This is a genomic window from Planctomonas psychrotolerans (genome assembly GCF_008642235.1).
Classification (GTDB): domain Bacteria; phylum Actinomycetota; class Actinomycetes; order Actinomycetales; family Microbacteriaceae; genus Planctomonas; species Planctomonas psychrotolerans.
This window is the reverse complement of the sequence record NZ_SJEV01000001.1, coordinates 1692400-1918143: the sequence shown is the minus strand read 5'-3', so window position 1 is coordinate 1918143 and position 225744 is coordinate 1692400. Positions and strand designations below refer to the sequence as shown.

Below are 225744 nucleotides of genomic sequence, written 5' to 3'. Positions count from 1 at the left end.
CGACGAGCGCATCTCCCTCGAACTCGGAGTGCTCGGCCAGGAGACGGTGGGGCCGGGCGGCCTGGCGTACGCGCTCCGCACCCTGCCGCACGCGCGCCGGCTGGCCGAGCGTGTGGCGACGCTCTCCCCGGATGCCTGGGTGATCAACTTCACGAACCCGGCCGGGATGGTCACGGAGGCCATGCGCGCGTTCCTCGGCGACCGCGTGGTCGGTATCTGCGACACCCCCGTCGGGCTGCTCCGGCGTGCGGCGAGCGCTGTGGGCGCCGGACCGCAGCCGACCGACTTCGACTACGTCGGCCTCAACCACCTGGGCTGGCTCCGACGGTTGTCGGTCGACGGACAGGACCGCCTGCCCGGGCTGCTGGCCGACGACACCGCACTGGGCGGCATCGAGGAGGCGCGACTGCTCGGCGCGGACTGGGTGCGTGCCCTCGGCGCGCTGCCCAACGAGTACCTCTACTACTACTACTTCGAGCGGGAGGCGACCGAACGCCTCCGCTCATCGGCCGAGACGCGCGGCGAGTTCCTGCACCGGCAGCAGGGCGCGTTCTACCGGGACGCGCACGCCCACCCCGACAGCGCCCTCGACCTCTGGAACCGCACGAGGCACGACCGCGAGTCGAGCTACATGGCCGAGAGCCGCGCCGAGGAGGACCGCGACGGCCGCGAGGAGAGCGACGTGGAGGGTGGCGGTTATCAGGCCGTGGCCCTGAACCTCATGACGGCGCTCACCTCGGGACCGTCCTCGACGATGATCCTCAATGTGGCCAATCGGGGCGCGGTGCCCGAGCTCGCCGACGACGCGGTGATCGAGGTGCCGTGCACCGTCGACTCCGCCGGCATCCGGCCGTTCGACATCGCCCCGGTGCAGGCCGAGATGCTGGGACTGATGCAGCAGATCAAGGCCGTCGAGCAGTTGGTCCTCACCGCGTCGAGCTCGAGGGACGCCACCCTCGCCTGGCGGGCCATCGCCGCGCACCCGTTCGTCGACTCGGTGGCCGTGGCGCGTCGGCTGTTCGACCGTTACCGGGCCGAGATTCCGGGCGTCGGCGCCGCGTTCGACTAGGCATTGGCGGGCCGTGGCTGGGCGTCCGACCAGCGCGGTCCTGCGGCGCGGTGGTCAGCGCTCCATGAGCGCGGCGACGGCGAGGTCGGGGTGGTCGACGAAGACGCCGTCGAGACCGGTTGCGGCGAGGAGTCGCCACTCGCTCTCGTAGTTGCCGAACGACGCCGGGTGCGTGCCGTGCCGGAAGTTGACGGGCAGGAACCTGTTCTCCGGCCGGAGGGTCCAGCAGTACGCCGACAGCCCGGCCCGGTGGGCGCGGTCGACGAGATCGGTGGTGCAGAGCGCGACACCGGCGGCGTCCGTGGGGAGCAGCCTGCTCCGGTCGACGCTGATGCCGTCGACCCGCGCTCCGAGCGCCGCCAGTCCGTCGTCGGTCAGGTGGTCGTCGTAGGTCGGTGCCGCGCTCCCCCGCGCGGCCACCTCGTCGAACGGCGCCCCGGCCGCATCGAGCAGGAACACCCGGGATGCGTCGACTCCGCGCCGCGCGAAGCGGTCGAGCATGCCCGCCTCGAACGACTCCACCACGAGCCGGTCGCCTCGTGCGGCCCAGCCCGCGGCTCCGAGAGTGTCGGCGAGCAGTTCGTCGAGCGGGAGGCCGAGCGAGTCGAAGTAGGTGGCGTGCTTGACCTCGACGACGATGCCCAGGTTCCGGCCCGAGTCGGCGGCGGCGGTGTCCACCAGCTCGAGCACGTCCTCGAGGCGGAGGAGTCCCAGCGTGTCGTCGAACGACGCACTCGTGCTGCGGATGCCGGGCAGCCGCTCCCGCGCGCGGAGTTCGCCGAGCTCGGCCCAGGTGAAGTCCTCGGTGAACCACCCGGTGTGCGGGCGGCCGTCGATCTCCTTGGTCGTCCGCCGGTCGGCGTATCGCGGCAGGTCCGCCACGTTGGTCGTGCCGGAGATCTCGTTCTCGTGCCGCACCACCAGCACGCCGTCGCGGGTCGCCAAGATGTCCGGCTCCACGGCGTCGGCGCCCAGCGCGAAGGCGAGCTCGAAACTCGACCGGGTGTGTTCGGGGCGGTATCCCGGGGCACCCCGATGCCCGATGATGACCGGACGCGGCGTCGAGAGCATCCGTCCACGCTACGCGACCGGGAGGAACCGCGGTCGATAGGATGCCATGGCCGACACCGCCGGCGGCAGCAGACTCGGGGAACCGGCGCGAGGCTGGGGGGCGATCATGCGGACGCGGATACCGGAACCGACGTCGTCGGTGCCGCTGCGCTGGGGCACGTACCGCGGCCGCTACGGGAACGGGCTGGCGATGCTTGTGACCGGCGGCGTGCTCATCGAGCTCACCAACACCTACTTCCTGTTCGGCCTTCTCGCCGGAACGATGCTGCACACCTCGGGATGGCTGATCCTCCCCGCCCAGGGCTGGCGACGCGTCGTACCCGCACTGCCGAGCACACTGGCCTTTTGCGGGATGCTGGGCGGACCCGCGCAGATGTGGCTGTTCGTGGTTCCGCTGGCCGGGTGGCTGCTGGTGCGGCACCGCCCGGCCAGGTGCTGGCCCGTCCTCCTCATCCCGATCGCGTTCGGTCTGCTGCTCGCCGAACTGCTGCACGACTACGGCGCCTTCGGCCTCGCTCTGACCGCGAGCACCGTGCTGCTCGTCGCTACCGCATGGCTGGCCCGCCGACTGCACCTCGGCCGCACGCTTCGGGCGAACGCCAAGGGATCCGGCGGCCTGATCGGCTAGATTTGGTGCAGCACCATTGCGGTGCCCCCACCCCTATAGACAGAGGAACCATGGCAAACCCCACGTTCTCGCGAAACCCGGCCTTCAACGGTCGCGGCGTAGCCCCTACGCAGGAGGTCACGCCCGAAAGCCTGCAGGCGCTGTACGACAGCCCGTCGGCCACCGCGGTCGAGACCGACCGCATGACCTATGAGGACACCATCACCAAGAGCGTCGTGCTCTTCGCGGTGCTCCTCGCCACTGCGGCAGTCGGCTGGATGATCCCGGCACTCGCTCTGCCGGGCGCGATCATCGGTCTGGTGCTCGGGCTCGTCAACGCGTTCAAGAAGCAGCCGTCCGTACCCCTGATCGTCGCCTACGCGGCGTTCCAGGGACTCTTCGTCGGCGGCATCTCCCGCATCCTCGACACCCAGTTCGACGGCCTCGCCGTGCAGGCCGTGCTCGCGACCCTCGTGGTCGTCGGTGTCGTGCTCGCACTGTTCCGCAGCGGCAAGATCCGCGCCTCCAAGCGGGCCACCAAGATCTTCATGGTCGCGATGGTCAGCTACCTGGTGTTCTCGCTCGTGAACTTCGGCCTCGTGATGTTCGGTGTCCTGGACAACCCGTTCGGCCTCCGTGCCGGGCTCTTCGGCATCGTCATCGGCCTGCTCGCGGTGGTCATGGCGTCGTACTCGCTGGTGCTCGACTTCGACTTCATCCAGCGCGGCGTGCGCTCGGGAGCTCCCCGCAAGCTCGGCTGGCAGGCGGCGTTCGGTCTCATGGTCACCATCGTGTGGCTCTACATCGAGATCCTGCGCATCTTCGCCATCCTGCGTGGCAGCGACTAGACACCTCCGCAACACGAAACGGCCGCCCCTCGGGGCGGCCGTTGTCGTTTCCGGCGGAGAACCGGGAGGGGATCACTCCCACTCGATCGTCCCCGGCGGCTTCGACGTCACGTCGAGCACCACACGGTTGACGCCGGCGACCTCGTTGGTGATGCGGTTCGAGAGGCGTGCCAGCAGGTCGTAGGGCAGCCGGGTCCAGTCGGCGGTCATCGCATCCTCGGACGACACGGGCCGCAGCACGATGGGATGCCCGTAGGTGCGGCTGTCGCCCTGCACGCCCACCGATCGCACGTCGGCGAGCAGCACCACCGGGCACTGCCAGATCTCGGTGTCGAGACCCGCCGCGCTGAGTTCCTCCCGCACGATGGCGTCCGCCGTGCGCAGGAGCTCGAGTCGCTCGGCGGTCACCTCGCCGACGATGCGGATGCCGAGCCCGGGGCCCGGGAACGGCTGGCGGGCGACGATGACCTCCGGCAGGCCCAGCTCCCGTCCGATCGCCCGCACCTCGTCCTTGAAGAGGGTACGGAGCGGCTCGACGAGCTCGAACTGCAGGTCCTCGGGCAGGCCGCCGACGTTGTGGTGGCTCTTGATGTTCGCCGTGCCCGACCCTCCCCCGGACTCGACGACGTCGGGGTACAGGGTGCCCTGCACGAGGAATCGGATCGGTTCGCCGCCCGCGGCGGCCTCCAGAACGAGCGCCTCGGCGGCACCCTCGAAGGTGCGGATGAACTCGCGTCCGATGATCTTGCGCTTCTGCTCCGGGTCGCTCACTCCGGCGAGCGCGTCGAGGAACTGGTCGACCGCGTCGACCGTGACGAGGCGCACACCGGTGGAGGCGACGTAGTCCTCCTCGACCTGCCGACGCTCGTCCTGGCGCAGCAGCCCGTGGTCGACGAAGATGCAGGTGAGCTGGTCACCGACGGCCTGGTGCACGATCGCCGCGGCCACGGCGGAGTCCACGCCGCCGGAGAGCCCGCAGATCACCCGTGCGGTGCCGACCTGCTTGCGGATGCGCTCGACCTGTTCGGCGATCACGTTGCTGCTGTTCCAGTCCGCGGGGATGCCCGCGGCGCGGTGCAGGAAGTTCTCGAGCACGGCCTGGCCGTGCTGGGTGTGACCGACCTCGGGGTGCCACTGCACCCCGTACAGGCGGCGCTCGTCGCTGCCGAAGGCCGCCACCGGGGTGGACGGTGTGCTCGCGAGCACCTCGAAGCCCTCCGGCGCCTGGGATACCGAGTCGCCGTGGCTCATCCACACGCGCTGGCCGCTGGTCTGCCCGTCGAGCAGCACGCCGCCGGTACCGGCGACGTCCACCCCGGTCGAGCCGTACTCCCGCAGACCGGTGTTCGCGACCTGGCCGCCGAGCGACTTGGCCATCACCTGGAAGCCGTAGCAGATGCCGAGCACGGGCACGCCGAGGTCGAAGATCGCCGGGTCGAGCTCGGGCGAGCCCTCCTCGTAGACGCTCGACGGTCCCCCGCTCAGCACGATGCCGACCGGGTTCTTCTCGGCAACTTCCGCGGCGGTGACGCTGTGCGGCACGATCTCGGAATAGACGTTGGCCTCGCGCACCCGTCGGGCGATCAACTGCGAGTACTGCGCTCCGAAGTCGACCACGAGAACGGGCCGCTGGGCGGTGGGATTGTCGACGCTAATGTGATGCCTCCACGCTGGGGTTGGCTGCTGAGGGGGTGGCTGGATCGTTCGCGAGCTCCGCTTCGCGGGCGGCGAGGTACGAGTCGATCTCGCGCGCGGTGCGCCGCTCGACGATGAAGGAGAGGAAGGGGAGCACTCCGCCCGCGGCGAGGAGCAGGAACCGACCCATGCTCCAGCGCATGAGGGTCCACACCCGGTAGCAGCCGATGAGGTACACGACGTAGAACCACCCGTGGACGGTGAGGATGCCGATGCTCAGGTTGAATGCCGTGGTGGTGCCCTCGGGCACGAGCGCGAGGAAGCCGAACGGCCCGCCGAGCTCGATCTCCACTTTGCCCACGTACTTCAGCAGCATCTCGATCACGAGCAGCAGCAGGAGCACCCCGGTGATGTACGCCGTCACGGTGTAGAAGGTGCGTGCGCTCCGGATGCGGGGGAAAGTCGAGGGCTTGGGTGCGAGCGGCATGGCTTCGATTCTACCGACTGCCCGAAGCGGCGAGCTTCGCCGCTTCCTCGGCCTCCTCCGCCTCCTCGGTCTCCCGTTCCAGCTGGTCGCGCACGAGGCGGAACCAGATGAACACCGCGAAACCGGCGAAGATCACCCACTCGGCGGCGTAGAAGATGTTCAGCCAGTTGAGCTGGATCGCGGTGGACGGCGCGGGCGAATCGATGACCTGGAGCGGCGCGGGCGCCTCGTCCGCCACCACGAATCCGGAGTACGCATCGGTGTTCCCGAAGTCCTCCCACCGGTTGATCAGCGCGGCGACCGAGAGCGTGGTCATCTCGTCGGGATCCCCAGACTCGTCGGGCAGCTCGGGCGCCTCGCTCGGCAGGAACCGGCCGGTGATCGACACCGGCTGGGTGGGTGCGGTGCGGGCGGCCGTGTCGGCGGCCGCGAGCGCGTCGGCACGGTCGGCCGTCCACCCGAGCGCCACGGCGAGCCCGGGCGCGTTGTCGGCGACCGTCTCGCCGTCGGTGGTGACGGCGAGGTGACCCACCACCCAGAATCCGTCCGCCCCGCCGTTCACCCGGTCCGCGACGAGTTCGTAGTCCCCGGGCTGCCAGATGCCGGTCACGCTCACCCGCTGGCCCGAGGACGCCTCGGGCACGGGCTGTTGCGGCTGCACGACCTCGGGCAGCGGGATCGCCTCCTCGGTGGCGCGTTCGAGCACCACACCCGATTCGACGGCTCGGGCGAGCTGCCACTGGCCGAGGAGGGCGAACCCCGCCGCGATGGCAAGGGCGAGGACGAGGAGACCGATCCACTTCGGCCGGCGCATGATGTCGAGCATGGTCAGTAGTCGGGTTCCCTCTCGCGTTCGGGCCGGGTTCCGGGATGGGGCGGTTCGCCCACGTCACCGGCGTGCGGATTCCCGTTGCCCGCGTCCCCTCTGAGCGACTCCTCCATGAGCGCGATCGGGTCGTTCTCCCGGGGCGCATTCCGTCGGGTGCCCGCCGAGCCACGCCGGTTCCGGGGCGCGATGGCGACGCCGATCCGCTCGGAGTTCGAGGCGAACAACGGTCCGAGCACGGCCATGAGGAGCACGTACAGTCCGGCGAACGGCTGCAGTCGCGGATCGAGACCCGCGCCCACCGAGAGCGTCGCGAGGATCAGGGTGAACTCGCCCCGGTTGACGAGGATCGCCGCGGCGTTGACCGCCTCGGCACGACCCATCCCGTGCAGGCGCGCCACGAGGATCCCGGCGAGCACGTTCAGCGCGAAGGTGACCAGCACGGCCAGGAGCACGATCTCGGCGACGGAGCCGAACTCCTCGACGTCGAGCGCGAGTCCGAAGTTCAGGAAGAAGAACGCGGCGAACACGTCCCGGAGGGGCACGGCCACCCGCTCGATCCGCGTGCGATGGCGGCTGGCGCCGAGCACGAGACCGATGAGGAATGCCCCGATGGCGTCCGTCACGCCGATGATCTCGCCGATGCCCGCGAAGAGCAGGGCGAGGCCGAAGAACAGAATCGTGAACAGCTCGTCGTCCTTGGTGCGCATGAGCTGCGACACCACCCGGCCACCCCACCGCGCCACCGTGAACATGGCGACGAGGAACAGGAACGACACGGTGAGCTGCACCACGATCGGCCAGATCTCCGTCTCGCCGCTCAGCACCACCGACACGATCGCGAGGTAGACGGCGATGAAGACGTCGCCGACCACGGTCACGCCGAGGATCATCGGGGTCTCACGGTTGGCCAGGCGGCGCAGTTCGATGAGCAGCTTGGTGATGATGGCGCTCGACGACGTCCCGATCATCCCCGCGATCACGAGCGCCTCGCGCGGCCCCCAGCCCACGAGCATGCCGAACACGAAGCCGACGCCCATGTTGAGCAGGATGTACGAACCGCCGGAGATGAGCAGGGTGCGGGCGCTCGAGAAGAAGTCGTCGAGGTCGAACTCGAGGCCGAGGCTGAACAGCAGCAGGATCAGACCGAACACCGCGATCATCTCGATGTCCGCGGTGAAGTCGAGCGGGAAGACGTCGGTGTTGGGGCTCGCGAGCAGTCCGACCACCATGTACACCGGGATGGCGGGCAAGCCGATCAGCTTGCCGAGCCGGCCGAGCACGTAGGCGAGGACGAACAGCAGTCCGAGGGTGATGAGGTCGTCGCCGAGGTGCACGATCAGCCCCCGGGCGGCGCGTCGAGCCGGTCGTTCGCGGACGGCGCGGTGCGGGCGCCCGTGCGGTAGAACGAGAACACCTTGGCGACCTTCTCGGGCGACCCCGCCACGACGAGGGTGTCGCCCGGGAAGACCGTGAAGTCGTCGGCGGGGGCCGGGTTGGCGGACTCGCCGCGGACCACCGCGACGACCGTGACCCCGATGATGCCGGCGGACGCCAGCGCTCCGAGGTGATGCCCGGCGATCGCGTCGTCATAGTCCACCGTGAACCAGTCGATGCTGAGGCCGGGGATCTGGTCGAGCTTGTCGAGCGTCTCGGTGATGCGCGTGCCGCCCAGCAGTTCCGCGAGCGTGTGCGCCTCGTCCTCGCTCAACCGGAGCGAGACCTTGCTCGCGTCCGGTCCGCCGTCCTCCTCATCCGCGAACGAGATGAGGTCGCTGTGTCCGGAACGGTGGGCGATGACGCCGACCTTGCCGCCGTCCTCGGTGATGAACGTGTGCAGCACGCCCACTCCGGGGAGTTTGACACGCCGAACGTCGACCATGGGGGCTCCTCAACATGCCAGGGTGCGGTGCGGCCATTCTATCCGCCGGCCACTGGGTCCCTGATCCTGTCGAAGGCGGTCCCTGAGCCTGTTGAAGGGCGGTCCCTGAGCCTGTCGAAGGCGGTCCCTGAGCCCGACGAAGGCGGTCCCTGAGCCTGTCGAAGGCGGTCCCTGAGCCTGTCGAAGGCGGTCCCTGAGCCTGTCGAAGGCGGTCCCTGAGCCTGTCGAAGGGCGGGGCCGCTACCGCGGGACGACGGCCACGTCGGGCGCTTCGAGCCGCACGCGGTCCGCCGACTCGTCGTCCGGCTGCCGCTGACTCGCGATCTCCGCGGCGACGCGCTTGAGGTAGTGCGCCACCTCGGACTGCTCCCGCTCGTCGTCCCACCCGAGCACGCCCGCCATGAGGGACGCCGCGACCGGCGCGGCCGACACTCCCCGGTCCCACGCCTCGATCGAGATGCGGGTCCGCCGGGCGAGCACGTCCTCGAGATGCAGAGCGCCCTCGTGGCTCGCGGCGTACACGACCTCGGCCCCGATGTAGTCGTCCGCGCCGGGCAGTGGTTCGCCGAGCTCGGGACGCTCGCGGATGAGGTCGAGAATCTCGTCGGTGAGCGTGCCGAACCGGTTGAGCAGGTGCTCGATGCGCACCCGGTGCACCCCGAACGCCCGGGCGATCTTCCCGCGGCGGTTCCACGCGGCGCTGTACCCCTCGGCACCGAGCAGGCTGATGTCCTCGGTCACGCTCGGCGGCACCTTGCCGTCGAGCGCGGCGACCGCCTCGTCGATCGCGTCCTTCGCCATGATGCGGTAGGTGGTCCACTTGCCGCCGGCCACCACCACGAGCCCGGGCACGGAGTGCGCGACGAGGTGCTCGCGGGACAGCTTGGAGGTCTGGTCCGACTCTCCGGCGAGCAGCGGCCGCAGACCCGCGTACACGCCCTCCACGTCCTCGCGGGTGAGCGGCACCGCGAGCACCGAGTTCACGCGCTCGAGGATGTAGTCGATGTCGGCCGCGGTCGCCGCCGGATGCGCCTTGTCGAGGTTCCAGTCGGTGTCGGTGGTGCCGATCAGCCAGTGCCGGCCCCACGGGATGACGAACAGCACGCTCTTCTCGGTGCGGAGCAGCAGGCCGGTGTTGGACTGGAACCGGTCGCGCGGCACCACCAGGTGCACGCCCTTCGACGCCCGCACCTTGAACTGCCCGCGCTCGCCCACCATCGACTGGGTGTCGTCGGTCCAGACGCCCGTGGCGTTCACGACCTGGCGGGCCCGCACCTCGAACCTCTCGTCGGTCTGCAGGTCGTGCGCCTTCACGCCCACCACGCGTTCGCCCACCTTGAGGAAGCCCTCGACGCGGACGCGGCTGGCCGCGTGCACGCCGTAGAACGACGCCGTGCGCACGAGCGACGAACCGTAACGCGCATCGTCCACCTGGGCGTCGTAGTAGGTGATGCCGCCCACCAGCGCGTCGTTGGCGAGGCTCGGGATGGCGCGGAGAACCTGGCGCTTGGTGAGGTGGCGGTGGTGCGGCACGCCGGGCGGCCGCCCTCCTGACCAGCTGAAGATGTCGTAGAGCAGCATGCCCGCGCCGATGTACAGCCGCTCGATGACGCGCTTCTTGAGGGGGTAGAGGAAGCGGACGGGCTTCACGAGGTGCGGCGCGATGCGCTGCAACAGCAGCCCGCGCTCCATGAGCGCCTCGCGGACGAGGCGGAAGTCGAGCTGTTCGAGGTAGCGGATGCCGCCGTGCACGAGCTTCGAGGACCGGCTCGACGTGCCGCTCGACCAGTCCCGCGCCTCGAGGAGTCCGACGCTGAGACCGCGGGTCACGGCGTCGAGAGCGCTGCCCGCACCGACGATCCCCCCACCGACGACGAGGATGTCGAGCTCCTTGGACCGGAGGGAATCGATCGCGGCGACGCGTTCCTCCGGTCCGAGCTTGGACGACCGGGACACCGTGCGAGATCGAGCCATGTTCCCCTCCATGCTTTCCGCAGGCCGCAGCCCGCCTTCCAACGGTGCTACTTGTGGTACGGCGCGACGACGACCTCGACGCGCTGGAACTCCTTGAGGTCGGAGTATCCGGTGGTGGCCATCGACCGACGCAGCGCCCCGGCGAGGTTCGCGGTTCCGTCGGCCACGGTGGACGGGCCGTAAAGGATCTGCTGGAGCGGGGCGATCTGGCCGACGTGCACCCGGCTGCCCCGCGGCAGCTCGGGGTGGTGCGCTTCGGCCCCCCAGTGGTATCCGCCGCCGGGCGCATCCGTGGCCCGGGCGAGCGTGGAGCCGAGCATCACCGCGTCGGCGCCCACGGAGATCGCCTTGACGATGTCGCCCGAGGTGCCGAGGCCCCCATCGGCGATGACGTGCACGTACCGGCCGCCCGACTCGTCCATGTAGTCGCGGCGCGCGTCAGCGACATCCGACACCGCGGTGGCCATGGGCGCGTGGATGCCGAGCGAGCTGCGGGTGGTCGAGGCGGCGCCCCCGCCGAACCCGACGAGCACACCGGCGGCCCCGGTGCGCATGAGGTGCAGTGCCGCGGTGTACGTCGCGGCGCCTCCGACGATCACGGGCACGTCGAGCTCGTAGATGAACTTCTTGAGGTTGAGCGGCTCGGAGGCGCGGGACACGTGCTCGGCGGACACGGTGGTGCCGCGGATGACGAACAGGTCGACGCCGGCGTCGACCACGCAGTCGGAGAGGTCGTGCGTGCGCTGGGGCGACAGCGACCCGGCCACCGTCACGCCGGCCGCGCGGATCTCCGCGATGCGGGCCGTGATCAGCTCGGGCTTGATCGGCTCCGAATAGATGGTCTGCATGCGGGCGGTGGCGACCTCGGCGGGCAGATTGCGGATCTCCTCGAGCAGCGGCTCGGGGTTCTCGTAGCGCGTCCAGAGGCCCTCGAGGTCGAGCACGCCGAGTCCGCCGAGCTGGCCCATGCGGATGGCCGTGGCGGGAGACACCACCGAGTCCATCGGCGCCGCGAGGAAGGGGATGTCGAACTGGTAGGCATCGATCGACCAGCCGATCGACACGTCCTGCGGGTCGCGCGTACGCCGTGACGGCACGATCGCGATGTCGTCGAAGGCGTACACCCTGCGGGCCCGTTTGCTGCGGCCGATCTCTACGTCACTCACCGGTTCAGCCTATCTGGCCCGTTCGACACGGCCCTCGTCCCAGACCGGTGCTGTGGACTCGTAGACCTCGCCGTCCGAGCCGAAGACCACGAACCGATCGAGGCCGCGCGCGAACCAGCGATCGTGGGTGACCACGAGCACGGTGCCGGAGAAGCGGGCGAGCGCGTCCTCCAGCGCCTCCGCGGAGTCGATGTCGAGGTTGTCGGTCGGTTCGTCGAGCAGCAGCAGCGTTACGCCCGACAGTTCGAGCAGCAGGATCTGCAGCCGCGCCTGCTGTCCGCCGGAGAGGGTGTCGAACGTCTGCTCGGCGCTTCCGGCGAGCCCGTAGCGGTCGAGCGCCCGGCTGGCGGCCTCGCGGGCCATGCCCTGCCGCTCCGAGTCGCCCCGGTGCAGGATGTCGAGCAGCGTCCTCCCGGTGAGTTCCGGGTGCTCGTGCAGCTGGGCGAACCAGCCGGGCACCACGCGGGAGCCGAGGATCGCCCGGCCGGAGTGCTCCACCGGGGGGAGCGCCTCGCCGACGCTCGTCGCGTGACCCAGGGTCGGATCCGGGTCCGATCCGCCGCGCGCCAGCAGGCGGAGGAAGTGCGACTTGCCGGACCCGTTGGAGCCCAGCACGCCCACCCGGTCGCCGTACCAGACCTCGAGGTCGAAGGGCCGCATGAGTCCGGTGAGCTCGAGCTGCTCGCAGACGATGACCCGCTTGCCGGTGCGCGAACCGACCAGGCGGATCCGTACGTCGGCCGCCTGGGGACGCTCCTCCGGCGGACCGGCCTCCTCGAACCTGCGCAGCCTCGTCGTGGCGGCGTGATACCGCGAGGCGAAGGAGTCGTTCGCCGCGGCCTTCACCTTGAGGGTGCGCACCAGCGTGCGCAGCTTCTCGTGCTGCTCGTCCCAGCGCCTCCGCAGTTCGTCGAGGCGTTCCATCCGCTCCGCGCGGGCCCGGGCGTAGGTGGCGAAGCCGCCGCCGTGGGTCCAGGTGCTGTTCCCCGCCGCCCGCACCTCCAGGGTGAGGATGCGGTCGGCGGCGCGGGCGAGCAGTTCCCGGTCGTGCGACACCAGCAGCACCGTCTTCCGCGATTCCCGCAGCGCCTCCTCCAGCCAGCGCTTGCCCGGCACGTCGAGGAAGTTGTCGGGTTCGTCGAGAAGCAGCACCTGTTCCAGCCCGCGCAGCAGCGCCTCGAGCACGAGCCGTTTCTGCTCGCCGCCGGACAGCTCGGAGAGAGGGCGGTACTGCACCCGCTCGAACGGCGCACCGAGGGCCGCCATGGTGCAGGTGTCCCACACCGTCTCCTGCTCGTACCCGCCGCTGTCGCCGTAGTCCGCGAGCGCGGTGGCGTAGGCCATCTGGTTCGGTGTGGTGTCGCTTTCGAGAAGGGCGAGCTCCGCCGCGTCGAGTGCCCGTGCGGCGACCCGCACCGGTGCGGGAGCGGCGGAGACCAGCAGGTCGCGAACGGTCGAATCGTCGCCGGCGGAACCCACGAACTGATCCATTACGCCGAGTCCCCCGTCCACCGCCACCACGCCGGAGTCGGCCCTGAGTTCGCCGCGCAGAATGCGGAGGAGGGTGGACTTCCCGGCGCCGTTCGGGCCGATCAGTGCCGCGGTGGTTCCCTCGCTTACCCGGAATGACACGTCGTCGAGCAGCGGACGACCATCGGGAAGTGTGAACGAGACGCTACTGACGTCGATGTGTCCCACGGGGTGTCTCCGGTGCGGTGCGAATCGGCATGCCCCGACGCGCTGAGTCGCGGCATCGGAGAATCGCCCGCCTCCGGCGAGCCGACCAGCCTATCGCGGGAGCGCCGTGCCGTCACCTGCTCCGCGCGTTCGGTGACGTCCCTTCGACAAGCTCAGGGACCGTGGGGCGCCACGTCAGCGACGGTAGTTGGGCGCCTCCGCGACCATCTGCACGTCGTGCGGGTGCGACTCCTTGAGACCCGCGGCCGTGATGCGCACGAAGCGACCGCGATCCTTCAGCTCCGACACCGTGCGGGCGCCCACGTAGAACATCGACTGGCGGAGGCCGCCGGTCAGCTGGTACACCACGTTCGAGAGCGCACCGCGGTAGGGGACCTGGCCCTCGATGCCCTCGGCGATCAGCTTGTCGTCGTCGGGCACGTCCGACTGGTAGTAACGGTCCTTCGAGTAGGAGGTGCGCTTGCCGCGCGTCTGCAGCGCCCCGAGGGAACCCATGCCGCGGTAGGTCTTGAACTGCTTGCCGTTCACGAAGATGAGGTCGCCGGGGCTCTCGTCGCACCCCGCGAGCAGGGAGCCGAGCATCACGGTGTCGGCGCCCGCGACCAGCGCCTTGGCGATGTCGCCCGAGTACTGCAGGCCGCCGTCGGCGATCACCGGGATGCCGGCGGCACGGGCCGCCAACGACGCCTCGTAGACCGCGGTGACCTGAGGCACGCCCACGCCCGCGACCACGCGGGTGGTGCAGATGGAGCCGGGGCCCACGCCCACCTTGATGGCGTCGACGCCCGCCTCGACGAGCGCCTGCGCGCCGCCGCGGGTGGCCACGTTGCCGCCGATGATGTCGACGTCGGCCGCGGCGGGGTCGCTCTTCAACCGGCGCACGATGTCGAGCACGCCGGCGCTGTCGCCGTTGGCGGTGTCGACGACGAGCACGTCGACGCCCGCGTCGACGAGCGCCATCGCGCGCTCCCACGCGTCGCCGAAGAATCCGATGGCCGCACCGACGCGGAGCCGACCTTCGGCATCCTTCGTGGCGTTCGGGTACTTCTCCGACTTGTCGAAGTCCTTCACGGTGATGAGGCCGCGGAGCTTGCCGTTCGCATCGACGAGGGGCAGCTTCTCGATCTTGTGCTGCGCGAAGATGGCGACCGCGCTGTCGGGATCGATGCCCACGGGAGCGGTGATCAGGGGCGCACGGGTCATCACGTCCTGCACGAGGATGGTCTGCTTCTCGAACTGCGAGACGAAGCGCATGTCGCGGTTGGTGATGATGCCGACGAGCGTGCCGTCGCTCTCGACCACGGGGAGACCGGACACCCGGTACTGGCCGCACAGCGCGTCGACCTCGGCCACCGTCGCGTCGGGCCGGGTGGTGACCGGGTTGGTGATCATGCCCGACTCGCTGCGCTTCACCTTGTCGACGTGCGCGGCCTGATCCTCGATCGACAGGTTGCGGTGCACCACGCCGAGGCCGCCTTGACGCGCCATGGCGATCGCCATGCGCGACTCGGTGACGGTGTCCATCGCCGAGGAGAGCAGGGGCGCGGACACGGTGATGCGCTTGGTGAGGCGGGACGACGTGTCCGCCTCGCTCGGGATGACGTCGGTGTGCCCGGGGAGGAGCATCACGTCGTCATAGGTGAGACCGATGAAGCCGAAGGGATCGCCGCTGTCCATGAGTCCCCTTAGAGGTCGGAGTGGGAGAGGAAGAAAGGTGGAGGACCGGGAATCCACGTGCTGCACCGGTTCTCCATATTAACGGTTTAGGGAATGGACTATTCCCCCTCCATAATGAGGAACCGGTTTTGGGTTCTCTCGGAAACACGAGGGACACAAATCACAAGTATCGTCAACGACGACAGCCAGCCCGACCCGAGAGAACCCGTGATCTCGGTGGCTTGCTCCTGGAGGTTCAGTGCCAGTTCTACTCAGACGTGTGCCCCCCGTGTTATCCGTTCTCGGAACGGTTCTCGCCACGGTGGTCGCCGCCATCCTCGTCGTTCTGACAATCGGGTCGGGGCCCGCGTCGGCTGCCACGACGCCGGAGCCCACACCCACCCCCACGGGTGACTTCACCAACACCTTCACCATCGGCGGCATCATCCGCGACGGCGACACCCCGCTCGAGGGCGTCGAGGTGCTGGTCGAGGGGTCGGGCTTCGAGGAGACCGGAGTCACCGGCGCCGACGGTCGCTGGTCGGTGTCGCCGCCCTCCGCCGGCGAGTACACGGCGACGCTCGTGCCCGAGACCCTCCCCGAGGGCGTCGCTCCGCGCGACCCCGAGAACATCACCCGCGACGTCGTGCTCGGCACGACCAACACCGTGAACGTGCTGTTCCCCACGGGCGAGGGCACCGTGTCGAACACGAGCATCTGGGACACGATCCTCACCCGTGCCGTGTACGGCCTCAACTTCGGCTTGCTGCTCGCCCTCGGCGCCATCGGCATCTCGCTGATCTACGGAACGACGAAGCTCAATAACTTCGCCCACGGCGAGATGGTCACCTTCGGTGCCGTGATCTTCTTCTTCTTCGGCACGGTGATGAATGTGGCTCTCCCTCTGGCGATCCTCATCACGCTGGTGCTCAGCGCCTTCACCGGCTACGCGCAGGACGCGTTCCTGCACAAACCCCTGAGGCGGAGGGGGGTGGGACTGGTGCAGGCCATGATCGTGACGATCGGCCTGTCGATCCTCGTGCGTTACATCTTCCTGTTCTTCCTCGGCGGCAACATCGAGACGCTCGACACCGGCCTCACGAGCACCATCACCGCGGGACCGGTGACGATCACCGTGGCGTCGCTCGTGAGCATGGGCATCAGCATCGTCATGCTCGTGCTGGTGGGGCTCTTCCTCACCCGCACCCGTATCGGCAAGGCCACGCGGGCGGTGAGCGACAACGCCGGGCTCGCGGCGGCCTCCGGGATCAACGTGGACCGCATCATCCGGATCGTGTGGATCATGGCCGCCACGCTGACCGGGCTCAGCGGCATCCTCTACGGCATCTTCCGTCAGGTGAACTGGAACATGGGCTTCCAGATCCTGCTGCTGCTCTTCGCGGCGGTGACCCTCGGCGGTCTCGGCAGCGCGTTCGGCGCTCTCGTCGGCTCGCTGGTCATCGGCATCGTCACCGAGGTCTCCACCGTGTGGATCCCGAACGACCTGCGCTACGCCATCGCTCTTCTCATTCTCATTCTCGTGCTCCTCATCAGACCCCAGGGAGTCCTGGGCCGCAAGGAACGGGTCGGCTAGGAGGCCATCATGGACTGGGGACAAATCTTCACCAACGCCGCCGGCGAACTGCTCAGCCCGGTGACGGCCGCCTACGCCCTCGCCGCGATCGGCATCAGCGTGCACTTCGGGTATGCCGGGCTGCTCAACTTCGGCCAGGCCGGATTCATGGCCATCGGCGCATACGCCTTCGTGGTGCCGATCCTGTCGTTCGACGCACCGCTGTGGCTGGCGTTCCTGTCGGCGATCCTCGCGAGCGTGCTCTTCGCGTTCCTCCTCGGTGTGCCGACACTCCGATTGCGCGCCGACTACCTGGCCATCGTCACCATCGCCAGCGCCGAGATCGTGCGCTACGTGGTGTCGACCACGGGGCTCACCGCCGTGACCGGTGGGGCGACAGGCCTGTCCGGCTTCAACAGCGGCTTCACCGCGATCAACCCCTTCCCCGACGGCGTGTACGGCTTCGGCCCGTGGACCTACACCGAGAACCAGTTGTGGATCCGCGTCTTCGGTTGGTCCCTCGTCATCCTCGCGAGCATCCTGGTGTTCCTGCTGATGCGCAGCCCGTGGGGCCGCGTCGTCAAGGGCATCCGGGAGGACGAGGATGCCGTGCGCAGCCTCGGCAAGAACATCTACGCGTACAAGATGCAGGCCCTGATCCTCGGTGGCGTGCTCGGATCGCTGGCCGGCGTGATCTACGTGCTGCCCCGCGCGGTGCAGCCGACCAACTACGGCACGACGCTGACCTTCTTCATCTGGACGATGCTGCTGCTCGGCGGAGCCGCGACGGTGTTCGGCCCCATCATCGGCGCCATGATCTTCGCCACACTGCTGACGCTCAGCGACAGCATCCTGCGGGGACTGATCAGCGCAGACATCATCACCTTCATCAGCGGTACCCAGGCCGGCCAGATACGGTTCATGATCATCGGCGCCGTCCTGATGCTCCTCGTGATCTTCCGACCACAGGGCATCTTCGGGAACAAGAAGGAGCTGTCGTTCAATGTCTGACACGATCGTCACCCATCCCCTCGTCGTAGGCGAGGTGGGACCCGGCTGCAAGAAGGTCGACCCGATCGTCGTCGCCGACAACGTCACGCGCACCTTCGGCGGGCTCACCGCGGTGGACGTCGCGCACGTCGAGATCCCCCGCGGCGCCATCACCGCGCTGATCGGCCCCAACGGCGCCGGCAAGACCACGTTCTTCAACCTGCTCACCGGCTTCGACAAGCCGAACACCGGCGACTGGAGCTTCGAGGGCCACAGCCTCGCCCGCGTGCCCGCCTTCCGGGTGGCGCGGAAGGGCATGGTGCGCACCTTCCAGCTCACCAAGTCGCTCGGCCGGTTGAGCGTGCTGCAGAACATGCTGCTCGGGGCGACCAAGCAGCCCGGCGAGAACATGTTCACCGCGCTCGTGAAGCCGCTCTGGCGGAAGCGCGAGGAGGAGATCACCGCCAAGGCGGAAGAGCTGCTCGCGCGCTTCTCGCTCGACGCCAAGAGCGACGACTACGCCGCATCCCTCTCCGGAGGCCAGCGGAAGCTGCTGGAGATGGCTCGGGCGCTGATGAGCGATCCCGTGCTGGTGATGCTCGACGAGCCGATGGCGGGCGTGAATCCCGCGCTCACGCAGTCGCTCCTCGGCCACATCAAACAGCTCAAGGAGGAGGGCATGTCGGTGCTGTTCGTTGAGCACGACATGCACATGGTGCGGCACATCTCCGACTGGGTCATCGTCATGGCCGAGGGCAAGGTCGTGGCCGAAGGGCCACCCGACACCGTCATGCGCGACCAGGCCGTGATCGACGCCTATCTGGGCGCCCACCACGACACCGACCTCGGCGAGATGACCGGGGCCAACCCGGTCGTCGAGGCGAAGGAGGCCGCCGCGAAGGTCGCGGCCAAGAAGGAGGGCACCGTCTGATGTCGCACCCCATCGCGTCGTCGCCCGCGTCACCCGTGGGCTCCGCCGGCACCGCCGATCCGGTGCTCTACAGCACCGATCTCGTGGCCGGCTACATCCCCGGCGTCAACATCCTGAACGGCTGCAACATCACGGCCTACCCGGGTGAGCTCATCGGCATCATCGGTCCGAACGGTGCCGGCAAGTCGACGTTCCTCAAGGCCGTGTTCGGCCAGGTGAACGTGCGCGGGGGAGCCATCCACCTGAAGGGCGAGGACATCACCGGTCTCAAGGCCGACAAGCTGGTGTCCAAGGGGGTGGGGATGGTGCCGCAGAACAACAACGTGTTCCCCACGCTCTCCATCGAGGAGAACCTCGAGATGGGGATGTTCCAGCGCCCGAAGGCCTTCGACGAACGGTTCGAGTTCGTGACCACGCTCTTCCCCGAGCTCGGCAGCCGCCGCAAGCAGCGCGCCGGGTCGCTGTCGGGCGGTGAACGGCAGATGGTCGCCATGGGGCGCGCCCTCATGATGGACCCGTCGGTGCTGCTGCTCGACGAGCCGTCCGCCGGGCTCTCGCCGGTGCGCCAGGACGAGACGTTCCTGCGGGTGCACCAGATCAACCGGGCGGGCGTGTCGGTGATCATGGTGGAGCAGAACGCGAGGCGGTGCCTGCAGATCTGCGACCGCGCCTACGTGCTCGACCAGGGCCGCGACGCCTACACGGGCACCGGCCGCGAGTTGCTGAAGGACCCCAAGGTGACGGAGCTGTACCTCGGCACGCTGGCCGAGGACGTGGACGCCGACCGCAGGGCCCGCGAGGGCTGACCGGCGCTCCGCCGCGCGCCGCGGCGCTCAGGTGCGCGGCGTTCCGGGCGCGGAGCACGGGAAAGGGCCCCGACCATTCGGTCGGGGCCCTTTCCGTCGTGCGGGTGCTGTCCGAGCTACTCGGCGAGGCTGCCGAATTCGGCGTTCAGCGGTGCGTACTGGTTGTCCGCACCGTACTGGTAGATGCCGATGTACGCCTCGGTCGGGTCGCCGTTCTCGTCGAACGTGATCGGACCGGAGGGTCCGTCGTAGTCGATGTCCTCACCGTCGTTGATGAGAGCGAGGCAGTCGGCGAACGTCTCGCACTTCGTTCCCTCCGCCGAGACGGACTGCAGGTTGTCCCGGATGGTGGTGGGGTCGTCGCTGCCGCCCTGTGCCGCGGCGAGCGCCGACAGGATGACCGCGTCGTACGACTCGGCGGAGTAGCTGAAGTCGGTGAGTGCGGGGTCGACCTCGAGCAGACGCGCGCGGAAGTCCTCGCTCGCGAAGTTGCCCGGGAGGGTGCCCTTCGCGCCCTCGAGGGTGCCCGGTGCGAACTCGTACGTGTTCGACAGGTTCCCGTCGACCAGGTACACGCCGCTGCCCGCGAAGCCCTGGGTGTTGACGAGCTCGGGGATGATCGACGACGTCTCGGCGAACGCGATGACCGCGATCGCGTCGGGTCCGCTCGCGAGCACCTCGTCGACGATGGAGGCGAACTGCGTGTCACCGGTGTTGTACGGGACCGCTGCGGTGACGGTGCCACCGGCGCTCTCGATCGCGGTGGTGGCGTTCTCCGTCAGGCCGATGCCGTAGGGGTCGTTGATGTAGATGATGCCCACGTTCTCGGCGCCGTCACCGACCATGAGGTTTCCGAGCACCCGTCCCTGCAGCACGTCGCTGGGGGCGGTGCGCCAGTACCAGCCGTCGTCCTCGTAGGTGGTGAAGTCGGGCGACGTGTTGGCCGGGGAGATCTGGATCACGCCGGCCGACACGAGCTGGTCGATGAACGTGAAGGACACACCCGAGGAAGCCGCTCCGATGACGATGTCGGCCGCGAGGTCGATGAGCTCGCCGGCGGACTGCGTGGCGATGTCGGTGTCACCGTCACCCGAGTCGCGGTGGAGAACCTCGACGTCGAACTCGAAGTCGGACTCGCTGATCTCCTGCGCCGCGAGGTCGACACCGGCGAACTCGGGCGGGCCGAGGAAGGACAGGTTACCCGTCTGCGGCAGGATCGTTCCTACCGTCAGAACGCCGTCGGCTTCGCGGTCGGAACTGGTCGTCGTCGGGGTTCCGGTTCCGGTTCCGCTGTCGGTTTCCTCTTCGGAAGGGCTGCCGGCACAGGATGCCAGCAGAAGGATGCCGGCCGAAGCCGCCAGTACCTTGGTTCCCGCCGAGAAGGCGCTCGAGCGGGAGGCGGTGGCGCCCCTCAGGTATGCGCTCATGGTGCTCCTTATACGGTGTGATGTGCATGATTCAGGCGCGGGGAGACCCGCACATGTTCGTTCACGGTATAGGGGTGGACACCCCCGCACAATTCGACACGATTACGGGCATGTAAAGCGACGCAATCGTTACACGGTGGAAAGGCCCGGTCGCGCACGGCCCCGGGTCACGCGGGTACCGCGACGGTCCTCCGCCCGGGCCGCCCCGACGCGAACATGTCGATGGTGAGCACGATCAGGGCGACCCACACGATGGAGAAGCCCACCCACCTGGCGGCCGGCATGTCCTCGTGCATCACGAAGACGCCGAAGAGGAACTGCAGCACCGGCGCGAGGTACTGGGTGAGGCCGATATAGGTGAGCGGCAGCCGGCGCGCGGCCGCCGCGAAGAAGAGCAGGGGGACGGCGGTGATGACGCCAGCGCTGAGGATGGCGATGGTGTGCAGCGGCGACTCGGTGCCGAGGGTGATGCCGGAAGTCGCCGACACGAAGACGACCATGCCCACCGCGGCGGGGGTGAGCCAGGCCGTCTCGAGGGTGAGCCCGGTGAGGGCATCCACTGTGCCGCCGATGCGCTTCTTCAGCAGCCCGTACAGTCCGAAGCTTCCGGCGAGCACCAGCGAGATCCACGGCAGCGCACCGTAGTTGACCGTCAGCACCACGACGGCGAGGGCGCTCAGTCCCACCGCGGTCCACTGCAGGGGGCGGAGACGCTCGTGCAGCAGGAACACGCCGAGCAGCACCGTCACGATCGGGTTGATGAAGTAGCCGAGCGCGGTCTCCAGCACGTGTCCGTTGAGCGTGCCGTAGACGTAGATGGTCCAGTTGACGAGGATCAGGTGGCCGGCGAGCCCCATCACCAGCACGAGCTTCGGCCGTCGAAGCACCGCGAGGAAGGCCGGCCACGCCCGCGTCGCGGTGATCAGCACGGCGCAGAAGACGAGGGAGAAGAGGATGCGCCAGCCCACGATCTCGATGGCGCCGGCGGGCGCCATCAGCAGGAAGTACGCGGGGAGAATGCCCCAGAGCCCGTAGGCCAGGATCGCGTAGACGAGGCCGGAGCGGGAGGGGGGCGGGGTCACTCGATGAGACTAGTCGCGAGCGTCGTCGGAAAACTGCCGATGGCGTCACCACGACGGCCAAACCCGGGGTACGGCCGCCCCATAACGCACGAGGAGCCCGGCCGACCGGCCGGGCTCCTCGAAAAAGCGTTTCGTCGTTAGCGGACCACGACCGCGAGCACGTCGCGAGCCGACAGGACGAGCAGGTCGTCGCCGCCGTACTTCACCTCGGTTCCGCCGTACTTCGAGTAGATGACCTTGTCACCGACGGAGATGTCGAGCGGGACGCGGTTGCCGTTGTCGTCGATGCGACCCGGTCCGACGGCGACGACCTCGCCCTCCTGGGGCTTCTCCTTGGCGGTGTCAGGGATGACCAGCCCGGATGCAGTCGTCTGCTCTGCCTCGACCTGCTTGATGACGATGCGATCCTCGAGCGGCTTGATGGAGACCGACACGTTTGACCTCTTCTTTCTTAGAACGGAAATCTCGGTTAGCACCCTCGTGTGGAGAGTGCTAACCCGAGTTTAGGGGTGAGCTTGCACTCGTGCAACGCGAGTGCCAATCGGAGCCCGTTGCTACGGTGGGCGGATGGACAAGTCGGAGCTCGTCGAGCTGCTGTCCCCCGAGGGGCTGCGCCTGCTCGACTCGGTGCCGGCCTACGCCGAGCGGGACGTGGTGAGCACGGTGGCCCGGCTGCGTGCGGCGGGCTCCTCCCCCACCCTCGTATCCGCCGTCCTCACGCAGGCGCGTCTGCGGGCGAAGGCCACGGGCAAGTTCGGCGACTTCGCGAGCCGCATGCTCTTCACCGACGCCGGGCTCGAGCAGGCGACACGACTGCCGGTGGCGGCGTTGCACGCGCGGCGCTTCCGCGACGCGGGGGTCGCCCGGGTGGCGGACCTCGGCTGCGGGATCGGGGGCGACGCCATGGCGATGTCCGCACTCGACCTCGAGGTGCTCGCGGTCGATGCCGACGACGTCACCGCCATCCTCGCCAGCTACAACCTCGCGCCGTTTCCGGCGGCGGCGGTCGAGCACGCGCGAGCCCAGGACGTCGACACCGCACGCGTCGAGGCGGTCTTCCTCGACCCCGCCCGGCGCACGACCGGGCACCGCGACACCCGTCGCATCGACCCGGACGCCTACAGTCCGCCGCTCGACTTCGCGCTGGACACGGCGCGTTCGCTGCCCACGGGCATCAAGCTCGGTCCGGGGCTCGATCGCGACCTCATCCCGAATGACGCCGAGGCGCAGTGGATCTCGGTGGACGGCGCGCTTGTGGAGATGGGTCTGTGGTTCGGCGCGGTGTCGCGCCCCGGCATCCGTCGCGCCGCTCTCGTGCTCAGCGGCACCCGGGCGGCGGAGCTCGTCGGGGCGTCCGACGCCCCCGACGCCGAGGTGCGATCGATCGGGGAGTACGTGTACGAGCCGGACGGTGCGGTCATCCGTGCTCGGCTCATCGGCGACCTGGCCCGTTCGCTCGACGCCGGCATGGTGAGCGAGTCGATCGCGTGGCTCACTACGGATTCCCCGCGCCCCACCCCGTTCGCCCGGGGTTTCCGTGTCACCGACACGCTGCCGTTCGACGAGTCGCGGGTGAAACGACTGCTGCGCGATCGCCGGATCGGATCGCTGGAGATCAAGAAGCGCGGGATCGACCTCGACCCCGCCGTGCTGCGGAAGCGCCTCTCGTTGCGCGGCGACGGGTCGGCGACGCTCATCGTGACGCGGGTGGCCGGACGGCACACCGCGCTGCTGGCCGAGCGCGTCGACTAGCTGCACCCGCCGCGACAACGAGAACGGGGATGGCACCCGAAGGTGACCATCCCCGCCGCGTCAGCACGATCGCTGATGCATGACGCTAGTAGGTGAACTGGTTCATGCCCGTGTCGACGCTCGCCGCGGCCACGATCGCCAGGATGACGACGCCCACCACGAGGATGGTCAGGGCGATGCCGACGAAGCCCGTGATGATGCCGGTGAGCCAGAACCCCTTCGCGCCGGGCTCCCGCTTCTTCCCCATGAACCCGAGGATGACGGCGGCGATGGAGGCGGGGAGGAACCAGCCGAAGGCCACGACGCCGACGATGCCGGTGATCATCGAGATGAGGCTCAGCGTCTTCTTGTCTCCCGACGGGGCGCCCTGAGCGGCACCGTAGGGCGATCCGTACGGCGACGCGCCGGCCGGCGCGCCGTAGGGCGATGCGCCGCCCGGTGCACCGTAGCCCGAGGACGGGTAGGAGGACGCCGACGGCGCCGGCGGTGCGGGCGGAACACCGGGCTGATCGGGGTCCGAGGGGCTGCGGGGGTCGCTCATGGAAATCCTTTCGTCGGAGAAACAGTACAGGCGTGCCCGCGGGGCGAGGCGCTCCCCGTCGGAGCGGCGGACCATCCCACCGTCAGTAGCTGCCCGTCGTAGCGCCGAGGAGGCTGAACAGGAAGAGCGGCACGGCGATCGCCGCCACGAGGAGGAGCAGGATGACCCCGGTGAACACGTAGCCGAGCACGAGACCGGCCATGGCGAGCCCGTTGCCCGCTTCACCGGTGCGTCGGATCTGCCCGAGTGCCAGATGTCCGCACACGATGGCCGCCGGCGGCAGGAAGAAGGCCACCACCAGCGCGATGATCGCCAGCACGTTCGTGGGCCGGACGGGCGGGTAGCCTGCGTAGGGCAGTTCGCCGCGCGGGGCCGGGTACTGGTCTGCCGGATAGGTCATGGCTGCTCCTTATGACGCGGGTGTGGAGCGCGATTCAGGCAATCGTCCCACCCGCTCGGAACGGGTGTCAAACCGCCGACGCGTCCGGGCGGCGCCCCTGCCGTGGCGACCCTGTCACGGCATCAGCGGGGTGAGATCTCCGTCACCGGCAGTGTGGAGTCCGCGCCGAAATCGAGACCGGAGGGTGCGTGCCCCCCGCGGATGAGCTGCGCGGCCACGGCGGCGATCATCGCACCGTTGTCGGTGCAGAGCGAGAGCGCGGGAATGCGCAGGGCGATGCCCGCGGCCGCGCACCGCTCCTCCGCCACCGCGCGGAGGCGCGCGTTGGCGATCACGCCGCCGCCGAGCAGGAGCCGGGGGATGCCGTGGTCGACGCACGCGGCGACCGCCTTGCCGATGAGCACGTCGACCACCGCCTCGCGAAAGCTCGCCGCGACATCCGCCGTGGGCACCGGCTCGCCCGCGTCGGCTCGCGCCTCGACCCACCGTGCGACCGCCGTTTTCAGGCCGGAGAAGGAGAAGTCGTAGCGGTGGCGCGCGAGATCCTTCGGCAGCGTCAGCCCGCGGGGGAACCGGATGGCGCGCGGGTCGCCGTCCGCAGCGGCACGGTCGATCTCCGGACCGCCCGGGTACGGCAGGCCGAGCACGCGGGCGACCTTGTCGAACGCCTCGCCCGCCGCGTCATCGATCGTCTCCCCCAGCAGTTCGACGTCGGAGACGAGGTCGCGCACGAGCAACAGGGAGGTGTGACCACCCGAGACGAGGAGGGCGATGGTGGGCAGGGCGAGGTCGTCGCCGGGCGTGCCGTCGGCGCGGAGCAGGTCAGCGCCCACGTGTCCGACGAGGTGGTTGACGGCGTAGAGCGGCCGGTCGAGCGCCACGGCGAGCGCCTTGGCCGCTCCGACGCCCACCATGAGCGCTCCGGCCAGGCCGGGCCCGCTCGTGACGGCGATCGCGTCGATGTCGCCGAGCGTCACCCCCGCCTCGTCGAGAGCGGCATGGAGTGTGGGCTCGAGCGCTTCGAGGTGCGCCCGGGCGGCGATCTCCGGCACGACGCCACCGAAGCGGGCGTGCTCGTCCATGGAGGAGGAGATCGTGTTGGCGAGCAGCGTCGTGCCGCGCACGATGCCGACGCCGGTCTCGTCGCACGACGTCTCGATGCCGAGCACGAGCGGCTCCCGCGTCGCGACTGCTTCCGACGTCTCGAGCGGCTCGGGCGCCGCCTCTCCCTCGGCCCCCGTCGGGAGTGCCGTCGCCCACTCGGTGACCCGGTCCGGAACGGCGAGCCGCATCACGAGGGCGTCCACGTCGTCGGGCTGGTAGTAGTGCGGGCGGGTGGCGATGTGCTCGAAACCGAGGGCACGGTAGAGGGTCTCGGCGTTCGGGTTGTCCGCGCGCACCTCGAGGAACACCTCGCGGGCGCCGCGCTTGCGCGCTTCCGTCACCAGGCTGAGCATCAGGGCGCGACCGAGGCCGCGGCGTCGGGCGGAGGGCGCCACGGCGATGGTCTGCACGTCCGCCTCGCCCGCGCCCTCCGGGGCGAGCAGTCCGGCGTAGGCGACCACGTCGTCGGGCCGCTCGGAGTCGACCACGACGAGGTAGTACGCGTGCGGGCTCGCGAGCTCCGCTCCCATCGCGTTGGCCGACCAGGCGTCCGAGACGAAGACCTCGGATTCGATCACCATGATGCCGTCGAGATCCTGCGGCGTCGCGCGCCGGAAGACCCAGCTCACGAGGTGACCCTCTTCTGTCCGCGCGACGGGGTGACGTCAGGCGAGCGCAGGTACAGCGCGTCGCCCGCGGCGAAGCGGTCGCCCCGGTCCCGCATGCGGCCGGCCAGCACGCCGAGCGACCCGGCGGGAATCACCGTCGCATCGATGCGCCGGAGGTCGTGCGGCACACCGTCGGGTGCGGAGAGCCGGGGCCCGTCGACCCGGATGGGGATGCCGTCGGCCGACGGCGCGTGGTACACCGACCAGTAGAGTTCGCGGCGCCGGGCGTCGGTCACCACGACGACCCGCTCCGGCGGCGCTCCGGCCGCAGCACTCGACGGATCCGGGAAGGCATCGAACGCGACGGCGTCGTGACTCACCACGGGGAGCACCGGGATCGATCGGCCGAGGGCGAACGCCCTGGCCGCCGCGATGCCCACCCGGAGACCGGTGAACGGTCCGGGTCCCATGCCCGCCACGACCGCGGTCACCTCGCTCGCCGGGATGCCCGCGTCAACGAGGCAGTCGCGGATCATCGCGCCGATGACCTCGGCGTGCCGCATGGTGTCGGGAGTGCCGCGCTCGGCGCGAACCCGGTACCCGCCCGGTGACGCCGGGTCCGCCGCCGCGAGGGCGACGCTCGTTCCCGCGGAGGTGTCGATGGCGAGAAGCACTCGACAAGCTTAGGTCGTGGGCGCGCCCAGTCCGTCCGCCAGATCGGCCCAGCGGTCCCCGACGGCCGTGACGGATACGGTGCGCGGCTCGATCGGTTCCTCGACATCGACATCGGCGTCGAGGACGGCATCCGCCTCGTCGTCGCCGGGCGGGCGACCGGGCGTCGCATCATGCTCGGCGCCGGTCGGCCGGTCGAGCACGAGCTCGAGCCAGGAGTCGGTGATGCCGTCGAGGAGACCGAGGCCCCACTCCACCACCACCACGGAGCGGGCGAAGTCGATGTCGAGATCGTCGAGCTCGGCCGCGGTGGACAACCGGTAGGCGTCGACGTGGACCAGGGGCGGACCACCGACCGTGCTCGGATGGGTGCGCGCCAGCACGAACGTGGGGCTCGTGACCGGCCCGCGTACTCCAAGCCCGGCACCGATGCCGCGGGTGAGCGTGGTCTTGCCCGCACCGAGCCGGCCGGTGAGCACGACGAGGTCGCCCGCCCGCAGCAGCGCACCGAGCCGCACGCCGAGCGCCGTCATGTCCTGCGGCGTCGACACCGTCAGCGCGAAGTCCCGTCGCGCGGTCACGGTCGGTCGTCGCGGTAGGTGCGCTGAACCCGGGGGCCCACTCGGGCGACGATCTCGTCGCCGATGGTCTTCGCCCAGGCCGCCCACTCCTCCGCCGTCGGCTCGCCCTTCTCGCCCGGCCCGAACATCGTGACGATGTCACCGACCCGCACGTCGGCTTCGCCCACGTCCAGCACGACCTGGTCCATGGCGACCCGTCCGGCGATGCGGTGACGCTTCCCGTGGATGGACATGGATGCGGACGGCCCGGCGACCCGCGGCACCCCGTCGGCATAGCCGAGGGGAACGAGCGCGAGGGTCGTCTCGCCCTCCGTGCGGTAGGCGAATCCGTACGACACCCCCGTGCCAGCGGGTACGCGCTTTACGGACGACACGGCGCCCTGCACGGTCATCACCGGCACCAGTCCGAGGTCGGCGCCGGTGGCGTCGTCGAACGGCGAGATTCCGTAGGCCGCGATGCCGAAGCGCACGAGCCCGAAGCGGGCCGCCGGCATCCGCATGCCCGCGGAGCTCGCCGCGAGATGCAGGAGCGGGAAGTCGGCCCCCTCGCCTGCCGCCACCTCGAGGGCGGCGTGGAAACGGCCGAGGGCCACCTCATCGTCCTCGGGCGAGGCGTCGGCGAGGTGCGACCACGCGGCGTGCAGCACGACCTCGCCCGCACGGTGGGCCTGCAGGGCGCGTCGCACGAGGCCCGGCCACTGCTCGACTGTCGCGCCGTTGCGGCTCAGTCCGGTGTCGACCTTGAGGTGCACGCGCGGGCGGCTCCCGCCCCGCGCGGCGACGATGGCCTCGAGCTGCCACAGGGCCGAGACGCCGAGGTCGACGTCGGCGGCCGCGGCCGCGGCGAAGTCCGACGACGGCCCGTGCAGCCAGGCGAAGAGCGGGGCGGTGACTCCCGCGGCGCGGAGGGCGAGGGCGGCGGGGATGTCGAGCACGGCCAGCGAGCTCGCGCCGGCCTCGAGCGCGGCGCGGGCGATGGGCACCATGCCGTGCCCGTAGGCGTCGGCCTTGACCGCGATCATGGTCTCGGCGGGCGAAACGAGCTCGGCGAGCGTGCGGACGTTCCGGCGGAAGGCGTCCAGGTCCACCGTCGCGGTGCGCAGGGGGGCGAGTCCGTGTCCCCTGCTCTCGTTCCGATCGGCGCTCACGACGGGTACCTCCGCACGATGCGGCCGCCGAGTCGGGTGACGACCTCGTAGTTGATCGTCTCGGCGGCGGCGGCCCACTCGTCGGCCGACGGAACGCCGGTCGCCGGGTCGCCGAACAGCACGACGTCGTCGCCCACCTCGCACTCGTCGGCGCCGAGGTCGACGACGAACTGGTCCATCGCGATGCGTCCGGACACCGTGTACCGGCCGCCGCGGATGCTCACCGGGGCCCGGTTGGACGCGAGGCGCGGGATCCCGTCGGCATACCCGAGGGACACGAGCGCCAGGGTGGTCTCCTGACGGGTGCGGTAGCTGTACCCGTAGGAGACGCCCGTTCCGGCCGGAACGCGCTTCACCGCCACGACGCCGCCCACCAGGGTGAGCGCGGGGACGAGGCCGAGCTCGGCCGACGTGGCGTCGTCGAACGGCGACAACCCGTAGATGCCGATGCCCACCCGCACCATGTCGAATCGGCTCGCCGGCACCCGCAGGGCGGCCGCCGTCGAGGCGAGGTGACGCAGTTCGGGGTGCACCCCCGCGTCCGCCGCTGCGGCGAGCGCCCGCTGGAACGCGGCGATCTGGGCGGCATCCTCGTCGTCCCCGGCGTTGGCCAGGTGACTGAAGATGCCACGGACGCGGATGCGACCGGCGGACTCGAGGTCCGCCGCGACCGCGAAGAGCTCGCCCCAGTTCTCCGCCGCTGCGCCGTTCCGGCCGAGTCCGGTGTCGACCTTCACGTGCACGTCGGCGCGGGAGTCGCCGCGCACCGCCTGCGCTACGGCCCGGAGCTGGTCGAGCGAGTTGACGCCGATGTCGATGCGGGCGGCGACGGCCGATGCGAAGTCGGCGTCGGTCGCATGGATCCAGGTCAGGAGCGGGGCGTCGATGCCCGCATCGCGCAGCTCGAGCGCCTCGACGATGTCCACCACGCCCAGCCAGTCCGCTCCCCCGCGGAGGGCCGCGCGCGCTACCGGCACGCTCCCGTGTCCGTACCCGTTCGCCTTGACCACGGCCATGAGCGACCGGGTGCCGGCGACCTCCCGCAACCGGGCGACGTTGTGCTCGATCGCGGCGAGATCGATGCGCGCCTCGCGACGCAGTTCCGCGGGTGCGTCCACCGGTTCTGCGTCGGCCACCGCATCCCCGGGCTTCATCGGCCGGTTCTTTCGGTCACGACGAATGCACAGGCGACCGGGCCGTCGTGACTCATCGACAGGTGCACCGAGTCGATCCCGCGCGCCCGCATCAGGTCGAGCATGCCACCGTGCAGCCGGAAGGAGGGATCCCCGCCCTCGTCCCGCACCACCTCCATGTCGTGCCAGCGCACGCCGGACGAGCCGCCGAGGGCTTTGATCAGCGCCTCCTTGGCCGCGAACCGTGCGGCGAGCGACCGGGGCGGCAGCCCGCGTTCGCTCTCGGCGAACAGACGCGGCACCAGCGCGGGCGTGCGGGCGACCGAGCGCTCGAAGCGCGCGAGGTCGACCACGTCGACGCCGATGCCGGCGATCATCCGATTGTTCCCGCCCTGCCGACGGCGCCTACTCGACCGTGACGGACTTGGCGAGGTTGCGCGGCTGGTCGACGTCGAGACCCTTGGCGGAGGCGAGCTCCATGGCGAAGATCTGCAACGGCGCCACGGCGAGGAGCGGCTCGAAGAAGGGTCCGGCGAGCGGGATCGGGATGACGAAGTCGGCGAGTGGCGGCACGAACGCGTCGCCCTCCTCGGCGACGGCGAGCACGCGGGCGCCGCGAGCCTCGATCTCCTTGATGTTCGAGATGACCTTCTTGTGCAGCTCAGGCTGGCCGATCGGGCTCGGAACGATCACGAAAACGGGCTGGCCGGGCTCGATGAGCGCGATCGGGCCGTGCTTCAACTCGCCCGCCGCGAATCCCTCGGCGTGAATGTAGGCGAGCTCCTTGAGCTTCAGTGCACCCTCGAGGGCGACCGGGTACCCCACGTTCCGGCCGAGGAAGAGCACGGCACGGGTATCGGCCATCCAGCCGGCCAGCTGGGCGATCGACTCCGAGGACTCGAGCACCTTGCCGAGCTTCTCGGGGACGGCCTGCAGTTCGGCGGCGTTCGCCTCGATCTCCGCGGCGTCGAGGGATCCGCGCACGCGCGACAGGTGAAGGCCGAACAGGTAGAGCGCCGCGACCTGGGCGAGGAACGCTTTGGTCGACGCGACCGCCACCTCCGGTCCGGCGTGGGTGTAGATGACGGCCTCGGACTCCCGGGGGATTGTGGCGCCCTGCGTGTTGCAGATCGACAGCACCCGCGCGCCGTGCTCGCTGGCGTACTGCACGGCCATGCGAGTGTCCATCGTCTCGCCGGACTGGCTGATGGAGATCACGAGGGTGGAGTCGTCGAGTACCGGGTCGCGGTAGCGGAACTCGTGGGCGAGTTCCACCTCGACGGGCACCCGGGACCACGCCTCGATGGCGTATTTGCCGAGGATGCCCGAGTACGCGGCGGTACCGCAGGCCACGATGACGATGCGGGTGATGCCCCGGAGTGCCTCGTCGCCGATGCGGTCGAGGTCGGGCAGCACGACCTCGCCGTCGACGATGCGACCGCGCAGGGTGTTGGCCACCGCATCCGGTCCCTCGGTGATCTCCTTCGCCATGAAGCTCGACCAGCCGCCCTTCTCCGACGCCGAGGCGTCCCAGGCGATGTCGAACTCCTCCGTCGTCACCGGCGCACCCGCGAAGTCGGTGACCGTGACGGAGTCGGCGCGGATGGCGACGATCTGGTCCTGGCCGATGGCCACGGCCCGGCGGGTGAACTCGACGAATGCGGCGACGTCGGAGCCGAGGAAGTTCTCGCCGTCGCCGAGGCCGATCACGAGCGGCGAGTTGCGGCGGGCGCCGACCACGACGTCCGGCTCATCGCGGTGCACGGCGAGCAGCGTGAAAGCGCCCTCGAGCCGGGCGACCACGGTGCGGAAGGCGAGCTCGAGGTCGTGCGCCCGGCCGTATTCACGGCCGAGCAGCTTGGCGGCCACCTCGGTGTCCGTCTCGCTCTCGAACGTGTACCCCTCGGCGAGCAGCTCCTCCTTCAGTTCGGAGAAGTTCTCGATGATGCCGTTGTGGATGAGCGCCAGCTTGCCGTCGTCGCCGAGGTGCGGGTGCGCGTTGACGTCGGTGGGTCCGCCGTGCGTGGCCCAGCGGGTGTGCCCGATGCCGGTGGAGCCGTTCGCGATCGGATGCTGGTCGAGGTCGTTCAGCAGGACGGCCAGCTTGCCCGCGTGCTTGCGGGTGTGGATGCTGCCGTCCCCATCGAGTACCGCGATGCCGGCGGAGTCGTATCCGCGGTATTCGAGGCGGCGGAGGCCCCCGAGGAGCACCTCGACACTCTTGGCAGTTCCGACGTAGCCCACAATTCCACACATGGGGTCGATTTTATGTCACCGCGTCGCCAGTACTCGACGACGTTAGGCTGTGTCTCTATGTCCTTGACCGGGCCGCTCCCGTCACAGCCCGCCAACGGGCACACGTCTCCCTTCGTCGCTATCGATCGCGCCGATTGGGCGGCGCTCGCCCCCAGCACGCAGTTGCCGCTCCGTGAGACGGAGATCGTGCAGTTGCGTGGTCTCGGTGACCGGATGGACATGCGAGAGGTGCAGGAGGTGTACCTCCCGCTCAGCCGGTTGCTGAACCTCTACGCCACCGGCAAGCGGGAACTCCACCGCAGCACGAGCGCGTTCCTCGGCGAGCGCGCCGCCAGCACGCCGTTCGTCATCGGCGTGGCGGGCTCGGTCGCGGTGGGCAAGTCGACGGTGGCCCGGTTGCTGCGGGAGCTGCTCGCCCGGTGGGATGACACTCCGCGCGTGGAGCTCCTGACCACCGACGGCTTCCTCTATCCCAACGCCGAGCTGGAACGCCGCGGGCTGATGGAGCGCAAGGGCTTCCCCGAGTCGTACGACCGGCGGGCGCTGCTGCGCTTCGTGAGCAAGGTGAAGAGCGGCGCGGAGGAGGTGCGTGCGCCCTTCTATTCGCACCTGAGCTACGACATCGTGCCGGGCGCCGAGGTGGTGGTGCGTCAGCCCGACGTGCTCATCGTCGAGGGGCTCAACGTGCTGCAGCCGCCGGCCGGACACCGGCTCGCGGTCAGCGACCTCTTCGACTTCACGGTGTACGTGGACGCCCGCACGAGCGACATCGCCACCTGGTACGAGGAACGCTTCCTGGCACTGCAGCGCGGCGCGTTCGCGAATCCGAAGTCGTACTTCCACCGTTTCTCGAGCCTCAGCGAGGAGGAGGCGCGAGCGCGAGCGCGCCGCATCTGGGCATCCATCAACGAGCCGAACCTCGTGCAGAACATCCGCCCCACCCGTTCGCGGGCGACTCTCGTACTGCGGAAGGACTCCGAGCACGCGGTGAACAGCGTGCTGCTGCGCAAGCTGTAGCGCGTCCGGCCGACGGGACGCTCGTCGACGCGACTGCTGCTACGACAGCGTGGTGCTCTGCCGTTGCACCACCGTGTAGTCCACCGAGATCTCGCGGGGCGGCGAGTCCGAGTCCCCGCTCAGCCGCTCAGCGAGCAGTGCGACGGCTCGCTCCGCGATCGCCTTGGTATCCCAGGCGATGGTGGTGAGCGGCGGTGAACTGTAGGCGGACTCGTCGATGTCATCGAACCCGGCGAGCGCGACGTCGCGGGGCACGGCCACGCCGACGGTGTTGAGGTGACTGAGCGCGCCGAGCGCGAGGAGATCGTTGAAGCAGAGCACGGCGTCCGGGGGCTCGGGCAGCGCGAGGAGCGATCCCATCGCGATGGCGCCGTTCTCCCGCTGGAACCGCTCCACCGGAACCACGTAATCGTCGCGCACGTCGATGCCGGCATCGGCGAGCGCCCGACGGTAACCCTCGAAGCGCAGCGTGCTCGTGGCGAAACGCGTGTCCCGCTCGATTCCGATGACGGCAACCCTCGTCCTGCCCGTACGCAGCAGATGCGTCGTCAGGTCGTAGGCCGCCTGCACGCTGTCGCCGGCCACGTAGTCCGCGATGTGATGCGGTGTCTTCTCGCCGATGAGCACGAGAGGCGTGCTGTCGCTCCGGTTGCGGAGATCGGCCGGGGTGAGGGACCGCAGGTGCAACACGATGCCGTCCACGAGGTACGGCATCGCGCCGTCGACGACCAGCGTCTCCGCGTCGGGCGACCCTCCCGTCTGCTCGATGAGCACCGTCCACCGGTACGCGGCGGCCGCAGCCATCACATGCACGGCGAGCTCCGAGAAGTAGGGATTGTCGAGGCTCGGCACCGCGAGGGCGATGAACCCGGTGCGACCGCTGGCGAGACTGCGGGCGGGGATGTTCACCCGGTAGTTCAGCTCCCGCAGGGCCGCCTCCACCTTGAGCCGCGTGCGCTCGGTGACGTGCGGGTAGTCGTTGATGACGTTCGAGACGGTCTTCTGCGACACCCCGGCGAGGGCGGCGACATCGCTCAGTCGCGGCCGCGCAGGAGGCACGAGGATCCCTTCGGTCCGTCGGAAGCGACGCTCCCGAGTCCCGTCACTCTAATCCGTACCGCGCTCGATCTACAGCGCAGGAAATGCGCGCCGATGCTGCGGCGGGCACCACGCCGAACCGGGCGACTCCGTCGTTCCGGAGTCGACCGATCGGGCACGACGGGTCAGAGCCGTTCGACGCTCGCGCCGGTGAGCCGGTTGCGCGTGTCGAGCACGGGCAGGGTTCCGTCCTGCAGCACGCTGTAGTCGATGTCCTCGTGGTCGGTGAGCAGGATGGCGAGGTCGTACTCGGAGTAGTCGACCTCGCCCGGCGCGACGCGCCGCACATCCGCCGGCCAGTGGTGGTCCTCGACGTGGGCGTCCACCGCGGAGAGCTCGGCCGAGTATTCGTGGAGCAGGTCCACGAGGTGCAGGGCGGGCGACTCCCGGATGTCCCCGGTGTTCCGCTTGTAGGCGAGGCCGAGCAGCAGGATGCGGGCACCGCTCATGGCGCGCTGGGAGTCGTTGAGGAGCCGGGTGGCGCGCTGCACAACGTAGGCGGGCATGTTGTCGTTCACGTCGTTGGCGAGCTCGACGAAGCGGAAGTTCTTGCCGAGCTTCCGTCGCACCTGCCAGGAGAGGTAGCTCGGGTCGACCGGGAGGCAGTGGCCGCCGACGCCGGGACCCGGCGTGAACTTCATGAACCCGAACGGCTTCGTGGCAGCAGCGTCGATCGACTCCCACACGTTCACGCCGAGCGCGTTGGCGAAGACCGCCAGCTCGTTGACGAGGGCGATGTTGACGTGCCGGAACGTGTTCTCGAGGAGCTTCGCCATCTCCGCCTCGCGAGGCGAGCTCACGGGCACGGTGGTGTCGACGAGGGAGTCGTAGAAGCGCTTGACGCGGTCGAGCGACGCCGGGTCCGTGCCCGAGACGATCTTCGGCGTCTCACGAAGACCCCAGGTGGGGTTTCCGGGGTCGATGCGCTCGGGGCTGTATCCGACGAAGAGGTCGGTGCCCGTGGTCAGTCCGGACCCCTCCTCGAGGATCGGCACCAGAAGCTCCTCCGTGGTGCCGGGGTACGTCGTGGACTCCAGGACGACCATGGCGCCGGGCTTCAGCAGGGCCGCCAGCGACTCCGCGGCGCTCTCGATGAACGACAGGTCGGGAAGCGTCTCCTTGAGCGGTGTCGGAACGGTGATGACCGCAACGTCGAAGCCCTGGGCGTCCGCGTAGTCCGCGGTGATGCGGTAGCGTCCCGACTCCAGTGCGGCCTGCAGCTGCTCGTTCGAAATGTCGTCGACGTGCGAGACGCCGGAGCCGATCGACTCGACCCGCCTCGGGTCGAGATCGATGCCGACGACGGTGTAGCCCACCTCCACCGCTCGCATCGCAACGGGCAGCCCCACATAGCCCTGCCCGATCAGGGCAACGGTCGTGTTGTGCGGTTCGGGCGTGAAGTCGTTCTCCACCGGGTCCTCCAGAGTTGTGGTGTTACTCACCGACGGAACCAGATTCCGCGGGTGGCCGATCCGGATGCGATCGCTCCGGACACAGTGTTCGCGCGGAGCCCGAGCTCCGCGTACGCGTCGAGGACGCGCGTCGCGAGTGCGCCCCGGTCGTGACCGGGGTGATTGCCGCCGCGTCCGCCGTCGGCGACGTCCGCGTATCCGTCGTGCGAGAGCACGATGGCGCCGCGACCGGCACCGCGGAGGACTCGCTGCATCCGCTCCTCCGTGGTCGCCGGACGCGAGTCGAGTGCGGTGGGTCCCCACAGCACGGGCTCGAGACCCGCCGCTCGCACGCCGCGGAAGGAGCTGAGGGACTGCAGCCCGTACGGCGGGCGGAACCAGTGCACCGGGCGACCGATGTCGTCCTCCAGTTCGGCCTTCGCATCCGATGTGCGCGAGAGCACCTCGCGATAGGACATGCGGGAGATCGGGCGGTGATCCACGCCGTGCAGCGCGATCTCGTGGCCCGCCGCCATCACCTCCCGGAGGAGCTCCGGATTCTTGCGCGTGCGCGTGAGCAGCACGAAGAAGGTCGCCCGCGCACCGCGGTCCTGAAGCACGGACAGGATGGACTCGGTGTCGCCCGGCTCCGGTCCGTCGTCGTAGGTCAGCACGAACTCCGGTGCCGTTGTGCGCACGGCGACGATGGAGCCGAGGGGTCCACCGTGCGAGCGGAGCCAGGACCGCGCGGCGCGGGGTACCAGCCGCCCGAGCGAGCTCACGCGGAAGGTGCCGGGGTGGCCGGCGCGTGTGCACCGGCGTACGCGGCATAGGAGCGGCCGCCTGCGGCGGCGACCATGCCCGCACCGCGATAGGCGAGCCGGAGTCCGCGCGCGCTGTGCCCCATGCTGCGGGTGACGCGACCGAGAAGGTGACGCAGGACGCCGACGACGACGCGGCCTGCGCCGCCCGCCACGCCCTTGGCACGGAGGATCAGCCGGACGCGGGGATTCGCTTCGAGCTGGAGACGCACGCGGGTGGCGACGTTGCCGTGGCTGTAGGCGCGCTTGAGCGCCCAGGCGCGGGTCTGGCGCTCGATCTCGACCGTGTCCTCGGTGACCGACTCGTTGCACCACACCATGCGGGCACCGGTGCGCTTGAGCATCATGCTGAAGAGGGTGTCGGAGCCGCCGCCGAGGCCGATCGACTCGTCGAACCGCACCCCGCTGGCGCGGACCTGGTCGAGGTCGAGGAGCAGGTTGCCGGTCGCCGCGACGGAGATCTCGGTGCCGGTCTCCCGCTGGGGGCGCTGGAACAGTCCGGTCGCCGTCACCCAGGGGTCGACGTCCTCCGCGAAGATGGACACGACGCGTCCCATCACCGCCGCGGGGCGGCCGAACTCGGTGTAGGTCTCGACCAGGGAGCGCAGCCAGCCCTCGAGGGGCAGTTCGTCGTCGTCGATGAAGGCCAGCAGCTCGAAGTCCAGCGACTCGTCGAGGGCACGGTTCCGGACGGCGGGGATGCCCTTGGTGGTCTCCACCGCGTACCGGGCGGGCATATCGCTGTAGGCCGGCTCGACCACGCGGCGGGCCGACCCGGCACCGTCGTTGTCGACCACGACTATTCCCCCGCGCGAGATGATGCCCTCGCGCTGCAGGGCGGCCAACTGCGCGCCGACGTTCGGGAGGAGTTCCGCGAGTCGCTCAGGGCGCTTGAAAGTCGGAATGGCGACGACGATGCTCGGGGCGTGCCCGGTCGTTGACTGCGCGTCCATGTGTGTGTGCCACCTCGTATCGGCCGCGCGCATTCGTACGGCGGTGCCCGTGACGTTAGCAGAGTTGGACCGGCACCAAAGGTCATCCGGGCCCTCCGCACTGGCCCCGTTTCGGGGGGTTTCCTGCCCACCACGCGGGCTCACGTGACGGCGTGCTCCCGTCGCCGGGCAATCCGCCCTGCGGACGACCGGTTTACAGCGCCGGAAAATAGTTCTGGACACCGACTTTACAGCGGTGTAAAACTGAGTTCCACGAGCGACCCGCCTCTCCCGCGGCTCGCCACTCGATGACGAGGAAGTCAACGATGACGAAATTGCTGCGCCTGACGACGATCGGGCTCACCGCGGTTCTGGCCCTTTCCGTGGTCGGCTGCACCGGAGGGGCCCCCAGTGACGGCGGCGGGAACGACACCGATCCCGATACCCTCCGCTTCATGATCGGCCAGCCGGAGGATCCGGCCGATCTTGCGCTGACCGAACAGGACATCGCCACGTTCGCGGAAGAGTCAGGGATCACGATCGAGCTCGATGTCATCCCGTCGGAGAACGTGCGCACCGTGCTGCAGACGCAGCTGCGGTCGGGAGACGGGCCGGACATCTTCGGGTACGACACCGGCCCCGGCTTCGCCGGTGCGCTCGCCGAGGCCGGCCTGCTCTACCCGCTCACCGAGCACTTCTCGGAGCGGGAGTGGCCGATCTACGACTTCGCGCAGGAGCGGGTCACGTTCGGCGGCGAGATCGTGGGCATCCCCAACGACATCGAGACGGTCGGACTCTTCTACAACGCCACGATGTTCGACGAGCTCGGTATCGCCCAGCCGCAGTCGGTGGCGGACCTGACCGCCGCGGCCCAGACCATCGCCGACTCCGGCGTCATCCCGTTCGCGGTCAGCGACCAGGAAGGCTGGCAGGGCGGGCACCTGCTCAGCATGGTGTTGTCGAGCGAGGTCGGGTCCGACGCCATGGAGGCTCTCATCGCGGGCGACACGAGGTGGGACTCCCCCGAGGTCGTGTCCGCGCTCACCCTGCTCGCCGACTTCAACGAGGCCGGCTACTTCACGCCGTCGCCCGCCGCCGTGACCTACGACAACGCGAACGCCCTGTTCTACTCCGGCCAGGCGGCGATCAACCCGACCGGCAGCTGGCTCGCCCAGGATATCGAGCGGAACGTGGAGTTCGAGGTCGGTTACATGCCCTTCCCCGCATCCGACGGCCCGGGCATCTTCAGCGGAGGTCTTGGCTCCGGCCTGTTCGTGAATGCCACGACCACCAAGACGGATGCGGCGGTCGAGTTCATCGACTACCTCCTCACCCAAGAGCACGGACGCTGGAGTGTGGAGAACACGCAGAGCATCCCCGCCTTCCCCATCGACACGGAGGGCATCGAGGCCACGCCGCTGTTCTCGCAGATCCTGGATGACGCGGCGAAGATCGCCGACGGCTCGGGGGACTTCGGATACAACATCGACGTGCTCATGTCGAACACGTTCAACGAGGCGATGGGCAACGGCATCCAGGGCATTCTCACCGGGCAGGCGACGCCCGAAGAGGTTGCGGTGACCCTGCAAGAGAACTACTGATCGGCCGCGGAACGCGGACCCGAAGCGTAGCGATGAGCATCGCGAACCGCAGCCCTGCCCCGGCGGTGACCAGACGGGCGCAGGCCCGCCTGGGCGTCGCCCTGGTCCTGCCGGTCATGATCATGGTGGTGGCGTTCTTCCTCATTCCGTTGGTGAACGCCCTCTACTACTCGGTCGTCGACTTCAACGGCATCAACCCCAACCCGGACTTCGTGGGCCTCGCGAACTTCGAGCGCTTGTTCACCGACCCGAAGATGGCGCACGCGCTCGGCAACAACATCACCTGGATCATCGTGGGCACCATCTCGCCGATGGTGATCGGGTTGCTGGTGGCGATGCTGCTGTGGTCCGTCCAGCGGGCTAGCGTGGTCTACCGGGTGCTGTTCTTCCTGCCCTACGTTCTCCCCGGGGTGGCCATCGGCATCGTGTGGGGATGGATCTACGACCCGGTCAACGGCCTGCTCAATCAACTGCTGCGGGCGATGGGCCTCGGCGATCTCGCCCGGGGCTGGCTCGGTGAACCCGATGTCGCGATCTACGCCGTGCTCGTGACCGCGATCTGGGCGGGCACCGGCTTCGCGATCGTCATCTTCCTGTCGGCGCTTCGCAACGTGGACATCGAACTGGTGGAAGCCGCTCGCATCGACGGGGCCAACTCGCTGCAGCGCCTCTGGTTCATCGTCCTCCCCCAGATCATGCCGGTCTTCCTCATGGTGCTCACGCTCACCCTCGTCGGCGGCTTCAGCGTGTTCGACATCATCTTCATCATGACCGGCGGCGGGCCGGCCGATGCCACCGAGGTTCTCGGCACCTATGCCTACAGCAACGCGTTCCAGCTGAGCGACATCGGGTACGGCACCACTCTCGCTCTGCTCATCACCGTGCTGTCGGTGCCAGTCGCCGTGCTCCTCAACCGACTGCAGCGCAAGCTGTCCCTCCAGGGAACGGGTGCCTGATGGCCGAAACGACCCTCGCCATGACCGACCCGGCTGCGCGACGCGCGCTGTCCGACCCGGACGCCGGCAGCCGGGCGCCCTCTTCCGCCGGCGGACACGGCAAGAAGGTGGCCGGACAGGTGCTCCGTCACGTCGTACTGATCGCGCTCGCCGTTCTGACCATCACCCCCGTCATGATGGTCGTCTCCACCACGCTCAAGACGCCCGAGGACGTGCGGGTCGACCCGTTCGGACTGTTCACGTCGTTCTCGTTCCGCAACATCGTGGACGCCTGGACCGTGGGGCGGTTCAGCGACTACCTGGTGAACAGCATTCTGCTGAGCGTGCCCAGTACGGCGCTCGTGATCGTGATGTCGACTATGGCGGGGTACACCTTCGCACGGCTCCCCTTCCGCGGGCGCACCGCGCTGTTCTACCTGGTGGTGCTCGGCCTGCTCGTGCCGTTCTTCACGTTCATGATTCCGCTGTACTTCCAGCTGCGATCGCTCGGGCTACTGGACACGCTCCCCGGGGCGGTTCTCGTGCTCACGTCGACCGGCATCTCGTTCGGCACATTCTTCATGCGGGCGTTCTTCGCCGAACTCCCGGCGGAACTCGAGCAGTCCGCCCGGGTCGACGGCTGCTCGGAGTGGCAGATCTTCACCCGGATCATGCTGCCGCTCGTCGGCTCGGGGATCGGCGCTCTCACGGTGTTCACGTTCCTCGCCAACTGGAACAACTTCCTGGTGCCGTTGCTCTACCTGCCGGGCGGCGAGTACCGGCCGCTCACGACGGGGCTGTACATGTTCACCGGCGGGCGTTCCAACGACGTGGGTCCGCTCGCCGCCGGCACCCTCATCACGATCCTGCCGGTCATCGTGCTGTTCATCGTGCTTCAGCGCCAGGTGACCCAGGGCTTCATCTCCGGAGCGGTCAAAGGCTGACCCTTTCGCCGCCGCGCTCCGAGCGGCGCCGCACCACCTCGCCCCACCCCGAACGGACCCACTCCCCATCGAAAGAGGAACGAACATGGCAAGAATGGTGAGCTTCATCTCCCCCCGCGTGGCCGAGGTCGTCGACGAGGAGTCGCAGAGCCTCGGTGCCGATGAGGTGCGCATCGCGACCCTGTACTCGGGCATCTCCGCGGGCACGGAGCTGACGGCCTACCGGGGCAGCAATCCCTACCTCAACAAGAAGTGGGATGAGGGCCGACGACTCTTCGTCGACGGATCGACCAGCTTCGAGTACCCGGTCAACGGCTGGGGCTACGAGGAGGTGGGCGAGGTGTGCGAGATCGGCTCCGACGTGACGTCGGTGTCGGTGGGTGATGTGATCTGGGGCACGTGGGGTCATCGCACGGAGACCGTGCAGAAAGCGGAGCGAGCCGCGAGACGGATCCTCCCCCCGGGCGTCGACCCGCGCATCGGCGTCTTCTCCCAGATCGGTGCGATCGCACTGAATGTGGTGCTCGACGCCGACATCCACGTGGGCGAGACCGTGGCGGTGTTCGGACTCGGGGTTCCCGGGCAGCTCGTCGCTCAGCTCGCCCGGCTCAATGGGGCCCGGGTGATCGGCGTCGACGGTGTCGCGTCCCGTCGCGAGCTGGCCACCCGGCTCGGCGCAGACGTGGTGGTCGACGCGACCGAGGGGGGCGTGGCTGAACGTATCCGCAGCCTCACCGACGGTCGTGGCGCCGATGTCTGCCTCGAAGTCACCGGCAACTATCACGCCCTGCACGAGGCGATCCGCTCCGTGGCCTACAGTTCGCGCGTCTGCGTCGCCGGCTTCATGCAGGGTGAGGGGGCCGGCCTGCGGCTCGGCGAGGAGTTCCACCACAACCGGGTCGCCGTCATCGCGAGCCAGATATCCGGGGTGGCTCCGGTGCTTCGACACCGATGGGATGAGCACAGGCTGCAGACCACCGCTGTCGGCCTCGCCGTCGACGGGCGACTTCGGGTGACCGATCTCATCACGCACGAGATGCCGCTCGAGTCGGGCCGTGAGGCGTTCGAGCTTCTCGACAGCACCCCGCAGAACGTGCTCCAGGTCGTCCTCGACGCTCGGACGGCTCGCTGATGACTTTCCGGCTCGCCGCACAGGAGTCCACTTGCGAGGGCGACACCCTCGTGGAGAAGTACGAGTTCGCCTTGTCGGTCGGGTTCGATGGCATCGAGCTCTCGGGCAGGGGGAACGGAGTCTTCGTCGGCCGTGCGGACGAGTTCCGCGCCGCTCGGGAGGCCGGGGTGGTCATGCCGACCGCGGTCGCTCACGTCGATCACTTTCTCGGCGACTTCGATCCGCAGAAACGCCGGGGGGCTATCGACGAGTTGACGGCGATGCTCACGGCGCTCACCGCGGCCGGGGGAAACGGGTTCGTGACGCCTCACGCGTTCGGCCTGTTCTCGACCCGGCTGCCGCCGTTCGTCCCACCCCGCAGCGTGGCGGACTCGAGGCTTCTGCTACTGGAGGCACTCCGGGAGGTGGCTGCGCATGCGGAATCTGAGGGGGTGGTCGTGTACCTCGAGCCGCTGAACAGGTTCGAGGACTTCGTCGTCAACACGCTCGTGGACGCGTCCTGGTACGTCGACGAACTCGCCTCGCCCGGCGTCGCGGTGATCGCCGACACCTGGCACATGTCGATCGAGGAGTCGGACATCGGGGCGGCGATCCGCCGATCGGGGTCCCGCATCCAGCACGTGCAGCTCGGGGACAGCAATCGGCTGGAGCCGGGCGCCGGGCACTACGACTGGGACGAGACGCTGACCGCTCTCGAGGACATCGGTTACGACGGCTGGCTCGCCATGGAGTGCGGGCTCTCCGGTCCCAGCCGCGATGTGCTGCCGAGAGTCTCGCGACTGCTCAAGCGGTAGCGACCGGCGTGCGTCGGGCCCTAGACGGCCAGGCGGCGCTTGACCACGTCGGCGAGCTCGTGCGCCATCCGGTCCGCCGTCGGCTGATCGGCGGCCTCCACCATCACGCGCACCATGGGTTCGGTGCCCGACGCGCGCAGCAGGATACGGCCGGACTCGCCGAGCTCCTCCTCGAGCGCGCGAACGGCGTCCGCCACGACCTCGTCGCCGCCGACGCGGTGCCGGTCGACCCCGCGCACGTTGACCATGATCTGCGGGAACACGGTCATCACCCCGACGAGTTCCTTGAGCGTCTTGCCCGTGCGGGCCATCTCGGCCACGAGCTGGAGGCCGGTGAGGATGCCGTCGCCGGTGGTGGCGTGGTCGGCCATGATCAGGTGGCCGGACTGCTCGCCACCGAGCGTGTAGCCGCCCTCGTTCATGGCTTCGAGCACGTAACGGTCGCCGACCTTGGCCTGAAGCACCCGGATGTCGTGAGCTTCCATCGCGAGACGAAGCCCGAGGTTGCTCATCACCGTGGCCACGAGCGTGCGCTCGTGCAGCATGCCGCGTTCGGCGAGAGACAGCGCGAGCACGGCCATGATCTGGTCGCCGTCCACGAGCGAGCCCTCGTGGTCGACCGCGAGGCATCGGTCGGCATCGCCGTCGTGCGCGATGCCGAGATCGGCACCGTGCTCGAGCACGGCCTTCGCGAGCGACTCGAGATGAGTGGAGCCGACCCCGTCGTTGATGTTCATGCCGTCGGGATCGTTGCCGATCACGATGACGGTGGCCCCGGCGTCGGTGAACACCTCGGGCGAGATGCCGGCGGCCGCGCCGTGGGCGCAGTCCAGCACGATCGACAGGCCGTCCAGACGGTGCGGCAGCGCACCGAGCAGGTGCAGGATGTAGCGATCCTCGGCGTCGGCGAATCGGCGGATGCGTCCGACGTCGCCGCCGAGGGGGGTGAGCTTCGGGCCGTGCAGCAGCGCTTCGATGCGGTCCTCGAGCTCATCGGCGAGCTTTCGTCCGCCACTCGCGAAGAACTTGATGCCGTTGTCGGGTGCCGCGTTGTGCGACGCCGAGATCATCACGCCGAAGTCCGCGCCGATGTCCGCGATCAGAAAGGCCGCGGCGGGGGTGGGGATGACCCCGGCGTCGAGAACGTCGACTCCGGAGCTTGCGAGACCGGCCGCCACCGCGGCGGCGATGAATTCGCCGGACACGCGCGGATCACGCGCGAGTACCGCTGTGGGGCGACGACCGGCCTCGAAGGCACCGGAGCCCAAAACCTGCGCGGCGGCCTGCGCGAGCCCGAGCGCCAACTCGACCGTAAGGTCTTTGTTGGCCAGGCCGCGCACGCCGTCCGTGCCGAACAAACGAGGCATGAACGCCAGTCGCTAAGCGCTGATCAGCGCTTAGAGAACTGCGGCGCCTTACGAGCCTTCTTGAGACCGGCCTTCTTGCGCTCCTTGACGCGAGCGTCGCGGCTGAGGAAGCCGGACTTCTTGAGCGTGGCGCGGTTGTTCTCTTCGTCGATCTGGTTGAGCGACCGCGAGATGCCGAGGCGCAGTGCGCCGGCCTGGCCGGAGGGGCCACCGCCGGTGATGCGGGCGATCACGTCGTAGCTGCCGAGCAGGTCGAGCACCTTGAACGGGTCGTTGATGAGCTGCTGGTGCAGCTTGTTGGGGAAGTAGTCGGCGAGCTCGCGGCCGTTGACCACGATGTTGCCCGAACCGGGGACGATGCGCACGCGGGCGATGGCCTGCTTGCGACGGCCCACGGCCGCGCCGGGAACGTTGAGGACGGCGCGCGGGGTGCGCGGGGCCGTCTCTGCGGGGGTTTCGGTCGAGAAGCTCTCCGGAGCCGCGTCGATGGAGTCTGCGATCTTCGCCACGATGGTGTGAATCCTTTGGTTGAGTCTGGGTGTCAGCAGCCCGCGGGCGTTACTGAGCGACCTGGTCGAGGGTGTACGGCTTCGGCTGCTGAGCAGCATGCGGGTGCTCGGGGCCTGCGTAGACCTTGAGCTTGGTCAGCTGCGCACGACCAATGGAATTCTTGGGCAGCATGCCGCGGATCGCCTTCTCGACGGCGCGCGTCGGGTGCTTCTCCAGCAGCTCGGAGTACGTGGTGGCCGTGAGGCCGCCCGGGTAACCGGAGTGGCGGTAGGCCAGCTTCTTCTCGAGCTTGGCGCCGGTGAGTGCGACCTTCTCTGCGTTGATGATGATCACGAAGTCGCCGCTGTCGAGGTGCGGGACGAAGGTGGCCTTGTGCTTGCCGCGGAGGAGTACGGCGGCGTGGCTGGCGAGGCGGCCGAGCACGATGTCGGTGGCGTCGATGACGACCCATTCGCGCTGGATCTCGCTGGCCTTGGGGGTGTACGTGCGCGTCACAGTGGAGCTACTTTCCTTGTCGAAATGAGTTGTTCGTGAATCCCGCTCCGTGGCCCATTCTGCGGCTGCTCGCTCGAATGCGACGCGGCCCGCAAGAATAGCGACCGGTGGAGGGCTCAAATTCGTGTGCCGCGCGCAGGGGCGCAAACACCAACACCCCAGCCTAGACCAGCGGGGAAGCGCGGGTCAAACCGTCGTGCGCTCGTGCGGAGCCCGGCGGGCCCGGGTGATCAAGGTGCGTGCGGCGAGCAGGTCGTCGGCCGGGTAGCCGACGCGCAGGAGGGTGAGTCCCTTCGCGGGCATCACCTTGAAGTCGCTGGTGCGCGCATCCGAGCTGAGGAGTTCGACCAGGCGCTCGGGCGGCAACCGCCCCTCCCCCACGGCGACGCTCCCCCCGACGAGCGCGCGCACCATGCTGTGGCAGAAGGCGTCGGCACGCACGTCGGCGACGAGCACGCCGTCCTCCGCGCGGGTCCACCGGAAGTCCTGCAGGGTGCGGATCGTGGTGGCGCCCTCCCGCGGTTTGCAGTAGGCCGCGAAGTCGTGCAGTCCGATCAGCGCCACCGCGGCCGCATCCATCGCCCGGTCGTCGAGCGCGCCGGGCACCCAGACCGTGCGGTGGCGTTGCAGCGGATCGTGCGTGTCGGGGGTGTCGGCGATGCGGTAGCGGTAGGCGCGCCAGGTGGCAGAGAACCGCGCGTCGAAGCCCTCCGGCGCGGGAGTGCACGCCCGGATGACGACGTCGGACGCCGCACCGAAGATGCCGTTGATGCGCCTGGCCAGTGTGGGACCGGGGTCCGTGCTCTGCGTTCGCGCCTGCTGGGGTGCCGTAGCCGGTGCCGTCGCCAGCTCGGTCTGCTGTTTCGGTCTCCGGGTTCGGGATCCGCGAGGAGGCTGTGTCAGCTTGGCGACCTGCGCCGGCGTGAGATCCACGTGGGCGACCTGCCCGGTGGCGTGCACGCCGGCGTCGGTGCGACCCGCGACCACCAGCATGGGCGGCGGGGGCGCGGACCGGAAGATGCTGGCGAGCGCGGCCTCGATCTCCCCCTGCACCGTGCGGAGGCGCGGCTGTCTGCCCCACCCGCTGAAGTTCGTGCCGTCGTACGCGATGTCTAGGCGGAAGCGGAGCGTTTCCCCGGCGTCCGTGTCGGCGGCACCGCCGTCCGCTTCGCTCCCCGCATCCATCCCTGCAGTCTAGAAGCGCACCGCCCGGTCCCGTGCTCGTCGAAAGGCTTGCACCCCCACAGTCCCTGAGCCTGTCGAAGGGACCGGGGGGTGCGGAGGTGGCGTGCTGGGGCTCCGCCCATAGATGCCCACCGACCCCCGAGCCCCACCACGCCACCTCCGCCCCCAACTCCTCGAATGACGTACGTTCCCGAGTTGGGGAGGGGACTGACCGGAACACGGTCCCTGAGCTTCTCGAAGGGACGCATTCGCACACGGTCCCTGAGCTCGTCGAAGGGACACTGGCCGCACCGGTCCTGTCGCTTCGACAGGACCGGCGACCGTGGCTACCGGTCGACGCGTCTCCCCGGCGCGGGACTAGTCGGGTGGGGTGTGGTGCCGGTCGAGGAGTCGGGTGCGGGATCTGGTGGCGGGTCGCCACTTCCCGAAGTACTCGATCCACGGCGGCGGTTTCACCTCGGGGACCCCGTCCCGCATCCGGATCTGCCACTCGGAGGTGTCGATGGTGCGGTGATGGAACCAACACAACAGCACACCGTTATCCGTGTGCGTCGGCCCGCCATCCCGGTCCGGGACCACGTGGTGGATCTCACACCACCCGGCGGGGATGGTGCAGCCGGGAATGACGCAGCCACCGTCACGGAGGGAGATCGCGCGTCGCTGCTGTGGGGTGAAGCACCGCTCCGGTGAACCGAGTTGCACGATCCGCCCCTCAGTCGTGAGGACGACCTTTTGGATGCCGCCGGTGCACACCAGCTGCCGCACCGTCCGCATCGACACCGGACCCTCCACCCGATCCGACCACCCAACACCCCGGTTCGCTTCGAGGTCCTCGGCGCGGACCGACACGAGCACGGTGGGTGCAGCACCACCGACCTCGGGCGCCTGGCCGCTTCTCGCCATGGCGTCGATGATCGCGACGAAGATGTCATGCCGCTGCTGAGCCGGCGTCCGTAGGTCTTTGCCGCCTTCCGCTTCCGCGGCTGCGCATTCTTCTTCGGACATGAACGCGGGTGCGGTGGTCGGGGCCAGGTACGCGTCGAACAAGGCCTTCACCCGACCTCCGGCTTCCGCCATGAGCCGGAACGAACCATGCAGCAACCCGTTGCGTTCCGGACCGAACCGGAAGTCCCGCACCGCCATCACCCTGTCCTCCGCCGGATCAAGGCCGTCGGGGTCGATCTTCGCCTGCCACACGCACACCATCACCCGCACCGAGTCCGCCGACGCCGGCACCGTCGAGTCAGGGCCGGTGCCGCTTGCAGCGGCGACGAGTTCGGTCTCCGCCTTCTTCAGCTCGTCCAACGACCCGTGAGCGAGAAGCGGGGTGAGGCCCTTCGTGATGACCGTGGCCGCGTCGATGCCGATCCGGCCGTCCTCGAGCGCGCCAGCGACGAGGTCGAACCGGGCGCGCGTGCGGTCGCCACCCGGGAACGGGTCGCGACGAACGTCACTGGCGAGGACTACCCGCCGGCGGGCGGTGGTGCCGGACACCTGTGTCAGCCGCTCAATGAGATCCGCGGGAGTGCGACAGCCCCGGGACACGGCCAGACCGCGCGCGCCGCGGGACGGGCGGGAACGGTCCGCGACCTCACCGGCCAGGGCGACCCGTAGGGCGTCGATGCGACGGCCGAGGCGTTCGACCTCGGCCACCAGCGCGAGCGTGTCGGCGTCGGTGAGGTCCGGAATGGTGGTGCACGGGAGTGCGTCGGCGCATTCGGTGGCGAGTGCTTGGATCCGGGCGATCGCACGGCCGGCGTCCTCGGGTTTCTGCTCGGTTGTGGCTTCGTCGTCCGGGGCTTTCATGGAGGTACCATCGCACACACCTACGACATTCTCGCCCGGAGGTCAACCCCGGTCAGTGGCCGTTTCTCGGTCGAGCTTGTGGAGGAGAAGAGGGGGCGGTCGACGGCGCCTTATGTCCCTTCGACAGGCTCAGGGACCGGGTGGTCGGGTTCCTGCGACGGGCTCACGGACCGCGGGGTGGCGCCCCTTCGACAGGCTCAGGGACCGTATGGGAACGCCAATTCGACAAGCTCAGGGACCGTATGCGTGCGTCCCTTCGACAGGCTCAGGGACCGCGGGGTGGCGCCCGTTCGACAAGCTCAGGGGCCGTACTCTTCTCAGCCCGAAGCCCACCTCGGGACCGAAAGGCGTCCCGGAAAGTTCGGGGCGGAGGTGGCGTGGTGGGGCTCGGGGGTCGGTGGGCATCTATGGGCGGAGCCCCAGCACGCCACCTCCGCACCCCCACACGACCGCAACCAATCGCGTCCCTTCGACAAGCGCAGGGACCGCGTGGGAACGTCCCTTCGACAAGCTCAGGGACCGCGTGGGAACGTCCCTTCGACAAGCTCAGGGACCGCGTGGCAACGTCCGTTCGACAGGCTCAGGGACCGAGTGGTCGGGTCCCTTCGACAAGCTCAGGGACCGTGGGTTGCGTCCCTTCGACAAGCTCAGGGACCGTATGGGGACGTCCCTTCGACAGGCTCAGGGACCGTATGGGGACGTCCCTTTGACGAATCAGGGACCGTACCGACGACGGGCGCGGGGGCGCGCTACCGCCTCGTCAGAACGTCTTGACGAAGCCGATCGAGCGAGTCGCCTGCTCGAACCCCATGCCGGTGTAGAGCCCGAGCGCGCCGGTGGGGCTGTCGGAGTCGACATCGAGGTTCGCCTTCTCGAGGCCGACCTCGCGATAGGCGGTCATGGTGCGTGCGAGCAGCGCCTGCGCGAGGCGCTTGCCGCGCCAGTCTCGCACTACTCCCACGAGGGCGATGTAGGCGCCGCGATAGCCCTGAACCTGCCAGTCGTCCTCGTTGACCTCGGTCAGGACGAACGCGATGACGCGTTCACCCCCGTCGCCGTCCGGCGCCACGACGAGGAATGACAGGTCAGCCCGGAAGACGTCCATCCCGACGAAGCTCTCCCACTGCTCCTCCGACGCCGGCTGCGACCCCCAGTGGTCGCGGAAGGCCTCGTTCTTCGCGTCGCGAGTGCGTTCGCGCCACGACGGGTCGTACGGGATGAGGCGCACACCGTCGGGCAACGACACCTCGGGGATCGGCAGGGAGAGATCGCGCCGCAGCTCCAGGAAGTACCGCGCCGTGTCGAAACCGGCACGCTCGAACAACCGAACGGACGCGACGGCCTCCTCGTCGGCGAAGCACAGCATCCACCCCGGCAACGTTCGGGATGACCCGGCGAGATGCTGTCGACCGCGTGACTCCTGCCATTCGAGCAGCGCACGGCCGAGGCCGCGACCTCGGTGGTCGGGGTCGACCCCGCCGAAGAGAATCACCCGCACGAGCGTCTCCTGGCCGGGCGGCAGGATGCTGAACCCGTAAGCGATCACCGTGCCGTCGGCATCGAGGGCGGCCACCGTGTCCCGCTCCGCGTCCACGTACGAGTGGGCGAATTCGACGGCCACCTCCTCGCGACTCGTGATGTAGTGCGGGTGATCGAGCGGATCCATGCGACGGTGCAGTGCGGCGATCGCATCCACGTCGTCGGCCCGGGCGGGGCGCCAGGTGATGCCGTCGGCATCGACGGGGACGGACACGTGCGAGGGAGCGGTCACCCGCGCACTCAGGGGAAGAGCGGACATCGCTCCAGCCTAACGACCCTCTCCTCCCCAGCCCCGGCTCCTCCTCCCCCCCTCACCACGGGCGAGACCCCCATCACCGAGCGACCCGTGCGTTGCGATCGCACGCACCCACACAGTGAACTGGTCATCGACCTCCGCCGGCCTCCGCAGTGATGGGCGTTCGCCGGACCGGCCCCTCCGTGTACTCGTCCCCAACGACACGGGGTGCCGACCACGAAACGGCCGGCTGAGATGACACCCGTTGAACCTGATCTAGTTCGAACTAGCGAAGGGATGTCATGGAACGATCACGCCCGCGTTGGCGCCGATCGCCTCCTTTCGCCTTGACTGAGGTGGAGAAAACTCATGCAGATTGCGGAACAGATCGTCCTGGTCACCGGCGGCGGACGCGGCCTGGGCCGAAGCGTCGTCCAGGCTTTCGCGACCCAGCGCGCGCGGGTGGTCGTCAACTACCGCGCCAGCGCCGCAGGAGCGGAGGCGCTGGCCGCCGACTACGGGCCTGAACAGGCGCTTGCCGTGCGCGCCGACGTCACCGACGCCGACCAGGTCGCGGCAATGCTCGAACAGGCTCGAGCACACTTCGGATCCGCCGTGACCACGGTGGTGAACAACGCGTTAGCCGACTTCAGTTTCAACGGCGATGCCCGCTCCACCGCTGCGGACATCGGCTGGGACGAGTTCGAGACCCAGTTCGCCGGCAGTGTGCGTGGCGCCCTGAACACGACCCAGCAGACCTTGGCGAGCATGCGCGAGGCGGGCTTCGGCCGCATCATCACCATCGGCACCAACCTCTTCCAGAACCCGGTGGTCCCGTACCACGACTACACCGCAGCCAAGGCCGCCCTGTTGTCGCTGACCCGCACCCTCGCCGCGGACCTCGGTCCGCACAACATCACCGCGAACATGGTCTCCGGCGGACTGTTGCGCACGACGGACGCCAGTTCGGCCACCCCGGAGGAGGTGTTCGACTTCATCGCCGCCTCCACCCCGCTGCGCCGAGTCACCACCCCCGCCGAGTTCGCGGATGCGGTGCTGTTCTTCGCCTCCCCCTGGGCCCGGTCGGTGACCGGACAGAACCTCGTGGTCGACGGCGGCCTGGTCATGAACTAGGGCTGCACCCTTCCCGTGACGACATCGCGAAGAATTCGAGCTCGAATTGTGCTGACGCCCGGAACGCTCTCCACATCGCATCCCGATCGTCTGCCCCCGCTCGCACTGCTGATCGGCCCACGTAGTCGATCGCCTGACTGGTTGCTGCGGCGAACATTGGATCGGCGTACGTCTCGAGCCACGACGCGTAGGGGTGTTCGCCGGAAGCATGCGCGCGCAGGCGCATGCCGACGTCCCGGTAGATCCAGAAGCAGGGCAGGAGAGCGGCGATCAGCACGCCATAGTCCGACCCTCCGCTCACCGCGAGCAGATGGGTGAGGTACGCGGTGGTGACCGGGTGGGGCTCCGGCCGCGCGGTGCGACGCGTTCCTAGCCAGTCGCGATGCACCTCCATCTCGCTCGCTATCGAGGCGTGCGCGGCATCGGCCCAGAACGCCTGCTCCTCCGTGGTGGGTGCCAGCTGACTCGCCCGAGCGAGCGCCCGCGCATAGTCGCGCAGATACAGGGCGTCTTGCGCGAGATAGTGAGCGAACTCCTCCTCAGCCAGGCTGCCGTCGGCGAGACCTCGCACGAACGCGAGGCGATCGATCTTCGTGCGGATGTCATCGATGTCGGCCCACCAGGCATCGGTGAGAGTGCGCGGGATCGCCGACGCCCCATCGCCTCGCCACAACGACCAGAAGTGGTTGATCGGTCCGCTGCCGGAACCGACGTCGAGGTCGTCCGCGAATCGCAGACTCCCGCCGAGCCAGGCTTTGGCGTCGATCAGGGCAGTGTGCCAATCGCCATGCCGCGCGCGGAGTGTCGCCATCGCGCTCGAGAGGGAGCACCCGGTGCCATGGGTGTTGCTGGTCGGGATGCGTTCGCCCGGCACCTCGATCACGGTGCTGCCCTCGGGCAACCGGCCTGCCGCGTCGACCAACGCGTCGGGCGACTGGGCACCGGACAGGTGTCCGCCCTTGACCAACACGGTGACGGAGCCTTCCTCGGACACTCGGGCGGCCTGGTCCAGGGCTTCCGCCCATGTCGTGGAGAGCGGTTCGTCGGCCAGGACCGCGAGTTCGGGCAGATTGGGGGTGACCAGATCGACCAGGGGGAGCAACCGTCGCACGGCCTCCTCGGCGTCGGCGTCGAGCAACCGGTCCCCGCTCGTCGCGATCATGACCGGATCGAGCACGACGATCGGTGCCCGGTTCCGACGCAACCAGTCGGCGACCTCGTCGATGACGGCCGTGCTGCCGAGCATCCCGATCTTGACGGCGTCGATGGTGACGTCGTCACTGACGGCGTCGAGTTGCTCGCGGAGAAAGGCCACGGGCGGCGTGTGGATGCTGCGCACGCCGTGGGTGTTCTGCGCGACGAGGGCGGTCACCACCGCCATCCCGTATCCTCCCGAAGCGGCGATGCTCTTGAGGTCGGCCTGAATGCCGGCGCCACCCGTCGGATCGGTCCCCGCGATGCTCAGCACGCGAGGCGGTCGGGCCCGAGGCGTCCGGCCATCCGGCACGCCGTTGGTGGTCACGATCGCCCTCCGTCCGACGGCGAGTCCTCTCCCGCCCACGCGGCCGCGAAGGCTCGAGCGACCCGCTCCGGATCATCGGCCGCACAGATCGCCGACACGACAGCACGGCCCGCAGCACCGGCGGCCCGAAGCCCCGCGGTGTCGTCGAGGTGCACTCCCCCGATCGCCACGCACGGCAGATCGGTGGCTGCGGCCAACGCAGCGAAACCCGCAATACCCAGCGGTTCCGGATGGCCGGGCTTGGTCGCCGTCGGGCGGATCACTCCCACGCCGAGGTAGTCGACGGTGCCGGACGGCAGCTCGGCCACGGCCGCGAGGTGCGCCGACGTGTTGGCGGTGAGACCGACCACGGCTTCCGTGCCGACGAGGGCCCGCACCACGGCGACCGGGAGGTCGGTCTGTCCCACGTGCACGCCGTCGACACGAGCACCCTCCGCGCGCGCGGCGAGGAACACGTCGACCCGGTCATCGACGATCAGTCGTGCCCGTCCAGCGATGATCTCGCTCGCACGAACGGTGAGCTCGAACAGGTCCCGCGCGCTTGCCGTCTTCTCGCGGATCTGCACCGTGGTCGCGCCACCGTCCACCGCGGCGGAGATCACGGACAGCACACCGCGTTCGCCGCACAGGACAGGGTCGGTGACGAGGTAGGTACCGAGGTAGTCCGCGCCTCCCCGGCCGCTCATTCGATCACCCCTCATTCGATCACCGCCCGCTCGAGCACCGTCGCCGGGTCGAGGCCGGCAAGCCGATCGAGGAACGCGACGGCGAAACTCCCCGGCCCTGAGGCAACCGTTGCCGCCTGCTCGGCCGCGATCGTGTAGCAAACAGTCGCCGCCACCGTCGTGGCGAGACGATCTCCGTCGAGCGACGCGAAGGCCGCCATCACCGAACCCAGCGCGCAGCCACCTCCCGTCACTTTCGTGAGCAGCGCGTGCCCGTTGCGTGCCCGCACCACGGTGGCACCGTCGGTGATGACGTCGGTCGCGCCGGAGACGGCGACGATCGACCCGTGCTCCCGCGCGATCTGTCGCGCCGCGTCCAGCGCACTCTCGGCAGAATCGGTCGCGTCGACACCTCGCCCGCCGGTGCCCAGCCTCGCGAGGGCGATGATCTCGGATGCGTTTCCGCGCACGACCATCGGCCGCAGCTCCACGAGGTCGTAGGCGAGCGCGGTGCGCACGGGCAGCGAGCCGATCGCCACGGGGTCCAGCACCCACGGCGTGCCCGCCGACACAGCCGCGCGCGCCGCCTCGAGCATGGCCTCGCGGGGTTCGGCCTGCGGTGTCCCGAGGTTCACGAGCAGACCGGACGCGATCCGGGCGAACGGTCCCGCCTCGCCCGGTATGTCGACCATCGCCGGAGCTGCACCGATGGCCAACAGCACGTTGGCAGTGAAGTTCGTGACCACCGCGTTCGTGATGCTCTGCACCAGCGGCGTCTCGCGTCGAAGCGTGTCGAGCAGCTCCGCGCTGAAGTGGACATGGTCGTTCGACGTGCGAATACCCATTCGCGACATCCCTTCGCTAGTTCTAACTAGATCAGGTTCGACGGGTGTTATCTCAGCCCGCGCATCCTGCGCGAGCACCCCGTGTCACTACCGGTCATCCTACCCACCGGTATCGCGCCGATGAGCGGCTGAGGCCGATGCCCAAGCCGCCGGGCACACGAAACGGCCCCGGATCCGTGAGGATGCCGGGGCCGTATCGCGCAGCAGAACGCTGCGGTGCTGTGTTACTTGGTGTCGGACTCTTCCGTCGACTCCACCGGGGTGGCGGCGGATGCGGCGGCGTCGCTCTCGGCGGCGTCACTCTCGGCGGGCGCGTCGACGGCGGCACCGTCCTCGACGGCGACATCCTCGACGACGACGTCCTCGACGGGCGCGTCCTCGACGACCTCATCCTCAGCGGGCGCCTCGGCGACCGGAGCGGCGGTGGCGGCAGACGCGGTGGACCGCGTGCTGCTGCGCTTGACCTTCGGGGTCACGGGCTCGAGAACGAGCTCGATCTGCACCATGGGGGCGTTGTCGCCCTTGCGGAAGCCCAGCTTCGTGATGCGGGTGTAACCGCCCTCGCGCTCGGCGACCAGCGGGGCGATCTCGGTGAAGAGCTCGTGCACGACGGTCTTGTCCGAGATGATGCTGAGAACGCGGCGGCGAGCATGCAGGTCGCCACGCTTCGCGAAGGTGACCAGTCGCTCGGCGACCGGACGAAGGCGCTTGGCCTTGGTCTCCGTCGTCTTGATCGACCGGTGGGTGAACAGGGCTGCCGCGAGGTTCGCGAGCATCAGGCGCTCGTGCGACGGTCCGCCGCCGAGACGAGGGCCCTTGGTTGGCTTAGGCATGGTGTTGTGTCTCCAGTATCAAAAACGGTTGATGGTCGCGTGACCGACGGTTAGCTGTACTCTTCGTCGTCGGTGCCGCTGTAGAAGTGGGCGCCGTCGAAGCCGGGAACGGCATCCTTCAGCGACAGACCCATCTCGACGAGCTTGTCCTTGACCTCATCCACCGACTTCTGTCCGAAGTTGCGGATGTTCATGAGCTGGGTCTCCGACAGGGCGACCAGTTCGCTCACGTTGTTGATGCCCTCGCGCTTGAGGCAGTTGTAGGAGCGGACCGACAGGTCCAGGTCCTCGATCGGCATCGACAGTTCGGAGCTGAGAACGGCGTCGACCGGCGCGGGGCCGATCTCGATGCCCTCGGCGGCGTTGTTCAGCTCGCGAGCAAGACCGAACAGCTCGGTGAGGGTGCGACCGGCGGAGGCGATGGCGTCGCGCGGGCTGATGGCCGACTTGGTCTCGACGTCGACGACGAGACGGTCGAAGTCGGTGCGCTCACCGGCACGCGTCGCCTCGACGCGGTAGGTGACCTTGAGCACGGGCGAGTAGATGGAGTCGACCGGGATCTGGCCGGCCTCACTGAACTCGCTGCGGTTCTGGGTGGCGGAGACGTACCCGCGGCCGCGCTCGATGGTGAGTTCGAGCTCGAACTTCGCCTTCTCGTTCAGCGTGGCGATCACGAGGTCGGGGTTGTGGATCTCCACGCCGGCGGGAGCGGAGATGTCCGCAGCGGTGACCTGGCCGGAGCCGGTCTTGCGCAGGTACGCCGTGATGGGCTCGTCGTGCTCGCTGGAGACGACGAGACCCTTGATGTTCAGGATGATCTCGGTGACGTCTTCCTTCACACCCGGAATGGTGGTGAATTCGTGCAGCACACCGTCGATGCGGATGCTGGTGACCGCGGCGCCCGGGATCGAGGAGAGCAGGGTGCGGCGGAGCGAGTTGCCGAGCGTGTAGCCGAAGCCGGGCTCGAGGGGTTCGATGGCGAACCGCGAACGAAACTCGGTGATGTTTTCTTCGGTGAGCGTTGGACGCTGTGCAATCAGCACTTATGGATTCCTTTCGGCGAAGTGTCCGCTATATGACACTTGGCAAATGAACCGGGAGACCGGCAGGGGTGGGACTGAAGAAAGTGGTGAGCGTCGCATCGGTGACGACCGCCGCGAACCGGATCGGCGGATCCGCTCGGGCACTACCGGCGTTGGCTCCGGTGAGCCGCCGTACAGCGGCTCACCGGAGACACAGCGGAATTAGACGCGGCGGCGCTTCGGCGGGCGGCATCCGTTGTGCGCCTGCGGGGTGACGTCGTTGATGGAACCGACCTCGAGGCCGGCTGCCTGCAGCGAACGGATCGCCGTCTCGCGACCCGATCCGGGTCCCTTCACGAACACGTCGACCTTCTTCATGCCGTGCTCCTGCGCCTGACGCGCGGCGGACTCGGCGGCGAGCTGAGCGGCGAACGGGGTCGACTTGCGCGATCCCTTGAAGCCGACGCCACCGGACGATGCCCAGCTGATGACCGCACCGGTGGTGTCGGTGATCGAGACGATGGTGTTGTTGAAGGTGCTCTTGATGTGGGCCTGGCCCACAGCAACGTTCTTCTTTTCCTTGCGACGGGGCTTCCGCGCAGCGGTTTTGGGTGTAGCCATGATTTCTCCTAAGTCCTAAAGAGGCTGTGCGCCGCTGGCCGGGGCCTAGCGGGCCTTCTTCTTGCCGGCGACGGTGCGCTTCGGGCCCTTGCGGGTGCGAGCGTTGGTCTTGGTGCGCTGACCGTGCACGGGGAGACCACGGCGGTGGCGGATACCCTGGTAGCTGCCGATCTCGACCTTGCGGCGGATGTCGGCGGCCACCTCGCGGCGGAGGTCACCCTCTACCTTGAAGTTGCCCTCGATGTGATCGCGGAGAGCGATGAGCTGTTCGTCGGTCAGATCCTTCACACGGATGTTTCCGTCGATCTGCGTGTCCGCGAGGGTCTTGAGTGCCCTCGTGCGGCCGACGCCATAGATGTACGTGAGTGCTACTTCCACGCGCTTATCGCGCGGAATGTCTACGCCTGCGAGACGTGCCATTGTGGCTTCTCCTGTTGATGTGAGTGAGAGGTGTGAAACAGCACCGGTGCAGTGGCCCCTCGCCACTGGTGTCCCCTGACGGTATCGGCGTGCGCCGCTCTGTCAGGATCTGATGCTGCTCTGCAGTTCGTTGTCGTTCTGGGTCGTACGGGTCGTGCTGATCGCGGGACGCCGGAGCGTTCCGCGTGTCGGCCGGGAACTAGCCCTGGCGCTGCTTGTGACGCGGGTTGTCGCAAATCACCATGACGCGTCCGTTGCGACGGATCACCTTGCACTTTTCGCAGATCCGCTTGACGCTGGGGTTGACCTTCATTGTTCTTCTGTTCCTTTGTTCGCTGGCCTCGTGCCGGGGCCGCCGGGAGGCGGCATCGGCCGTTCCTTACAGCGGACGTTTACTTGTAGCGGTAGACGATCCGGCCACGGGTCAGGTCGTAGGGGCTCAGCTCCACGATCACGCGGTCCTCCGGGAGGATGCGGATGTAGTGCTGGCGCATCTTGCCCGAGATGTGGGCAAGCACTCGGTGGCCGTTGCTCAACTCAACGCGAAACATCGCGTTGGGAAGGGCTTCGACTACTGCGCCTTCGATTTCGATGACACCGTCTTTTTTGGCCATACACTCACTGTCGCTATAGGTAAAGTCTGCTGGTCGTGCGGGGATGTGGTGAAAGTTGGCACACGAAAACGGGCTCAAGACACCAAGGATCAACCATAGGCCATTCGGCCCGTTGAGGCAATTTGTGCCGCGTGGCGTGTAGCGCTCAGCGCGAAACGGGACTACCGTACCGTCGCTTCGCCGTTCTTCGCGTCCGCGACCACCGGCACAAGCGCGTCGAAGACCGGCGATGCCTCGTCGAGGCCCGTCACCTGGCGCACGAACTCGTCGGGCGACGCGGAGGCGAGCAGCTCGCGCAACTCCACGCTCTGCGGATCCTCCGGCACGTCGAATCGGAGCGCTGCACCCATCGCCCGCACGAGAGCGTCGAACGGCAGTCCCCGCTCGGCGAGCTCCGCGGCGGGCCCGACGAAGCGTTCGTGGCGTCCGAGCTTGCGCAACGGCTGGCGACCCACCCGCTCGACGGTGTCGGCGAGCGCCGGGTTCTCGAATCGGGTGAGGTTCTTCTGCAGGTAGGCCTGCTGCTCCTTCGGATCGAGTCCGTGCTTCTCGACGAGGAGGCGACTCGTCTCTCCCAGCACGGCCCGCACCTCGTCGGCGACCTCGGGCAGCGCCATGGCATCCGACTGCGAGACGGCGCCGCGCGCGAAGCCGTGGTACGCCACCGTCGCGTGGCCGGTGTTCACGGTGAAGAGCTTGCGCTCGATGTACGGCTCGAGGTCGTCGACGAAAGTCGCCTCCGGAATGCGCGGCACGGCGTCGCCGAACGGCGGTCGCTCGATCACCCACTCGAAGAAGTCCTCCACCGTGACGTCGAGCCCGGTGCCCGGCGCCTGGTTCGGCACGATCCGGTCCACCGCGGTGTTCGCGAACACGGCGCGGTCGAGAGCGGCCCGATCACCGTCCGGCGCCGCGCCGTCGAGTGCCGCGACGATCTCATCCCGCAGCGTGTCGGTGGCATTGATCGCGTTCTCGCACGCCATCACCGCGACGCGGGGAGCGTCGGCCGCCCGGGCCGACAGTCCGGCGGCGATGGCCGGTGCCACGAAGCGCAGGATGTTCGGGCCGACGGCCGTGGTGATCACGTCCGCGGTCGCCAGTTCGGCGGCCAGGCCCTCCGGATCCGCCGAACTGTCGATCGCCCGGAAGTCGTCGACCGTCCAGCTGCGCTCGTCGGCACCGACCTGGTGCACGCGGTACTCCGGCGCCTCGGCCAGCTGGCCGATGAGGTCGGCGTTCACGTCGGCGAAGACGACCTCGTAGCCCGCGTTGTGCAGGATCAGCCCGACGAAGCCGCGGCCGATGTTGCCGGCGCCGAAGTGGACCGCCTTCATTCCTCGTTCACCTCGGCGAGGATCGCGTAGGCCTCCGCCGCGTTGTTCGCGTCGAGGAGCTTCTGCACCTGGTCCTCATCGCTGAAGATGATGGCGATCTTGCTGAGGATCTCGAGGTGTCCGTTGTCCTTGCCGGCGATGCCCACCACGAAACGCACCTCGTTGCCGTCCCAGTCGAGCGGGGACTCGTACCGCACGAACGAGAGCGCGGAGGAGAGGATCGTGTCCTTGCCCTCGTTCGTGCCGTGCGGGATGGCGAGGAAGTTGCCCATGTACGTCGACGTGAGTCGCTCCCGTTCGAGCATGTAGCCGGCGTAGTCCGCCGTCACGGCCCCGGCCGCTTCGAGGATGCTGGCCGCCTCGTGGATGGCCTCGTCCTTGGTGGTCGACGTTCCGCCGATGACGATGCGTTCGGGGTCGAGCACGTTGTCTGTCATGGTTCCCTCTCGATTGCTGTTCGCTGTGGTCGGAGACTACGCCTGCTGGTCCTGCACGAGGCTGACCACGTCGTCGTACTTCGGGCTCGACATGAAGTTGTCGACCGATACGTGCGTGGCGGTCGAGTTCTTCTGCCGTGCTCGGTCGGTGAGGTCCTGGTGGGTGATGATGAGGTCCTCGTTGCCGTCGAGATTGGCGATGGACTTGTTGACCACGGTCACACCCTCCACCCCGGCCTTCTTCAGCTTGTTGCGCAGCACGCTCGCGCCCATGGCGCTGGAGCCCATGCCGGCGTCGCAGGCGAAGACGATGTTGTTGACCTTCGTCGTCTCGATGGTGCCTGCCGCTGCGCCCGCGGCTGCACCGGCGCCGGCTGCGGCGCCCGCGCCGGACGTCTCGCGCATGGCGGCCGTGACGGAGCTCTTCTTGCCCTTGAGCTCGTCCATCCGTGCTGCGGCATCGGCGAGCGAGTTGGTGCCCGCGGCCTCCGCGGCGAGGTCCCGCGAGCGGCTGGCCCGCAGAATGACGGCCGCCACGATGAAGGACACCACGGCGGACAGCACCACCGACAGGATGACGCCCAGGAAGCTATCCCGAGCGGTCACTGCGAGCACCGCGAAAATGCTGCCGGGAGACGCCACGCTCACGAGACCGGAGCCGAAGAGCACGTTGGTGAACACGCCCGTCGCACCACCGGAGATGACGGCGAGCAGGAGGATCGGCTTGGCGAGCACGTACGGGAAGTAGATCTCGTGGATGCCGCCGAAGAACTGGATGATGATGGCACCGGGTGCGGTGGCCTTGGAGACTCCGACGCCGAAGATCGCGAAGGCGAGCAGCAGCCCGAGGCCCGGGCCGGGGTTCGCCTCGAGCAGGAACAGCACCGACTTGCCGGCCTCTTCGGACTGCTGGACTCCGAGCGGCGTCAGCACGCCGTGGTTGATGGCGTTGTTGAGGAACAGCACCTTGGCGGGCTCGATCACGATGCTTGCCAGCGGCAGCAGGTTCGCTCCGATGAGGAAGTCGACCGCGCCACCCAGAGCCCGGCTGAGCGCGGTGAGCAGCGGCGCAAGACCGAAGAACGCGGCCAGCGAGAGCAGCATCGCGAGGATTCCGGCCGAGAAGTTGTTCACCAGCATTTCGAAGCCGGGACGGATCTTGCCGTCCCAGATGCTGTCGACCTTCTTCATGAGCCACGCGGCGAGCGGACCGACGATGAGCGCTCCGAGGAACATCGGCACCCCGGCGCCGACGATGACGCCCATGGTCGCTGCGGCGCCCACGACGCCACCGCGCACGTCGTAGACCATGCGGCCTCCGGTGTACGCGATGAGCAGCGGCAGAAGGTAGGTGATCATCGGCCCGACGAGCCCGGTGTAGGCGTCGCCATTCGCGTCCTCCCCGAATCCGCCGAGCTGCGGCACCGGGATCCACCCCTTCTCGATGAAGAGGGCGGTGATGAGCCCCCACGCGATGAACGCGGGGATGTTCGGCATGACCATGCCGGAGAGGAATGCACCGAAGCGCTGCACGCGAACGCGCGCTCCGCTTCGCTGTGCGCCGGCGGGTGTGGCCGACTGTGACGTCGTCGTCATGGGATGAAACTCCTGTCGTGAGGGGGAAGGGTTATTGGATTGCTGCGGTGACGGCGGCGCGTGCCTCGACGGCGCTGTTCGCCGACAGTGCGAGGGACGCGAACTGCTTCGCCTGGTCCAGGGTGAACCGGGCGAGTTCGGCGCGCACATCGGCGAGCGCCGCGGGGGACATGGAGAGGGTCGTCGCGCCGAGGCCGACGAGCACGACGGCCAGGAGCGGGTCGGCGGCGGCCTCGCCGCAGATGCCGACCGGACGATCGAGGGCGGCACCTGCAGCGCCGACCTCGCCGACGAGCCGGAGCACCGCCGGGTGCCAGGGGTCCTGGAACGAGGCGACCGAACCGAGGAGACGGTCGGCGGCCAGGGTGTACTGGGTGAGGTCGTTCGTGCCGATGCTCGCGAAGTCCGACTCGGCGAGGATGCGGTCGGCGAGGAGCGCCGCGGACGGCACCTCCACCATCACGCCCGCCGTGCGGAGTCCGAGGTCGTGCGCGAGGGCGGTGAAGTACCGCGCCTCCTCGACCGTGGAGACCATCGGGGCCATGACCCACAGATCGCTCTCGGTCGCCGCGTCGGCGTTCGCCAGTGCGGTGAGCTGGTCGCGCAGGATCTGCTCGTTGGCGCGGAGGGCACGGAGCCCTCGGAGCCCGAGGGCCGGGTTCTCCTCGGGCGAGTCGTTGAGGAAGCTGAGCGGCTTGTCGGCTCCCGCGTCGAGCACCCGCACCACGACCTTCTTGCCGGGGAACGCCTGAAGCAGCTTCGTGTAGTGCCCCTGCTGCTCCTCGACGGTGGGTGCGCTGTTCGAGTCGAGGAACAGGAACTCGGTGCGGAACAGTCCGACGCCCTCGGCGCCCTTGGTCACGGCATCCTCCGCCGCCGCGGCCGATCCGAGGTTGGCGAGCAGGGGAACGGGCGTGCCGTCGGCGAGTGCACCGGGTCCGGTGGGCGCGGCGATGGCGGACTCGCGCTCGGCGATCGCCCGCTCGGCCGCGGCGATCTCGTCGTCGGTGGGCGACACCGTTACCGCTCCGGTGGCGGCATCGACGATGACCGTGTCACCGTCGGAGAGCGACGACGCCTCGCTGACGCCCACGATGGCGACGATCGCCTTGTCTCTGGCCAGGATCGCCGTGTGCGACGTGGGTCCACCGTCGCTCGTGACCAGGGCGAGCACCTTGTCGAGGTCGAGGAGGGCGGTGTCGGCGGGCGCGAGGTCGCGGGCCACCAGGATGAAGGGGTGCTCCGGCGAGGGCACACCCGGGGCGGGCACACCGCTCAGGTGCGCGACAACCCGCTGCGATACATCGTCGAGGTCGGCGGCCCGCTCCCCCATGTAGCCGCCCATGCTGCGGAGCATGTCGCGGAAGCCCGCGAACGCCTCGAACACGGCCCGCTCGGCGGTCTTGCCGTCGGCGAGGCGGGTGGTGACGTCGGCGCTGAGTGTGGGGTCCTCGGCCATGAACGCCTGGGCCTCCAGCACGTTTTTCGCCGAGCCGCCCGCGCGGGCGCCTCGGTCGCGGATGTCGGCTGCGACCGCGGCGAGCGAGGCCGCAGCGCGTGCCCCCTCATCCTCGGCCGAACGGGAGCTCGGGGAGTCCTGCGGGTCGGGAAGCGGTTCCGGCATGCGGACCACCTGACCGATTGCCGATCCTCTGCCGATTCCAACGCCGGTCATCTGCATGGTTACTCCTTGATCAGGTCGTGCGGAAGGATGGTGGGATCCGACGGGCTGCCCGTCGGGAACGGGCCGGTCGGGTGAAGCGGCGCTGCTTCGGTGATGGTGCGGAGGGCGTCCGCCGCACCGGTCGACGAGTACACGGTTGCCGGGAGGAGCAGGGCGGTGGAACCCTCGCGAGCGACCGCGCGCTCGATGTCCGCGAAGCGACTCGCGAGGTGCGGCCCGACGAGCACCACGTCGATGCCGACGACCAGCGCCTCGAGGTCGGACTCGCTTCCCGCCTCGACGGTCAGCGGCTGATCGCTCTCGGTGGCGAGGCGTCGCATCCGGTGCGCGAGGAAGGTGCTCGAGGCACCGGCGCCGCACACCACGAGAACTCGCCTCATGCTCGACCTCCTCGCGCCGCACTGCCCGTCACCCGATCTTTCCGCGCTTGCGGCCTCTTCGCCACCAGTTTCCTTTCCGCCGGATAGGAAAGGCCTTCCGTGCTGCGGCAGCGGAGCGGGTGCGCGCCTCAGCCGCAGTACGGGTGGAAGGTGATTGACTGGGCGCTCGAGGGTGCGCCCACCGAGCGGCCGCACGACCCGACTCCGGGCCTCGAACCGCCCGAGGGATGCACAGTGCTCAGCGAGTCGCACGAAAGGTTGCTCGACTACCTGTCGATGACCGAACGGTGGGTCGATGCCGGTGAGCTCGCCGCGCACCTCGGAGTGACGACGCGCAGCGTGCGCAACTACGTCAACACGGTCCGCTCCCGAACCACGCCGCTCGTGGCGATCGAATCGTCGTCCGACGGGTACCGTCTCGACCGCGGGAGCTATGCGGCGTATCGCAAGGCCGTCCGCAGCCGGGGGGCGGAGGCCGAGACTCCCCGGGACCGGATCTACTCCCTCGTGCGCCAGCTCGGCAACGCACCGTCGGGACTCGATGTGCACGACCTCGCCGACGCGCACTTCGTGAGCGAGTCCACCATCGAGGCCGACCTCCGGCGCATTCGGGGATTGGTCGAGGGCGCCGACCTCGGCCTGACCCGCACCGGGTCCACCGTGTCGTTGACGGGTTCGGAGCACGACTTCCGTCGCCTCCTCAGCAGGATGTTCCGCGAGGAACGGGTGCAGGACTTCTTCGAGCTCGAGAACGTGCAGCGCGAGTTCTCCGTGCCTGGCCTCGGCGCCTTCAAGACCGATCTCCTCGAGATGCTCGAGCGCAACGGATACTTCGTCAACGAGTTCGGCACCGACAACGTGCTCCTGCACGTGGCGATCGCCGTCGACCGGGCATCGCGGGAGCGGGCGCTCGAGGAGCATCCGCTCCCCTCCGGGGTCGGCTTCGGCGAGTCGGCGACCGGGGATCCGTCCGGCGTACCCGACGTGCCGGACCGCTCCACGGTGCTCGCCGAGGGCCTGTCCGAACTGACCCGCCGTCACTTCGGCGTCGATCTCGGCCGGGCGAACATCGACTACCTCACCCTCCTCCTCACCACGCGGGTCGTGACCCCGGGGAACGATGAGGCACTCGCCACCGTGCTGCGGGATCACGTGGCGTCATCGGATCTCGACACCGTTCGGGCGATCGTGCGGCGCGTGCAGCAGGAGTACCTCGTCGACCTCGACGACGACGCCTTCACCGCCCGGTTCTCCCTGCACCTCGGCAACCTCGTCGCTCGGGCCCGCAATCGCTCTCTCGCACGGAATCCGCTCGCCCGATCGATCAAGACGACGTATCCGATGACCTTCGAGGTGGCGGTCTTCATCGCCAGCGAGATCTCGCGCCGCAAGGCGATCGTGCTGAACGACGACGAGATCGCCTACATCGCCCTCCATGTCGGGTCGCACCTGGAACGGTCGTCGCACCGGCAGCAGCGCGTGACCTGCGCGATCGTGTGCGCGAACTACTACGACCTGCAGGACCTGCTCCGCCGGCGCATCGAGTCCGAGCTCGGCAGCGAGCTGTCGATCGAGCTCGTGGTCACGCGCACCGACATCGACCCGCAGACCCTGCCGGTGGATCTGGTGCTGAGCGCTGCGGTGTCGCGGCCCGGCGGCAACGTGGTGCCGATCCATCCGATCCCCACCACCGACGACATCGACGCGATCCGGGCGGCCATCACCCGGGTGCGCCGGCACAATCGACGGGCCGCGATCAAGGACGACCTCCTGCGGTTCTTCGACGAGGAGCTGTTCTTCCGCAACCTCGACGCCCCGGACGAGGAGTCGATGATCCGTGCCCTCGGGAAGCGCATGGTGGAGCGGGGGGTCATCGACCAGTCCTACATCGAGGGCGCGATCGCCCGCGAGCGGATGTCGTCGACCGCGTTCACCGACAGTCTCGCGGTTCCGCACGCGATGGAGATGACGGCGGAGCGCACCTCCATCGCCATCGCGGTGAACGAGGTGCCGATGCCGTGGGGCGGGAGCCGGGTGAACGTCGTCGCACTGATCGCCTTCAGTGCGAGCGGCCGCGGCAGCTTCCAGCGCGTGTTCGACCAATTCGTCGAGGTGTTCTCGGATCGCGCCGACGTGCTGGGCATCATCGACAAGTCGGCGGACTTCGCCTCCTTCATCGAGCAGCTCGTCCACGTCATCGACGCGTAGCGGGGAGCCGCCTCCGGTCGCGCCCCTTCGACAGGCTCAGGGACCGAGGTCCACGTCCCTCCGGTCCCTGAGCTCGTCGAAGGGACGTAACGCACGCGAGTCGCGCCCCTTCGACAGGCTCAGGGACCGAGGCGCACGTTGATACGGTCCCTGAGCTCGTCGAAGGGACGCCCTGCAAGGCGCAGTTATCGGGGCACCACCGGGACGATGCCGAACGGCGCCAGATCGGCGGCGCCACCGTCGGTCGCGGTGAGCACCCAGATGCCGTCGGCGTGCACCGCGACGGAATGCTCCCAGTGCGCGGCCATGCTGCCGTCCACGGTCGCGACCGTCCAGTCGTCGTCCCGCACGAGCGTGTCGGCGCTCCCGGCCGTGATCATCGGCTCGATCGCCACCACCAGTCCCGGCTTCACCACGGGGCCCTTGGCGCGCACGCGGTAGTTGAACACCGGCGGTTCCTCGTGCATGGTGCGACCGATGCCGTGACCGATGTAGTCGGTCAGGATGCCGTACTCCCCCTGCGACTCGACGAAGTCCTCGATGGCTTCGCCCACCTCGTTGAGGTGCCGCGCCGTGGCGAGTCGGGCGACGCCGTGCCAGAGGGCGCCACGGGTGACGTCGGACAGCGTCCGGCGCTCGGCCACCACATCCTCGCGGGTCGGATCCGGCAGCACCACGGTCATGGCGGAGTCGCCGTTCCAGCCGTCGATCTCCGCACCGCTGTCCACGGACACGGTGTCTCCGGGCTGGAGCACGCGCGAGCCCGGGATGCCGTGCACGACCTCGTCATTGACCGAGGTGCAGACCGTATGCCGGTATCCCGGAACCAGCTGGAAGTTGGATCGCCCGCCGACCGCTCGGATGGCCGCGTCGGCGGCGGCGTCGAGTTCGAGCGTCGTGACGCCCGGGGCGAGGATGTCGCGGACGGCGGACAGCGACGCCGCGGTCGCGAGACCGGGGGCGATCATCCGGCGCAGGTCGTCGGGCGTCTTGTAGATGCCCTTGGCGCGCAGGGGGCCGGGTCGGCTCACCGCACGGGCACGGCGATGCCGTGACCGGTGAGGGCCGAGATGATCCGGTCGGTGACCTCGTCCACGGTGCCGAGGCCGTCGATCTTCACGAGTCCGCTCCGGCCCTCGTACACGTCGATGAGCGGGGCGGTCTCGCGGGCGTAAACCTCGAGGCGGTGGCGGACCACGTCGTCGTTGTCATCGCTTCGCCCCTGCTCCGAGGCGCGCTTGCGCAAACGGGCGACCGTCTCTTCCGGGTCGGCCACCAGTTCGACGACCGCGTCGAGCGCGGTGTCATGGCTGGCGAGGAACGCGTCCAGAGCCCGCACCTGGTCGGTCGTGCGCGGATACCCATCGAGCAGGAACCCGTGCTGGGCGTCGTCCTCCGCGAGGCGGTCGCGCACGAGCGCGTTGGTCAGCTCGTCGGGCACATTGTCACCCGCGTCGATGTAGCCCTTGGCGAGGGTGCCGAGCTCGGTCTGGTTGCGCACGTTCGACCGGAAGATGTCACCGGTCGAGATGGCGGGGATGCCGTAGGCCTCGGAGAGGCGCACGGCCTGCGTGCCTTTACCCGCGCCGGGCGGGCCGATCAGGAGGAGACGGGTCACCGGAGAAGTCCTTCGTAATGGCGCTGCTGCAGCTGCGAGTCGATCTGCTTGACCGTCTCGAGCCCGACGCCGACGATGATGAGGATGCTCGCGCCACCGAACGGGAAGTTGGCGTTCGCGCCGACGAGGGCCAGGGCGATGAGGGGGATTAGCGCGATGAGGCCGAGGTAGATGGACCCCGGCAGGGTCACGCGGGTGAGCACGTAGTCGAGGTACTCCGCCGTGGGCCGACCCGCACGGATGCCCGGGATGAAGCCGCCGTACTTCTTCATGTTGTCCGCGACCTCCTCCGGGTTGAAGGTGATGGCCACGTAGAAGTAGGTGAATCCGATGATCAGGGCGAAGTACAGCGCCATGTACAGCGGGTTGTCGCCGCTCGTGAGGTTGTCGGTGATCCACTGAACCCACGGCTGCGGCGCCTCGCCGGCCGGCGGCTGGTTGAACTGCGCGATCAGCGCGGGGAGGTACAGGAGCGACGACGCGAAGATGACCGGGATGACTCCCGCCATGTTCACCTTGATCGGGATGTAGGTGTTGTTGCCGCCATAGGTCCGGCGCCCGACCATCCGCTTGGCGTACTGGACGGGGATACGACGCTGCGACTGCTCGACGAATACGACGAGTGCCACGATCACGAGGCCCACCGCGAGCACGAGCAGGAAGATCTCGAAGCCCTGGCTCTGCGAGATGGCCCAGAGGGACGTGGGGAACGTGGCCGCGATCGAGATGAAGATGAGGAGCGACATGCCGTTGCCGATGCCGCGCTCGGTGATGAGCTCGCCCATCCACATGATGAGGCCCGTGCCGGCGGTCATGGTGATGACCATGAGCATGATGGCGTACCAGGCGTCATTCGTGATGAGCTGCGTGCACTCGGGAACGTTGGTGCTGCCGAAGAGCGATCCGCTGCGGGCGACGGTGATGAGAGTGGTCGACTGGAGCACACCGAGCGCGATGGTGAGGTAGCGGGTGTACTGCGTCAGGGTCGCCTGGCCGGACTGACCCTCCTTGTGCAGCGTCTCGAAGTGCGGGATGACCACACGGAGAAGCTGCACGATGATCGACGCCGTGATGTACGGCATGATGCCGAGCGCGAACACCGACAGCTGGAGCAGAGCACCGCCGCTGAAGAGGTTGACCATCTCGTAGAGGCCGGACGTGCCCTGGTTCGCCGCGAGGCAGGATTGCACATTGCCGAAGTCGACGAAGGGCGCAGGGATGAACGACCCGAGGCGGAACAGGGCGATGATGCCCAGCGTGAAGCCGATCTTTCTGCGGAGGTCTGGCGTGCGGAAAATCCTCGCAACGGCGCTAAACAAAAGGCGTCCTGCTTTCCATTGGGTACAAACATGGGCGACCGGTGTGTACCGGTCGCCCAGGTGTCGCGCTGTGAAAGGACTCCGGGTGGTCGGCGAACCGACCACCCGAGATGACCTACTTTACGGAGCCACCTGCGGCTACGATCTTCTGCTCGGCTGAACCCGAGACCTTGTCGACCGCAACGCTCAGCTTAACCGCAATGTCGCCCTGCCCAAGAACCTTGACCTTCTCGTTCTTGCGAACGGCACCCTTGGCGACAAGGTCGGCCACGGTGACGTCGCCACCCGAGGGGTACAGTTCCGCGAGCTTGTCGAGGTTGACGACCTGGTACTCCACGCGGAACGGGTTCTTGAACCCGCGCAGCTTCGGGGTACGCATGTGCAGCGGCATCTGGCCACCCTCGAAACCGATGCGCACGGTGTAGCGCGCCTTGGTTCCCTTGGTACCGCGACCAGCGGTCTTGCCCTTGGAGCCCTCACCGCGACCGACGCGGGTGCGTGCGGTCTTGGCGCCGGGGGCGGGGCGGAGGTGGTGGACCTTGAGGACCTGGTCGCGGGACTCCGCGACCTGGCCCTTCCGTGCGGTTCCCGCGGAGTCGGCCGAAGGGGTCGACTCAGCGGCGGGGGTGTTGATGTTCGTCATGAGTTGATCTCCTCAACCTTCACCAGGTGAGCGACAGTGTTGACGTAACCGCGGTTCTGCTTGTTGTCCTCGCGGACGACGGTCTGACCGATGCGTCGGAGACCGAGGCTGCGGAGCGTGTCGCGCTGGTTCTGCTTCTCACTGATTCTGGACTTGATCTGCGTGACCCTGAGCTGTGCAGCCATCAGGCACCTGCCTTCGCTTCGGCCTCGGCGCGCAGCAGGCGCGCCGGGACAACGTGGTCGACCTCGAGGCCGCGACGTGCGGCGACCGCACGGGGCTCCTCGAGCTGCTGGAGAGCAGCGACGGTCGCGTGCACGATGTTGATCGTGTTCGACGAACCGAGCGACTTGCTCAGCACGTCATGGATGCCGGCGCACTCGAGCACGGCGCGCACCGGGCCACCGGCGATAACACCGGTACCACCCGAGGCGGGACGCAGCAGGACGACGCCCGCGGCGGCCTCACCCTGCACGGGGTGCGGGATGGTGTTGCCGACGCGGGGAACGCGGAAGAAGTTCTTCTTCGCCTCTTCGACGCCCTTCGAGATGGCCGTGGGGACCTCGCGGGCCTTGCCGTAACCGACGCCGACGAGTCCGTTGCCGTCTCCGACCACGACGAGCGCGGTGAAGCTGAAGCGACGGCCACCCTTGACGACCTTCGACACGCGGTTGATGGTGACGACGCGCTCCAGGAACTGGCTCTTGTCGGCATCGCGCGAGTTGCGGTCCTTGTTGGGGTTGCGCTCGCGGCCACCACGACGGGCCTCGCGGGGCTCGTTCTGGGCGGGCGCGCTCGAGGCGGCGGTCTCCACCGGCGTCTCGGTCACCGCAGCCACGTCGGGCTCTTTGGTGTCAACGTTCTCAGGAACAGTGCTCATAGCTTCAATCCGCCCTCTCGAGCTCCATCGGCGATGGCCGCAACGCGTCCTGCGTAGCGGTTACCACCGCGGTCAAATACGACGGCCTCGATACCGGCCTGCTTGGCGCGCTCGGCGACGAGTTCGCCGACCTTGCGGGCCTTGGCGGTCTTGTCACCGTCGAACGTGCGCATGTCCGCCTCGAGCGTCGATGCGGACGCGAGGGTGAAGCCCTTGCTGTCGTCGACGACCTGCACGAACACGTGACGCGCCGAACGGGTCACGACGAGACGGGGGCGAACCTCGGTTCCCACGACCTTCTTGCGAAGGCGAAGGTGCCTGCGGCCACGGGCGGCAGACTTGCTCTTTCCTCTAACTCCGAGAGCCATGGTTACTTACCACTCTTTCCGGCCTTGCGGCGAACAACTTCGCCGGCGTAGCGGACTCCCTTGCCCTTGTAGGGCTCGGGCTTGCGAATCTTGCGGATGTTGGCGGCGACCTCGCCCACGGCCTGCTTGTCGATGCCGCTCACGGTGAGGCGGTTGTTGCCCTCGACGGTGAAGGTGATGCCGGCGGGCGGCTCAACGGACACCGGGTGGGAGAACCCGAGCGCGAACTCGACTCCGGCACCCTTGGCGACGACGCGGTAACCGGTACCGACGATCTCGAGGCCCTTGGTGTAGCCCTGGGTGACGCCGACGATCTGGTTGGCGATGAGGCTGCGCGTGAGGCCGTGCAGCGAGCGCGACTCGCGCTCGTCGTTGGGACGCGTGACCAGAACCTGGCCATCAGCGACCTCAACCGCGATGGGGCTGGCGACGGTCAGACCGAGCTCGCCCTTCGGGCCTTTGACGGAGACGGCCGAGCCGTTCACCGAAACGTCGACCCCGGCAGGGATCTCGATGGGAAGTCTTCCAATACGTGACATGACGGAGTTACCACACGTAGGCGAGGATTTCCCCACCCACGCCCTTCTTCGCTGCCTGGCGGTCCGTGAGGAGCCCCGAGGAGGTGGACAGGATCGCGACGCCGAGGCCGCCGAGAACGCTGGGGATCTCGGTGGACTTCGCGTAGACGCGGAGACCGGGCTTCGACACCCGCTTGATGCCGGAGATGGAGCGCTCGCGGTTGGGACCGTACTTGAGGTCGAGCGTCAGCGTGCTGCCGACGCGGGCGTCCTCCACCTTCCAGGCGGAGATGTAACCCTCCGCCTTCAGGATCTCGGCGATGTTGGACTTGAGCTTGCTGTTCGGCAGCGACACGGTGTCGTGGAACGCCGAGTTAGCGTTGCGCAGTCTGGTCAGCATGTCTGCGACCGGATCTGTCATTGTCATGAGGAGTGGTGCCTTTCTCGCCTGGTTTCGTCATCCGTTACACGGAAATGCCGACCTGTGGTGGTTATGGTGCCCGACCGGATTGCCCGGCACCGGTGGTGCTTCGGTGCTACGCGCCGGCGTTCTCGGTGGACTGGAACGGGAACCCGAGCTGGCGCAGCAGGGCGCGTCCCTCTTCGTCGTTCTTCGCCGTCGTGACGACGGTGATGTCCATTCCGCGAACGCGGTCGACGCGGTCCTGGTCGATCTCGTGGAACATGGACTGCTCGGTGAGACCGAAGGTGTAGTTGCCGTTGCCGTCGAACTGCTTCGGGCTGAGCCCGCGGAAGTCGCGGATACGGGGAAGCGAGAGCGAGAGCAGCCGGTCGAGGAACTCCCACATGCGGTCGCCGCGCAGCGTGACGTGGCAGCCGATGGGCTGACCCTCGCGGAGCTTGAACTGGGCGATCGACTTGCGGGCCTTCGTGACCTGCGGCTTCTGGCCGGTGATCTTGGTGAGGTCTGCGACCGCACCGTCGATGATCTTGCCGTCACGGGCAGCCTCGCCGACACCCATGTTCACGACGATCTTCACGAGGCTCGGCACCTGGTGCACGTTCGTGAGACCGAGGTCGGTCTTCAGCTTGTCCGAGATCTCGGACTTGTACTTCTGCTTCAGGCGGGGCTGCACCTTGACAGCCTGCGCGGCAGTAGTCGTGTCGGTCATTACAGGTCCTTACCTGACTTCTTGGCGTAGCGAACGCGAACGGTCTTGGAGACGCCGTCCTTGACCTGGGTCTCGGTGCGGAATCCGACGCGCGTGGGCGTCTTGGTCTCCGGGTCGACGAGCGCCACGTTGGATACGTGAATGGGTGCCTCGAAGGTCTCGATGCCACCGGTCTTCGTGCCGCGCTGCGTCTGGCCGACGCGCGAGTGCTTGGTGACGAAGTTGATGCCCTCGACCACGACGCGGTTCCGCTCGACCTGCACGTCGATCACTCGACCCTGCTTGCCGCGGTCTCCGCCTCGGGCCTGCGTGCGCCCGGTGATGACCTGAACCAGGTCACCCTTCTTGATGTTTGCCATGACTAAATGACCTCCGGTGCCAGCGAGATGATCTTCATGAACTTCTTGTCGCGAAGCTCGCGACCGACCGGTCCGAAGATGCGGGTGCCGCGGGGCTCGCCGTCGTTCTTCAGGATCACTGCGGCGTTCTCGTCGAACTTGATGTAGGAGCCGTCCGAACGACGTGTCTCCTTCTTGGTGCGAACGATGACGGCCTTGACGACCTCACCCTTCTTGACGTTGCCGCCGGGGATCGCGTCCTTGACGGTGGCGACGATGACGTCGCCGAGGCCGGCGTAGCGACGACCCGAACCACCGAGCACGCGGATGGTCAAGATCTCCTTGGCACCGGTGTTGTCGGCGATCTTCAGGCGAGATTCCTGCTGAATCACTGTGTTTCCTCCTTCAAAGCAAGCCGAGGCTTACTTTGCCTTCTCAAGAATCTCGACGAGGCGCCAGCGCTTGGATGCACTGAGCGGTCGGGTCTCGCTGATGAGGACGAGGTCGCCGATGCCGGCGGTGTTCGCCTCATCGTGGGCCTTGACCTTGGACGTGCGGCGGATGACCTTGCCGTAGAGGGGGTGCTTGACGCGGTCCTCGACCTCGACGGTGATGGTCTTCTCCATGCGGTCGCTCGTGACGTAGCCGCGACGGGTCTTGCGGTAGCCGCGCGATCCGGCGTCCTTGACGTCGTGCTCCGCCGACTCGTGGCCGGTGGCTTCCTGTGCCTGTGCCATTACTTGGTCTCCTCGGCAGTCTCGGTCGTCTCTTCGACGGTGGTCGAAGAGTCGGCCGTCGTCGACGCGTCGGCCTTCTTGGACTTCTTCTTCTTCTCGGCCGGGGCCGGGGCCTCGATCGGGGCGGGGGTGGCCCGAATGCCGAGCTCGCGCTCACGGAGCACCGTGTAGATGCGGGCGATGTCGCGCTTGACCGCGCGCAGGCGCCCATGACCCTCGAGCTGACCGGTGGCCGACTGGAAGCGCAGGTTGAACAGCTCCTCCTTGGCCTTCTTCAGCTCTTCAGCGAGTCGCTCGTCCTCGAACGTGTCGAGCTCGGTGGGAGCGAGCTCCTTGGATCCGATCGCCATTATGCGTCACCCTCTTCGCGCTTGATGATGCGTGCCTTCAGGGGCAGCTTGTGGATTGCCCGGGTGAGTGCTTCGCGGGCGACGGTCTCGTCCACGCCACTGAGCTCGAAGAGCACGCGACCCGGCTTGACGTTCGCGACCCACCACTCGGGGCTACCCTTACCGGAACCCATGCGGGTTTCGGCGGGCTTCTTGGTGAGCGGGCGGTCGGGGTAGATGTTGATCCACACCTTTCCACCACGCTTGATGTGACGGGTCATCGCGATACGAGCGGACTCGATCTGGCGGTTCGTCACATAGGCAGGCGTGAGCGCCTGGATGCCGTATTCACCGAAGCTGACCTTGGTGCCACCGGTGGCCTGGCCGCTACGACCGGGGTGGTGCTGCTTGCGGTGCTTGACCCTGCGTGGAATCAACATGGTTATGCCTCAACTCCTGCTGCCGCGACGGGTGCTGCTGCCGCGTCCGTGCGTGGAGCGCTCCCGCGGCGGGGACGGTCGCCATCGCGTCCGTCACGTCGCTCGGGGCGCGATGACTTCTGGTTGGCCTGCTCGCGGGCAAGCTCCTTGTTGGTGATGTCGCCCTTGTAGATCCACACCTTCACGCCGATGCGACCGAAGGTGGTGCGCGCCTCGTAGAAGCCGTAGTCGATGTTCGCGCGAAGGGTGTGCAGCGGCACGCGACCCTCGCGGTAGAACTCGGAGCGGCTCATCTCCGCGCCGCCGAGGCGACCGGAGACCTGGATGCGGACACCCTTGGCTCCGGCGCGCTGGGCGCCCTGGAGGCCCTTGCGCATCGCACGACGGAACGCCACGCGGGCGCTCAGCTGCTCGGCGATGCCCTGGGCCACGAGCTGGGCTTCGGCCTCGGGGTTCTTCACCTCGAGGATGTTGAGCTGGATCTGCTTGCCGGTGAGCTTCTCGAGGTCGGAGCGGATGCGCTCGGCCTCGGCGCCACGACGACCGATCACGATGCCCGGACGGGCGGTGTGGATGTCGACGCGGACGCGGTCACGGGTGCGCTCGATCTCGATACGCGCAACGCCGGCGCGGTCGAGCGAGGTCTTCAGCAGCGTGCGGATCTTGACGTCCTCGGCGACGAAGTCGCTGTAACGCTGTCCGGACTTCGTGCTGTCGGAGAACCAGCGCGACACGTGGTCGGTGGTGATACCGAGACGGAAACCGTACGGGTTTACTTTCTGGCCCACTAGTTGGTCCTCGCCTTCTTCTTGCTCGAGCGGGTGGACGGTGCGTCCACCTCGTCCGGCGTGTTGAGCACGATCGTGATGTGGCTGGTGCGCTTCAGGATCTGGAATGCCCGACCCTGTGCGCGGGGCTGGAAGCGCTTGAGCGTGGTGCCCTCGTCGACGAAAGCCTTCGTCACGATGAGGTCCTGCTCGTCCAGGAAGCTGTTCGAGGCGTCGGCCTTGACCCGTGCGTTCGCAATGGCGGACGCGACGAGCTTGTAGACGGGCTCGCTCGCGGCCTGCGGGGCGAACTTCAGGATCGCGAGCGCCTCGTGCGCCTGCTTGCCGCGGACCAGGTCAACGACACGCCGGGCCTTCATGGGGGTGACGCGGATGTGTCGCACGCGTGCGATCGACTCCACCATTTCTCTCCTCCTTACGTCACCGCGTTAGCGGCGACGACCCTTCTTGTCGTCCTTCTCGTGTCCACGGAAGGTGCGGGTGGGCGCGAACTCGCCGAGCTTGTGGCCCACCATCGTCTCGGTGACGAACACCGGGATGTGCTTGCGTCCGTCGTGCACCGCGATGGTGTGTCCCAGCATTGCGGGGACGATCATCGAGCGGCGCGACCAGGTCTTGATTACGTTCTTGCTCTTGGCTTCGTTCGCCGTGACCACCTTGCGGAACAGGTGGTCGTCAACGAAGGGGCCCTTCTTGAGACTGCGTGGCATCGTCTACAACTCCTACTTGCGCTTCTTGCCGGCGGTACGGCGACGAACGATGAGCTTGTCGCTTTCCTTGTTCGGGTGACGGGTGCGGCCCTCTTTCTGGCCCCAGGGGCTGACCGGGTGGCGTCCACCGGAGGTCTTGCCCTCACCACCACCGTGCGGGTGGTCGACGGGGTTCATGGCGACACCACGCACGGTCGGGCGGATGCCCTTCCAGCGGTTGCGGCCGGCCTTGCCCCAGTTGATGTTCGACTGCTCGGCGTTGCCGACCTCGCCGATGGTGGCGCGGCAGCGCGCGTCGACGTTGCGGATCTCGCCCGACGGCAGACGGAGCTGCGCGTAGGGGCCGTCCTTGGCGACGAGACGAACCGAGGCACCGGCAGAGCGGGCCATCTTGGCGCCGCCGCCCGGCTTCAGCTCGATCGCGTGGATGACCGTACCGGTGGGGATGTTGCGCAGCGGCAGGTTGTTGCCGGGCTTGATGTCGGCTCCGGCACCCGACTCCACGATGTCGCCCTGGCTGAGTCGCTCGGGCGCGAGGATGTACCGCTTGGTGCCGTCCACGAAGTGGAGCAGTGCGATGCGCGCGGTGCGGTTGGGGTCGTACTCGATGTGAGCGACCTTGGCGTTCACGCCGTCCTTGTCGTTGCGACGGAAGTCGATGACGCGGTACTGGCGCTTGTGGCCACCACCGATGTGACGGGTCGTGATGCGGCCCTGGTTGTTGCGGCCACCGCTCTTGGACAGCGGGCGCAGCAGCGACTTCTCGGGCGTCGAGCGGGTGATCTCTGCGAAGTCCGCGACGGACGAGCCGCGACGGCCGGGCGTCGTGGGCTTGTACTTACGAATAGCCATGTGTCTGTATCCTCTTGATCCCGGTCGCCGCTAGCCGACTGCCGTGAAGATGTCGATGGAACCGGACTTGAGCGTCACGATCGCACGCTTGGTGTCCTTGCGCTTGCCGATTCCGAACTTGGTGCGACGGGTCTTGCCCTTTTTGTTCAGGGTGTTGATCGACGCGACCTGCACGTTGAAGATCTTCTCGATGGCGAGCTTGATCTCGGTCTTGTTCGAGCGCGGGTCCACCTCGAAGGTGTACTTGCCGGCGTCGATCAGGCCGTAGCTCTTCTCGGAGACCACCGGCGAGATGATGACGTCGCGGGGGTCCTTGTTGATGGCGCTCATGCGCTGACCTCTTCCTGACCCTCGGCGGTGCCGTTGGCCGTCTTGCTGCTCACGAACGCGTCGAACGCGGCACGCGTGAAGACGATGTCGTCGCTGACGAGCACGTCGTAGGCGTTGAGCTGGTCGTGCGGGAGCACGTGGACCGTCGGGATGTTGCGGACGCTGCGGTAGCCGAGCTCGTCGTCACGCTCGAGCACGATGAGAACGTGCTTGGAGGTGGCAATGCCGGCCAGCAGCTCGACGACGATCTTCGTCGAGGGCGTGTCGCCGTCGAAGAGGCTGTCGATGACGTGGACGCGTCCACCACGGGCGCGGTCGGAGAGGGCGCCGCGCAGTGCTGCCGCGATCATCTTCTTCGGGGTGCGCTGGTCGTAGCTGCGCGGCGTCGGTCCGTGGACGATGCCACCACCGGTCATCTGGGGGGCGCGGATCGAGCCCTGACGAGCGCGACCGGTTCCCTTCTGCTTGAACGGCTTGCGGCCGGCTCCGGACACCTCGCCACGACGCTTGGTCTTGTGCGTGCCCTGGCGGGCGGCGGCGAGCTGCGCGACGACGACCTGGTGGATCAGCGGAACGTTGGTCTGAACGTCGAAGACCTCGGCGGGAAGGTCGACCGAGCCGGCCCTCTCACCCTTGGCGTTGACGACGTCGATCTGGGTTGCGGTTGCCATGAACTACTTCCCCTTCACTGCGTTGCGGACGAATACGATGCGGCCGCGAGCGCCGGGAACGGCACCCTTGACCAGCAGGAGACCGTTCTCGACATCCACGGAGTGGACGGAGAGGTTCATGACGGTGACGCGCTCGCCACCCATGCGGCCGGCCATGCGCATGCCCTTGAACACCCGGCTGGGGGTGGAGGACGCGCCGATGGATCCGGGCTTGCGGTGGTTGCGGTGCGCACCGTGCGATGCCGAGACACCCTTGAAGTTGTGACGCTTCATGACACCGGCGAAGCCCTTGCCCTTGCTGGTGCCGACGACGTCCACCTTGGAGCCGGCTTCGAACACGTCGACGCCGATCTCCTGACCGAGGCTGTACTCACCGGCGTTGGCGGTGCGCACCTCGGTGAGGTGGCGGCGGGGCGTGACGCCCGCCTTGTCGAAGTGACCGGTGGCGGGCTTGTTCGCCTTGCGGGGGTCGATCTGGCCGTACGCGATCTGGATCGCGGTGTAGCCGTCGACCTCGGGCGTGCGCACCTGGGTGACGACGTTCGGAGTGATCTGGACGACGGTGACGGGGATGAGCTTGTTGTTCTCGTCCCACACCTGGGTCATGCCAAGCTTCGTGCCCAGCAGACCGTTGAAAGTCTTGGTAGCAGTAGACATGGTTCCCTTAGAGCTTGATCTCGATGTTGACGTCGGCCGGAAGGTCGAGGCGCATGAGCGAGTCGACGGCCTTCGGGGTCGGGTCGACGATGTCGATCAGACGCTTGTGGGTGCGCATCTCGAAGTGCTCGCGGCTGTCCTTGTACTTGTGGGGTGAGCGGATGACGCACACCACGTTCTTCTCGGTCGGCAGCGGCACGGGGCCGACGACCGTTGCACCCGCGCGGGTCACCGTGTCGACGATCTTGCGTGCCGAGGTGTCGATGACCTCGTGATCGTATGACTTAAGTCGGATGCGGATCTTCTGTCCCGCCATGTCTGACTCTCTCTCGTTCAAGCGTCGTGCGGCAGTCAGCCGTATTGGACGCGTTTAGTAGCACTACTTCTGTTGCACCACTGTTGTTCTGTCAATATCTGGGAAGCGGTCGGAATCTCTCCCGGGCCGCTCCCGACATCCGTATCCGTTTCGCGAACGGCACAGGCATGCGGATTCCAGGGCTGCTGGGCATGCTGCGGGGAGTCGATTAAGCTGTGCTCTGCTGCCCGCGGCCTAGCCTGCATGGTCCGCTTCCGCGAACTCTGTTGCGACTATGCACTGCCTGGCAGTGATCCGAACTCCTGAGGCGCCTGTCTGCACGCAGACTGCACCCTGGACCGGAATGTTGAACTAGACGAGTTTGCCACATCGGTTCCCTACGTGCAACCCGGGCGTGTCGCGGGTTCGGTCGCGTCTTTCCGCGGCGCCGTGCGGTGCTCTGGTGGGGTGCCGTGCTCGCGGTGCTTACGCTCCGATGCGCCGCCGCTTCGCTCAATCGCCCGCGAATCAACGGGGGCTATTGACGAAAACCGGCGCGCGTTCGTTGAGGGGACGCCGATCGAGTCCGTCAGCCGGGAACGGGGAGCCCCGCCTCGGTGAGGATGCGCCGGAGGCGGTCCGGATGAGTGAGGTCGTCCCAGCCCCACCGAGCGAATGACGCGCCCGTGGCCGCCCGCAACCGGTCCTCGCGGCGCTTCTCGTCGTACACCACCTGCCCCGCTGTTCGACCGTTGCGCAGGTCGGCATTCAGGTACTTCCCCTTGCCGTCGAACTCGCCGAGGACGTGCCATTCCGGCCACGCGAAGTCCGGGTAGTACCGGGAGCCGTCCCACATCCGGTGCTCCTCCTGCAAGCGCGGAACCGGCGCGCCGAGTTCGTGCATCACCACTCGCGACAGGGACTCCCCCGGGCTCTCGGCCAAGGGATCCGCGAACGCGAACACCCTGGCTGCGCGGGAGTGGCCGCGGGAGGGCGAGTTCAGCGCGAGGGTGCCGCTCAGCGACTCCCGGGTGGTGAGCCTCTCGCGCAGGGCTGCGTCGACCGACGCAACCGCGACGCCGAACGGTGCGAGACGGGCAAAATCGATCAGGGTGCGCTCGACCGTCGTCACGGTGAGCTGGCCGAGGCGCGCGATATCCGAGAGGGCGATCCCGGTGCAATGCCGCCGGATCCCGGTGTCGAGCGCCCGCCCGTTGACTGATCCGTGGTGATGGACACCTCCGTCGGCAGCGGCAGGAGGGTGGCGATGCCGTGCACGGCCGCGGCCGACCAGTGGGAGAGCACGACGTGCGGGCTCTGCTCCGCCACCGCGAAGACCCGCATGAGGTGGCGTTCCCGGTCGTCCAGGCCGTCCCAGACGTAGCGGTCGCAGAACGCACCGCGCCGCACCCGCACCATCTCACCGCGAAGCACCGCTCTCCGACACTGCTGGGGATCGATGCCCCGGCGAGCGAGTGAGCGCGTGGTGAGCAGGGCGAGCGGTCGCTCCGGCGCTGCTGCGGCGACCGGTCGCTCCGGGGCTGCTGCCCGTCGCTTGTCACGGGGCCGGGGAACGAAGGGGCGCATGCGATCACCCTCCGGCATGCGTCTTCCGGTGCGGGGCGGTCAGAGGCATCCGTGCGGAACGTCCCGCGCCCACCTGCGGAGGAGGAACGGTCTCGTGCGGGTGGGTCCCGCGCCCGTTGCGCTCTCGCGCCGCGTGTCCGCTTACTCGCGCCGCCCAATCCGTCGATCGCCGCGGTTGATTCGCGGGCGATTGAGCGAAACTAGAGCGCGTGGCGCGACGGCGCCGCGACGGCGCGGGGACGGGCGTGGGTGCGCGGCGGGCGCGCCGGCGGCGGGCGGGTCAGTCGTAGAGGAGGGCGCGGAGCTCCGATTCGGCCGAGGCGAGACGGTTCGGGTCGATGGTGCGCCCGTGCACGTACTCGTCCACGATGCGAGGGTCGACGTAGCTGCTCTTCGCGATGGTGGGCGTATTGCCCAGCACCTCCGCGGCGTCGCGCATCGCCTGGGCGAGCGCCCGGGTGCGGCCGGACTTGGTCCTCTCGGGACCGTGCTTGGCCAGACTGATGGCGGCGGCGATGGTGCCGTGCAGCGTGCGGAAGTCCTTCGCGGTGAAGGCGCCACCGGTGCGCTCTCGCACGTACTCGTTGACCGCGCTGGCATCCACCGGGCGCCACGTCTTGCCCGTCTTGTAGGCCAGCAGTCGCGCCTGGGCCCCGCGGCGCTTCAGGCTTCGGACGACGGATGCGAGATCGGGGTCGGTGATGTCGGATTCCCACTCCTGCCCGCTCTTCGCCGGGAAGTTGAGGTGCACGGTGGTACCGCTGACGGTGGCGTGCGAGCACAGCAGCGTGGTCAGGCCGTGACTGCCGTTCGACTCGGCGTACCGCTCCGACCCGACTCGCAGCGAGCCGGTGTCGAGCATCCGGAACGCCGCGGCGAGGGCGCGGCTCTCGGTGGGCTCCGGACCGCGCAGGTCCATGGTCACCCGGCGACGTGCTGCGGGCAGGGCTTCGGCGAGCATGAGGGCACGATCGAACTTGACCCGGTCCTTCTGCTCCCGCCAGGTCGGATGGTAGATGTACTGGCGCCGGCCGGCGGCATCCACCCCCATCGCCTGGATGTGCCCGTTGGCGTACGGGGCGATCCACACATCGGTCCACGCGGGCGGGATGGCGAGTTTCTCGATGCGGGCGCGCAACTCGGCGTCGGCCACCGCGCCGCCCTTCGGATCCCGGTAGCTGAATCCCGTACCGGACCGCACTCGCTTGTAGCCTGCGCCGGAGGAATCGCTTCGACGCAAACGAACCATAGGGAGAAACTACGCTCCGGTGCCTGAACGTGCGGCGGGATCCGGCTCGAAGCACCGCGGACGCGGGACTCGCTTCGTCCGACGACCGAACGGCCCCTCCCCCGCGAAGGGAAGGGGCCGTACGTCGTTGTCGAGCACGCGTGCCTACTCGTTCCCAATCCGCTTGTCGGCCGCGTTCCGCGCCTTGGTGATCTTGTCCGTGTGCTTGCCGCCGGTCGCCTTGTTCACGGCGTCGGACAAGCCGCCCAGCACCTTGTCGCTGGTGCCTTCGGCCTTCTCGCTCTTCAGGGTTTCCTGGACCTTCGGGTTCCTCAGGAAGCTCTGGGCCTTTCTGCCGATGTTGCCGAATCCTGCCATGGTGACTCCTTCTCCGTCGGGTCCCTTGGGGTGGAGGGGACACATCCATTGTGCCCTCCCCTGGCGCGAGTCACCCGAGTGACGAGCGCAGGGGGCCCGCACCGGGAACGAAAAAGGGCCGGACCCGAAGGTCCGACCCTGTTCCGAGAAGTCTCGAGGAACCGAGACTACTTGACGATCTTCGTGACCGTTCCGGCGCCGACGGTGCGGCCACCCTCACGGATGGCGTAGCCGAGGCCCTCCTCCATGGCGATGGGCTGGATCAGCTCAACGGTCATGTCGGTGGTGTCGCCGGGCATGACCATCTCGGTGCCCTCGGGCAGCGTGATGACGCCGGTGACGTCGGTGGTGCGGAAGTAGAACTGCGGACGGTAGTTCGCGTAGAACGGGTTGTGACGCCCACCCTCATCCTTGGACAGGATGTACGCCGTGCCCTCGAACACCGTGTGCGGCGTGACCGAACCCGGCTTGACGATGACCTGGCCGCGCTCGACGTCCTCGCGCTTGGTGCCGCGGAGCAGCAGACCACAGTTCTCGCCGGCCCATGCCTCGTCGAGCTGCTTGTGGAACATCTCGATACCGGTCACCGTGGTCTTGACGGTGGGACGGATGCCCACGATCTCGACGTCGGAGTTGATGGCGAGGGTTCCGCGCTCGGCGCGACCCGTGACGACGGTTCCACGACCGGTGATCGTGAAGACGTCCTCGACGGGCATGAGGAACGGCTTGTCCTTGTCGCGGACGGGCTCCGGGATGGACTCGTCGACGGCATCCATGAGCTTGACGATTTGCTCGACCCACTTCTCGTCGCCCTCGAGCGCCTTGAGGCCGGAGACCTGAACCACGGGGGCGTTGTCGCCATCGAAGTCCTGGCTGGAGAGCAGCTCGCGAACCTCGAGCTCGACGAGCTCCAGGATCTCCTCGTCGTCGACCATGTCGGACTTGTTCAGCGCGACGAGCAGGTACGGCACGCCGACCTGCTTGGCGAGCAGAACGTGCTCACGGGTCTGAGCCATCGGGCCGTCGGTGGCGGCGACCACGAGGATCGCGCCGTCCATCTGAGCGGCACCGGTGATCATGTTCTTGATGTAGTCAGCGTGACCAGGGGCATCCACGTGAGCGTAGTGACGCTTGGGCGTCTCGTACTCGACGTGCGAGATGTTGATCGTGATGCCGCGCTGGCGCTCCTCGGGAGCGGAGTCGATCGACGCGAAGTCGCGCTGCACGTTGGTCTTCGACGGGTACTTGTCGGCAAGGACCTTGGAAATCGCTGCGGTCAGCGTGGTCTTTCCGTGGTCAACGTGACCGATCGTTCCGATGTTTACGTGCGGCTTGGTCCGCTCGAACTTGGCCTTCGCCACTGTGGGTCCTCCTCAGGACTCGGGGGTAGGGCATCCGACTGGTTTCCGGATGCTCTACGGGTTGGAGTGTGTACTTATGTTACTCGGGGCGTTGGAGCCCGTCGTGTCGTTAGGGCTATTCGCCCTTGTTCTTCTGAACGATCTCCTCGGCAACAGCCTTGGGGACCTCGGAGTAGCTGTGGAACGCCATCGAGTACACGGCGCGACCGGAGGTCTTGGACCTCAGGTCACCCACGTAACCGAACATCTCCGACAGCGGGACGTTGGCCTTGATGACCTTCACACCGCTCGCGTCCTCCATGGACTGGATCTGGCCGCGACGGGAGTTCAGGTCGCCGATCACGTCGCCCATGTATTCCTCGGGCGAACGCACCTCGACGGCCATGAGCGGCTCGAGCAGCACGGGCTTCGCCTTGCGCACGGCCTCTTTGAATGCCATCGATCCGGCGATCTTGAACGCCATCTCCGAGGAGTCGACGTCGTGAGCCGCACCATCGAGCAGTGTCGCCTTCACGCCCACCATGGGGTAGCCGGCGAGAACACCTACGCGCAGGGCGTCCTGGATACCCGCGTCCACGGACGGGATGTACTCCCGCGGGATGCGACCACCGGTCACCTTGTTGTCGAACTCGTAGGTCGTCTCGGCCGTGATCTCCAGCGGCTCGATCTTGATCTGGATCTTCGCGAACTGACCCGAACCACCGGTCTGCTTCTTGTGCGTGAAGTCGTGCTTCTCGACGGTTCCGCGGATCGCCTCGCGGTACGCGACCTGGGGCTTGCCCACGTTCGCTTCCACGTTGAACTCGCGCTTCATCCGGTCGACGAGGATGTCGAGGTGCAGCTCGCCCATTCCCTTGATGACCGTCTGGCCGGTTTCCTGGTTCTGCTCGGTGCGGAACGTCGGGTCTTCCTCGGCCAGCTTCTGGATCGCGGTGCCGAGCTTCTCCTGGTCGGCCTTCGTCTTCGGCTCGATGGCCACCTCGATGACGGGCTCCGGGAAGGTCATCGACTCGAGCACGATCTGCTCGTTCGGGTCGCACAGGGTGTCGCCCGTGGTCGTGTCCTTCAGTCCGATGACCGCGTAGATGTGACCGGCGGTGACGGAGTCGACCGGGTTCTCCTTGTTGGAGTGCATCTGGAAGATCTTGCCGATGCGCTCCTTCTTGCCCTTGGTCGAGTTGATGACCTGCGAGCCGCCCTGGATGGTGCCGGAGTACACGCGCACGTAGGTGAGGCGACCGAAGAAGGGGTGAACCGCGACCTTGAACGCCAGAGCCGAGAACGGCTCGGTGGAGTCGGGCTTGCGGATGATGATCTGCTCCTCGTCGCGCACGTCATGGCCCTCCATGGGCGGCACGTCGAGCGGGCTGGGGAGGTAGTCGATGACGGCGTCGAGCATCGGCTGCACACCGCGGTTCTTGAATGCGGAACCGCAGAGCACGGGGTAGATGTCGCTGTTGACGGTCAGCTTGCGGATCGCAGCCTTGATCTCGGCGACGGTGAGCTCTTCGCCACCGAAGTACTTCTCGAGCAGTGCGTCGTCGGTCTCGGCGACGGTCTCGAGCAGCGTGGCCCGGTACTCGTCGGCACGGTCCTTGAGGTCCGCGGGGATCTCTTCGATGGTGTACTTGGCACCCATCTCGACGTCACCCTTGGAGTCGCCGCGCCAGGTGAGGGCGCGCATCTCCACGAGGTCGACGACACCCTCGAAGTTGCTCTCGGAACCGATCGGCAGCTGGAGAACCAGCGGCTTGGCGCCGAGACGGTTGATGATGGTGTCGACCGTGAAGTAGAAGTCGGCGCCGAGCTTGTCCATCTTGTTGACGAAGCAGATGCGCGGCACGTCGTACTTGTCCGCCTGGCGCCACACGGTCTCCGACTGGGGCTCCACGCCCTCCTTGCCGTCGAATACCGCGACAGCACCGTCGAGCACGCGGAGCGAACGCTCCACCTCGACCGTGAAGTCGACGTGACCCGGGGTGTCGATGATGTTGATCTGGTTCTTGTTCCAGAAACAGGTCGTCGCGGCCGACGTGATCGTGATGCCGCGCTCCTGCTCCTGAGCCATCCAGTCCATCGTTGCGGCGCCGTCGTGCACCTCACCGATCTTGTGAGTGATACCCGTGTAGAACAGGATGCGCTCGGTGGTGGTGGTCTTGCCGGCGTCGATGTGAGCCATGATGCCGATGTTGCGGACCTTGTTCAGGTCGGTGAGCACGTCCTGTGCCACAGATATCCTCCGAAAGGGGTTGTGTATGAGTGCTGGGGAGGGAGCGCGAGCCGTGACTGCGGGCTCCCCCGATGCCTGGCCGGCGTTCCCGCTCGGGCGGGTGCCGGGGTCAGCGGGTTACCAGCGGTAGTGCGCGAACGCCTTGTTCGACTCGGCCATCTTGTGGGTGTCTTCGCGGCGCTTGACCGCGGCACCGAGACCGTTCGACGCGTCGAGGATCTCGTTGGTGAGACGCTCGGTCATCGTCTTCTCGCGGCGCGACTTGGCGTAGGTGGTGAGCCAGCGCAGCGCGAGCGTGTTCGCGCGGTGCGGCTTGACCTCGATCGGCACCTGGTAGGTGGAACCACCGACGCGGCGCGAACGCACCTCGAGCGCGGGGCGCACGTTGTCGAGGGCCTTCTTCAGCGTGACGACGGCATCCGCGCCGTTCTTTGCTGACACGCCGGCGAGGGCGTCGTAGACGATCTTCTCGGCGAGGCCCTTCTTGCCATCAAGAAGGATCTTGTTGACGAGCTGGCTGACGATGGGTGCGCCGTAGACGGGATCTGCGACGACGGGGCGCTTGGGGGCTGGACCCTTACGAGGCATTACTTCTTCTCCATCTTCGCGCCGTAACGGCTGCGAGCCTGCTTGCGGTTCTTGACAGCCTGGGTGTCGAGGGCGCCGCGGACGATCTTGTAGCGAACACCGGGGAGGTCCTTCACACGACCACCGCGGACGAGCACCATCGAGTGCTCCTGCAGGTTGTGGCCTTCGCCCGGGATGTAGGCCGTGACTTCCTGGCCGTTGCTCAGCTTCACGCGAGCGACCTTGCGAAGCGCCGAGTTCGGCTTCTTCGGGGTGGTGGTGTACACACGCGTGCACACGCCGCGCTGCTGGGGGTTGGCCTTGAGGGCGGGCGCCTTGGTCTTGACGACCTTGGGGCTGCGGCCCTTGCGGACCAACTGCTGAATGGTTGGCACTACGTGACTCCTTGTGTGCTGCACGGTGACAGCGGGTTGATGGTTAGCATTCGACGAGTCCGACGCGCGGACTTCCGCCAAGTTCATCTGGACCGGCCCGATGCGCCACCCGGATGAGAACATCCGGTTGGTCGATCGGAACTGGTATGCCGTGGGGGCCGGCCGAATGGCCGAAACCCGAAGTGTGGAACGGAGTCGAGTGCTCGCCGCCATCGTGTAGGCACGGGTCGAGCGCACGACAAAGCGCACACCTAGACAAGAATAGCCGCCGGAAATACTGCGGTCAAATGGTCGCGGGTGATGCTCAGCCCGTCGTCCGGGACTCGCCCGCCACGCATCGACCCGGTCGAACCGATGCGTCTCGCGCCACGACGTCGTGCCGGGCGGTCGGCGCGCTCAGGCGCCGGACATCCCCGCCAGCTGTCGGTCGTACTCGGCGCGCGCCTCCGCGTTGCGTGCCTTCACGGTGCGGCCGCGTGCACTGATGGCCGCCCCCGCCCAGATCACGATCTCGCGGGCGAGCACGGCGGCGAGGATCCCGTCGGGGAACGTGCTGACGCGCTGCACGACCAGCGCCGCCTCGGCGGGCGTCAGCTGCACGAAGTCCTGCTGAATGAGCCGGGCGCCGATGTACGCCGCATACACGATGAGGGCGACGGGGAACCCGCCGAGCACGAACGCCCACCAGTTGGCGCGGTTGAGGATCAGGACGAGCAGGGCGAACGCTCCGAAGAAGACGAGCACGGGGATCCAGAAAACCGGCTCCGCCACGTACCGAGCGAGCAGCGCGTCGAACGGGGCGGGGTTCGTGATGCTCGCGAGGAGCGCGGCTCCCACGGCGAAGAGCAGTCCGAAGACGAGTGCGGAGAGGAGCGCGATGAGCAGGCCGACGCCGCGGTTGCTCTTCTTGTGCGGCGGCGGCGAGTTGTGCACGTACTGAGGGCCGGACTGCGGTGACGGCGCGGCGACCGGTACGGCGGGTGCGACGACGGTCGGCGCCGCGACAGTCGGCGCGGTCGGCGTCGCGCCGGCGGCGACGGATGCGCCAGCGGCAGCGGATGCCGCCGACACGGGTGCGGCTCGCATGGGTGTGGTCGGTGCGTTTCCGTCGTCATCGCCGGACGGGTCGACGGACTCGTACCAACCGGCATACCGGTTGTCGGCGGGTTCGTCGTCCGCCGGCGAGGTGACGATCGTCTCCGTGGGCGAGGTGACCGGGTGGTCCGAGGAGTCCGCCTCGTCCGCCGAGCGGTTCCCGGGCCATGCCGCCTCTGCGGAAGACGAGTCGGGGTTGAGCAGCGGGGGCTCCGCGGTGGGCACTTTCGGCGCCGCGTTGACGGCGAGCGTCTCGTCGGGAGCGTGCTCCACCGCGGCGCGTTGCGCGTCGGGCCCGGTCGGCCCGTCGGCATCGGTGCGGCGCACGTCGTCAGCACTCACGGGAACCGCGCGCGAGGTGAACTGCGCCGATCCGTCGTCCGGGGTCGCACGGTCATCGGAGTCGCGGGGGTGCCCCGGGAGTCGGTCGTCGCTCATGGGGTCACTGTAGCAACGGGGCGTGTCGGCATCCGGATGCCCCGCCGCTGCCATCCGCCCGCGGCCCGTGGTGGTGCAACGTCCCTTCGACAGGCTCAGGGACCGGATGGGAACCACCCGACGCGACCCCACGGTCCCTGTGCTCGTCGAAGGGACGCACGCAGGCAGGCCGTCCCTTCGACAGGCTCAGGGACCGGGACGGTATGACCCGACGCGACCCCACGGTCCCTGAGCTCGTCGAAGGGACGCACGCACGCAGGCCGTCCCTTCGACAGGCTCAGGGACCGGGACGGGGACCGGCGATGAGACAGGCTCAGGGACCGCGGGTCAGAAGGGGTTGAGCAGGCGGTGCAGGAACTGGCGGGTGCGCTCGTGCCGCGGGTTCTTGAGCACCTCGGTGGGGGTGCCGTGCTCCACTACCACGCCGTCGGCCATGAACACGATCTCGTCGGCTACCTGCCGGGCGAACTCGAGTTCGTGGGTCACGATGACCATCGTCCAGCTCTCGTCGGCCAGCTCCTTCATCACCGACAGCACGTCGCCCACGAGTTCGGGGTCGAGCGCCGAGGTGGGCTCGTCGAAAAGCAGCAGCTCGGGTCGGAGGGCGAGCGCCCGCACGATCCCGACCCGCTGCTGCTGGCCGCCCGACAGTTCGAACGGATAGGCGTCCCGCCTCTCCAGCAGCCCCACGCGGCGCAGCAGTTCGTCCGCATCCGCTTCGGCCTCCGCCCGCGGGCGCTTCTGCACCTGCACCGGGCCCTCGATCACGTTCTCGATCACCGTCTTGTGCGGGAAGAGGTTGTAGTGCTGGAACACCATGGCGGATCGGTCGCGCAGCGATGCCAGCGCGCGCTTGCCCACCGGGGCGGAGAAGTCGAGGGACAGCTCGCCCGCGATGTCGACCGTGCCGCCGTCGGGCACTTCCAGGCCGTTCAGGCAGCGCAGCACCGTCGTCTTGCCCGACCCGCTCGGTCCGATGAGCGCGACCACCGTGCCCCGTCGCACGATCAGATCGATCGACTTCAGCACCTCGGTGTCTCCGAAGCTCTTGTGCAGGCCGCGCACGGTCAGCACCGCCTCGGCGACCGGCTCAGTGGGCGACATAGCGGTCCAATCGGGTCTCGATGCGGCCCTGAGCGGTGGACAGCACCAGGCAGATCACCCAGTACACCAGAGCGGCCTCGAGATAGAGAAGCATGAACTCCTGGCTGAACGCCGCCACCTGCTGCGCCACCCGGAAGAGTTCGGTCACCGTGATGAGCGATGCCAGCGACGAATCCTTCACCAGGCTGATGAACGTGTTCGAGAGCGGCGGCACGCTCACCCGCGCCGCCTGCGGAAGGATGATGCGCCGCAGCGTGGTGGACGACGACATGCCGACCATGTAGCCGGCTTCCCACTGGCCGCGCGGCACCGACAGGATGGCGGCGCGGATCACCTCGGCGGCGTAGCCACCGACGTTCATCGAGAACGCGATCACCGCGCACGGCCACGCCGGGACCACGATTCCGATGGAGGGCAGACCGTAGAAGATCACGAACAGCTGCACGAGCAGCGGCGTGCCCCGGATCACGGAGATATAGAAGCGGGCGATCGCCGACACCACGCGCACCTTCGACAGGCGCATCAATGCGATGCCGAGGGCGATGGCGAGCCCGATGACGAAAGAGACGACCGCCAGCGGAATTGTCCCGGTGATCCCGCCCAGCACGATGGGGCCGAGAGAATCCCAGAACAACTCCGAGTCGGTGCGCATCGTTACTGCGAAACGTCCTCGCCGAAGTACTTCTCGCTGATCGAGGCGAGCGTTCCGTCGGCGGTGAGCTCCTCGAGCGCGGCGTTGACGGCATCCACCAGTTCGGTGCTGCCCTTGCGGAACGCGAAGGCGCTGAGCGACGGGTCTTCCGTCTCGGCGGCGACCTTCAGCCCCGCGTCACCCTGCTGGTTCTGGTACTCGAGCAGCGTGAGCTTGTCGTTGATGGTGGCGTCGACGCGACCCTGCACGAGCAGTTCGACGGCCTGGGCGAAGCCCTCGACCGCCTCCACGTCCGCACCGTTCTCCTCGGCGAGCGCGAACCAGTTGCTGGTGAGTGACTGCGCGGACGTCTTGCCCTCCAGGTCGGCGAACCCGGCGATGTCGGTGTTATCGGCGGCGACGATGAGCACGCCGGGCGAAATCGTGTACGGGGTGGAGAGCTCGTAGGCCTCCTGCCGCGCGGGATTGATCGAGATCTGGTTGGCGATCATGTCGAAGCGACCCGCCTCCAGGCCGGCGAAGATGCCATCGAACTGGGTCTCCTCGAACTCCGCCTCGACGCCGAGCTTTTCCGCGACCGCCTCGGCCACCTCCACGTCGTATCCGACGAGGGGACCGCTGCCGCCCTCGTGGAAGCTGAAGGGCGCGTAGGTGCCCTCGGTGCCGACCGTGATGACTCCGGCGTCGCGCACGCTCTCGAGCGTCGTGCCCGAGGCGTCCGCGTCGCCACCGTTCGCGTCGCCACCGGTGCTACCGGTGCTGCCGGTGCCACCCGCGGAGCAGCCGGTGAGCGTGAGAGCGAGAGCCGCGACGATGCCGGCACTACGGAGTCGGGAGGAGAACGCGCGCGTCATAGGGTTCCTTGCGTCGAGGGGAATGGCGAGCCGCCACTGTCCCGAACCGACGCCGACTGGCGATTATTCCGACGCGGCACCGAGAATGCCGTCACCACAGGGTGTCCTGGCCCGGATCGGGCCGGTTCACCGACATGCCCACCTCGATCTCCAGTTCCATCAGCCGGTTGTCGACGAAGCGGCGAACTGCGGCGCCGATCGCGTCGGAGTGACGATTGAGGTCGTTCCACAGCGCGAGATCCACGGCGACGATGATGTCGTCTTCCCGCTCGCCGTAGTCGACGAAGCTCGGCACGCCGAACGGGCCGCTCGCATGGCGCGGGCCGTAGGTTTGCTCGTGCACCCGCAGGCGGGCTCCGCAGAGCGCCTCCTCCCTCGCCTCGCCGAGATCGACGAGGAGGGGGTGCACCGCGGCATGCGGCGCGTCCTGCGGAATGGCGGGATGCGCGGCGAACGGCGATTCCGAGCAGAAGCGGCAGCCGTCACGCTCGGGCTGCACGGCCGTCGCGGTGGAGCTTGCAAGCGAGAAGTCCGCCCACACGCGGATCACGTCCTCGAGCATGCGCATCCTTGATCGGCGTGACCCCGCGCCGGCCGACGCGGGGTTTCACCCTAACGCCGGAACCGCCGTTCCGAGCGGCTAACGCGCGGGAACCGGCACGATCGAGATGGGAGCGGTGAGCGCCGACGCGAACTCCTTGAGCGGCGTGGTCACCAGAGGCACCAGGCCGGTGACCGGTTCCGGATTCGGCGCAGGAGAAAGGTCGAGGACCTGCTCCGGAGCAGGATCCGTTACCGTTGCCGCTGCCGTGGCTTTCGGGGACCGGGCGAGCCGCACCAGGGCACCCAGCGCGATGGCCGCCCACACGACGTTGACCATCGTGGACGGAAGAGCGCCGTGTGCGGCCACGTTGATCGAGACGAGCAGCGCGCCGCTCAGGTTGGAGAGCTGATAGATGCGTCCGTTGCCGATGCGACCGGAGGAGAACAGGCCGTATCCGGCCAGGATGATGATGGAGCCGGCCCAGCCTGCTACCTCGATGACGACGCCCATTACTCCTTCTCGATGGTGACCGTGCGCGGGCGCGCGAAAGTCCCGGGAGTCCCGAGACACGTGGATTTTCCGACGCAGAGCGCGATCGGACGATTAGACGATAGACGATCGGAGGGCATGCTGGATACGCCCCCGAGAGGGGGTGTTTCGACGCGGCTGTGAGCGGGTCAGGGCGCCGCCGCTTCGATCCCTTCCGGGTCAGTCGCCGGGGCGTCCGCGGCCCCATCCGCGGGACGGTCCGCCGCAGACGGATCGACCAGTACGTAGATGATTCCCGTCATTCGCGCGGTGTACTCGCTGGTTCCCCCGCGTGAGGTGGAGAAGTCGCTGAGGAGGACGAGACGGTCGGTCGACTGGACCCCCTCCAGGAAGCTGAGCACGTTGGATTCGCCACCCGACACCTCCATCGTGACGGTGATCGCGACGAAGTTCGACGCGGTGACCAGCGGGCTGACCACCGGCACCGGAGGCGCCGGCGTTCCGTCCGGCGCGGTCAGCACGATCTCCGGCGCGACCGCCGCTGCGGCCGGCTCCGCGCCCTCGGCGCTTCCACCTTCGACAGTCCCGCCACCCTCGACAGCACCGCCATCGACCGGCGGGACGACTCCGGCCGCGACAGCCTGCGGTGCGTAGGCCTGCGCCTCCCCTGCCGTGAAGCTGGTGAACGCCACGCCTCTGCTGGTCGCGAGCGAGTTCAGCTGTGAGAACAGCTCCGCGAGATGAGCCTCGCCCGGCACCGCCTCCTGCAGGTCCGCGAGCTCGCGGCGAAGCCCGTCGATGCCCTCGTACTGCTCCTTGATTTCGGCCAGCGCCCGTTCCTGCACGGCATTGACCGTTTGCGTCTCGACGAGTGATGCTCGCGCGAGCCGCGCGTTCTCCAATTGCGGGGCGATGCCCAGCAGCCACCCGAGGGTGGTGACGACCGCGACCAGTATCAGTGCGCCGATTCCCCAAACCTTCGTGATGCTCATTCCGAGTCCTCCGTGCTGAATCGGTTGGCGTAGGCGCGGGAATCCACGTGGAGGGTCAGCTCCACGGTGTATCCGCCACCGGTGCCCGTGGTGCTGACGGTGTTCGGGGTCGCGTCCGCGAATCCGGGAAGATCGCGCAGGGCGTCGAGCCACTTCGGCACATCGGCCAGATCGGGCACCTGCGCCGTTGCGGTGATCGTCGCCACCCGCTGGGGCTGAAGCGGCGCGGTGGCCTGCGCGTACGCCTCGAGTGGCGTGGCGGAGTCGACGGTCAACTCGGTGATGCTGGAACCGGCGGGAAGGGTCGCGTTGAGTTCGCCGAGGTACTCGGTCCAGTCGATCTCCGTCGATGCACCCACCATGCGAGCAGCTTCCGTGGTGCGTACGCGGTCGGCGATGACGCGGACCTCCACGTACTTCCCCTGTTCGGCGAGCAGTTCCTCGGTTCGTGCCTGTTCCCGCAGCAGGGCCTGTTCGGCCGAGGTGGCGTCGACGGTGGCCCAGGCGACCCCTCCCCCCACTGCGAGAAGCGCTACCATCACGACTCCGAGGAGGGCACGCCGGAGCGCCTTGCCTTTCCGTGCCTGCGCGACCTCCGGCGGGAGCAGGCTGATTCGTGGCTCACCGCCCACGACCGCGGCTTTCTCAGTGCTTCTCGAGCGCATCATGCGGCGCTCCCCAGAGCGAGACCGAGCGCAACGGTCATCGCGCCGCGTCGTTCGGCCAGCCGGGCGAGGTCGACGTTCTTGCCGAGGGTGACCGTGCTGAAGGCGTCGGGCCGGAGAATGTCCACGCCGGTGGCCGTGGCGAGTCGCGCGGCAAGGCCGGGCAGCTGGGCTCCGCCTCCCGCCAGTACGACGGCGCTGACCGGATCGTTCTGCCGCGTGTTGGCGACGTAGTTGAGAGTGTTCTGGATGCTCTGCACCAGTTCCCGCGAGTACTCGGCGATCACATCGGCCGCGGCATGCTGGTCGGCCGGCACTGCGGAGGACTCGGACCCGATGCTCCGCTTGGCCGACTCGGCCTCATCCGGCTCCATACCGAGTCGTGCGACGAGAGCCGCCGTGACGTCGGCTCCGCCGGTGGGGATGATCCGCACGAACTGCGGCACGCCGGCCACCACAACGACGACGCTGGTCGTGGCCGCGCCCACCTCGACGAACGCCATCGAGCGGTGCTCGCTGTGAGCGCGGGCGAGAACCCGAGTGAGCGCGAAGGGGATGAGATCGACGTCGACGGTGTTGAGCCCGGCCAGCGTGACCGCCGCCACATTCCCGTTCACCGCCTCCTTCACCGCGGCGACGAGCAAGCCGTTCAGCATCGGACCGGTGTCGGTCATCGTCTCGCTCACCGGGTAGAAGTCGAGCAGGGTATCGGCCACCGGCACGGGGAGCAGATCCTGAACCTGGAAGGGCAGCGCCTCCCGCACCTGCCGCATCGACATGCGGGGCACCGACACCTCGCGGGCGAGCACGCGATGGTTGCCCATGCCGAGGACGACGTCTTTGCTGCGGAAACCACCCGCCGACCAGAGTGTGCTGAGCGCGGTGGCGACCGTGTGCGGCTCCATCACCTCGCCGCTGCGCACGGCACCCTCGGGGAGGGCGACCTCGTGGCATCGCACCACCTCCGGCATCGCCTTTCGGGAGTCCGCCACTTCCACGGCGCGTATCGACGCGCTGCCGATGTCCACGCCGACGACTGTTCTGCCCATTCGACCGTTCCCCCTTGTTGTCATGCGCCGTGCGCCTACCCCAGGCCCACGAAACGCAGGTATGCAGTCCAGATGTGTGATCCGAAGAAGATGCCGAGCCATGCCCCGCCCAGCATCCACGGCCCGAACGGTATGCCGGTGCGACGGTGCGCCCGCCGACTGGCGAGCAGGATCACGGAGTAGACACCACCGAGTACGAACGCGGCGAAGAAGCCGACGAGCAGCTCTCCCCAGCCCAGCCAGCCGAGGAACAGACCGAGCACGCCGGCGAGCTTGACGTCACCGAATCCCATGCCGCCCGCGAACAGCACGGCCATGGCGAGGTACACGCCTCCCATCGCCATCGCTCCGACGCCGGCGCGGAGCAGGGCCTCGGCATCCGGAGTGAGCAGCGCCGCAACGGCGAGCGCCGCGATACCGACGACGTAGGCAGGCAGCACGATCGCGTTGGGGAGCCGGTGAGTCTCGAGGTCGATCGTCGCGAGCGCCACGGAGATCGCGGCGAGATAGAGGTAGGCGACGAGAACGACTGCCTCGGCGGCGACCTCGGTGCCGGTGTCCGCGCGAACCAGGGCGCCTGCGAACCGAACCGCGGTGACGGCGAAGAAGATTGCCGTTCCGAGCTCGATGAGCGGATACCGCGCGGGAATACCCATGCGGCAGTCGCGACAGCGACCGCGGAGGAGAAGCCAGGACAGCACCGGCACGTTGTCGCGTCGTCGGATGGGTGTTCCGCACCCCGGGCAGGCGCTCGCCGGTGACACCACGGACTCGCCCCGAGGCACGCGGTGGATCACCACGTTGAGGAACGACCCGATGAGCAGCCCGAGGATCCCGGCGGCGGCGCCCAGTGCGACGGTCATGCGGGGTCCTTTCCGGGTTCAGGGCAGTCGGTTGCGGGCATCGGGTCAGGACAGTTCGCGGATGCTGCGGAGGTTGGCCAGGTGGCCGCCGTTCAGTACGAGAGTCGGGGGCAGGCCTCCGGTGAAGCTCACGCCGGGCACTCCCACCGGAACGAAGGTGAGTTTGGCCTGCTGGCCGAACTCGACCTCGCCGCCGTAGATCTGGCCACGCCAGCCATCACGATCGCTGTACACGGTGCAGGGAGTGTAGGCCATCGCCGAAATAGTGAGGGCGATGTCGGCCTCGTTGTGGAGGTAGATGTCGCCGGCCGTGGCGGAGGGGCAGGTGGGCAGGCCATCCGCGGTGTTGTCGGGCACGATGAACCACACGTTCTGATTCGCGGCGGTCGCCGACTCCAGCCGTAGCTTGTCGAAACTGAATGACTGCGCGATGAAGGCGATCTTCGTCTTCAACGCCAGCGGATCGACCGTGCTCAGGGTGTGGATGCCGGCGGGTCCGCAGCCGAGTGCGTTGACCACCGTCGGCGTGGTGCGGGTCGCCAGAGCGGCCCATCGCGGGTCGCCGTGGCCGATCGAGCAGGATCCGGTCCAGGTGATCTCCGTGAAGCCGTTGTTCGCCCAGGTGCTCGACGGGTATGGCACGTCGGTCCAGTTCGGGATGAGCGGAAGGGGCGGCGCGGAAAGACCGCCCACGTTCGTGCTGGTCGTTCCCTGCACGGTGCCCGCGGCGCTCACCGAACCACTGGAGATGACGTTGCCCTCCACAACGGATCCGCTCGCCACCCTCGCCGCGCTCGACCCGGTGCCCGCGACCGTGATGTTCTTCTTGACCCGTGAGACGCTCGAGCTCAGCACGCTGGTCGTACCACCGGCGTAAACATTGCCGTCGACGATGCTGCCGCTACCGACGCGGGCCACATCCGACCCGGCCGCGACGCCGACGCCCGCTGCGATCACGTCGCCCCGCACGCGGCTCCCGTTCTCCGCGTGCACGTACTGGGACACGTGCACGGACCCGGTCACCGCGCAGTCCTTGAGCGCGGCGAAGCCGTTGCCGAGGATCACGTCGCCCGCGATGGTGGCGCCGTTGAGGCACGTGACGTTGCCGTTGCGGATCTGCACGTCTGCGGCGAGGCTGTTGTCGGCCGAAATGAGTTCGAAGTTCTTGAGCGCGCCCTGGATCTCGTGCGCGTACACGGCGGCGTCGATCTGCGGTACCTCGACGTAGTCGGGCACGAAGTTGAAGATCGCTTCCACCGTGCGGGTGTCGCCCGACGATGCCCCGGCGACACCGGCGGCGTTGGCAGTGCCCACCGACTCGATACGCACGAGTGTCGCGGTGTCGATGGGGCATCCGGAGACCCACCCGCCGCCGGCGTCGTACTGCACCCGTGCCCGGTACGCCGGCGCGGTGGTGGACTCGTAGACGCCGGAGACCGAGCCGCAGCTCCCGGCGGTGAGCAGGCCGGCGCGGGCGACGTCGATGCCCGCCTCCGCGGCGGCGCGGGACTGGATGGACGCCTGCACGGAACTGGACACGCCCAAGCCGTGGATGGTGGCGGCGGCAACCGTCACGCTGATCACCGCGGTGACGGCCATGAGACCGATCACCGCGAGCATCGTGCTGCCCTCGTCCTCGTCGCGCAGACGCGCGGCGGTGCGGTTCAGAAACACGGGGCGCTCTCCGCTCCGGTCGGTGACACGGGCTGGCGGCTGAGTGCCGACGTCTTGATCAGTACCGGCTTGCCGGTGCCCGCGGCGACCTCGACGGTGAGGTCCACTCGGCGCTCGGTGGCGTCGAGATCGAAGACGGGACTGCCCGCGGAGGGCGCGGCGCCATCGACGAGCAGCGTCCAGCCGGACAGGGCCGCAGCCGTGGGCGTCGGAATGAGGCTCGTCGACCGTGTGGTGCGCACCTCTCCGCCGCCGAAGTGCCAGGCCTGGCACGACCAGGTCTCGGTGGCGCCCGATCCGACGGTGCGGACGAGCAGGAGCTCGGTGCCGGGAGCGGGTTCGCTCCACGCGATCGCGCTCGCGTTGCGCACCCCGGTGGTGACCGATTGCGAGACGAGCTGGCCGGTGCTCGTCGCGTCGGTGGAGGTGCGCACGAGTTGTTCGGCGCGCAGCGAGTTGATGAGGATACCGCCCACGATCAGCAGCACGACGATGGAGAGCATGGAGTAGATCAGGAGTTCCACGAGGGTGAAGCCGCGCTCGTAGCGGGCTTCTCCGCGGTCGTTGCGTGCGGCTCTGCGGACGTCGGTGCTCATGCGGCCGACTCCACGAAGACGAGGGTGACGGCCTCGGAGAGCGATCGGGTGTCGCCGACCTCGGTGACCCACACCCGCACGGGAACGGTGCCCGGGAACGAGGAGGGGCAGGGGCTGACGGCCCGCCGCGGCTGGTACTCCACACCGCGAGGATCGGTGGTCGGGGCGGGCAGGGTGTCGTCGAAGGCCTGCACGGCGGCACAGGTCGGGCCGAGGGCTCGTGCGGCGTCGAGCTGCTGGCCGACGAGCTGGCTTGCCGACGCGAAAGACGTGTTGGTCGCGGTGGTGGTCATCGAGGTGACCAGCAGCGGAAGGAAGGCGATGGCGAGGATGCCGAGCAGGAACATCGACACGACGATCTCGATCATGCCGAAGCCGGCGTCGCCATCGTCAGGCGTTGTGCGAACTGTGGACATCTTGATCCCCCTCTCGATGTTCCAACGTGTCAGAGTCTGTGACCTGCTGGACGTGCTGTTAAGACGTGCTGGTCGCACAACGGTGGGATGCCGCGGAACGCGACATCCCACCGTTCTTCGGGTGCTAGGTGGTGCTAGGGCGTGAAGACACCGGCTGCGCAGGTGCCCTTGGCGACACCGGAGTCGTCCGTCGCGCCATACGACTGGCTGGTCTCGGTGTGGATGGCGTCGATGCAGAAGCCATCCTTGATGCCACCGGCCGGGACGGTCACCTCGACCGTGACCTTGCCGGACGGTGCGAAGCCGTCCAGCGAGCTCGCGGTCAACACGCCGGTCGGCACGGCGGCGCCCGTAACGAGCTGAGCAATGACGGCCGTCTTCGCGCTCGAAACGTCGGACTGGGCCGCACTCTCCTTGGCGGCGGTCTGCTGGCCGAGGAAGATCGGGATGGCGATGGCGGCGAGAACGCCGATGATGAGCACGACCACGAGGAGCTCGATGAGGGTGAATCCCTTGTCATCGTTCTTCAGTGCGTCGCGGCGGGCGGTCAGTGCGTCGGAAAAGCGGATCATCACGGTGCTGTCCTATCTAGGTGAGTGAATGTTTCAGGCCGTCCCCCCACGGTGATGACCCTGATCAAAACGCTATGCGGGCCCGGGAAATCCGGGCATCCCTTGAATAGGGGGTTTAAGCGCAGAGCGCGCCCCCAGTCCGGGGGCACGCGCTACTTGATGTTCTCGAAGATGGTGAAGACGGGGAGGTAGAGCGCCACGATCATGCCGCCGATCACCACGCCGATGAAGGCGATCATGAGCGGTTCGATGAGGGCGGTGAGCTGCTCCGTGGTGGAGGTGACCTCTTCGTCGTAGAAGTCGGCGATCTTGCTCAGCATCTGTTCCATCGCGCCCGAGTCCTCGCCTACCGCGATCATCTGCGACACCATCGACGGGAACACGGGTTCCGCCGAGAGCGGTCCGGCCACCGACTTGCCCGTGCGCACGGAGTCCTGCACCTTGATCAGCGCCTGTTCGATCACCCAGTTGCCCGACGTCTCCCCGACGATGGCGAGCGACTGCAGGATGGGCACGCCCGACGACATCATGGTCGAGAAATTGCGACTGAATCGCGCGATCGCGACCTTGGTGAACAGCGGACCGAACACCGGCAGCTTCAGGATGGCGGGCTCCACGATGCGTCGCACGCGGTCGGTGTTCTTGTTCTTACGCCACCAGAAGGAGAAGAACACGGCGCCTATCGCGAGCGGTGGTCCGATCCAGATCATCACCTTCGACAGCAGCACCAGGAACTGCGTGGGCAGCGGGAGTTCGCCGCCCAGATTGGCGAACATCTGCTCGAAGATCGGCACGATGAAGATGAGCATGCCGATGACGGCGAGCACCGCCATGATCAACACGATCACCGGGTAGGTGAGTGCGGACTTCACGGTGCCGCGGAGCTTCACCTCCGCCTCGTAGTTGTTCGCGATCGACTCGAGCGATCCCTCGAGGAAGCCGCCCGTCTCCCCCGCGCGCACGAGGTTGATCATCAGCGGCGGGAAGATCTCGGCGTGCTTGCGCATCGCATCGGACAGGCTCACGCCGGTCTCCACGTCGTTCCGCACCGTCTCGAGTGTCTTGGCGAGCGTGGGATTCTCGGTCTGGTCCGCGAGGATGTGCAGCGCCCGCAGCAGTGACAGGCCGGCCGAGATCATGGTCGCCATCTGGCGGCTCATCACGGCGAGGTCCTTGAGCCCGACGGCTTTGGTGAAGCCCCCGAAGGTGATCTCCCGGTTGAGTCCGGTGCCCGCCGAGGCCTCGCTGATGGAGATCGGCGCGAGTCCCATCGTGCGCAGTCGCGACGCGACGGCGGCCTCGGTGGCGGCATCCACCCGACCCTTGACCACCTTGCCCGACGTGTCGCGGCCGCGGTATGCGTAGGTCTGCGTTGCTGCCATCAGCTCGTCCTCCTCGAGAAGGAGTCGCCGAAGTCGATGCCGCCGAGCCCGGATGTGGTCGGTCGGGAGTCGTCGCGATGCATGAGGCGCTTGATGCCCTCCGCGTCGTGGGCCTTCTCCATCGCGGCCTTCTGGCTGATTTTCCCGGCATTGACCAGGTCGGCGAGGTGCTGGTCCATGGTGTTCATGCCGAGATCGCGACCCGCCTGCATGGACGAGAGGATCTGATAGGTCTTGCCCTCGCGGATGAGGTTTCCGATGGCCGGCGTGGTGACGAGCACCTCGGTCGCGACCACCCGGCCGCGACCGTCCGCCTTCTTCACGAGCGTCTGGCAGACGACGCCCCGCAGCGTGGCGGCGAGCTGTGCCCGCACCTGGCCCTGCTGGTGCGGGGGGAACACGTCGATGACGCGGTCGATCGTCTGGGCGGCATCCTGGGTGTGCAGGGTGGCGAACACGAGGTGCCCGGTCTCGGCGGCGGTGAGCGCGACGGAGATCGTCTCGAGGTCCCGAAGCTCGCCCACGAGGATCACGTCGGGGTCCTGCCGCAGCACGTGCTTGAGCGCAGCGCCGAAGCTGTGCGTGTCGTTCCCAACCTCGCGCTGGTTCACCAGCGACAGGTGGTTGGAGTGCAGGAACTCGATCGGGTCTTCGACCGTCATGATGTGGTCGGCGCGGGTGCGGTTTACCAGGTCCACGAGCGCGGCCAGGGTGGTCGACTTGCCGGATCCGGTGGGGCCGGTGACGAGCACGAGGCCGCGGGCCAGGGTGGAGAACTGGGCGACACTGTCGGGCACGCCGAGGTCCTGCAACGACTTGATCTCGGTGGGGATCAGTCGGAACGCCGCCCCGACCGCGCCGCGCTGCTGATAGATGTTCACCCGGAAGCGGGCGTTGCTCGAGATGGTGTACGCGAAGTCCAGTTCGAGGTCGCGCTCGAACGTCTCCCGCTGAGCCGGCGTCATGATGCTCCGCAGCGCCGAGGTGACCTTGTCCCTCCCCCAGGGCGACGAACCGGGAATGGGCTTCAGCCCGCCGTCCAACCGGATGGTCGGTGCGGCGTTCACCGTCACGTGCAGGTCGGAGGCCTTGAGGTCGAGCACGTCATTGAGGGCGGCGACGAGGTCCGCATCCGCGTTGTGACGGCCCACCGCCGCTCCGGATCCCGCGGCGGTCTCCGTTACCGGCTCCGCGGGGGCCACCGTTGTCGGGATGGCATGCGACGGCGTGGCGCGTGGTGACGCGTCGTCGATCTCCCACATTGGGGCCTCGTCGACCTCGTAGGTGAGCCGCCCGCCGCTTCCGGCGGCGGCGTACGGCCGTCGATCGTCCCCCGGCGTCGTGACCGGTATTTCGTAGATCGGATGTTCCATTGCTGTGTCCCCCCATTGCACTTCCCCACCCTGCGGCGCGTCCCCTCGCGCCGTCAGGCCCGTCGTTATGCGACCACGCGCAGAATCTCCTCCACCGAGGTGTACCCCAGCAGCGCCTTGGCCCAGCCGTCTTCGCGGAGCGTGATCATCCCCTGCTCGCGGGCGGTGTGCGCGATGTCCGCGCTCGACGACCGTGCCACCGCATGGCGCTCGATCTCCTCGGTGACCTGCATGACCTCGTGCACGGCGATGCGGCCGCGGTACCCGGTGTTCGAGCAGGACGAGCACCCGACCGGCCGGTAGAGCGTGGCAGGCGGGGCGTCGAGTCCCGGTCCGAGACGCAGTCGGGCCAGTTCCTCGGGATCGTGCTGATACGCCGCCTTGCAGCGGTCGCACAACCGACGAGCGAGTCGCTGGGCGACCACGCAGTCGAGGGCGGAGCCGACGAGGAAAGGTTCGATGCCCATTTCGGTGAGGCGAGTCACGGCGCTCGGTGCGTCGTTGGTGTGCAGCGTGGAGAGCACGAGGTGGCCGGTGAGGGCGGCCTCGATAGCGATCTGCGCGGTCTCGTGGTCGCGGATCTCGCCGAGCAGCACCACGTCGGGGTCGGACCGCAGGATGGAGCGGAGGGCGCTGGCGAAGGTCAGTCCTGCCTTCGGGTTCACCTGCACCTGATTGATGCCGGGCATCCGGTACTCCACCGGGTCCTCGACCGTGATCACGTTGATCTCCGGACGGGCCACGGTGTTCAGCGTCGTGTACAGGGTGGTCGACTTGCCCGACCCGGTGGGGCCGGTGACGAGGATCATCCCGTACGGCTTCGAATAGGACTGGCGGTAGGCCTCGAAGTTGCGGTCGAGCAGGTGCAGTTCGCGCAGGTCCATGTTCGACGCGGCATTGTCGAGGATGCGCATGACGACCTTCTCGCCCCACACCGTGGGCAGGGTGGCCACGCGGAGGTCGATGCGCCGGCCGCCGTGCGAAACCGACATGCGGCCGTCCTGCGGCTTCCGCCGCTCGGCGATATCGATGTCGCTCATGATCTTGAGCCGCGAGATGACGCCGTTCTGGATGCTCTTGGGCGCGCGCTGCATCTCGTGCAATACGCCGTCGATACGGTAACGGACCCGCACGTCCTTCTCCGCAGGCTCGATGTGGATGTCGGACGCGCGGTCCTGGATCGCCTGGCTGACCAGCAAATTGACGAAGCGCACGATGGGTGCGTCGTCATCCACGTCGGCACCGCCGATGCCGCTCGACGCATCCTGCTCCTCGTGCTCCTCCTCGATGGCCGAGGTGAGGTCGCTGAGTTCGCCGTCCGCACGGTGGAAGCGATCGAGGGCGGCAAGGAGGTCGGGCTGCGAGGCCACGACCGGCGTGACCTGCATGCGGGCGGCCGAACGCACGTCATCGAGGGCGAACACGTTGCCGGGGTCGACCATGGCCAGAGTGATCCGGTCGTCGGTGATGGCGATCGGCAGTACCTGATACCGGCGGCACATCGACGCGGGCACCAGCGCGACGGCGGTGCGATCGACCGGATAGTCGACGAGCTCGACGAGGGGCAACCCGGCTCGAGCGGCCCGCGCGGACGCCAGCTGGGCCTCGGACACGTGCCCGTCGGCGACGAGTGCACGCACGGCTGCCTCGTCCTCGGACGCGCCGGCCACCGTCCGGTCGAGATGTTCGATGGGAAGGGCACCGTGGAGGATCAGAATCTCCGTCAGGTACGCCACTGGGTCTCCTTGCACGCGGTCGGAATCGACCTACCCGCGGGTATCAACATTGGGAACGGCGGACTTCCACCGAGTGCAAAAGTATCCCGGGGCGATATTCGGCGACAGCCCCACATCGGGGGCATCCCGCCCCCGTCCCGAACTCCCGACGCACCCCCGCTCCCCGAGCTGGTCGACGCGCCGCGTCGCGCGCCGCGACCCCTCTCGCGCGGGCGCCGCGGTGTCGATCACGCGCTGCAGATACGGCCGCTGGCGCCACCCTTTCCGTCAATCGCCCCCGAAGCTACTATCGCGATTGACGAAATCGGCGGCGCCGGCGGCGGATGCCCCTTCGACAGGCTCAGGGACCGCGGGCTCAGCGACCGCGGGAGACGCACCGACCGCAGGGCACGAGAAAGGGCCCCGCCGAAGCGGGGCCCTTCCGTCGTACCGTGCGTACGGTTTAGTTGTACGTACCCGGGGTGTAGTCGTCCGAGCTGAAGCTGTCGAAGTCGACGAAGCTCAGGTCGTTCTCGTTGAACACCGACTCATCCGTGAAGATGCGGTTCGGGTAACGCTCGGCCTTCGCCTCCTCCGTCGCCGTGACCGTGACGTCGCGGTACTTCGCGAGTCCGGTTCCGGCGGGGATGAGCTTTCCGATGATGACGTTCTCCTTGAGCCCCATCAGCGGGTCGGACTTGCCCTCCATCGCGGCCTGCGTGAGCACGCGGGTCGTCTCCTGGAAGGACGCGGCCGACAGCCACGACTCGGTCGCGAGGGACGCCTTGGTGATACCCATGACCTCCTGGCGAGCCGATGCCGTGCGCTTGCCCTCGGCGAGAGCGGCACGGTTGAGCTGGTTGTACCGCGCGCGGTCGACGAGCTCACCGGGCAGCAGGTCGGTGTCGGCGTGGTCGACGACGGTGACCTTGCGGAGCATCTGACGAACGATGACCTCGATGTGCTTGTCGTGGATCGGCACACCCTGCGAGCGGTAGACGCCCTGCACACCACCGACAAGGTGCTTCTGCACCTCGCGCACGCCCTTGACCCGGAGAACCTCCTTCGGGTCCACGGCGCCGACGTGCAGCTGCTGTCCGAGTTCGACGTGCTCGCCGTCCTCTATCAGCAGGGTCGCACGCTTCAGCACCGGGTAGGCGATCGGCTCGTCACCGTTGTCGGGGGTCAGGATCAGCTTGCGGCTGCGGTCCGTGTCCTCGATCGTGATGCGGCCGGCGGCCTCCGCGATGGGCGACGCACCCTTGGGGGTGCGAGCCTCGAAGAGCTCCTGCACGCGGGGTAGACCCTGCGTGATGTCGTCGGCGGATGCCACACCACCGGTGTGGAAGGTGCGCATCGTGAGCTGCGTTCCGGGCTCACCGATCGACTGGGCCGCGATGATACCCACGGCCTCGCCGATGTCGACGAGCATTCCGGTGGCGAGCGAGCGGCCGTAGCAGGCAGCACACACACCGACGGCGGACTCGCAGGTGAGCACCGAGCGGACCCGGATGTTCATCACGCCCGCGGCGACGAGCTTGTCGATGAGCACGTCACCGACGTCCTCACCAGCCTCGGCGACGACGTTGCCCTCGGGGTCCTCCGCCGGAGCCGCGAGGCTTCGTGCGTAGACCGAGTTCTCGACGTTGGAGTCCTTGACCAGGTTGCCCGACGAGTCCTTCGCCGCGATCGGCAGCTCGAGACCCTTCGACGTTCCGCAGTCGTCTTCGCGGATGATGACATCCTGCGAGACGTCGACGAGACGACGCGTGAGGTAACCGGAGTCGGCGGTACGCAGCGCCGTGTCGGCCAGACCCTTGCGGGCACCGTGGGTCGAGATGAAGTACTCGGCCACGGTGAGGCCTTCACGGTAGGAGTGCACGATCGGGCGAGGGATGATCTCACCCTTCGGGTTCGACACCAGACCACGCATACCGGCGATCTGACGAACCTGCATCCAGTTACCACGGGCGCCGGACGACACCATGCGGTTGATGTTGTTGTCGGCGGGGAGGTTGTCCTCCATCGCCTTCGCAACCTCGGCGGTGGCGCGGTTCCAGATCTCGATGAGCTCCTGACGGCGCTCGGCGTCGGTCGTGAGTCCCTTCTCGAACTGGCCCTGAACCTTGGCGGCCTGCTTCTCGTAACCGGAGAGGATGGCTGCCTTGTTCGGCGGCGTCAGCACGTCGGACAGGGCGACGGTCACACCGGAGCGCGTGGCCCAGTGGAAACCGGCGTCCTTGATGCGGTCGAGCGTGGCCGCGACCTCCACCTTGGGGTAGCGCTCCGCCAGGTCGTTGACGATGGCGGAGAGCTGGCCCTTGTCGGCGACCTCTTCGATGTAGGGGTAGTCCTCGGGCAGCGCCTCGTTGAACAGCGCGCGACCGAGGGTGGTCTCGAGCAGCACGGGGGCCGTAGCACGGCCCTTGTCGTCCAGCTCGACGCCCTCCGGCGCGGCACCATCCACGAAGTGCAGGTTCTCGAGGCGGATGCGCACCTTGGCGTTCAGATCGAGCGAACCCTGATCCTTGGCGAGGATGGCCTCGGCCACGGAGGAGAACGCCCGGCCCTCGCCCACGACACCCTCCTTGAGGGTGGTGAGGTGGTGCAGACCGATGATCATGTCCTGCGTGGGCAGCGTGACCGGACGTCCGTCGGACGGCTTCAGGATGTTGTTCGACGCGAGCATCAGGATGCGCGCCTCGGCCTGGGCCTCGACCGACAGCGGCAGGTGCACGGCCATCTGGTCGCCATCGAAGTCGGCGTTGAACGCGGCGCACACCAGCGGGTGAAGCTGGATGGCCTTGCCCTCCACGAGCTGAGGCTCGAACGCCTGGATGCCCAGACGGTGCAGGGTGGGTGCGCGGTTCAGCAGCACGGGGCGCTCGCGGATGATCTCCTCGAGCACGTCCCACACCTGCGGACGGCTGCGCTCGACCATGCGCTTCGCGGCCTTGATGTTCTGAGCGTGGCTCAGGTCGATCAGGCGCTTGATCACGAACGGCTTGAACAGCTCCAGCGCCATCTGCTTGGGCAGACCGCACTGGTGCAGCTTCAGCTGCGGACCCACGATGATGACCGAACGGCCCGAGTAGTCCACGCGCTTGCCGAGCAGGTTCTGACGGAACCGGCCCTGCTTACCCTTCAGCATGTCGCTGAGGGACTTGAGCGCGCGGTTACCGGTACCGGTGACGGGGCGACCACGACGACCGTTGTCGAACAGCGCGTCGACGGCCTCCTGCAGCATCCGCTTCTCGTTGTTCACGATGATCTCGGGCGCACCGAGGTCGAGGAGACGACGAAGACGGTTGTTGCGGTTGATCACGCGACGGTAGAGGTCGTTGAGGTCGGAGGTCGCGAAGCGGCCACCGTCGAGCTGCACCATCGGGCGCAGCTCCGGCGGGATCACCGGAACGACCTGCAGCACCATCGCGGCCGGCGAGTTGCCGGTCTGCAGGAAGGAGCTGACCACGCGGAGACGCTTGATGGCGCGGATCTTCTTCTGACCCTTGCCGTTCGCGATCTGGTCGCGGAGGAGTTCGCCCTCGGCGGTCAGGTCGAACGCCTCGAGGCGCTTCTGGATCGCCTCGGCGCCCATGTAGGCCTCGAAGTAGATGCCGAAGCGGTCCTGCAGCTCGTGGAAGACGGCGTCCTCGGGCTTGAGGTCGCCGACCTTGAGGGAGCGGAAGTCGTCCCACACGCGCTCGAGACGAGTGATGTCCTCGTCGAACGACTTGCGGGTCTGGCTCATCTCCTTCTCGGCGCCATCCTTCACACGGCGCTTCTGGTCGCTCTTCGCGCCTTCCGCCTCCAGGGCGGCGAGGTCGGTCTCGAGCTTCGAGAGGCGGTCGGCGATGCGGGAGTCGCGCTGGTCCTCGAGGGTCTTGATCTCGAGACGCAGCTCGTTCTCGAGGCCGGGCATGTCGGCGTGACGGCCGTCCTCGTCGACCGAGATGACCATGTACGCGGCGAAGTAGATGACCTTCTCGAGGTCCTTCGGCGCCATGTCGAGCAGGTAGCCGAGGCGGCTCGGCACACCCTTGAAGTACCAGATGTGCGTGACCGGGGCGGCGAGTTCGATGTGGCCCATGCGCTCACGGCGCACCGACGACTTCGTGACCTCGACACCGCAGCGCTCGCACACGATGCCCTTGAAGCGCACGCGCTTGTACTTGCCGCACGAGCACTCCCAGTCACGGCTCGGACCGAAGATCTGCTCTCCGAAGAGGCCGTCCTTCTCGGGCTTCAGCGTGCGGTAGTTGATCGTCTCGGGCTTCTTGACCTCACCGTGCGACCAGCGACGGATGTCGTCGGCGGTGGCGAGCCCAATGCGCAGCTCGTCAAAAGTTGTTACGTCGAGCAATTTTCCTTCTCTCCTTGGAAAGCTTCGAGTCGTTAGGTGTCGGAGGGCTTAGATGTCGTCGATCGAAGACGACTCGAAGCGCGTGGAGATGTTGATGCCCAGCTCCTCGGCGGCGCGGAAGACCTCGTCATCCGTGTCGCGCAGGCTGACCGCGGTGCCGTCGGAGGACAGGACCTCCACGTTCAGGCACAGCGACTGCATCTCCTTGATCAGAACCTTGAAGGATTCCGGGATGCCCGGCTCCTGGATGTTCTCGCCCTTGACGATGGCCTCGTACACCTTGACGCGGCCGAGGATGTCGTCGGACTTGATCGTGAGAAGTTCCTGCAGCGCGTATGCGGCACCGTAGGCCTCGAGGGCCCAGACCTCCATCTCACCGAAGCGCTGTCCACCGAACTGCGCCTTACCACCGAGCGGCTGCTGGGTGATCATCGAGTACGGACCCGTGGAGCGTGCGTGGATCTTGTCGTCGACAAGGTGGTGCAGCTTCAGGATGTACATATACCCGACGGAGATCGGCTCGGGGAACGGCTCTCCGGAGCGACCGTCGAAGAGACGGGTCTTTCCGGTGGAGTCGATCAGGCGGTCGCCATCGCGGGTCTTGCTCGTCGAGTCGAGCAGGCCGGCGATTTCCTCTTCGAGGGCACCGTCGAACACCGGGGTCGCGACCTTGGTGTTCGGCTCGGCCTTGCGGGTGTGCTCGGGCAGACGGTTCGCCCACTTGGGCTTGCCCTCGATCTCCCAGCCCTGCTTCGCGACCCAACCGAGGTGGGTCTCGAGCACCTGACCGAAGTTCATGCGGCCGGGGATACCGAGCGGGTTGAGGATGATGTCGACCGGCGTTCCGTCGGCGAGGAACGGCATGTCCTCCACCGGCAGGATCTTCGAGATGACGCCCTTGTTGCCGTGACGACCGGCGAGCTTGTCGCCCTCGGTGATCTTGCGCTTCTGGGCGATGAAGACCGCGACGCGCTGGTTGACACCGGAGCCGAGCTCGTCGTCGCCATCCTGCGAGTCGAAGACCTTGACGCCGATGATCGTGCCCTGCTCGCCGTGGGGAACCTTCAGCGACGTGTCGCGCACCTCGCGGCTCTTCTCGTTGAAGATCGCGCGGAGCAGGCGCTCCTCGGCCGACAGCTCGGTCTCGCCCTTCGGCGTCACCTTGCCGACGAGGATGTCGCCGGGGCGAACCTCGGCGCCGATGCGGATGATGCCGCGCTCGTCGAGGTCGGCCAGGAGCTCCGGGCTGACGTTCGGCAGGTCGCGGGTGATCTCTTCCTTACCCAGCTTGGTGTCGCGGGCGTCGACCTCGTACTCCTCGATGTGGATCGAGGAGAGCACGTCGTCCTTCACCAGGTTCTGGCTGAGGATGATCGCGTCTTCGAAGTTGTGACCCTCCCACGGCATGAACGCCACGAGGAGGTTCTTGCCGAGTGCGAGCTCGCCGTTCTCCGTCGCCGGGCCGTCGGCGAGAACCTCGCCGGCCTCGACACGCTGGCCGGCCTCGACGATCACCCGGTGGTTGTACGACGTGCCCTGGTTGGAGCGGTCGAACTTGCGCAGGTAGTACGTCTTGGTGCCGCCCTCGTCGAGCTGCAGCGTGACGGCGTCGGCCGACACCTCGGAGACCACACCGGCGGCCTCGGTGGTGAGCACGTCGCCGGCGTCGATGGCCGCGTAGCCCTCCATACCGGTTCCGACGAGCGGGCTCTCGCTGCGCAGCAGCGGAACAGCCTGACGCTGCATGTTCGCACCCATGAGGGCGCGGTTCGCGTCGTCGTGCTCGAGGAAGGGGATGAGGCTGGTCGCGACCGACACCATCTGGCGCGGGGAGACGTCCATGTAGTGAACGGCCTCGGCGGGAACGAGCTCCACCTCACCGCCCTTGGGGCGCACCAGCACGCGGTCCTCGGCGAAGCGGAAGTCCGACGTGAGCGGCGCGTTGGCCTGGGCGACGAGGTACTCGTCCTCCTCGCTCGCCGTGAGGTAGTCGATCGTGGCGGTGACCACGCCGTCGACGACGCGGCGGTACGGGGTCTCGATGAACCCGAAGGAGTTGATGCGCGCGAAGGATGCGAGCGAACCGATGAGGCCGATGTTCGGGCCTTCCGGGGTTTCGATCGGGCACATGCGGCCGTAGTGGGACGGGTGAACGTCTCGCACCTCGACGCCGGCGCGCTCACGCGACAGACCACCGGGGCCGAGCGCGGAGAGGCGACGCTTGTGGGTCAGGCCCGCGAGCGGGTTGTTCTGGTCCATGAACTGCGACAGCTGGCTGGTTCCGAAGAACTCCTTGATCGCGGCGACGACGGGGCGCACGTTGATCAGGGTCTGCGGCGTGATCGCCTCGATGTCCTGCGTGGTCATGCGCTCGCGAACGACGCGCTCCATGCGGGACAGACCGGTGCGCACCTGGTTCTGGATGAGCTCGCCCACGGCGCGGATGCGACGGTTGCCGAAGTGGTCGATGTCGTCGATGTCGAGGCGCAGCTCGACGGGGCTGCCGTCGCGAGTGCCGTTCATCGTGGTCTCGTTCGCGTGCAGCGAGACGAGGTACTTGATCGTCGACAGGATGTCCTGCACCGTGAGCACGGAGTCGGACAGCGGCGCGTCGATGCCGAGCTTGCGGTTGATCTTGTAACGACCGACCTTCGCCAGGTCGTAGCGCTTGGGGTTGAAGTAGAAGTTGTCGAGCAGCGCACGCGCGGCCTCGGCGGCGACCTGCTCGCCCGGGCGGAGCTTGCGGTAGATGTCCTTGAGCGCCTCTTCCTTGGTGAGGATGGAGTCCTTCTCGAGGGTCAGCTCGATGGAGGACACGCCCTTGAACTCCTGCAGGATCTCCTCGCTCGTGAGGCCGAGGGCCTTCAGGAACACAGTGACCGACTGCTTGCGCTTGCGGTCGATGCGCACGCCCACCTGGTCGCGCTTGTCGATCTCGAACTCGAGCCAGGCACCGCGGCTCGGGATGATGCGGGCGGAGTAGATGTCCTTGTCGGAGGTCTTCTCCTGGGCGCGGTCGAAGTAGACGCCCGGGCTGCGGACGAGCTGCGACACGACGACACGCTCGGTGCCGTTGATGACGAAGGTGCCCTTCTCGGTCATGAGGGGGAAGTCGCCCATGAAGACCGTCTGAGTCTTGATCTCACCCGTGAGGTGGTTCATGAACTCGGCCTCGACGTAGAGCGGAGCGGAGTAGGTCTTGCCCTTCTCCTTGCACTCGTCGATGGAGTACTTCTTCTCCTCGAGGAAGGGGTTGGTGAACGAGAGCTGCATCGTCTCACCGAGGTCCTCGATCGGGGAGATCTCCTCGAAGATCTCCTCGAGGCCCGTGTGGGTGGCGAGGTCGTCGCGACCCTCGGCCTTCGCATCGGTGACGCGCTGCTTCCAGGCGTCGGACCCGACCAGCCAGTCGAAACTCTCGGTCTGCAGAGCGAGCAGATCCGGAACCGTCAGGGTGTCAGTGATTTTGGCGAATGAGAGACGTTCTGCGTCTCGGCCATTCTTGGGAGTGGTGGTTGCGTTGCGCGCAGCAGCCAAGGAAATAACCTCCGTGGGCCCCGTCGGGCTCCATTTTTACTGTCGTCTGCCAATGTGTGATTGGTGCGGAAAGAAAACTCGCACTACCCCGTATGAGAAGAGAGTCGCTCGAAGAGTTATCCCCGAGCGAGAACATGGCCGACCGCAATATGAGGGCATGGGGAGTGGGAGCGCAAAAGACCAGTATAGGGCGAGCCGGTGCTTCTGTAAAGCCGATTCTTGCGTTCGGTCCCGATGTCCGGTATAACCGCATCCCGCTGGCCGTGTCGCCCGGTGCCCACGGTCCCTGAGCCCGTCGAAGGGACACAACCCCCACGGTCCCTGAGCCCGTCGAAGGGACACAACCCGACGTCGACTCACGTCGCTTCGACAGGCTCAGCGACCGTACCGGTCGCAATCCCGCGGCAGGTCCCGTCGCTTCGACAGGCTCAGCGACCGTAGGCGACGGGCTCAGCGACCGTACGGCGATCGGAGGGGACGCAACCCGTGATGTACTCGGGAGCGTGAACGACAGCACCCCGGAGGTCCAGGTCTCCGCCGGCACGGCACGGCTCGAGACCGACCGGCACAGCCCAGGGTCCCTGACCCTGGTCGTGGACGGAACGCCGCAGTCCCACGTGGACGTGGACGACCCCAGCCACCTCTCGTTCGAGTACGTGCGCCGCATCGGTCACCTCATCGATCTCGTCGCCCCCGAGGGCGAGTCGATCACGGCCGTGCACCTCGGTGCCGGCGCGCTCACCCTCCCCCGCTACGTGGCGCACACGCGCCCCGGATCGCGGCAGCAGGTCGTCGAGCTGGAGCGCGGCCTCGTCGACATGGTGCGCGAGGCCGCGCCGTTCCCCCGTGCTGCCCAGATCCGACTGCGCTACGGCGATGCCCGCGAGGTGCTGGCCAAGCTGCCGGAGGGTCTCCGGGGCAGCGCCGACCTCGTCGTGGTGGACATCTTCAGCGGAGCGCGCACGCCGGCGCATGTGACCAGCGTGGAGTTCTACCGCGAGGTGATCGCGCTTCTCGCCCCTTCCGGCATCCTCGCCGTCAACGTGGCGGACGGCGCCGGCCTTACCTTCGCCCGCAGCCAGCTGTCGACGGTGGCGCACCTGCTGCCCCACGTCGCCGCACTCGCGGACACCCAGATGCTGAAGGGTCGCCGCTTCGGGAACATCGTGGTTGCGGCGTCCGCGACACCGCTGCCCACCGGGTCGCTCCCCCGCCTGCTCGCGGGCGATTCCTCCCCAGCCAAGATGGTGGACGGTCGGGAGCTGACCGACTTCATCGCCGGGGCGCCCGTGGTGACCGATGCGACCGCCGTGCCGTCACCACCCCCCGCGCGGAGCATCTTCCAGACCGGACGCGGCTCCTCCACCTGGTAGCGCGAGCCTCCCTCCCGCGAGGTGCCGGCTCCGCCCGTCCCGGCCCGGGCGAGCAGCGAGAACAGTCGCCTCAGCGCGCTCGGCGGGGACGTTCAGGGCGGCGGGTCAGAATGGATCACCCGGCAGGAGGTTCAGCACATGCTTCGTCGCATCTTCGCATTCCCGCTCCTCATCATCGGCGCGCTCGTGGTCGCTCTCGTGGTGAGCGGATGCTCACCGCAGGAGCAACCACCGGCGGCGGTCGAAGGTACTCCGGCCCCCGCGCCGACCGAGCCCAGCCCGCCGACCGACGACGAGGCCACTGAGCCCGTCGGCCCCGTGCAACCGGCGGGCACTCCGGCCGCGCTCGCAACCGGACTGCAGGCGCCGTGGTCGATGGCTCGCCTTGATTCCGGATCCACCCTGGTCAGCGAGCGGGACACCGCCATGATCGTCGAGGTGGCGGCGGATGGCGCGACTCGCGACGTGGGCACCGTGGAGGGCGTGGCTCCCCAGGGTGAGGGCGGTCTGCTCGGAATCGCCGTGCTGGGCGATCCTGCTGGTGCTGTCGAGAACGCCGACCCCGACGCGGCCGGCACCGACCCCGACGCGGCCAACGCTGACGCCGACGGCACCGGGGTGGCGGATGCCGCACCCGGCGGTCCCTTCCTCTACGCCTACTTCACCTCTGCCGACGACAACCGCGTGGTGCGGATGCCGCTCGAGGGCGATCCCGGCAGCTACACGTTCGGGGCCGCCGAGACTGTGCTGACCGGCATCCCAAAGGCTGGCAACCACAACGGCGGCCGCATCGCGTTCGGGCCCGACGGTGCGCTGTACGTGACGGCCGGCGACGCGAGCAACGAGGACAGCGCTCAGGATCCTTCCGCGCTCTCCGGCAAGATCCTCCGCATGAACCCCGACGGATCCGTGCCCGACGACAACCCGATCGCCGGTTCGCTCACCTACTCCTACGGGCACCGCAATTCGCAGGGCATCGCGTGGGACGACGACGGCCAGCTGTGGGCCGCCGAGTTCGGCCAGAACACGTGGGACGAGCTGAACGTGATCGAGGCGGGCGGCAACTACGGCTGGCCGATCGTCGAGGGACAGGGCACCGCCGACGGCATGATCAACCCCGTCTACCAGTGGCCCACCAGCGACGCCAGCCCGAGCGGCCTCGCCATCGTGCGGGACACCATCTTCATGGCCGGTCTCGGCGGTGAGCGGCTCTGGGTGATCCAGACCGGAACCGCGGGCGCCGAGGGCGAATTCGTGGACGGGGAGTTGACGGCGGTCGGGTACTTCGTGGAGGAGTTCGGTCGCATCCGCGACGTGACAGCCGGACGGGACGGCAGCGTGTGGATGCTCACCAACAACACGGACGGACGCGGATCGCCGCGCGAAGGCGACGACAAGCTGATCCAGGTCGACCTGACTCCGCTCGCGGGGAGCTAAGTTCGTAGGGTGACAGGCACCTCGATCTTCCTTGGCTACGACCGCGAGACCCTCCGCGAGCAGGTGGACCTGCTCGCCGCGGGTCGTCGACTCGACGAACTCGAGAACCAGCGCAGCCTCGCCGCGCTGACCGAGAAGCTCGCGCTGTACCGCATGGTCGGCCGCATCGACGAGGCGTGGCTCATGGCGAACGAGACCGTGCGCCAGGCGCGATTCACCGGTGACCGGGAGACGCTGCTGGCGGCGCGCATCCGGCGGGCCCAGATCCAGCAGTACCAGGGCAAGCTCGAGATCGCGCTCATGGAGCTCAGCGGATGCGTCGACGAGGCGCACACCCACGACTGGGCGCTGCTCGAAGCTTCGGCGCTCGAGCACCGCGGCAAGTCGTACTTCGACAAGGGCGACTACCGCCGGGCGCTCGTCGACCTCGAAGACGCCCACGCACTGCGTGAGCGGGAGAACGTGTCGGCCGCGCAGCTCGAGGCCACCAGCGTCGGCATCTCCGTCATCCGGGAGAAGATCGCCTCCAACGGGTAGGCCGCTCCCCGCTTCCCCTCCCCACGGTGCCGTGCGCGCCGTGTCGTGACGACGCGGCGACACGGTCCGAGCGCCGTCGGGAGTGCGGGTTATCCTCGTCGGGTGGCAGACCTGGAACGCGTTCGAGTAGAGGCGAAGAACCTCATCGCCCGGCATCTCGACCCGACCGTCTGGTCGTTCGCGTTCGACAATGCCAAGACTCGCGCGGGGCTCTGCAACTACGGGATCAAGCGCATCACCGTGTCGCGGTACCTCGCGTCGCGCTACGACGAGAACGAGATCCATCAGGTGCTGCTGCACGAAGTCGCGCACGCGCTAGCGGGCCCGCGAGCCGGGCACGGGCCGAAGTGGCGGTCGATCGCCGCGGGGATCGGTTACGTCGGGAAGCGCACGCATTCCGGCGAGATCGCGAACGACCTGGCACCATGGATCGGCATGTGCCCTGCAGGTCACGAGCACTACCGGTACCGCAGGCCCACCCGCCCGCTCGCCTGCGGGCTCTGCACCCGTCGGTTCTCCCCCCGACACCTGATCGACTGGCAGAAGCGGGAGATCACGCAGGCGGAGCGCCGAAGAGCCTCGGCCTCCGCCCGCTGAGACGCTCGCCCGCTGAGACGCTGGTGACCGACCGGCGGCCACCGCGCGACTACTCGGTGACGGAGACCTCTTTCCAGAACGCGACGTACCCGCTGAAGTCCTTGCCGACCCGGTCGAACGAGGTGGGGATCGGGGTGGGGTACGACCAGGCACGGTCGCGCAGCAGCGTGTCGCCGTCTTTCACGCTGAAGTACTGGGTGTCGCCCTTCCACGGACAGTGGTACGGGGTGTCGCTCTCCTCGAGGAGTTCCGAGCGCACGCTCGACGGCGGGAAGTACCAGTTGCCTTCGATCTTGATCAGGTCTTCTTGGGGGCCTCTGCGAGAACCGTGTCGCCCAGTACTGCTTTCATCGTTACCTCCACGCCGGTGTCGAGCCGCGGTGTCGCGACCTCATCCGGAATAACGCTCCGCGCGGAATCCGAATTCCCGGAGCACGGGCACGGTGCGAGACGCATCGACCTGCCGCGCCAGCTCCTCGTCGGCCGCGCCCGCCGCTCGCGCCTCCTCCGCGGAGGCCGACGCGGTGATGAGGTGCCCGATCCCGCGTCGGAGGCCGGAGAACGCCGCCGCCGCCGCCGCCGCTTCCGGTGAGCAGTGATCGATGCCCACGTCGATGAGCGCGTCGAGGATGGCACCGGCCGCCAGCAAGTCCTCCACGGCCGGACGCAGAGCACCCGAGTCGCGGGACTCGCCCGCGGCGATCACGGCCACGGTCGCGCGACCCCCGAGCTTCTCCTGCTCGCGCAGCACCCATTCGGCCACCGCCGTCCGATTGCGGAGGCTCCCGGCGACCACGGTCACGCCGCGGTCCGCCAGTGCCCGTGCGATGTCGCCGCCGTCGGGCGAGGCGAGCACCACCCTCCGGCGCTCCGCCGCGATCGCCCCTAGCGCGTCCGTCACGGTCGACGGCAGCAGCTCCACCACGCCGGGCAGCGCACGTTCACCGGCCAGCACCGCATCGCGTGCCGACGCGAAAGCGGCGGCATCGTCGTCCGCGACCCCCCACGGCAGCACCTCGACGCCGTCGCTCACCGCGAGCTCCACGGTGGTGCTGAACGCGAGCGCGTCGACGACGACGACCACGGAGGCGTCCGAGAGCAGGAGTGCCCCGTCCCGTCCCCAGTCGAACCGCACCTGATACCCCGATTGCGCGTGCGGATGCGGCGCGGTGCGGGAGGACGCATCCGTGGACGCACCGGCACCGAACGGGTCAGTCGTGCTCATCCGTCGATCGTAGAGCCGATGCGGCGGCGTCCCAGCCGGAGATGACGCGACGTGACGGCTCCGGCGGCAACGACCGCATGCTCACCCGGATCACCTCGAAGTCGTGACGCGAGAGTTCGAGGTAGCCGCGGCGCAGCGAGTAGCCCCAGTCCGGATCGTCGCGGGTGAAGTCCAGGGTGTGCAGCAGCGGACGAATGGGTGCCGGGACGGCCGACGCGTCCCAGTCCACGCGGCGACGCCACGGCCGCCACGCCGACCCCGCCTGCCGCGGAATGTGGTCCTGGTACACCGCGTCGTCGGACACCCGGCCGATGGCGGTGAACGCGCGCAGTGCGGGTCCGTCGGGCGAGAACTCGCGCGGCGAGTAGAGCACCACGCCGTCCGCCTCCCCCATGCCGGCGATCGCCGGCCGTGCACCGAAGTTCAACTGGGCGACGCCGAGCCGCACCACTCGCTCGACGGAGTCTCCGGGGAGCACGCCGAGCCAGAACCGAATCGCCATCCCCCAGTTCTAGCGCACCCTCAGCCGGGGAGAGGGAGACTAGGGGGATGCGCGTACTGCTGAAACTCATCCTCGACTGCGACCCGGATGCCGCCTGGCGCGCCATCCAGTCCCCGGCGGTCCTCCGCGAGGTGTCGAGCCCGTTGCTCGACTTCGAACCGATCGCGCCCGACGCCTTCCCTACGATGTGGGGCACCGGCGCCCACCCGGTGCGCGCCCTCGCCGCTCGCTCGGTGCCGATGGGCGAGCAGGTCATCGACATCAGCTTCCCCGCCACCCGCGTGCCCGACGTGCGGATGATGCGGGACAGCGGCAAGGGCCTCAGCGGGCTCCTCGCGCTGACCACCCGTTGGGACCACCGGATGGCGATCTCCCCCGATCCGGCGGGCACCGGCAAGACCCTGTACCGCGACCAGCTGATCTTCGAGGCCGGCCCCGTGGGCGCCGCGCTGTGGCCGCCGTTCTGGGCGTTCTGGCAGTGGCGCGGCGCGCAGCTGAAGCGGATGGCGCCGACCTGGGCATCCGATGTCGGTGAGCCGAAGCCGGGGTCCGAGGAGCGCGACACGTCCCTCGACGACGCCGGATTCTCCGACTAGCACCGGCCATGCCCGACGCACGCTCGATCCTCGATGTCGCCGACTGGCGACGTCGTGTCTTCGCGCTCTACGCCGAGGTCCGGAGGCGGAGCGCCACCGATCCGACGGATGCCCATGCCCACTGGGTGCGCAGCCGGAACGATCTGTTCGCGCGCCACCCCGCCAGCCCTCTCGTCGGCGCCGACCGCGCGGCCTTCTCAGGATTGCCCGTCTCCGCCTACGATCCCGCGTGGCGCTTCGAGGTCGAGGTCCAAGCGCCGTCGAACCGTGGCGGCGAGCGTCTCGAGGTGGATACCGGCACCGATGGCGTCGTGCCGTTCGAACTGATCGGCTCCGTAAACATTCCCGCCGTGGGACGGGAGCCGGGCGGCGGCCTCGATGTCTGGCGGCTCGCCACCTACGGCGGTGGGGTGTTCCTGCCCGTGAAGGATGCGCTCGCGAACACGCCCGGCGGCACCTACGGCGGTGGCCGCTACCTGCTCGACACCGTGAAGGGCGCCGACCTCGGCGTCGCCCGGTCGAATCCCCGGGCCCTCGTGCTCGATCTGAACTTCGCCTACAACCCGTCGTGCGCCTACGATCCGGCGTGGGCGTGTCCGCTCGCGCCGCCCGGGAATGCGCTCCGCGGCGCCGTTCCAGTGGGCGAGCGGATGCCGGGGTAGGTCGCACGTCCGGCGACATCCGCTAGGGTGGAGTCATTGGGTTGCGCAATTGCGCGCTCCCAGCGTCGTAGAACGCCAAGTTTTCATCGCCGCCGGCACAGTTCCGGTGCGATTCCTGGGTTTTTTCACGGCGAACGGATGTGCCCATCGGCACCTTCGCCACTACCCTTCCCGGCGGCTCTGTGCCTGCTGAAGGGTCACCTGCCCGAAAGGCACGAACCACACGTATGTCCACGAACACCACCACTTTCAGCGCGCTCGGCGTGCCCACCCCGCTCGTCTCGGCCCTCACCGCGGCCGGCATCACGAGCCCGTTCCCCATCCAGATCGACACCCTGCCGGACACGCTGGCCGGGCGTGACGTGCTCGGTCGGGGCAAGACCGGCTCCGGCAAGACGCTCGCCTTCGCGCTGCCCATGGTCGCCCGCCTCGGCGGCGCGCTCTCGGGCGGCACGCGTCGTCCGGGACGCCCGCTCGGCCTCATCCTGGCTCCGACCCGGGAGCTGGCCACCCAGATCACGACCGCGATGCAGCCGCTGGCCGACGCCTACGGCCTCAAGTCCACCACCATCTTCGGTGGCGTCTCGCAGCAGCGCCAGGTCGCCGCGCTGAAAGCAGGCGTCGACATCGTCGTGGCCTGCCCCGGCCGACTCGAGGACCTCATGAAGCAGGGCTTCGTGAACCTGGATGCCGTGGAGATCACCGTGCTCGACGAGGCCGACCACATGGCCGACCTCGGCTTCCTCCCGGTGGTCACGCGCATCATGGACAAGACCCCTCGCGGCGGGCAGCGCATGCTGTTCTCCGCCACGCTCGACAACGGCGTGGACAAGCTGGTGCGCAAGTACCTGCAGAACGAGGTGCTCCACTCGGTGGACGAGGCCAACTCCCCCGTCGCCGCGATGACCCACCACGTGTTCGAGGTCGACTCGGTGAGCGCGAAGACCGAGCTCGTCCAGACGCTCGCCTCGGGCACCGGCCGCCGCATCCTCTTCATGCGCACCAAGCACCACGCCAAGAAGCTGGCCAAGCAGCTCACCGACGCGGGAATCCCGTCCGTCGACCTGCACGGCAACCTCTCGCAGGTGGCCCGTGACCGCAACCTCGCGGCGTTCGGCGCCGGCGACGTGAAGGTTCTCGTCGCCACCGATGTGGCCGCCCGCGGTGTGCACGTGGACGACATCGAGCTCGTGATCCACGTCGACCCGCCGACCGAGCACAAGGCGTACCTGCACCGCTCCGGCCGCACCGCGCGTGCGGGCAGCGCCGGTGACGTGGTGACCATCGTGGTCCCCGCTCAGCGCAAGGACGTGGCGCAGCTTCTCCGCAAGGCCGCCATCACCGTGACACCGCAGGCCGTCACGCCGAACTCGGATGCCGTGAAGGCCCTCGTGGGAACGGTCGCGGCGTACGTCAAGCCCGCTCCGCGCCAGGCCGTCGTCTCCGGCGGAAACGGTGGGGGCAACGGCGGCGGACGCGGTGGCCGCGGCGGTTCGCAGGGCGCCAACGCTCAGCGCAAGCGCGCCAACCGCGACGGTGCACCCGCCCGTGGCGGTTCCGGTGGCGGTCGCACGCCCCGCAACTACAGCACCTCCTCCGCGGAGTTCGGCGGCAACTCGGTTGGCGCCGGATCCGATGTCGGTTCCGGCCGTCCCCGTCGCGACCGCTCCGGTCGCCCCTCGGGAGCGGCCAAGTCGACCAACGGCGGCGGTCTCGTCGCCATGTCGCAGGGCGGTGGACGCGGCCGTTCCGGTCGCTGATCTCCCTTACCCGACACGGGCCCGCGCTTCTTCGGATGCGCGGGCCCGTTCCGTTCGACAGGCCGTAAGGGAGCCGCCCGAGCCTCCGCTAGCGTGTACCGCATGGCGTTGCCCGACCGCACAGTGATCCGTCGTCCACGACCGGAGGACGCACCGAAGCTCGGCGCCGTGCATGTCGCCTCGTGGCGGGAGACGTACGAGGGCATCCTGTCGGATGCGTTCCTCGCCGGCATGTCCGTGAACGAGCGGGTCGGTATGTGGCAGGACGTGATCGGACGGCCCAACCGTTCGTTCCTCGCCGAGGTCGACGGCCGCATCGTCGGCTTCGCCCTCGCGGGCGAATCGCGGGAGGACGAGGCGCCGCGCGAAACCCAGTTGCATGCGATGTATCTGCTGAGCGACTACTACGGCACCGGGATCGGCGTCGCGCTGCTCGACGCCGCGATCAGCGACGCGCCGGCCTTCCTCTGGGTGGCGGCGGACAACCACCGAGCCCTGTCGTTCTATCGCAAGCACGGCTTCGTCGTCGATGGCATCACGAAGACCGAACCGGCGTGGGAGGACCTCCGCGCACTGCGGATGACCCGATAGGCCTTCCCCGCGCGGACCTCCGCGTCATCCGCCCCGGCGGAGTCGTAGGCTCGACAGGGAATACCCCATCTGGAAGGACGACCATGGCTGAGAAGAACGAGCCCGAAGACACCGTCGGCTCCGACAACACCATCCCCGACACCGCGGAGGGCATCGCCGTCGGGCACGGGAAGCCGTCGACCTTCGAGCCCGAAGAGGACGAGCCCGCCGACGCCGGCGCGGCCGACTCCGAGGAGTCCGACCCCGAGGAGTCCGACCCCGAGGAGTCCGACCCCGCGTAGCGCACGACCGCTCGTCGTCATGGGCGACGCCCAGGACATGCCGGATGCGGCCGTCGTCGAGCTGCTCGCACTCCTCCAGAATGCGGGCATTTCCGCCTGGATCGGTGGCGGCTGGGGCGTCGATGCCCTCGTCGGGCAACAGACCCGCCCGCATGGTGACGTCGACCTCGCCGTGGACGCCGACGCGCTGGATCGCCTGGTCGTCCTGTTGGGCGATCACGGCTTCCACATCTCGGTGGATTGGCTCCCGTCCCGGCTGGAACTGACCGCGCCCGATGGTCGATGCGTGGACGTGCATCCGGTGCGATTCGAGCACGATGGAAGCGCCGTGCAGGCCGGTCTCGACGGCGCGAATTTCCGGTATGCCGCCGACGCCTTCACCACCGGCGTCATCGACGGCAGCACTGTTCCCTGCCTGAGCGCCGCGCAGCAGCTCGAGTTCCGGCGGGGCTATGAGCTCCGCGACGTGGATCGGCACGACATCCCGCTCCTCGAGGCCCTGCTCCGCGACCCCGGAGGACACGGTTCCTGAGCCCGTCGAAGGGACGCTGCATCAGAGGACACGGTCCCTGAGCCCGTCGAAGGGACGCGGCTTCGAAGGGCACGGTCCCTGAGCCAGTCGAAGGGACGCTGCATCGGAGGACACGGTCCCTGAGCCTGTCGAAGGGACGCTAGGTGCCCGCATCCGTTGCGCCGCTTCGACAAGCTCAGCGACCGTGGGGTTTCGTCGCTTCGACAAGCTCAGCGACCGCGGGGTTCCCTCGCTTCGACAAGCTCAGCGACCGTGGGGTTTCGTCGCCCCGCCAAGCTCAGCGACCCGTGGGGTGCCCGCCACGACGCGCTCAGCGACCGGGGGCGCGGGCTCAGCGGCGGGAGCGGGCGCGGCGCAGCACGGTGAGGCGATACACGACACCGACCGCGAGCACGGCGATGCCGCCGACGATCGACTCCGGGGGCAGCGTCGCAACGAGCACGACGCATCCGACGGCGCCCGCGACCTGCACGACGCGGGGGAAGCGGCGATCGGTCGGCGCCTGCGTGAAAGCCGACGCATTCGCCACGAGGTAGTAGAGCAGCACCCCGAAGGACGAGAACCCGATGGCGCCGCGCACGTCCAGCGTGAGTACGAGCACGATCACCACCGCCGCGAGCGCGAGCTCCGCGTGATGCGGCACGCTGTGACGCGGATGCACCGCGGCGAGCCAACCGGGCAGGTCGCCGTTGCGGGCCATCGCGAGCCCGGTGCGTCCGATCCCGGCGACCAGCGCGAGGAGCGCCCCGAGCGAGGCCGCGGCTGCCCCCGCTCGCACCACGGGCGATGCCCAGTCCCAGCCGGCGGCGATCACGACATCGAGCAACGGCGCGGATGAAGCGGCCAGTCGCGCTGGCCCGAGCACCGCGAGGGCCGTCAGCGCGAGCACAGCATAGACCGCGAGGGTGACACCGAGGGCGGTGAGGATGGCGCGGGGAATCGTGCGCGACGGATCCCGCACCTCCTCGCCCAGGGTCGCGATCCGCGCGTATCCCGCGAAGGCGAAGAAGAGCAGACCGGCGGCCTGCAGAGTTCCGTACCAGTCCCCCGTCAGGTCGTTCCCGCCGATGTCGGCGGGAGGCGCGGCACCCGTCGCGAGGCCGGCGGCGACCACGAGCGCCAGCACCGCCAGCACGGCGGTGACGATGACGCGGGTGAGCGCCGCGGTGCGGGTGATGCCGAAGTAGTTGACGGTCGTGAGCGCGATCACCGCAGCCGCAGCCACCGGCTTCTCCCAGCCCTCGGGAGCGGCGTAGGCCGCGAAGGTCAGCGCCATGGCGGCGCAGCTCGCCGTTTTGCCCACGACGAAGCTCCAGCCCGCGAGAAAGCCGGGCCAGTGACCGAGTCGCTCGCGCCCGTAGACGTACGTGCCGCCGGACGTCGGGTACTGCGCCGCGAGTTGCGCGGACGACGTGGCGTTGCAGTACGCGACGGCCGCCGCGAGGGCCAGTGCGAGAAGGAGCCCGGATCCGGCTGCGGCCGCCGCCGGAGCGAAGGCCACGAACACACCGGCACCGATCATGGATCCGAGGCCGAGCACCACCGCATCCGCGAGGCCGAGGCGCCGTCTCAGCGCGGGATGATCGCTCACCGTTCTCCGATTCATTGCCGTGATCCACCATCGTGGACGCTGCACAGGTTATGGTGATGCGGTGAACATCCGGCAACGCCGATGCCGGTAGCGCGGGTGACGTCTCCGAATCGACACCGCCCTACGCTGGTCGGATGCCCTCCTACCGGATCACCATGACCATCGGTGCGCTCCGCCCCGGCATCGACCCCGCGGCCGTGCTGCCGGCCGCATCGGCGGCCGCGGCGGAGCTCGCAACAGTGGAGGCTTCCGCGGTGGACGTGGTCGCGGGCGCCGCGCGGGTCACCGTGCGCTTCACCGAGGACGATGCCGAGGTCGCCGCGCAGGTCGGTGGCCACGTGGCCGCCACCGTGGCGAGGCTGGCGGACGTGCCGCACTGGGCGCTGACCGAGCGCGTCGGGGGTCGGTGGCGGGTCGTCGCCTGACCGCGGGCCGCGCGCCCGGGCCTTATCCGTACCGCGCGCGTGCCGGGTCAGCGCCCGGCGGCGTAGCCCTGCGCGCCGCGGGGGTTCGCGGCCGCACCGAGCATGCCGGTGTCCGGGTCGCGCACGACGACGCACAGCCTGCCCAGCGCCCAGTCCCCCGCCCGCGCGACCGCGTGTCCACGGCGCTCCAGGTCGTCGATCACGTCGCCTCGCAGTCGGTCCTCGAGCACGGCGCCGCCGGGCGTCCACGTGCGCGGATAGAACGACCCGGCGAAGGAGGTGGAGTGGAACGTCGGAGCGTCAACCGCCTGCTGCGGTGAGTACCCGCCCACGATCGTGCGCAGCAGGTAGGGCAGCTGCCACAGGTCCTGCTGGTCGCCGCCGGGCGATCCCAACGCCGCGACGGGTGCGCCATCCCGCAACACCAGCGTGGGGGTGAGCGTGGTGCGCGGTCGCTTGCCCGCGGTGAGCGTGGACGGCGTGCCGTCCTGCAACCAGGTCATCTGCAGACGCGAACCGAGGCAGAACCCCACGGCCGGGATGGTCGGGGACGACTGCAGCCAACCGCCCGACGGTGTAGCCGAGATGATGTTGCCCTCCCGATCCACGACGTCGATGTGGCAAGTGTCGCCCCGGGTCACTCCGCTGCGGGCGACCGTGGGTTCACCGACCCCGGCGAAGCCGGCGTCCGCGCGCTGCGCCCACTCCTCCTCGGTGACCAACGGCGCGGCATAGGCGTCGAAGCCCGGAACGACGCCGGGTCGCACGTCGTGCGACGCCACGTCGGTGATCAGCGCGCGGCGCTCCGCGGCGTACTCGTCCGACAGGAGGTGATCGAGCGGCACGTCGGCATCACCGTAATAGGCGTCGCGGTCGGCCATCGCGAGCTTCTGGGCCTCGAGGATGGTGTGGGCGCCGAGCGCGGTCGACGGGTCCAGCCGCTCGTCGTCGAATCCCTCGAGGATCTTGAGGGTCTGGAGGAGGGCCGGACCCTGCCCCCACGGGCCGGTCTTGGCGATGACGTGACCGCGGAACGTGATCGTCGCGGCCGGCTCCTCGGTCGCGCGGAAAGCGGCGAAGTCGTCGGCCGTGATCACGCCCGCGTGGTCGGTACCCGAGGAGTGGCGGTGCGGGGTGCGCACGAACTCCGCGATCTCGCGCGCGACGAAGCCGGTGCTCCACTCGGCGCGCGCCGCGTCGATGCGCCGCACCCGCCCGTCCCCGCCCTCCGTCGCATCCGCGCCACCCGCGTCGATGAGCCGCTCGAGCACGCGCGCGTACGCCTCGTTCGTGACACGCTCCCCGGCTTCGGGCACGCGGCCTCCCGGCATCCACTGCTCGGCGGAGGTGGTCCAGTGCTCGGTGAACAACGGTGCCACCGACGCGATGGTGCGGCTCGCGCTCGGCAGGATCGGATGGCCGTCCCGCGCGTAACCGATGGCGAAGGTGAGCACGTCGGCGAGCTCCCACGTTCCGTGGTCGCGCAGCAGGAGCAGCCAGGCATCCACGGCGCCCGGCACCGCGGCCGCGAGCGCTCCCGCGCCCGGCACGAGGTCGAGACCCTCCGCGCGGTAGCGCTCGGCAGACGCGGCCGCCGGCGCGGGCCCCTGCCCCATCAGCACGATCGGGGTCGCGGGATCCTCCGCCGTGGCGAAGACAGCCGTCATGTCACCGCCCGGACCGTTCAGGTGCGGCTCGACGACGTGCAGCACGAAGGCCCCCGCGGTCGCCGCGTCGAAGGCGTTGCCCCCGCGCTCGAGCACGGCCTGCGCCGTAGCGGTCGCGAGCCAGTGCGTGGACGACGTCATGCCGAAGCTGCCGGCGAGATCAGGGCGGGTGGTGAACGGGGGCGGGGCGGTGAAGGTCACGGGTCCCGACGCTACTCCGCGGGCAAGCCGACAGCGGAGCCAACCACACGACTCGGCACACCCGCCGGCCACACGACGGCCCCTGCCGCTCCGACGGCGCACTGCGCGCGGTGGCCGCACCGGTGCGGCGGCGATGCGAAGACGCCGCCTCACTCCACCTGGAAGCCGGCCTCCCCGGTCGGGGGATGCTCCGTCACCTCGACGGAGTCGACGCGCGCGTACTGCGGCCCGTGCTGCAGCCACTCGAGCATCGCGTTCACCGCCGCCGCGTCGCCCTCCACGAGAACCTCGACGCTGCCGTCGGGGAGGTTGCGAGCCACGCCGCTCACCCCGAGTTCGCGCGCCCGCTCGCGCGCGTTCATCCGGAACCCGACGCCCTGCACCTCACCGCGCACGATCGCGCGCCGCCCGATGCGTTCCTCCGTCATGGGACGACGCTAGCCGACTCCGGGGCCGGTTCGTCGACGGGGCGCAGGCCCGTGGTGGAGTTCGCCGACACGAGCAGACGCTCGAGCCAGTCCCTGTTGAGCTTGGCTTCTCTCGTCCCGGCGTATCGGAAGCGCAGGGGAACGGTGGGGTGCAGCCAGATGGTGCTTCGGCCGCTACCTTCTTCCATCGCGTGGACGAAGGTGAAGGCGAAGCACTCGTTCCGGCGGAACTTCGTGATGATCGCGACTTGCAAGTGGGCCAGAAGCCGGTCATCGAATTGGATCTCATCGCCCTGCGGCCCGTAGATCATCTTGCCCATGGTGCGGTACTCCATCCGGTGATTCCATATCCGCGGCGCCATCGCGGGCTCCCTCCCCGGAAGCCATCGACACACCGCGGATGGTGAGGATGCGAGTTCGTCATGCCCACCTCGAGGTTCCGCCGTCCGATCGGACGGCACCAGCAGGCGGCGGGAATTCCCACCTGCACGAAACCTGGGTCTGGAGTAACAGTCGCGATCCTACGGGACACGCCGCGGGGGCGGCAACACACGCCCTGCGGACCGTTGGGAGTGGGCGCTCCACGCGACGAACCGGCACCGAGAGCGATCGCCGGTTCTAATATGAAGGCATGGCTGACGCACTCACCGGTTCGGCGTCATTCCCGCAGGACGCACCGACCTCCCCCACCAGCATGCTGCTCCCGTTCCTTCGCCTGTTGGCGATCTCCGGAGTCTCGCTGGCCGTGCTCGACGGGAACGGCCAAAGAGAGGTGATCGCGTCGAGCGACGAGGTATCGAGTCGGATCGAGGAGCTCCAGTTCGAGTTGGGCGAGGGACCGGGGTACGCGGTCGTGTCCACCGGCAGGGCTCAGCAGATCAGCACGCAGCAGGGTTCGGGCGGGAGCGCTCCGTTCTTCGATGCGGCCGTGCAGGATCTGAACGTGGCGACGATCGTCTCGCTCCCGCTGAAGTCCGGAGCCATCGTGGTCGGCGTCGCGACTCTGTATCGAGAAGGCCCGGGACTGCTGAGCGATGAGGACATGGCCACCGCCGGGGCGCTGGTGCATTGGGTCGCCGGGCCGGTGATCGAGCGTGCCATCGTCTCTGCCGGTCGCGAGATGCCGACGGGACCAGAAACACGAGGGAAACTCCGGCGGGAGGTGCACCAGGCGACGGGAATGATCTCCGTGCAATCGGACACCTCGGCCAGTGACGCGTTTCTGCAACTGCGAGCCTATGCGTACGCTCAGGATGAGACGGTCGAAGTCGTCGCGCGCAAGGTGATCACTCGGCAGCTGAACTTCGCACACCTCCCCCCGAGAATGGATGGTCACCCCGATGGACGCCCATGATGGACGACGCACCCCGATGAGCGATCTATCCCGGGAGCAGCGCCTCAACGTTGTCTTCGTGAAACTCGCGGACACGTTGGTCGATGACTACGACACGGTCGAACTGCTGCAGTACCTCGTGGAGAGCTGCGCCGAACTCCTCGACACGGACGCCGGCGGACTGATGCTCGCCGACAGCTCGGGGCAGCTCCAGGCCATCGCCTCCACCGGCGAGGCGGCGGAACTGGTGGAGATCATGCAGCTGAACGCCGGGATGGGCCCGTGCGTCGAATGCTTCACCACCGGTGAGGCGGTCTCCGTGCCCGACATCGACACCGTCCAGGCGAAGTGGCCCGACTTCGCGCAGGCGGCCGCGGCCGGAGGATTCCACTCCGTCTACGCCACCCCGCTACGTCTGCGCGGCAAGACCGTCGGGGCGATGAACCTGTTCAGCATTCAGGTGGGAAAGCTCAACGACCGGGACATCGCCACGGCCCGCGCGCTGACGGACATTGCGACGATCGGGATCATGCAGGAACGCCTCGTCCGCGAGTCGAGTGCCGTCACCGAACAACTGCAGCATGCCCTCGACAGCCGTGTCCTCATCGAACAGGCGAAGGGCGTGCTGTCCGAGGCGCACTCCATCCCGCTGGAGGAGGCATTCACCTGGCTTCGGGACCACGCTCGTCGAAACCAGACCTCCCTCCGCACGCTTGCGGAGTCGATCGCGACGCGCACCCTGGACCCCGCCACCATCAGCGCACGTCCGGCGACGAAGAAGCGCCCCTAGCCGTCCGGTCCCGCGGAGGGATCCTCCGGCGCGGCCGGGCGACGCTCTCAGCCGAGTTGCGCGTGAGGACGAGTCCTCTCCACCGGCCGCTCGGCGGCGATCAGTTCGGTGACGGCGCGGCACAGGGAATCGCAGCTCGAGCCGGTGGCGTTACCGGTCGCCCATTGGAAGCGTCCGTCGTGCTGCTCCACGCGTCCCAGAACTCGATCGGTTCCGGCGGCGTGCACCACCCACAGTTGCGCGGGGGTCTGCTCCAGACGAAGCTGCCGGTTCTCGCAGTACTCGAGTGCGGCATCGAGATCGTCGAGCACCTGCGCGGCGTACGACTCCCCGGCGGCGCCGGAGGCCCATGAATCGACGGTGAGAGCGTTCATTGGAACCCCTTCGAGCTTCACGAATAGTCCGCTGCCGGGGTCCGGGGACAACGTGGCGATCCTACGGCCGCGTCAGAAGCGGGTCAAGGGTGCGACCATGCTGATCGGAGCACACCGGGCGTACCGCCGGTGCCGATGCCGATGCCGATGCCGATGCCGAGACGGGACCATGATGCTCGCGGCCGCGCGCGTCTTCGGCAGGCTTCCATCGAAGCGTCGGTTCTGCAGACCGAGGCCGTGCTGGCCGCGCGGGAAGCAGGGGCGAGCTGGGCGGCGGCGGGTGGTGCGCTCGGCATCAGCCGCCAGGCCGCCCAACAGCGATTCAGTCCGGAACGGGGCTCACCGGAGCGGCCGACACGCGGACCCTCACGATCGCGCCGAACGTCGACGAGGTAGAGGCGCTGCAGGCGGCGGGCAACGAGGGGTGGCGGCCGACCGCATCCCACTACGGACAGCACGTCATCGCGCGACCGGTCAGGCGTGGGAGATTCGCCGGGCGTCCATCCTGTCGTTGCGTCGCCTTCCCCCGGCGAGCGAGGGCTGGGTCGAAGCGACCAGCCGATTTCCCGACGTGTTCTTCGTTCGACCGCAGTCGAGGGCGCCTGATGGCACGACGTAGGAACAGATCGGACGAGCGGGGACGCTAGACGCGGACGCGCGACCGGGCTGTCAGCTCGCGCTCGCGGGCGACCTTCCGCGCCTTCGCCCGGCGTGCCGATCCGGCGGTGAGCGCGAGGGCCAGCAGCACTCCCACGAGGCCGCCCACCGAGTTCGCGACGATGTCGCGCAGGTCGGAGACGCGTTCCGGGAGGAAGAGCTGCACCGACTCGATCGCGACGGTGAGTCCGGCGCTCGCCAGCACCGCGACGATCCACAGCCGTCGGCCGAACAGCAGGAGGAAGAAGAGCCCGATGGGCACGAACATGGCCACGTTCGCCAGGAACTCCACGCGGGAGTAGGTGAGCCAGCTGGTGAAACGGTGCTCGGCGAAGAAGCCGATCATGGTCCAGAGCAGCGAGTTGTCCGATCCGGTTCGCGGTGGCGGACCGAGCGTGATCCATGCGACCAGTCCGAGATACGCGAAGGTGACCACGCTGAGAATCGGATGCCGATGGAACATTCGACCATTCTCTCAGCGGGCGTCTGGGCGTTACGTCAGTCGCGGGAGGTATCCGACCGCGCGAACAGTGCGCGAAGCCACAGGGCGACCGCCGCGACGACCACCAGCACGATGAGCAGCTTCACGAGGAACAGGACGAACCCGAAGACGAGGTTCACCAGCCACCACGCGACGACGGCCACCACGATCACCGTGAGGATGCCGCCGAACAGCCATTTGGTACCGGAATCCATCCGACCAGCGTAACCGAGCGCGGAACCGGCGCGCTTACTCCCGCATGCGCCCCTGAGCGCCTCGATCCACCTCGTCCGTGGCACCCTGCGCGGCCTGATGTCCGGTGGGGACGTCCGATTCGTCGCCGTTGACGAGGGTCTCACCATCGCCGATGGTGGTGTCGCCCGCGCCGCTCTCGTCCGCACCACCGGTTCCCGCGGTGGGGTCACCGCCACCGAATCCCTGCGTCGCGGGCGCGTCGTCGGACGGACCCTGCACGGTCACGCCACCGGTCCCCCCGTCGCTGGCCTTCTCGTCGTCGCTGCCGGTGGGCTGGGTGTTCGTGTCGCTGTCGCTCATGCGAATCTCCTCGTTCGGATCGTTTCCCCCAGTTAGGCACGTCGGGGTCGGCCCGTCTAGGCGTTCGCGGGCGTAGCGTCGAGGGGACACGGGGAGCAGCGGATGACAGGACCGATGGACGACGCACCGACGCCGGCGCGGAATCGCCGGAACGTTCTGTCCGGCGTGCTCTTCGGCATTGGTGTCGCGGCGTTCATCGACGAGGTGGTCTTTCACCAACTGCTGCACTGGCATCACTTCTACGACCGGTCCACCACCGCGGCCGGCCTGGTGTCCGACGGGATCCTGCACGCGTTCGGGTGGTTCGCCACCGTGGCCGGCCTCTTCCTGCTCGCGGACCTCGCCCGCCGCCGTCTCGTGCGGTGGGACCGATGGACGGGCGCGGTGCTCGTGGGTGCGGGCGCCTTCCAGCTCTACGACGGCATCGTGCACCACAAGCTGCTCGAGCTGCACCAGGTGCGGTACGGCGTGGACCTGCTGCCCTACGACCTCGCCTGGCAAGGCGCGGGCCTCGCGGTACTTCTCGGAGGAATCGTCGTTCTGGTGCTGAGCGGCCGACGCGCTCGGGCCGCCCGGCGCGGCGATCGGCCGCTGGGGTGATGAGCGCTGGAGGGCACGTCCACGACGTGACCGAGAGCCAGACCGGGTCCGAATTGGTGCCCCTGCTGGTACTCGCGGTGGCGGCGGTACTTGCGGCGGCGTACCTGTCCGCCGTCGCCCGCACCCGGTGGCGCGGCGAGTGGCCGGCCAGTCGCTCCGCCTGCTGGGTGGCCGGGCTGATCGCGGCGGTGCTCGCGCTCTTCGGACCGCTCGGCGACGCCGCGCATGCCGACTTCGCCGCCCACATGGCAAGCCACGTGCTGCTGGGGATGCTCGCGCCGCTTCTGCTCGTGCGCGCGGCCCCGGTCACGCTGGCCCTCCGAGCGCTCGACCCGGTGCCCGCCCGGCGACTCGCACGCCTGCTCGGCTGCCCTCCCGTGCGATTCGTCGCGCATCCCGGACCCGCCACGGTGCTGACCATCGGCGGGATGTGGCTGCTTTACGCGACGCCCCTGTACTCCGCCATGCACGACTCCGCCATGCACGACTCCGCCATGCACGACTCCGCCATGCACGCCGACCCGCTCGTCGCGGCGCTCGTGAACGCGCACATCTTTCTCGCCGGATACCTGTTCACGGCGTCGATCGTGGGGGTGGATCCGATTGCGCACCGCCCGTCGTACGTCACGCGATCGGCCTGGCTGATCGTCGCGTTCGCGGGGCACGGCATCCTCGCCAAGTACCTGTATGCCGCGCCACCCGTCGGCGTGCCGGCCGACCGGGCCGAAGCGGGAGCGCTCGTCATGTACTACGGCGGCGACGCCGTGGAGCTCGCGATCCTCGTGCTGCTGTGCGCGCGGTGGTACGCCGCGACCCGACCCCGCGAACGCCGGTCCGCGGGGACCGCCCTACCCGCGCCGGTGCGGTGAGCGGGCTCGGCACTACGAGTCGTCGTCGGCAGCGTTGTCGTCGCTGGCGTTCCGGTGGCGGACGACGAGCCACTGAGTTCCCACGATGAGTACGGCCACGATCGCGGTGACCACCACGGTCAGGGGATCCGATTGCGCCTTCAGCGCCACGAAAGGCACCAGCACGGCGACGTCGAGCACGATCGCGACCGCGGGGATCCACACCGTGGCATTCACATCGCCTCGGAGGTGACGAAGGATGCCGACATGGATGGCGATGTCCATGGCCAGGTAGAGGATGGCACCCAGCGCGGCGATCTGCGACAGGTCGAAGAACGTGGCCATGAGGATCGCCAGACCCGCGGTGATGTACAGCGACTGGTGTCCCTGGTCGCCGGTGCGGCCCGGTAGCCCCGGGGCCTGCCCCATGTCGCGGAGCATGTCGTAGAGCTTGGAGACGGCGAAGAGGCTCGCCACGAGGCCCGACAGGGTGGCGACGACGGCGATGGCCACCGTGAGGGTCACTCCCCAGCTGCCGAACAGGGGTTCCGCCGCCTCGGCCAGTGCGTAGTCGCGGGACTCGACGATCTGCGGCACCGTGAGACTGCCGGTGACGGCCACGGTGATGAGCAGGTACAGCACGGTGCAGAGCCCGATGGCGATCAGGATCGATCGGCCGATGTTGCGCTCGGGCTTGCGCAGGTCCGCGCCCTGATTGGTGATCGTGGTGAAACCCTTGTACGCCAGGATGCACAGCGCGACCCCGGCCAGGAACCCGGCCCACCCGGATTCCGGGGCGGTGCGGTCCGCCACGGTGAACAGACCGCTCAGCGACGACAGACCCGCCGCGGCGATGCCGGCGATGGCGAGCACGGCGATCCCGACGATTTTGATCGCCGCGGTCACGGTGGCGGAGCGCTCCACCAGCCGGTTGCCCACGAGGTTCACGAGCGCGGCCGCCGCGATGGCGGCCACGGCCAGCACCGGCACCCACACCGGCGAATCCTGCATCCCGAACGGGCGCAGGACGTAGGTGCCGAACGTTCTTCCGAGCAGGCTCTCGGCGAGGATCATCGACACGTACATGAAGAGCGAGAAGGATCCGGCGAGCACCCCGGGGCCGTACGCCGCCTTCAGCAGCATCGCGATCCCGCCCGACGACGGGTTGGTGGCGGAGTAGCGGATGTAGGAGTACGAGCTGAAGGCCACCACCACCGCCCCGGCGAAGAACGCCCAGGGCACCCAGCCTCCGGCCAGTTCGGCGACCTGCCCCACCAGGGCGAAGATGCCGGCTCCGATCATCACCCCCGTGCCGAGGGCGACGGATCCGGTGAGCGACAGCTTCTGATCGTTCCGGGTTGTGGAATCGTGCCCCATGTACGAGATCCTTTCCTGCGGCCGTCCGACCTCGCCGCGGAGAATGCGGCCGCGCCGGTGACGAGTTCGCCACGATACCCTACAGGGGTATAGCGCGTGCGGCCCAGGGGAGCTCGCCGGCGCAGAGCAGTGAGGAGAGGGTGCGCGTGACCGTAGTACTGACCATCGCGGGGATCGCGATTCTCGCGATCGGCCTGATCGACATGTTCCGCACGCTGCTGCACCCGACCGGCCAGGGGCGGGTGAGCGGATGGGTGCTCTCGGCGACGTGGTGGCTGTCGAGGGCGACGAAGCATCGCCTGGGGTCGGCCGTGGGCCCGGCCGCGATGGTCGCGGTGATCGTGATGTGGGTCGCCCTGCAGGGCGTGGGCTGGGCATTGATCTACGTGCCGCACATCCCGGGTGACTTCCTGTATGCACCGGGCATCGACCCGAGCCGGTACTCCGCATTCGCCGAGGCCCTGTACATCTCGTTCGTCACGCTGACCACCCTGGGGTACGGCGACGCCGTGGCCACCGACCCCGGCATCCGCCTGGCCGCGCCGCTGGAGGCGTTGACCGGCTTCGCGCTCCTCACCGCGGCGCTCACCTGGTTCGCGCAGGTCTATCCGCCGCTGTTCCGCCGACGCGCACTGGCCCTCGAACTCAAAGGGCTGGCCGACACGGGGTACGCCGACGCACTGGATGAGGTCGATGCCGCCACCGCCTCACGGGTGCTCGACACGCTGACGGCCGAGGTGGCGGCGGTGCGCGTGGACCTCACGCAGCACGCCGAGGGGTACTACTTCCAGGAGGAGAACCCCGACCTGTCCCTCGCCCGGCAGCTGCCGTACGCATTGCGGATGCGCGACGCGGCCCGGTCCCGGTCGGAAGCGGCGGTACGCCTGAGCGGCGAGCAGCTGTCGCAGGCGCTCGACCAGCTCGGGGCGGAACTGCGCGGCACCTTTCTGCACACCGGCGACGATCTCGAGGCGATCTTCGCCGCCTACGCGACCGACCACGGGCAGGACCTGCGCACCTGAGCGCGAATCGCTAGGGCAGCACACCCACGGAGGCGAGTGCCGCTCGCAGCAGCGCGCCGCGACCCCCCTCCATGTCGTCCGAGATCTCGGCCGACGCGGCCTCGCCCGGCGTCATCCAGGTGAGCTCGAGCGCGTCCTGGCGCGGGTCGCAGGTGCCGGTCACCGGAACCACGTAGGCGAGCGACACCGCGTGCTGCCGATCGTCGTGGTACTTGCCCACGCCCGGCATCGGGAAGTACTCCGCGACCGAGAACGGGGTGGGCGCGGGCGGGAGCTGCGGGAACGCCATCGGACCGAGGTCCTTCTCGAGGTGCCGGTACAGCGCATCCCGCAGCGTCTCGCCGTAGAGCACGCGACCGGAGACGAGTGTGCGCGTCATCTGGCCGGTCGCGGTGGCGCGAAGCAGGATGCCCACCTCGATGACCTGACCCATGCCATCCACCCGCACCGGGACGGCCTCCACGTAGAGCAGCGGAAGCCGGCGGCGAGCCTCCATGAGCTCGATGTCCGACAGCCACCCGGGATTCGCCGCGGACGCGGGCGGCGGCGCATCGTCCGGGCCGGGGGTCCAGTCGGGATCGGGGTCAGGGGTGCGAACGGCCATGGTTCATTCTTATACGACGCGAGCCCCCGCCCGATCCCCCACCATGCCCCACCGCCCCGGCCGTCCCCGCCGCCGCCTCAGCATCTCCCCGCTCCCGTCCCGCGTCGCCGCTACCGGAATATGGGTGGCGGCGAGGGGAAAAGGAAGCGGGGACGGCGATGTCCACGGGCGGAGCGGGGCGCAGGTCAGCCCTTGGTGGCTCCGGCGGTGACACCGGCGGTGATCTGCCTCTGGAAGATGAGGTAGACCACGATCAGGGGCAGCACCACGAGCAGCACGCCCGACAGGTAGGTGGGCACGTTGTCGGGATACTGTCCGCGCAGCGCGCTCACGCCCACCATCAGCGTGCGCTGGCTGGGCGACTGCATCACCAGCAGGGAGATGAGGATGTCGTTCCAGCAGAACAGCGCGTTGAGGATGCCCATCGACAGGAGGGCGGGGCGCCCGAGCGGGAGCATGATGCGACCGAAGACGCCGTAGATGTTGTTGCCGTCGACCCGGGCGGCCTCGGTGATCTCCTTCGGGATGCGCGCGAAGTACGCGGTCATGAAGTAGATCGTGAACGGCAGGAACTGCGACACGTACGCGATGATCAGCCCCGGATAGGTGTTGATCATCGAGAAGTCGCTGAGCGTCTTGATGAACGGCACCATGATCACCTGGAACGGGATCATCATGGCCGCGAGGATCAGCAGGAACGCCGCCCGGCTACCGCGGAACGTCAGGTGGCTGAGGGCGAATCCGGCCATCGATGCGATCAGCAGGATGAGCAGCACCGACACGACCGTGACGAGGATCGAGTTCAGGTAGTACCGGCCCATGTTCGCCTGGGTCCAGGCGTCGACGAAGTTCTGGAACGCGAAGGTGGTGGTGAGACCACCACGGTCGATCACGTAGTCGTACCTCGTCTTCAGCGCGATGTTCAGCGTGTAGAGCATCGGGTAGATGGTGGCGAGCGCGAGGATCGCCATGGGCACGGCGATGAGCCACCGTGCGACTCCGGTGCTGCGCATCAGACCTCCTTCGTGGCGCGCCGGAGCACGCGGATCTGCAGCAGACCGATCACGAGGATCAGCAGGAGCAGCACGACCGACGCCGCGGAGGCGAGGGCGGGCTTGGCCTCGCCGTTGAGTTTCCAGATGAGGAACTCGGGCAGGTACGAGGCGGCTCCGGGTCCGCCGGCCGTCATCGTGTAGAGCAGGCCGAAAAGACCGGTCAGCATGCCGATGGTCGTGGTGACGAAGACGAACTGGATCGTCTGGGAGAGCTCAGGGATGACGACGTACCAGATCGTCTGCGGAAGGGTGGCGCCGTCGATGCGGGCGGCGTCGAGCAGTTCCTGGTCGACCGTCGAGAATCCCGCGAGGAAGATCACGAGCGCCATGCCGAACGTGGCCCAGATGTGCACGCCCAGCACGCTCGGCAGTGCGCTGTTCGACTGGCCCAGCCAGTCGACGATGGGCAGCCCGACCGCCCGGTTCAGCTCGTTGAGCGGGCCGTTCGCGGCGAGCACGATGTTGAAGATCGCCCCGATGATGATCGGCGACAGCACCACGGGCAGGAAGTAGACGCTGCGGTAGAAGCGGTGGCCGGGCACCTTGAGGAAGATGAACGTCGCGAGGATGCCGGCGACGAACACCTCGATGGGAACGAACAGCAGAACGACGATCACGTTCCGTGCCGCGGCGTGGAACCGCACGTCGTTCATCAGGGTGACGTAGTTGTCGAGCCCGATGAAGACCCCGTTGAGCTCCTGGTCACCGGTGAACGAGAAGTTCACGCCGAGGATCAGCGGGTAGACGCGGAAGACCAGCAGGATCGCGATCGCCGGGAACACCAGCAGCAGCGGGGCGGTGCTCTCCACGGTGAAGCGCCGGCGGCGCCGGCGCGGCACGGGGGTGGTCCCCGGTCGGACGTCCGTGGGGACGTCCGACCGGGAACCGAGGAGGGCGGTCACAAACTCAGCCTTCCGATGCCTGCAGCTGGGCGGCGGCCTCGTCGACGGTCACTTCGCCGACCAGCAGCTGCTGACCGAGGCGGTGCAGCAGGTCGAGGGTGTCACCGGACAGCGACGTGTGGAGCAGCGGCTTGCTGCCGGGCAGCTCCGTGATGATGGCCTGCGCCGAGGCGATGTCGGTGTCGAGCTCCACGGTCGTGTTGGACACGATCTGCCCACCGGCCAGCGCGTAGTCGGCCTGCGCGTCGCGCTCGACGGTGGCCTTGATCCAGTCGACCGCGAGGTCCTTCTTGTCCTCGTTGAGCACGCCGTAGCCGATGCCGCCCTCGATGGGCAGCGCGAGCGTAGTGCCCTCGTTCGTGGTGACGGGCATCATGAATCCGAGGTCGTCGCCCAGGAACTCGTCGAACTGCTTCCAGTGCGCGATGCCCGAGGAGAGGCCGATGACCATCGCGGCCTTGGCCCCCGAGAAGATGTCGAACGAGTCGTTGAACATCGCCGTCGAGTTGGCGCCCTCGTTGTACCAGCCGTCGGCGCTCGATTCGGACCACATCGTGAGCACCTGGCGGGCGTGCTCGCTCGTCCAGTCGCGTTCGCCGTCGATCCAGGCGTCGTACTCCTCGGCGGTGAAGATGCCGGACCCGAAGCCGGAGAGGAAGAACTCGATGCCGAGGCCTTCCTTGTTGCCGAGCGCGAAGCAGGAGACGTCGGTGGAGGAGGTGATGGTGTCGCAGGCGGCGCCGAGCTCCTCCCAGGTGGTCGGCGGCGCCTCGGGGTCCAGCCCGGCCGCTTCGAAGATCGCCTTGTTGTAGTAGATCGGGAAGCCCTGCAGGAACATCGGTGCCGAATACGTCTCGCCGTCGGCCTGGAAGGCGGGCCATCCGGCGAGGTCGCCCGTGATGTCGGCGAGTTCGTCGGTCACCGGTACGAGCGAGCCGGCACGGCTCTTCAGCTGCGTTCCCCCGTTGAACAGCGCGACGTCGGGCCCGGTTCCGGCCTCGATCGCACTGCCGAGCAGGGTGTAGTACTGGTCGAACGGCTGCGAGACGACCTCGACCTCCACGTCGGGGTTCTGCTCGTTGAACGTCGCGATGACGTCCTCCTGGAACGCCGCGGCGGCGTCATCGGCCGCACCCCAGTTCCAGACCACGAGCTTGTCGGCCGTGCCGCCATCCGTGCCCGAGCCACCGCCGGTGCCACCGCCCGCGCTGGCACCGCCGCATGCGGTCAGGGTGAGGGCTGCAGCGAGACCGAGTGCTGCGGAGTTGATCATTCGCTTCATTGCGAGAATGCCTTCCGTTCGAGATTCGGGAACTCCGAGTGAAGCACCCACCGGGGTATCGGTGCGGGCAGCCCGTGGTGCAGCACTGCGCCGGTACGCCGAATCTAATTGTTCATACGTGTGATGTCAAACCAATTCCGCCGCCGGACGTGACACTGGAGAGGGTGCGCCGTCCCGACGGGTGCGTGCGCTCCGCTTCCGCTCTCACGCCGGCCCGGGACGCGTCGGGCACGTCGATGCCCAGCAACTCGGCCGGCCCGCGCGGCGCCACCCGGAAGTTCCTCGCGGCAACGTCCGTGAAGCCGGGATCCGCGACGATCGAGTGCCGGTCCCGTCCGGCATCCGTCCAGACGGCGTCCAGGGGCTCCCGCACCGTCCAGGCGAAGTCGGCGTCGTACCCGCCGTTGGCGGCGAACACCGCACCGTCGATCGGATCCTCATCCCAGTACAGGTTGAGGTCACTCTCGACCGTCAGCGAGCGGATGTCCCGGTGGTCGGCCCGGCCGGCGAAGGCCGGACGCCCATGGCCCAGCACGATGTTGTGGGAGAACGTGAACGGTCGATGCGCCTCTGGCTTGGTCACGGCCACCTGGCTCTCGCCACCGAACGCGAAGATGTTGTGCCGGACGGTGTTCTCGCGCCCGTAGTTCACGTGGAACGCCTGGTGACTGCAGTCGTGCACCACGTTGCCCTCGATGACCACGTGCGACGACCCCTGATCGAGGTAGATGCCCCAGCCGCCGTAGTTGCGACAGAGCACGGAGTGCACGTGGTTCCCGCGCACGATCGTGCCGGGGGCGATCCCGAGCAGATAGATGCCCCCGGTGTCGTTGAGCCTGCCCTGGCCGAGGTCGTGGATGTGATTGTAGGCAATGAGATTGCCGGTCGACGGGCTCGGTGCGTAATCCCACACCCAGCCCACGGAGATGCCGGAGTAGAAGAAGTCGCGGATGTGATTGTGGGCGATCACGTTGTCGGCGCCGTGCTGGAAGAGCACCGCGACGGCGTTCGGGTACACCCGCCCACCCTCGAGGATGTCGTTGTCACTGACCTCGTTCGCCCGGCAGAACAGTTCGGACCTCGGGTCATCGGATCCGCCCGCACGCACGGCTCCTGCGCCGAGGTCCCGCAGCACCGCCCCGCTCACGAGACACCCGCGCGTGCCGGGGCCGAGCTCGATCGCGTAGCCGTCGACCCGCTCCACCCCTCCCCCGAGCACGACGCAGTCGCGCGCACCGGAGAAGAGGAGGGCGCCCGGCGCCTCCGTGGCCGCCTGAACGGCCGCGGCGAAGTCGACGTCGGCGGGCAGCAGCTCGTCCTCGCGCACTCCGAACGGTGACCGGGCGGCTGGCGTCTCCTCGAAACCGGCGTGCCGGAAGGTGATGCCCTCGATGCGAACGTTCCGCACCGCACGCCCGGCACCGGGATCCCCGACCACGCGCACGAACGAGTCGATCGCGGGCACGCTGATCACCGCGTCGTCGAGGGTCTCACCGGGCAGGGGCGCGTAGTAGAGACGCGCTTCTCCGGTCGCCGACAGCACGCCGGCGCGGTCGAGGTACCACTCCCCCGCCTCGTCACCGAACGCCTCCCCCACGTTGTCCAGCCAGTAGCGGGCGAAGCGCTGCGCGGCGTCGTCGCGGAGCGCGAAGATGCTCCGTCGGGAGCTGACGATCTCGCGCGTCGACCTGTCGAGGGACGCGATGGGCATCCGCTCCTGCACCCAGAAGTGCGGAACGACGACGTCGACCTCCTCGGGCGCGGCGAGGTCGGGAATGTCCCCGTCGGCGAAGACGAAGCGATCCGACCCATCGAAGAGGGTGCCGTCGAAGTCGCCGGTCACGTCGAGGCCCGCCTGCCGTTCGATCCACAGGTCGCCTTCCCGAGGGAAGCGGGGACGGGAGCGGCGCTCCCCGTTGACGTAGAGGCTCACGAATCTCCGATCCGGCGCCGGGGCGCTCCACACGGCGCGACCGCGCACGGTCGACGCGCTCCAGCCCTCGATTTCGGCCGACCCGTCGAACACCACCTCGCCCCCCGTCGACGCGATGGTGGTGTGCGAGTCGTCGGGACCGAGCTCGAGGGTCTCCCGGATCCGGTACGACCCGGGCAGCACCCAGATGACCGCCTGCTGACCGGGTGCTCGCCTCCCCCGCAGGAGCCGCAGCGCCTGGGCCAGTTCGCGCACCGGATACCCCGGCGACCCGATGCCGTGATGCGATCCGTGCGGGCCGATGAACACCTCGAGCCGGTCGGTGGACATGATGAACTCCCTCGTTCTGAACTGCCGCGGTCGGCACCGAGTATGGCGAACCGATAAAAATATGACGTCATACTAATCTCCGCTCGGGCCGCATCCCGCGACTACAGCAGCGCGCCCTGCTCTCCTGCCGGAAAGCACACATATGATGTATGTTGTTTTTGCGCGAGATGCTCGCGCCGTGTTTCGACGATCAAGGACGATATGAAGATCACCGGCTATCGATGCCTCCGCACGGTTCACGACTGGGGTCGTCCCGTCGGCGACGTGAACGGCTTCATCGCCTCGGGAATCACCGAGGTTCCGATCGTGCTGCTCGACACCGACGAGGGCGTCACGGGCGTCGGCGTGGGCTCCACGAGCGACATCGATCGCCTGTTCCCGGCGCTCGAGGGAGAGGATCCGCGCGCCGTTCCGGCGCTCTACGACCGCATGCTCGCCCGGGTCTTCAAGTCCGGTCACTCCGGCGCCACCTTCGGCGGCATCGGCACGCTCGACATGGCGCTCTGGGACCTCAAAGCCAAGGTCGCGGGGGAACCGTTGTGGCGGCTGCTCGGCGCGCGCGATCGATTCGTCCCCGGCTACGCGTCCGGTCTCGACATCGCCCTCGACGACGACGCGCTCGCCGCGTTCTACACGACCATGAGCGAGCGCGGGTTCACCGGGGGCAAGCTGAAGGGGGGCCGGGACGTCGATGCCGACATCCGTCGCCTCGGGATCGTCTCCGACGCCCTCCGCCGCAACACCGCCCGGCCCGCTCTCATGCTCGACGCCAACGAGTCGTGGAATCTCAAGCAGGCCGTGCGGTACATCGCCACGATCGAGGAGAGCGTGGATCTCACCTGGATCGAGGAGCCGCTGCGTCGATGGGATGCGGCCGGACACGCGCGATTGACCCGATCTATCCGGGCCGGCGTCGCGACCGGGGAGAATCTCACCGGGCTCGAGCAGTACGCGCCGCTCTTCGACCACCGGGCTGTCGACGTGGTGCAGGCCGGCGCCGTGTGGGGCATCACGCACTTCCTGCGCGTGGCCGCCGCGGCTCACTCCCGCGACCTCCCGGTGAGCCCGGTCGGTCTCACCGCCAACCCCGCCGTCGCCCACGCGGCCGCCAGCGTGCCGAACCACCTCTCCGCCGAGGTGCAGGACCTCGGCACCCCGTTCGGGATGCGCATCGACGAGGTGCACGCCGACGGCGGCATCGTGCTCGGCGACCGCCCCGGCGCGGGAGTCGAGATCGACGAGGCGGCGATCGCGGCCTCGGAGTCCTCCGCCACCTGGTCATCGATCGATGGACCGCATGTGCGTTCCCACCGTGCGGGGTTGCGGCTCGTCGCCGACGCGCCGGGGACGAGCGGCCGTAGCGATTCCGGTGGTCACCTCACCGATGAACGCCGTGCCGATGCGTACGCCGATGCGCATGCCGCCGACGCCGCCGGCGCCGATGGACCCGTGGAACGGGTCTTCTGATGGAGCTGCGTCCCGGTCTGCATCGCATCCAGGCGCCGCTGGGCGACCGCTTCGTCGCCCTGTACCTGCTCGAGGGCCCGTCCGGGGCACTGCTCTTCGACACCGGCGTCGCCGAGAGCGTGACCGACACCCTGCTGCCCTACCTCCGCGACATCGACTTCGACCTCGCCCGCCTGCGCTGGGTCGTGAGCTCGCACTGCGACTTCGACCACACGGGCGGCAATGCCGCCCTGCTCGCCGCCGTGCCCTCCATCGAGCTCCTCGCGGGCGAGCTCGACGTGCCGCTGGCCGAGGACCTCGAGGTGCTCATCACCCGGCGTTACGGCGAGTTCCGCGACGCCGATGGATTCGACGATGCTCCGGAGACCACCGCGTACATCCGGGAGGCGGCGGCGGTGGCACCGATCACCCGCGCGCTCCGGGGAGGCGAGGAGTTCGACCTGGGCGACCGGGTCATCCGTGTTCTGCACACGCCCGGCCACAGCGACGGGCACGTGGCCCTGTGGGACGCGTCCCGGTCGGCTCTGGTGATCGGCGACGCGACGCTCGGCGAAACGGTGCCCACCGCATCCGGCGATCCCGCGTTCCCCCCGACCTACCGCGATACCGATCCATACCTCGCGAGCATCGAGGCGTTCCGCGCGCTCGACGCCGACCTGCTGCTCACCGCCCACTACCCGGTGTACGAGGGCGCCGAGGTGAACCGATTCCTCGACACCTCGGCCGCGTACACCGAGCGTCTCGACACGGCGATCGAGGCGACGCTCCGCGAGGCGGGAACGGCGTTGACCACCCTCGACCTCATCCGCCGCATCGCCGCGGATGTCGGGGCGTGGTCGCCCGCCGCCGCCGACTACCTGATCTTCCCCGTCACCGGCAACCTCGAGCGCATGGTCGCGCGCGGCCTCGTGCGCGAGACCGGGGCATCCGGCGATCGTCGGCGCACCTGGGACTGGAGCGCGTCGTGAGCCGGGTGCGGATCGGCGCTGTGGGCGCCGGTTGGTGGGCCACCAGCAACCACTTCCCGCTGCTCGCCGGACGGGAGGACGTGGAGCTGGTCGGCGTGTGCGGCCTCGGACCCGACCTCGGGACGGTGCGCGACCGGTTCGGTTTCGGCTTCGCCACCGACAGCGTCGACGAACTGTTCGACGCGGGCCTCGACGCGGTCGTGATCACCACGCCGCACGACCTGCACTTCGGCGTGGCCGCGGCGGCACTCGACCGCGGACTGCACGTGCTGTGCGAGAAACCCATGACGTTGCGGGCCGATCAGGCGTGGGACCTCGTCGAGCGCCGCGAGCGCGCGGGCACCCACTTCCTCGTGCCCTACGGCTGGAACTACAAGCCGTTCACCGTCGCGGCCAAGCGCATGCTCGACGCGGGCGATGTGGGCGACATCCAGTACGCCCTCTGCCACATGGCCTCCCCCACGCGCGGACTGTTCGGCGGGGACCCGGCGCACATGCTGGAGCGCTGGGACTCCTCCACCGCCACGGCTCCGCAGGCGAGCACCTGGTCGGCGCCCGAGCACGGCGGCGGCTACGCGCACGGGCAGGTCACCCACTCCTCGGCCCTGTTCTTCTGGCTGACCGGTCTGCGTGCCGCGACCGTCGCGGGGCGGGTCGCGAACGCCGGTTCGGCGGTCGACCTGTTCGATGCCGCCGTCGTGCGGTTCGACACGGGCGCGCTCGGCACGCTGTCGGGTGCGGCCACGCTCGCGGACGGCGACAAGTACCAGGTGGACCTCCGCATCTTCGGCAGCGAGGGCGTGCTGCTCCTCGATGCGGAACGCGAGCGGGTGATCCTCAGCCGATACGACGGCCGCCGGGAGTCGGTCGACATCGCGCCCGACGAGGGCGAGTACGAGTGTCTCGTTCCGCCGGTGCGCTTCCTCGAGCTCATCACGGGCGCGAGTACCGAGAACAACAGCTCGGTGGAGGTGGCGGCGCGCTCGGTGGAACTCATCGAGGCGTTGCTGGCATCCTCCGCCGCGAACGGGAAAGAGGTGCGGGTCCATGACTGAATCGGATGCGGCGGGGCCGAGGGGCGTGCTCGACGGCTATCGGGTGGTGGACTGCTCGATCGCGATGGCGGGTCCCTTCGCGGCACAGCGCCTCGGCGACCTGGGCGCCGACGTGATCAAGGTGGAGCCGACCGCCGGCGAGTGGCAGCGCTTCGCGGCCGCGGGCGGGGCGACGGGCAACCTGATCAACGTGTCGTTCCTCTCCCTCAACCGCAACAAGCGCTCCCTCGCTGTCGACCTCAAGTCCGCGGATGGCGCGGCGGTGGTGCGCGACCTCATCGCGAGCGCCGACGTGTTCCTGCAGAACTACCGCCCCGGAGTCGCCGGCCGGCTCGGCCTCGACTACGAGACGCTCCGCGCGATCAACCCCTCCATCGTCTACGTCTCGATCTCGGGTTACGGCGAGACCGGCCCGTACAAGGACCGGCCGGGGCAGGACCTGCTGCTGCAGGCGATGTCGGGCGCCATGCTCTCCGCGGGCCGCAAGGGCGAGCCGCCGTCGCCCGCGGGGCAGTACCTCGCCGACGCGATCACGGCGTCCACCGCGTTCGAGGCGGTGCTCGCCGCCCTCCTGCACCGGGAGCGCACGGGTGAGGGCCAGCTGGTGACGGTGAACATGCTCGATGCTCTGACCACCCTGCAGATGCAGGAACTATCGGTGTTCACCGTGGGCGACGTGCCGCAGGAGCGCGGTGAGCAGCCGAACGCCCACGTCTACATCCGTGCCCCGTACGGCGTCTTCGCCACGTGCGACGGCTATCTGGCGCTCGGCTTCGCCGACCTCGAGACGCTCGGCCGGGTGATCGGCGAGCCGACGTTCGCCGGTATGACCCCCGAGGTCGAGGGTTGGACGCACCGGGACGAGCTGTACGCCAAGACGGAGGCACGGCTGGCGACCCGCACGACGGCGGAGTGGCTCGACGAACTCCTCGCCGCCGGCATCTGGGCCGGCCCGGTGTACGGCTATGCCGACCTCGTCGACGACCCGCAGATCGCCCACAACGGCACGTTCGTGGAGTACGACCACCCCACGGAGGGGCGGGTGAAGACTCCGGGCTTCCCCTACCGGTTCTCGAAGACCCCGGCGCGCATCGACCGCGGCGCACCGCTCACCGGGGAACACACCCGCGAGGTGCTGGCGGGACTCGGCATGTCGGACGAGCGCATCGATTCCCTCCTTTCCTCGGGCGCGGTGGCCGGGTCGTGACCGCCTTCCGCGGACTCACCTGGGACCACCCCCGGGGTCGCGACGCACTCCAGGCTGCGGCCGCGGAGTTCTCGGGCCGCGGCCCGGACACCCTGCACTGGGAGGTCCACCCGCTGGAGGGCTTCGAATCGAGCCCGATTGAGCACCTCGCGGAAAGCTACGACCTCCTGGTGCTCGACCACCCGCATCTCGGAGACGCGCTCGCCGCCGACTGCCTGCGCCCCCTCGACGAGCTGTTCACCCCCGACGAGCTGGGCGCCTGGGCGGATGCCGCCGTCGGGCCGAGCGCGGCGTCCTATCGGCTGGACGGCAGCACGTGGGCGCTCCCCCTCGACGCCGCCACCCAGGTCGCCGCCCGGCGCGTGGACCTGGTGCCCGAGGCACCCACCGACTGGGATGCGGCGCTGCGCCTCGCCGCGGGCGGCCTCGTCGCGCCCAGCCTCGCCGGACCGCACGCCTTCCTCAGCCTCTGCTCGATCGCCGTGTCCCTCGGGGCCGATCCCGGATCCGCACCTCTCGAGGCGGTGGACGCCTTCCTGCCGCGCGAGACCGGCCTCGCCGCGCTCGAGATCCTCGCCCGTCTCGCCGCGCACGCCCCTTCGGGAAGCGCGCACCTCAACCCCATCGGTCTGCTCGAGCGCATGACCGCTGGCGACGACCTCGGCTACGTGCCGCTGGTGTACGGCTACGTGACCTACTCCGCACCGGACCTCTCCCGGCGGGTCACCTTCGGCGCTCCGCCCGCGGCGGCCCACATCGGGTCGACCATCGGCGGCACGGGCATCGCCGTGAGCCGCCGGGCCGAGCCGACGCGCGACCTGCTCGATCACCTCCGCTGGCTGCTGTCGGCCGACGCGCAGTCCCGCTTCATCCCGCGCCACGCGGGTCAGCCCAGCGCCCGATCGGCTTGGCTCGACCCTGCAGTCGACGCCGCGGCCGGGGGTTTTTACAGCGGCACGCTCGCCACGATCGAGTCGTCGTGGGTGCGCCCCCGCTTCCCCGGGTACATCCCGTTCCAGGCGGAGGGGTCGGCGATCGTCCGCGACGGGATCCTGGCCGGCGCACCGGCAGGGCGCACCCTCGATTCCCTCGACGCCGCATATCGGCGTGCCGCGGATGCCGCAGCTCCGCTCGCGTCACCCGAAAGGACCCCCGCATGACCTTCGACCCCGGAACACCGCAGATCGACGTGGAGGTGGACGGGGCCGTCGCGGTCGTGACCATCACGCGACCGGAGAAGCTCAACTCGGTGACGCCGGAGATGTCCGCCGCCCTCGAACGGTTCGCCGCCTGGGCCAACGACGAGAACGCGGTGCGCGCGATCGTGCTCACCGGCGCCGGAGAGCGCGCGTTCTGCGCCGGCTCCGACATCCGCACGCTCGACACCTATGCCACGCCCTGGGACTTCCGCAATCGGCGGGACTACTGCGATGCCCTCCGAGAGCTGCGCAAGCCGGTGATCGCCGCGATCAACGGCTACGCCTTCGGCGGCGGCCTCGAAACGGCACTCACCTGCGACATCCGCATCGCGTCGAGCACCGCCACCTTCGCCGCGCCGGAGATCAAGCTCGGCTGGATCGGCGGCGGAGGGATGTCGGCGCTGCTCGCGCACTCGATCGGGGCGAGCAACGCGGCCCTGATGCTGATGACCGGCGACCCCATCGATGCCACCCGCGCGCTCGCCTGGGGACTCGTCAGTGAGGTCGTCGCCCCGGATTCGCTGCTGGCGCGCGCGCGGGAGCTCGCGGTTACGATCGCAGAGCGGCCACCGATCGCGGCCGAGACGGCGAAGGCGAACCTGAGCGCGGCGTTCAATCTCCCCCTCGCCCAGGCGGTCGCCTACGAGCGGGAGTTGCAGGGCATCACGTTCGCGACCGACGACGCGGCGGAGGGCCGCGCCGCGTTCACCGAGAAACGACCCGGCGTGTTCCGCCGGAGCTAGGAAGAGCCGACATGACCGACTGGACAGGGGCGGTGGCCGACGCGCTGCCCGCCGACGCGGAATCCGCGACGCTGGTGGGACGGGCGTGGGACGCGACCGCCGGAGGACCCGTGGTCGTCGCCGTGCGGAACGGCGAGGTGCGCGACCTCAGCGGAAGCTTCGCCCTGATGCGGGACGTCACCGAGGCGGGCGACCCGGTGTCGGCCGTGACCGCCGCCGATGGCCCGGTGCTCGGCACCGTGACCGCGCTACTGGCGAACACACCGGCCGACGTCCGGGACACCGACCGGCCGTGGCTGCTGTCCCCCATCGATCTGCACGTGGTGAAGGCCGCCGGGGTGACGTTCCCCGTGTCGATGCTGGAGCGCATCATCGAGGAGAAGGCGCGCGGCGAGGCCGAGGCGGCGGAGGCGATCCGCGCGGAGGTGCTCGACGCCCTCGGGTCCGACCTGAGCGATCTCGTCCCCGGGTCGCCGGAGGCCGCGAGGCTCAAATCGCTCCTCGTGGGGAAGGGCCTCTGGAGCCAGTACCTCGAGGTGGGCATCGGTCCCGACGCCGAGATCTTCACGAAGGCACCCGTACTCGCGACGGTCGGTACCGGCGTCGACGTCGGCGTGCGGAGCGACTCGGCGTGGAACAACCCCGAGCCCGAGGTCGTGCTCGTGATCGGCTCCACCGGACGCATCGTCGGAGCGACCCTCGGCAACGACGTGAACCTGCGCGACATCGAGGGCCGGTCGGCGCTGCTCCTCGGCCAGGCCAAGGACAACAACGCGTCCGCTTCCGTCGGACCGTTCGTCCGGCTCTTCGACGAGGGCTTCGGTCTCGACGACCTCCGCCGCGAGACCGTGACGCTGCGCGTCGACGGGACCGACGGATTCGTGCTCGAGGCCACGTCGCCCCTCGCCGAGATCAGCCGTGACCCGGCCGACCTGGCGGCCCAGGCGCTCGGGGCGACACACCAGTACCCCGACGGACTCGTGCTTTATCTCGGTACGATGTTTGCACCGAGCAAGGATCGGGACGTTCCCGGTTCCGGCTTCACCCATCATGTCGACGACATCGTCCGCATCGCGTCTCCGGCACTCGGCGCTCTCGTCAATCGGGTGCGCCACACGGAAGACGTGGAGCCGTGGACGTTCGGCATTTCCGCCCTCATCGCGAGCCTCGCGGCCCGTGGACTTCGAACGGGAGTTGCGCCATGACCACCACTCTTCCCACCACCGACCCGCGTTCCGGCACCACCCGCGACACCGGCATCGAGCCGACCTCCGAGGCCCAGGTCGGCGAGCTGACCGCTGCGGCGGCCGAGGCGTTCTCCGCGCTGCGCGCCCACCCCCGCTCCTGGCGCGCAGGGCTGCTCCGTGCACTCGCCGACGGACTCGAGGCGCGGCGCGCCGATCTGCTCTCGACCGCCGAGGCGGAGACCGGTCTCGTCGCCTCGCCGCGGCTCGACGGTGAGCTCACCCGCAGCGCCTACCAGCTCCGCCTCTTCGCCGAGGCCGTCGAGGAGGGCGGCTACCTGGAGGCGACCATCGACTCCGCCGGCGATACCCCGATGGGACCGGGGCCGGACGTCCGGCGCATGCTGATCCCGATCGGCCCGGTCGCCGTCTTCGGATCGAGCAACTTCCCGTTCGCCTTCTCCGTGGCCGGCGGCGACACCGCGTCCGCCCTCGCCGCCGGGAACCCCGTGATCGTGAAGGCGCACGGTTCGCACCCGCTCACCTCGCGCGCGTCGTTCGAGGCGCTGCGCGACGCCGCCGACGCGTACGGCGCCCCCTCGGGCACTATCGGCATCGTCTACAGCCAGAGCGCGGGCGCCACGCTCGTCGCGGACCCGCGGGTCGCCGCCGTCGGATTCACGGGGTCGCTCTCGACCGGCCGCATCCTGCTCGACATCATCGAGAAGCGCGACCGTCCCATCCCGTTCTACGGCGAGCTGTCGAGCTTGAACCCTCTCATCGTCACCCCGGGTGCCGCGGCGGCTCGCGGGGCCGAGATCGCCGAGGGACTGTACGCGTCGTTCACCGCTTCCACGGGCCAGCTGTGCACCAAGCCCGGCATCGCCTTCCTGCCGCGCGGTGCCGCGGCGGACGAAGTGGTCTCCGCGCTGGTCGAGCGCGCGCGCGAGGCCGGCGCGCAGCCGCTGCTCAACTCCCGCATCCACGAGGCCTTCGACGACATCGCCGGCCGCCTCGTCTCCGACGGTCACGCGCGGTCGCTCGTCGCATCGAGGGCGGGCGAGGATGGCTTCACGGTCACGCCCGGCGTGCTCGAGATCGATGCGCGCGACATGACCGCGGCAGTCACCGAGGAGGCGTTCGGGCCCCTCATCGTGCTCGCCCGGTACAGCGACCTCGACGAGGTGCGCACCGGACTCACCGCCGTACCGGACTCGTTGACGGCGACTCTCCACGCCGAGGACTCCGAGCTCGACGACATCGCCCCTCTCGCCACGGAGTTGCAGGACCTCGTCGGTCGCCTGGTCTTCAACGGCTACCCCACCGGGGTGCGGGTCTCCTGGGGTCAGCACCACGGTGGCCCGTGGCCCGCGACCAACTCGGCGCACACGTCGGTGGGAATCACGGCCATCCGCCGCTTCCTCCGCCCGATCGCCTGGCAGTCCGCCCCGGAGGCGCTGCTGCCCAAGGAGCTGCGCGACGGGTTCGACGCGATCCCCCGCCGCGTGGACGGCGTGCTGCGCCTCGCCGGATCGACTCGATGACGCTCCCGCTCCCCGATGCCGCGCCGGCGAGCCGGTCCTTCCTCGGCGCGGCCGACGCCCGCACACCGGCCGCCCGGCTCGGCGTCGCGGTGGTGCACGACCTGGTGAGCGCGATCGTGACCGGGGAGGTGGCGCCCGGGGACTCCCTGCCACCCGAGGGCACCCTCAGTGCGCACTTCGGCGTGAGCCGCACCGTGGTGCGGGAATCGGTGAAGCGCATCGAGGAGAAGGGTCTCGTGACGGTCGTGCAGGGCCGGGGAACACAGGTGCAGCCCGCCGAGTCGTGGAACATGCTGGACCCGGTGGTGCTGAGCGCGCTCGTCGAGCATGACGATTCCCTCGGCGTGCTCGACGATCTGGCGGTCATCCGCAGTGCGCTCGAGGGCTCCATGTCGGCCGACACCGCCTCGCGACGCACCGACGCGGACATCGCGGATCTGCACGCGGCCTTCGATCACATGGCGGAGACGATCGAGGACGAGGAGGCGTACAGCCAGGCCGACGTCGACTTCCACTTCCTCGTCATGGCCCAGTCGGGCAACCGGCTCGCCGAGAACATCACCAAGGTGCTGTTCCAGCGGGCCCGCGAAAGCAACCGCTTCACGGGTGCGCCGACCGCGGAGGCGTTCCGGGCGACGCTCGACGAGCACCGCCGCGTGCTCGAGGCGATCGAGGCGGGGAACGCCGCCGAGGCGGAGACCGCCATGCGCACGCACATCATCGACGCCTGGCAGCGTCGCCGACTCCCCAACGCCAAACGCGGCTGACGCGGCTTCCCGCCACGTGCGCCGCGCTCAGTCGAGGTGCCAGGCCTCGTCCAGCATCTCCCAGTTGGGCGCGGCCGATCCGTCGGTGAACGGCAGCTGGCACGGGCCGGTGCGCGCCCACCAGCGCTTTGTCGCCTCATCCTCGGCCATCCGCGCCTGATCGGCGTCGTAGTCCTCGCCCACGTACTCGAAGTAGCCGAAGATCACGTCGCCCAGCACGAAGATCGTGAAGTTGCGGATGTTGCACGCCGTGATGGTGGCCTCGACCTGCGGCCACACCTCGCGGTGCAGGGCCAGGTACTCCTCGCGCAGTTCGGGGCGCAACCGCGCCGCCATGCCGTACCGGCGCACGGGCGGACGGATGTCGGTCATGACGGCCGCACCCGCAGACGGGTCAGGCCGCCGTCCACATCGAGGGCGGTGCCGGTGGTCGACCCCGACAGGGGCGACGCCAGGTACAGGATCGCGCCAGCGACCTCCTCCGGTGTCACCATGCGTCCGGTGGCCTGCCGCGCGTCGAGCGCCGCACGCTCGACCACCGGGTCGGGGAAGTTCTGCAGCATCCGCTCCACGAATGCGGTGGACACGGTGCCCGGGCACACGCAGTTGATGCGCACTCCCTCCCGCACGTGGTCCGTCGCCATCGCGAAGGTCAGCGCGAGCACGGCACCCTTCGACGCGCTGTACAGGGCGCGATCGGGCAGTCCGTTCAGGGCGGCGACCGAGCACAGGTTGACCACGGCCGCCGCACGCGACTCGCGCAGCCACGGCAGCGCCGCCGCCGTGACCCGGGCCGTGCCGGTGACATTGATGTCGAGCACGCGCGCCCACTCGGGATCGTCGTTCGCCTCGACGGTGCCGATCGCGCTGATCCCGGCGCTGTTGACCACGATGTCGATGCCACCGAGCTCCGCGGCCGCGGCGCCGACGGCGGTCGACACCGACGCACGGTCGGTCACGTCGGCCCGGTAACCGGTGGACCCCTCGGGCAGGTCGTCGATGGCGAGGTCGAGCACGGCGACGCGCGCGCCCCGCGCGGCGAGCGCCGTCGCGGTAGCCCGCCCGATGCCCGATCCGCCCCCCGTGACGATCGCGACGAGGCCGTCGAACTCGCCCGTCATCCGTGGAGTCCGTCGGCACTCGATCGTGTACTCCGGCTGATGCTCATCGGCGTGCTCCCGTCGGTGGAATGCGGTAGAAGTCCTGTGCGGTGCCGCCGAGGATGGCGCCCTGCTCGGTGGGGGACAGCGTATCGACGATGCCGGTCATGGCCCGCCACGTGCGCTCGTAGCCGCCGGCCAGCAGCGAGATCGGCCAGTCGCCGCCGTACATCAGCCGCTCGGCGCCGAACACCTCGAGGGCGTCGTCGACGAAGGGGCGGATACCGTCGGGCGTCCATGACGCGAGGTCGCCGACGCTGGAGTAGAGCCCGGACAGCTTGGCGACGGTGAGCGGGTTGGCCGCCGCCTCGGTGAGGAGCGAACGCCACTCCGCGCGCTCCGCCGACCCGCCGCCGATCGGCGGTTTGCCGAGGTGGTCGATCACGATGCGGAGGTCGGGGTGCCGGCGGCCGATGGCGGGCAGCTCGGCGAGCGCTCGGGGCCCTGAGGTCACGAAATCGAAGGGGAGCAATGCGTCGGCGAGGATGCCCAGGCCGCGATCGACGTGCGGTGCGGCGAGCCAGTCCGGTTCCCGTTCGTGGATGAGGGTGCGGACACCGACCACGAGGGACGAGCGGGTCAGCTCGTCGAGGTGCGCGGGAAGCTCGTCGGGGCGGTCGAGGGGGGCCCACGCCACCACTCCGACCACCTCGGGGTGCCGAGCCGCGACATCGAGCATCAGTGTCGTGTCCGCCGCGTTGTCGGCGGCCTGCACGAGCACGGTGCCATCGACACCGAGCGCCCGGAGTGTGGGCGCGAGTTCATCGAAGCCCACGGTGCGGTGCAGGTCGCCCATGCCCGGGCCCAGCCACGGGTAGTCCGCCCGGTCGAGATCCCAGACGTGCTGGTGCGCGTCGAGGATCACGACAGCGCCTCGAGTTCCGCCCACAGCTCCTCGGGGATGACGGTGGCGGCCCGCGCGACGCTGGAGGCGACCTGCTCCGCGGTGCGGGTGCCGACCACGACGGACGCCACCGCGGGGTGTCGCAGGGGGAACTGCACCGCGGCATCCGGCAGCGTGACTCCGTGCCTCGAGCAGAGGGCCGCCATGGCCCGGGCGCGCTCGATCAGCTCGGGCGGCGCCTGCTGGTAGTCGAAGCGGGCATCCGCGGGCACCTCGGCGCGGCTGAGCAGCCCGGAGTTGTACACGGCGGCCGCCACCACCGCCACTCCGCGCTCCTCCGCAAGAGGCAGCAGGTCCTCGGTCGCGGAACGGTCGAGCAGCGTGTAGCGCCCCGCGAGCATGACGATGTCGACGTCGGATCGGCGCACGAACTCGGCGAGCATCGCCGACTGGTTCATGCCCGCGCCGATCGCCCGCACGACGCCCTCGTCGCGGAGTTCGATCAGTGCCGCGATCCCGGAGGTCGAGGCGGCCTCCCAGTGGTCGTCCGGATCGTGCAGGTAGGCGATGTCGATGCGGTCGAGGCCGAGCCGCGTGAGACTCTCCTCCACGGAGCGGAGCACGCCGTCCCGGCTGAAGTCCCACTGCCGGCGGTGCGTCGCGGGGGTGATGAAGCCGTGACCGTCGAGGTCGCCCGCCGCGGCGCGATCGGGCGTAGGTTCGAGCAGGCGGCCGACCTTGGTGGAGAGCACGTAGTCGTCGCGTTTCCGGCCGCGGAGAGCCGCGCCGAGGCGTCGCTCCGACACTCCCACGCCGTAGTGCGGGGCGGTGTCGAAGTACCGCACTCCGAGACTCCAGGCGGTGTCCACGGCGGCGGCGGATGCCTCGTCCGTGGTTGCCTTGTTCAGATTGCCGAACTGTGCGGCTCCCAGGCCGATCTCGGTGAGCTGCAGGCCGCGCGGTGCAGGTCGCGTTCGGATGTCGTGCCTCCTCGTTGAGATCCCGGCTGATAGCATTCATAGTACATCACACCTCTTGGAGCACCCATGCGTACAGCGACGTACATCGGCGGCGGCGCGGTCCGCGAAGCCACGGCAGATCCCATCCCGCCCGCGGCGGGCGAGGTGCAGATCGCCGTGGCCTACACCGGGCTGTGCGGCACCGACCTCCACATCATGCACGGGCACATGGACGCCCGAGTGTCCATGCCGCTCGTGTTCGGTCACGAGATGAGCGGCACCATCGCCGCGGTGGGCGACGGTGTCGAGAGTTGGGCCGTCGGCGACCCGGTCACCGTCATGCCGCTCGACTGGGACGGCACCTGCCCCGCCTGCCTCGCGGGCAACTCGCACATCTGCCAGAACCTCGACTTCCTGGGCATCGACTCCCCCGGCGCGCTTCAGGAGCTCTGGAACGTTCCCGCCGCCACGCTCGTCGCCCTGCCCGCCGAACTGCGGCTCGACCATGCCGCGCTGGTCGAACCCGTCGCCGTCGCCGTGCACGACGTGCGTCGCGCCGGAATCTCCGGTGGTGAGAAAGTGGTCGTGATCGGTGGTGGACCCATCGGCGTGCTCATCGCCACCGTGGCCCGGCGCTTCGGCGGAGAGGTGGTCGTCGCGGAGGTCGACGAAGCTCGGAGGGCGCAGGTCGAGGAACTCGGCTTCGCAACCCTCGACCCGCGTGCCGTCGATCAGGTGGCCTGGGTGGAGGAGTGGACGGGCGGCGCAGGCGCCGACGTCGTGTTCGAGGTGTCGGGGGCCGCCGCGGCGGTGCTCGGGGCCACCGACCTCGCCAAGGTGCGCGGCACCATCGTCGTGGTCGCCATCCATCCGACACCCCGGGAGATCAACCTGCAACGCGTGTTCTGGCGCGAGCTGTCGATCCTCGGCGCCCGGGTCTACCAGCGCGTCGACTTCGAGACCGCCGTCGACCTGCTCGCCGCAGGCGACATCCCGGCCGACCTGCTGATCACCCGGATCGTGCCGCTCGCCGACACCCAGGCCGCCTTCGCCGACCTCGAAGCCGGACGGGCCATGAAGATCCTCATCGACGTGCGGACGGCCGGCGCATGAGCGGCCTGTCCGGACCGGCCGCCTTCGATCTGGCCGGCCGCCTCGCGGTCGTGACCGGTGCGAAGCGCGGCATCGGCTTCGCGATGGCGGAGGCGCTGGCGGCCGCCGGGGCCGACGTCATCGGTGTGAGCGCCACGCTCGAGCCGACCGGCAGCGCCATCGAGGCGGCGGTCACCGCCCACGGCCGCGCGTTCGAGGCGCGGGCGGTGGACTTCGCCGACCGGGCCGCCGTGCTCGCTCTCGGCGAGGAGCTCGCGAGCCGCGGTGTCGACATCCTCGTCAACAACGCCGGCACCATCGAGCGCGCCCCTGCCGCGGAGCATCCGCTCGAGCTGTGGGACCGGGTGCTCGAGGTGGACCTCAGCAGCCAGTTCGCCCTCACCCAGCTGCTCGCGCGCCCCATGCTGGCCCGTGGTGCGGGCAAGATCATCTTCACCGCGAGCCTCCTGAGCTTCCAGGGCGGCATCAACGTGCCCGGATACGCGGCGGCGAAGTCAGCCATCGCCGGCCTCACCAAGGCGCTCGCCAACGAGTGGGCGGTGCACGGCGTGACGGTGAACGCGATCGCCCCCGGGTACATCGCCACCGACAACACGCAGGCGCTGCGCGACGACCCCGAACGTTCGGCGTCGATCCTCGCGCGCATCCCGGCCGGTCGTTGGGGCTCCGCGTCCGACCTCGGCGGAGCGACGGTGTTCCTCGCATCTCCCGCGTCGGACTACGTCTCGGGTATCGTGCTTCCCGTGGATGGCGGATGGCTCGGCCGATGACGGCCGGAACCGCGGCGGCGGACGTGCTCGACGGCATCCCCATCGTGCCCGTGATCGTGCTCGACGATGCGGCGCACGGCCCCGACCTGGCGGCGGCACTGTCGGCGGGAGGCATCCGCACCGCCGAGATCACCCTGCGCACGGACGCCGGGCTCGCTGCGATCGGCCGCATCTCGGCCGCGTTCCCCGACTTCGTCGTGGGTGCCGGCACGGTGCTGACGGCATCCGACGTCGACCGGGCGGTCGATGCCGGCGCCCGGTACGTGGTCAGCCCGGGCTGGGACGACGAGGTGATCGCCCGCGCTGCGGACCGCGGCGTCGTGGCCCTCCCGGGAGTCGCCACGGCGACCGAACTGCAGCGCGCAGCGAAGTCCGGTCTCGACCGGGTGAAGTTCTTTCCCGCGGAGCAGGCGGGAGGACTGCCGATGATCGAAGCGCTCCGCGGCCCCTTCCCCGCGGTGCGCTTTCTGCCGAGCGGGGGCGTCACCGCGGCGAACGCCGCCGCGTATCTGGCGTCGCCCGCCGTCTTCGCGGTCAGCGGCAGCTGGATGGCGTCGCGCAAAGCGATCGCCGCGGGCGACTGGACGGGTATCGCGCGAGCCAGCGCCGACGCCATCGCCTCGATCCCGGTGTGACGCCGCCCGGTGTGCCTCGGTCCCGGTGCGACGCGATCCCGGTGCGACGCGATCCCGGTGTGACGCCGCCCCGTTCTGACGCCGCACGGCCGCGCGTTCCGGTCGCAGGCGCAAGGATGGACGGATGGACGACATTCCCGACGTGCTCCCCCTCGACGCCGAGGCGGTGCTCTGGTCGGCATCGAGCCGGGAGGTCGCCATCCGTCCGCTGCTCGTGCTCCTGCACGGTTACGGCTCGCACGAGGGCGACCTCTTCGGCCTCGCGCCCTACCTTCCGCTGAATCCGGTGATCGCCTCGGTGCGGGCGCCGCTCGTCGATGGGGGTGGTCACGCGTGGTTCCCGACCTCGGGGGGCCGCCACGGGGCCGTTCCGATGGAGCGCGCGAACGCGGCGGCCCGAGGCGTACTCGCCTGGCTCGACACCCTGCCGAGGTCGCCGTCGGTGGGGTTGCTCGGATTCTCGCAGGGCGGCGCGATCGCGTTGCAGCTGTTACGGCTCGCGCCCACCCGGTTCGCCTACGCCGTGCAACTGTCCGGCTTCCTGGTCGGCCCGGAGCTGGAGTCCGATCGTGCCCTCACCGACATCCGAACGCCGGTGTTCTGGGGACGCGGCACCGTGGACACCGTGATCCCGGCGGATGCGGTGGAGCGCACCCGCGACTGGCTGCCCGGACACAGCACGCTCACCGAGCGCATCTACGAGGACCTCGCCCACGGGGTCTCTCCCGCCGAGATCGCCGAGATCGGTGCCTTCATCCGCGAGCACGGCTAGCGACCCGCCCATCCGCGAACAGCGAACCCAGGTGTTCCGCGGGGGGCCCGGCGCCCCCGAATTGTTCTCTCCCGTCGCCCGTCCTTCAGAATGGAGTGTGACCACCCTCGGAACACCGCTGTCCGGCCCGCCCGCGAACCCATCGCCCGTGGCCCGCCGTCGTTCCGGGGACGCCGCCGACGCACGCAGCGCCCGCACCGCCGTCGCCGCCCCGATGTGCGGCATGCGCGGCTGACCGATGGCGAATCCGGGACTCCGATGAGCGAGAGCAGGCTGCCGAGCGCACTCCGCCGCTCCCTTCCCGCACGGGTGCGTGCGGTGGCGCAGTTCCCCGCCAGTTCTCCCGCGCTCCTGGCACTGCTCGTGTTCGGGGCCGTCGTCCTCGCCTTCACCGCACTGCTCAGCCTGCCGATCGCGGCGGCCGACGGGCGGCCCACCCCGCTCGCGGACTCGATGTTCACCGCGGTGTCGGCCGTCACCGTCACCGGACTCGTCACCGTGAACACCGCGCTGCACTGGTCGTTCTTCGGGCAGGTCGTCATTCTGCTCGGCATCCAAGCCGGTGGCCTCGGTATCGTGACCATCGCCCTGCTCCTCGCCCGTGCCGTCACCCGCAACCTCGGGGTGCGGGGTCGGCTGCTGGCGCAGCAGGGCATCAGCACGGGCAATCTCGGTGAGGTCGGTTCGCTCCTCCGCATCGTCATCGTGACGACGCTGGTGGTCGAGGCGGTGCTCGCCGTGTTCCTCGTCCCGCGGTTCATCGCCGTCGAGGGCTGGCGGGAGGGCATCTGGCACGGCGTCTTCTACGCGGTCTCCTCCTTCAACAACGCGGGCTTCGTGACCCACGCCGACGGCCTCTCCGACTTCCGGACCGACCCGCTCATCCTCGTGCCCATCGCGGTCGGGGTCTTCGTGGGCAGCCTCGGCTTCCCGGTGTTCATGATCCTCATGGTGCAGCGCCTGCACTGGCACCGATGGAATCTGCACACCAAGCTGACGATCGTGGTGTCCACCATCCTGCTGGTGGTGGGGACGATCATCTGGGGCGCGTTCGAGTGGTCGAATCCCGACACGATCGGATCGATGTCGGTGTGGGAGAAGATCTACAACGCGCTCTTCGCCTCCACGATGACCCGGTCGGGCGGCTTCAGCATCATCGATCCGGCGGAATCACTGCCCGCCACGCTGCTGGCGACCGACGCGCTGATGTTCGTCGGCGGCGGCTCGGCCTCCACGGCGGGGGGCATCAAGGTCACGACCATCGCGCTGCTGTTCCTCGCCATCGTCGCGGAGGCCCGCGGCGACAAGAACATCATGATCTTCGGACGCACCATTCCCGAGACGGCGCTCCGGATCGCGATCAGTGTCACGTTCCTCGGTGCCACGCTCGTGCTGCTCGCCACCGGCCTCATCATGACCGTGAGCACCGCCCCGCTCGACCGGATCCTGTTCGAGGTGATCTCGGCGTTCGCGACCTGCGGACTCAGCGTCGGGTTAAGCGAAGAGCTGCCGCCCATGGGCAAGTACGTGCTCGCCGCCCTGATGTTCGCCGGACGCGTCGGGCCCATCGGACTCGCCTCCGCGCTCGCCATCCGGCACCGCAACATCCTGTTCCGGTACCCCGACGAGCGCCCGGTCATCGGGTAGCGCACGATACGGCGGGTCGGTCGTCCTCAGCAGCGGTCGGGGTCAGCAGCAGTCCGGCTCGACGGCACGGTCACCGGTGAGCGCCGTCACGGGCATCGCGCAGGTGTCGCCCTTCCACGCCTCCATCCCCTCGCGCACTGCGAATCCGGCGATGACCAACGCGGCGACCGAGTCGGCAGAGGCCCAGCCGAACAGCGCGTTGAGCACGAGCCCCACGAGCACTGCTGCCGACAGGTAGGCGCAGATCAGGGTCTGCTTCGAGTCCGCGACCGCGGAGGCGGAACCCAGCTCCCGGCCCGTGCGGCGCTCGATCCAGCTGAGGAACGGCATGACGGCCAGGCTCACCGCGGCGAGCGCGATCCCCACCGGGCTGTGCTGCGGGTCCCGGAAGCCGAGCAGCGACAGCCCCGCGTCGACGGTGACGTAGGCGGCGAGGCCGAAGAACGAGAACGCGATGATCCGGAGGGCAACCCGTTCGCGCTTCTCGGGATCGGGGGCGGAGAACTGCCAGGCGATCGCGGCGGCGGAGAGCACCTCGACGATCGAGTCGAGTCCGAATCCGATCAACGCGGCAGATGAGGCGATGGCGCCCGCGGCGAGGGCGATGACCGCCTCGACCACGTTGTACCCGATGGTGATCGCGACGATGATGCGGATGCGGCGCCGCAGGACGCCCCGCCGGACGGGGTCGGGACAGCCGGACCGTTCACCGGACAGGCCCGCGTCCACCGGCTCGTGCTGAATCTGCCGGTGCTCAGGCACGACCGCACCCGTTCAACGCCCGCGCTCGCGGGTCGGGCGAGCCGTCGGAATCGAATGCCTCCTCGCGTTCCCGATCGGCGCCGAGCACCGTGTCGTACACGGCGAGGAGGCGCCGGGCGGAACGCGTCCAGTCGAGCTGCAGTGCGTGCTCCCGGCCCGCCGACGCGAGTTCCCGCGCAACCTCCGGGTCGGCGAGGATGCGCCGGATCGCCTCGCCCCACACCTCCGGATCCCGCGACCCGAGCACGACACCGGTCCGACCGTCGACGACGGCTTCCTGCAGTCCGCCGGATGCCGCGGCGACGACGGGCACGCCGCTCGCGGCCGCCTCGAGAGCCACCAGCCCGTACGTCTCCGAATGCGAGGGCACCAGCACGATCGATGCCTCGCGAAGCAGGCCTGCGAGATCCTGACGGGCTCGGGGGCCGAGGAACCGGACCCCTCCGTCGATCCCGTGCTCGGTGGCGATCGCCCTCAGCTCGTCGACGTATCCGGCGTAGTCGGCGGACACGTCACCGGCGATGAGGAGCTCGGGGCGCACGGCGGGAGGCACCGCCGCGATCGCGCGGATCGCGAGGTCGAAGCCTTTCAGAGGCTGCAGGCGACCCGCGACGAGCGCGTACCGGCCGCTGTTCCCCGGCGTCTCCTCCGCCGGGTGGAAGAGTTCCCCGTCCACCCCGGGCAGCACGACCGACACCCGGTCCGCCGTGCCGCCGAGTCGCTGCACCACCGTGTCGGCCTCCGCCTCGCTGGCGGTCACCACCGCGTCGGACTCCTGTGCGAGCCACGCCTCGCCGGCCATCCGCCCCGCCGATTCCGGGCGTTCGCCCGACGACAGCGGAGTCGACTCGTGCGCCGCGATGCTGTGGAAGCTCTGCACGTGGGGCACCCCGTGCAGTCGGGCGTACGGCAGCGCGGCCATGCCGGAGAACCAGTGGTGCGAGTGCACGATGTCGTAGGGGCCGCACGCGTCGAGTCGTGCCCGGAACTCGTCGATGTACGCCTCGTGGACTCCCTTGGGCATGGGCTCCGGCGGTCCGGCGTCGAGGAACCGCAGGGTGAGCCCCTCGCCGAGCCGCTGCTCGTCCGGCTGCTCGGGTGAGGATCGCCGCGTCACGATCTCCACCTCGTGGCCGAGCGACGCCATGGCCTCGCCCTGTTTCAGCACCACGACGTTCATGCCGCCCGCGTCGCCGGCTCCCGGCTCGTCGCCCGGCGACGTGTGCAGGCAGACGAGCGCGACGCGCAGAACGGAAGGAAAGGGGGGCATGAGCAAATGTTAACGTCGCCGACTGGGCGCCGAATCGCCGCACGCCACCGACCGCATCCGCGACGCCCGCGGGTGACGCACAAGGAGGGAATTCCCGCGGGGAAAGGAACCGGAAACTTCTCCTCCGCGCGGTGGCGCCAACCGCGTGCACTGCGGCGTAGTGTGAGCGGGTGCATCTCGCAGTACGGCCGATCCAGCACGGTACCGGCCACCGACGAACCCGCTTTCACACCTCGCAAATAGTCGCCGGAGGGTTCGCCGGAGCCATCCTCATCGGCACCGGCCTGCTGATGCTGCCGAACGCCAAAGCCGGCGCCGGCGGAGCGACGTTTCTCGAGGCGCTGTTCACCGCGACCTCGGCGGTGTGCGTCACCGGGCACATCATCGTCGATACGCCGACGTACTGGACGCCCTTCGGCCACGTCGTCATCCTGGTGCTCGTTCAGATCGGCGGATTCGGCATCATGACCTTCGCGTCGGTGATCGGCCTCGCGGTTCTGCGCAAGCTGTCCCTGCGGTCGAAGCTGAACGCGGTCGCCGAGGCGAAGAGCATCGGCCTGGAGGATGTGAAGGGCCTGCTCCTCGGTGTCGCCACCATCTCGCTTCTCATCGAGGCGGTCGTGGCCGTGCTGCTGACCCTGCGATTCGCGATCGGGTACGGCGAGCCGTTCGGTCGGGCGCTGTGGCTGGGAGTCTTCCACTCGGTGTCGTCCTTCAACAACGCCGGCTTCGCGCTCTTCAGCGACAGCTTCATGTCGTACGCGACCGACCCGTTCATCTGCCTGCCGATCTGTGCGGCGATCATCCTCGGCGGGCTCGGCTTCCCGGTGATCGTGCAGTTGCGGCGGCACCTTCGACGCCCGATCAAGTGGACGATGAACACCCGCATCGTGCTGGTGGGCACGGTCGTCCTCCTCGTCGCCGGAACGGCGTACATCACCGCGGTCGAGTGGTCGAACCCGAGAACCCTCGGTCCGCTCGACTGGCCGAGCAAGCTCCTCGTGGGATTCTTCCAGTCCGTGCAGACGCGCACCGCGGGGTTCAACAGCATCGACGTGGGCGCGATGGACCCGGTCAGCTGGCTGGGAATGGACGCGCTGATGCTCATCGGCGGCGGTCCGGCGGGAACCGCCGGCGGCATCAAGATCACGACCTTCGCGGTACTGCTCTTCATCCTGATGACCGAGGTGCGCGGGGAGCGCGCCGTGAACGTCTTCGGCAAGCGGCTCCCGCGGTCCGTGCACCGGGAGGCCATCACGGTCGTTCTTCTCGCGATGGGTGTGGTCGTCGCGGCAACGGCTGCCCTGATGCTCATCACCGACATCGGACTGGACCGGATCCTGTTCGAGGTTCTCTCCGCATTCAGCACCGTGGGGATGTCCACCGGGATCACCGCCGATATCCCCGCGGCCGGCCAGCTCATCCTCATCGTGCTGATGTTCATCGGCCGGCTCGGCCCGATCACCTTCGCTTCCGCTCTCGCGCTCCGCGACCGCCGGATCACCTACGAACTCCCGCAGGAAAGGCCCATCATTGGCTAACTTCGCCCTCTTCGGCTCGTCGCAGCCGACTCGAATCGCCGAAGCGGACTCGGTCGCCGTCATCGGGCTCGGCCGATTCGGCAGCGCCCTGGCCCTCGAGCTCATGGCGAGCGGCACCGAGGTGCTGGGCATCGATGCGCGGGAGGACACCGTGCAGAACCACAACGGTCTGCTCACCCACGTGGTGCGGGCCGACTCCACCAAGGAGGAGGTGCTGCGCCAGCTCGCCGTGCCGGAGTTCGATCGCGTGGTCGTGGCGATCGGCAGCGACATCCAGGCGAGCATCCTCACCGCGTCGCTGCTGCTCAAGCTGAACATCCCGAACATCTGGGCGAAGGCGGTCAGCGACCCGCACGGCGAGATCCTCGACCGGCTGGGCGTGCACCACGTCATCTATCCGGAGAAGGACATGGGTCAGCGCGTCGCCCACCTCGTGCGCGGCGCCATGCAGGACTACATCGAGGTCGGCGACGACTTCGCCCTCGTCAAGACGGTGCCCCCGCGCGCCGTGATCGGTATGCCTCTCGGTGAGTCGAAGATCCGCGCGACGCACGGCGTGACCGTCACGGCGTTCGAGCGACCCGGCGCCGGCTGGAAGTACACGACGGTCGACACGGTGCTCGAACCGGGGGACATCGTGCTGATCGCCGGGCAGACGAAGAAGGTCGAGGCGTTCAGCCAGCTGCAGTGACGCGGCCGGTCGGGCTCTCGGCCCGATGAGGTAGCGTCGGGGAGCCTCCCTGGTCCACCGGAAAGGAGTTCGCCGTGTCCGCTTTCCCCGGCCCTTCTTCCTCGGCGCCCGCCTGGCGGCGCATCGACAGGTGGATGCTCGCGATCGCGACGCTGGTGATCCTCGTCCTCGGACTGGGCGCGGTGCACGCCATGGCCGACCCCGTTCACGGAACGGCGCATGCGTCGCACGAGAGCCACGCGTCCGCCACGACTGTCGGCGGACACGCCCAGCCGACCGGGGATGCGCCCTCGTCGCAGCATTCGCACTCGTCGCATTCGCACGCCGCCGCCGCCGTCGCCGCGAGTGGTGCCGCCGCTCACGCCGCGAGCGTCGCACCACCTCGGAACGTCTCCGCCGCGTCGTGGACCGCGGCCGGTGGAGGCGAAGGGCTCGGCACCGAACACTGCGCGGGCCATACCGGGCCCCACTGTTGCGCCGCGGCCGTGGCATGTGCGGAGATCACCGCCATTCCGATGCTGCAGCTCGATGCGCGGATGCCGCCCGTGGCGGGCCATCTCGTCGCACCGCCGCTCCCACCGCAGGTCGGCTCGCGAAGCGCGGAGCCGCCGCGCCCACCCTCGCTGACGCTGCTCTCCGTCTTCCGCATCTGATTCCCGACGCCGATCCCCCCGGGGATGCGCACGCCCGCGGCGGCCACGGGGCCGCTCGCGGAGAATCCAGTCGGATAGCAACAGAAGGACCAGTACTCATGAAGAACAGTTCAGTGACCCTCGGCGGGCTCGCGCTCGCCGCCGCCCTCGCCCTGAGCGGCTGCGCGCCCGCTGGCGAACCCACCAGCGGCGGATCGGACTCCGCCCCCGCAGCGGAGGACGTTGCCACGTCGTTCAACGACACGGACGTCATGTTCGCGCAGATGATGATCCCGCACCACAGTCAGGCCATCGAGATGAGCGACATGATCCTCGCCAAGGACGACATCAGCACGGACGTCACCGACCTGGCGACGCAGATCGCCGACGCTCAGGGTCCGGAGATCGATCAGCTGACGGCCTGGCTGGACGAGTGGGAGGCGGAGCCCCTCGACGGCATGGGCGACATGCACCATCCGATGGAAGGCATGATGTCGAACAATCAGATGGCCCGCCTGGACGCCGCCACCGGCGCCGAAGCGGAACGCCTGTTCCTCGAGAACATGATCATCCACCACGAGGGTGCCATCGACATGGCGGAAACCGAGGTGGACGGCGGAGAGAACGCCGACGCCATCGCGCTCGCGAACGAGATGATCACCAGCCAGCAGGCCGAGATCGACACCATGCAGGAGCTCCTCACCACGCGCTAGACCGGCGCGTGCCCCGGGGACGCTTCCCAGGGGCGGATCGGGAACAGCCGGTCCGCCCCTCCGCTCCCGCGAGGGCGCCGACGGCCGCCGACGGTCGCCCACAGCCGGTGTCGCTCCCTCAGTTCCCAGCCAGGTCGGCCACGGCGGAGGCGATCTCGTCGGCGCTGCGTTCGGTGGAGTCGAACCGCCGGGCGGCGGGGATGTGCGGGAGCAGTGCGCGGAAGCGAGCATGCGCGGCGGCGTGGAAGTCGGGCTCGCGCGAGCGGCCCCGCCCGGGCTGCACCTGCGCGCGCGCGAGCGTCACCTCCACCGGAGCGTCGATGACCACCCAGAGCGGCACGGTGCCGGGAGGCAGCTGGTCGGTCAGTGCCGCCTGCTCCTCGGGCGAGTAGATCGGTCCGACGACCACGACGTAATCCACCGCGGAACGCAGCCATCGCCCGACGAGAGCACCGTGGGCCTCGTGCGCGGCGAACCAGAGTCCGGCCGAGGCCGCTCCGGGTTCCGCCACCATCGCCGCGACCTCATCGACGTCCGCGACCACGACCGTGCGCCCGCGCGACACCAGCAGGTGCGCCAGCGCATCGGCGGTCGCGTTCTTCCCGGCCGCCATGGGACCGGTGAGCACGATGAGTCGCGGCATAACGTCACGTTAGGGCCGCTCGGGGGCATCCGCCTCGCGTCCGGCGAACGGCGTGGCGCGCGAATGTCGGTGGTTGGGGCAAGGATGTAACCGATGAGCACCGTGCTCGAACGCTTCTCCCCCGCCACCCGTGAATGGTTCGGCGGGGCCTTTCCCGCGCCCACCGAGGCGCAGATCGGCGCATGGGAGGCCACGTCGAAGGGGGCGCACGCGCTCGTCGTGGCTCCGACCGGCTCCGGTAAGACGCTCGCCGCGTTCCTCTGGGCCATCGACCGGTTGGCGTCGTCGCCCGCGCCGGAGGATCCGGTCCGGCGCACGCGGGTGCTCTACATCTCTCCGCTGAAGGCGCTGGCCGTCGACGTCGAGCGCAACCTTCGCTCCCCCCTCGTGGGCATCACGCAGACCGCGAAACGCCTCGGTGCCGATCCGCCCGCCGTGACCGTCGGCGTGCGCTCCGGCGACACCCCGCAGGCCGACCGTCGCGCGCTGTCCAAGGCGCCGCCCGACATCCTGATCACCACGCCCGAGTCGCTCTTCCTCATGCTCACGTCGGCGGCCAGGGAGACGCTGCTCGGTGTGGAGACCGTGATCGTGGACGAGGTGCACGCGGTCGCCGCTACCAAGCGCGGCACCCATCTCGCGCTGTCCCTCGAACGACTCGACGCACTGCTCGACAAGCCGGCGCAGCGCATCGGCCTGTCCGCCACGGTGCGGCCGCACGAGGAGGTGGCGCGGTTCCTGGGCGGGCGCGCGCCCGTCACGATCGTCGCGCCGACCTCCACCAAGAAGTTCGACCTGCGGGTCGTCGTTCCCGTCGACGACATGACCGAACTCGGCACCTCGGCGCCCACCGAGGGCTCGGCCGCCGGTGCCGAGAAGCAGGGCTCGATTTGGCCGCATGTGGAGGAGGGGATCGTCGACCTCGTGCTCAGCCACCGGTCGTCGATCGTGTTCGCGAACTCGCGGCGCCTGAGCGAGCGCCTCACGGCGCGGCTGAACGAGATCTACGTCGAACGCATGGAAATGGCTGCGGCAGCCGCCGAGAGCGCGGACGCCGAGGGGACCGGTGCCGTCCCGGACGAGAGCGAGTCGACGCTCGTCGGGGCCGCGTCCCTCCAGCAAGCCCGGGAAACGGGATCGCGGTCCTCCCTTCGACAGGCTGAGGGACCGACGTCGACGGGACGCGACGCATCGCCCGCGCGCCTGCCGGCCGCCCTCATGGGGCAGGCGGGTCTCACCGCCGGTGTCGACCCGCTGCTCGCACGCTCGCACCACGGTTCCGTGTCGAAGGAGCAACGGGCGATCATCGAGGACGACCTGAAGTCCGGCAGGCTGCGCTGCGTGGTGGCCACGTCGAGCCTCGAGCTGGGGATCGACATGGGCGACGTGGACCTCGTGGTGCAGGTGGAGTCCCCGCCGTCCGTCGCCAGCGGTCTGCAACGCGTCGGGCGCGCCGGTCACCAGGTCGGCGAGGTCTCGCGCGGTGTGATCTTCCCCAAGCATCGCGCCGACCTCATCCACTCCGCGGTCACGGCCGAGCGGATGACGCAGGGCGCCATCGAGTCCCTGCGCGTGCCCGCCAACCCGCTCGACGTGCTCGCCCAGCAGACCGTCGCGGCGACAGCACTCGACACCCTCGATGTGGACGAGTGGTTCGACACGGTGCGCCGGTGCGCGCCGTTCGCCGCGCTGCCCCGGTCCGCGTACGAGGCGACCCTCGACCTCCTCGCCGGGCGGTACCCGAGCGACGAGTTCGCCGAGCTGCGCCCCCGCATCGTCTGGGACCGCGACGCCAACACCATCACCGGGCGCCCCGGCGCCCAGCGCCTCGCCGTCACCTCGGGCGGCACCATCCCCGACCGCGGACTCTTCGGCGTGTTCATGGTGGGTGGCGATCCCGGCAAACCGGGCGGTGCCGGCAACCGCGTGGGCGAGCTCGACGAGGAGATGGTCTACGAGTCCCGCGTGGGCGACGTGTTCGCCCTCGGGGCCACCAGCTGGCGCATCCAGGAGATCACCCACGACCGCGTGCTGGTCACGCCCGCCTTCGGTGAGCCCGGGCGCCTGCCGTTCTGGAAGGGCGACGGCCTCGGCCGGCCCATGGAACTCGGCCGGGCGATCGGCGCGTTCGTGCGCGAGCTGTCGGGCGCCGCACCGGATGCCGCGCGCGAGCGGGCGACCGCGGTGGGTCTCGACACCCGGGCGACGAACAACCTCATCGCGTTCCTCGACGATCAGAAGGCGGCCACCGGCCACGTGCCCACCGACCGCACCCTCGTGGTCGAGCGCTTCCGCGACGAGCTGGGTGACTGGCGGGTGGTGCTGCACTCGCCGTACGGCATGCAGGTGCACGCGCCGTGGGCGCTCGCGATCGGAGCGCGGGTGAGCGAGCGCTTCGGGCTCGACGGCGCGACGATGGCGAGCGACGACGGAATCGTGGTGCGCATCCCCGACACCGACGGCGAGCCGCCGAGCGCCGAGCTGTTCGTGTTCGAGCCCGAGGAGATCGACGCGATCGTCACCGCGGAGGTGGGCGGGTCGGCGCTGTTCGCCTCGCGATTCCGCGAGTGCGCCGCGCGGGCGCTGCTCCTCCCCCGCTACAACCCGGGGAGGCGGTCACCGCTGTGGCAGCAGCGGCAGCGGGCCGCGCAGTTGCTCGACGTGGCGCGCAAGTACCCCACCTTTCCCATCGTGCTGGAGACCATCCGCGAGGTGCTGCAGGACGTCTACGACCTGCCCGCACTCACCGATCTCGCCCGCCAGCTGCAGTCGCGCCGCATCCGCATCGTCGAGACCACCACGACCATCGCGTCCCCCTTCGCCCGGAGCCTGCTCTTCAGCTACGTGGGCGCGTTCATGTACGAGGGCGACAGCCCGCTCGCCGAGCGCCGCGCGGCCGCGCTCTCGCTCGACACCGGGCTGCTGTCCGAGCTGCTGGGTCGCGCCGAGCTGCGGGAGCTGCTCGACGCCGCCGTGATCGAGCGCACCGAACTCGAGCTGCAGCGCCTCGCCGACGATCGTCGCGCGCGCGACATCGAGGGCGTCGCCGATCTGCTCCGGATGCTCGGCCCGCTCACCGCCGAGGAGGTGGCCGCCCGGGTGGAGAACGAGCACGCCGCCGAATCCGCGGGCTGGCTCGACCAGCTCGTGGCGAGCCGACGTGCGCTCCGCGTCACCTTCGCCAACCGCGAGTGGTGGAGCGCCATCGAGGACGCCAGCCGTCTGCGCGACGCCCTCGGCGTTCCGCTGCCCATCGGCACCCCCACCGCCTTCGTCGAACCGGTGGCCGACCCGCTGGGCGACCTCGTCGGCCGCTTCGCCCGCACCCACGCGCCCTTCACCGTCGCATCCGCCGCGGAGCGCCTGGGCCTCGGCACCGCGGTGGTGCTCGACACGCTGCGCCGCCTCTCCGGCGAACGCCGGGTGGTCGAGGGCGAGTTCCGGCCGGGCGCGACCGGCAGCGAGTGGTGCGATGTGGAGGTGCTGCGCCGGCTGCGCAGCCGTTCGCTCGCCGCGCTCCGGCACGAGGTCGAGCCGGTGTCGCCCGACGCGTTCGGCCGATTCCTGCCCGCCTGGCAGCACGTCGGGTCGAACCTCCGCGGAATCGACGGCGTGCTCACGGTGATCGACCAGCTCGCGGGCGTGCCCATCCCGGCATCCGCGTGGGAGAGCCTCGTGCTGAAGGTGCGGGTGCGCGACTACGCACCCAGCATGCTCGACGAGCTGACCTCGACCGGCGAGGTGCTGTGGACCGGAGCGGGCAGCCTGCCCGGCAACGACGGGTGGGTCACCCTCCACCTCGCCGACACGGTTCCGGTGACGCTGCCCGAACCCGCCGAGCACGACACCACCGAGCTCGAGCGCGAGGTGCTCACCACCCTCGGCTCGGGCGGCGCGTACTTCTTCCGCCAGCTGTCGGATGCGGTGGGCTCGACCGACGACACCGCGCTCGTGACCGCGCTGTGGGACCTCGTCTGGGCGGGACTCGTGACCAACGACACGTTCTCGCCGCTGCGCGCACTGCTCGGCGGAGGCAAGACCGCACATCGCGCACCGACGCGCACACCGCGTGCGCGCATGTACCGTGGGCGAGCATATGCGCGGCCGAACATGCCCACGCGGGGCGGGCCGCCCACCGCCGGTGGACGCTGGTCGATCGTGCCGCTCGCCGAGACCGATGCCACCGTGCGCGCGCACGCCACCGCGGAGACCCTGCTCGAACGCTACGGTGTGGTGACGCGCGGGTCGGTCGCCACCGAGCGCGTCCCCGGCGGCTTCGCCCTCGCGTACAAGGTGCTGAGCGGGTTCGAGGAGTCGGGGCGCGCACGGCGCGGCTACTTCATCGAGAAGCTCGGAGCCGCCCAGTTCTCCACCGGCGGCACCATCGATCGGCTCCGGTCGTTCACGCGCGATCCCACCCTGCCGGCACCCGCACCCACCGCGATCGCGCTGGCCGCGACCGACCCGGCCAACCCGTACGGCGCCGCGCTGCCCTGGCCGGGCAGTGGGGCTGCGGCGGACGCCGACGCCGACGCGCTCCCGGAGGCGTCGGGGCAGAGCCTGGCCGGTGAGGTGCCGACCGCTCCCGCCGCGCCGGGCAGTCCTCCGCGCGCGCCCAGCTCGACCGGGTCCGCGGGTTCTGCGACCGGGCATCGACCGGGCCGCAAGGCGGGTGCCCTGGTGGTCCTGGTCGAGGGCGAGCTCGCCCTGTACGTGGAGCGTGGCGGAAAGTCGGTGCTCGCGTTCCGCGACGACGAACCCACGCTCCGCCTCGCATCCGCGGCCCTCGCCGGACTCGTGCGTTCGGGTGGCGTGGACAAGCTCGCGGTCGAGAAGGCGAACGGCGACTTCGTGCTGGGCACGCCGCTCGGCGACGCGCTGCAGGACGCCGGATTCCTGGCCACCCCCCGAGGATTGAGGATGCGTGCCTGAGGGCGATACCGTCTACCGCACCGCCAAGCACCTCAACGAGGTGATGGCGGGCACCGTGCTCACCCGGTGCGACATCCGCGTGCCGAAGTTCGCGACGGTGGACTTCACCGGCGAGACCGTGCACGAGGTCGTGAGCGTAGGCAAGCACCTGCTCACCCGGGTGGGCGACCACAGCATCCACACCCACCTGAAGATGGAGGGGTCGTGGCACATCTACGGGCACGGGTCGCGCTGGAAGCGCCCCGCGTTCGAGGCGCGCATCCTGCTCGACAACGCCGACTGGTCGACCGTCGGCTTCGCGCTGGGCGTGGTGGAGGTCGTGGCGCGCGAGGATGAGCACACCGTGGTCGGGCACCTCGGACCCGACCTGCTCGGCCCGGACTGGGATGCCGACGAGGCGCTCCGCCGCATGTCCGCTGACCCCGACCGGGCCATCGGCCTGGCGCTCCTCGACCAGCGCAACCTCGCCGGCCTCGGCAACGTGTACCGCGCCGAGCTGTGCTTCGTGCGCGGCCTGCTGCCCACCCGACCGGTGCGCGACGTGCCCGACCTGCCCGGCCTCGTCGACCTGTCGCGCCGCGTGATCGTCGCGAACAAGGACCGGATCGAGCGCACCCTCACCGGCGACCTGCGCCCCGGCCGCATGACCTATGTGTACGGCCGCAAGGGCAAGCCGTGCCGCCGCTGCGGCACGCCCATCGAGCGCGCCGACCTCGGCGACCCGGTGCGTCCCGGTCAGGGCGCGCAGGATCGCGTCGTCTACTGGTGCCCGCGCTGCCAGACCTGACATTGGTCCCTGAGCCCGTCGAAGGGCGGTCCCTGAGCCCGTCGAAGGGGCATGAGGCGCGGGAACGTCCCTTCGACGAGCTCAGGGACCGTGGATCTCCGGGACCGCAGTACGCACCCAGCGTCCCTTCGACGAGCTCAGGGACCGTGGGCGCTCAAAGACCGCTCGGGCTCAGGGCGCGGGGACCGCACGACGCACGGTCAGTGCCCGCGGGCGATCCACTCCTCGATGTGCGGCGCCTCCGCGCCGACGGTGGTCGAGTCACCGTGACCCGTGCGCACCACGGTGTCGGCGGGCAGCGTCAGCAGGCTGTCGCGGATCGACGCGATGATCGTCGGAAAGTCGCTGTAGGAGCGCCCGGTGGCCCCCGGCCCGCCGGCGAACAGCGTGTCGCCGGAGAAGACGGTGCCCTCGTCAGCCAGCAGGTAGCAGGTGGATCCCGGGGAGTGTCCGGGGGTGTGCAGCGCCTCGAGCGTCGTACCGGCGATCGCGAATGTGTCGCCATCGGCGACCTCCGCGTCGGGGGCGGTGTCGGGGTACACGGCGTCCCACAGCATCCGGTCGGCGGGGTTCAGCAGCACGGGGGCGTCCACGAGCTCGCGGAACTGGCCCACGGCACGGATGTGGTCGTCGTGCGCGTGCGTCAGCAGGATGGCGACGACACGGCGGTCGCCCACCGCATCCGCAACGGCCCGGGCGTCGTGAGCGGGGTCGATCACGATCACCTCGCGGTCGTCGCCCACGATCCACACGTTGTTGTCGACGTCCCAGGTGCCTCCGTCGAGCGAGAACGTGCCCGAGGTGACGAGGTGCTCCACGCGCGCGGCCATCAGAGTTCCACCACCGATCGCAGCACGGTGCCCTCTTTCATGCGGTCGAACGCGGCCTCGATGTCACCGAGTCCGATGCGCTCCGAGACGAAGGCGTCGAGGTCGAGGTTGCCCTGGCGGTAGTGGCTCACCAGCATCGGGAAGTCGCGCGAGGGCAGGCAGTCGCCGTACCAGGACGACTTGAGGGAACCGCCACGACCGAACACGTCGAGCAGCGGCAGCTCGATCGTCATGTCGGGGGTCGGCACTCCCACGAGCACCACCGTGCCGGCGAGGTCGCGGGCGTAGAACGCCTGGCGGTAGGTCTCGGGGCGGCCGACCGCGTCGATCACCACGTTCGCGCCGTTCCCGTCGGTGAGCGCGCGGATGGCCTCCACCGGGTCGTCGTCGCGCGAGTTGATGCCGTGGGTGGCGCCGAGCGTGCGCGCCAGCTCGACCTTTCGCGGGTCGATGTCGACGGCGATGATCGTGGTCGCCCCCGCCAGCTTGGCGCCCGCGATGGCCGCGATGCCCACGCCACCGCAGCCGATCACGGCGACCGAGTCGCCGCGGCGCACGTTTCCGGTGTTGAGTGCGGCGCCGATGCCGGCCATGACGCCGCAGCCGAGCAGTCCGACGGCGGCGGGATCGACATCCTCGTCGACCTTCGTGCACTGCCCGGATGCCACCAGCGTCTTCTCCGCGAACGCCCCGATGCCGAGGGCGGGCGAGAGTTCCGTGCCATCCTCGAGGGTCATCTTCTGCGTGGCGTTCGCCGTGTTGAAGCAGTACTGCGGCTCGCCGCGGCGGCACGCGCGGCACTCGCCGCACACCGCACGCCAGTTGAGGATGACGCGGTCGCCGGGAACCACGTTGGTCACGTCGGGTCCGACCGCGGAGACGACGCCGGTCGCCTCATGGCCGAGCAGGAACGGGAAGTCGTCGTTGATGCCGCCCTGCTTGTAGTGCAGGTCGGTGTGGCAGACGCCGCAGGTGAGGATGTCGACGAGCGCCTCACCGGGACCGGGATCCGGCACGAGGATCGTCTCCACCGACACCGGCGCATCCTTCGCTCGAACGACGACAGCCGAAACCTTGTGCACCATGTACTGTTCCTCTCGCGGCCGCGGGTCCGTCGGCCCTGCCCCTCCATTCGACCACGATCGGATGCCGAGCGGCGCCCGAAGCGGCTGTATCCCGACGCGGCACCGCCCCGCCCGCCGGGAACCCGCCGGGAGTGGGGGCGCCGCGCGCTAGGGTGATCGGATGATTCGTCACACCGTCGTGTTCCGCCTGTCCCACGCCGAGGGGTCGGAGGAAGAGGCCGAGTTCCTCGAAACCGCAAGCAGCCTGCGCACCATCCCCGGCATCTCGAACTTCGAGGCGTTGCGACAGGTGGGGGCGAAGAACGACTACCGCTTCGGGCTGTCGATGGAGTTCGCCGACCAGGCCGCGTACGACGCCTACAACGAGCACCCCGATCATCAGGCATTCGTGCAGAACCGGTGGCTCCCCGAGGTGACGGACTTCCTTGAGATCGATTACGTGCCGTACGACCCCGCTCGATAGCCGCACCCGCCCGGGAGCCCCATCGCCGGGCACCCACTCCGCGCACGTCCGGAGCCGCCTCTGGAGCAGCTGTGGGCACGCCCGCCACAAGGCTGACCGGTGCGCGTCAGCACGGGCTCCCGAAGTCGGGGAGAATAGGTCCAGTGAATTCCTCCGACGGGCACCAGCGCAGCGAGCCGGACGATGGTTTCTCCCGCCGTGCCACGGACGACGACCCGCACTCGGCTGCAGGCGATGACTCGCACCGCCCCGCGGACGATGACCTACGGCCCACCGCGGACGATGCCCTGAGCGGCGGCACCGACAACATCAGCACCGACATCCACACCGCCCCGGGCACCGATGCTGCCGTGAACGATGCCGTCGACTCCGCTGCCGACACCGCTGCGACCGACCCCGCCCACCCGCCGCGCACCGGGAAGCGCAGCCACCTCGTCGACCTGTCGCCGCTGCGGGAGAGCCCCGCCTTCGCTCGACTGTGGCTCGGTGCCGCCATCTCCGGCATCGGCAGCCAGATGACCATCGTGGCCGTCGGCCTGCACATCTACGACATCACCCGGTCCACGTTCGCCGTGTCGCTCGTGGGCGCGTTCGCGCTGATCCCGATGATCATCTTCGGTCTCTACGGCGGCATGCTGGCGGACGCGTTCGACCGGCGGCGCGTCGCGTTCATCGCCGCCGTCGCCGCCTGGGGGTCGACCATCGGGCTCGCCGGCCTCGCCTGGTTCTCGGTCGACGTGGTGTGGCCCTTCTACCTGCTCACCACGTTGAACGCGGTGGCCGCCACCGTCGTGGGCACGGTGCGATTCGCGATCTTCCCGCGCATCCTCCCGCGGCGCCTGCTGCCCGCCGCGTCCGCCCTCACCGGCATCTCCGGAGGCATCATGGTGACCGTCGGACCGGCCGTCGCGGGTGTGCTCATCGCCACGGTCGGCTTCGCCTGGACCTACACGATCGACGTCGTGCTGTTCCTCGCGGCCTTCGTGGGGATCCTCTCGCTGCCCCGGCTGCCACCGGAGGGTGAGGTGCACCGCCCGGGACTCGCGTCGCTGCGTTACGGCTTCGCGTTCCTGCGCACCGCTCCGAACATCCGCATGTCGTTCCTGGTCGACATCCTCGCCATGACGTTCGGCAACCCGCGCGTGGTGTTCCCCGCCGTGGCCACGCTCGTACTGGGCGGCGGCGCGGTGACGGTCGGCATCCTCACCGCGGCGGTGGCGGTCGGCGCGCTGGCGAGCAGCCTCTTCTCCGGTCGCACCGGGCATGTGCGGATGCAGGGGGTGGCGATCGAGCGGGCGATCCTGGTCTACGGCGGTTTCATCCTCGGTTTCGGAGCGCTCCTCGCGGTGATGTCCACCGGCGCCTTCGGCTCGGTCTCCGCCGCCGTCGGCGACATGAACGTGACCGCCGTGGTGCTCGCCGCCGTGCTGCTCGCAGGAGCCGGCGCCGCCGACAACATCAGCAGCATCTTCCGCCAGACGATGCTGCAGTCCGCCGTCCCCGACCACATGCGAGGACGCCTGCAGGGCGTGTTCACCGTCGTCGTGACGGGTGGGCCGCGTGTCGGCGACATGTACGTCGGCATCCTCGCGGTGACGGCGGCGCTGTGGTTCCCGCCGCTGCTCGGCGGGCTCGCCATCATCGCCTCCGTGGCGGTGCTGGTGCGGGTGCAGGGGTCGTTCCGGCGATACGACGCGCTGAACCCGCTCCCCTGACACTCTGCCGCGCATGACACGCGTGGGCTCAGTAGCGTGGATTCGTGCAGCGATCCCGTCGTGAACCCATCTACAGCACCGCCGTCGCCGCCGGCCGTGCCCTGTTCGGGCTGCTGCGCCTGCGGCGCATCGAATCGGGTCTCGAGAACCTCCCCCGGAACGGTGGCGCGGTGATCGCGATGACGCACTTCGGCTACCTCGACTTCGCCCTCGTCGAATGGGTCCTCTGGTTGCACTGCCGGGGCCGCGTCCGCTTCCTGGCGAAGCAGAGCGTGTTCGACAAGCCCGTCCTCGGATGGCTGCTGCGGGGCATGCGCCACATTCCGGTCGACATGCAGGCGGGAGCGGATGCGTATGCGCGCGCCGCCAAAGCGCTGCGCAAGGGCGAGCTCATCGGCGTCTTCCCCGAGGCGGGCGTGAGTGCGTCGTTCACCGTGCGGGAACTGAAGACCGGGGCCGTGCGCCTCGCCGGTGACGCGGGCGTGCCGGTCATCCCGGTCGCCGTGTGGGGCGGGCACCGCCTGCTCACCAAGAACCGGCGCATCCGGTTCCGCGAGCGTTTCGGGGTGCCGGTGTCGTTCGCCGTCGGCCAGCCGATCGAGATCCACCCCGGTGACAATGTGACCGAGCGCACCACCGAACTGCGGAGCACGCTGCAGGCCCTCGTGCACGGACTGCAGGCCGAGTACCCGGTGGACGGGACGGGCACGTGGTGGCAGCCGAGGGAGAGCGGCGGCACCGCACCGACGCCGGAGGAGGCCGCGGCCGCCGACGAGGAGCGCCGCCTGCGGCGGGAACGAGAGGCGCGAGCCCGCGCGCGGTGAGACACTCCTCCGCCAGCTTCTTCCCCGCCCCGCTCGGGATGCCGCTCCGGGAATCGTCACCGGTATCGAATAGGCTTCAGGCTCCCCGAAGCGGAAGGGTGGCCGGATGTCGACTGCAACGATCCTCGACCTCGTTCTCCTCCTGCTCTTCCTGTCGTTCGCGATCTACGGCTACCGCAGCGGACTCGTCCGGAGCCTGAGCGGCATCCTCGGCATCGTCGCGGGCGGCGTCGCCGCGCTGTTCGTGGTGCCGATCATCACCCCCGTGATTCCGGCGCCGCAGTTGCGCACCCCGGCCGCACTCGCCGCCACCGCGCTCCTGATGCTCATCGGCCTGTCGCTCGGCCTCACCATCGGGCACGCCCTCCGACGCGGCGTCCGCCGGGTGAGACTCGGGGTGCTCGACCGGATCCTCGGTGCCGCACTCACGCTTGTGGCCTCCGCGCTGGTCGCCTCGATGCTGGCGTTCAGCATCGGCGCCCTCGGCGTGCCGGTGCTCTCGCAGGCGCTCGCGTCGTCGACCGTCATTCGCACGGTGGACGATCTGACGCCACGACCCGTCGACGCGTTCCTCGCTCAGTTGCGGTCGACCGCGGTGCAGGAAGGCCTGCCCCGCATCGTCGAAGCGTTCTCCGGACCCAATCCGGAGATACCCGAGTTCGACACCGGCGGACCGGCACTGGCGGCGGCAGCCGAATCCGTGGTGCGCATCACCGGGAACGCCTACGCCTGCGGACGGAACCAGTCGGGAACCGGCTTCGTGATCGCCCCCGACCGCATCGCGACGAATGCGCACGTGGTCGCGGGCGTGTCCGAGCCCGTGGTCGAAGTGCCCGGGGGCAGTACGACGGTCGGCAGGGTCGTGTACTTCGACCCCGTGGACGACCTCGCCGTGCTCGCCGTGGACGGTCTCGCCGCCCCGGCCATCCCGCTGGCGGGCACCCTCGCCGCCGGTAGCCGCGCCGTGACGCTCGGCTACCCGTACGGGGGGCCCTTCGACTCCGGTCCGGCCGAGGTGATCTCGGTCGGTGAGCTCGGCATCCCCGACATCTACGGGGACTCCCCGGTGCCGCGACTCGTCTACACACTCGCCGCCGACGTGGCCCAGGGCGAGTCGGGCGGTCCGCTGCTCACCGAAACGGGCGAGGTGGTCGGCGTGATCTTCGCGCGGGCCACCGACACCGAGAACGTGGGTTACGCCCTCGCGATGGAGGAGGTGCGTCCGGTGGCCGACCAGGCGGCGGCCCTCACCGAGGCCGTCATCCCCGGCACCTGCACCCGAGGCTGACCGGGGTCGACCGCCGCCCGACCGCGGTGCGATCGTTGTCGTGTCGTGTCGTGTCGTGTCGCGGTCGCCGTCGCGGCCGCGGTCGACGTCGACGTCATGGGACGACGCGCTAACCGGCCGCACGTGATCGTCGGCATAGGCTCGTGAGAAAGCCCACCCGAGGAGACGCCGCATGACCCTGCCCCCGTTGCTCGACCACATCGTCATCGCGGGACCCGACCTCGCGGCCGCGGTCGACGAGGTGGAGCGCCTGACCGGAGTGCGGGCGAGTCCCGGCGGATCGCACCCCATCGGCACCGCCAATCATCTGATCGCGCTCACCATCGACGGCGAGCGCGGAACGCAGTACATCGAGATCATCGGCCCCGATCCCGCCCGCACCGGCACAGAACTCCCCTCGAAGTTCGGCATCGACCGATTGACCGGAATCGAGCTGGTCGCCTACGCGATCCACCCCGTCGACATCGAGGCCGCCGCCGCACAGGCCGCAGCCGCGGGGGTCGATCCCGGTCCGGTAGTCCCGCTCTCCCGTCGGACGCCCGCCGGAGACCTGCTCGCGTGGCGCCTCACGCATTCGCTCGTGCCCTCGGTCTCGCCGCTGCTGCCGTTCCTCATCGACTGGGGCCAGACGGCGCACCCCGGCCTGTCCGACCTGCCCGCCCTCGAGCTCGTCGCGTTCACCGCGACCGACCCCCACCCCGACTCCGCCCGTCGGGCGGTGAACGCCTTCGGCAGCCCGCTGGACATCGCGCGTGGCGACGCTCCCCGATTGGTGGTCACCGTGCGCGGACCTCGGGGCGAGGTCACGCTCTAGCCGGGACGCGACGCGCGCCCGAGAGCGGTTCCCTCCGGATCACCGCGGCCCGCTTTCCAGCGCTGTACATCAGCTCGCCGTGCTGCCGCGCACCACCAGGTCGAATCCGACGAGTTCGTGGCGTCCCGGCCCGCGCTCGCCGTCCATCCGGTCGCGGAGCAGCCGGAACGCGATCTGCGTCAGCCTGGCCTTGTCCGGTCGGATCGTGGTCAGTCCCGGACTGGTGAACTGTGCCATGAGGATGTCGTCCCAGCCCACGACGGCCACATCGTGGGGCACAACCCGCCCGCATCGGGCGAGCGCTTTCATGGCCCCGATCCCGGAGAGGTCGTCGAAGCAGACGAGCCCGTCGAACTGCTGGCCGGCGTCGATCGCGTCGATGACCGCTGCCTCGGCGGCGAACGCGCCGAACTGCGTCATGGGGATCAGGAGATCGTCCCCGCAGGAGGCGCCGAACTCCCGAAGGGCGGAGCGATAGCCGTTCAGGCGCAGCCTCGCAGTCTCGTGGCCGGCCGACATCGACCGACCCAGGAAGGCGACGCGCGTCCTGCCGGACTGCAGCAGATGCAATGTCGCGGCGCGGGCGGCGGCGATGTTGTCGATCATCACGTGGTCGACCGCCGGTGGCGCGGCCGTCTCGCCGAGAAGGACCAACGGCGTCGCACCGCGGAACTGGTCGATCGCCGCGCCGTCGAGAACCGTGGGCTGGAAGATCAGACCGTCGATGAGTCCCTGCTCGCGACCCCGGAGCACGGCGCGCTCGTCTTCGAGGCCCCCGGTGGTCTGCTCGATCAGCAGGCGGTAGTCGAAGCCGTCGACCTCGGTCGATACGAGGGCGGCCAGTTCGGCGAAGTAGGGAGTCTCGATCGCGGGAAGCGCGAAGGCGATCATTCCGGTCCTCCCGGTGGCGAGGCGCCGAGCGATGCTGTGCGGCACGTAGCCGAGCTGATCAATCGCGTCCTGGACCTTCGCGCGCATCGACGGGCGCACATGCTGGTAGTCGCGCACCACGTTGGACACGGTCTTGGTCGACACGCCGGCGAGGGCCGCGACGTCTTGCAGAGTCACTGTCATCGGACGGGTCAGCGGTCGACGAGAGTCATTTCGAAGCCGTAGAGGTCGGGGCGATAGCAGTGATGCCCGTACTCGACGGCCGCGCCGTCGGCGTCGTACGCCCTGCGATCCATGGTGAGCACCGGCGCGCCGCGTCCGATGTCGAGGAGGTGGCCTTCGTCGACCGTGGCACGCCGGGCCCCGATTCGCTGGCGCGCCACCCTGAGCGTCACACCTCGGGCGCGCAGCTCGTGGTACAGGCCCTGATTGCTGAGCGTTTCAGCCGTGATATCGGCGAAGGCCTCAGGGAGATAGTTCTCGAGGACGGCGATCGGCGCGGCATCGGCGAACCGGACCCGGCGGATCTTCAGCACGCGCACCGGCGAGGTGAGTCCCAGCTGCTCCGCGATCTGAGGGGTCGCTTGCGCCAGCGTGACGTCGAGTACCCGAGTAGATGGCACCCGGCCGGCGCGTCGGAGGTCGTCGTACAGGCTCGTCAGATCGATCTGTCGGGCGACGGACCCGTGAACCACCTGTGTTCCGACCCCGCGCCGCCGCACTAGGAGCCCCTTCTCGACGAGCTCCTGAATCGCTCGGCGCACAGTCGGCCGGGACAGCGAGAGACGCTCGCTCATCGACACCTCGCCCTCGAGCCGAGCTCCGGGCGAAAGAGACCCCGTAGCGATCGCATCCTCGAGGCCGGCGGCGAGGCGGACCCAGAGAGGGGAGGATGCCGTCGCCGGCTGGAGCAACTGCTCGGCCGGGAGCATGACCGCCTGTCCTCCGTCGAGCACCTTGCCTCCGCCCCGCGTCCGCACTGACATGGATGTTGATATGTCATGTTAGTACGAACGCGCGTAATCGTTGACGTTCTCGCCTCAAATGTCCTAACATAATCCGGGGTCGAGCCCGACAGATCGGCAGAGCAGCCGACGGGGTACCCCAGGAGAGGTATCGCAATGAAGCGCACTTATGTTGCCGCTGCGTTCACGGCCAGCGTGGTCGCTGCGGCCGGGCTCACCGGTTGCTCCGCGGGAGGCGGCGACGGAAGCGACGGCTCCGTGACGATCACGATCATGGAGACCAAGCAGACCAACATCGACGCGATCAGCAAGGAGATCCCCGGCTTCGAGGCCGAGATGGCCGAGCAGGGCAAGGACATCAAGGTCGAGCTGATCGCCGATGTGCTGACCGATGAGCAGTTCATGACCAAGATGACCCAGCAGCTCATCGCCGGGCAGGCGCCCGACGTGCTGGACATCGGCGAGAACATGGCCATCTCCTGGTCCTCCGCCGGGTACCTCGCGCCGCTCGACGACTATCTGAGCGAGTGGGACGGCTGGAGCCACTACTACCCCGCCGTCAAAGAGGCGATAACCCGCCAGGACGGACAGGTGTACAGCCTGCCCTCCGGCGCCGGCGTGCTGAACCTGTTCTACCGCAAGGACATCCTGACCGAGCTCGGGGTCGACACCTCTCAGCCCGAGACGTGGGACGAACTGATCGGGCGACTCGTCGAGGTGAAGGAGAAGACCGGAGACACCCCGATCGTGATCCCGGCCGGCACGGCGTGGGGCGGCGGGACCTGGGGCGAGGGCTTCATGCCCCTGCTCGGAGGGACCGACACGGAGTTCTACGACACCGAGACCGACACGTGGGACCTCGAGAGCCCCGGCTGGTTGGCCGTCTTCGAGCTCTACGACGACCTCGTCAGCAACGGCCTGATGCCGGTGGAGGACCTGCAGAACCCGAACCCCTGGGAGCCCACCAAGTACGAGAAGTTCCCGGAGGGCGAGATTCAGGTTGCGGCTCAGGGCACCTGGGGCTGGAAGTTCGACTGGGGCCCCAATGGGGCTACTCCCATCGAGGGGCTCGTGGAGAAGGTCTCGACCTGGCAGTTCCCCGGCCTGCGTTCCGGTGATAAGCCGTACGGCTGGAGCAACACCGGGGGCGGTTACGCCATCTCCGAAGATTCGGAGAACAAGGAGGCCGCATGGGAGTTCATCAAGTACCTCTCGACCGGTGAGCCCCTCGCGGAGCAGCTCGTCGCCTCGGGTGCGGCGTCCGCCCGTGACGACCTCGACGACGTGGCGCCCTACTCCGAGGAGCCGCAGCTGCTGCAGGCCGGCGAGGACCTCGGCGAGAGCGTCTTCGTAGTGACGGGAGACGGCGCCGCTCAGATCGGACAGGCAGTGGCGTCGGCAACCGAGCTGATCCTCAGCGGACAGGCCGATGGACAGCAGGCCTACGACGCGTTCGTCAAGGACGCGACCGACCTGCTCGGCCCCACCCTGGTGAAGGAGTGACAACCCTCGTCGACGTACCCGCCTCGGCGCAGACGGCCACCCGGCCGTCTGCGCCGAGGCGCCGACGCGGGCAGACCTGGCCCTTCGTCCTCATCCTGCTCGGGCCCTCGGCGGTGCTCATCCTCGTGTTCATCGTCTTGCCGGCGGTCTACGGTCTCTGGCTCAGCCTGACCAACACCCAGCTCACCGGGTTCGCCGCGCGCGACCCGAAGTTCGTCGGTCTCGACAACTACACCTATCTGCTTACAAGCGCCGACTTCCTCAACTCTCTGGGACAGACCGGAACGTTCCTGCTGTTCTCCGCGATCATCGGTCAAACCGTACTCGGCATGGTGGCCGCGATCCTGCTCAGCCGACCGTGGATCCACGGCAAGGGCTTCTTCGGTGCGGCCGTCCTCATGCCGATGGTGGTTCCCGAGGTCGTGGCCTCACTGACCTGGGCGAGCGTGCTCGCGACAAGTCCGGAAGGCACCCTGAACCGCCTGCTCAACATCTTCGGCGGGGAGCCGACCGCCTGGCTGCAGACGGCGCCGATGATGGCGATCATCCTCGTGAACATCTGGCGCGGGCTCGCATTCGCCATGATCATGTTCCAGGCCGCGCTCGAGGATGTCCCCGCCGAGCTGATCGAGGCCGCCCGGGTGGACGGGGCGAAAGCGGTGCAGGTGTTCCGTCACGTCACGCTCCCGCTGATCCGAGGACCGGTGTTCCTCTACCTCCTTCTCACCACCATCAGCACCGTCGGAGTGTTCGGGCTCGTTTACTTCCTCACGCGCGGCGGCCCCGGCGGGCAGACCCGCATCGCCGCCATCTACATCTACGAGCGTGCCCTGCAGTTCTCGCAGATCGGCATCGGCAGTGCCGCATCGATCATCCTGCTCGTCATCGTTCTCGTGCTCGGCGCCGTCTACGTGCGTCTGGCGAAGGTCGAGGTGTGACATGACCATCCTCAGAAGCCGCACGGCGGCACCCGTCCTGAACCCGCGTCGCCGCCGACGGCTACGCCCCGTTGACGTCGCGCAGCGGTCTGTGGGCTACGTCCTGATCGTCCTTCTCGCGCTGTTCTGCCTCGTCCCCTTCGCCTGGGTCGTGCTGAGCGCCGTTGACGCGGACGCCGGAGCGACGGTGCAGATTCCCGCCTTCTCCTTCGACAACTTCATCCGGTTCTTCACCGCCTCCGGCACGCCGCTGCTGCTCATCAACAGTCTCGTGATCGCCATCTCCTCGACCGTGCTCAATCTGGTGCTCGGGATCGCGGGCGGCTACGCGCTGTCGCGCTTCGCGTTCCCCGGTCGTCGATTCTTCATGTTCGGCATCTTGCTGATCCGGGTCATCCCGGCACCGGCGACGATCATCGCGCTCTACCTCATCATGGTGAACCTCGGGCTCGCGAACACCCTTCACGGACTGATCATCGTGCAGGCGGTGAGCGGACTCCCCGTTACCCTGTGGCTCATGAAGGGCACCGTCGACGCCGTTCCCGTCGAGCTGGAGGAAGCGGCGTGGACCGACGGCAACACGCGTCTGCAGGCCGTGCGCCGCATCGTGCTTCCCCTCATCGGGCCGGGACTCGGCGCAGCAGCGATGCTCATGTTCATGGGCTCGTGGGGCGACTTCCTCACGCCGCTCGTGATGCTGCAGAACCAGGACCTCTATCCGCTCGCCATCGGACTGTTCCGTGCATTCAGCGAGCGCAACGTCATCGACTGGGGTCTGCTCGCCGCGAGCGCGGTGATCTACGTGCTGCCGCCGGCCGTCCTCTACATGCTCGTCCGCAAGCACCTCCTCAAGTCCAGCCTCGGCGGAGCGCTGAAGGGATGACGCCGATCAATGAGTCCGAGCGGCTCCCCGTGCTGGTCGTCGGTGCCGGCGCAATGGGGGGCGAATGGATCCGCATGCTCGCGACATCGGCGCACGCCGAGCCGGTCGGCGTCGTCGATCTCAACGTCGACCTCGCGGCAGCCACCGTCGCGTCGGCCGGACTCGACGTCGCCGTCGGCTCCTCACTCGTGGAGGTGGCGAAGGCGGCGGGTGCACAGGCGGTCGTCAATGTGACGGTGCCGCAGGCGCACCGGGTGGTGAACGAGCAAGCGATGCGCGCGGGGCTTCCGGTGCTGTGCGAGAAGCCGCTCGCCCCGACCGTCGCCGAGGCGCTGCGCCAGGTGGCGCTGGCCGACCTCACCGGCGAGCTGCTCATGGTGAGCCAGTCGCGGCGGTACTTCAACCACCTCGCCGCCTTCCGCGAGACCGTCCGTTCGATCGGTACTCTGGGCGCCGTGCACGCCCAGTTCTTCCACGAGGACCACGAGCCCGGGTTCCGCGAGCAGATGGCGCATCCGCTGCTGGTGGACATGTCGGTGCATCACTTCGACATGCTCCGCTATCTGAGCGATGACGAGCCCGTGAGTGTTCGCTGCGACTCATGGAACCCGTCGTGGAGCTGGTTCGCCGGCCACGCAGCGGCGACCGCGACATTCGAGCTCGCCTCCGGCGCGCGCTTCATCTACTCGGGCAGTCGAGCGACGCCCGGGCTGCAGACCTCATGGAACGCCGACTGGCACGTCTACGCCGAGAGGGGCGCGGCGGCGTGGGACGGCGACGTCACCGTCGAAGCCGACGCCGACGCCGACGCCGACGCCGACGGAGTCTCCTTCGAGGTGCAGGACCGCAGCGAAGGCATCGAGGGCAGCCTCGAGGAGTTCGTCGCGTCGTTGCGCTCGGGCCGCACCCCGCAGAACGAGGTGCGCACCAACGTGCTCACCTTGGCCATGGTGGAGGGCGCGATCCGCAGCGGTGACCGCGGCGGCGACAAGGTGATGATCGGCGACCTGCTCGAGGATTCGCTCGCCCAGGCCATCGCCGACGAGCAGAGTGACGACGTCGCAGATATTCTGCGCTCGTGGACGAGTGCCGCAGACGGCATCGCCACCCCGGCCTGGGGATCGTCCCCGGCCCCCATCGCGTCAGGAGGCGCCCGATGACCACGTCAACTCCCGAGAAGAAAGCCATCCGCGTCGTCGTCTGGGGCGAGAACCGCCACGAGCAGATCAACGAGGTCGTGCGCGGTATCTACCCGGACGGCATGCACAACACGATCGCGGGCGGTATCCGCCGCCTTCTCGGCGACGAGGTCACGGTCACCACGCGCGTGCTGGACGACCCCGAGCACGGCATGACGGAGGAACTGCTCGCGGAGACCGACGTTCTGCTCTGGTGGGGCCATACCGCGCACGAGGAGGTGACCGACGAGGTCGTCGACCGCATCCAGAAGCACGTGCTCGAAGGCATGGGCATCATCGTCCTGCACTCGGGGCACCACTCCAGGATCTTCCGCCGCCTCATGGGCACCACCTGCAGTCTGCGGTGGCGCAACGACAACGACGGCGAGTTCGTCTGGACGGTCGCGCCGCGCCACCCCATCGCCGAGGGCGTCCCGCAGCCGCTGATCATCCCCGGCCAGGAGATGTACGGCGAGTTCTTCGACATCCCGGAGCCCGACGAGCTCATTTTCATCAGTAGCTTCTCGGGCGGGGAGGTGTTCCGTAGCGGCATCACCTACAACCGCGGCTACGGCAAGGTGTTCTACTTCAGCCCCGGCGACGAGATCTTCCCCGTCTACCACCAGCCCGACGTGCAACGTGTGATTGCCAACGGGGTGAAGTGGGCGCATTCCGAGCGCGCGCGCGAGTCGTACCTGGTGACGCCGATGTACATCCCGGGCGAGTTCGATCGGCCGGTGCTCCCGTCACCCGACGGCCTCGTCGACTATTACACCCGCGAGCTCATCGCGCCGCGGGAGGATGCGGAATGACGGAGTAGTCGATCTTCGTAGAAGGAAGTGGAGCCCGAGTTCCTCTGGACAAAGGACTGAACAGGCGTTTAGGATACTGAACATGCGTTCAGTATCGCCTGAGGATGCCACCACCCGCTCCCGCATCCGGGATGCCTCGGTACTGCTGTTCGGGCGCGTGGGATTCGAGAAGGCGAGCATCCGCGCCATCGCCGAGTCGGCCGGCGTGAGCCCCGCCCTGGTGCTGCACCACTTCGGCTCCAAGGAGCGACTGAGGGACGAATGCGACCGATACATCGTCGACGAGGTGATGGGACGCAACGACGAACTGGGCCACGGTGACCTCGCCGCAACGATGCAGCGCTGGTTGGCCGACATCGACACCTTCCGCCCGTCGCTCGATTACCTCTCGCGCATGATCACCGACGGGTCGGAACACGGTGACCGGCTCTTCGACCAGCTCGTCAGCCGAACGGAGAGCATGCTCGCCGCCGGAGCAGCCGACGGCAGCATGCACGAGAGCAGCGACCCGCGCATGACCGCCGTCATCGTCGCGACGCACGGCCTTCTTCCGCTCATCTTCGAGCGGCACATCGGCCGGGTGCTCGGCGAGAGCGGAGGACTCACCGAGTCGGCGATCCGCCGCATGACGCTGCCGACCCTCGAGCTATACACCCGCGGCCTCTACACCTCGGATGCCGTGCTCGAGGCAGCCCGAACGGCGCTCGCCCGCACGATGGGTGCGCCATCGCCGGAAGGAGAAGGCAGATGACCTCCGTCATCGACACAACCGCTCTCACCAAGCGCTTCGGCAGCGTCACAGCTCTGCATCCGCTCGATCTCTCCGTTCCCGCCGGGAGCATTTTCGGCGTCATCGGCCCGAACGGTGCAGGCAAGACCACGCTCATGCGACTTCTCCTCGACGTCCTGCGTCCCACCTCGGGGAGCGCCACGGTGCTCGGCGCATCGCCCCGGGCGGGCGGTCCGGCACTCCGGCGGCAGATCGGCTTCCTGCCCGGTGAATTGCGGCTCGAGGGGCGCGTGACCGGTCGCGCCCTCCTGCGGCACTTCGCGGACATCAGCGGGCCCGTTGCGCCAGGAACGATCGATGCCCTGGCCGACCGACTGAACCTCGACCTCTCCCGCACCGTGCGCACGCTCTCGAAAGGCAACAAGCAGAAGCTCGGCCTCGTGCAGGCGTTCATGCACGAACCGCGGCTGCTGGTGCTCGACGAGCCGACGAGTGGGCTCGACCCGCTCGTACAGCAGGAGTTCCTCACCATGGTGCGCGAGGCGCGGTCGAATGGGCAGACGGTGTTCCTCAGTTCGCACGTGCTCAGCGAGATCCAGCAGGTGGCCGACTCCGTCGCCATCCTCCGCTCCGGACGCCTCGTGTCGGTGAGCGACGTTGAGTCGCTCCGCGTCTCGGCCGTGCGGCGGGTGCGCGTGGGCATCACCGGGTCCACCCCCACGCTGGTGCGCGACACCCTATCCTCGCTCCCCCATCTCACCGATCTCGACGTGAGCGACGATGCTCCCTCCGACGGCGTGCCCGTGCGGGTGGCCGCGACGATCGAGGGCGACATCGACCCCTTCATCAAGCTGATCGCCCGGTTCTCCGTCGCCGACCTCGCGGTCGAGGAGCCGGATCTCGAAGAGTCCGTGCTGCGCCTGTACTCCACACCGGAGGTGTCCGATGGCGTCTAAGCCCCTCCCCCTGTTCCGGCGGGCGATCGCCGACTCGTGGCGGTCGATGATCGGCTGGAGCCTCGGAGTGATGGCAGCCCTGCTGCTCTACCTGCCCCTGTTCCCGTCCATCGGGGGAAGTCCCGACATGCTCGAGCTGCTCGACAGCCTGCCGCCGGAACTCGTCAACGCGATCGGGTACGACCAGATCGCCACGGGTGCGGGGTACACCCAATCCACGTTCTACGGCCTCATCGGGTTTCTCCTGCTCACGATCGCCGGAACCTCCTGGGGAACGGCCGCGATCGCCGGCGATGAGGAGACCGGATCCCTCGAGCTGACGCTGGCCCACGGCGTGAGCCGCACACAACTCGTGCTCGAGCGCACCGCAGCCGTGGTGGTGCGCCTGGCCTGGCTCGGCCTCCTGAGCGCGCTCGTGGTGCTCGCGCTGAACGACAGTGCGGAATTGGGGATCGAACCGGCGCACGCGTTCGCGGCGGCCGCCGCCCTGGTCGGGCTCACGCTGCTCTCCGCAACTGTGGCTGTCGTCGTCGGCGCCCTCACCGGTCGGCGACTGTTCGCCACGGCCGCGGGCGCCGGAGTGGCGGTGCTGGGGTACGCCCTGAACGCCATCGCCAACCAGAGCGAAGATCTCGACCCGCTGCACGCCTGGTCCCCCTACCACTGGGCGTACGGCGCCCGTCCACTGGCCGATGGCGTCGACTGGGGTGGCCTGGGGTTGCTCTACGGGATCTCGGCCGCCCTCGTTCTCCTCGCCGTGGTCGCGCTCAACCGGCGCGACGTCACCGGATGATGGACGACGGGTAGGGGATCGAGGCGAACGGAGACACTGTGCCACTGAGGGTCGGTATCGCGGGGTCGGGCGCGCTCGCCCGCATCCGCGCCGAGGCGATCACGGCGGCGACCGACGCCCGGATCGTGGCCGTCGCTTCGCGTCGGGCCGAGCGCGCAGGCTCGCTGGCATCGCTCTTTCCCGGCGCCGAAGCGATGGATACCGACCGCCTCTTCGATGCCGGGCTCGACGCGGTGATCGTCGCGCTGCCTCACCGCGTGCAGGACACCGTCGCTCTCCGCGCTCTCGATGCGGGCATCGACGTGCTCGTCGGTGGTCCGCTGGCGTCCGATACCCGCTCGGGGAAGGCGCTGCTCCGCCGAAGCGCCGAGACGGGGCTGATCGTCGAGGCCGGCTACGAGGCTCGCTACAAGAAGGTCTGGCGTGACGCTCGACAGCTGCTCGAGGATAAGGCGATCGGCGAACTGGTGAGCGTCCGTTCCGTTGCCGGTTTCGATCAGCTCGTCGGCAGCTGGTACTACGACGAGCAGCAGAGCGGCGGCATGCTGGTCACCCACCTGTCCTACGCCTTCCTCAATCCGTTGCGGTGGTTGCTCGGCGAAGCGCGCATGATCGGCGCGGCGGGAAACGTGAAACGCGTCACCGGACCGGGCAGCGTCGACCCGGAGACGTGCGTCGCGGTGGCGGAATTCCCCGGCGGCGTTGTGGCCTCCATGACCGCGTCCTACGTCTCCCCCGAAGGTCTCGATGACTGGGGCGTAACGATCGTGGGCACAGCCGGCGCCCTGGTGATCTCCCCCGGCGACCTCGACGGCGGACAGCTGCAGCTCCTGCGCTCGGGGCACCAGCCTCAGGTGAGAACGAGCCCGGGCGATGGCTTCACCCGCCAGGCGGCGGCCTTCGCCCGCGCGGTGCAGGCACGCCGCGCCGGTGAATCCCATCCCGGGGAACTGCTCAATCCGCCCGCCGACGCCCTGCGCGACCTCGTGCTCTGCGACGACATCCGGGCGCTCCTCGATCGGCATGAACGCGGACGAGCCTCCCGCCCCTGAACCATCGCCGGTCCCGCGCGCCATCCCCACGGGGACGGCTCCCGCGTCAGCTCCGACATCCGCCGACGAGCGACTGTGCGGTCACGCGACGGAGTGGTCAGGCGACGGAGTGGTCACGCGACGGAGTCATCCGTCGGCACGTCCGTTGCGCCACCACCGTCGGCGAGAAGGAGGTCGGCGCGCAGTTCCTGCAGCCGCGTCGTCGCGAGCAGAGTGGCTCGCGCCGCGTACGCGAGCCGGATCAGCGCGAGGATCAGCACGATGACGAGCACCACAAGCGCGACGAGCACCGCAATGTAGACGGCCGAGAAGAAGCTGAAACCCACCATCCCGGTACCCTAGCCGCACCGACGACGGGTCAGGCGTCCAGAGCGCGGCTCGACGTGGCGAGCATCGAATGGCGCCGACCGTAGAGGAAGTAGATGGCGAAGCCGATCGCGAGCCACACGAGGAAGCGCACCCAGGTGAGGGTGGTCAGGTTGAGCATCAGCCACACGCACAGTGCAGCGGAGAGCAGGGGCAGCCAGGGCGAGAACGGCACCCGGAAAGCGGCGTGGATGTCGGGGCGGTTCCGCCTCAGCACCACGATCCCCACGCTCACCAGCACGAACGCCGAGAGTGTGCCGATGTTGATCATCTCCTCGAGCACGCCCACGTCGGTGAGTCCGGCGATCAGCGCGACGATGACTCCGGCGAGGATCTGGATGCGCGCCGGGGTCTTGTGCCGCTCGCTCGTGCGGCTCAGCACGCGGGGCAGCAGTCCGTCCCGGCTCATGGCGAACACCACGCGGGCGAGGCCGAGGAGCAGCACCATGATCACGGTCGTGAGGCCGAGCAGGATGCCGAGGGAGATGACCTGCGCCGCCCAACTCGCGCCGACCTCCACGAACGCCGTGGCGAGCGACGGGTCCTCGGCGTCGGCGAGGAAGGTGTACGGCACCATGCCGGTGAGCACCAGCGTCACGAGCACGTAGAGCACCGTGACGACCGCGAGGCCCGCGAAAATGCCGCGCGGAATGGTGCGCTGCGGGTTCTTCACCTCCTCCGCCGACGTGGCGACGACGTCGAACCCGATGAAGGCGAAGAAGACCAGCGACGCGCCGGCCAGCAAGCCGAAGACCCCGTACTGCGCGGGCGCCGCACCGGTGGCCCAGGCGAACAACGACTGTCCCCACACATCGGCGGCGCCGCCCTCCGTCGGTTGTGACGGGGGCACGAACGGCGTGTAATTCTCGACGCGGATGAAGAAAGCCCCGACCACGATGACGAACAGCACCACGGCCACTTTCAGCACGGTGAAGATGCTGCCCACCCGGGAGGACAGCTTCGTTCCCAGCACCAGCAGCGTGGTGAAGATGGCGACGATGAGGAATGCCCCCCAACTCACCTGCAGGCCCAGCACGGAGATGGTGTCGGGTACGCCGAGTCCGGCGATCTCGAACACGTCGCTGAGGTAGATGCCCCAGTATTTGGCGATCACCGCGGCGCCGGTCAGCATCTCGAGGATGAGGTCCCAGCCGATGATCCAGGCGAGAAGCTCGCCCATGGTGGCGTAGGTGAAGGTGTACGCGCTGCCGGCCACGGGAACCGCGGACGCGAACTCGGCGTAGCACATGATGGCGAGGCCGCAGGTGACGGCCGCCAGCAGGAACGACAGGATCACCGACGGTCCGGCGAAGTCGCCGGCGGCCCTCGCGCCCACGGAGAAGATCCCGGCGCCGACGGCGACGGCGATGCCCATGAGCATCAAGTCCCAGGTGCCGATCGAGCGCTTCAGCGAGCGCCCCTCCTCGGTGGAGTCGGCGATCGACGCCTCGATGCTTTTCGTGCGGAACAGGCTCATCTGCGCATCCGTTTCGTTCGGAGACGATGCGTCTCGCGACGCCGAGTGTAGTCCCGGGAAGGCTCATCGCCGCGGGTGCGGAGCGCATCGACGTCCGTTTCTCTGCACTCCTCTATGCGCCCCGGATCGGAGGGCGGCGCACTACCCCGTCAGGCGGACCGGCTGAGGTTCCTGCCCACGATCGCCGAGACGAGCGCGTCCACCGGTTCCTTCGCCGCGAGGGGGTTGGACAGCAGCGTGAAGTCCACGCCGCCGAGCGCCGGAAGTCCGAAGCGGTTGGTCACCTTCACCAGGTCGTCCGGGATGAGCGAGTGCGGGAACACGGCCACTCCGATGCCCGCGCGCACCGCGGCGAGCACCCCGTTCACCTCGCGCACGTTGCACGTGATGCGCCAGGTGCGGCCCGCCGACTCGAGCGCGTCGATCGCCATCTGCCGGCTGATGCTCGGACCCTGGTAGGCGATCAACGGAACGGGCGCGCCCGTCTCGATCACCGTCTTCTCCTGGCCGACCCACACCATGTCGTCGTGACGCACGAGGATTCCCTCCGGGTTCGGTTCGGGGGTCTGCTTGATGAAGATGAGGTCGAGCTGCCCCGACTTCAGCTGGCGATGCAGCCGGGTGCTTTGGTTCACCGTGAGTTCGAGGTTGATGCGGGGGTAGAGCTGTCGGAAGTGACGGAGGATGCGTGGGAGCTGCGTGAGGGCCAGATCGTCGGCGGCACCGAAGCGCAGGCGCCCGCGCATCGCCGATCCCGTGAAGTAGCTCTCGGCCGACGCGTGCGCGGCGAGGATCGTGCGGGCGAATCCCGCCATCGCATCGCCGTTGTCGGTGAGATTCACCTCCCTCGTGTCGCGGGAGACGAGGATGCGACCCGCAGCCTCTTCGAGGCGGCGGACATGCTGACTCACCGTCGGCTGACTGATGCCGAGACGGGCAGCGGCGGAGGTGAAATTGTGCGTCTCGGCCACCGCCAGGAACGTTCGCAGCAGAACCGGATCGAACATCGCTCCCCCACTCATTCGGAAACGTAATGACAGATATAGGCGTCATTCACTGATCGAATAAACCCTACGCGCTTACGGTTGGAAGAGATCAGACCTATACGTAACTCATTTGACGCTTTTTCAGGACCTCTCTCTCGTGACTCGCACGCTGCCGAACGACCTCCCGCCCACCGCTTCCATTCCCGTGCAGACCGAGCGTCCGCCGTGGCGCGACACTCTCGCCGCCCTGCGGGTGCCGAACTTCCGTCTCTTCACGTCCACCAACCTCCTGGCGATGACCGCCTCCTGGATGCAGCGGATCGCGCAGGACTGGCTCGTGTTCGAGCTGTCGCACAGCGTGGCCGCGGTGGGCTTCACCGTGGCGATGCAGTTCGCACCGATGCTGCTGTTCGGACTCCTCGGCGGCGTGATCGTGGACCGTCGCTCCAAGCGGATGCTGATGATCGCCACGCAGAGCATGTTCGCGGTGCTGAGTGTTGTGCTCGCCGTGCTGACGTTGACCGGTGTGGTGGAGGTGTGGCACATCTACGTGCTCGCCTTCGCGATCGGGCTCGTCACGGTGATCGACAATCCCGCGCGCCAGGTGTTCGTGAACGAGCTCGTCGGACCGCAGCACCTTCGCAACGCGATCAGCATCAACTCGTCGATCTTCCAACTCGGCGGGATGATCGGGCCCGCCGTGAGCGCCGTCCTGTTGCTGAGTGTCGGCGCCGGTTGGTCGTTCGCCATCAACGCGCTCGCCTGCGCCATCGTGGTGGCCACGCTGTTCCGCATTCGCACGTCGGCTCTGATCGCAACTCCGCCCTCTCCCGCCTCGAAGGGTCAGCTGCGGGAGGGCATCAGCTACGCGCTCGGTAAGCCCGCCATCCGCTGGACGCTCGTACTGATCGCGTTCTTCTCCGTGTTCGCGCTCACCATGCCCGTGCTCCTCGCCGCCTACGCGAGCGAGGTGTTCGATGTCGGCGCGGGCGGGTACGGATTCTTCAACACGATGATCGCGGTCGGTTCACTGGCCGGCGCCCTCGCCTCCACCCGCCGCGCCGGCATCCGGCTGCGCACGGTGGTGAGCGCGGCGGGTGCCGCCGGGCTATTCACGGCCGCGGCGGGCTTCGCACCGAATATCGCGGTGTTCTCGGCCCTGTTGATCGCCGTCGGTTTCGCCACGCTCTCGTTCCTCACCGCGGCGAACTCCCTCGTGCAGATGTCCTCCAACATGGGCATCCGGGGGCGCGTCATGTCGCTCTACGTATTGCTGCTGCTGGGCGGGCAGGCCCTCGGCGGGCCGCTCGTGGGCTTCATCGTCGAACGCTTCGGCGTGCACACCGGGATGGTGCTCGCCGGTGGCGTGCCCGTGCTCGCCGCCGTTGTGGTGGGCCTGGTGCTCGCCCGCCGCGGTCACCTGCGGCTCGCGTTGCGGATCCGTCGGTCGCTGCCGCAGGTGCGAATCGTCACCACGGACGGTCGCACGGCCTAGCGCGGGCGCATCCGCTCACGCACCAGCGCACGGGCAGGCGCAGGCGCCTAGTGGTGCGCCTTCCAGCAGGCGAGCACATTCGTCGCGATCCGGTAGGCGAGCGCGGAGGGCGAGAGCGACGCTGGCGACGTGTTCCTGGCGTCGACCTGCAGCATCGCGTCGTCCTTCGCGAAGACGACGACGCCGTCGTCCGTGCGGAACGCCGGCAGGCCGAGGTTCTCCAGCCCGGTGATCTCCTCCGCGGAATCGAAGCTGCCGAGCAGCTCGGCGGTGTGCGCTTCGGCCGCAGCGGCGTCATCCATTTCCATGACCGAGAGCACGAGGTCCCCCTCTGCGAGCGGATACGTGCAGGTGTACACGCCGTTGGTGAAGGTGTCGGTGGGCTCGGGCGTCTCGTCGATGCCGAGGGCCGCAGCGATCGACTCGCGGATCTCGGGGCTGCAGATCATCCGAGCCGCCTCCGACGGGGCGTCGGCCGTCGTGTGGTGGCCGGACGCGGCGTCGGCCGCGGCCGGGGCGCCCGGGGTCGCGCTGGACGCGGGCGCGGCGCACCCGGTGAGCAGCAGCGCCCCACTGAGCACCAGCGCGGCCAGGGGCGGGATGGGGGGAGTGCGTCGTCGGATCATGAGCGGGTCCTCGCTAGGCGTTGTGGATGCGGTTGCGTCAGGCGGACGTGGTCGACGTGAGCGACGCGAACACCACGATGTTGTCCACGTAGTGCCCGATCGAGCGGTCGAAGTCGCCACCGCAGGTGATGAGTCGGAGTTGTGCATCGTCGGTGTTGCCGTAGACGGCCACGGTGGGGAACTCGTCCTTGGCGTACTGCTCGAGTCGGTCGACGGTGAACACGGCGATCGTGCCGTCCTCACGGGTCACCGACACCTCGTCCCCGGGTCGCAGGTCACCGAGCCGGTAGAACACCGACGGTCCGGCGGCCGAGTCGACGTGACCGAGCATGACGGAGGGTCCAACCTCGCCCGGCGTCGGAGAGCCGCGATACCACCCGGCCGGGGAATACTCGCCGAGCGGGGGAACTTCCACCGTGCCATCAGCATTCTTGCCGAGGTGCATCAGTTCGGAGTCGACGCCGATGGCGGGAACGCTGAGCCGCAGCGGGGTGGCCGGGGCGAGCACCGTATCGGCGGGCTGCTCGGGTGCGGCGGGTGTCGTCGTCGGCGCCGGGATCACGGGCTCCGGTGTCTCGGCTTCGGCCACCGGTGCCGGATTTTCCGGCGTCTCGGCGGGGGTGGGAGCTTCGGCGGCCACCGTCGGCGAAGACGTCGGGATGGCGGGCGGTCCATCGGTACCGGCTGCGCCCAGAACGATTGCCGTGCCACCGGCGGCGAGCAGAACCGCCGCCGCGGCAGCCAGCAGGCTACCGCGGCGGTTGTTCTTCATCATGTGCTTTCCTGCCTCAGTTCGAGTCAGCGGCCGGCGAGCACGCGGCGGCGGGCGAGAACAGTGGCGCCGGCTGCGAGAACGAGTCCCCCACCGAGCGCGTACATGCCCGCGTCCGTGTTCGTGGCGCTTCCGCCGCCACCGGTCTGGGCACCGCCGACCGGCATGTCCATCTGCGAGACCTCGACCTCACCGCAGAGTGCGGGCGAGGTAGCGGCCAGCGGAAGGGACGGCACGAGGTCGCTCGGCGCATCCTGCGCTGCCTGCGAGAGGGTGGCCGGGTCGAGACCGTGAACCACGACGACTGCGGTTCCCGCGTCGAGCGCTGCGGCGGTCTCGGGGTTGAGCGTGAAGGTGCGCTCATACGTGTAGTCGGAACCCATGCCGGCCAGGGTCAGATCGGTTCCGGCCGCCGGGCTCGTGTCACCGCTCGTGGAGAGCGTGGTGCCGATGCCGCCGTACGACGGGCCACCCTCGGTGGTGCTGATGACCCCGTCACCGTTGGTGTCGGCGTCCGGGGTGGGGCAGACGCCCATGGCGTCGATGTGGATGTGCTGCACGTGCGGGTACGGTGCGTCGTTGAAGGTGGCGGCCAGACCGCTCACCTGCTGCTTCACGGTGATCTGGTCACCCGACACGGTGAACATAGCGGTTCCGCTCGCGTTGCTGCCGTTGATGGCATCGAGCGTCGCCTGGTAGGACTTGTCATCCGTTGCCGCAAGCGCGGGCGACGCGGTGAGTACCGCGGCTCCCAGGGCCAGAGCGGGGATGATCAGGAATGGCGTCTTCTTCATGGAATCGGTCCTCACTGGTGTGCGTCACGAACCCGACATTGGGAACGCACTGATCCGTTCGGAACACCGTCCCCGGCGGTTTGGTCGTGTTCGCGCCTGGCACAGGAGCGCGCTTCGAATTGCTCTCTTGTGCGCGGATCGCGGGTGCGCTCTTGTGCGCCGATCGCGGGTGCGCTAACGTACAACCAAATGGTTGTAGGTGAGCGATTCGACAGCGAACTGTCCGCCGCGGACGTGGACCGCGTCTTCCAGGCGCTGGCCGACGCGACGCGGCGCGACATCGTCGACCGAGTGCTCCAGCGCGAGGCCTCGGTCACCGAACTGGCGGAGCGCTACACCATGAGCTTCGCGGCAGTCCAGAAGCACGTGGCGGTGCTGGAGCGCGCGTCGCTCGTCACCAAGGTGCGGAGCGGAAGGGAGCAGCTGGTGCATGGGAACCCCGACATGCTGCGCCTGGTCACTCGGCTCCTCGACCGCTACGAAGATCTGTGGCGGCGGCGCACGGCCGCCATCGAGGACATCCTCGCCGAGGATCCCCCCTCCGCACCGCCCGCACCCACGCTCGCGCAATCCGTAGAAGACACACCACCCCCTCAGAAGTAAGGAGAAGGATCATGCCCCTCATCGAATCGAAGAGAGATGTCGACACCTTGTCGATGACGTTCGTGGCGGAGTTCGACGCCGACGTCGAACGCGTCTGGCAGCTCTGGGAAGACCCCCGCCAGCTCGAGCGCTGGTGGGGCCCGCCCACCTATCCCGCAACGTTCGACTCCCACGACTTCGTGGTGGGTGGTCGGTCGGCGTATCACATGACCGGCCCGGACGGGGAGCTGTTCCGAGGCTGGTGGACGGTCGACGCGATCGACGCGCCGCACCGCATCGAGTTCACCGATGGCTTCGCCGACGAGAACGGCGAACCCGCCGACTTCGCGGAACCCTCGCACGGCGTGGTGACTCTGGAGGAGGTTGCGGGCAAGACCCGCATGACGGTGGTGAGCACCTTCGCGAACGCGGAGTCCCTCGAACAGATGCTGCAGATGGGCATGGAGGAGGGCATGCGGGAGGCGATCGGCCAGATCGACGCCATCCTCGCGTCCCAGCCGGTGATTTGACGCCGCTCGCCCGCCGCGGCTGCTCGACGCGCCGCGGCGGGTGCCGTGCCATGGACCGACCTCGGTCAGCGGCCGGCTCGATCAGCGTCCGGCTCCGTTAGCGTCCGGCTCGGTCAGCGTCCGGGCGGTCCGATCAGCAGCAGCACCGTCATCACGGCCGCGAGGCCAAGCACCGAGCCGAGCACGAGGAGCACCGGGTGGTTGAGCGCCCACCGGAGGAGGCGGTCCGTCCCTGCGAAATCGCGCGGATCGTCCGTCGCCTCGCGGCGCCAGGCCCCGTGGAGCAGACCGCGGCGTTCCAACCACCGGTCGAACGGGATCGTGGCGAACGGCACGACCGCGGTGCCGACGGCGAGCGCGGTGAGCCGTGCTCCCCAGCGCTGGTGCAGTCCGACGAGCACGGCGGTGAACACGTAGGCGAGGAAGACCAGGCCGTGCAGGAACCCGCCGACGCGCACCGCGATGTCACCGGGCTCGCCGCCGACCAGCACGTACTTGATGAGCATTCCGCCGAGGAGAAGCGCCCAGGTGATCGCCTCGGCAACGGCCACCGTGCGGTACAGCCCCCGAGGCGACGCCCACGGCCGCCCGGTCCGCTCACTCGCACCCGTTCCGTCGATTCCGCCCGTCCAGGCTGTTCCGGCGATCGAGTCTGAGGCGGGGCGGCGGGACATGCCTCCATTATCCGGCAGGCGCGTGCCCCGTTTCCTCGTCCGGCCCGGCGTCTCGCCGGGACGCGTCTCGCCGGGAGCCGGATGCGAGCCGCTCGAGAGCGCGGAAGATGCCCGAGTGGTCGAGGCCGCCGTCGCCCGCGGCGATGAGATCGGTGAACAGTCCGTGCACCGTGCGGGAGAGCGGAAGTTCGACCTGACCCTCTTCGGCGGCGGCGAGCGCGAAGTTCAGGTCCTTCAACTGATTCGCCGCCGACCCGCCGGCCCGGAAGCTCTCGGTGACCCAGTTCTCACCCTTCTGGCGGAGCACCTCGGAGCCCGCCAGTCCGCCTGAGAGGAGTTCGAGCAGCACCGCGCGGTCGAGACCGGACTCGCGCGCGAGCAGCATCGCCTCGGAGACGGCGGTCATGGTCGCCGCCACGATGAGCTGGTTGCACGCCTTGGCGAGCTGCCCCGACCCCACGGGGCCGAGGTGCCGCACGACCTTGCCGAGGATCTCGAACACGGGCAGCAGCTCGGCGAAGTCAGCCGGGTCGGCCCCCACCATGACGCTGAGGCGAGCCTCCGCCGCACCGATCACTCCCCCGCTGAGGGGCGCATCGACGACGCGCACACCCGAGGGCGCCAACCGGGCGGCGAGGTCGCGCATCGCCGGAGGAGACACGGTGCCCATCACCACGAGGATCGGGCTCGACACCGCTCGGCGCTCCCACCCCGCGAGAAGGCCGTCCGACCCGTCGATCACCGCGTCCACCGAGGCGGAGTCGGTGAGCACCGTCAGCACGACCGGTCCGGCGGCGTCGGCCGGAGTCGCCGCGACGGTGGCACCGAGTGCCGCGAACGGGGCGGCTCGACCGGCGGTGCGATTCCACACCGTGAGGTCGACGCCACCCCGCGCGAGCACCTCGGCCATCGGCGAACCCATGCCGCCGAGGCCGAGGAGCGAGACCGGTCGGCTCACACCAGCGCCGGGCCCGCCACCAGCGCTTCGGTCTCGCGCCGCAGCTCGAGCGCCTTGCCGAGGCTCTCATCGATCTGCACGTCTTCCCAGCGCACCGACTCACCGCGGGCCACGGCGTTGTTCAACGTGACATGGTGCGCCATCGCGACGGGAAGGTATCCGTTCTGCACGCTGGTCTGCGCCGAGACGAGCTTGCCCCACACCGTGAAGCCCCCTTCGCCGTCGAGCACGTCTCCGGCGGCGAGGTCCTTCTTCGCGGTGGCCACCACGTCAGCATAGAAGCCCGCGGGTGCGCCGGTCGGGACGCCGCGGAGTGCCGCGTTGGCGATCGAGATGTTGAGCTCGAGTCCCACGTAGTGATACGGGCGGTACAGCGCGGCGTACTGCTTGGTGGGATCGGGGTGCCACGGGTACTCGTCGAAGCAGCCTGCCACGTAGTCGTTGGTCGCCTTCACCACCACGAACACTCCCTCCTGGGTGTTGTGAGGGATCCATTCGCCGTCGCGGGTCACGCTCGACATCACGTCGACCGTGCCTTCGTGATCCAGCACCCCGCCGACGGCGGAGGGACGGCACACCGTTGCGATCTCCTCCAGATTGCCCGGAGTGAAGGTGAGACCTCCATCGCTGGGCAGCAGCGCAGCGGCGTTGGCGACGGCCGCCATCTCGATCGACGCCTTGGTGCCGTCGCGGAACGACGTGTGCATGTAAGGGTTGAGCTGACCGGAGTCGGTGAGCTCCTTCGAGAACTCCCAGTTCTCCCACACGTTGTCCGGCGTCATCTCGTGGTAGTGGCTGAGGTACTTGGCGCCCTTGCCCGCGCACACCACGTCGAATCCGCTGGCACGAGCCCAGTCGACGAGCTCCCAGATGAGGGCGGGCTGATCGCCGTAGGCGAGCGAGTAGACCACGCCCGCGGCTTCCGCCCGCTTGGCGAGCGCGGGACCCGCGAGCGCATCGGCCTCGACGGTCACCATGATGATGTGCTTGCCCGTCTCGATCGCGGCGAGCGCGTGGTTGATGCCCACGATCGGGTTGCCGGTGGCCTCCACGATCACGTCGATGTCGGACGAGAACAGCTCCGTGGCGTCGGACACGATCGTGGTGGTGCGGTCGGCGAGCGCGGCCTGGATGTTGTCGGCGTACGCCTCATCGGGCCAGCCCACCAGCGAGAGCGCGCCTTTGGCGCGATCGACGTTGATGTCGGCGATGGCGACGACGTGGACCCCGGGGATGTTTCGCGCCTGTGCGAGGTACATCGTGCCGAAGCGACCAGCGCCGATGAGTCCGACTCGGATCGGGGTTCCGGCGTCTTCGCGCTGGCGTAACAGGGCGTGCAGGTTCATAGGGGGAGCTTTCTGTCGGTGGGCCGGTGTCGGCGGGTGCCGATCCGGAAGTCGATGGTTCGAGTGTAACCGATTCCACTTTGTTACACCACAGTGCCGAGTGAAGTAGGCTGACACCAACGACGACACGGGGACACATGACGAAGCCAGCGACCATCCGCGATGTAGCGGCAGCCGCGGGGGTATCCATCGCCGTCGTCTCCCGGGTGCTCAACGACGGGTCTGGACCGGTTTCGGCCGGGGCGCGGCAGCGTGTGCTGCAGGCGATGCAGGACCTCTCCTACCGACCGCGCGTGGCGGCCCGCGAGCTGAAGTCGGGCCCGACCTCCACCATCGGCCTCCTCCTTGCCGATGTCACCAATCCGTTCTTCGCCCGATTGGCCGACAGCGTGGTGCGGGAGGCCAGGTCGCGCGGGGTGCAGGTCGTGCTGATGACCACCCAGGAGGACCCGCGACTCGAGGAGGAGGCGCTCGCCACCCTCGCCTCCCGCCGCGTGAGCGGTGTGATCGCCACCCCGACCGCCACCAACGCCGGCGCCTGGCAGCACCTCGGCGATTTGCAGACCCGCGTCGTCTTCGTGGATCGGTACCTCGACAGCGTTCCGCTCGCCGACGTGGTGAGCATCGACAACGAACGATCGGCCCGCGAGGCGACCGAGCACCTGCTCGAACTGGGCCACCGTCGCATCGGATTCGTCTCCGGTCCGCTCTCCACCACCACCGGCCGCTCGCGCACCGACGGCCATCTCGCCACCCTCGCCGCCCACGGCATCGAACCGGAGTCCGAACTGCTGCGTAACATCCCCTTCCGCGGCGACCAGGGCGCCGACGCGATGGGCAGCCTGCTCGAGCGCGACGATCCGCCCACCGCGATCATCCTCGCGAACACCGCACAGGCGGTGAGCGGATTACGACGCCTCCGTCAGGCCGGAGTGAAGGTGCCGAGCGAGCTCTCGGTGGTGGTCTTCGACGACAATCCCTGGACCGAATTGTTCGCGCCCGCTCTCACGATCATGCGACAGCCGACCGAGCTGTTGGCCGCGCACTCGGTCGACCTCGCTCTGTCCCAGCAACCGGATGCGACAGCGGGCCGCACCCTGATGGTGGAGGCGGAGTTCGTGGTGCGCTCGAGCACCGCCGCGCCCACCGCCGCACGCGTTCCGTCGAACTGACGTGGAGCCCGTCGCTCGGTCCGAGGGACCGACCGGCGCCCTACTGCGCCTAGGCTCAGGCATGGCTTCGGACGGTGTGTCAGGTACGGAACGCGTCATCTTCTCGACGGATCGCGCGGATCGCATCCGGTCCACCCTCGACGCCTACGCGCGGGCTCGGGTCGGGTCGGGTATCGAAGAGGTGATCTTCCGGGCGGGTCGCGTCGACGCGGTGTGGGCTATTCATCTCAGCGACGGGCGGGATGTTCTCATCAAGGCGCACCGCCAACCTGTCGACCTGACCGCCAGGCTCGCCACCATCCGAGCCCAGCGAGTCCTCTCCGCCGAGGGATTCCCGTGCCCCGCACCGGTCTGCGACAGCGCCGACTTCGAGGGGTTGATCCTGACGACCGAGGCACTGATCACGGTCGGTTCTCACACCGATGCACGGATCCCGGAGGTCCGGGCTTCTCTTGCCCGAGGTCTGGCCGAGCACGTGGAGATGCTTCGAGCGTGGCCGGATATCGCCGCGTCGGCCGGCCCCGGCCCGGCGTGGTGCCGCTACCAGGACGGGCCGTGGCCGATCCCGCATGATCCGATCTTCGACTTCACCCGAACACCGGACGGGTTCGGATGGCTCGATGACTTCGCGGCGGCCATGGCGGAGATGCTACGACAGGGACAGGGGAACGATTCTGCCGTCGGTCATGCGGACTGGTACGTCGGCAACGCCCGATTCGACGGAACCGAACTCGTCGGCACCTTCGACTGGGACTTGGTGGCCGGTCCGGAGCCCCACATCGCCGGATTCGCCGCTGCCGCTTTTACCGACGGCGGAGTCGCCACGCAGGACCTCCCCTCGCCCGACGAGGTCCGCGCCTTCCTGATCGACTACGACCAGGCACGGACCCGTCCGTTCACGAAGAAAGACCAGGAGCAGGCCTCGGCGGCCGTCGCGTGGACGATGGCGTACAACGCGCGTTGCCAGGTGGCCTTCCTCGACGGGCCCCCGCCGCCGGGCACAGCATTGCACCTGCTGTCCGACCAGCGAGACGCGTACGCCGCCGTCCGCTGGTAGACGACAGCGCTGCATCGAGCGGAGTCGGTCGTCGGCGGGACGGAGCGCCAAACAGCGCGGCGCCAGTCGGTGACGTCGGGGGCGGCGCCGACGTGCACGATTACTTCCACCCTCGCGGTTGACTGGAAGCGCCGTGTCCGGAACGCGCCTGCGTCGACCTCGTATCGCTCTGCTCAATCACTCGAAACGTGATACTGCCAGAGCGGTAGGGAGAAATCGAACGGTCGCCCGCGATGATGAAAGGACCGTGGGGTGCGCAGCGGCGTCAGTTGTACAGTGAACGGTCATGGTCCGACGAATCACCGAGACGAGCGGTTTCATCCCGTGGTGGTACGTAGCCGGCGCGATCCTGTCCATCGTCGTGTCGATCGCCCTGTCGGATGTCCTCAACACGACCTCGTCCACCGCTTTGATGTGGGGACCCATCATCGGGATCGAAATTCGGGAGCGTCACCTCGCGGCGAATCATCGGCTCCCTCCGACGAGCAGTGAACCGCAGGAGCCTCGCCGTGACTCGACTCCTCGCTGGCTTGAGCCGACCGTCGCGACATTGCTCACCAGCCTCACGCTGGGAGTGGGCAGCATCCTGGGCTCGACCCTCTTCTTTCGCGACGGACCACCCGATTGGCCGGCCGCAACGGTAGGTGGCGTTCTGGTCCTCGTATCCATGGCGGGACTGGGAGTGCTGGTGATGCTGAGGAGAACATCGACGAGGTGATCGCTCAGGGCACCGCTCGGAGGGCGAATCAGCCGACCGATAGTGGGCTTGCTTGCGACGCCGGAGTTCGGTGCGCCGGGCGTTCTCCTAGGAGGTACTGGCGCAGCGATGTTTGCGCGATGCTCATCGGTGGAAATGATGTCGATTGACGCGCACTCCAGCCGGACGCGGATCATCTGGGGCCCGTGATTTCCCGGATGTGTCGGGTTATGGCGTCGGTAGGTCCTGTCGCATCGACGACACCCCACCCCTGATTCTGGGCCATCTCCACATAGGCGGCTCTGGTAGCACGGAGGAAGTCCAGCGACTCGGAGTCCTCCCCGCGGGCTCGGATTCGTTCATACGCGACCTCTGCCGGAACGTCGAGCACCACGACGGTGTCCGCGCCCAGCAACGCATGCGCCATCCACGGCAAGAAGCGACCTTGCGGCAGTCCGCGAACCTGTCGAAGCACCAGTTGGCAGACGAGGTGGCGGTCGATGATCACCAAGCCGTCCCTGTGCCAGGCCCGGACTTTCGAGGCGAGGACGTTGACAGTCCTCACCACGGTTTCGAATCGATCTGTCCAGCGCACGGGTAGCTCAATCTCGAATCGCGCTGATACACGTCCCAACCAACGGCGACCAGCAGGATTGCGCAGCACGATAACCGGCGTATCCGAATCCCGCGCGGCCTGAGCGACCGCCTCCGCCGTGGTCGTCTTTCCGACCCCGTCAATGCCGAGAAGCACGATGCTCGCGGAGCTTCGAGGAGTGAGATCGCCGGGTCGTGCCGCGCGCATCCTCTCCTCCGGTTCCGCGGATGTCAGGCCCGCTCGTCCAGGGCGATTAGCCGCCATGCGCGGGGTCGTCGGCACGACGTCATGCCCGAGTGTCTCCATCGTCCGTACTGTACGACACGCGGCTTGTGCAACACCTGCCGCACGATTCCCGCTCCGGACACGTCCCCCCTTTCCTGCACGTCTATCTGGCGGATAACGACGACTCCGGAACGGCTGACAAGCTTCGGGCACTGTGCGCCGCCACCCTCTTCTCGTCTCGTCTCACTTCAACTTTGTGACGAAGACCGCCTGAGGACGTGAGAGGGTGCGGTTGGCGGCCCTCGAGGGTGGAACCTTCGCGGTCACTCAACTGCAGGAAAGATGTGAGCTATCCGCCACTGCTGGTCCGCGCGTCCAGCCCGAACGCCCGACGAATTCGAGGCTTGGTCGCTTCGCTCTACTCCGACGTACTCAGGACACCGGGGCGTGTTCACGGAGCGGTGTCACTCGCGGACGGCCATCTGTTCGACCAATCCCTCGGCGCGAACATCCGGGCGATCCAGACCGCGATACGCCACGGTGTCTGAGAAGCTACACCGATGACCGCTGATGCCGCTCCGCGCGCGCGCGCGCACGCCGCTCCCCCACCGTTCGCCGACCCCCGCCGCATAGGGACCGTCGTCGGGCTCATCGGTGCGGTTGTGTTCGTATTCTCCTACACGACAGGATTCAGCGATCCGTTGGTTGTCGCGGTGCGCCTTCTCTGCATCGCCTGTGTGAGCGCCACGTTGTGGTTCCTATTCGCGGCGCCGCGCTTTCTCGGTCCCTTTCTTGCTCCGCGTGCGTGGCAGATCGGAACGTACGTCGCTTGCGTGGTCATCGAGTTCGTGGTGATCGCCGCTGGCGGACGGTGGCTCGAAGAGGCGGGGAACGTTGAGCTCCGGCCCGCGCTGATCGGTTTCGCGGTGGGGCTGCATTTCGTTCCCTTCGCGTGGGCATTCAAGGAGCGGATGTTCTACACCCTCGGCGGAACGCTCATGGCCTTGGGCGCTGGCGGCCTACTCGTCGGAACTGGGACCAGCGCTCTGGTAGCAGCTGTTGGCTGCGGGGTGGCCATGTCGGTACTGCTGCTCGCCTACACCCTGGGCGCCTTCGCTGGCGGACGGAAGCACATGAACCCGTCATCGACGTGACGTAGCCACCTCGATACGGAGCGCGGCGCCAGCGTGTGGGCATCCCTCTTCGGACCCGTCTTCGCCCCGCCGATGTCCTCCTGCAGGGCGACGCCGGGCGCGCTCGCCGCTGAAATCCTCGAGACATGGGACGTTACGTCGGACATGCGCTCGCGTGGTGGCTACTCGGTGCAGTCCTCGGCCTGCTGCTCGGGGGTGCCACGTCGTTCGGGCAGCAGTATCTGCCGGATGGGTTGCGACCGTTCGCCAACTCGAACAGCGGCTGGACGCTGCTGGCCTTCGTCGTGACCGCCGTCTGCACCCGGTGGCGGAGTGCGCGCCGGTGGTGGATCGCCGCCGGTCTCGGGCTGGTGGTCTTCCATACGTTGCTCCAGGGCTACGTGATCGTCTCGACCCTGCGCGGATTCCCGGACTCGTACGGACCCGGCGACTTCTACTTCGCCGTGGCGACACTCGCCGGCCCGGTCATCGGACTCGCCGGATTCGCCTGGCGTTCCGCTTCGGGCGCTCTCCGGGCGGCTGGTGTCGCGGTGGTGGCCGCGGTCATGATCGGTGACGGCATATGGGGTCTGCTCCGGGTCGTCGAGTCGACGGGGTGGCTCTACTGGGTGCTGAGCATCGTGATCGGTGTCGGGATCCTTGCCTGGGTGGTCCTTCGTCGGCTCGATCGGCCGCGGGACCGCGTCCTCGCGGTGGCGCTGACCGCCATCGGCGCCGCTACGTTCACACTGCTGTTCGCTGCCATCTGAGAACCCGTACGTCTCCTGAACGGTCGGCATGCTCTTCGAGGATGACCCGAGATCACCCGGGAGAGATCGTTGATACCCCTGAGGGCGGACGCTTACCGGTTGCGTGTCTTCCTACGGTGGTCCTGCGCCTGAGAACAGGAGCAGCCGTCAGGCCTCAGGTCCTGCTACTCGAAAGACACCACGATGAATACTGCGCCCCTCCCCCGCACGATCCTCACCACCATGGCGGCTCTCCTCGTCGCCAGCACCCTGGCCGGATGCACTATGACCAATGACGCCGTGTACAAGACCAGGACGACGACATTCGACTCGCACGATTCGATGGCGGGTGACATCCCGGGCTGGATCCCCACTGATGCGACGGCCATCACCCGAGTGCAGGCCCGCGACGGTGACGCCACGTCGATTCTGCTGACGAGTGCGGAGGAACCCGACGCGGATCTCTGCACCACCACCCCCCGCCTGTCCGCACCGACGATGCAAATCGCTGGTGCCCCCGACGTCTACGGCACCGACGGGGACACCGTCTTCTCCTGCGGTGACTGGACGGTGATGGTGAGCCCCGACGGCTGGTACGGATGGACCCCCGTCACGGAGGACCCGGCGGCCGCCCCCCCGGCGGCGACCGCATCCTCGCCCGCACGATGACGATCCGGGACGTGCTCTCCGCCTCCCCACCGGGCGCAGGCATCCCGCGGAGAACCGATAGCGTCGGAAAGCCGCCTGGACTGCACGGTCATGGACCGAGCATCGTCGTCACCGCAGCAGGTACCGGGTTCGGCGTGATCGTGCTGATGATGACCCATGTCCTCTCTCAGGCCGTCGAGGCCGACCCGGTCACCGGCCCGAGCTCGACGGTCGGCGTGCTCCTCACGATGGCGGCGATCGTCTTCGTCGTCATCGCAACCGTCGTCGGAGCCATAGTGACGACGAACACCTTCGCTTCCATCGTGCAGTCCCGCGTACGCACGATCGCGCTGATGCGCCTCCTCGGGTCATCCGCCCGCGGCCTTCGTCGTTCCTTTCTGCGCGAGGGCCTCCTCGTCGGAGCGATGGGGTCGGGTCTCGGGGCTCTTCTCGGCCTCGGCTCCTCCCTCGTCCTGACGAGAGGCCTCATCGCGGGAGGTGTCCTCCCGCCACTCCCCTACGGATTCTTCGACGGTTCCCTCCTGCTCCCGGTCGGCGGGGTCGTTGTGGCTACCGTGTCCGCCGGGTGGGCGGGGTCCCGCACGGTTCTCTCCGTGACACCGCTGCAGGCCCTCGGCGCCTCCGAGGAAATGCCAGCCGAAGAAGGTCGACGGCCGGTGCGGACCGGCATCGCTCTCGTCGGCGCAGCCATCGGCACAGCCACGCTGGTCGGCGGGATCGTCCTCGGGCAGAGCCAGATCCTCGGCGTCCTCGTCGCGCTGGTAGGCGGAGTCGTCTCTCTCAGCGGCGTGGTGTTCGGCGCGCACCTGTTCGTGCCGGCGATCCTCCGGCTGGTCGGCCGCATGACGAACCGGAGCCTACCGGCACGGCTGGCGTCGGCTAACAGCTCCCGCCACCCCGAGATCAGCACTCGCTCCTTCGTCGGGATCCTCGTGGGGGTCGCACTCGTCGCGACGTTATCGGTCGGGCTGGCGACGTTCCGAGGGCTCATCATCCGCGCAGCAGACGCCGACCCGACCTATTACGAGGGCATCGACACCATGTTCAGGACGACGAGCCTCGTCGCGGGCGGACTGGTCGGCTTCAGCATCCTCATCGCCGCGGTCGGACTGGTCAACGACCTGACCATGAGCGTGCGACGCCGCCGCCGAGAACTCGGACTGCTCCGGACCCTCGGTCTCGATGTGACGCAGGTCAGGGCGATGATCACGGTCGAGGCGGCTCAGATCGCGTTCGCATCCATCATCCTGGGCACCCTGCTCGGCATCGTCTACGGCTGGGCCGGAGCGCAGTCCCTGCTGGGATCGATCCGCTCCGGGGGCATGATCGCGCCGGTGGTGCCCCCGACCCTCATTGCAGCCCTGCTCGTGGTCGGAACCGCCGTGACGGTGATCGCCGCCCTCGCCCCCGCACGCCGGGCCACCCGCACCACACCGATCGAGGCTCTTCGGGACGCGTAACATCTCCCGAGACCCGACCCGGGCCCGGTCCGGCTCCTGCGATAGGGGCTCACCCAAGGAAGGGGGCGCAGGCACCGATGGCGACGGCTTCCGGGAACGCCGTCACACGCAGATCCCCAGCGGCGGCCCATTGATGCGCCACTCAATCGCTTCGATCAAGCCGGCAACGGCCGCTACCACCGGGAGCGCGAGGAGCCCTGTGAGGAAGGACGCAGCCGCCCAACCTCGGCGGGTGTCTTCGTCGAGTGAGCGATCAAGCACTGACAGCACTGCCCCGATAGCGCCAAGGACAAACGGACTTACGAACTCTAAACCGAAGGGAATGTAGTCATCCCCGGCGATCATCGATGGCATGAATGGGGACATGATCGCTACCGCCATGCATACGGCCGTTACTACCGGGAAACGTCGTCGAGGCCACTTATCGCTGGTAGCACCGAGACCAGTCACGATTCGCGGATCCGTGTCAACGAGGTGCGGAGATCGAGCTGAGAACGTCCATCATCGTGCACGGATCAGGAGTTCGTTGCTGCCAGTACCGCACGTGCAGTGACGCGGAGCTGCTCGGGATCCCGCGTCGCTCGGGCGTCGATCACGATCGGTGCTTCGTCGACGGGCGACTCGAAGGCTGCAGCGTGCTCAGCGAGGACGGCGTCGATGACGTCGGGGCGTTCCTGCTCTGATCTGTTCGCGAGAACGCGCTCGCGCTGCAAGGCCGCGTCGATTCGAACCCAAACGATAGCGAACGGCGCGCCATGGGCTTCCGCGACGGATCTCCACCGGTCCCGGATGAACCGCGGTGACCCGGTGTCGTCCACGACCACGTGACGCCCTCGATCGAGAGAGTCCTGGGCGCGATCATTCGCGAGTCGATTCGTCTCGGCCCATTCCTCCACCGGGATGCCCTGACCACCGTGAAGGCCACGCTCGACGTTGATGAGGTCGAGGCTGATCAGGTCAGCACCCAACTCGCTGGCGAGCTGGGCAGCGAACGTGCTCTTGCCCGCGAAGGAAAGGCCGCACATGAGAGCCAGAGTCATGCGGTGCACACTATCGACCAACGGCCGGGAACGATCGTTCACCGGACGCCCGAGGATTCATCGTTCAGGCGGCATCGCACCCGGAGCCTGAGATAGGGGTCACTGAACGAACGTGGTGGGGCCCGGCTATGGGCCGAAGGTTGCCTGTGCCAGGAGCCACTTCTCCGCGTCGGGCCACGCGACCGCGAGGTCGGCGCTCAGGCCTTCGTGGTCCATGCCGGGGTGAAGCGTCCACGGGATCCCACGGCGGGTCAGTCCGTCGGCGAGCTCCGCGTGCGGCATGATCATCTCGACCGCGTCGACGTCCTGGTCTCCCCAGAAGCAATAGAGCGGGCAGGGCGAGCGGTCCACGAGCGCGTTGGGTGGGAGCGAGGCCAGTTGCCGGTAGAAGGCGGCGCCGGCACGGAGGTCGAACCGCGTGCCGAGTTCGGCCCAGAGGTCTTCGTCCTGTTCCATCTTCGCCATCTGGCCGTCGACGTCCTGGGACGTGATGCCGTAGTCGCCGAGCAGGGGGAACCCGCCGGACGCGACCGCTGTGACAGCTGCGTGCTCGGCGAGCTCGAGGGCGAGCCAGGGCCCGAATGCGCCCGTGAAGGAGTACCCGAACACGGCGAACGATTCGTGTCCGAGGTGTCTCATCACCGCGAGCATGTCGCTCGCCCAGACGTGCGGGTCGTACGGCGCCCCTGGGCGGGAGCTGGTTCCGTAGTCGCGTGGTGTGGCGACCACGAGGGTGAAGTGCTTCGCCATCAGCGCTTCGACCTCGGGCGTCCACGAGTAGTTGCACTCGGGGGCCAAGAGAGCGGGGCCTGTGCCGGATGTCCGGTAGGCCAGCGCTGCGCCGTTCACGTCCAGGTGAGTCATGGGCCAACGATAGGAGCCAGCGCGATGGCATGCGTGTCGCTGAACGAGACATGCCCTTCGGCGTCCGGTGAAGGGTCGAGGTGAAGATTGTGAGGACTCGATCCGCTCGTAGAGCACTTCACCCGGACTCGACCCGCGTCAGTGCGGGGCTTCTACCGCCTGCGCGATCGTCTCCGTCTTCGGGAGCCCTGGGGTGATGTCCATCAGGACCTCGCCCCCGCGACGAGGTGCTGCCCCGTCTGCTCTTTGGACCGGCCGTCACCGGCGAGTACACCATCAGCCCGGACATGCGGCTGCCGTGCGTGATGTTCAGCATCATGTCCGGTCCAACCTGTCCCACGCCTCCCGCAGCCGCGGCACCGACGCACCGCGGACACCTCTGCGACTGCTCGGCACTCCACTCTGGAAGGTTCGAGGTCGCGAGCGGGCTACGTCCACCTCCTCGTCGGCGCCTCGCACCGGGGCCGAACGCCCGGGACCATGGACGCCACTAAACTCGCATTCTCGACGCTGGTGTCGCTTGCGGCGCCAGACACACCGGAGGAGCCTTCATGAGCACGAACACCCCGTCAGTCCCCCGACTCACCCTGAACACCGGTGCCACTATTCCGCAGATCGGCCTCGGCGTATTCCAGGTGCCGCCGGAAGACACTGAAGGAGTGGTGCGATCGGCGTTCGAAGCCGGTTATCGGAGCATCGACACGGCGGCTCGGTACGACAACGAGCAGGGCGTCGGCGAAGCGTTCGCGGCATCGGGACTGGACCGGAACGACGTCTTCCTGACCACCAAGCTGGCGAACCCCGACCAGGGTTACGAGAGCGGATTGGCCGCCTTCGACCTGAGCCTCGAACGCATCGGCGTGGAGGAGATCGACCTCTACCTCATCCACTGGCCCTGCCCGAAGCGCGGCGAGATGCTGGCGTCCTGGCGCGCACTCGAGGAGGTCCACGCCGCCGGTCGGGCGCGGGCCATCGGAGTCTCGAACTTCCTCGTGCACCACCTGGATCAGGTGGCGGAGGCCTCGGCCGTCGTGCCGGCCATCAACCAGATCGAACTCCACCCGTACCTGCAGCAGAAGGAACTACGGGCGTATCACGCGCAGCACGGCATCCTCACCGAGGCCTGGAGCCCGCTGGCTCAGGGCGCGGTGCTGAAGGACCCCGTGATCTCCGATATCGCGCAGCGACTCGGGCGTTCCCCGGCCCAGGTCGTGCTGCGCTGGCACCTGCAGCTGGGAATCGTCGTCATCCCCAAGTCGGTGACCCCGGCGCGCATGCGCGACAACATCGACATTCTCGACTTCGAGTTGTCGGACGGCGACATGGCGTCCATCGAGTCGCTCGACCGCGACGGGCGCACCGGTTTTCACCCCGACCACTTCAACGGCTTCCCGGAGGAGTTCGCCGCCGCGCGGTAGGGTCAGCCGGCCCGCCGTGGGGTGTCGGCCCGCGGGGCACCGCACGTCCGAAGTTATCGCGGGCGGACCGGTCAGCGGCACTGCAGCGTCTCCGACCTCTGAGACGCTGGAGCGCTGTGTTGTGGTGAGGCATCGATGACGACCTCGCGCAGCAATATCCGATGCAAGGGCTTAGCAAATCGTGGTGACTGGTGCTCATCTGCCACTGAGGGCCGCGGAAGGTTGCCATTCATCGCCGCAGTCCACAACCGGCTCTCGAAGAGACACCCTGCGCGCGACCGCCGAAGAGTGTCCCGTTCCCAGCCCGCCCGCGCGTCACGCTCTTTGCTTGCTCAGCGATGGAACGATTTACGCTATGAGGAGCCATCACGTCAGCCGAGTCATCAAGGCATCGCCGGATGTCGTCTATGAGTACGCGTCGGACCCGGGCAATCTTCCACGGTGGGCGGCTGGGCTCGCGCGGGCTGAGGTCGTTCGCGACGGTGACACACTGCTTGTGGATTCGCCCATGGGCAAGGTTGAAGTTCGGTTCGTCGAGCGGAACCGTTTCGGCGTCCTCGACCATGACGTGACGCTGCCGTCCGGGACGGTGGTGACGAATTCTGTTCGCGTGCTGCCGCATCCCGATGGAGCTGAAGTGATCTTCACGGTTCGTCAGATAGAGCTCGATGATGACGAGTTCGCCCGAGACATCGACATGGTCGCAGCCGATCTCGAGAGACTGGAACTCAGAATCCATCAGCGGATCTAGCGTCAACTGGGACTCCCCTGCCGCACACTCACGGCCGCGCGATCAAAGCCACTTCGAGATGAACCAGCGCGCTCGCGTCGGCCGTCCGCACCCGGGCCGCTCCGCTCTCTGAAGGTCACGAAGTCGCCGATGCACGATCGCCCTCGACATCCCCATGTCAGGAACGAGTAGGCGGCCGGCTCCCCCGCATCACTCTCCGGATGCGCTCTCGGCGCTGGGCATTGACGGGCGGCGATTTGGGCAGGTACGCTGGCTGCGTTGGTCTGACCATCAGATCATCAACAGAACGGAGCCGTTCCTTGAATCTCTTCTCCCTGCTGCAGAAGCGCACGGCCGCATCCGGCCCGATCCGCGTCGGTGTCATCGGTGCCGGCAAGTTCGCGTCGATGTTCCTCACCCAGGCACTGTCGTCCGAGGGCATCCACGTCGTCGGAGTCGCGGACATCAACCTGCCCAAGGCCCGTGGCGCGATGCAGCGCACCGGGTGGCCGGAGGAGCGTTATGCGGCGAGCAGCCTGCAGGACGCCCTCAAGACCGGCGGGACGCACCTGCTGGAGAGCTCCATGGAGCTCATCCAGCTTCCCGAGGTCGAGGTCATCCTCGAGATCACCGGCAACCCGATCGTGGGTACCAATCACGCCATCGCCGCGATCGACAACGGCAAGCACGTGATCATGGTGAACGTGGAGGCGGACTGCATGGTCGGCCCGCTGCTGAGCCGTCGCGCCGCCGCCGCCGGCGTCGTCTACTCGATGGCCTACGGCGACCAGCCCGCCCTCATCTGCGAGCTCGTCGACTGGTGCCGCACGGTCGGTTTCGACGTGGTGGCCGCGGGCAAGGGAACGAAGTACCTCCCCGAGTACAACTACTCCACCCCGGACACGGTGTGGGACTACTACGGCTTCAGCGCCGAGCAGCTCGAGTCGGGCGATTACAACCCGCAGATGTTCAACTCGTTCCTCGACGGCACCAAGTCGGCGATCGAGATGGCCGCCGTGGCGAACGGCACCGGGCTGCTCCCGCAGGAGCACGGCCTCTCCTTCCCGCCCGCCAGCGTGGACGACCTGCCCACGATCTTCCGCGAGGAGGCGGTGGGCGGACAGCTCAGCCGCCGCGGAACCGTGGAGATCGCGTCGAGCATGTACCGGGACGGCACGGAGGTTCCCCGCAACCTCCGCTGGGGTGTGTACGTGACGTTCGAGGCGAAGACCGACTACGCCGTGCAGTGCTTCGCCGAATACGGGATGCACACCGACTCCACCGGACGGTACGGCTCGCTCTACCGCCCGTACCACATGATCGGGCTCGAACTCGGGGTGAGCATCGCCTCCGCGGTGCTCCGCGGAGAGGCGACGGGAGGCTCCACCGGCTTCCACGGCGACGTGGTCACCACCGCGAAGAAGGATCTCCGCGCCGGAGACCGTCTTGACGGCGAGGGCGGCTACACGGTGTTCGGCAAGCTCGCGCCGGCCGCGACCTCGCTAAAGGCTAACGCGCTCCCCCTCGGGCTCGCCCACGGCGCGAAGCTCATCCGCGACGTGGCGAAGGACAGCACCGTGTCATGGGACGATATTGACGCCGACGAGTCGCTCGTCGCCGTGCAGGTGCGTCGCGAACTCGAGACGGAGGCCCGCGCCGGCGGACTGTCCTGACCGGCATAGATCGAGGGGAATCCGGCATGGTTGTGGAGGAACCGCGCGAAGCTGCCGCGACGACCGGGAGCGACTCGAGCGCCTGGCAGCCGGTCCAGCGCCTGAGGGCGCACGAGCAGGTCATGTCGCAGATCGAGAGTCGCATCCTCGCCGGACACCTGAAGGCCGGCGATCACCTGCCGAGCGAGCGGGATCTCGCGACCATGCTGGGGGTCTCCCGGCCATCGCTGCGGGAATCGCTTCGCGTGCTCGAATCCCTCGGCATCGTCGAGATCCGGCGCGGCGGCGTGGACGGCGGGGCAGTGCTGCTCGACGGACCCGGCGCCGGGCTCGTGAACCTGCTGCGGCTGCAGGTGGCCCTCGGACACTTCACCCAGCGCGATCTCCTCGACACCCGCCTGGCGCTCGAGACCTGGTCGTGCGCCGAGGCGGCGCAGCATGCCGAGCCGGCTGACCTGGCCGAGCTCAGCGGCATGCTGGATGCGATGGACGACCCCGGCATCGAGGCGGGGGACTTCAATCGGCTCGACGCCGGCTTCCACGAACGCATTGCCCAGGCGAGCGGCAACGCTCTCACGGCGCACCTCATGGGTTCGCTCCGTCTGTCGATCCACCGTCAGATGGTGGAGGCGTACTCGCGGCTGCCCGACTGGCGCGCCACCACCGGGACCGTGCGTCACGAGCATCGCCTCATTCTCGAAGCCATCCGCAACGGCGATGCACCCCGCGCATCCACCCTCGTGCAGGACCACATCCGCAGTTTCTACACGACGGGCGCACTCGTCGACGAGTGACCTCCGCCCCGTCGGCGTCCCACCTCCCTCTCTGCTCCATCACCTCCTCCGCCACGCCGGAGACCAACCGCTTCCCCGAAGGGACCCCATGAAGACGATCGTGCTCGACGACGACCCGACCGGCACCCAGTCCGCATCGAACGTGACCGTTCTGCTCGAATCCAGCGCAGACCTGCTGACACGCGCGCTCGGCGAAGCCGAGAGCGTCTACGTGCAGACCAACTCGCGAGCCATTTCCGAAGCGGAGGCGGTTGCGCTCGTCCGCAGCGTGCGGGATGACGGCCTCGAAACCGCTCGTCGCCTCGGCGAAGAGGTGCAGTTCGTGCTCCGCGGCGATTCGACGCTGCGCGGACACGTCTTCGCGGAGAGCGAGGTGTTCGCCTCGGACGACTCGATCCTCGTGTTCTGCCCCGCCTTCCCCGCCGGCGGTCGCACCACCGTGGACGGGGTGCACCTCGTCGAGGTGAACGGCCGCGCGGTACCGGCGCACGAGACGGAGTACGCCGACGATCCGGTGTTCGGCTTCAGCACGGGCGTGCTGGTGGACTACGTCACCGAGAAATCCGGGCGGTCATCGACGCGGGTCCCCCTCGACGCGGTGCGCTCGGGCGGCATGACCGAGTTGCTTCGCGGTGCGCCGGCCGGATCGGTGGTGCTGCCGGATGTGGTGACCGATGATGACGTGCGCAGCATCGCCGCGGCCATCCGCGCGGCCCGGGCCGAAGGCAAGCCGATCGTCGTGCGGAGCGCGGCGCCGCTCGCCGCAGCACTCGCCGGAGTCGAGAGCACCGGCCTGCTTCCGCTCCCGCTGGTGCCCGAACCGCGACCCACCCTTCTCGTGTGCGGCTCGCACACCGCCGGGGCCACCGCGCAGATGGCGGGAGTGATCGCCCTGGGGATCGACCCGGCGACCGTCTCCACCGCCACCGCCCTCACCGACGCGGCACGGGCGAGCGACGACGCGACCCGCACCGCCACCGACGCCCTGCGGGACCGCGGGCTCGCCGTGGTGATGACGGAACGCACCCGCTCGAGCGACCACAACACCCTCGATCACGGCTCCAGAGTCATGGACGCCCTCACCCGCACGGTTCACTCGCTCACCCCGTCGGTCGAGGTGGTGATCGCCAAGGGCGGTATCACGTCGGCGGACGTCGCCCGCATCGGCATCGGAGCGCGCGCGGCCCGAGTACTCGGCCAGGTGCTCCCCGGTGTCTCGGTGTGGGAGCTCGACGCGTTCGACGGTCACCGCATCCTCTACGTGGTGGTACCCGGCAACGTGGGCGGACCGGACACCCTCACGCGCGTGCTCTCGGCCGTCGGCATCGAGGGTGAAACGGCGTAGTCGCGCTCGCGTCCCGTCGAGCGCTGTTCACCGGGACGGCTCGTGGAGCCGGAGGTTATTGCGTCCCATGGTCATGCTCGTGAGCGCCGGCGTGACTCGTACATGGCCTGGTCGGCCCGCGCGATGAGACCGTCCAGTTCGTCATCGGCCGACAGCTCGGCGAGACCCACGGAGAACGACCCCATCAAGCGGTGCGACGATTTCGTCGTCACCTCGGCGAACCGCTCCCCCGCCCCCGCGAGGGTGAGGTCCATGAATCCGCAGAGGAACTCGTCTCCGCCGTAGCGGATGATGAGGTCGTAGTCGCGGACGGAGCTTCGGATGGCGTCGACCACCTGGCGCAGCAGTTCGTCGCCGGCCTGATGACCCTGCTCGTCGTTCACCGCCTTCAGTCCGTCCACGTCGACGAAGGCGAGCACGAAGGGGGAATCGGTCCGTTTCGCTCTCATGACCTCGCGGTGCAGTTCCATCAACCCGGGCTTGCGCAGATGTGCTCCCGTGAGCCCGTCCAACACCAGAGATGAGCGCTCCGCCGCCGCACGGGCCCGATCCGCTGCCGCGGCACGGCGGTCATCCGCCGCCCGCATGCGGTCGGTAGCGCTGCTCGCCCGATCGCGCTTCGCGGCGGCGCGATCGGCGGCCGCTTGCGCATCGAATGCACCCACGTGTTGCCGCGCGTCAGCGCGAACATCGCGGGCGGCAGCACGGGCATCCCGCGCCGCGGAGGTGATGTCGTGCGCCTCCGCCGTGGTGTCGCGGTCGCGAGGCCCCCAGTCGAGATCGCCGGTCGAAACCGGCTCGTCAGGAGGGGATTCGGCCAGCGTCATCCGTCTATAGTGCCAGCCGGCGGACCCTCATGCCGCCCGGCTCGCTTCTCCTCCCCCACAACCACGCCGCTGGCCGAAGTATCGGTTCACACGGAGGTGCGCCCCCCGTCGATGAGCATGTTGCTGCCGGTCACCATCGCTGCCGCGTCCGAGGCGAGGTAGGCGATGGCAGCTGCCACCTCCTCCGGCTGCGCGAAGCGGCCGACGGGGATCTCCGCTTTGGCCTTCTCGCCCTTCTCCCCCGCCCAGGCCGCCTTCCCGAGAGGCGTCTCCACCACGGTGGGTGATACGGCGTTCACCGTGACACCGTGCCTCGCCCATTCGAGAGAGAGCACCCGGGTGAGTCCCACGATGGCCGCTTTGCTCGCGCAGTACGCCGCGTGATCGGCGAGACCGATGACGGAGGCCTGAGATGCGAGGTTGATGATGCGCCCGTATCCGGCCGCCACCATCTCCCGTCCCACCGCCTGCGCCATGTAGAAGCTCGCGCTGAGGTTGATGTCCAGCGTCGCCTGCCACCGCGACGCCGGCACGTCGATCGCCGGGTCGAGCAGGGCGACCCCGGCCGAGTTGATCAGGATGTGCGGCGTGCCGCACCGCTGAAGCACCTCGGACACGATCTCGCTCGCCGCTTCGGGAGCGGTCAGGTCCCTGCGGATGCCGAACGACCCCTCACCCGGAAGCTGCTGCATCACCGCGTCGACATGCTCGCCCACATCGACGCCGACCACGAGGGCGCCACGCTCGGCGAGGTGATGAGCCGTCGTGTACCCGATGCCGCTCGCCGCCCCGGTGACGATGGCGACCCTGTCCGCGAAATCCTGCTCCATGACCGTGCTCCTCGACGCTGAGATACCCCGGCGGTCCGATGCCGCCGCGGTCAGTCTGCCACCACGTTGGCCCCCGAGCCCCACGGACCCCACACGGGTCCCTGCCCCCACGGTCCCTAACCCTGTCGAAGGGACGCATCACGCTCACACCGAAACGCGGTCCGGGTGGCGGCGTCAGAGACTCCGGTCGAGCACCCGTCCCAGGATGCGGGCGGCCTCGGGGAACGCACCGGGGTTGGGCCCGGAGTAGTTGAGTCGGAGGAACGGCCCCGGCGGTTCGGCGGGGAACCACTCGGATCCGGGTCCCACGAAAAGGTTCTCCTCCGCACACGAGCGAACCAGCGCCGGGAGATCGGTGTCATCGGGCAGTCGTACCCACAGGTTCAGTCCACCCGCGGGGATGGCGGTGAGGTGGGCGCGCGGTGCGTGCTCCGACAAGCTGTCGACGAGAAGATCCCGGCGGGACCGCAATTGCGAGCGGACGCCGCGGAGGTGCGCACGCCACGCGGGCTGGGTGACGATATCGAGCGCCGCCGCCTGGAGAATCCCGCTGACGTACATCGAGGACGCGACCCGATCCGCCAGGATGCGCTGACGAGCGGGACCGCGAGCGATGATTGCGGCGATCTGGATGGCGGGTGACACGCTCTTCGTGAGCGAACGGATGTAGACGACGTGGCCGGCGTCGTCCATCCCGGCAACCGGTGCTGAGGTCGACGTGATCCCGAAGTCGTGTGCCCAGTCGTCTTCGATCAGGAAGGCGCCGCTCGCCCGGACGACGGAGAGGATGCGTTCCGTGGTATCCCTCGACCACTGAGCCCCGGTGGGATTGGCGTAGTTCGGCTGGGCGTAGAAGGCGCGAGCTCCGGTCTCCTCGAAGGCTCGGGCTACGTCGTCCGGGTCGGGACCGGCCGCACCGGATGGGACGGGAATGACCCGCACCCCGGCCTGCTCGGCGGCGGTGATGGCACCCCAGTAGGTCGGTGATTCCATCACCAGCGCGTGACCCGCGCCCACGAGGGCTCGGAAGATCGAACTCAGACCGCTCTGGCTGCCGGGGAGAACGAGAACATCGCTCGCCGTGGGCGGGGTTGCGCCGGCCGGCACCGCGTCGGCGAGCTCGGCGGCGAACCACGCTTGAAGCTCGGGGATACCGGCGACAGGCGGTCGGGACACGGCCACGTCGCTCCGCGCGGCCCGGGTGAGTGCGGAGCGGACGAGCCGCTCGGGCAGCAGTTCTCGATTCGGGTAGCCGCTGTGCAGCGCCATCACCCCCTGCGGCGCGTCCCGCATCGCCGCGGCGGAGACCGGTACGCGGTTCGGTGGTGACCCGAGTGCCGCGGTCTGCCAGCCGAACTCGAGCGGGCGCGCGACCCGGATCGCGCGGACGAACGTGCCGACCCCCGGACGACTCTCGATGAGACCCTGTGCGGTCAGCACGCGGAGGGCCTTCTGCACCGTGATGGGGCTGGCGGCATGGGTGGCGACGAGGGCGCGGGTCGACGGGAGTCGCGCTCCGGCCGGGGCTGCGGCGATCCAGTCGCGTAACGCTCCGACGATTCGAGCGCTGCTATCGTTGTCCATGACGGCACATAGTAGCGCTATCCACATTCCCGCGAGCGTGATATCGACCCGTGGTCTTGCCTGGGCCGCCCTCGGCGTCGTCGCGTTCTCCTTCACCGTGCCGTTCACCCGAGTGGCGGTCGGTGGTATGTCGCCGCTCTTCGTCGGATCCGGTCGTGCGGTGATCGCGGCTGCTCTCGCGGCGATGGCACTGGCGTGCTTCGGTCGCATGCGGCCCCGGGGGATGCAGTGGCTTCGCCTGGCACTCGTCGCCGGTGGAGTGGTACTCGGATTTCCGGTGCTCACGTCGTTCGCGCTCTCCGCCGCTCCTGCCAGCCACGGCGCCGTGGTCATCGCCCTCCTTCCCGCCGCGACGGCGATGATGGCCGTGCTACGGGCGAAGGAGCGTCCGCGGCGGTCGTTCTGGATTCTGGCGGCGGCTGGAGCCACCGCCGCGGTCGTCTTCGCCTCGCTGCACAGCGGTGGACTCGCCGGCCTCACGTCGGCGGATCTGCTGCTGTTCGCCGCCGTGGTCGCCGGAGCCATCGGTTACGCCGAGGGGGGCCTCTTGGCACGGGAACTGGGTTCGTGGCAGACCATCTCCTGGGCGCTCGTCCTCGCCTCACCGCTGATGATCGCCCTGACGCTCATCAGCGCTGCCGGGCAGCCCCCACGTGCCAGCGGTGTGGAGTGGGCCGCGTTCGCGTACCTGGCGGGAGTGAGCATGTTCCTGGGCTTCTTCGCCTGGTATCGCGGTCTCGCGATCGGACCGATGGCGCAGGTCAGCCAGGTGCAGCTGGTGCAACCCGTGCTCAGCATTCTCTGGGCAGCCCTGCTGCTGCACGAGGAGGTGACCCTCGCGACACTGTTCGGCGGCTGCGCGGTGATCCTCTGTGCCGCCATCTCGGTACGGGCCCGGACGACCACCGCCCCCAAGCCTGCGGCACCTCCGGCGGACGGGAAGAGAACCGCGGGAATCGCCGGCCGGGCATGACAAGACCCCGCCCGGTATGTGCACGGGCGGGGTCCTGCGTTGGGGAGGAGCGTTACCTCGAGGGGATGGCGCTAGCCGCGGATCTCCTCGACCCACGCCTGAACGTCGGCGGGCAGGCCGTCGATGATCGGCTGGGTGGCCTCGACCCACTCGTCGAGATCCTCGATCTCGTGGAACTCGGCACCAGCGGCCTCGAGCTCGCCGCGGTACTCCTCGGTGTCGGCGATCGTCGTGGCCGTGTAGTCCTCGCCGACCTGCTCGGCGGCGTCGCGGATGATCTCCTGGTACTCCTCGGGCATGCCGGAGAGCGACTCGTTCCACGTGATGAAGTGGTAGTTCGCGTACATGTGGCTGGTCTCGCCGATGTGCGGGGCGACCTCGTGGATGCTGTTGAAGAGGATGGCGTCGAGCGGGTTCTCCTGACCGTCGAGCACGCCGCTCTCGAGAGCCGAGTACACCTCGTTGAAGGGCAACGCCTCGGCGCGGGCACCGAGAGCCTCCCAGGTGGCGAGCATCGTCGGCGCGGACGGCGTGCGGATCGTGAGCCCCTGCAGGTCGTCGAGCGTGGTGACCGGGTCCTTGGTGGTGAGCTGGCGGGGTCCGCGGTACATGTTGCCGAGCATCTCGTACCCCGACGCCTCGGTGATGGCAGTCTTGATCTCGTCCCCGAGATCACCGTCCCAGACCTCGAAGAACTGGTCCTCGTCCTCGTAGAGGAACGGGGCGGTCTCGATGCTGGACAGGTCGGTGTACGCCTCGACCGAAAGCAGGCTCTCGATCACGATGTCGGTGGTTCCGAGCTGGAGGCCCTCGATCATCTCCTCCCACGTACCGAGCGTGGAGTCGGAGTGGACCTCGACGGTGATGTTGCCGTCGGACTCCTCCTCCACGATCTCCTTGAACTGCATCGCCGCGGTCTGACGGGGGTCAGACTCGCTTCCCGCGTGTCCGAGGGTGAGCGTCATCGGCTCGGCTTCACCGCTCGGCGCTGCCGATCCGGTGCCACCGCTGTCAGCGCCGCTGCAGCCGGTGAGGGCCAGTGCGCTGATGGCGATGCCGGCGAGGATTGCTGTCTTCTTCATGGTGCACTTCCTTGTGTGTGAGTGTGGTGCAGGGGGGGTGGGGGACTTAGGGCATGAGCACGGACGGCAACCACAGTGAGATCTGCGGAATGAACGTGATGAGCAGGATGAAGACCATGCCGGTGACGAGGAACGGCCAGACGGCTTTCACCGCGCTGATCATCTGCACCTTGGCGATCTCCGCCGACAGCATCAGGGCGATACCGACCGGAGGGGTCAGGAGCCCGACACCGAGATTGGCGACGATGATGACGCCGAGGTGCACCGGGTCGACGCCGATCGAGACGGCCATCGGCAGGAGGATGGGCGTGATGATGATCAGCGCGGCGTTCGCCTCGATGAACATCCCGACCACGAGGAGGAGGAGGTTCAGCATGAGGAGCAGCACGATCGGGTTCTCGCTCAGTCCGAAGATCGCCTCAGCGGCCGCCTGAGGAACCCGACCCGAGGTGAGCGCCCACGAGTACAGCTGAGCCGCCGCGAGAACGAGCATGATGAGACCGACGATCAGCGTGGAGTCGGCCATGGAATGCACGAGCTTCTTGAATGACAGTTCCCGGTACACGAACCACCCGACGAGCAACGCGTACACGACCGCGACAGCAGCCGCCTCGGTGGGCGTGAAGAGTCCGAAGCGGATGCCGGCCAGGATGATCACGGGCAGGATCAGTGCCGGGATTCCCGCGTAGAGCGAGGGCCAGAACTTCGGACGGTCGGCTTTCGCGGTCTTGCCGACATCTTTGATGTCCGCCACCTTGGAGATGGCCTCGTCGGTGAATCCCTGGCGGCGCACCGTGAGGTGCACGGTGATCATCACGAGCGCGATGTACAGGATGGCCGGGATGATGCCCGCGAAGAACAGCGCGCCGATCGAGGTGCCGCTCACCACTCCGTACACGATCATCGTGATGCTCGGCGGCATGATCGGCGCAACGACCGGTGACGCGGCGGTGACGGCTGCCGAGAATGCCGCCTTGTAGTCACGGGCCTTCATCGCGGGGATGAGGATGCGCCCGAGGCTCGAGATGTCGGCGACTGCCGATCCGGAGATGCCACCGAAGAACAGCGCGGACAGCACATTGGTCTGCGCCAGACCGCCGCGCATGCCACCCACGATCGAGTCGGCCAGGTCGAGCAGGCGGCGGGTGATGCCGCCCGCATTCATGATGCCGCCGGCGAGGATGAACAGCGGAATGGCGAGCAGCGAGAACGGGGTGATCCCGGCAACGATGCGCTGAGCGCCGATGGTGAGGGGAACGTCGGTGAGCAGCCAGAGCGACAGGAGCGAGGCGGCGGCGAGCGCGAATCCGATGGGGATTCGCAACAGCATGGTGACGGCGAAGTTGCCGAGAAGTAGCGGTCCCACGGTTAGATCTCTCCCTTGACGATCACTGAGTCAGCCGGCTGGAAGAGCGTTCCGATTTCCGTCCGCTCCTCGCCGCGCTTGCGGTGCACCCCGACCCACCACGCCTCGACGGCGAAGATGAGGGCAAGGCCGGCGCCCACCGGAACCGCGAGGGTCACGTAGGCGTACGGGAGACCGAGGCCCGGCATGGTGCGGCGGAAGGCGGGCGCGAGACTCTCGATCCCGAACCACACCAGCAGCGCGAGCACGACGACCACGACGACGGCCGCGATCGTGTCGAGGGCGATGATGAGCCAGCGGCGGTACGGCAGGTAGTCCCACACGTCGAGCAGCATGTGCCTACCGCGACGCACCCCGAGGGCGATGCCGATCATCGACAACCACACGAAGCTGTAGGAGGCCAGCTCGACGGTCCAGGGCGTCGATACCGAGATGACGTAGCGGGCGAGCACCTGCCAGGTGACTGCGAACAGCACCAAACCGAGCAGCATGACTGCCACCACTTGAAGAACGAGGTCGAGCTTCGTCAGCGCCTTGTCGACCCATTTGATCGTTGTGATGATCGCTCCTTTGCGATTGAGTTGGGCCCCGTCGGGGTGGTATCAAGCGAGTGTAACCGATACCACTTTGTTTACGTACACTCGCGGGCGAAACTTTAGCCTGCTGTGTCGCCCAGCAAACCACATGCACTGTCTAACTGTCAACAGTTAGATCGTTGTCATAAGGTCAGGCGTCATCTACGCTGTGGGAAGCCACGCAAAGGAGCATCCGTGACCAGTGAACGGCGCAGCGCAATCAGTTCGCTCGGGGGAGTCGACCGTCACACCCTCCGCGAACTCACTCTCGCCCGGCTTCGGGAAGCGATCTCGGTGGGACAGCTTCCTCCCGGAACACACCTCGCCGAGGTGGATCTGAGCGAGGCCCTCACCGTCAGCAGGGGCACCCTGCGCGAGGCGCTTCGGCACCTCGAGCAGGAGGGTCTCGTGCAGAGCGATGCACGGGGGCGACTACGCGTCCGAGTGGTGGAAGCGCATCAGGTGGAGGACATCTTCGCCGTGCGCGCCGCCCTCGAAACGCTCGCGTTCGAGACCATCTGCGCGCGTTCGGATCGCGGAACCATCGTCGAGGCGCTCCGCACGCAGCTGAGCCGGTTCGAGAACACCGACGCGCCGATGAGCGACCGGCTGGAGACGGACCTCGACTTCCACGCGACGATGTGCCGGTTGAGCGGCAACGAGACCCTGTACTCGTCGTGGCTCAGCGTGCGCGGACTGTCTCGCGCGGCGATGACGGCGGCCGGGCCCGACAGCGCCCTGGCCAACATGGCCCACTCGAGGCACCTGCCGATCGTCGAGCTGCTGGAACAGGGCGACGTGGATGCCGGCCGTGCCTTCTTGCACGCGCACATGGAGGAGGCTGCCGATCGCATCCTCGTCGCGATGAACGCCCAGCAGTCCGCCTGACCACTCCCCCGCACGTCGCGCGGACCGCACGTCACGCCCCACGGTCCCTGAGCCCGTCGAAGGGACAGGACGCACCCCACGTCGCTTCGACAGGCTCAGCGACCGTATGGAACGCACCCCACGTCGCTTCGACAGGCTCAGCGACCGTATCCGGAACGCACCCTGCGTCGCGACCCCACGGTCCCTGAGCTCGTCGAAGGGACGAAACGCACCCTGCGTCGCTTCGACAGGCTCAGCGACCGTACGGAACGCACCTCACGTCGCTTCGACAGGCTCAGCGACCGGGCCGCGCGCGGTCAGTGGAGGTGGCTACCGCCATTGATGTCGATCGTGGTGCCGGTGAGGTAACCGGCGTCGGCGGAGGCGAGGAACACGATCACTGCAGCGACCTCATCGGTCGTGGCGGTGCGGCCCAGCGGGATGTCGCTGGCGATGGCGGCCTCGAGCTCCGGCGTCGTGCCGACGCGGATGTTGGTGTCCACCGCACCGGGCGCGACGGCGTTCACCGTGACGCCGTTGTCCCCCAGCTCGCGCGCGAGCGCCTTCGTGAAGCCGAGGATCGCCGCCTTCGCCGCCGAGTACGGCACCTTGCCGAAGACTCCGCCGCCGCGCTGCGCGGACACCGACGACATGTTGATGATGCGGCCCCAGTTGTTCGCGAGCATGCCGGGCAGGAATGCGCGGGTGACCAGGTAGGTGCCGGTGGCGTTGACGTTCATGACCTTGTTCCACAGGTCGAGGGTCGTCTCGAGGAACGGAACGGGCGAGGTGATCCCGGCGATGTTGGCCAAAGCTCCGACGGGCTGCAGGCGCCCCGCTTCCACTTCCGCGGCCACGGCGTCGTGGGCTGCGGCGACCGAGGCCTCGTCGGCCACGTCGATCTGGTGGCCGAAGGCCTGAACGCCGTACTCGTTACCGATATCCGCCGCGACCGCGGAGGACTTCTCCCCGTCGAGGTCGAGGATGACGATCGACCACCCACCGGCGGCGAAGCGGCGTGCGGTGGTCATGCCGATCCCCCGGTCCGATGTGGCTCCGGTGATGACGGCGGTGCGAGTGCTGGTGGTCATGGTGCTCCTACGGTGAGAGGTGAATGGGTGAGTGGGGAAGAGTCGGATCAGAGGTACGACGTGATGAGGCGCGCGGCGTCCGCCGTGGCAGCGGGACGCTCCTCGTGAGTGATGTCGCGGGTCTCGAGCTCCAGCGCGAAGTGCCCGGAGTACCCGGCCGCGGCGAGCGCACGCAGTCCCCCGGCGAAGTCGACGGCGCCCTTCCCGATGCTGAGGTTGATGTTGCCGGCCACCGCGTCACGCAGGTGCACGTGGGCGATCCGGTCGGCGAAGCGGCGGACGAAGTCGTCTGGAGATCCACCCGACGCGACGATGTGACTGAAGTCCATGACGATGCCCACGCCGGAGCCGGCGAGGCGATCCGCGAGCAGGGTGGCACGGTCGAGGTTCCAGCACAGGCGGTGGAAGTGCAGCGACTCGGTCCAGATCTCGAGACCGCGCTCCCGTGCCCGTTCGCTAGCGCGGATCAGCTCGGCCGCGACCACATCGAGATCCTCGTCGAGCGTGCGGATCGGCTCGTGATCGATGGCACCGCACGGCAGCACGAGCGCCTTGGCCCCCACTCCCTCCGCCAGAGCGAGCAGGGAGTCGAGGTGCGCATCCCGGGCACTGCGGGCCGAGGCGTCGAGGTCGGCGTTCAGGTCTCCGATGTCGCCGTTCACCGAGCGAACCCGGAGCCCGGAGCCTCGCACGGTGCGCGTCACCTGCTCCACGGCGGTGGCATCCAGAACGAACGGAACGTGATCGCACACGCCGGGCAGGGCGCCGAGGTCGATCTCGTCGAACCCCAGCTCCGTGATGGTCGAGAGCGCGGACGCGAGGTCGAGGTGGCGGAAGCTGATCGAGGAGCACCCGAGCCGGTTGGAGAACATCGTCATTGATCCTTTGGTCCACGGCCGGGAAGGACCGCAGGACCAGAGTAAGGATCTAACTGTTAACAGTCAACACCTCAAGGACAACTTGGCGCCAGGCTCCTCCGCCACTACCGCTCGTAGGTTTCGATCACCCGGCTGTCGTCGCGCAGACCGAGCCCTCGCTCGGCCGCTGAGGTGAAGCGGTCCCGGGCGACCTCCAGCAGAGGCACGGATGCGCCGCTCGACTCCGCCGCGTCGGCCACCAGACCGCTGTCCTTGACGAAGATGTTCACCGAGCTCGTCACCGGCGCATCCGTTCCGAGCAGCATCCGCGGGCCCCGATCGGACAGCATCCACGACCCGGCCGCTCCCCCCGACACCAGGTCGAGCACGGCCGACCGGTCGAGCCCGAGGGACTCGGCCAGCCAAAGCGCTTCGGCCGCAGCGACGATGTGCACGGAGCACAGATGCTGATTCACCACTTTGATCGCCTGCCCGTCGCCCACGGCGGCACCCACCCGCCGCACCGTGCCGAGTACCTCGAGCAATGGCTGCACGGAATCCAGGTCGGCATCGGCACCGGAGGCGAAGATCACCAGGTCGCCGGTGACCGCCCGCGCGACCCCACCGGTCACCGGCGCATCGATCACGGTGGCCCCCGCGTTCCCCAGGCGGTCGGCTTCGGTGCGCACGGCCGCGGGGCCGACGGTGGACATGAGGATCCAGGTGGTGCCGCTCACGGCATCCGTGGTCAGCGCCTCCGTCACGAGAGCGGACAGCTGGTCGGGTGTTGCCACCATCACCACCACGGTGTCGGATGCCGAGGCGTCGGAGAATGACGCGACGGCGTCGAATCCGGCCTCGGCGGCGCGCTCCCGCGCGGCGGGAAACGGGTCGACGCCCGTGACGGCGTGTCCGGCGCGGGAGAGGAGCGTGGCCATGGGCAGGCCGATGGCGCCGACGCCGACGAAGGTGAGGGAGATGAGGGAGGGGGAGGTCATGTCGCGTGTCTCCTGTTCTGAGGGAAGGGGGATGGCACCGGCACCCCCGATGCCCGATGAATCGTCGTTCAGGCGGTGCGCGTCTCGGTTCCGGCGCTCGGAAGCGTCTCCTCCTCATCGGTGTTGGCCCCGGTGACACGCTCCAGCATCTGCTCCCGCGCATACTGGCACACGACCATCACCACCGCGATCACGGGCGTGGCGAGGAACGCCCCGACGATGCCGAAGATGGTTCCTCCGGCCGTCACCCCCGTGAGCACGACGGCCGGATGGAGGTTCAGCGATTTGCCGACCAGAATCGGTTGCAGCACGTTGCTCTCGAGCTGCTGCACGAGCAGCACGATGCCGAGGACGATGAGCGCCTTCACCCATCCGTCCGACAGCAGGGCGACCAGTGTGGCGAGGAAGCCCGTGGCCACGGCGCCGACCACGGGAAGGAATCCCGCGAAGAAGATCAGCACGGCCAGGGGCAGGGCGAGCGGAATCCCGAGGATCCACAGGCCGGTACCGATGAGCACCGCGTCGACGAGCGCCACCGCCGCCTGCGACAGGACATACGAGGACAGGGTCCGCCAGCTCCGGGACGAGACTTCTGCGACGTGCACGAACACCGTGCCGGTCGTCCAGCGGAGCAGCCATCCGGGGAACCGCTCACCGTCCTTGAGGCAGAAGAAGGTGAGAACCAGCGCGAGCAGGATGGTTACGACCACGGAGCCGATCGTGCCCACTCCGGAGACCACCTGCGACAGGATCGCGCCGACGTTCGCCCGCAGCCAGCCGAGCGCCGAGGTGATGAACTCGTCGACGTCGGGAACGGCGAAGGGCAGTGATTCCGCGAACTCGCCGAGGTTGCGCACGTTGTTGACAGCCTTGACGGAGAGTTCGCGCACCCCGTCGACGGACAGGGCGGCAGCGGCCCATCCGATCGTGATCGCGACGGCCAGGAACCCCAGAACCGTGATGCCCGCGGCTGCCGCCTTCGGCAGGCCGCTTCGCAGACCGCGGTTGAGCGGCCAGAGGATGGAGGACAGCAGCAGGGCGAGGATCAGCGGGAAGACGACGACCCACAACAGCGAGAGGAGATAGACCAGCCCGACCACGGCGATCGCGACGATGAGGATCCGCCCGAGAATCGCCGTCGCGGGCGTCAGGACGGCCAGCACCGCTCCCCCGCGCACCCGGCTCACCAGTTCCCGCGCGGATCGAGTACCGCTTTCTCCCTCGTTTCCCTCCGCGCCCGTACCCGGTGCGGTGGTCGTATGCGCGCTGTTCATGGTCGTCCTCGGGATAGGAAGTGAGTGAGAAGGGGAAGAAGGGGTGAAGACGGACCGGCTCCGCACCCGCTACAGGGCGGCCAGCAGCGCCCTCGCCGTGACGACATCGGTCACCAGCGCATTGACCAGCCGGGCGCGCACGGCTCCGACGATGCTCGGCACCTTGTCGATCCCTACCGCGACACCCACCGCCCACGGCACCGCCGCAAGGGTTTCGCGTGACGCCCGGACCATGCGATCGCTCCCCGGGAACTCGAGCGGAGACCCGTCTCCGCGGAAGAAGTTGAGGCACACATCGCCGGCGGCGGCGTCGAAGAGGCCCTCCTCGTCGGGAAGCGCGGACGACAGCACCTGCCGGGTGGCCGTGGGGGCCCCGATGCCGAGCAGGGCGCCTTTGGCGCGCTGCCACAGGGCCATCACCTCGCGGAACGCCGGGTCGTCCTCGAGGCTCGCTCGCAGCGCGGGACTCGGCAGCGTCTGCGCGAAGAGGAAGCTCGACCGCGCTCCGGTCGCCTCCGCCGCCATGCGGGTGATCTCGTTGGTCTGGAACCACGACTGGGGCTCGGTCTGACCACCCACCGCGGGCACGATCACCACACCGGGCAACGGCGGCAGCAGGCCGGAGTGAGCGAGGTCGTGCACCGTGCGGCCCAGCGACATGAGGAGCGCGTCGCCGGCGTGGAGGTCCATCTCCTGTATCGCCGCGGCAACGGGAGCGGCGAGGTCGCGGCCTGGGGCGGCCGCATTGCTCACGGCCGTGAGATGCACCGATCGCAGGCCGAGGGCGTTTCGCAGGGCCTCGGCCAGTCCCTGCGTCTCGTCGAGGAACGGGTCGACGACCTCGATGCGCACGAGCCCGAGACGACGGGCCTCGGCGACGAGGCGACTGACGGTGGGCCGCGACACGTTGAGATCGGATGCGATCTCCACCTGGGTGGCGTCGTCGACGTAGTACATGCGGGCGGCCTGATAGACCAGCTCGAGCGGAAACCTCACGCTATCTGGCCGCTTCGGGAGCGGTGAGGGGCCGGTCATGCGCGCCAGAGTATCCCATCCCGTTTACCGGAACGGCCGGGGGGGCCGCGCTGCGGGGGTCCGCCCCCGCCGCTATCAGGAGGGGGTGGGTTGGCTGTGT

231 protein-coding genes, 1 pseudogene and 2 riboswitches (1 of these 234 only partly in view) are annotated in these 225744 nt (G+C 68.7%); of the genes and pseudogenes, 84 read left to right on the top strand and 148 right to left on the bottom strand.

The features are described 5' to 3' along the window. Positions 1-1069, top strand: partial view of a 6-phospho-beta-glucosidase gene (locus EY822_RS08815; RefSeq protein ID WP_150307930.1) — the 3' portion only. 275 nt of this gene lie to the left of the window's left edge; 1069 of the gene's 1344 nt are visible here — the last part of the coding sequence; its start codon lies beyond the left edge, outside the window; its stop codon occupies positions 1067-1069. A gap of 54 nt (positions 1070-1123) precedes the next feature. Here EY822_RS08815 and EY822_RS08810 read toward each other — a convergent pair whose 3' ends face one another. Continuing rightward, the gene (locus EY822_RS08810) at positions 1124-2140 is read right to left on the bottom strand and encodes a glycerophosphodiester phosphodiesterase family protein (protein ID WP_150307929.1); all 1017 of its coding nucleotides are present in this window, start codon (positions 2138-2140) and stop codon (positions 1124-1126) included. Positions 2141-2186: 46 nt separating this feature from the next. Between EY822_RS08810 and EY822_RS08805 the strand changes: the two genes are divergently transcribed. Continuing rightward, positions 2187-2768 carry a hypothetical protein gene (locus tag EY822_RS08805; RefSeq protein WP_150307928.1) on the top strand — a complete coding sequence of 194 codons (582 nt, stop codon included), beginning with the start codon at positions 2187-2189 and terminating at the stop codon, positions 2766-2768. Positions 2769-2818: 50 nt separating this feature from the next. Next, positions 2819-3595: a Bax inhibitor-1/YccA family protein gene (locus EY822_RS08800; RefSeq protein ID WP_150307927.1), complete on the top strand. Its 777-nt coding sequence runs from the start codon at positions 2819-2821 to the stop codon at positions 3593-3595. A 72-nt stretch (positions 3596-3667) separates the two neighbouring features. Here the strand turns inward: EY822_RS08800 and guaA are convergent, their stop codons facing one another. The 9 genes from guaA to guaB form a co-directional block, all read right to left on the bottom strand. Continuing rightward, the gene (gene guaA / locus EY822_RS08795) at positions 3668-5251 is read right to left on the bottom strand and encodes a glutamine-hydrolyzing GMP synthase (protein WP_150307926.1); all 1584 of its coding nucleotides are present in this window, start codon (positions 5249-5251) and stop codon (positions 3668-3670) included. Next, complete coding sequence (locus EY822_RS08790; protein ID WP_150307925.1) at positions 5247-5717, bottom strand: DUF3817 domain-containing protein; 471 nt, start codon at positions 5715-5717, stop codon at positions 5247-5249. Before EY822_RS08790 ends, guaA begins: the two co-directional genes overlap by 5 nt. A gap of 10 nt (positions 5718-5727) precedes the next feature. After that, entirely contained in the window at positions 5728-6543 is an 816-nt protein-coding gene (locus tag EY822_RS08785; protein ID WP_150307924.1) for an SURF1 family protein, read from the bottom strand. Between the two features lie 2 nt (positions 6544-6545). Then, positions 6546-7880, bottom strand: coding sequence for a cation:proton antiporter (locus tag EY822_RS08780; protein WP_150307923.1), 1335 nt, complete (start codon positions 7878-7880; stop codon positions 6546-6548). Positions 7881-7882: 2 nt separating this feature from the next. Continuing rightward, positions 7883-8425, bottom strand: coding sequence for a cation:proton antiporter regulatory subunit (locus EY822_RS08775; RefSeq protein WP_150307922.1), 543 nt, complete (start codon positions 8423-8425; stop codon positions 7883-7885). Between the two features lie 240 nt (positions 8426-8665). Next, positions 8666-10399, bottom strand: a complete 1734-nt coding sequence (locus EY822_RS08770) for a glycerol-3-phosphate dehydrogenase/oxidase (protein ID WP_227497150.1) — start codon at positions 10397-10399, stop codon at positions 8666-8668. Between the two features lie 47 nt (positions 10400-10446). After that, complete coding sequence (locus tag EY822_RS08765) at positions 10447-11565, bottom strand: GuaB3 family IMP dehydrogenase-related protein (RefSeq protein WP_150307921.1); 1119 nt, start codon at positions 11563-11565, stop codon at positions 10447-10449. 9 nt (positions 11566-11574) lie between these two features. Then, positions 11575-13263: an ABC-F family ATP-binding cassette domain-containing protein gene (locus EY822_RS08760; protein ID WP_150307920.1), complete on the bottom strand. Its 1689-nt coding sequence runs from the start codon at positions 13261-13263 to the stop codon at positions 11575-11577. Positions 13264-13437: 174 nt separating this feature from the next. Beyond that, entirely contained in the window at positions 13438-14940 is a 1503-nt protein-coding gene (gene guaB / locus EY822_RS08755) for an IMP dehydrogenase (RefSeq protein ID WP_150307919.1), read from the bottom strand. Positions 14941-15208: 268 nt separating this feature from the next. Between guaB and EY822_RS08750 the strand changes: the two genes are divergently transcribed. Genes EY822_RS08750 through EY822_RS08735 form a run of 4 tightly spaced genes read left to right on the top strand, consistent with a single transcriptional unit; the run spans position 15209 to position 19219 of the window. Continuing rightward, on the top strand, positions 15209-16513 hold the full coding sequence (locus tag EY822_RS08750) for an ABC transporter permease subunit (protein WP_150307918.1): 1305 nt from the start codon (positions 15209-15211) through the stop codon (positions 16511-16513). Positions 16514-16522: 9 nt separating this feature from the next. After that, the gene (locus tag EY822_RS08745; RefSeq protein ID WP_150307917.1) at positions 16523-17503 is read left to right on the top strand and encodes a branched-chain amino acid ABC transporter permease; all 981 of its coding nucleotides are present in this window, start codon (positions 16523-16525) and stop codon (positions 17501-17503) included. After that, the gene (locus EY822_RS08740) at positions 17496-18413 is read left to right on the top strand and encodes an ABC transporter ATP-binding protein (protein ID WP_150307916.1); all 918 of its coding nucleotides are present in this window, start codon (positions 17496-17498) and stop codon (positions 18411-18413) included. The genes EY822_RS08745 and EY822_RS08740 overlap by 8 nt, the downstream gene beginning before the upstream one ends. Continuing rightward, entirely contained in the window at positions 18413-19219 is an 807-nt protein-coding gene (locus tag EY822_RS08735) for an ABC transporter ATP-binding protein (RefSeq protein ID WP_150307915.1), read from the top strand. Before EY822_RS08740 ends, EY822_RS08735 begins: the two co-directional genes overlap by 1 nt. Positions 19220-19335: 116 nt before the next feature. Here the strand turns inward: EY822_RS08735 and EY822_RS08730 are convergent, their stop codons facing one another. From EY822_RS08730 to groES, 3 genes are all read right to left on the bottom strand, one after another. Further along, on the bottom strand, positions 19336-20646 hold the full coding sequence (locus EY822_RS08730; protein WP_150307914.1) for an ABC transporter substrate-binding protein: 1311 nt from the start codon (positions 20644-20646) through the stop codon (positions 19336-19338). 167 nt (positions 20647-20813) lie between these two features. Beyond that, positions 20814-21728, bottom strand: coding sequence for an EamA family transporter RarD (gene rarD, locus EY822_RS08725; RefSeq protein ID WP_150307913.1), 915 nt, complete (start codon positions 21726-21728; stop codon positions 20814-20816). 137 nt (positions 21729-21865) lie between these two features. After that, entirely contained in the window at positions 21866-22162 is a 297-nt protein-coding gene (gene groES / locus EY822_RS08720; RefSeq protein ID WP_150307912.1) for a co-chaperone GroES, read from the bottom strand. A gap of 133 nt (positions 22163-22295) precedes the next feature. Between groES and EY822_RS08715 the strand changes: the two genes are divergently transcribed. Further along, a complete protein-coding gene (locus tag EY822_RS08715) occupies positions 22296-23480 on the top strand; it encodes a class I SAM-dependent methyltransferase (protein WP_150307911.1) in 1185 nt (394 codons plus the stop codon). 85 nt (positions 23481-23565) lie between these two features. On the opposite strand, the gene EY822_RS08710 is transcribed toward EY822_RS08715, so the two are convergent. The 9 genes from EY822_RS08710 to glmS form a co-directional block, all read right to left on the bottom strand. Beyond that, entirely contained in the window at positions 23566-24021 is a 456-nt protein-coding gene (locus EY822_RS08710; RefSeq protein ID WP_150307910.1) for a DUF4190 domain-containing protein, read from the bottom strand. An 82-nt stretch (positions 24022-24103) separates the two neighbouring features. Continuing rightward, a complete protein-coding gene (locus EY822_RS08705) occupies positions 24104-24421 on the bottom strand; it encodes a DUF4190 domain-containing protein (protein ID WP_150307909.1) in 318 nt (105 codons plus the stop codon). A 122-nt stretch (positions 24422-24543) separates the two neighbouring features. After that, complete coding sequence (gene tsaD / locus EY822_RS08700; protein ID WP_150307908.1) at positions 24544-26154, bottom strand: tRNA (adenosine(37)-N6)-threonylcarbamoyltransferase complex transferase subunit TsaD; 1611 nt, start codon at positions 26152-26154, stop codon at positions 24544-24546. Beyond that, complete coding sequence (gene tsaB, locus EY822_RS08695; RefSeq protein WP_150307907.1) at positions 26151-26807, bottom strand: tRNA (adenosine(37)-N6)-threonylcarbamoyltransferase complex dimerization subunit type 1 TsaB; 657 nt, start codon at positions 26805-26807, stop codon at positions 26151-26153. The genes tsaD and tsaB overlap by 4 nt, the downstream gene beginning before the upstream one ends. A 9-nt stretch (positions 26808-26816) precedes the next feature. Beyond that, entirely contained in the window at positions 26817-27338 is a 522-nt protein-coding gene (tsaE, locus tag EY822_RS08690; RefSeq protein WP_150308845.1) for a tRNA (adenosine(37)-N6)-threonylcarbamoyltransferase complex ATPase subunit type 1 TsaE, read from the bottom strand. 44 nt (positions 27339-27382) lie between these two features. Continuing rightward, the gene (gene alr / locus EY822_RS08685; protein ID WP_150307906.1) at positions 27383-28534 is read right to left on the bottom strand and encodes an alanine racemase; all 1152 of its coding nucleotides are present in this window, start codon (positions 28532-28534) and stop codon (positions 27383-27385) included. Then, a complete protein-coding gene (gene alr / locus EY822_RS08680) occupies positions 28531-29688 on the bottom strand; it encodes an alanine racemase (RefSeq protein ID WP_227497149.1) in 1158 nt (385 codons plus the stop codon). The genes alr (EY822_RS08685) and alr (EY822_RS08680) overlap by 4 nt, the downstream gene beginning before the upstream one ends. Then, positions 29685-30044, bottom strand: coding sequence for a holo-ACP synthase (locus tag EY822_RS08675; protein ID WP_150307905.1), 360 nt, complete (start codon positions 30042-30044; stop codon positions 29685-29687). Before EY822_RS08675 ends, alr (EY822_RS08680) begins: the two co-directional genes overlap by 4 nt. Before the next feature lie 28 nt (positions 30045-30072). Then, complete coding sequence (gene glmS / locus EY822_RS08670) at positions 30073-31923, bottom strand: glutamine--fructose-6-phosphate transaminase (isomerizing) (RefSeq protein WP_150307904.1); 1851 nt, start codon at positions 31921-31923, stop codon at positions 30073-30075. A 57-nt stretch (positions 31924-31980) separates the two neighbouring features. Between glmS and coaA the strand changes: the two genes are divergently transcribed. Beyond that, entirely contained in the window at positions 31981-32940 is a 960-nt protein-coding gene (gene coaA, locus EY822_RS08665; protein ID WP_150307903.1) for a type I pantothenate kinase, read from the top strand. A gap of 39 nt (positions 32941-32979) precedes the next feature. Here coaA and EY822_RS08660 read toward each other — a convergent pair whose 3' ends face one another. From EY822_RS08660 to EY822_RS08645, 4 genes are all read right to left on the bottom strand, one after another. Then, positions 32980-33999 carry a LacI family DNA-binding transcriptional regulator gene (locus tag EY822_RS08660; protein WP_150307902.1) on the bottom strand — a complete coding sequence of 340 codons (1020 nt, stop codon included), beginning with the start codon at positions 33997-33999 and terminating at the stop codon, positions 32980-32982. 164 nt (positions 34000-34163) lie between these two features. Then, positions 34164-35480: a nucleotide sugar dehydrogenase gene (locus EY822_RS08655; RefSeq protein WP_227497148.1), complete on the bottom strand. Its 1317-nt coding sequence runs from the start codon at positions 35478-35480 to the stop codon at positions 34164-34166. Further along, a complete protein-coding gene (locus EY822_RS08650) occupies positions 35477-36211 on the bottom strand; it encodes a polysaccharide deacetylase family protein (protein WP_227497147.1) in 735 nt (244 codons plus the stop codon). Before EY822_RS08650 ends, EY822_RS08655 begins: the two co-directional genes overlap by 4 nt. Beyond that, on the bottom strand, positions 36208-37203 hold the full coding sequence (locus EY822_RS08645; protein ID WP_150307901.1) for a glycosyltransferase family 2 protein: 996 nt from the start codon (positions 37201-37203) through the stop codon (positions 36208-36210). The genes EY822_RS08650 and EY822_RS08645 overlap by 4 nt, the downstream gene beginning before the upstream one ends. A 305-nt stretch (positions 37204-37508) precedes the next feature. Between EY822_RS08645 and EY822_RS08640 the strand changes: the two genes are divergently transcribed. From EY822_RS08640 to EY822_RS08620, 5 genes are all read left to right on the top strand, one after another. Further along, a complete protein-coding gene (locus tag EY822_RS08640) occupies positions 37509-38783 on the top strand; it encodes an ABC transporter substrate-binding protein (protein WP_227497146.1) in 1275 nt (424 codons plus the stop codon). Positions 38784-38815: 32 nt separating this feature from the next. Then, positions 38816-39739 (top strand): carbohydrate ABC transporter permease, encoded by a 924-nt coding sequence (locus EY822_RS08635; protein ID WP_150307899.1) that lies wholly within the window; start codon positions 38816-38818, stop codon positions 39737-39739. Next, a complete protein-coding gene (locus EY822_RS08630) occupies positions 39739-40662 on the top strand; it encodes a carbohydrate ABC transporter permease (RefSeq protein WP_150307898.1) in 924 nt (307 codons plus the stop codon). The genes EY822_RS08635 and EY822_RS08630 overlap by 1 nt, the downstream gene beginning before the upstream one ends. Positions 40663-40747: 85 nt before the next feature. Then, positions 40748-41794: a zinc-dependent alcohol dehydrogenase gene (locus tag EY822_RS08625; protein ID WP_150307897.1), complete on the top strand. Its 1047-nt coding sequence runs from the start codon at positions 40748-40750 to the stop codon at positions 41792-41794. Then, positions 41794-42588, top strand: coding sequence for a sugar phosphate isomerase/epimerase family protein (locus EY822_RS08620; protein WP_150307896.1), 795 nt, complete (start codon positions 41794-41796; stop codon positions 42586-42588). The genes EY822_RS08625 and EY822_RS08620 overlap by 1 nt, the downstream gene beginning before the upstream one ends. A 20-nt stretch (positions 42589-42608) precedes the next feature. Here the strand turns inward: EY822_RS08620 and glmM are convergent, their stop codons facing one another. The 6 genes from glmM to EY822_RS08590 form a co-directional block, all read right to left on the bottom strand. Continuing rightward, on the bottom strand, positions 42609-43955 hold the full coding sequence (gene glmM, locus EY822_RS08615; protein ID WP_150307895.1) for a phosphoglucosamine mutase: 1347 nt from the start codon (positions 43953-43955) through the stop codon (positions 42609-42611). A gap of 23 nt (positions 43956-43978) precedes the next feature. Further along, complete coding sequence (gene rpsI, locus EY822_RS08610; protein WP_150307894.1) at positions 43979-44464, bottom strand: 30S ribosomal protein S9; 486 nt, start codon at positions 44462-44464, stop codon at positions 43979-43981. A gap of 49 nt (positions 44465-44513) precedes the next feature. Continuing rightward, positions 44514-44960, bottom strand: coding sequence for a 50S ribosomal protein L13 (gene rplM, locus EY822_RS08605; protein WP_150307893.1), 447 nt, complete (start codon positions 44958-44960; stop codon positions 44514-44516). 186 nt (positions 44961-45146) lie between these two features. Further along, positions 45147-46145 (bottom strand): tRNA pseudouridine synthase A, encoded by a 999-nt coding sequence (locus EY822_RS08600; protein WP_150307892.1) that lies wholly within the window; start codon positions 46143-46145, stop codon positions 45147-45149. 357 nt (positions 46146-46502) lie between these two features. Beyond that, the gene (locus EY822_RS08595) at positions 46503-47951 is read right to left on the bottom strand and encodes an HNH endonuclease signature motif containing protein (protein ID WP_150307891.1); all 1449 of its coding nucleotides are present in this window, start codon (positions 47949-47951) and stop codon (positions 46503-46505) included. A 760-nt stretch (positions 47952-48711) separates the two neighbouring features. Next, on the bottom strand, positions 48712-49749 hold the full coding sequence (locus EY822_RS08590; protein WP_150307890.1) for a GNAT family N-acetyltransferase: 1038 nt from the start codon (positions 49747-49749) through the stop codon (positions 48712-48714). 190 nt (positions 49750-49939) lie between these two features. Beyond that, positions 49940-50040, top strand: a riboswitch (TPP riboswitch). Between the two features lie 54 nt (positions 50041-50094). Here EY822_RS08590 and EY822_RS08585 point away from each other — a divergent pair. Next, entirely contained in the window at positions 50095-50859 is a 765-nt protein-coding gene (locus tag EY822_RS08585) for a 3-oxoacyl-ACP reductase (RefSeq protein ID WP_150307889.1), read from the top strand. Here EY822_RS08585 and EY822_RS08580 read toward each other — a convergent pair. The 14 genes from EY822_RS08580 to EY822_RS08515 all read right to left on the bottom strand — a co-directional run bounded on the left by EY822_RS08580 (position 50849) and on the right by EY822_RS08515 (position 62832). Next, a complete protein-coding gene (locus tag EY822_RS08580; RefSeq protein WP_227497145.1) occupies positions 50849-52381 on the bottom strand; it encodes a bifunctional hydroxymethylpyrimidine kinase/phosphomethylpyrimidine kinase in 1533 nt (510 codons plus the stop codon). The genes EY822_RS08585 and EY822_RS08580 overlap by 11 nt on opposite strands. Beyond that, positions 52378-53067, bottom strand: coding sequence for a thiamine phosphate synthase (gene thiE / locus EY822_RS08575; RefSeq protein ID WP_150307888.1), 690 nt, complete (start codon positions 53065-53067; stop codon positions 52378-52380). The genes EY822_RS08580 and thiE overlap by 4 nt, the downstream gene beginning before the upstream one ends. Positions 53068-53078: 11 nt before the next feature. Next, the gene (gene thiM / locus EY822_RS08570; RefSeq protein WP_406610150.1) at positions 53079-53891 is read right to left on the bottom strand and encodes a hydroxyethylthiazole kinase; all 813 of its coding nucleotides are present in this window, start codon (positions 53889-53891) and stop codon (positions 53079-53081) included. Beyond that, positions 53883-53983, bottom strand: a riboswitch (TPP riboswitch). (Overlaps the previous gene by 9 nt.) Positions 53984-54115: 132 nt before the next feature. Next, positions 54116-54724 (bottom strand): 50S ribosomal protein L17, encoded by a 609-nt coding sequence (gene rplQ, locus EY822_RS08565; RefSeq protein ID WP_150307886.1) that lies wholly within the window; start codon positions 54722-54724, stop codon positions 54116-54118. Positions 54725-54774: 50 nt separating this feature from the next. Continuing rightward, positions 54775-55767, bottom strand: coding sequence for a DNA-directed RNA polymerase subunit alpha (locus EY822_RS08560; protein WP_150307885.1), 993 nt, complete (start codon positions 55765-55767; stop codon positions 54775-54777). A gap of 201 nt (positions 55768-55968) precedes the next feature. Next, positions 55969-56367, bottom strand: a complete 399-nt coding sequence (rpsK, locus tag EY822_RS08555; RefSeq protein ID WP_150307884.1) for a 30S ribosomal protein S11 — start codon at positions 56365-56367, stop codon at positions 55969-55971. A gap of 45 nt (positions 56368-56412) precedes the next feature. After that, complete coding sequence (rpsM, locus tag EY822_RS08550) at positions 56413-56787, bottom strand: 30S ribosomal protein S13 (protein WP_150307883.1); 375 nt, start codon at positions 56785-56787, stop codon at positions 56413-56415. Positions 56788-56986: 199 nt separating this feature from the next. Continuing rightward, complete coding sequence (gene rpmJ / locus EY822_RS08545) at positions 56987-57100, bottom strand: 50S ribosomal protein L36 (protein WP_150307882.1); 114 nt, start codon at positions 57098-57100, stop codon at positions 56987-56989. 79 nt (positions 57101-57179) lie between these two features. Then, positions 57180-57401 (bottom strand): translation initiation factor IF-1, encoded by a 222-nt coding sequence (gene infA / locus EY822_RS08540; protein ID WP_035834638.1) that lies wholly within the window; start codon positions 57399-57401, stop codon positions 57180-57182. A gap of 161 nt (positions 57402-57562) precedes the next feature. Then, on the bottom strand, positions 57563-58735 hold the full coding sequence (locus tag EY822_RS08535) for a mannitol-1-phosphate 5-dehydrogenase (RefSeq protein WP_150307881.1): 1173 nt from the start codon (positions 58733-58735) through the stop codon (positions 57563-57565). Continuing rightward, positions 58732-59172: a PTS sugar transporter subunit IIA gene (locus tag EY822_RS08530; RefSeq protein WP_150307880.1), complete on the bottom strand. Its 441-nt coding sequence runs from the start codon at positions 59170-59172 to the stop codon at positions 58732-58734. The genes EY822_RS08535 and EY822_RS08530 overlap by 4 nt, the downstream gene beginning before the upstream one ends. A gap of 36 nt (positions 59173-59208) precedes the next feature. Further along, the gene (locus EY822_RS08525; protein WP_150307879.1) at positions 59209-60768 is read right to left on the bottom strand and encodes a PTS mannitol transporter subunit IICB; all 1560 of its coding nucleotides are present in this window, start codon (positions 60766-60768) and stop codon (positions 59209-59211) included. Positions 60769-60799: 31 nt separating this feature from the next. Then, positions 60800-62449, bottom strand: a complete 1650-nt coding sequence (gene ptsP, locus EY822_RS08520; protein WP_150307878.1) for a phosphoenolpyruvate--protein phosphotransferase — start codon at positions 62447-62449, stop codon at positions 60800-60802. 2 nt (positions 62450-62451) lie between these two features. After that, positions 62452-62832, bottom strand: coding sequence for a PTS sugar transporter subunit IIB (locus EY822_RS08515; protein ID WP_150307877.1), 381 nt, complete (start codon positions 62830-62832; stop codon positions 62452-62454). Between the two features lie 99 nt (positions 62833-62931). Here EY822_RS08515 and EY822_RS08510 point away from each other — a divergent pair, with 99 nt between their 5' ends. Then, positions 62932-65040, top strand: a complete 2109-nt coding sequence (locus EY822_RS08510) for a BglG family transcription antiterminator (protein ID WP_319803467.1) — start codon at positions 62932-62934, stop codon at positions 65038-65040. Positions 65041-65225: 185 nt separating this feature from the next. On the opposite strand, the gene map is transcribed toward EY822_RS08510, so the two are convergent. The 50 genes from map to rpoB all read right to left on the bottom strand — a co-directional run bounded on the left by map (position 65226) and on the right by rpoB (position 109785). Further along, positions 65226-66071: a type I methionyl aminopeptidase gene (gene map, locus EY822_RS08505; protein ID WP_150307876.1), complete on the bottom strand. Its 846-nt coding sequence runs from the start codon at positions 66069-66071 to the stop codon at positions 65226-65228. After that, positions 66068-66658 carry an adenylate kinase gene (locus EY822_RS08500; protein WP_150307875.1) on the bottom strand — a complete coding sequence of 197 codons (591 nt, stop codon included), beginning with the start codon at positions 66656-66658 and terminating at the stop codon, positions 66068-66070. Before EY822_RS08500 ends, map begins: the two co-directional genes overlap by 4 nt. Next, positions 66655-67977: a preprotein translocase subunit SecY gene (gene secY, locus EY822_RS08495; protein ID WP_150307874.1), complete on the bottom strand. Its 1323-nt coding sequence runs from the start codon at positions 67975-67977 to the stop codon at positions 66655-66657. The genes EY822_RS08500 and secY overlap by 4 nt, the downstream gene beginning before the upstream one ends. A 115-nt stretch (positions 67978-68092) precedes the next feature. Next, on the bottom strand, positions 68093-68620 hold the full coding sequence (gene rplO, locus EY822_RS08490; protein WP_227497144.1) for a 50S ribosomal protein L15: 528 nt from the start codon (positions 68618-68620) through the stop codon (positions 68093-68095). Further along, entirely contained in the window at positions 68617-68805 is a 189-nt protein-coding gene (rpmD, locus tag EY822_RS08485; protein WP_150307873.1) for a 50S ribosomal protein L30, read from the bottom strand. Before rpmD ends, rplO begins: the two co-directional genes overlap by 4 nt. After that, the gene (gene rpsE / locus EY822_RS08480) at positions 68805-69500 is read right to left on the bottom strand and encodes a 30S ribosomal protein S5 (RefSeq protein WP_150307872.1); all 696 of its coding nucleotides are present in this window, start codon (positions 69498-69500) and stop codon (positions 68805-68807) included. The genes rpmD and rpsE overlap by 1 nt, the downstream gene beginning before the upstream one ends. Next, positions 69497-69868 carry a 50S ribosomal protein L18 gene (gene rplR, locus EY822_RS08475; protein WP_150307871.1) on the bottom strand — a complete coding sequence of 124 codons (372 nt, stop codon included), beginning with the start codon at positions 69866-69868 and terminating at the stop codon, positions 69497-69499. The genes rpsE and rplR overlap by 4 nt, the downstream gene beginning before the upstream one ends. Before the next feature lie 2 nt (positions 69869-69870). Then, positions 69871-70407 (bottom strand): 50S ribosomal protein L6, encoded by a 537-nt coding sequence (gene rplF / locus EY822_RS08470; RefSeq protein WP_150307870.1) that lies wholly within the window; start codon positions 70405-70407, stop codon positions 69871-69873. Between the two features lie 7 nt (positions 70408-70414). Beyond that, positions 70415-70813 (bottom strand): 30S ribosomal protein S8, encoded by a 399-nt coding sequence (gene rpsH, locus EY822_RS08465; protein WP_150307869.1) that lies wholly within the window; start codon positions 70811-70813, stop codon positions 70415-70417. Positions 70814-70922: 109 nt separating this feature from the next. Then, positions 70923-71519: a 50S ribosomal protein L5 gene (gene rplE, locus EY822_RS08460; protein WP_150307868.1), complete on the bottom strand. Its 597-nt coding sequence runs from the start codon at positions 71517-71519 to the stop codon at positions 70923-70925. Beyond that, positions 71519-71878, bottom strand: a complete 360-nt coding sequence (gene rplX / locus EY822_RS08455; RefSeq protein WP_150307867.1) for a 50S ribosomal protein L24 — start codon at positions 71876-71878, stop codon at positions 71519-71521. The genes rplE and rplX overlap by 1 nt, the downstream gene beginning before the upstream one ends. Positions 71879-71880: 2 nt before the next feature. Continuing rightward, positions 71881-72249, bottom strand: coding sequence for a 50S ribosomal protein L14 (gene rplN / locus EY822_RS08450; RefSeq protein WP_150307866.1), 369 nt, complete (start codon positions 72247-72249; stop codon positions 71881-71883). Positions 72250-72279: 30 nt separating this feature from the next. Then, positions 72280-72594 (bottom strand): 30S ribosomal protein S17, encoded by a 315-nt coding sequence (gene rpsQ / locus EY822_RS08445; protein WP_150307865.1) that lies wholly within the window; start codon positions 72592-72594, stop codon positions 72280-72282. Then, positions 72594-72944, bottom strand: coding sequence for a 50S ribosomal protein L29 (gene rpmC, locus EY822_RS15565; RefSeq protein WP_150307864.1), 351 nt, complete (start codon positions 72942-72944; stop codon positions 72594-72596). Before rpmC ends, rpsQ begins: the two co-directional genes overlap by 1 nt. Then, positions 72944-73363 carry a 50S ribosomal protein L16 gene (rplP, locus tag EY822_RS08435; protein WP_150307863.1) on the bottom strand — a complete coding sequence of 140 codons (420 nt, stop codon included), beginning with the start codon at positions 73361-73363 and terminating at the stop codon, positions 72944-72946. The genes rpmC and rplP overlap by 1 nt, the downstream gene beginning before the upstream one ends. A gap of 2 nt (positions 73364-73365) precedes the next feature. Then, the gene (gene rpsC, locus EY822_RS08430; protein ID WP_150307862.1) at positions 73366-74151 is read right to left on the bottom strand and encodes a 30S ribosomal protein S3; all 786 of its coding nucleotides are present in this window, start codon (positions 74149-74151) and stop codon (positions 73366-73368) included. Then, on the bottom strand, positions 74151-74555 hold the full coding sequence (gene rplV, locus EY822_RS08425; protein ID WP_150307861.1) for a 50S ribosomal protein L22: 405 nt from the start codon (positions 74553-74555) through the stop codon (positions 74151-74153). The genes rpsC and rplV overlap by 1 nt, the downstream gene beginning before the upstream one ends. 24 nt (positions 74556-74579) lie before the next feature. Beyond that, a complete protein-coding gene (rpsS, locus tag EY822_RS08420; RefSeq protein WP_150307860.1) occupies positions 74580-74861 on the bottom strand; it encodes a 30S ribosomal protein S19 in 282 nt (93 codons plus the stop codon). Between the two features lie 12 nt (positions 74862-74873). Then, positions 74874-75713, bottom strand: coding sequence for a 50S ribosomal protein L2 (gene rplB / locus EY822_RS08415; protein ID WP_150307859.1), 840 nt, complete (start codon positions 75711-75713; stop codon positions 74874-74876). A gap of 30 nt (positions 75714-75743) precedes the next feature. Then, positions 75744-76043: a 50S ribosomal protein L23 gene (gene rplW, locus EY822_RS08410; RefSeq protein WP_150307858.1), complete on the bottom strand. Its 300-nt coding sequence runs from the start codon at positions 76041-76043 to the stop codon at positions 75744-75746. Then, entirely contained in the window at positions 76040-76714 is a 675-nt protein-coding gene (gene rplD / locus EY822_RS08405) for a 50S ribosomal protein L4 (protein WP_150307857.1), read from the bottom strand. The genes rplW and rplD overlap by 4 nt, the downstream gene beginning before the upstream one ends. 3 nt (positions 76715-76717) lie before the next feature. After that, positions 76718-77371, bottom strand: coding sequence for a 50S ribosomal protein L3 (rplC, locus tag EY822_RS08400; protein ID WP_150307856.1), 654 nt, complete (start codon positions 77369-77371; stop codon positions 76718-76720). 7 nt (positions 77372-77378) lie between these two features. Then, positions 77379-77687 (bottom strand): 30S ribosomal protein S10, encoded by a 309-nt coding sequence (rpsJ, locus tag EY822_RS08395; RefSeq protein ID WP_017201594.1) that lies wholly within the window; start codon positions 77685-77687, stop codon positions 77379-77381. 568 nt (positions 77688-78255) lie between these two features. Continuing rightward, the gene (locus EY822_RS08390) at positions 78256-78798 is read right to left on the bottom strand and encodes a hypothetical protein (protein ID WP_150307855.1); all 543 of its coding nucleotides are present in this window, start codon (positions 78796-78798) and stop codon (positions 78256-78258) included. After that, positions 78795-79253 carry a type IV toxin-antitoxin system AbiEi family antitoxin domain-containing protein gene (locus EY822_RS08385; RefSeq protein ID WP_227497143.1) on the bottom strand — a complete coding sequence of 153 codons (459 nt, stop codon included), beginning with the start codon at positions 79251-79253 and terminating at the stop codon, positions 78795-78797. The genes EY822_RS08390 and EY822_RS08385 overlap by 4 nt, the downstream gene beginning before the upstream one ends. A gap of 280 nt (positions 79254-79533) precedes the next feature. After that, on the bottom strand, positions 79534-80502 hold the full coding sequence (locus EY822_RS08380; RefSeq protein WP_150307853.1) for a DNA topoisomerase IB: 969 nt from the start codon (positions 80500-80502) through the stop codon (positions 79534-79536). 144 nt (positions 80503-80646) lie between these two features. Then, the gene (locus EY822_RS08375; protein WP_150307852.1) at positions 80647-80859 is read right to left on the bottom strand and encodes an antitoxin; all 213 of its coding nucleotides are present in this window, start codon (positions 80857-80859) and stop codon (positions 80647-80649) included. A gap of 167 nt (positions 80860-81026) precedes the next feature. Then, positions 81027-82220 (bottom strand): elongation factor Tu, encoded by a 1194-nt coding sequence (tuf, locus tag EY822_RS08370; RefSeq protein ID WP_150307851.1) that lies wholly within the window; start codon positions 82218-82220, stop codon positions 81027-81029. Positions 82221-82335: 115 nt separating this feature from the next. Continuing rightward, positions 82336-84450, bottom strand: a complete 2115-nt coding sequence (gene fusA, locus EY822_RS08365; protein ID WP_150307850.1) for an elongation factor G — start codon at positions 84448-84450, stop codon at positions 82336-82338. 117 nt (positions 84451-84567) lie between these two features. Beyond that, on the bottom strand, positions 84568-85038 hold the full coding sequence (gene rpsG / locus EY822_RS08360; RefSeq protein ID WP_150307849.1) for a 30S ribosomal protein S7: 471 nt from the start codon (positions 85036-85038) through the stop codon (positions 84568-84570). Then, on the bottom strand, positions 85038-85412 hold the full coding sequence (rpsL, locus tag EY822_RS08355; RefSeq protein ID WP_150307848.1) for a 30S ribosomal protein S12: 375 nt from the start codon (positions 85410-85412) through the stop codon (positions 85038-85040). Before rpsL ends, rpsG begins: the two co-directional genes overlap by 1 nt. A gap of 396 nt (positions 85413-85808) precedes the next feature. Next, positions 85809-86945, bottom strand: coding sequence for an ECF transporter S component (locus EY822_RS08350; RefSeq protein WP_150307847.1), 1137 nt, complete (start codon positions 86943-86945; stop codon positions 85809-85811). Positions 86946-87272: 327 nt separating this feature from the next. Further along, positions 87273-88049, bottom strand: a complete 777-nt coding sequence (locus EY822_RS08345) for an amino acid ABC transporter ATP-binding protein (protein ID WP_150307846.1) — start codon at positions 88047-88049, stop codon at positions 87273-87275. Then, entirely contained in the window at positions 88036-88701 is a 666-nt protein-coding gene (locus tag EY822_RS08340; RefSeq protein ID WP_150307845.1) for an amino acid ABC transporter permease, read from the bottom strand. The genes EY822_RS08345 and EY822_RS08340 overlap by 14 nt, the downstream gene beginning before the upstream one ends. 2 nt (positions 88702-88703) lie before the next feature. Next, a complete protein-coding gene (locus EY822_RS08335; protein WP_150307844.1) occupies positions 88704-89555 on the bottom strand; it encodes an amino acid ABC transporter substrate-binding protein in 852 nt (283 codons plus the stop codon). A gap of 91 nt (positions 89556-89646) precedes the next feature. Continuing rightward, positions 89647-90117: a hypothetical protein gene (locus EY822_RS08330; protein WP_150307843.1), complete on the bottom strand. Its 471-nt coding sequence runs from the start codon at positions 90115-90117 to the stop codon at positions 89647-89649. 78 nt (positions 90118-90195) lie between these two features. Beyond that, positions 90196-90609: a CBU_0592 family membrane protein gene (locus EY822_RS15405; RefSeq protein ID WP_227497142.1), complete on the bottom strand. Its 414-nt coding sequence runs from the start codon at positions 90607-90609 to the stop codon at positions 90196-90198. A 167-nt stretch (positions 90610-90776) separates the two neighbouring features. Continuing rightward, positions 90777-91580, bottom strand: coding sequence for a hypothetical protein (locus EY822_RS08320; protein ID WP_150307842.1), 804 nt, complete (start codon positions 91578-91580; stop codon positions 90777-90779). Further along, positions 91577-92248 (bottom strand): hypothetical protein, encoded by a 672-nt coding sequence (locus EY822_RS08315; protein WP_150307841.1) that lies wholly within the window; start codon positions 92246-92248, stop codon positions 91577-91579. The genes EY822_RS08320 and EY822_RS08315 overlap by 4 nt, the downstream gene beginning before the upstream one ends. Continuing rightward, positions 92245-93294, bottom strand: a complete 1050-nt coding sequence (pilM, locus tag EY822_RS08310; RefSeq protein WP_150307840.1) for a type IV pilus assembly protein PilM — start codon at positions 93292-93294, stop codon at positions 92245-92247. The genes EY822_RS08315 and pilM overlap by 4 nt, the downstream gene beginning before the upstream one ends. 35 nt (positions 93295-93329) lie before the next feature. Beyond that, on the bottom strand, positions 93330-94157 hold the full coding sequence (locus EY822_RS08305; RefSeq protein WP_150307839.1) for a prepilin peptidase: 828 nt from the start codon (positions 94155-94157) through the stop codon (positions 93330-93332). Between the two features lie 45 nt (positions 94158-94202). Further along, complete coding sequence (locus EY822_RS08300) at positions 94203-95831, bottom strand: hypothetical protein (protein WP_150307838.1); 1629 nt, start codon at positions 95829-95831, stop codon at positions 94203-94205. Continuing rightward, on the bottom strand, positions 95822-96427 hold the full coding sequence (locus tag EY822_RS08295) for a hypothetical protein (protein ID WP_150307837.1): 606 nt from the start codon (positions 96425-96427) through the stop codon (positions 95822-95824). The genes EY822_RS08300 and EY822_RS08295 overlap by 10 nt, the downstream gene beginning before the upstream one ends. Then, positions 96424-96843, bottom strand: coding sequence for a type IV pilus modification PilV family protein (locus EY822_RS08290; protein ID WP_150307836.1), 420 nt, complete (start codon positions 96841-96843; stop codon positions 96424-96426). The genes EY822_RS08295 and EY822_RS08290 overlap by 4 nt, the downstream gene beginning before the upstream one ends. A 134-nt stretch (positions 96844-96977) precedes the next feature. Continuing rightward, positions 96978-97415 carry a type IV pilin protein gene (locus EY822_RS08285; RefSeq protein ID WP_227497317.1) on the bottom strand — a complete coding sequence of 146 codons (438 nt, stop codon included), beginning with the start codon at positions 97413-97415 and terminating at the stop codon, positions 96978-96980. Between the two features lie 152 nt (positions 97416-97567). Next, positions 97568-98797, bottom strand: a complete 1230-nt coding sequence (locus EY822_RS08280) for a type II secretion system F family protein (RefSeq protein WP_150307835.1) — start codon at positions 98795-98797, stop codon at positions 97568-97570. After that, complete coding sequence (locus tag EY822_RS08275) at positions 98797-100170, bottom strand: type IV pilus twitching motility protein PilT (RefSeq protein WP_150307834.1); 1374 nt, start codon at positions 100168-100170, stop codon at positions 98797-98799. Before EY822_RS08275 ends, EY822_RS08280 begins: the two co-directional genes overlap by 1 nt. A 65-nt stretch (positions 100171-100235) precedes the next feature. Further along, on the bottom strand, positions 100236-101906 hold the full coding sequence (locus EY822_RS08270; RefSeq protein WP_150307833.1) for a GspE/PulE family protein: 1671 nt from the start codon (positions 101904-101906) through the stop codon (positions 100236-100238). A gap of 442 nt (positions 101907-102348) precedes the next feature. Beyond that, positions 102349-106248 carry a DNA-directed RNA polymerase subunit beta' gene (locus tag EY822_RS08265; protein ID WP_150307832.1) on the bottom strand — a complete coding sequence of 1300 codons (3900 nt, stop codon included), beginning with the start codon at positions 106246-106248 and terminating at the stop codon, positions 102349-102351. Positions 106249-106296: 48 nt separating this feature from the next. Further along, a complete protein-coding gene (gene rpoB / locus EY822_RS08260; protein ID WP_150307831.1) occupies positions 106297-109785 on the bottom strand; it encodes a DNA-directed RNA polymerase subunit beta in 3489 nt (1162 codons plus the stop codon). 503 nt (positions 109786-110288) lie between these two features. On the opposite strand from rpoB, the gene EY822_RS08255 reads away from it, so the two are divergent. The 4 genes from EY822_RS08255 to EY822_RS08240 all read left to right on the top strand — a co-directional run bounded on the left by EY822_RS08255 (position 110289) and on the right by EY822_RS08240 (position 113729). Further along, positions 110289-111158: a spermidine synthase gene (locus EY822_RS08255; RefSeq protein WP_150307830.1), complete on the top strand. Its 870-nt coding sequence runs from the start codon at positions 110289-110291 to the stop codon at positions 111156-111158. 138 nt (positions 111159-111296) lie between these two features. Continuing rightward, positions 111297-112595 carry a PQQ-dependent sugar dehydrogenase gene (locus EY822_RS08250; protein WP_150307829.1) on the top strand — a complete coding sequence of 433 codons (1299 nt, stop codon included), beginning with the start codon at positions 111297-111299 and terminating at the stop codon, positions 112593-112595. A gap of 9 nt (positions 112596-112604) precedes the next feature. Then, on the top strand, positions 112605-113132 hold the full coding sequence (locus EY822_RS08245; protein ID WP_150307828.1) for a hypothetical protein: 528 nt from the start codon (positions 112605-112607) through the stop codon (positions 113130-113132). A 102-nt stretch (positions 113133-113234) separates the two neighbouring features. After that, positions 113235-113729, top strand: coding sequence for a SprT-like domain-containing protein (locus EY822_RS08240; protein WP_150307827.1), 495 nt, complete (start codon positions 113235-113237; stop codon positions 113727-113729). A 49-nt stretch (positions 113730-113778) separates the two neighbouring features. Here the strand turns inward: EY822_RS08240 and EY822_RS08235 are convergent. The 3 genes and pseudogenes from EY822_RS08235 to EY822_RS08225 form a co-directional block, all read right to left on the bottom strand. Next, positions 113779-114080, bottom strand: a pseudogene (locus EY822_RS08235) (DUF427 domain-containing protein). Between the two features lie 40 nt (positions 114081-114120). Next, the gene (locus EY822_RS08230; protein WP_150307826.1) at positions 114121-114954 is read right to left on the bottom strand and encodes a 2-phosphosulfolactate phosphatase; all 834 of its coding nucleotides are present in this window, start codon (positions 114952-114954) and stop codon (positions 114121-114123) included. Continuing rightward, a complete protein-coding gene (locus EY822_RS08225) occupies positions 114941-115456 on the bottom strand; it encodes an EVE domain-containing protein (RefSeq protein WP_150307825.1) in 516 nt (171 codons plus the stop codon). Before EY822_RS08225 ends, EY822_RS08230 begins: the two co-directional genes overlap by 14 nt. 47 nt (positions 115457-115503) lie before the next feature. On the opposite strand from EY822_RS08225, the gene EY822_RS08220 reads away from it, so the two are divergent. The 6 genes from EY822_RS08220 to EY822_RS08195 all read left to right on the top strand — a co-directional run bounded on the left by EY822_RS08220 (position 115504) and on the right by EY822_RS08195 (position 119878). Continuing rightward, positions 115504-116052 carry a hypothetical protein gene (locus EY822_RS08220; RefSeq protein ID WP_150307824.1) on the top strand — a complete coding sequence of 183 codons (549 nt, stop codon included), beginning with the start codon at positions 115504-115506 and terminating at the stop codon, positions 116050-116052. Positions 116053-116060: 8 nt separating this feature from the next. Next, entirely contained in the window at positions 116061-116714 is a 654-nt protein-coding gene (locus tag EY822_RS08215) for a DUF1684 domain-containing protein (protein WP_150307823.1), read from the top strand. 227 nt (positions 116715-116941) lie between these two features. Further along, positions 116942-118474, top strand: coding sequence for a DEAD/DEAH box helicase (locus EY822_RS08210; RefSeq protein WP_150307822.1), 1533 nt, complete (start codon positions 116942-116944; stop codon positions 118472-118474). 102 nt (positions 118475-118576) lie between these two features. Further along, positions 118577-119065: a GNAT family N-acetyltransferase gene (locus tag EY822_RS08205; protein WP_150307821.1), complete on the top strand. Its 489-nt coding sequence runs from the start codon at positions 118577-118579 to the stop codon at positions 119063-119065. Between the two features lie 83 nt (positions 119066-119148). After that, entirely contained in the window at positions 119149-119346 is a 198-nt protein-coding gene (locus tag EY822_RS08200) for a hypothetical protein (protein ID WP_150307820.1), read from the top strand. A gap of 19 nt (positions 119347-119365) precedes the next feature. Further along, positions 119366-119878: a nucleotidyltransferase domain-containing protein gene (locus EY822_RS08195; protein ID WP_227497141.1), complete on the top strand. Its 513-nt coding sequence runs from the start codon at positions 119366-119368 to the stop codon at positions 119876-119878. A gap of 331 nt (positions 119879-120209) precedes the next feature. Here the strand turns inward: EY822_RS08195 and EY822_RS08190 are convergent, their stop codons facing one another. After that, positions 120210-121484: an APC family permease gene (locus EY822_RS08190; protein ID WP_227497140.1), complete on the bottom strand. Its 1275-nt coding sequence runs from the start codon at positions 121482-121484 to the stop codon at positions 120210-120212. 119 nt (positions 121485-121603) lie between these two features. Between EY822_RS08190 and EY822_RS08185 the strand changes: the two genes are divergently transcribed. Then, complete coding sequence (locus EY822_RS08185; RefSeq protein ID WP_150307819.1) at positions 121604-121894, top strand: hypothetical protein; 291 nt, start codon at positions 121604-121606, stop codon at positions 121892-121894. A gap of 47 nt (positions 121895-121941) precedes the next feature. Here EY822_RS08185 and EY822_RS08180 read toward each other — a convergent pair whose 3' ends face one another. The 3 genes from EY822_RS08180 to EY822_RS08170 all read right to left on the bottom strand — a co-directional run bounded on the left by EY822_RS08180 (position 121942) and on the right by EY822_RS08170 (position 124525). Next, a complete protein-coding gene (locus EY822_RS08180; protein WP_150307818.1) occupies positions 121942-123762 on the bottom strand; it encodes a gamma-glutamyltransferase family protein in 1821 nt (606 codons plus the stop codon). Between the two features lie 149 nt (positions 123763-123911). Continuing rightward, positions 123912-124190, bottom strand: coding sequence for an acylphosphatase (locus EY822_RS08175; RefSeq protein WP_150307817.1), 279 nt, complete (start codon positions 124188-124190; stop codon positions 123912-123914). Continuing rightward, positions 124187-124525: a DUF7882 family protein gene (locus EY822_RS08170; RefSeq protein WP_227497139.1), complete on the bottom strand. Its 339-nt coding sequence runs from the start codon at positions 124523-124525 to the stop codon at positions 124187-124189. The genes EY822_RS08175 and EY822_RS08170 overlap by 4 nt, the downstream gene beginning before the upstream one ends. 296 nt (positions 124526-124821) lie before the next feature. On the opposite strand from EY822_RS08170, the gene EY822_RS08165 reads away from it, so the two are divergent. Both EY822_RS08165 and EY822_RS08160 read left to right on the top strand, forming a co-directional pair. Then, positions 124822-125544 carry a GAF and ANTAR domain-containing protein gene (locus tag EY822_RS08165; RefSeq protein ID WP_150307816.1) on the top strand — a complete coding sequence of 241 codons (723 nt, stop codon included), beginning with the start codon at positions 124822-124824 and terminating at the stop codon, positions 125542-125544. A 16-nt stretch (positions 125545-125560) separates the two neighbouring features. After that, positions 125561-126313, top strand: coding sequence for a GAF and ANTAR domain-containing protein (locus EY822_RS08160; RefSeq protein WP_150307815.1), 753 nt, complete (start codon positions 125561-125563; stop codon positions 126311-126313). A gap of 47 nt (positions 126314-126360) precedes the next feature. Here the strand turns inward: EY822_RS08160 and EY822_RS08155 are convergent, their stop codons facing one another. The 4 genes from EY822_RS08155 to EY822_RS08135 form a co-directional block, all read right to left on the bottom strand. Then, positions 126361-126687 (bottom strand): hypothetical protein, encoded by a 327-nt coding sequence (locus EY822_RS08155; RefSeq protein ID WP_150307814.1) that lies wholly within the window; start codon positions 126685-126687, stop codon positions 126361-126363. 643 nt (positions 126688-127330) lie between these two features. Further along, a complete protein-coding gene (locus EY822_RS08145) occupies positions 127331-127807 on the bottom strand; it encodes a VanZ family protein (RefSeq protein ID WP_227497138.1) in 477 nt (158 codons plus the stop codon). Positions 127808-127842: 35 nt separating this feature from the next. After that, entirely contained in the window at positions 127843-128040 is a 198-nt protein-coding gene (locus EY822_RS08140; RefSeq protein WP_150307812.1) for a hypothetical protein, read from the bottom strand. A gap of 34 nt (positions 128041-128074) precedes the next feature. Next, entirely contained in the window at positions 128075-128380 is a 306-nt protein-coding gene (locus tag EY822_RS08135) for a hypothetical protein (protein ID WP_150307811.1), read from the bottom strand. Positions 128381-128482: 102 nt separating this feature from the next. Between EY822_RS08135 and EY822_RS08130 the strand changes: the two genes are divergently transcribed. Next, positions 128483-128980 (top strand): DUF2243 domain-containing protein, encoded by a 498-nt coding sequence (locus tag EY822_RS08130; protein ID WP_150307810.1) that lies wholly within the window; start codon positions 128483-128485, stop codon positions 128978-128980. A 26-nt stretch (positions 128981-129006) separates the two neighbouring features. Continuing rightward, positions 129007-129849: a cytochrome c oxidase assembly protein gene (locus tag EY822_RS08125; protein ID WP_227497137.1), complete on the top strand. Its 843-nt coding sequence runs from the start codon at positions 129007-129009 to the stop codon at positions 129847-129849. A 12-nt stretch (positions 129850-129861) separates the two neighbouring features. Here EY822_RS08125 and EY822_RS08120 read toward each other — a convergent pair whose 3' ends face one another. Further along, on the bottom strand, positions 129862-131205 hold the full coding sequence (locus EY822_RS08120) for an APC family permease (RefSeq protein WP_150307808.1): 1344 nt from the start codon (positions 131203-131205) through the stop codon (positions 129862-129864). 146 nt (positions 131206-131351) lie between these two features. Here EY822_RS08120 and EY822_RS08115 point away from each other — a divergent pair, with 146 nt between their 5' ends. Next, positions 131352-132227 (top strand): ion channel, encoded by an 876-nt coding sequence (locus EY822_RS08115; protein WP_150307807.1) that lies wholly within the window; start codon positions 131352-131354, stop codon positions 132225-132227. A 10-nt stretch (positions 132228-132237) separates the two neighbouring features. Here the strand turns inward: EY822_RS08115 and EY822_RS08110 are convergent, their stop codons facing one another. The 5 genes from EY822_RS08110 to EY822_RS08090 all read right to left on the bottom strand — a co-directional run bounded on the left by EY822_RS08110 (position 132238) and on the right by EY822_RS08090 (position 138333). Beyond that, entirely contained in the window at positions 132238-132831 is a 594-nt protein-coding gene (locus tag EY822_RS08110; RefSeq protein ID WP_150307806.1) for an NUDIX hydrolase family protein, read from the bottom strand. A 185-nt stretch (positions 132832-133016) separates the two neighbouring features. Then, positions 133017-133844 (bottom strand): carbohydrate ABC transporter permease, encoded by an 828-nt coding sequence (locus EY822_RS08105; RefSeq protein ID WP_150307805.1) that lies wholly within the window; start codon positions 133842-133844, stop codon positions 133017-133019. Then, positions 133844-134788 (bottom strand): carbohydrate ABC transporter permease, encoded by a 945-nt coding sequence (locus tag EY822_RS08100; RefSeq protein WP_227497136.1) that lies wholly within the window; start codon positions 134786-134788, stop codon positions 133844-133846. Before EY822_RS08100 ends, EY822_RS08105 begins: the two co-directional genes overlap by 1 nt. Positions 134789-134792: 4 nt before the next feature. Next, complete coding sequence (locus EY822_RS08095) at positions 134793-136061, bottom strand: ABC transporter substrate-binding protein (protein WP_227497135.1); 1269 nt, start codon at positions 136059-136061, stop codon at positions 134793-134795. 121 nt (positions 136062-136182) lie between these two features. Continuing rightward, complete coding sequence (locus EY822_RS08090; RefSeq protein WP_150307803.1) at positions 136183-138333, bottom strand: right-handed parallel beta-helix repeat-containing protein; 2151 nt, start codon at positions 138331-138333, stop codon at positions 136183-136185. A 201-nt stretch (positions 138334-138534) separates the two neighbouring features. Between EY822_RS08090 and EY822_RS08085 the strand changes: the two genes are divergently transcribed. From EY822_RS08085 to EY822_RS08045, 9 genes are read left to right on the top strand one after another with little or no spacing between them, the layout of a single operon-like run. Further along, on the top strand, positions 138535-139800 hold the full coding sequence (locus EY822_RS08085; RefSeq protein ID WP_150307802.1) for a mandelate racemase/muconate lactonizing enzyme family protein: 1266 nt from the start codon (positions 138535-138537) through the stop codon (positions 139798-139800). After that, positions 139800-140768, top strand: coding sequence for an MBL fold metallo-hydrolase (locus EY822_RS08080; protein ID WP_150307801.1), 969 nt, complete (start codon positions 139800-139802; stop codon positions 140766-140768). The genes EY822_RS08085 and EY822_RS08080 overlap by 1 nt, the downstream gene beginning before the upstream one ends. Beyond that, a complete protein-coding gene (locus EY822_RS08075; protein WP_227497134.1) occupies positions 140765-141823 on the top strand; it encodes a Gfo/Idh/MocA family protein in 1059 nt (352 codons plus the stop codon). The genes EY822_RS08080 and EY822_RS08075 overlap by 4 nt, the downstream gene beginning before the upstream one ends. After that, the gene (locus EY822_RS08070) at positions 141816-143030 is read left to right on the top strand and encodes a CaiB/BaiF CoA transferase family protein (protein ID WP_150307799.1); all 1215 of its coding nucleotides are present in this window, start codon (positions 141816-141818) and stop codon (positions 143028-143030) included. Before EY822_RS08075 ends, EY822_RS08070 begins: the two co-directional genes overlap by 8 nt. Continuing rightward, the gene (locus EY822_RS08065; RefSeq protein ID WP_150307798.1) at positions 143027-144190 is read left to right on the top strand and encodes a carbohydrate ABC transporter substrate-binding protein; all 1164 of its coding nucleotides are present in this window, start codon (positions 143027-143029) and stop codon (positions 144188-144190) included. Before EY822_RS08070 ends, EY822_RS08065 begins: the two co-directional genes overlap by 4 nt. Continuing rightward, entirely contained in the window at positions 144187-144972 is a 786-nt protein-coding gene (locus EY822_RS08060; protein ID WP_150307797.1) for an enoyl-CoA hydratase/isomerase family protein, read from the top strand. Before EY822_RS08065 ends, EY822_RS08060 begins: the two co-directional genes overlap by 4 nt. An 11-nt stretch (positions 144973-144983) precedes the next feature. Then, entirely contained in the window at positions 144984-146177 is a 1194-nt protein-coding gene (locus tag EY822_RS08055) for a fumarylacetoacetate hydrolase family protein (protein WP_150307796.1), read from the top strand. After that, the gene (locus EY822_RS08050; RefSeq protein WP_150307795.1) at positions 146174-147700 is read left to right on the top strand and encodes an aldehyde dehydrogenase (NADP(+)); all 1527 of its coding nucleotides are present in this window, start codon (positions 146174-146176) and stop codon (positions 147698-147700) included. The genes EY822_RS08055 and EY822_RS08050 overlap by 4 nt, the downstream gene beginning before the upstream one ends. Beyond that, the gene (locus EY822_RS08045) at positions 147697-148467 is read left to right on the top strand and encodes a FadR/GntR family transcriptional regulator (protein ID WP_150307794.1); all 771 of its coding nucleotides are present in this window, start codon (positions 147697-147699) and stop codon (positions 148465-148467) included. Before EY822_RS08050 ends, EY822_RS08045 begins: the two co-directional genes overlap by 4 nt. A 27-nt stretch (positions 148468-148494) precedes the next feature. Here EY822_RS08045 and EY822_RS08040 read toward each other — a convergent pair whose 3' ends face one another. Genes EY822_RS08040 through EY822_RS08025 form a run of 4 tightly spaced genes read right to left on the bottom strand, consistent with a single transcriptional unit; the run spans position 148495 to position 151487 of the window. Further along, positions 148495-148839, bottom strand: coding sequence for an L-rhamnose mutarotase (locus tag EY822_RS08040; RefSeq protein WP_150307793.1), 345 nt, complete (start codon positions 148837-148839; stop codon positions 148495-148497). Beyond that, entirely contained in the window at positions 148836-149588 is a 753-nt protein-coding gene (locus EY822_RS08035) for an SDR family NAD(P)-dependent oxidoreductase (RefSeq protein WP_150307792.1), read from the bottom strand. The genes EY822_RS08040 and EY822_RS08035 overlap by 4 nt, the downstream gene beginning before the upstream one ends. 43 nt (positions 149589-149631) lie before the next feature. Next, positions 149632-150492, bottom strand: a complete 861-nt coding sequence (locus EY822_RS08030) for an amidohydrolase family protein (RefSeq protein WP_227497133.1) — start codon at positions 150490-150492, stop codon at positions 149632-149634. Beyond that, positions 150489-151487, bottom strand: coding sequence for an aldo/keto reductase (locus EY822_RS08025; protein ID WP_150307790.1), 999 nt, complete (start codon positions 151485-151487; stop codon positions 150489-150491). The genes EY822_RS08030 and EY822_RS08025 overlap by 4 nt, the downstream gene beginning before the upstream one ends. A 30-nt stretch (positions 151488-151517) precedes the next feature. On the opposite strand from EY822_RS08025, the gene EY822_RS08020 reads away from it, so the two are divergent. The 6 genes from EY822_RS08020 to EY822_RS08000 all read left to right on the top strand — a co-directional run bounded on the left by EY822_RS08020 (position 151518) and on the right by EY822_RS08000 (position 156367). Next, entirely contained in the window at positions 151518-152543 is a 1026-nt protein-coding gene (locus EY822_RS08020; RefSeq protein WP_150307789.1) for a zinc-dependent alcohol dehydrogenase, read from the top strand. After that, on the top strand, positions 152540-153313 hold the full coding sequence (locus tag EY822_RS08015) for an SDR family oxidoreductase (RefSeq protein ID WP_150307788.1): 774 nt from the start codon (positions 152540-152542) through the stop codon (positions 153311-153313). The genes EY822_RS08020 and EY822_RS08015 overlap by 4 nt, the downstream gene beginning before the upstream one ends. Next, positions 153310-153948 carry a bifunctional 4-hydroxy-2-oxoglutarate aldolase/2-dehydro-3-deoxy-phosphogluconate aldolase gene (gene eda, locus EY822_RS08010; RefSeq protein WP_227497132.1) on the top strand — a complete coding sequence of 213 codons (639 nt, stop codon included), beginning with the start codon at positions 153310-153312 and terminating at the stop codon, positions 153946-153948. The genes EY822_RS08015 and eda overlap by 4 nt, the downstream gene beginning before the upstream one ends. A gap of 124 nt (positions 153949-154072) precedes the next feature. After that, positions 154073-154720, top strand: a complete 648-nt coding sequence (locus tag EY822_RS08005) for an alpha/beta hydrolase (RefSeq protein WP_150307786.1) — start codon at positions 154073-154075, stop codon at positions 154718-154720. Between the two features lie 97 nt (positions 154721-154817). After that, on the top strand, positions 154818-154955 hold the full coding sequence (locus EY822_RS15400; protein WP_227497131.1) for a hypothetical protein: 138 nt from the start codon (positions 154818-154820) through the stop codon (positions 154953-154955). 23 nt (positions 154956-154978) lie between these two features. Further along, positions 154979-156367, top strand: a complete 1389-nt coding sequence (locus EY822_RS08000) for a TrkH family potassium uptake protein (RefSeq protein WP_150307785.1) — start codon at positions 154979-154981, stop codon at positions 156365-156367. Between the two features lie 42 nt (positions 156368-156409). Here EY822_RS08000 and EY822_RS07995 read toward each other — a convergent pair whose 3' ends face one another. Together EY822_RS07995 and EY822_RS07990 are read right to left on the bottom strand one after the other, a co-directional pair. Further along, the gene (locus tag EY822_RS07995; protein WP_150308833.1) at positions 156410-157084 is read right to left on the bottom strand and encodes a cation diffusion facilitator family transporter; all 675 of its coding nucleotides are present in this window, start codon (positions 157082-157084) and stop codon (positions 156410-156412) included. Between the two features lie 37 nt (positions 157085-157121). Then, on the bottom strand, positions 157122-158399 hold the full coding sequence (locus tag EY822_RS07990) for a glycosyltransferase (protein WP_150307784.1): 1278 nt from the start codon (positions 158397-158399) through the stop codon (positions 157122-157124). A gap of 170 nt (positions 158400-158569) precedes the next feature. Between EY822_RS07990 and EY822_RS07985 the strand changes: the two genes are divergently transcribed. The 4 genes from EY822_RS07985 (at position 158570) to EY822_RS07970 (ending at position 161976) form a co-directional block, all read left to right on the top strand. Continuing rightward, complete coding sequence (locus EY822_RS07985; protein ID WP_406610122.1) at positions 158570-159940, top strand: TrkH family potassium uptake protein; 1371 nt, start codon at positions 158570-158572, stop codon at positions 159938-159940. Continuing rightward, positions 159933-160631, top strand: a complete 699-nt coding sequence (locus EY822_RS07980) for a potassium channel family protein (RefSeq protein ID WP_227497130.1) — start codon at positions 159933-159935, stop codon at positions 160629-160631. The genes EY822_RS07985 and EY822_RS07980 overlap by 8 nt, the downstream gene beginning before the upstream one ends. A 74-nt stretch (positions 160632-160705) precedes the next feature. Next, positions 160706-161284: a hypothetical protein gene (locus EY822_RS07975; RefSeq protein ID WP_150307783.1), complete on the top strand. Its 579-nt coding sequence runs from the start codon at positions 160706-160708 to the stop codon at positions 161282-161284. Between the two features lie 98 nt (positions 161285-161382). Then, positions 161383-161976, top strand: a complete 594-nt coding sequence (locus EY822_RS07970; RefSeq protein WP_150307782.1) for a DUF305 domain-containing protein — start codon at positions 161383-161385, stop codon at positions 161974-161976. A gap of 118 nt (positions 161977-162094) precedes the next feature. Here EY822_RS07970 and EY822_RS07965 read toward each other — a convergent pair whose 3' ends face one another. After that, a complete protein-coding gene (locus EY822_RS07965) occupies positions 162095-162619 on the bottom strand; it encodes an ATP-binding protein (RefSeq protein ID WP_150307781.1) in 525 nt (174 codons plus the stop codon). Between the two features lie 93 nt (positions 162620-162712). Here EY822_RS07965 and EY822_RS07960 point away from each other — a divergent pair, with 93 nt between their 5' ends. Both EY822_RS07960 and EY822_RS07955 read left to right on the top strand, forming a co-directional pair. Continuing rightward, positions 162713-167551: an Lhr family ATP-dependent helicase gene (locus tag EY822_RS07960; protein ID WP_150307780.1), complete on the top strand. Its 4839-nt coding sequence runs from the start codon at positions 162713-162715 to the stop codon at positions 167549-167551. Beyond that, positions 167544-168338, top strand: a complete 795-nt coding sequence (locus EY822_RS07955; RefSeq protein ID WP_150307779.1) for a DNA-formamidopyrimidine glycosylase family protein — start codon at positions 167544-167546, stop codon at positions 168336-168338. Before EY822_RS07960 ends, EY822_RS07955 begins: the two co-directional genes overlap by 8 nt. A 200-nt stretch (positions 168339-168538) precedes the next feature. Here the strand turns inward: EY822_RS07955 and EY822_RS07950 are convergent, their stop codons facing one another. Then, a complete protein-coding gene (locus EY822_RS07950) occupies positions 168539-169168 on the bottom strand; it encodes an MBL fold metallo-hydrolase (RefSeq protein WP_150307778.1) in 630 nt (209 codons plus the stop codon). Next, on the bottom strand, positions 169168-170253 hold the full coding sequence (locus EY822_RS07945) for an S-(hydroxymethyl)mycothiol dehydrogenase (RefSeq protein ID WP_150307777.1): 1086 nt from the start codon (positions 170251-170253) through the stop codon (positions 169168-169170). The genes EY822_RS07950 and EY822_RS07945 overlap by 1 nt, the downstream gene beginning before the upstream one ends. Before the next feature lie 160 nt (positions 170254-170413). On the opposite strand from EY822_RS07945, the gene EY822_RS07940 reads away from it, so the two are divergent. The 5 genes from EY822_RS07940 to EY822_RS07920 all read left to right on the top strand — a co-directional run bounded on the left by EY822_RS07940 (position 170414) and on the right by EY822_RS07920 (position 175357). Beyond that, the gene (locus EY822_RS07940) at positions 170414-170716 is read left to right on the top strand and encodes a Dabb family protein (RefSeq protein ID WP_150307776.1); all 303 of its coding nucleotides are present in this window, start codon (positions 170414-170416) and stop codon (positions 170714-170716) included. 143 nt (positions 170717-170859) lie between these two features. Continuing rightward, positions 170860-172431 (top strand): MFS transporter, encoded by a 1572-nt coding sequence (locus tag EY822_RS07935; protein WP_454824028.1) that lies wholly within the window; start codon positions 170860-170862, stop codon positions 172429-172431. A gap of 44 nt (positions 172432-172475) precedes the next feature. Beyond that, a complete protein-coding gene (locus EY822_RS07930; protein ID WP_150307775.1) occupies positions 172476-173255 on the top strand; it encodes a lysophospholipid acyltransferase family protein in 780 nt (259 codons plus the stop codon). A gap of 106 nt (positions 173256-173361) precedes the next feature. Next, positions 173362-174543 carry a MarP family serine protease gene (locus EY822_RS07925; RefSeq protein WP_150307774.1) on the top strand — a complete coding sequence of 394 codons (1182 nt, stop codon included), beginning with the start codon at positions 173362-173364 and terminating at the stop codon, positions 174541-174543. 172 nt (positions 174544-174715) lie between these two features. After that, a complete protein-coding gene (locus tag EY822_RS07920) occupies positions 174716-175357 on the top strand; it encodes a VOC family protein (RefSeq protein WP_150307773.1) in 642 nt (213 codons plus the stop codon). A 69-nt stretch (positions 175358-175426) separates the two neighbouring features. Here the strand turns inward: EY822_RS07920 and EY822_RS07915 are convergent, their stop codons facing one another. Together EY822_RS07915 and EY822_RS07910 are read right to left on the bottom strand one after the other, a co-directional pair. Further along, positions 175427-176431 carry a LacI family DNA-binding transcriptional regulator gene (locus EY822_RS07915; RefSeq protein ID WP_150307772.1) on the bottom strand — a complete coding sequence of 335 codons (1005 nt, stop codon included), beginning with the start codon at positions 176429-176431 and terminating at the stop codon, positions 175427-175429. Positions 176432-176439: 8 nt separating this feature from the next. Next, positions 176440-177234, bottom strand: coding sequence for a GntR family transcriptional regulator (locus EY822_RS07910; protein WP_227497129.1), 795 nt, complete (start codon positions 177232-177234; stop codon positions 176440-176442). Between the two features lie 135 nt (positions 177235-177369). Between EY822_RS07910 and EY822_RS07905 the strand changes: the two genes are divergently transcribed. From EY822_RS07905 to EY822_RS07865, 9 genes are all read left to right on the top strand, one after another. Further along, a complete protein-coding gene (locus tag EY822_RS07905) occupies positions 177370-178716 on the top strand; it encodes an ABC transporter substrate-binding protein (RefSeq protein WP_150307771.1) in 1347 nt (448 codons plus the stop codon). Continuing rightward, positions 178713-179654, top strand: a complete 942-nt coding sequence (locus tag EY822_RS07900; protein ID WP_150307770.1) for a carbohydrate ABC transporter permease — start codon at positions 178713-178715, stop codon at positions 179652-179654. Before EY822_RS07905 ends, EY822_RS07900 begins: the two co-directional genes overlap by 4 nt. Before the next feature lies 1 nt (position 179655). Continuing rightward, the gene (locus EY822_RS07895) at positions 179656-180537 is read left to right on the top strand and encodes a carbohydrate ABC transporter permease (RefSeq protein WP_150307769.1); all 882 of its coding nucleotides are present in this window, start codon (positions 179656-179658) and stop codon (positions 180535-180537) included. Then, complete coding sequence (locus EY822_RS07890; RefSeq protein ID WP_150307768.1) at positions 180534-181697, top strand: Gfo/Idh/MocA family protein; 1164 nt, start codon at positions 180534-180536, stop codon at positions 181695-181697. The genes EY822_RS07895 and EY822_RS07890 overlap by 4 nt, the downstream gene beginning before the upstream one ends. Continuing rightward, the gene (locus EY822_RS07885) at positions 181694-182527 is read left to right on the top strand and encodes a ThuA domain-containing protein (protein ID WP_150307767.1); all 834 of its coding nucleotides are present in this window, start codon (positions 181694-181696) and stop codon (positions 182525-182527) included. Before EY822_RS07890 ends, EY822_RS07885 begins: the two co-directional genes overlap by 4 nt. 82 nt (positions 182528-182609) lie before the next feature. Beyond that, positions 182610-183278 carry a TetR family transcriptional regulator gene (locus tag EY822_RS07880; protein WP_227497128.1) on the top strand — a complete coding sequence of 223 codons (669 nt, stop codon included), beginning with the start codon at positions 182610-182612 and terminating at the stop codon, positions 183276-183278. Beyond that, positions 183275-184213 (top strand): ABC transporter ATP-binding protein, encoded by a 939-nt coding sequence (locus EY822_RS07875; RefSeq protein ID WP_150307765.1) that lies wholly within the window; start codon positions 183275-183277, stop codon positions 184211-184213. The genes EY822_RS07880 and EY822_RS07875 overlap by 4 nt, the downstream gene beginning before the upstream one ends. Beyond that, a complete protein-coding gene (locus EY822_RS07870; RefSeq protein WP_150307764.1) occupies positions 184203-185006 on the top strand; it encodes an ABC transporter permease subunit in 804 nt (267 codons plus the stop codon). The genes EY822_RS07875 and EY822_RS07870 overlap by 11 nt, the downstream gene beginning before the upstream one ends. A gap of 38 nt (positions 185007-185044) precedes the next feature. Next, complete coding sequence (locus EY822_RS07865) at positions 185045-186058, top strand: Gfo/Idh/MocA family protein (RefSeq protein WP_227497127.1); 1014 nt, start codon at positions 185045-185047, stop codon at positions 186056-186058. A gap of 113 nt (positions 186059-186171) precedes the next feature. Here the strand turns inward: EY822_RS07865 and EY822_RS07860 are convergent, their stop codons facing one another. The 3 genes from EY822_RS07860 to EY822_RS07850 form a co-directional block, all read right to left on the bottom strand. Continuing rightward, a complete protein-coding gene (locus tag EY822_RS07860) occupies positions 186172-186387 on the bottom strand; it encodes a hypothetical protein (protein ID WP_150307762.1) in 216 nt (71 codons plus the stop codon). 29 nt (positions 186388-186416) lie between these two features. Next, a complete protein-coding gene (locus tag EY822_RS07855; protein WP_150307761.1) occupies positions 186417-187901 on the bottom strand; it encodes an amino acid permease in 1485 nt (494 codons plus the stop codon). Between the two features lie 149 nt (positions 187902-188050). Next, positions 188051-188908, bottom strand: coding sequence for a LysR substrate-binding domain-containing protein (locus EY822_RS07850; protein WP_150307760.1), 858 nt, complete (start codon positions 188906-188908; stop codon positions 188051-188053). 136 nt (positions 188909-189044) lie between these two features. Between EY822_RS07850 and EY822_RS07845 the strand changes: the two genes are divergently transcribed. Beyond that, positions 189045-190382 carry an MFS transporter gene (locus EY822_RS07845; RefSeq protein ID WP_227497126.1) on the top strand — a complete coding sequence of 446 codons (1338 nt, stop codon included), beginning with the start codon at positions 189045-189047 and terminating at the stop codon, positions 190380-190382. Between the two features lie 47 nt (positions 190383-190429). Here EY822_RS07845 and EY822_RS07840 read toward each other — a convergent pair whose 3' ends face one another. The 3 genes from EY822_RS07840 to EY822_RS07830 are packed head-to-tail and all read right to left on the bottom strand — an operon-like array spanning position 190430 to position 192574. Further along, entirely contained in the window at positions 190430-191008 is a 579-nt protein-coding gene (locus EY822_RS07840; protein WP_150307759.1) for a hypothetical protein, read from the bottom strand. A 37-nt stretch (positions 191009-191045) separates the two neighbouring features. Then, on the bottom strand, positions 191046-191783 hold the full coding sequence (locus tag EY822_RS07835) for a class F sortase (RefSeq protein WP_150307758.1): 738 nt from the start codon (positions 191781-191783) through the stop codon (positions 191046-191048). Between the two features lie 23 nt (positions 191784-191806). After that, positions 191807-192574, bottom strand: coding sequence for a CHRD domain-containing protein (locus EY822_RS07830; RefSeq protein ID WP_150307757.1), 768 nt, complete (start codon positions 192572-192574; stop codon positions 191807-191809). A 189-nt stretch (positions 192575-192763) separates the two neighbouring features. On the opposite strand from EY822_RS07830, the gene EY822_RS07825 reads away from it, so the two are divergent. Next, positions 192764-193177 carry an ArsR/SmtB family transcription factor gene (locus EY822_RS07825; protein ID WP_150307756.1) on the top strand — a complete coding sequence of 138 codons (414 nt, stop codon included), beginning with the start codon at positions 192764-192766 and terminating at the stop codon, positions 193175-193177. Positions 193178-193188: 11 nt separating this feature from the next. Next, the gene (locus EY822_RS07820) at positions 193189-193686 is read left to right on the top strand and encodes an SRPBCC family protein (RefSeq protein ID WP_150307755.1); all 498 of its coding nucleotides are present in this window, start codon (positions 193189-193191) and stop codon (positions 193684-193686) included. A 113-nt stretch (positions 193687-193799) separates the two neighbouring features. Here the strand turns inward: EY822_RS07820 and EY822_RS07815 are convergent, their stop codons facing one another. Genes EY822_RS07815 through EY822_RS07805 form a run of 3 tightly spaced genes read right to left on the bottom strand, consistent with a single transcriptional unit; the run spans position 193800 to position 196664 of the window. Then, positions 193800-194360, bottom strand: coding sequence for a DUF3817 domain-containing protein (locus EY822_RS07815; RefSeq protein WP_150307754.1), 561 nt, complete (start codon positions 194358-194360; stop codon positions 193800-193802). Positions 194361-194367: 7 nt separating this feature from the next. Further along, positions 194368-195318 carry an NAD(P)-dependent oxidoreductase gene (locus tag EY822_RS07810; RefSeq protein ID WP_227497125.1) on the bottom strand — a complete coding sequence of 317 codons (951 nt, stop codon included), beginning with the start codon at positions 195316-195318 and terminating at the stop codon, positions 194368-194370. After that, a complete protein-coding gene (locus tag EY822_RS07805; protein ID WP_150307753.1) occupies positions 195315-196664 on the bottom strand; it encodes an NAD(P)H-dependent oxidoreductase in 1350 nt (449 codons plus the stop codon). The genes EY822_RS07810 and EY822_RS07805 overlap by 4 nt, the downstream gene beginning before the upstream one ends. A 137-nt stretch (positions 196665-196801) precedes the next feature. On the opposite strand from EY822_RS07805, the gene EY822_RS07800 reads away from it, so the two are divergent. From EY822_RS07800 to EY822_RS07790, 3 genes are all read left to right on the top strand, one after another. Continuing rightward, positions 196802-197836 carry a LacI family DNA-binding transcriptional regulator gene (locus tag EY822_RS07800; protein ID WP_150307752.1) on the top strand — a complete coding sequence of 345 codons (1035 nt, stop codon included), beginning with the start codon at positions 196802-196804 and terminating at the stop codon, positions 197834-197836. A gap of 61 nt (positions 197837-197897) precedes the next feature. Beyond that, the gene (locus tag EY822_RS07795; RefSeq protein WP_150307751.1) at positions 197898-198893 is read left to right on the top strand and encodes a protein kinase family protein; all 996 of its coding nucleotides are present in this window, start codon (positions 197898-197900) and stop codon (positions 198891-198893) included. Between the two features lie 286 nt (positions 198894-199179). Beyond that, positions 199180-199611: a hypothetical protein gene (locus EY822_RS07790; protein ID WP_150307750.1), complete on the top strand. Its 432-nt coding sequence runs from the start codon at positions 199180-199182 to the stop codon at positions 199609-199611. Positions 199612-199783: 172 nt separating this feature from the next. Here EY822_RS07790 and EY822_RS07785 read toward each other — a convergent pair whose 3' ends face one another. Beyond that, positions 199784-200491, bottom strand: coding sequence for a dTMP kinase (locus tag EY822_RS07785; RefSeq protein WP_227497124.1), 708 nt, complete (start codon positions 200489-200491; stop codon positions 199784-199786). 479 nt (positions 200492-200970) lie between these two features. Here EY822_RS07785 and EY822_RS07780 point away from each other — a divergent pair, with 479 nt between their 5' ends. The 4 genes from EY822_RS07780 to EY822_RS07765 all read left to right on the top strand — a co-directional run bounded on the left by EY822_RS07780 (position 200971) and on the right by EY822_RS07765 (position 204421). Beyond that, positions 200971-201564: a hypothetical protein gene (locus EY822_RS07780; protein WP_150307749.1), complete on the top strand. Its 594-nt coding sequence runs from the start codon at positions 200971-200973 to the stop codon at positions 201562-201564. 125 nt (positions 201565-201689) lie between these two features. After that, positions 201690-202313 carry a DUF6518 family protein gene (locus EY822_RS07775; RefSeq protein WP_150307748.1) on the top strand — a complete coding sequence of 208 codons (624 nt, stop codon included), beginning with the start codon at positions 201690-201692 and terminating at the stop codon, positions 202311-202313. A gap of 183 nt (positions 202314-202496) precedes the next feature. Beyond that, positions 202497-202961, top strand: a complete 465-nt coding sequence (locus EY822_RS07770; protein ID WP_150307747.1) for a hypothetical protein — start codon at positions 202497-202499, stop codon at positions 202959-202961. Then, the gene (locus tag EY822_RS07765; RefSeq protein WP_227497123.1) at positions 202958-204421 is read left to right on the top strand and encodes an ABC transporter permease; all 1464 of its coding nucleotides are present in this window, start codon (positions 202958-202960) and stop codon (positions 204419-204421) included. The genes EY822_RS07770 and EY822_RS07765 overlap by 4 nt, the downstream gene beginning before the upstream one ends. A 102-nt stretch (positions 204422-204523) precedes the next feature. Here the strand turns inward: EY822_RS07765 and EY822_RS07760 are convergent, their stop codons facing one another. From EY822_RS07760 to EY822_RS07750, 3 genes are all read right to left on the bottom strand, one after another. Beyond that, positions 204524-204802, bottom strand: a complete 279-nt coding sequence (locus EY822_RS07760) for a hypothetical protein (RefSeq protein ID WP_150307745.1) — start codon at positions 204800-204802, stop codon at positions 204524-204526. A 134-nt stretch (positions 204803-204936) separates the two neighbouring features. Continuing rightward, positions 204937-205461, bottom strand: coding sequence for an AAA family ATPase (locus tag EY822_RS07755; RefSeq protein ID WP_150307744.1), 525 nt, complete (start codon positions 205459-205461; stop codon positions 204937-204939). 126 nt (positions 205462-205587) lie between these two features. Beyond that, entirely contained in the window at positions 205588-206325 is a 738-nt protein-coding gene (locus EY822_RS07750; protein WP_150307743.1) for an alpha/beta fold hydrolase, read from the bottom strand. A gap of 551 nt (positions 206326-206876) precedes the next feature. Here EY822_RS07750 and EY822_RS07745 point away from each other — a divergent pair. From EY822_RS07745 to EY822_RS07725, 5 genes are all read left to right on the top strand, one after another. Further along, positions 206877-207743, top strand: a complete 867-nt coding sequence (locus EY822_RS07745) for an aldo/keto reductase (protein WP_150307742.1) — start codon at positions 206877-206879, stop codon at positions 207741-207743. A gap of 355 nt (positions 207744-208098) precedes the next feature. After that, positions 208099-208494, top strand: a complete 396-nt coding sequence (locus tag EY822_RS07740; RefSeq protein ID WP_150307741.1) for an SRPBCC family protein — start codon at positions 208099-208101, stop codon at positions 208492-208494. A gap of 299 nt (positions 208495-208793) precedes the next feature. Then, entirely contained in the window at positions 208794-210146 is a 1353-nt protein-coding gene (locus tag EY822_RS07735; protein ID WP_150307740.1) for an NAD(P)H-dependent oxidoreductase, read from the top strand. 26 nt (positions 210147-210172) lie between these two features. Continuing rightward, positions 210173-210940, top strand: coding sequence for a FadR/GntR family transcriptional regulator (locus EY822_RS07730; RefSeq protein WP_150307739.1), 768 nt, complete (start codon positions 210173-210175; stop codon positions 210938-210940). Positions 210941-211028: 88 nt separating this feature from the next. After that, complete coding sequence (locus EY822_RS07725) at positions 211029-212285, top strand: four-carbon acid sugar kinase family protein (protein ID WP_150307738.1); 1257 nt, start codon at positions 211029-211031, stop codon at positions 212283-212285. A 71-nt stretch (positions 212286-212356) separates the two neighbouring features. Here EY822_RS07725 and EY822_RS07720 read toward each other — a convergent pair whose 3' ends face one another. The 3 genes from EY822_RS07720 to EY822_RS07710 form a co-directional block, all read right to left on the bottom strand. Further along, positions 212357-213112 carry a GGDEF domain-containing protein gene (locus EY822_RS07720; protein WP_150307737.1) on the bottom strand — a complete coding sequence of 252 codons (756 nt, stop codon included), beginning with the start codon at positions 213110-213112 and terminating at the stop codon, positions 212357-212359. Positions 213113-213198: 86 nt separating this feature from the next. Further along, a complete protein-coding gene (locus EY822_RS07715) occupies positions 213199-213942 on the bottom strand; it encodes a GolD/DthD family dehydrogenase (RefSeq protein ID WP_150307736.1) in 744 nt (247 codons plus the stop codon). Positions 213943-214116: 174 nt separating this feature from the next. Continuing rightward, positions 214117-215526 (bottom strand): aminotransferase-like domain-containing protein, encoded by a 1410-nt coding sequence (locus EY822_RS07710; protein ID WP_150307735.1) that lies wholly within the window; start codon positions 215524-215526, stop codon positions 214117-214119. Here EY822_RS07710 and EY822_RS07705 point away from each other — a divergent pair. Next, positions 215525-216499 (top strand): DMT family transporter, encoded by a 975-nt coding sequence (locus tag EY822_RS07705; RefSeq protein WP_150307734.1) that lies wholly within the window; start codon positions 215525-215527, stop codon positions 216497-216499. The genes EY822_RS07710 and EY822_RS07705 overlap by 2 nt on opposite strands. A 71-nt stretch (positions 216500-216570) precedes the next feature. Here EY822_RS07705 and EY822_RS07700 read toward each other — a convergent pair whose 3' ends face one another. Genes EY822_RS07700 through EY822_RS07690 form a run of 3 tightly spaced genes read right to left on the bottom strand, consistent with a single transcriptional unit; the run spans position 216571 to position 219438 of the window. Beyond that, complete coding sequence (locus EY822_RS07700) at positions 216571-217581, bottom strand: TRAP transporter substrate-binding protein (RefSeq protein ID WP_150307733.1); 1011 nt, start codon at positions 217579-217581, stop codon at positions 216571-216573. A gap of 46 nt (positions 217582-217627) precedes the next feature. Then, positions 217628-218947, bottom strand: coding sequence for a TRAP transporter large permease (locus tag EY822_RS07695; RefSeq protein WP_150307732.1), 1320 nt, complete (start codon positions 218945-218947; stop codon positions 217628-217630). A 2-nt stretch (positions 218948-218949) separates the two neighbouring features. Further along, positions 218950-219438, bottom strand: a complete 489-nt coding sequence (locus EY822_RS07690; protein ID WP_150307731.1) for a TRAP transporter small permease — start codon at positions 219436-219438, stop codon at positions 218950-218952. Between the two features lie 279 nt (positions 219439-219717). Between EY822_RS07690 and EY822_RS07685 the strand changes: the two genes are divergently transcribed. After that, positions 219718-220410 (top strand): GntR family transcriptional regulator, encoded by a 693-nt coding sequence (locus EY822_RS07685; RefSeq protein WP_150307730.1) that lies wholly within the window; start codon positions 219718-219720, stop codon positions 220408-220410. Between the two features lie 296 nt (positions 220411-220706). Here the strand turns inward: EY822_RS07685 and EY822_RS07680 are convergent, their stop codons facing one another. The 5 genes from EY822_RS07680 to EY822_RS07660 form a co-directional block, all read right to left on the bottom strand. Further along, positions 220707-221480 (bottom strand): SDR family NAD(P)-dependent oxidoreductase, encoded by a 774-nt coding sequence (locus EY822_RS07680; protein ID WP_150307729.1) that lies wholly within the window; start codon positions 221478-221480, stop codon positions 220707-220709. A gap of 47 nt (positions 221481-221527) precedes the next feature. Beyond that, positions 221528-222352 (bottom strand): sugar phosphate isomerase/epimerase family protein, encoded by an 825-nt coding sequence (locus EY822_RS07675; protein WP_150308825.1) that lies wholly within the window; start codon positions 222350-222352, stop codon positions 221528-221530. A gap of 110 nt (positions 222353-222462) precedes the next feature. Beyond that, the gene (locus EY822_RS07670; RefSeq protein ID WP_150307728.1) at positions 222463-223335 is read right to left on the bottom strand and encodes an NAD(P)-dependent oxidoreductase; all 873 of its coding nucleotides are present in this window, start codon (positions 223333-223335) and stop codon (positions 222463-222465) included. Positions 223336-223403: 68 nt separating this feature from the next. Then, positions 223404-224609: an AI-2E family transporter gene (locus EY822_RS07665; protein ID WP_150307727.1), complete on the bottom strand. Its 1206-nt coding sequence runs from the start codon at positions 224607-224609 to the stop codon at positions 223404-223406. 69 nt (positions 224610-224678) lie between these two features. Next, positions 224679-225605 (bottom strand): sugar-binding transcriptional regulator, encoded by a 927-nt coding sequence (locus EY822_RS07660; RefSeq protein WP_227497122.1) that lies wholly within the window; start codon positions 225603-225605, stop codon positions 224679-224681. Between the last annotated feature and the right edge of the window lie 139 nt (positions 225606-225744).

Excerpts from the sequence above, each read along its gene's own strand:
- EY822_RS08045 (WP_150307794.1), top strand. The coding sequence starts at position 147,697 with ATGACGCTCCCGCTCCCCGATGCCGCGCCGGCGAGCCGGTCCTTCCTC.
- EY822_RS08145 (WP_227497138.1), bottom strand. The coding sequence starts at position 127,807 with ATGTTCCATCGGCATCCGATTCTCAGCGTGGTCACCTTCGCGTATCTC.
- ptsP (WP_150307878.1), bottom strand. The coding sequence starts at position 62,449 with ATGCAGATGACCGGCGTTGGAATCGGCAGAGGATCGGCAATCGGTCAG.
- EY822_RS07755 (WP_150307744.1), bottom strand. The coding sequence starts at position 205,461 with ATGACTCTGGCTCTCATGTGCGGCCTTTCCTTCGCGGGCAAGAGCACG.
- EY822_RS08250 (WP_150307829.1), top strand. The coding sequence starts at position 111,297 with ATGCTTCGTCGCATCTTCGCATTCCCGCTCCTCATCATCGGCGCGCTC.
- EY822_RS08530 (WP_150307880.1), bottom strand. The coding sequence starts at position 59,172 with ATGACAGACAACGTGCTCGACCCCGAACGCATCGTCATCGGCGGAACG.
- EY822_RS08205 (WP_150307821.1), top strand. The coding sequence starts at position 118,577 with ATGGCGTTGCCCGACCGCACAGTGATCCGTCGTCCACGACCGGAGGAC.
- EY822_RS07990 (WP_150307784.1), bottom strand. The coding sequence starts at position 158,399 with ATGCCCCCCTTTCCTTCCGTTCTGCGCGTCGCGCTCGTCTGCCTGCAC.
- EY822_RS07700 (WP_150307733.1), bottom strand. The coding sequence starts at position 217,581 with ATGAAGAAGACAGCAATCCTCGCCGGCATCGCCATCAGCGCACTGGCC.
- EY822_RS08535 (WP_150307881.1), bottom strand. The coding sequence starts at position 58,735 with ATGAAGGCGGTCCACTTCGGCGCCGGCAACATCGGCCGCGGCTTCGTC.
- EY822_RS08735 (WP_150307915.1), top strand. The coding sequence starts at position 18,413 with ATGTCGCACCCCATCGCGTCGTCGCCCGCGTCACCCGTGGGCTCCGCC.
- EY822_RS08350 (WP_150307847.1), bottom strand. The coding sequence starts at position 86,945 with ATGAGCGACGACCGACTCCCGGGGCACCCCCGCGACTCCGATGACCGT.
- EY822_RS07835 (WP_150307758.1), bottom strand. The coding sequence starts at position 191,783 with ATGATGAAGAACAACCGCCGCGGTAGCCTGCTGGCTGCCGCGGCGGCG.
- EY822_RS07705 (WP_150307734.1), top strand. The coding sequence starts at position 215,525 with ATGACGGCACATAGTAGCGCTATCCACATTCCCGCGAGCGTGATATCG.
- EY822_RS08740 (WP_150307916.1), top strand. The coding sequence starts at position 17,496 with ATGTCTGACACGATCGTCACCCATCCCCTCGTCGTAGGCGAGGTGGGA.
- pilM (WP_150307840.1), bottom strand. The coding sequence starts at position 93,294 with ATGGGCAGAACAGTCGTCGGCGTGGACATCGGCAGCGCGTCGATACGC.
- EY822_RS08800 (WP_150307927.1), top strand. The coding sequence starts at position 2,819 with ATGGCAAACCCCACGTTCTCGCGAAACCCGGCCTTCAACGGTCGCGGC.
- EY822_RS08585 (WP_150307889.1), top strand. The coding sequence starts at position 50,095 with ATGCAGATTGCGGAACAGATCGTCCTGGTCACCGGCGGCGGACGCGGC.
- EY822_RS08645 (WP_150307901.1), bottom strand. The coding sequence starts at position 37,203 with ATGGACGCGCAGTCAACGACCGGGCACGCCCCGAGCATCGTCGTCGCC.
- alr (WP_227497149.1), bottom strand. The coding sequence starts at position 29,688 with ATGAAGCCCGGGGATGCGGTGGCCGACGCAGAACCGGTGGACGCACCC.
- EY822_RS08635 (WP_150307899.1), top strand. The coding sequence starts at position 38,816 with ATGAGCATCGCGAACCGCAGCCCTGCCCCGGCGGTGACCAGACGGGCG.
- EY822_RS08705 (WP_150307909.1), bottom strand. The coding sequence starts at position 24,421 with ATGACCTATCCGGCAGACCAGTACCCGGCCCCGCGCGGCGAACTGCCC.
- EY822_RS07680 (WP_150307729.1), bottom strand. The coding sequence starts at position 221,480 with ATGACCACCAGCACTCGCACCGCCGTCATCACCGGAGCCACATCGGAC.
- EY822_RS07665 (WP_150307727.1), bottom strand. The coding sequence starts at position 224,609 with ATGAACAGCGCGCATACGACCACCGCACCGGGTACGGGCGCGGAGGGA.
- EY822_RS08215 (WP_150307823.1), top strand. The coding sequence starts at position 116,061 with ATGCCCGACGCACGCTCGATCCTCGATGTCGCCGACTGGCGACGTCGT.
- rpmJ (WP_150307882.1), bottom strand. The coding sequence starts at position 57,100 with ATGAAGGTCAACCCCAGCGTCAAGCGGATCTGCGAAAAGTGCAAGGTG.
- rplO (WP_227497144.1), bottom strand. The coding sequence starts at position 68,620 with ATGACGAACATCAACACCCCCGCCGCTGAGTCGACCCCTTCGGCCGAC.
- rpsJ (WP_017201594.1), bottom strand. The coding sequence starts at position 77,687 with ATGGCGGGACAGAAGATCCGCATCCGACTTAAGTCATACGATCACGAG.
- rpsH (WP_150307869.1), bottom strand. The coding sequence starts at position 70,813 with ATGACAATGACAGATCCGGTCGCAGACATGCTGACCAGACTGCGCAAC.
- EY822_RS07825 (WP_150307756.1), top strand. The coding sequence starts at position 192,764 with ATGGTTGTAGGTGAGCGATTCGACAGCGAACTGTCCGCCGCGGACGTG.
- EY822_RS08035 (WP_150307792.1), bottom strand. The coding sequence starts at position 149,588 with ATGACGGGCGAGTTCGACGGCCTCGTCGCGATCGTCACGGGGGGCGGA.
- EY822_RS07870 (WP_150307764.1), top strand. The coding sequence starts at position 184,203 with ATGGCGTCTAAGCCCCTCCCCCTGTTCCGGCGGGCGATCGCCGACTCG.
- EY822_RS08230 (WP_150307826.1), bottom strand. The coding sequence starts at position 114,954 with ATGAGCACGACTGACCCGTTCGGTGCCGGTGCGTCCACGGATGCGTCC.
- EY822_RS08210 (WP_150307822.1), top strand. The coding sequence starts at position 116,942 with ATGTCCACGAACACCACCACTTTCAGCGCGCTCGGCGTGCCCACCCCG.
- rpmC (WP_150307864.1), bottom strand. The coding sequence starts at position 72,944 with ATGGCGATCGGATCCAAGGAGCTCGCTCCCACCGAGCTCGACACGTTC.
- glmS (WP_150307904.1), bottom strand. The coding sequence starts at position 31,923 with ATGTGTGGAATTGTGGGCTACGTCGGAACTGCCAAGAGTGTCGAGGTG.
- EY822_RS08120 (WP_150307808.1), bottom strand. The coding sequence starts at position 131,205 with ATGGGGCACGATTCCACAACCCGGAACGATCAGAAGCTGTCGCTCACC.
- EY822_RS08315 (WP_150307841.1), bottom strand. The coding sequence starts at position 92,248 with ATGATGCGCTCGAGAAGCACTGAGAAAGCCGCGGTCGTGGGCGGTGAG.
- rplR (WP_150307871.1), bottom strand. The coding sequence starts at position 69,868 with ATGGCTCTCGGAGTTAGAGGAAAGAGCAAGTCTGCCGCCCGTGGCCGC.
- EY822_RS07750 (WP_150307743.1), bottom strand. The coding sequence starts at position 206,325 with ATGACTCACCTGGACGTGAACGGCGCAGCGCTGGCCTACCGGACATCC.
- EY822_RS08000 (WP_150307785.1), top strand. The coding sequence starts at position 154,979 with ATGAGCGAGAGCAGGCTGCCGAGCGCACTCCGCCGCTCCCTTCCCGCA.
- EY822_RS08015 (WP_150307788.1), top strand. The coding sequence starts at position 152,540 with ATGAGCGGCCTGTCCGGACCGGCCGCCTTCGATCTGGCCGGCCGCCTC.
- EY822_RS07910 (WP_227497129.1), bottom strand. The coding sequence starts at position 177,234 with ATGTCAGTGCGGACGCGGGGCGGAGGCAAGGTGCTCGACGGAGGACAG.
- eda (WP_227497132.1), top strand. The coding sequence starts at position 153,310 with ATGACGGCCGGAACCGCGGCGGCGGACGTGCTCGACGGCATCCCCATC.
- EY822_RS08085 (WP_150307802.1), top strand. The coding sequence starts at position 138,535 with ATGAAGATCACCGGCTATCGATGCCTCCGCACGGTTCACGACTGGGGT.
- EY822_RS07690 (WP_150307731.1), bottom strand. The coding sequence starts at position 219,438 with ATGCTGCTCGGTTTGGTGCTGTTCGCAGTCACCTGGCAGGTGCTCGCC.
- thiM (WP_406610150.1), bottom strand. The coding sequence starts at position 53,891 with ATGGGTATTCGCACGTCGAACGACCATGTCCACTTCAGCGCGGAGCTG.
- EY822_RS08160 (WP_150307815.1), top strand. The coding sequence starts at position 125,561 with ATGAGCGATCTATCCCGGGAGCAGCGCCTCAACGTTGTCTTCGTGAAA.
- EY822_RS08170 (WP_227497139.1), bottom strand. The coding sequence starts at position 124,525 with ATGGAGTACCGCACCATGGGCAAGATGATCTACGGGCCGCAGGGCGAT.
- EY822_RS07770 (WP_150307747.1), top strand. The coding sequence starts at position 202,497 with ATGAATACTGCGCCCCTCCCCCGCACGATCCTCACCACCATGGCGGCT.
- EY822_RS08595 (WP_150307891.1), bottom strand. The coding sequence starts at position 47,951 with ATGAAAGCCCCGGACGACGAAGCCACAACCGAGCAGAAACCCGAGGAC.
- EY822_RS08790 (WP_150307925.1), bottom strand. The coding sequence starts at position 5,717 with ATGCCGCTCGCACCCAAGCCCTCGACTTTCCCCCGCATCCGGAGCGCA.
- EY822_RS08380 (WP_150307853.1), bottom strand. The coding sequence starts at position 80,502 with ATGGTTCGTTTGCGTCGAAGCGATTCCTCCGGCGCAGGCTACAAGCGA.
- rplX (WP_150307867.1), bottom strand. The coding sequence starts at position 71,878 with ATGGCAAACATCAAGAAGGGTGACCTGGTTCAGGTCATCACCGGGCGC.
- EY822_RS07895 (WP_150307769.1), top strand. The coding sequence starts at position 179,656 with ATGACCATCCTCAGAAGCCGCACGGCGGCACCCGTCCTGAACCCGCGT.
- EY822_RS08135 (WP_150307811.1), bottom strand. The coding sequence starts at position 128,380 with ATGAGCGACAGCGACACGAACACCCAGCCCACCGGCAGCGACGACGAG.
- EY822_RS08285 (WP_227497317.1), bottom strand. The coding sequence starts at position 97,415 with ATGATCCGCTTTTCCGACGCACTGACCGCCCGCCGCGACGCACTGAAG.
- EY822_RS08340 (WP_150307845.1), bottom strand. The coding sequence starts at position 88,701 with ATGCGCACCGACTCGGAGTTGTTCTGGGATTCTCTCGGCCCCATCGTG.
- EY822_RS08105 (WP_150307805.1), bottom strand. The coding sequence starts at position 133,844 with ATGCGCAGCACCGGAGTCGCACGGTGGCTCATCGCCGTGCCCATGGCG.
- EY822_RS07960 (WP_150307780.1), top strand. The coding sequence starts at position 162,713 with ATGAGCACCGTGCTCGAACGCTTCTCCCCCGCCACCCGTGAATGGTTC.
- EY822_RS08220 (WP_150307824.1), top strand. The coding sequence starts at position 115,504 with ATGCGCGTACTGCTGAAACTCATCCTCGACTGCGACCCGGATGCCGCC.
- EY822_RS07805 (WP_150307753.1), bottom strand. The coding sequence starts at position 196,664 with ATGAACCTGCACGCCCTGTTACGCCAGCGCGAAGACGCCGGAACCCCG.
- rpmD (WP_150307873.1), bottom strand. The coding sequence starts at position 68,805 with ATGGCTGCACAGCTCAGGGTCACGCAGATCAAGTCCAGAATCAGTGAG.
- EY822_RS08805 (WP_150307928.1), top strand. The coding sequence starts at position 2,187 with ATGGCCGACACCGCCGGCGGCAGCAGACTCGGGGAACCGGCGCGAGGC.
- EY822_RS07890 (WP_150307768.1), top strand. The coding sequence starts at position 180,534 with ATGACGCCGATCAATGAGTCCGAGCGGCTCCCCGTGCTGGTCGTCGGT.
- EY822_RS07740 (WP_150307741.1), top strand. The coding sequence starts at position 208,099 with ATGAGGAGCCATCACGTCAGCCGAGTCATCAAGGCATCGCCGGATGTC.
- EY822_RS08320 (WP_150307842.1), bottom strand. The coding sequence starts at position 91,580 with ATGAGCATCACGAAGGTTTGGGGAATCGGCGCACTGATACTGGTCGCG.
- rplB (WP_150307859.1), bottom strand. The coding sequence starts at position 75,713 with ATGGCTATTCGTAAGTACAAGCCCACGACGCCCGGCCGTCGCGGCTCG.
- rplV (WP_150307861.1), bottom strand. The coding sequence starts at position 74,555 with ATGGTGGAGTCGATCGCACGCGTGCGACACATCCGCGTCACCCCCATG.
- EY822_RS07780 (WP_150307749.1), top strand. The coding sequence starts at position 200,971 with ATGACCGCTGATGCCGCTCCGCGCGCGCGCGCGCACGCCGCTCCCCCA.
- rpsG (WP_150307849.1), bottom strand. The coding sequence starts at position 85,038 with ATGCCTCGTAAGGGTCCAGCCCCCAAGCGCCCCGTCGTCGCAGATCCC.
- EY822_RS08710 (WP_150307910.1), bottom strand. The coding sequence starts at position 24,021 with ATGAGCGACCCCCGCAGCCCCTCGGACCCCGATCAGCCCGGTGTTCCG.
- EY822_RS07850 (WP_150307760.1), bottom strand. The coding sequence starts at position 188,908 with ATGTTCGATCCGGTTCTGCTGCGAACGTTCCTGGCGGTGGCCGAGACG.
- thiE (WP_150307888.1), bottom strand. The coding sequence starts at position 53,067 with ATGAGCGGCCGGGGAGGCGCGGACTACCTCGGTACCTACCTCGTCACC.
- EY822_RS08515 (WP_150307877.1), bottom strand. The coding sequence starts at position 62,832 with ATGAGGCGAGTTCTCGTGGTGTGCGGCGCCGGTGCCTCGAGCACCTTC.
- EY822_RS07670 (WP_150307728.1), bottom strand. The coding sequence starts at position 223,335 with ATGACCTCCCCCTCCCTCATCTCCCTCACCTTCGTCGGCGTCGGCGCC.
- EY822_RS07940 (WP_150307776.1), top strand. The coding sequence starts at position 170,414 with ATGATTCGTCACACCGTCGTGTTCCGCCTGTCCCACGCCGAGGGGTCG.
- EY822_RS07760 (WP_150307745.1), bottom strand. The coding sequence starts at position 204,802 with ATGGCGGTAGCGATCATGTCCCCATTCATGCCATCGATGATCGCCGGG.
- EY822_RS08200 (WP_150307820.1), top strand. The coding sequence starts at position 119,149 with ATGGCTGAGAAGAACGAGCCCGAAGACACCGTCGGCTCCGACAACACC.
- EY822_RS07710 (WP_150307735.1), bottom strand. The coding sequence starts at position 215,526 with ATGGACAACGATAGCAGCGCTCGAATCGTCGGAGCGTTACGCGACTGG.
- guaB (WP_150307919.1), bottom strand. The coding sequence starts at position 14,940 with ATGGACAGCGGCGATCCCTTCGGCTTCATCGGTCTCACCTATGACGAC.
- EY822_RS08195 (WP_227497141.1), top strand. The coding sequence starts at position 119,366 with ATGGGCGACGCCCAGGACATGCCGGATGCGGCCGTCGTCGAGCTGCTC.
- EY822_RS08130 (WP_150307810.1), top strand. The coding sequence starts at position 128,483 with ATGACAGGACCGATGGACGACGCACCGACGCCGGCGCGGAATCGCCGG.
- EY822_RS08225 (WP_150307825.1), bottom strand. The coding sequence starts at position 115,456 with ATGGCGATTCGGTTCTGGCTCGGCGTGCTCCCCGGAGACTCCGTCGAG.
- rpsQ (WP_150307865.1), bottom strand. The coding sequence starts at position 72,594 with ATGGCACAGGCACAGGAAGCCACCGGCCACGAGTCGGCGGAGCACGAC.
- EY822_RS07880 (WP_227497128.1), top strand. The coding sequence starts at position 182,610 with ATGCGTTCAGTATCGCCTGAGGATGCCACCACCCGCTCCCGCATCCGG.
- EY822_RS07840 (WP_150307759.1), bottom strand. The coding sequence starts at position 191,008 with ATGATCCGACGACGCACTCCCCCCATCCCGCCCCTGGCCGCGCTGGTG.
- EY822_RS07860 (WP_150307762.1), bottom strand. The coding sequence starts at position 186,387 with ATGGTGGGTTTCAGCTTCTTCTCGGCCGTCTACATTGCGGTGCTCGTC.
- rplC (WP_150307856.1), bottom strand. The coding sequence starts at position 77,371 with ATGTCTACTGCTACCAAGACTTTCAACGGTCTGCTGGGCACGAAGCTT.
- EY822_RS07795 (WP_150307751.1), top strand. The coding sequence starts at position 197,898 with ATGGCTTCGGACGGTGTGTCAGGTACGGAACGCGTCATCTTCTCGACG.
- EY822_RS07815 (WP_150307754.1), bottom strand. The coding sequence starts at position 194,360 with ATGTCCCGCCGCCCCGCCTCAGACTCGATCGCCGGAACAGCCTGGACG.
- EY822_RS08675 (WP_150307905.1), bottom strand. The coding sequence starts at position 30,044 with ATGATCGCCGGCATCGGCGTCGACGTGGTCGACCTCGCGCGCTTCGAG.
- rpsE (WP_150307872.1), bottom strand. The coding sequence starts at position 69,500 with ATGAGCACTGTTCCTGAGAACGTTGACACCAAAGAGCCCGACGTGGCT.
- EY822_RS07965 (WP_150307781.1), bottom strand. The coding sequence starts at position 162,619 with ATGCCGCGACTCATCGTGCTCACCGGTCCCATGGCGGCCGGGAAGAAC.
- EY822_RS08385 (WP_227497143.1), bottom strand. The coding sequence starts at position 79,253 with ATGCGCCCCTTCGTTCCCCGGCCCCGTGACAAGCGACGGGCAGCAGCC.
- EY822_RS08770 (WP_227497150.1), bottom strand. The coding sequence starts at position 10,399 with ATGGCTCGATCTCGCACGGTGTCCCGGTCGTCCAAGCTCGGACCGGAG.
- EY822_RS08140 (WP_150307812.1), bottom strand. The coding sequence starts at position 128,040 with ATGGATTCCGGTACCAAATGGCTGTTCGGCGGCATCCTCACGGTGATC.
- EY822_RS08630 (WP_150307898.1), top strand. The coding sequence starts at position 39,739 with ATGGCCGAAACGACCCTCGCCATGACCGACCCGGCTGCGCGACGCGCG.
- EY822_RS08095 (WP_227497135.1), bottom strand. The coding sequence starts at position 136,061 with ATGATCAACTCCGCAGCACTCGGTCTCGCTGCAGCCCTCACCCTGACC.
- EY822_RS07675 (WP_150308825.1), bottom strand. The coding sequence starts at position 222,352 with ATGTTCTCCAACCGGCTCGGGTGCTCCTCGATCAGCTTCCGCCACCTC.
- rpsK (WP_150307884.1), bottom strand. The coding sequence starts at position 56,367 with ATGGCTACACCCAAAACCGCTGCGCGGAAGCCCCGTCGCAAGGAAAAG.
- rpsS (WP_150307860.1), bottom strand. The coding sequence starts at position 74,861 with ATGCCACGCAGTCTCAAGAAGGGCCCCTTCGTTGACGACCACCTGTTC.
- EY822_RS08295 (WP_150307837.1), bottom strand. The coding sequence starts at position 96,427 with ATGAGCACCGACGTCCGCAGAGCCGCACGCAACGACCGCGGAGAAGCC.
- EY822_RS08600 (WP_150307892.1), bottom strand. The coding sequence starts at position 46,145 with ATGGATGCGGGGAGCGAAGCGGACGGCGGTGCCGCCGACACGGACGCC.
- EY822_RS08335 (WP_150307844.1), bottom strand. The coding sequence starts at position 89,555 with ATGACGCGCGCGTTCTCCTCCCGACTCCGTAGTGCCGGCATCGTCGCG.
- rplW (WP_150307858.1), bottom strand. The coding sequence starts at position 76,043 with ATGAGCGCCATCAACAAGGACCCCCGCGACGTCATCATCTCGCCGGTG.
- EY822_RS08590 (WP_150307890.1), bottom strand. The coding sequence starts at position 49,749 with ATGTCCGCTCTTCCCCTGAGTGCGCGGGTGACCGCTCCCTCGCACGTG.
- rplP (WP_150307863.1), bottom strand. The coding sequence starts at position 73,363 with ATGTTGATTCCACGCAGGGTCAAGCACCGCAAGCAGCACCACCCCGGT.
- EY822_RS08305 (WP_150307839.1), bottom strand. The coding sequence starts at position 94,157 with ATGACCGTCGCACTGGGCGCCGCCGCCGGGATCCTCGGGCTGCTCATC.
- EY822_RS07875 (WP_150307765.1), top strand. The coding sequence starts at position 183,275 with ATGACCTCCGTCATCGACACAACCGCTCTCACCAAGCGCTTCGGCAGC.
- EY822_RS08070 (WP_150307799.1), top strand. The coding sequence starts at position 141,816 with ATGACTGAATCGGATGCGGCGGGGCCGAGGGGCGTGCTCGACGGCTAT.
- EY822_RS07785 (WP_227497124.1), bottom strand. The coding sequence starts at position 200,491 with ATGGAGACACTCGGGCATGACGTCGTGCCGACGACCCCGCGCATGGCG.
- EY822_RS08525 (WP_150307879.1), bottom strand. The coding sequence starts at position 60,768 with ATGACGACGACGTCACAGTCGGCCACACCCGCCGGCGCACAGCGAAGC.
- EY822_RS07725 (WP_150307738.1), top strand. The coding sequence starts at position 211,029 with ATGAAGACGATCGTGCTCGACGACGACCCGACCGGCACCCAGTCCGCA.
- EY822_RS07715 (WP_150307736.1), bottom strand. The coding sequence starts at position 213,942 with ATGGAGCAGGATTTCGCGGACAGGGTCGCCATCGTCACCGGGGCGGCG.
- infA (WP_035834638.1), bottom strand. The coding sequence starts at position 57,401 with ATGGCCAAAAAAGACGGTGTCATCGAAATCGAAGGCGCAGTAGTCGAA.
- EY822_RS08110 (WP_150307806.1), bottom strand. The coding sequence starts at position 132,831 with ATGGCCGTTCGCACCCCTGACCCCGATCCCGACTGGACCCCCGGCCCG.
- EY822_RS07820 (WP_150307755.1), top strand. The coding sequence starts at position 193,189 with ATGCCCCTCATCGAATCGAAGAGAGATGTCGACACCTTGTCGATGACG.
- EY822_RS08005 (WP_150307786.1), top strand. The coding sequence starts at position 154,073 with ATGGACGACATTCCCGACGTGCTCCCCCTCGACGCCGAGGCGGTGCTC.
- EY822_RS08050 (WP_150307795.1), top strand. The coding sequence starts at position 146,174 with ATGACCACCACTCTTCCCACCACCGACCCGCGTTCCGGCACCACCCGC.
- EY822_RS07885 (WP_150307767.1), top strand. The coding sequence starts at position 181,694 with ATGACCACGTCAACTCCCGAGAAGAAAGCCATCCGCGTCGTCGTCTGG.
- EY822_RS07765 (WP_227497123.1), top strand. The coding sequence starts at position 202,958 with ATGACGATCCGGGACGTGCTCTCCGCCTCCCCACCGGGCGCAGGCATC.
- EY822_RS08730 (WP_150307914.1), bottom strand. The coding sequence starts at position 20,646 with ATGAGCGCATACCTGAGGGGCGCCACCGCCTCCCGCTCGAGCGCCTTC.
- EY822_RS08290 (WP_150307836.1), bottom strand. The coding sequence starts at position 96,843 with ATGTCCACAGTTCGCACAACGCCTGACGATGGCGACGCCGGCTTCGGC.
- EY822_RS15405 (WP_227497142.1), bottom strand. The coding sequence starts at position 90,609 with ATGGGCGTCGTCATCGAGGTAGCAGGCTGGGCCGGCTCCATCATCATC.
- EY822_RS07905 (WP_150307771.1), top strand. The coding sequence starts at position 177,370 with ATGAAGCGCACTTATGTTGCCGCTGCGTTCACGGCCAGCGTGGTCGCT.
- EY822_RS08165 (WP_150307816.1), top strand. The coding sequence starts at position 124,822 with ATGGCTGACGCACTCACCGGTTCGGCGTCATTCCCGCAGGACGCACCG.
- rplE (WP_150307868.1), bottom strand. The coding sequence starts at position 71,519 with ATGACCGACACGACTACTGCCGCGCAGGCTGTCAAGGTGCAGCCCCGC.
- EY822_RS07745 (WP_150307742.1), top strand. The coding sequence starts at position 206,877 with ATGAGCACGAACACCCCGTCAGTCCCCCGACTCACCCTGAACACCGGT.
- EY822_RS07920 (WP_150307773.1), top strand. The coding sequence starts at position 174,716 with ATGACCCTGCCCCCGTTGCTCGACCACATCGTCATCGCGGGACCCGAC.
- EY822_RS08280 (WP_150307835.1), bottom strand. The coding sequence starts at position 98,797 with ATGGCAGCAACGCAGACCTACGCATACCGCGGCCGCGACACGTCGGGC.
- EY822_RS08020 (WP_150307789.1), top strand. The coding sequence starts at position 151,518 with ATGCGTACAGCGACGTACATCGGCGGCGGCGCGGTCCGCGAAGCCACG.
- EY822_RS07830 (WP_150307757.1), bottom strand. The coding sequence starts at position 192,574 with ATGAAGAAGACGCCATTCCTGATCATCCCCGCTCTGGCCCTGGGAGCC.
- rpsM (WP_150307883.1), bottom strand. The coding sequence starts at position 56,787 with ATGGCACGTCTCGCAGGCGTAGACATTCCGCGCGATAAGCGCGTGGAA.
- EY822_RS08025 (WP_150307790.1), bottom strand. The coding sequence starts at position 151,487 with ATGCTATCAGCCGGGATCTCAACGAGGAGGCACGACATCCGAACGCGA.
- EY822_RS07720 (WP_150307737.1), bottom strand. The coding sequence starts at position 213,112 with ATGACGCTGGCCGAATCCCCTCCTGACGAGCCGGTTTCGACCGGCGAT.
- EY822_RS08055 (WP_150307796.1), top strand. The coding sequence starts at position 144,984 with ATGACCGACTGGACAGGGGCGGTGGCCGACGCGCTGCCCGCCGACGCG.
- EY822_RS08090 (WP_150307803.1), bottom strand. The coding sequence starts at position 138,333 with ATGTCCACCGACCGGCTCGAGGTGTTCATCGGCCCGCACGGATCGCAT.
- EY822_RS08330 (WP_150307843.1), bottom strand. The coding sequence starts at position 90,117 with ATGCTCGAGGACGTGATCCGCGTGTGGGCGGACTTCTCGCTTGCAAGC.
- rplQ (WP_150307886.1), bottom strand. The coding sequence starts at position 54,724 with ATGCCTAAGCCAACCAAGGGCCCTCGTCTCGGCGGCGGACCGTCGCAC.
- rplF (WP_150307870.1), bottom strand. The coding sequence starts at position 70,407 with ATGTCACGTATTGGAAGACTTCCCATCGAGATCCCTGCCGGGGTCGAC.
- EY822_RS08375 (WP_150307852.1), bottom strand. The coding sequence starts at position 80,859 with ATGGCAGGATTCGGCAACATCGGCAGAAAGGCCCAGAGCTTCCTGAGG.
- EY822_RS08620 (WP_150307896.1), top strand. The coding sequence starts at position 41,794 with ATGACTTTCCGGCTCGCCGCACAGGAGTCCACTTGCGAGGGCGACACC.
- EY822_RS08185 (WP_150307819.1), top strand. The coding sequence starts at position 121,604 with ATGCCCTCCTACCGGATCACCATGACCATCGGTGCGCTCCGCCCCGGC.
- coaA (WP_150307903.1), top strand. The coding sequence starts at position 31,981 with ATGTCCTTGACCGGGCCGCTCCCGTCACAGCCCGCCAACGGGCACACG.
- EY822_RS08715 (WP_150307911.1), top strand. The coding sequence starts at position 22,296 with ATGGACAAGTCGGAGCTCGTCGAGCTGCTGTCCCCCGAGGGGCTGCGC.
- EY822_RS07925 (WP_150307774.1), top strand. The coding sequence starts at position 173,362 with ATGTCGACTGCAACGATCCTCGACCTCGTTCTCCTCCTGCTCTTCCTG.
- EY822_RS08640 (WP_227497146.1), top strand. The coding sequence starts at position 37,509 with ATGACGAAATTGCTGCGCCTGACGACGATCGGGCTCACCGCGGTTCTG.
- EY822_RS07945 (WP_150307777.1), bottom strand. The coding sequence starts at position 170,253 with ATGGTGCACAAGGTTTCGGCTGTCGTCGTTCGAGCGAAGGATGCGCCG.
- EY822_RS08060 (WP_150307797.1), top strand. The coding sequence starts at position 144,187 with ATGACCTTCGACCCCGGAACACCGCAGATCGACGTGGAGGTGGACGGG.
- tsaE (WP_150308845.1), bottom strand. The coding sequence starts at position 27,338 with ATGACGGCGCTCGGCGTGCGGCTCGGTGCGCTGCTGCGGGCGGGCGAC.
- EY822_RS08155 (WP_150307814.1), bottom strand. The coding sequence starts at position 126,687 with ATGAACGCTCTCACCGTCGATTCATGGGCCTCCGGCGCCGCCGGGGAG.
- EY822_RS08810 (WP_150307929.1), bottom strand. The coding sequence starts at position 2,140 with ATGCTCTCGACGCCGCGTCCGGTCATCATCGGGCATCGGGGTGCCCCG.
- EY822_RS08775 (WP_150307922.1), bottom strand. The coding sequence starts at position 8,425 with ATGGTCGACGTTCGGCGTGTCAAACTCCCCGGAGTGGGCGTGCTGCAC.
- EY822_RS08275 (WP_150307834.1), bottom strand. The coding sequence starts at position 100,170 with ATGGAACATCCGATCTACGAAATACCGGTCACGACGCCGGGGGACGAT.
- EY822_RS07950 (WP_150307778.1), bottom strand. The coding sequence starts at position 169,168 with ATGGCCGCGCGCGTGGAGCACCTCGTCACCTCGGGCACGTTCTCGCTC.
- EY822_RS08745 (WP_150307917.1), top strand. The coding sequence starts at position 16,523 with ATGGACTGGGGACAAATCTTCACCAACGCCGCCGGCGAACTGCTCAGC.
- EY822_RS07855 (WP_150307761.1), bottom strand. The coding sequence starts at position 187,901 with ATGAGCCTGTTCCGCACGAAAAGCATCGAGGCGTCGATCGCCGACTCC.
- EY822_RS07790 (WP_150307750.1), top strand. The coding sequence starts at position 199,180 with ATGGTCCGACGAATCACCGAGACGAGCGGTTTCATCCCGTGGTGGTAC.
- EY822_RS08190 (WP_227497140.1), bottom strand. The coding sequence starts at position 121,484 with ATGAATCGGAGAACGGTGAGCGATCATCCCGCGCTGAGACGGCGCCTC.
- EY822_RS08625 (WP_150307897.1), top strand. The coding sequence starts at position 40,748 with ATGGCAAGAATGGTGAGCTTCATCTCCCCCCGCGTGGCCGAGGTCGTC.
- EY822_RS08080 (WP_150307801.1), top strand. The coding sequence starts at position 139,800 with ATGGAGCTGCGTCCCGGTCTGCATCGCATCCAGGCGCCGCTGGGCGAC.
- EY822_RS07970 (WP_150307782.1), top strand. The coding sequence starts at position 161,383 with ATGAAGAACAGTTCAGTGACCCTCGGCGGGCTCGCGCTCGCCGCCGCC.
- EY822_RS08785 (WP_150307924.1), bottom strand. The coding sequence starts at position 6,543 with ATGCTCGACATCATGCGCCGGCCGAAGTGGATCGGTCTCCTCGTCCTC.
- glmM (WP_150307895.1), bottom strand. The coding sequence starts at position 43,955 with ATGCCTCGTTTGTTCGGCACGGACGGCGTGCGCGGCCTGGCCAACAAA.
- EY822_RS08175 (WP_150307817.1), bottom strand. The coding sequence starts at position 124,190 with ATGACGGAGGAACGCATCGGGCGGCGCGCGATCGTGCGCGGTGAGGTG.
- EY822_RS08040 (WP_150307793.1), bottom strand. The coding sequence starts at position 148,839 with ATGACCGACATCCGTCCGCCCGTGCGCCGGTACGGCATGGCGGCGCGG.
- rplD (WP_150307857.1), bottom strand. The coding sequence starts at position 76,714 with ATGGCAACCGCAACCCAGATCGACGTCGTCAACGCCAAGGGTGAGAGG.
- EY822_RS07730 (WP_150307739.1), top strand. The coding sequence starts at position 210,173 with ATGGTTGTGGAGGAACCGCGCGAAGCTGCCGCGACGACCGGGAGCGAC.
- EY822_RS07800 (WP_150307752.1), top strand. The coding sequence starts at position 196,802 with ATGACGAAGCCAGCGACCATCCGCGATGTAGCGGCAGCCGCGGGGGTA.
- EY822_RS07775 (WP_150307748.1), top strand. The coding sequence starts at position 201,690 with ATGGGACGTTACGTCGGACATGCGCTCGCGTGGTGGCTACTCGGTGCA.
- EY822_RS07915 (WP_150307772.1), bottom strand. The coding sequence starts at position 176,431 with ATGACAGTGACTCTGCAAGACGTCGCGGCCCTCGCCGGCGTGTCGACC.
- EY822_RS08345 (WP_150307846.1), bottom strand. The coding sequence starts at position 88,049 with ATGTCGCCCACTGAGCCGGTCGCCGAGGCGGTGCTGACCGTGCGCGGC.